This is a genomic window from Ruegeria sp. THAF33 (assembly GCF_009363615.1).
Classification (GTDB): domain Bacteria; phylum Pseudomonadota; class Alphaproteobacteria; order Rhodobacterales; family Rhodobacteraceae; genus Ruegeria.
The window spans coordinates 2,176,159-2,403,332 of sequence record NZ_CP045384.1; the positions used below are offsets into that span (position 1 = coordinate 2,176,159).

Sequence of the window (227,174 nt, forward strand, 5' to 3'; positions counted from 1 at the left end):
GCTCGTAGACTACGCGCTTTTGCGCCTCGTCATAGCGCACTTCGGTATAGCCGGTGGTCGGGAAATCCTTGCGCAGTGGGTAACCACGGAACCCATAGTCGGTCAGGATGCGCCGCAGGTCCGGATGGCCCGAGAACAGGATGCCGAACATGTCGAACACCTCACGCTCGAACCAATTGGCCGAGGGGTGCACGTCAACGATCGACGGCACCATGTCGTCTTCACGGATCGAGACCCGCAGCCGGATACGCTGGTTCTGGTACATCGACAGGAAATGGTACACCACGTCGAACCGTTTGGCGCGCTCGGGGTAATCCACGCCAGTGATGTCCACAAGGGTCGAAAACTGGCAGCTGCGATCAGATTTCAGGAACTCAATGAATTCCACGAGATTCGACGGTGCCACGTCCACGTTCAGTTCGCCATGGGTCACATCCCACGACAGAACACAATCAGACCGTTTCAGCTCCAGCTGTGCGCCGAGTTCTTTGAGTGCTTCACTCATTGCGGCCCTCCTGCAAAACTTCGTCATAGAACGTAGCTTCTGCGTCGTAAGATTTGAAAAACTTCGCCATAAAGTCGGGCATAACCGTCTTTGCGACGTTCTCGCCCGCATAATTCGCAACAGCGGCCATGTCACGCCATTTGGTCAGTACCATGACTTGGCAGGGATCCTGATCGCGCCGGACGAGGAAGGACACGCTTTCAAACCCATCCACGGCGCGCATGCCGGGGAGCGCACGTGTCCGAAAAGTACCGACCCACTCGGCAACATCGTCTCGGGCAACCACAGCCTCCCAGCGCCTGACAACCAGATCACTCATCGCACAATCGTTCCCGTGCGGCGGATTTTGCGTTGCAACTGCATCAGACCGTAAAGCAGTGCCTCAGCAGTCGGAGGGCAGCCGGGCACGTAGATGTCCACCGGAACAACCCGGTCACAGCCACGTACGACGGAATAGGAATAGTGGTAATACCCACCGCCATTCGCGCAGGACCCCATCGAGATCACATAGCGCGGCTCGGGCATCTGGTCGTAAACTTTACGCAGCGCGGGGGCCATCTTGTTGGTCAGCGTTCCCGCCACGATCATCACGTCCGACTGGCGCGGAGACGCCCGGGGCGCGATGCCGAACCGTTCCGCATCATAACGTGGCATCGAGGTATGCATCATCTCAACCGCGCAGCAGGCCAGGCCAAAGGTCATCCAGTGCAACGATCCGGTGCGGGCCCAGTTGATGATGTCTTCGGTCGAGGTCAGCAGGAAACCCTTGTCCTGCAACTCGGCGTTCAGGGCCTGAGTGGCGACTTCCTTGTCGACACCGGCAGTGTTGGCACCTGTCATCACTCCCATTCCAGCGCCCCTTTCTTCCATTCATAGGCAAAGCCGATGGTCAGAACGCCCAGAAACACCATCATGGACCAGAAGCCGACATCGCTGATGTCTCTGAAGCCCACGGCCCAGGGAAACAGGAAAGCGATCTCTAGATCGAAGATGATGAACAGAATCGAAACCAGATAGAATCGGACGTCGAATTTCATCCGAGCATCGTCGAAGGCATTGAAACCACATTCATATGCGCTGACCTTTTCGGGGTCGGGATTGCGGACGGCCAGTACGACGGCGGCCAGAATCAAGACGATCCCAAGGCCCACGGCAACGGCCAGAAACACCAGAATCGGGAGGTACTCCCGCAGCAGGTCTTCCACGAATAGCTCCTTTCCTGCGCACATGTCTTGTCGGGTGCGCCGTCAATTGGCGTGTTGACTGGACATTCTCTATCCCTGCGGGGTCAGAGGGTCAACCGAACACAGCCCCCTCCGCGATCAAACCTGCGTTTGACAGCGCGGCATAGAATCGCAGCACCGGCGTTTGACTTTGGCTTGGCGGAACCTGGTAAAACCTACTTATTCCATGCAGGTTTTCGTTTTTCAAAAAACGCCGCGATCCCTTCGCGTGCCTCTTGTGTTTCCCAGCGCTCGACCAACTCGCCTATGGTCTGATCGATCACGGCATCGTCGATGCGCGGACCCAGAGCGCGTACCAGCGCTTTGGCAGAGGCAACCGCCCCGGGCGCGCAAGACAAATAGGGGCGAATTTCGTCCTCAACCGCGTCCGAAAGCCGATCTGCCGAAACGGTTTTCGCCAGCAGGCCCAGATCAACGGCCTCGGACGCATCGAACAGACGAGCTGACATGAACACCCGGCGCGCGCGGGCTTCGCCCATACGGGCGATGACATAGGGGCCAATTGTTGCGGGGATCAGCCCCAGGCGCGTTTCGGTCAACCCCATCTTCAGACTGCCGACCCCGATCGCGACATCGCACACGGCCGCCATGCCCACCCCGCCCCCAAAGGCATTGCCCTGCAACGCCCCGATCAGAGGCTTTGGCATCGTGTTCAGAGCCTGCAACATCTCGGCCAGCTTGCGCGCCTCGACAAAACGCGTCTTTTTGTCAGCCGCCATCTGGTCCTGCATCCACCCCAGATCACCGCCGGCACAAAACGTCTTGCCCGCCGCGGCCAGAACGACCGCTCGGACCGCGTCATCCTGACCAAGTTGCGATGCGGCCTCGGTCAATTCCATGATCATCTGCCCCGACATGGCATTGTGTTTTTCCGGCCGGTTCAGGGTGAGCGTCGCGACACCGCGCATATCCGTCGAGATCGTGATCGTTTCAAACATGTCAGCCCCTCAAAGCCCTGGCCATCTGCGCGGCCTCTTCAATGACGTCGATATCCAGGCCAGTTTCGTATCCCAACCGCTGCAAATGCGCCGCAACGTCCTCGGTGGCCACGTTACCGGCCGCACCCGGGGCGTAGGGGCAACCGCCCAACCCGCCCACGGCTGCATCGAACACCCGCACGCCCAGCGCCAATGCCGCATCAATGTTGTCGATCGCGCGCCCGTTGGTGTCATGGAAATGCCCCGCCAGCCGCGTCACCGGAACCCTCTCGCGAACAGCCAAAAGCATATGAGCAACCTTGTCCGGAGTTCCCTGCCCAATCGTGTCGCCCAGCGAAACCTCGTAACAGCCCAGCGCGAAAAGCCGATCAGCAACCTCAGCCACTTTTTCGGGCGGCGTCGGACCGTCATACGGGCAATCCGTCACGCATGAGACATAGCCACGAACCGGCAGGTCGATATGGCGCGCCGCCTCCAGAATCGGCGTGAACCGCTCGATCGACTCGGCGATGGAGGCATTGATATTGGCCTTCGAGAATCCTTCGGAGGCCGAGGCGAACACGGCAATCTCGTCCGCCTTGGCCGCCAGCGCGTCGCCATAGCCATGCATGTTCGGCGTCAGCGCGGCATAGCGCACCCCATTCGCACGCGTGATCCCCCCCAGCACCTGAGCGGAACCCGCCATCTGCGGCACCCATTTCGGGGACACGAAGCTTGCAACTTCGATCCGGCGAAACCCCGCACGGCTGAGACAGTCGATCAGGGCGATCTTGTCCGCGACCGGTATTTCGCGCTTTTCGTTTTGCAGCCCGTCGCGCGGCCCGACCTCATAGATTTCGACCAGTTCACCCATGTCCGCCCCCCTTCTGGATTGTCGTCGTTTCAAGCAATTATCGTCTGACCTTGGCACGCCGCGTTGCGCGGGTACAGATCAAGCTTCGTCCTCCAACCTCACCAGAGCAGCCCCGGCTTCGACCTGCGAACCATCCTCGACCAGCACTTCGGCAACGATCCCGTCCCGCGCCGCAAGCAGCGAATGCTCCATCTTCATCGCTTCCAAAATGGCCAGACGATCGCCTTCCTGTACGGTTTGTCCCGCTGTGGCAAAGACGGCTTTGACCAGACCGGGCATAGGCGCCTCGATCACATTGGTGTCGCCGGTCGCGCTGGTATCCCGGTCCAGCGGATCGATGACGTCTAAGCTCTGACCGTAATCGGTGAAAACCGTCAGGGTCCCGTTATGTGCGGCAACGCGAGGCATCGGCGTGCCGTTCAACATCCAGCGCCCGGCGGTGCGTTCCGCAACGACGCGGTTTTCGCCAACCTGCCAAATCTGGCGATCCGGCCCATCGACCTGCACATCCAGATCCAGCACGTCGTCGCGACGGGACAATTGCACGGCACGATGCAGCGGCGCCCACAGCGAAAACCCGGTTTCCGGATCGACATCCACCAGATCCAATGCCGTCATCGCAGCCGCGACCGCGGTAACATCCGACGGCTCGGGTTCCTGCACCAACGTTTCAAGGTCTCGCCCGATCAGCCCCGTATCGACATCGCCCGAGGCAAATCCTTCGTGACGCGTCAACGCGCCCAGAAAGGCCAGATTGGTAACAGTACCTGCAACTTCGGTCTGTTGCAGCACCCGGTTCAACGTCTCAAGTGCAATGGCACGCGTCGATCCATGCACCACCACCTTGGCAATCATCGGGTCATACCACGGGCTGATCGTGTCCCCGGCGCGAACGCCGCTATCGGCGCGACAGTTGCCGGGGAAAACCAGATGCGTCAGCGTTCCCGTCGCGGGCAGGAACCCTTTCGGCACATCCTCGGCATACAAACGAGCCTCGAAGGCATGGCCAGAGATCGCAAGATCATCCTGTTTCTTGGGAAGGCTCTCGCCTGCGGCCACGCGAAGCTGCCACTCGACCAAATCGATCCCCGTGATGGCCTCTGTCACCGGGTGCTCCACCTGAAGGCGCGTGTTCATTTCCATGAACCAGAATCTGTCGGGGCGCAGCCCGTCCGAGGCATCGACGATGAATTCGACCGTGCCCGCGCCTTTATAGCCGATCGCTTCGGCGGCCCGCACGCCGGCCTGACCCATAGCCTCGCGCATCTCAGGCGTCATGCCCGGGGCGGGGGCTTCTTCGATCACCTTCTGATGCCGGCGCTGCAACGAGCAGTCCCTTTCAAACAGATGAACGGCATGGGTACCATCGCCGAACACCTGCACTTCGATATGGCGGGGTTTGGCCACGAATTTTTCGACCAGCACGGCATCATTGCCGAAGGCGGTCCGGGCCTCGCCCCGCGCGCTGTCGAGCGCGGTCGCGAAATCCTCGGGGCGTTCGACAAGGCGCATCCCCTTGCCGCCGCCGCCCGCAACGGCCTTGATCAGAACCGGATAGCCGATCGCATCCGCCGCACCTGCCAGATGCTCGGGGTCCTGATTGTCGCCGTGATAGCCGGGCACGACCGGAACGCCGGCCTTCTCCATCAGAACCTTGGCCGCGTCCTTGAGGCCCATCTTGCGGATCGCATCAGCCGAGGGGCCGATGAACGTCAGCCCCGCCGCCTGCACGGCATCCACGAAATCGGGGTTCTCGGACAGAAAGCCATACCCCGGATGGATCGCCTGCGCGCCGGTGTCCAGCGCGGCCTGAATGATCACATCACCCTTCAAATAGCTGTCCGCCGGGGCGGGGCCGCCAATATGAACCGCCTCATCCGCCATCTGAACATGTTTTGCGGCCTCATCCGCATCGGAATATACAGCAACGCAGGACACGCCCATGGACTGGGCCGTTTCCATGACGCGGCAGGCGATCTCACCCCGGTTGGCAATCAGAATTTTGTTGAACATGGCCTTCACCCTTCCAATGCCAGATCTTCGACGAGACGGAACCGTTCGCACACGAGTTTCATCTCGGGATCAAAGCCGCCGTTTCGCTGGAAATATCGACGATGATCTTCCCGCCATCCTTCAAGCGTTTCATTTTCACCTTCCGCCAAGGCGAATTCCTCGGTCACATCGCAGTAACGCTGGATCGAAACATCAACGGTTTCAATGACCAACGCCGGAGTGTCATCCCAGTTCAGCGCAATATCGCGGCGACCGGACTTGGGCATCTCAAGGCTGTCATCAGGATAGTTTCTGAGCGCGTCGCAGGTCGCTGTTTTACGGCCAGAACGGACCAAGGCCAGAAGCTCTGAACTCAGCACGGGGTTGTCGCCGAATTTGAAGATTTGTGCACCGGGATAGCGGGCTATTATGTCTTTCAAACTCTCGCTCATCTCACATCCTGAACACGCCGAAACGTGTCTCCTCGATCGGGGCATTCAGAGCGGCGCTGAGCGACAGGGCCAGCACATCGCGGCTTTTGCGCGGGTCAATGATGCCGTCATCCCACAGCCGCGCCGAGGCGTAGAGCGGATGCGACTGTTCCTCGAACATATCCAGCGTCGGGCGTTTGAACTCGGCCTCTTCTTCGGCGGACCATGTTCCACCCTGCCGTTCTATCCCGTCGCGTTTGACGGTGGCCAGAACGCCAGCGGCCTGTTCCCCGCCCATCACTGAAATGCGCGAATTCGGCCAAGTCCACAGAAAGCGCGGCTGATAGGCACGACCGGCCATGCCATAGTTCCCGGCCCCGAACGAGCCGCCGACCAGCATCGTGATCTTGGGCACCGACGTCGTGGCCACCGCCGTCACCATCTTGGCCCCATGCCGCGCGATGCCTTCGTTTTCGTATTTGCGACCGACCATGAAACCGGTGATGTTTTGCAGGAACACAAGCGGGATTTTGCGTTGCGAACACAGCTCGACGAAATGGGCACCCTTCTGCGCCGCCTCGGAAAACAGCACGCCGTTATTGGCGATGATCCCAACCGGGCAGCCTTTGACATGGGCAAACCCCGTGACCAGCGTTTCGCCGAAGCGCGGTTTGAATTCGTCGAACCGAGACCCATCGACCAGACGCGCAATCACTTCACGGATGTCATAGGGCGTGCGCAGATCAGCAGGGACAACGCCCAGGATTTCCTCGGGGTCATAGGCCGGATCTTCGGGGCTGGCCCAGTCCACCGTCTGCGGCTTGTGGCGGTTCAGCGACCCAACCGCCCGGCGGGCCAAAGCCAGTGCGTGGGCATCATCCTCGGCCAGATAATCGGCCACGCCGGACAGGCGCGTGTGTACATCGCCGCCGCCCAGATCTTCGGCGCTGACGACCTCGCCCGTTGCTGCCTTGACCAGCGGCGGGCCGGCCAGAAAGATCGTGCCCTGTTCCTTGACGATGATCGTCACATCCGACATCGCCGGCACATAGGCGCCACCGGCCGTGCATGACCCCATGACCACGGCGATCTGAGCGATCCCCTTCGCGCTCATCCGCGCCTGGTTGTAGAAGATGCGGCCAAAGTGATCGCGGTCGGGAAAGACCTCATCCTGATTGGGCAGGTTCGCGCCACCGCTGTCGACCAGATAGATGCAGGGCAGATGGTTTTCCTCGGCAATCTCCTGCGCCCGCAGGTGTTTTTTGACCGTCATCGGATAATAGGTGCCGCCTTTCACGGTGGCGTCGTTGCAGACCACCATGACCTGCTGCCCCTGCACAAGTCCAATGCCCGCGATGACGCCGGCACAGGGCGCGGCATCGCCATACATCCCGTGCGCCGCCGTCGCGCCGATTTCGAGAAACGGAGAGCCGGGGTCCAGCAGGTTCGCCACCCGGCGTCTGGGGAGCATCTTGCCGCGGGACTCATGTCTTGCGCGGGATTTTTCGCCACCGCCCATACGGGCCGCTTCGGCAGCGGCAGAGATTTGCGCCAGTGCATCGAGATGCGCTGCGCGGTTTGCCTTGAAGCCCTCAGAGGCAGGCATGGCTTTGGATGTGAGTTTCATAGGACCTCCACCGAGAACACTTTACGGAAGAAACGGGCGCGCAAAAGAACGAGCAAAAACGTGCCGAAAACCAATAAGCTCAAGGTCCCTGCGATTATCCGCAAGTCACCGCCAGACCCGATAGTGAGCACCAACAAAAGTGCCAGGGAAAAAAACATAGAAAGACCAAGGACTAGGGGAAGAACTATCCCCATCAGAATTGCTGAAATGCTGTATCGCCACCGCAAACGAATGTTTGATCGACAATTTGAACACTGACAACTTTCGTTGATCACGTATCCGGTCACTCCTCCGCGAACTGTCGTCAACAACGCAAACGCGGGCTGCATTTCATTGCACTTTGGGCAGCGAAACCCGGAGATTCTCGAAAAAAGGGTCAAGACACTTCCCCCGCAGCCCGCGCTCTCAAATTCTTCCGGATCACCTTCCCCGTCACCGTCATCGGCAGCTCCTCGAGAAATGCCACCTCGCGCGGATAGGAATACTGCGCCAGACGGACTTTAACCCAATCCTGCAACTCGGCACCCGAGGCCTCAGCCCCCGGTTTCAGCACCACATAGGCCTTCACGATCTCGGTCCGCAGTGGGTCGGGCTTGCCGACCACGCCCACGGTGGCCACCGCCGGATGGGTCAGCAGGCAATCCTCGATCTCGGCCGGGCCAATGCGGTAACCGGCCGAGGTGATCACGTCATCATCCCGACCGACAAAGCGCAGATAGTCGCCTTCCCACACGCCGCGGTCTTCGGTGATCAGCCAATCACCCCGGAATTTCTCGGCCGTCGCTTGCGGATTGTTCCAGTATTCCAGCAGCATCGAGGCCGAACCCCGCCGGATGGCGACATCGCCTTCCTCGCTGGTCGGGATGCCGTCATCGTCGATCACCGCGACTTCATGCCCGGGCACCGGCTTGCCGATACAGCCGGGTTGAACGGGGAAATCCTCGGCGCAGGAGGATACGACCATGTTGCACTCGGTCTGGCCGTAGAATTCGTTGATCGTCAGACCAAACGCACCTTGGCCCCAGGCCAGCATCTCGGCCCCCAGCGGCTCACCCCCGGACGCGACCGAGCGCAAACCGGGGATCGCCTTATCCGCCGCCTTGAGCATCCGCAGCGCGGTCGGCGGAAAGAACACATTCCGCACCCCGCCCCGCGCAATGATCTTGGCGCAGGCTTCGGGAGAGAACTTCTCAAGCCGTGCCGCGACCACCGGAATGCCCAGCGCAAGGCCCGGCATCAGCACATCGAACAACCCGCCGATCCACGCCCAATCCGCCGGGGTCCACAGACAGTCTCCTTCGCGCAGGTGATTGTGGCTGATCGAGACACCCGGCAAATGCCCGGTCAGAACCCGATGCCCGTGCAGTGCGCCTTTAGGGCTGCCGGTTGTACCAGAGGTGTAGATCAATACGGCAGGATCCTCGGGCCCGGTCGCGGCATAGGGCAGCGCAGGACCGGTCACGCCAATTTCGGATGCGATCAGAGGTTCAGCCAGATCGCCCAGCAAATCCGCCCCTTCAGCATCGGTCAGCACGATCTGAACGCCTGCATCGCCCGCCCGCGACCGCAGCGCATCCTGCTTGAACAACTTGAACAAGGGCACCGAAATCGCGCCGATCTTCCAGATCGCCAGATGAGCTGCCGCACACCAGGGTGACTGGCTCAGCAGCACTCCGACCCGATCACCGGGCCGGACGCGGGCCAGCAGGGCGCGGGCGATCCCATCAGCCATTTGCGCCAGTTGCCCATAGGTTATCTGCCTCTGCCCTGATCCGGTCAGATCGATAAGCGCCACCTGATCACCCGGATGGTTCAGACATTGCTGCGCCATGTTCAGCCGGTCCGGTATGTCCCAGCCCCCACCTGAGCGCAAACCCGGTATGCGCTCAGCGTGCAGCAACGCGATTTCCCCTTGTTTTCCTGATGCTTCGCGACCTGACCTTGGGCGGACACATCACGCAAACTTGATGCAGATCAGAGTGGCCGGACACCGCCTTTGCGAAACCAAGAGCATCAACATAACCAAAGGCAAGAATATGACAAAGAAACTCGCCGCTTTGACACTGTCTACCGCACTGGTCGCCCTGGCGGCTCCGGCTTTGGCCCAGTCGCAAGGGGACTGGACACTGGGTATCGGTGTTGGCTATCTGGACCCGAAATCCGACAACGGCACGCTGGCCGGTGCGCCAGCGACGATCGACGCGGACACCCGCCCAATTTTCACTGCAGAGTACTTTATTCGCGACAACCTGGGCATCGAGCTTCTGGCGGCGACCCCGTTCAAACACACCGTGGCCCTTGGCGGTACGGACGCGGCCACGGTCAAGCACCTGCCGCCAACCTTGTCGCTGAACTATCACTTCCCGACCAACAGCGCCTGGAAACCCTATGTCGGCGCCGGTCTCAACTATACGATCTTCTTCGACGAGCAATCGCCCCTGGGCAACATCAAGGTCGATGACTCCTTCGGCGTCTCGTTGCAGGCGGGTCTGGATTACATGGTCACCGACAACGGGGCGATCCGCCTGAACGTGCGCTGGTTCGACATTGACTCGGACGTTTCGCTCAACGGCGCCCCCATCGGCACCGCGGAAATCGATCCCTGGCTGGTCGGTGTTTCCTACGTCCATCGGTTCTGATCCCGTTTCCAAAGCGCCCTGCGGTTACCTCGTCCGCAGGGCGTTCTTTCTTTCAGAGCATTTCATTCATCATTTCGCGGCCGATCAGCATCCGGCGAATCTCGCTGGTGCCTGCGCCGATTTCCATCAGCTTGGCATCCCGGAAAATCCGGCTGACCGGCGCATCCGTCAGGAAGCCCGCCCCGCCCAGCGCCTGAACCGCCTGATGGGCCTGAACCATCGCCTGTTCCGACGCGTAAAGGCAGCACGCTGCCGCATCCTGCCGGGTCACGTCACCGCGGTCACACGCCTTGGCGACTTCATAGACATAGGCTCGTGCCGAGTTCATCGCGGTGTACATGTCGGCAATCTTGCCCTGCATCAACTGAAAGCTGCCGATAGGTTTGCCGAACTGCTTGCGTTCCGCCAGATAAGGCATCACTTCGTCCAGACAGGCGGCCATGATGCCGGTCCCGATGCCTGCCAGCACGACCCGCTCATAATCCAGCCCCGACATGAGAACGGCAACACCCTTGCCCTCCTCGCCCAACACGTTCTCGAACGGCACCTCGACGTCTTCAAAGATCAGCTCAGCCGTGTTCGACCCGCGCATACCCAGCTTGTCGAAATGGGGCGAGGTTGAAAAACCCTTCATCTCTTTTTCGATCAGAAATGCGGTAATACCCTTCGATCCGGCATCGGGGTCGGTCTTGGCATAAACCACCAGAGTATCCGCATCCGGCCCGTTGGTGATCCAGTACTTGTTGCCGTTCAGACGGTAATGGTCGTTCCGCTTTTCCGCGCGCAGCTTCATCGACACCACATCCGACCCGGCCGAAGGTTCCGACATGGCCAGCGCCCCCACATGCTCGCCCGAGGTCAGCCGCGGCAGATACTTTTGCTTCTGTTCTTCATTGCCGTTCAACTTGATCTGGTTCACGCACAGGTTCGAATGCGCCCCGTATGACAAAGAAACCGAAGCTGAAGCGCGCGCGACCTCTTCGACTGCGATCGTATGCGCCAGATAAGACATGCCTGCACCGCCGTACTCTTCCGGCACGGTAACACCCAGCAGACCAAGCTCTCCCATCTCTTTCCACAGCTCGTTCGGAAAGGCATTGGTGGCGTCGATCTCGGCCGCCATCGGCTTGACACGCTCCTGCGCCCAGCGATGCACCATCTCGCGCAGGGCATTCACATCCTCACCCAGATCGAACTTCATCGTGGCCATGAACATCTGCGTCTTCCCTCCGCTTTAATGAACAAGTGTTCAATAAATCTCTAGCAGCGAATCTGCTGCCGGTCAATCTTTGTGACAGCGCGTCCGAAACGGAAAACGCCGCTCCGAAAAGGGCGGCGTTTCAAAAGATCGAGCGTGCGCCGCAGGCGCACTCCGCTTGGTCAAGACTGATAAACCGCGCTCACTTCGGCCCGGATGATCCGGGCGATCAATCGACAATCCTCCAAGGAAAACGTCAAAGGCACGCGCATATCCATCACGCCGGCCAGAACGCGGTCACTTTCGGGCATCCGTTCGCTGTCGAAATATCGCCAACTGTCATAGCGCGACGTGAATCCTGTCGGCTCGGCACCGCCGAACCACTTCAGCTCAACCCCGCGCGCCGCGCAACGGCTGATGACTTCGGCTATCCGTTCAGGCGCCCAATCCAGCAGCAGGAACTGAATCGAAGACCCGACATAAGTTTCTTCTTCGGGCCGTTCGACGATCGTCAGACCCGGCGTACCCCGCAACCCGGTTTCGATCTCGCGATAACGTTCGTTCCACCGGGCCACCTGCCGGTCCAGATCCCGCAATTGCGGGCGCAGGATCGCCGCGCGCAAATTGTCCATCCGGCCCGAGACGTTGGGCGTGGTGTATTTGATCCGCTCGAACACGTCCGGCCCCGGCGCCGCCAGATGGCGTTCGTACAACATGTAGGACCCCGACAACAGCGTGGCCTTTGCCGCCAGTTCCTCGTCATCGGTGACCAGCAAGCCCCCTTCGCCCGAATTGACATGCTTGTAGGTCTGACAGGAATAACACCCGATCGCGCCCTGCCGCCCCGACAACTGACCGCGCCAGGCTGCCCCCATCGTGTGTGCGCAATCCTCGATCACGATCACCCCGGCCGCGTCACACATCTGCATCAGCCGGTCCATGTCACACAGATGTCCGCGCATATGGCTGAGCATCAGCACACGCGCCTGATCCAGCTTGGCCTCAAGATCATCCAGATCAATGGTCAGGTCTTCCGTCACTCCGACAAAAATTGCCCGCCCTCCGACCGAGGCAATCGACCCCGGGACCGGCGCCAGCGTAAACGCATTGGTTAATACCGGGTCGCCCGGCTGCACGCCAACCGCACGCAGGGCGGTGGCCAGAGCGTAGCCGCCAGACGAAACCGCAAGACAGTATTTTGCCCCCATCTGCGCCGCAAATTCCTGCTCCAGCAGGGCTGTTTCCCCCAACTCTCCGGGGACGACATTGTATCGATGCAGACGCCCATGGCGCAGAACGGCCAGTGCCGCCTCGATTGCTTCTTCCGGAAGGGGTTCCTGCTGCGTAAAGCTGCCAGAGAATACGTCGGTCATGGTCTTGTTCTGAGGCTCCGAAAGGGTCCGGTCAAGGTTTCAGGCTGCCGCACCGATCAGATCAGGCACGAGGCCGGGCAAGTCATCAAAATGATGCAGAAGGGCTTCGGGTTCCAGCGCCGCCATGTCATCCCCCGATGGCCCGAAGGTAACCAGCACCGAAGGAACGCCCGCCGCTCTGGCGGTGTTGCGGTCGGTATCTGAGTCTCCGACCAGCACGCACAAGTCCGGATCGCCCCCGGCACGGCGCGCGGCTTCACGCAAAGGCGCCGGGTCCGGTTTGCGGACCGGCAGCGTATCGGCCCCGACCAAAGATGCAAAACGGTCCCGCACCCCCATGCGCGTCAGCAACAATTCGGCCAGATGTTCCGGTTTGTTCGTGCAAATGCCCACACCGTAACCCGCGTCACTCAGTATCTCGACCGCCTGTAGTGCGCCGGGATAGAAACTGGTGTGGGTGTCGATGTCCTGCGCGTAGGCCTCAAGAAGAACCGGATAATAGGCCTGTACCGTATCCTCGTCATAGGCCCCGACACGTTTCAGCCCGTGGGTCAGCATCATGCGCCCACCTCGCAGCGCCACACCGGAATCCGGCCCGTGGACCAGTACATCCCCGTGCCCCATCTTGCGGAAACAATGGTTCGCGGCCGCCAGCAAATCGCCGGATGTGTCCGCCAAAGTGCCGTCCAGATCGAAGATGACGGTGCGCATTTCGCCCCCTTGCTCGGCAGGTTTTCGCCGTATCCTGTTTCAATCGGCAATCTTGTTTGATGGCCGAACGGCTTGCGCCTTTGACCTCAGCGGATAAAACGGACGGCAACAAAACACAAAGAGAAAACGAATTCATGACCACTGCCCTCGTCATCCTTGCCGCCGGAAAAGGCACCAGGATGAATTCGGACCTTCCCAAAGTTCTGCATCCCATCGCTCAGGTTCCGATGCTGATCCATGCGATGCGCGCCGGATCTGTCTTGTCGCCCGAACATACCGTGATCGTCACCGGCCACGGGTCCGAAGCCGTGGCAAAGGTTGCACGGGCCGAGGATGAAGGGGCGCAGATCACCGTGCAGGAAGACCAGTTGGGTACGGCCCATGCGGTCGCCCAGGCCCGAAGCGCATTGAGCGGGTTCGAAGGTGATGTGGTTGTTCTTTACGGCGACACCCCGTTCCTGCAGCCCGACACGCTGGAAAGGATGATCGAGGCACGGTCCGGGAATGACCTTGTCATTCTTGGCTTTGAAGCAGCCGATCCTGCCCGTTATGGCCGGCTGGTTATGAATGGCGACGTGCTGGAACGCATTGTCGAATTCAAGGATGCGTCGAATGAAGAACGATCCATAACATTCTGCAATTCAGGACTTTTGGCCTGCAATGCGCAGCTGCTGTTTTCGCTGATCGACGAGGTCGGAAACGACAACGCTTCGGGCGAATACTATCTGACCGACGTGGTTGAAATTGCGCGCCGCCGTGGGCTGAACGTGACCGCAGTCGCGTGCGACGAGGCGCAGACGCTGGGCGTGAACTCTCGCGCCGATCTGGCGGCCGCCGATGCCGTATTTCAGGCACGCGCCCGTGGCGAGCTGCTTGAACTGGGCGTCACGTTGATGGCGCCTGACACGGTGTATCTGGCCGCGGATACGGTGGTCGGGCGCGATACGGTGATCGAACCGAATGTGGTGTTCGGCCCGGGCGTCACGGTCGAAAGCGGCGCAACGATCCGCGCCTTTTCGCATCTTGAGGGCTGCCATGTCAGCCGGGGCGCTGTCGTCGGCCCCTACGCGCGCCTGCGCCCCGGTGCCGAACTGGCCGAAAACACGCGGGTGGGCAATTTTGTCGAGATCAAGAATGCCGAAATCGCCGAAGGCGCGAAGGTCAATCACCTTAGCTATATCGGGGACGCTTCGGTTGGCGCAGCGACCAACATCGGTGCGGGCACGATCACCTGCAACTATGACGGCGTGATGAAGCACAAGACCACGATTGGTGAGAATGTCTTTGTCGGCTCGAACACCATGCTGGTGGCGCCGGTCACAGTGGGCGACGGCGCGATGACCGCGACGGGCACTGTCGTGACCAGGGATGTGGACCCTGGTGCGCTGGCTGTTGCGCGGGCCAAGCAGGAAAACAAGCCCGGATATGCGCGCAAATTGTTTGATATGTTGAAGGCGAAAAAGGCTCGCCGCGATAAAAAGGCCTGAGATATGTGTGGAATAGTAGGTGTTTTGGGGCAGCACGAGGCCGCCCCTATTCTGGTAGAAGCCCTGAAACGGCTGGAATATCGCGGCTATGACAGCGCCGGGATTGCAACCGTCAACGACGGCGCATTGGGCCGGCGGCGCGCGGTTGGCAAGCTGGTCAACCTCAGCGATCTTCTGGTGCATGATCCTCTTCCCGGTAAATCCGGCATCGGCCATACCCGCTGGGCCACGCATGGCGCCCCGTCGGTCAACAACGCACATCCGCACAAGGCGGGCCCGGTGGCCGTCGTTCATAACGGCATCGTCGAAAACTATCGCGACCTGAGGGCTGAACTGGCCGAATATGGTGTTGATTTCCAAACCGAAACCGACACGGAAACGGTTGCCCTCATGACGGAACACCACCTGAGCTCGGGCCTGTCCCCGGTCGAGGCGGCGTTCAAGACGATCGACCAGTTGGAGGGCGCCTTTGCGCTGGCCTTTCTTTTCGACGGAGAGGACGACCTGATCGTGGCGGCCCGCAAGGGATCACCACTGGCCATCGGACATGGGGATGGCGAGATGTATGTGGGCTCTGACGCCATCGCCCTGGCGCCTCTGACCAACCAGATCACATATCTGGAAGAAGGCGACCGCGCGGTTCTGACCCGAACGTCGCTTGAAATCCGCAACGAAGCCGGTGAGCTGGCCAACCGGGAAAAGCGCAAGATCAAGCTGGATCATGCGCGCGCGGACAAGGGCGAGCACAAGCATTTCATGGCCAAGGAAATCGCTGAACAGCCCATCGTTGTGGCCGAAGCGATCCGGTCCTACCTGCCCACGGGTGGTGACCGCGTGGCCCTGCCCGATGCCGATCTGGATTTCAGCAAGCTGGACCGTCTGACCATGGTGGCCTGCGGCACCGCGTTTTACGCCTGCCTGACCGCGAAATACTGGTTCGAGCAACTGGCCAAGATGCCGGTCGAGGTCGATATCGCCAGCGAGTTCCGCTATCGCGAACCTCCGATCACGGATCGAACACTGGCGCTTTTCGTCAGCCAGTCGGGCGAAACCGCCGACACGCTGGCCGCGTTGCGGTATTGTGAGGGCAAGGCAGACAAGATCGTTTCGGTCGTCAACGTGCCCGAAAGCTCGATTGCACGCGAAAGCGATATCGCCTTGCCGATCCATGCCGGTGTCGAAATCGGAGTGGCGTCGACAAAAGCCTTCACCTGCCAGTTGAGCGTGCTGCTGATGCTGGCGCTCAAGGCCGCAGCAGACCGGGGCACGATGACGGATGAGGACATCGCCGATCATGCCGCCGCGCTGCGCGGGTTGCCGACCGTGCTGAACGCCGCACTCGATCAGAACCGGGCGATCCGCAAAGCGGCCCAACGCCTGTCCGAGGCGCGCGACGTCCTGTTTCTGGGCCGTGGCCTGATGTATCCGCTGGCAATGGAAGGCGCGCTGAAGCTGAAGGAAATCAGCTATATCCACGCCGAAGGTTATGCGTCAGGAGAGTTGAAACACGGCCCCATCGCCCTGATCGACAAGCATATGCCCGTGGTTGTCATGGCACCCCGTGACACCGTGTTCGACAAGACCGTGTCGAACATGCAGGAAGTGATGGCGCGCAAGGGCAAGGTGATCCTGGTCTCTGATGATGACGGCATTGACGAGGCCGGCGACGGCGTCTGGAGCACCATCCGCATGCCGCATGTTCACACCAGCCTTGCACCGATCCTGTATTCGGTTCCCGCGCAGTTGCTGGCCTATCACACGGCGGTTGCCAAGGGCACGGATGTGGATCAGCCGCGCAATCTGGCCAAGTCGGTCACGGTGGAGTGAATTATGGCCAAGCAGTTCCCGCAGCTTGAGGAAGCGCATCAAAAGTTCATCGAAGATCAGCATATGTTCTTCGTCGGCACCGCCGGGGCCGAAGGTCGGGTCAATATTTCCCCCAAGGGAATGGATTCGCTGCGGGTATTGGGGCCGAACCGCATCGTCTGGATGAACCTGACCGGCAGTGGCAATGAAACGGCGGGGCATCTTTTGCAGATCAACAGGATGACGCTGATGTGGTGTTCCTTCACCACACGTCCGATGATCCTGCGCACCTATGGCACGGCACGTTGCCTGCATGTCGGGGATGATGGATGGGACGACCTTGCCGGCCTATTCCCAAATCACCGAAGCGCACGGCAGATCTATGACCAGTCGATCGACATGGTACAGACCTCTTGCGGCTATGCCGTGCCTTTCATGGAATTCCAATCCGACCGCGATACGATGCAGAATTGGGTGGATGGAAAATCAGACGAGGACATCCGCTCGTATTGGGTGGAAAGGAACAGCCAAACGATTGATGGAAAGCCAACCGGCGTACCAAAGTGAGCCCGATGCTGAGTGGATATCTCGATCAGATCAAAGCGCATGGTGACCCCGAGCGGGCGACCCAGATGGCCAGTTACCACAAGGCGGATCGCATCTATCTGGGCGTCGCGAACCCGGTTCTCAACGACCTGACCAAGGCGTGGCGGAAAGAACTGGACGTGCCGGCGCGGGTCGCATTGGCGGACGGGCTATGGCAAAGCAACATCCACGAGGGGCGACTTGCCGCATCCAAACTTTTGACTCAGGCACGCATCCGACCGGATGCGGCGGTTTGGAATTTGCTTCAAAGCTGGCTGCCGGATTTCGATGCCTGGGCCGTTGCGGACCACGCGTGCATGGCGATGCAAAAACGGCTTTCAGCAGATCCCGAACGGTTGGACGAGGTCGAACTGTGGACCCGGTCCGATCACATGTGGACCCGGCGCGCGGCCTTGGTCGCAACCCTGCCCTGGACCAAACAGAACCACCCCAAGCCTGACGATCTGCACCGCCGTGACCGCATCCTTGGCTGGGCTGCGGGATATGTTTCGGACCGCAACTGGTTCATCCAGAAATCCATCGCCTGGTGGCTGCGCGAACTGTCCAAACATGACCCGGAACGCGTGATCGCCTTTCTGAAACAGCACGGTGATGCCATGAAGCCGTTTGCCCGCCGCGAAGCAGGCAAATACCTGAAAAATCAGTTCACATAGACCTCAAGCTCGACAAGTTCGTCGAAGGGCACCAACAGGGCCCTCATGGCGTCCAGTGACAAGCGGCTGCCGCTGCTGTCCGGACCGGAAACCGGGACCAACGTGATATAGGCCTGCGCCCCGGTCCGTGGCACGACAACACGTGCCGTAACTTCGCTGTCCACCAGCGGCGTCTGCATCCAGCGGCCCGGGGTGGTCGGATCCCCAAGTCCGGCGATGGTGGTCTTCGCCCCAACCCAGTTCGGGCGCGCGGAAACCGGTTCGGGTTGCAACACCTCTTCGGCAACTGCTGTGCCCGTTTCCGTGTCAGACACCGTCTGGGCGGGTGCGTCGCCGCCGCCGAACACTCGATCAGTCGTTGACTGCACGGCGTCGCATCCGGCCGTCATTACGCATGTCAAAACAAGTATTTTCTTCATGCCGGAAACCTACAACCCTGCGCCCACCTGTTCCAGCGCAAAGCGCAGTTCGCACTTGTCGCGGCCATGTTCCAGCTTTACCTATGTGGCATGACAGCTCCGCTAATCGACCCGTTTGCCCGCGCCATCACGTATCTCCGCGTCTCCGTCACGGATCGCTGCGACTTCCGCTGCGTGTATTGCATGTCCGAGAACATGACCTTTCTGCCCAAGAAAGACCTGCTGACATTGGAGGAACTGGACCGGATGTGTTCGACCTTCGTCAGAATGGGGGTCGAAAAGCTGCGCATTACGGGTGGTGAGCCTTTGGTGCGTCGCAACATCATGACGTTCTTCAATTCGATGACACGTCATCTGGACAGCGGTGCATTGAAGGAGTTGACGCTGACAACCAACGGTTCGCAACTGCACCGATTTTCCGAAGACCTGTATGCGGCCGGTGTGCGTCGGGTGAATGTCTCGCTGGACACTCTGGATGATGACAAGTTCGCCAAGGTAACGCGCTGGGGTCGCCTGAAACAGGTTTTGAACGGAATCGACGCCGCGCAAAAAGCTGGCCTGCGGATCAAGATAAACGCCGTTGCCCTGAAAGGGTTCAACGAGCCCGAACTTCCCAAAATCACGGAATGGTGCGCCCAGCGGGATATGGATCTGACCTGGATCGAGGTCATGCCCATGGGCGATATCGGCAACGAAGACCGCCTGGATCAGTACTGGTCGCTCAAGGACGTGCGGAAAGAATACGAAAACCACTATTCGGTCACCGATCTGGCCGAACGCAGCGGTGGCCCGGCCCGTTACGTGCGGCTCGAGGAAACCGGCCAGAAAATCGGCTTTATTACGCCGCTGTCGCACAATTTCTGTGAAAGCTGCAACAGGGTCCGCCTGACCTGCACGGGCGAACTCTACATGTGCCTGGGCCAGGAAGACATGGCCGACCTGCGCGGCGCCCTGCGCGATCATCCCGACACCGAACAGCCACTTGAAGACGCGATCCAATCTGCGATCAATCTCAAGCCCAAAGGGCATGACTTCGACTATTCCCGCCAAGCCGTCGATGGCCGGATGAGCCGTCACATGAGCCATACAGGCGGCTGATATGCCGGATCACGACGGCCACCCCACGGCGTTGTACCATGTGTACTGCGCCCTCACGTCTCTGGCCGCGCCCCTGATATGGCGGGTCGTTCGGAACAAGCTGCGGGCAGCAAACGTACCTGACAAGCGGCAACAAGAACGCCTTGGCCATGCCAGCCTGCCCAGACCAAATGGGCGTTTGGTCTGGTTCCACGCCGCCAGCGTCGGTGAAAGCCTTTCGGTCCTCAGCCTGATCAGACGGCTGGCAGACCGCCTGCCCGAGGCCGAGTTTCTGATCACCTCGGGCACCCCGACCTCAGCGGCTCTGATCGAAAAACGCCTGCCGCCCCGTACACGGCATCAATTCCCGCCGCTTGACACGGCAGGCCCGGTCCGGCGCTTTCTGAACCATTGGCAACCAGAGGGCGGGGTTTTCGTCGAAAGTGAGATTTGGCCGCGTTTGATCGTCGAAAGCGCCAAACGCGGCGTTCCGCTGGCCCTTCTGAATGCACGACTGTCGGACAAGTCCGTTGCCGGTTGGAAAAAACGCCCCGGAACAGCGCGGTTCGTTTTGAACAAGTTCAACCTGTTCCTGACGCAAAACGACAAAACCGCAGCCAACCTGGCAGCCATGGGTGCCCCTGCCGGTCGCGTCCGGCCCGGCACCAATCTCAAGGCCATGTCAGACCCTCTTCCCATAGACCACGGCACGCTGGACGACATTGGTTCTCAGATTTCTGGCAGACCTGTGTGGATCGCCAGTTCAACCCATGCCGGTGAAGAGGAAATCGTTCTGGCCGCGCATAAATCACTTCTGGAACGCTGGCCCGATCTGCTGCTGTTGCTGATCCCCCGCCACCCAGAGCGCCGCGGCGATATCGCAAAACTACTGGACGCCTCCGATCTCAACGCCGCGTTCCGATCAGAAAGTTCCCCGATCAAAACCGAAACCCAGGTATATGTCGCCGATACATTGGGCGAGACCGGCACATGGTACGCTCTGTCTCCCATCGTGTTCCTGGGCGGCTCCCTTAAAAATATCGGCGGCCACAACCCTTTCGAACCCGCCCAGGCCGGAGCCGCCGTGATAACCGGTCCCGGATACTTCAATTTTGCTGAAACATTCGCGCCGTTGATCAAAACCGGTGGCGCCATCGAGGTTCAAACCGAAACAGATCTCTCTGCGGCGGTCGACCATTGGCTTTCAGACGACCAAGCCCTGACCCGGGCCCGCAGCGCGGCCCAATCCTGCGTCAAGACGCAAAGCAACGCACTGGATTCCGTCGTGGAAACGCTGTGCCGTTCGCTCGACCTGACGTAAGTAGGCGGGACCCCTCTTCATCTGGCCAAAAATATCCCGGGGGTGTGGGGGCAGCGCCCCCACCCGCCCCATCAGGCCGCCGGCATTCGCTGCTCGACGATCTCTGCCCACCAGCTGCACCCGGCGGGAATCGCCTCATCGTTGAAATTGTATTCCGGGTGGTGAACCATGGCCGTATCGCCGTTACCCACCAGGATATAGGCGCCAGGGCGCTCCTCCAGCATAAAGGCAAAGTCCTCGCCGCCCATGACCAAAGGCGCATCATCGCAATCGCCAGATACCGACCGGGCAACAGCTGCGGCAAACTCTGTCTGCTCTTCACTGTTCACCATCACCGGATACCCGCGGATATAGGTCACATCGGCGGTGCCTCCGAACGTTGCCGCCACACCGTTGCAAATCTCATTGATCCGCTTTTCGGCCAGATCCCGCATATCCTTGCTCATGGTGCGCACGGTACCCTTGATCTGAACAGTCTGCGGGATCACATTGAACGCCTTCGACGAGGTCTCGAACGACGTCACCGACACCACGACCTGATCGATCGGATCGGCATTGCGCGACGAAATCGTCTGAAGCGCCAACACCGCCTGCGCGGCCAGTACCGTGGTATCTACTGTTTCATGCGGCTTGGCAGCATGACCGCCGCGCCCTTCGAAAGTGATGTCGAACTGATCGGTTGCGGCAAAGAAGGAACCGGGGCGGATGGCGAACTTGCCCACAGGTTGACCCGGCCAATTGTGCATGCCGTAGACTTCCTGAATATTCCAGCGGTCCATCATGCCATCTTCGCACATTTCGCGACCACCACCGCCGCCCTCTTCGGCAGGCTGGAAGATCACAACAACCGTGCCATCGAAATTTCGGGTTTCAGACAGGTACTTCGCCGCACCAAGCAGCATCGCCGTGTGGCCATCGTGGCCGCAGGCATGCATGGCGCCCGGCGTTTTCGACGCATAGTCCAACCCCGTCGCCTCATGGATCGGCAGCGCATCCATATCCGCCCGCAAACCGATCACCTTGCCGCTGCTGTCCGATTTGCCCTTGATTACGCCAACAACCCCTGTGCGCCCGATGCCGGTGACGACCTCGTCGCAACCAAACTCCTGCAACTTCTCGGCCACCATTGCGCTGGTGCGGTGCGTTTCGAACAGGATTTCAGGGTTTTGGTGCAGATCCCGTCGCCAGGCGGTGATCTCATCCTGCAATTCGGCAAAGCGGTTTTTGACTGGCATGTCTATTCTCTCCTAATTCAGTTCAAGCCGCCGGCATTCGGCGCTCGACCATTTCTGCGAACCACGAACATCCAATCGGGATGATCTCGTCGTTGAAATCGTATTCAGGGTGATGCAACCCGGCGCTGTCACCGTTGCCCAGAACGATGAAGGCTCCGGGCCGTTCCTCCAGCATGAACGAGAAATCCTCGCCCCCCATCACCATCGGCGCCTCGATGCAGCTGCCCCCGACCGAGACTGCGGCCTCTGCAGCATATCCGGTCTGAGTTTCGGCATTGATCGTCACCGGAACGCCGCGCGAGTAATTGACGTTCACGGAACCACCGAATGTTGCTGCAATCCCTTCGGCGACCTCTTTGAGGCGCTGTTCGATCAGATCTCGCATCTGGTTGGAATGGGTCCGGACCGTGCCGCGTATCTGCGCCGATTGCGGGATCACGTTGAACGCTTTCGATGACGTCTCGACGGACGTCACCGAAAGCACGGCTTGCAGGATCGGATCGGCATTGCGCGACACGATCGTCTGCAATGCCACGATCAATTGCGACAGCATCACCGTCGTATCGACCGTCTCATGGGGTTTTGCAGCGTGACCGCCGCGCCCTTCAAGATGGATATCAAACTCGTCCGCTGCGGCCAGCAAAGGGCCCGAACGGATCGCGAACTGCCCGGTCGGCAGGCCCGGTACGTTGTGCATCGCATAGACTTCCTGAATGCCGAACCGGTCCATCAGACCGTCCTTGCACATGGCCTCGGCGCCATTCCCGCCCTCTTCGGCAGGCTGAAAGATCACGATTGCAGTGCCATCGAAATTGCGCGTCTCAGAGAGGTACTTTGCCGCTCCCAAAACCATGGCGGTATGCCCGTCATGCCCGCAGGCATGCATCGCGCCTGATATCTTCGAGGCATAGTCCAGCCCGGTCTGTTCCTGCATCGGCAGCGCATCCATGTCGGCGCGCAGGCCAATCACACGGCCCTGCGTGTCGCTCTTTCCCCGAATGACCCCGACCACGCCGGTGCGACCGATGCCTGTAACGACCTCATCACAGCCGAATTCCTTCAGCTTTTCCGCCACCAGCGCGCTGGTGCGGTGCGTGTCGTACAGAATTTCCGGATGTTGGTGAATGTCACGCCGCCAGCCTGTGATTTCTTCGTGCATCTCTGCAAGGCGGTTTTTGATCGGCATGTCACTCTCCCTCAAATTATGCCACGGGCAATCGTCGTTCCACGATCTCGGCAAACCAACTGCAACCGGCGGGAATCGCATTGTCGTCAAAATTGTATTCCGGGTGATGGCACATCGCCGTGTCCCCGTTCCCGATAAAGATGTAAGCTCCGGGCCGTTCTTCAAGCATGTAGGCAAAATCTTCCGACGGCATGATCGGATCAGTGCTGTCATTGACCTTGCCCGCCACGGCCTCGGCCGCCTCGGCAGCGTATGCCGTCTCAGCCTCGGAATTCACAGTCACAGGATAGCCGGGCGTCCAGACGACATCCGCCTTTGCGCCGAAGGCCGAGGCCGTATCCTCGGCGATCCTGCGCACGCGTTCTTCCGCAATGGCGCGGTATTCGGGGTCGAGCGTCCGGACGGTCCCCTGCAAGCGAACGGTATGCGCGATAACGTTCGACGCGACACTGTCCGTTTCAAACGTACCCACGGTCAGAACCACGCGTTTGATCGGATCGACGGTGCGCGCCACGACGGACTGCAACGACACGACGATATGCGAGGCCACCAGCGTGGTGTCTACCGCGTCATGCGGTGCAGCCGCGTGTCCGCCCTTGCCGGTGATCGTGATTTCGAATTCATCAGATGAGGCCAGCAAGGCGCCGGGTCGGATCGCGAATTCGCCCACCGGCAACCCCGGCATATTGTGCATGCCATAGACCTCATCAATGCCCCAGCGATCCATCAGGCCGTCCTGACACATGGCCAGACCGCCTGCACCACCTTCTTCGGCGGGCTGAAAAATCAGAACAACGGTGCCATCGAAGTTTCGGGTTTCAGCTAGGTACTGGGCGGCCCCAAGCAGCATCGAGGTATGCCCGTCATGCCCGCAGGCGTGCATCTTTCCCGATACGGTCGAGGCATAATCCAACCCCGTCGCTTCTTCGATCGGCAATGCGTCCATGTCAGCACGCAACCCGATCACGCGCCCGGTCGTATCCTGCCGCCCCCGGATCACGGCCACGACACCCGTCCTGCCAATTCCCGGCGTGATCTCATCCACACCAAATTCCCTGAGACGCTCGACTACGAAAGCAGCCGTTTCATGCACGTCATACATAAGTTCAGGATGTGCGTGCAGGTGGCGGCGCCACTTGGTAATATCGCCATGCATCTCTGCAAGTCTGTTTTTGACAGGCATCTCAAAACCCTCCCCTGAACCACTGAGGCCACGTTGAATGTTACGCCGCGCTCAGCCTTTCAACCAATCGTTGCATGAACCCATGCCCAGCTTCGAACTGCGCGATCGATATGAACTCGTTCGGCTGATGAGCCTGCGCGATATCACCCGGGCCGCAGATCACGGCTGAATACCCGGCCGCCTGAAACTGCCCCGCCTCGGTCCCATAGCTGACGACGTGGCTGGCGTTGTCCCCGGTCAGGGCGCGCACCAAAGCTTCGGCTTCTCCGTCCTGTTCGGGCACCAGCCCCGGGATCGCGAAATGCTCGGACAGTTCGATGCGCGCATCGGGGTGAACGGCCTGCATCCGAGCTTCGACCCGGCGGACCTGTTCGATATAGGCATCGCGCCATTCAGCCTGCGTTTCGTCCGGCACCGTGCGGAAATCCATCATGAAAGTGCAGTCTTTGGCGGTGATGTTATGGGCGGTTCCGCCTTCAATCATGCCGACATGACAGGTTGTCCAAGGCGGGTCAAATACAGCCGCGATTTCGCTCGGCTCAGCAGCCATGCTTTCAGCATTTCTGTGATTTGCCCAATCGATCAAAGGCGCCGCCGCCATGATGGCGTTCACGCCAGTGTGCATGATCGAGCTGTGCACTTCGAACCCGACGATATGTGTATCGATGCCGAACCCGCCCTTGTGCCCCGTCACCGCCTGCATCATCGACGGCTCACCCACTATCACTGCCGATCCCTTGTGCAGAACCTGTTGCATTGCTTCAATCATGGGCGGCGCACCGGTGCATCCGACCTCTTCATCAAAGCTGAGCGCCAGCTGAAGCGGCCGGCTGATATTGGCATAGTGTGCTTCGACCAGGGCCCAGATGGCCAGGGCGTCAAACCCCTTCATGTCGCAGGTGCCGCGACCGAAGTACTTGCCGTCTTTCTCGGTCACCGTGAAAGGATCAGTGTCCCACGGCTGACCGTCCACCGGCACGACATCCGTGTGACCGGACAGAACCACCGCGCCTTCTTCGGATGGACCAACATGCGCAAAGATCGCGGCCTTGTGCGGTTGGTCCGGATCTGGCCAGCGGTGGCTTTCGATTCCGTGGCCCTGCAAGTAGTCCTGAACCCAATCCACCAGCGGCAGATTGGTATCACGGCTTACGGTCGGAAATGAGATCAGCTGTGTCATGATCTCAAGCGGGGTCAGGCGTTTCGCCATTGGGGTCAATACCCGCTGTCCGTGGTCAGAATGAAGTGCCCTGCCTCAACCTCTTGATATTGCGAAGGTTCCGGCGTGTAGTTGGTGGGGTGAATAGGAGAAGGGATCGGTTTGAAATTCAGATCCTTTTCCGATTTCCGCTTGTTCGGATCCGCGATCGGAACCGCCTTCATCAGCGCCTGTGTATAGGGATGCTGCGGGTTCTCGAACACCCGCGCCCGGGGCCCGAGTTCGACAATGCGCCCCAGATACATGACCCCGACATAGTGGCTGACCCGTTCGACAACGGCCATGTCGTGGCTGATGAACAGGTATGACAGGCCCAGCTCGGACTGCAATTCCATCATCAGGTTCAGAACCTGTGCCTGAACCGACACGTCAAGGGCCGAGACCGCCTCATCCGCAATGATCAGCTTGGGGTTCAGGGCCAAAGCGCGGGCAATTGCAATCCGCTGACGCTGACCGCCCGACATTTCATGCGGGAAGCGACGCATGAAGCTGCGCGGCAATTGCACCTTGTCGAACAATTGTGCCACGCGATCCTGAAGTTCGGATCCCGATGCCACGCCATAGTTGCGCATCGGCTCGGCGACCTGGTCGACCAACTGCATCTGCGGGTTCAGCGAGGCGAACGGGTCCTGGAAAATCATCTGCATGTCCAACCGCGCCTTGCGCAAACCAGACGGATCAAGCTTCATGATATCGACACCGTCCAGATCAATCTCGCCCGCCAACGGCTCAACCAGCCGCAGGATCGAGCGCCCTGCCGAAGACTTGCCGCACCCGGATTCCCCGACAAGACTGAGCGTTTGCCCTTTGTTCAGAGTGAACGAGACATCCTCGACCGCATGAACGTTCGAAATCGTGCGCCGCAAAAGCCCGCCTTTGACCGGGAACCGTGTTGTCAGGTTCTTGACGGTCAGCAGAACCTCTTCCGTACCCGGAATTGGCGCAATATTCTGCCCTTCGACCCCCAGCAGCTTCATTGGCTCGGGCGCAGATTTACCCTGCATCTCGCCCAGTTTCGGCACCGCGGCCAGCAACGCCTTGGTATAGTCGTGCTGCGGGTTTTCAAAGATTTCCTTGACCGTGCCTTCTTCGACCTTGTTGCCGCGGAACATCACCACCACGCGGTCAGCCATCTGGGCAACCACGGCCATGTCGTGGGTGATGAACATCACCGCAGTTCCGGTTTCCCGCTTGAGGCGGTCCATCAAGGCCAGGATCTCGGCCTGAATTGTCACATCCAGCGCCGTGGTGGGTTCGTCGGCGATCAACAGGCGCGGCTCACAGGCCATCGCCATCGCAATGACAACACGTTGGCGCATCCCGCCCGACAACTCGTGAGGATATTGTTTCAGACGGCGCTCGGGCTCTGGGATACGAACCTGACGCAGCAATTCCAGCGCCCGTTGCTCGGCCTGCGCTTTCGTCATGTCCTTGTGGATGCGCAAACCTTCGGTCAACTGGCGGCCCACGGTGAAAACAGGGTTCAGCGCGGTCATCGGCTCTTGAAAGATCATCCCGATTTCGTTGCCGCGAATCTGCTTCATCAGATCCTGATCGGCCTTCGCCAGGTCCATTTCTTCGCCATCGCGACGATCAAACAACAGTTCGCCGCCCGCGATTTCGCCGCCACCGAACTCGACCAGACGCATCAAGGACAAAGATGAAACCGACTTCCCCGAGCCCGATTCGCCAACGATACAAACGGTTTCGCCTGGTTTGACCTCGAACGAGACGTCCTCAACACCAACAACGGGACCGTCCTTTGTCTGAAACTCCACCCGCAGTTTTTTGATTTGAGCAATAGGCTGATCCAGCACGTGCGCGCTCCCTTGACGAGGTTATTCTTGTTGTGAATGCCGAACGCTACGGCGGGCCACCGGGAAAAGTCAAACCCATTACACATTTTCGCGACGGCACCACTTGCATTTTTCTCAAGTTCTGTTTCGATACCCAACGTAACCGCCTTGGGGAGGCAGCGCCGATTTATGTCGTTAGCGCTATTATCTTTATTGATCAAAAACTTACCCCGAAGCGGCAACGCCAAACCCGCAGGCCTTGCGGAGATAATCGAGACACGAACGTGTCCAATTCGGGAGTGACTTATGAAAATCAAAACCCTTTTGCTTGGTGCGATCGCAAGCACGGCAATGGCCCCGATGGCCTTTGCCGAGCGCGGTTCGGACGGCAATGTCAGCATCATCTATTGGCAGGCTCCGTCGATCCTGAACCCGTTCCTGTCCGGCGGTACAAAAGACGTGGAATCAGCCTCGCTGGTGATCGAGCCACTTGCCCGCTACGACCAGGACGGCAACATGGTGCCATATCTGGCGTCAGAAATCCCAACCGTGGAAAATGGCGGTGTCAGCGAAGACCTGACGTCGATCACATGGAAAATCGCACCGGGAATCACATGGTCTGACGGCTCTCCGTTCACCGCTGCTGACGTAAAGTTCACCGCCGATTACTGTATGCACCCGGAAGGTGGCTGCGCGCAGGTGACCAAGTTCGAAGGCGTCACCTCGGTCGAAGCTGTTGATGACCTGACCGTCAAGGTCACTTTCGACGCACCGACCCCCTTCCCCTATGGCCCGTTCGTCGGCGGTGAAAGCCCGATCCTTCAAAAGGCCCAGTTCGAAAACTGCATGGGCGCCAAAGCCCCGGAATGCACCGAACAGAACTTCAACCCGATCGGCACCGGCCCTTTTGTCGTCACCGAGTTCAAACCGAACGACGTGATCACCTTCAAGGCCAACGACAACTATCGTGATCCGGCAAAACCTGCCTTCGCGACCGTGACCTTCAAAGGCGGCGGTGACGCGACGGCTGCAGGTCGTGCCGTCATGGAAACCGGTGAATTTGACTATGCCTGGAACCTGCAACTGGCTCCGGAAGTGATCGCACAGATGCAGGAAGGTGGCAAAGGTACGCCGGTTGCAGGCTTCGGCCCGCTGGTCGAGCGCATCATGCTGAACCAGACCAACCCGTCGCCCGAGCTGCCGGAAGGCGAGCGTTCGACGGCCAAGCATCCGCACCCGTTCCTGAAGGATCCGGCCGTTTACAAAGCCATGTCGATGGCCATCGACCGTCCGCTGCTGGTGGAAATCGGCTATGGTCAGGCTGGTAAAGTGACCTGCAACTGGGTTCCGGCCCCTGCCGCGTTCAACTCGACCTCGATGACCTGCGACACCCAGGATATCGAAGGCGCCAAGAAACTGCTGGATGATGCCGGCATCGTCGACACCGATGGCGACGGCGTCCGCGAGAAGGACGGCGTTCCGCTGAAGATCGTCTATCAGACCTCGACCAACGCCGTCCGTCAGGACTTCCAGGCGCTGATCAAGGAATGGTGGAGCCAGATCGGCATTGAAACCGAACTGCGCAACATCAACGCATCGGTCTTCTTCGGTGGCGACCCGGGCTCGCCCGACACGTTCCAGAAGTTCTATGCCGACGTTGAAATGTACGCCAACACCTTCAACGGCACCGACCCGCAGTCCTATCTGGGCAACGGTCTTTGCGACAAGGCACCGCGTCCCGAGACGCAGTGGCAGGGCGAAAACATCAGCCGCTTCTGCAACGAAGAGTTCGACAAGCTGCACGCTCAATTGGCCGAAACCGCTGGTCTGGAAGCGCGTGCGGAAATCGCCAAGCAGCTGAATGACATCATGGTTCAGAATGGTGGTATGATCCCGCTGGTTCACCGTGGTCGCCTGTCGGCACATGCAAACACACTGGGTGGTGTTGTCCTGAACGTTTGGGACAGCGAGCTGTGGAACATTGCGGACTGGTACCGCAAGACCGGTTCCTAAGCACTGACCTTGCAAAACCGCGCCCCGATCGTTATCGGGGCGCGGTCATTTGCATCCCACCCCAACAAGAAGACGCATATAAAGGCGCCTCTTAATGCTTAATTTCACAATCAGACGACTGGTGCTGGCCGTTCCAACGCTGCTGTTCATCAGCCTCGTCATCTTCCTGCTCCTCGAACTCGCACCCGGCGATCCGATGGCGCAGGTTCCGCTCACCGTTCCCCCCGAAGTCAAGGAAAAGATGCGCGAGGCGCTCGGCCTTGGCCAGCCGATGCATATCCGGTTCTGGAAATGGATCGTGCAATTCTTCTGGATCGAACCGCAGGTTCTGATCGACCACATCTTCGGCACCAATTTTTCCGCAGGCGACCTGCGCGTGATATCCTGGCAGACCCGCTCGCCCGTCATGGACATCGTCGTTCAGCGTATCCCGCAGACCCTGTGGGTTGTCGGCACCGCCTATGTTGTCGCCATCCTGATCGCGCTGCCCATCGGCATCTATTCGGCCTATCGCCAGTATTCCTGGTTCGACCAGATGGGCACCTTCGTGTCGATGGTCGGCTTCTCGGTCCCTCCGTTTTTCTCGGGCGTTCTGGTGATCGTGATCTTTTCAGTCCAGTTGGGCTGGTTCCCGTCGATCTATGACACCACGCATGTGGTCAACAGCTGGGACAGCTTCGTCGTGCAGCTGAAACAGATGATCATGCCGGTCATGGTGCTGGCGTTGCAGATCACGGCACAGCTCAGCCGTTTCATGCGCGCCTCGATGCTGGACAATCTCAACCAGGATTACGTCCGCACCGCCCGCGCCAAGGGGCTCAGCGAATACACGGTCGTCATGGTCCACGTCCTGCGGAACTCGATGATTCCCGTGGTCACGGTCATTGCACTGGGTATCCCGGCCATCTTCGGCGGCGCCATCATCACCGAGCAGGTTTTCAAGGTGAATGGTATCGGCCAGTTGCTGATTGGCGCCATTCAGGCCAACGACCTGCCGATGGTACAAACCCTGACCTTCATCTTTGCCGTGCTGATCGTGCTGTTCAACCTGATCGCCGACGTCCTGTATGGCATTCTGGACCCGAGGATTCGCTATGACTGATCACGACAAGTCAGACACGCTGATCCCCGACGAAGGTCTGGCCCCGGCATCCACCGCGCTGCCAACCGCTGATGTGATGGAGGAACTCACGACCCCGCCGCGCAGCCAATGGCGCGACGTCTGGGATCAGTTCAAGACGCACAAGGGCGCCATGGTGGGTGCGGTGCTGTTCATCCTGATCGTGGCGGGGGTCTATCTGGGCCCCTATCTCTGGAGCATTGATCCAACGCAGATCGATATCCGGGCCCGCAATCAGGGGCCAAGCTGGGCGCATCCTTTCGGCACCGACCAACTGGGCCGGGATATTCTGGCGCGCATGATGTCGGGCGGTCAAACCTCGGTATCGGTGGGCATCACCGCGATGCTGCTGGCACTGTTCCTGGGATCCTTCATCGGCGTTCTGGCCGGGTTCTTCAAACGGCTGGATGGTCCGCTTATGCGTCTGACGGACCTGTTTCTGGCCCTGCCCCTGCTGCCCTTGCTGCTGGTCATGATGCTGCTGTTCCGTGAACCCCTGTCGGCCGCGTTCGGCCTGGAGCGCGGGATCTTCATCCTGATCGTCTGCGCCATCGGTATCACCTCGTGGATGCCTACGGCGCGGATCGTACGGGGTGACGTGCTGGCCATCAAAGAGCGTGAATTCGTTCTGGCGGCCCGGTCCATCGGCACCAGCAACACTCAGATCATCACGCGGCATATCCTGCCGAACGTGTTGTCTCCGATCATGGTATCGGCGACGCTGGGGATTGCGACGGCGATCATTACCGAAAGCGCGCTTTCCTTCCTCGGTCTGGGCTTTCCGCCCGACTTCCCGACTTGGGGCCGCCTGCTGTTCGACGGAGTCGATTATCTACAGCAATACCCCGAGCGTGTGTTCTGGCCTGGTCTGGCAATCTCGCTGACCGTCCTGAGCGTCAACTATCTGGGTGACGGTCTGCGCGATGCGCTGGATCCGCGGATCCGCGGTCGTTGAACATTCTCAGCCGGCGCGTTTCATCGCGCCGGCCAACAACACGATCAGAACGGCCAATGGCAGCAGCACGGCGAAGGCCAGACGCAGGCCGAACACTTCAGCCAAAAAGCCAATCAACGGCGGACCGATCAATAGCCCCCCATACCCCAATGTCGCCACACTTGCGATGGCTTGCCCCGGTGGCACATTCGGATCGCTGGCCGCCCGGCTGAATGCCAGCGGCATGATCACGGCATAACCTATTCCCATCAATGCAAAGCCGGCCAGCACGGGCAAGATCGTTACTGTTGAAACCACCGTGAAAACGCCCAAAGCCGCGCAAATACCGCTGAACCGGGCGGAAACGACCGGTCCGAACCGGGTGATGACAAGCGCGCCTGCAAGTCGAAACGCCACCATGGTCACTGAAAATACCGCATAGCCCAAGGCAGCGACGCTTTCGGACGCCCCTGTGATGTCACGCAGATATATCGCGCTCCAGTCCGCGACGGCCCCTTCGCCCAATGCCCCGCACAAGGCGGCTATGCCAACCAGTATCAACGCACCGGAAGGCAAGGCGAAAACCGTACTCTGAGGCCCTTGGGATTGGCGCGAAGTCCAGCTTACCCAAGATGACGCAAGCGCAAGGCCAACAACCACGCCACCCGCCAACAGGAAGTGCACAAGAACCGTTAGCCCCATCTGAACCGCGGCATAACCGCTGAGCGCGCCAAGACCGGCCCCAAGGCTCCACATTGCGTGGAACGAGGACATAACGGGTTTGTCATATGCCTGCTCTACCTCGGCGGCCCATGCATTCATCGCAACATCCATCGACCCGTGAAAGGCGCCAAAGACAAACAGAAACACTGCCAGCCCCCAAAGCCCATCGGCCATGGCAAGCAAGATTAGCGACCCGGTGTACAGAACCGCAATGATCCGGGTGATTGCAACAGCGCCGAAACGATCCGTAAGTCGCCCGGTTATCGGGAACGAGCAGACAGCCCCCGCAGCCATGAACAACAGGCCATATCCAAGCGCCTCATGGGACAGTTCCAAGCGGTCACGTATGGCGGGAATGCGCGACGCCCAGATTCCGAACAGGGCACCATTCAGAATGAACATGGCGGCGACAGCGCGCCATGCTGCAACTATGCTTATCATTCCAAGCCCTCGCTCTGCTTGCCCAATGCCCCTGTTCTACAGATCAGACGAACATTGGCAATTGCTGCTCAACCGAGCCGTTTGCGAATGCGTCGCACCGAGTACCACACCCCGGCGACAACCGGGATCGTAACCGCCGCCGTCAGCATGCCCTTGCTGATCCCAGAGGCCGTCAGCGGATACAAAAGATAGCTGACCAGCGAAACCGCGTAATAGCTGATGGCAACCACGGAAAGCCCCTCGACCGTGTGTTGCAAGCGCAGCGCCAGATCGGCCCGACGATCCATGCTTTCCAGCAACGCCTGGTTTTGCGCGCTGCGTTCCACATCCACTCTTGTCCGCAGCAACTCACCGGCACGGATCGCCCGGTCCGACAAGGCCTGAAGCCGGCGTTCCGTGGATTTCACGGTGCGAATTGCAGGGTCATATCGGCGCATCATGAAATCGGCGAAATTCTGACCCCCCTCGAAACGTTCTTCTCGCAACACTTCGATCCTCTGGTTGACGATGGCCTCATAGGCCCCGGTGGCCCCGAACCGGAAAGAACACCGGGCCGACAGTGTCTCGAGCTCGATCGACGTTGCCAGCAAATCCTGCAACAGCGCGTCAGGCTGCGCCGAGTTGTCGGTCATCTGCCCCATCAATCGGGTGAGTTGCCCGTCCAGCTCTCCGATACGCGGCATCAGCTGCTTGACGCGCGCAAAACCCAGCATCGACATCGCCTTGTACGTTTCTATTTCGCAAAGACGCTGAATAATCCGCCCCGTCCGGCGCCGTCCGGTGCCCTCGGCCACGAACAAGGCAAAGCGCATGTGACCTGCCGGATCGATCCGAAAATCACTGGCACAAACCGCTGCATCGTCCAACACCCTGGACACGGCCAGGCTTTCCGGCTCGAACCAATCCAGCAGTTTCGACTTCACCAAGTCGTCACTGTCGCGTTCAACGACGCGCATCAATACTGACGTAACCCTTTGGCCAGGACTGGCCATCAACCAATCGGGCGGAAAGACCTCAAAGTCAGCCGGATCAAAGGCGCGATCACTCACATTCTGCGCGATCGCCGTGTAGGTCACGAATTCGGTATGCTGCTCCCACTTCAACCAATGGCGGCCAATCTGACCCGCGTAATGCGTGGCGTCCGGCCGAGGGTGCTGCGCACCGTGGCGATCCAGCAGGTCGATCAAATGAGCCAAATCCTCACGTCGATCGCGCGCCACGGCGGCCTCGGGCTTTTTGATCGCAAGAAAGACCACCGTACAGGGCATTGACGCGACCGGGAACGGTCGCGCATGCAGTTCATTTGCCAGCGCATAGCGAAGGGGATGGTCGTCTATCGGTGTCATGTGTGGCTCCGCCTCGTCACGCGCACTATACGGTACATAATTGATACATCAATTCTCTTTTTATTTCATATACTTACAGGGATACAACAGTATACAACCCTGCTATCTCATTGATTTGGCTGCCACAGCTCAATGGGGTTGCCTTCGGGATCATGGATGCGGGCAAATTTTCCAACTTCGCTGTCCCAGTCAGGATTGGTTTCCACCGTGATTCCAGCCTGCTCAAGCTGCGCCGTCAACGCGGCCAGGTCATCAACACGAAAATTGATCATCCACTGCTGATCGGCCCGTCCAAAATATTCGGTGTCCTCCGCGAATGGCGCAAAGACCGTATAGCCTTCACGCTGCTTCCAGGGCACGGGGTCATAATGATTGACGCCTAGGTGCTTCTCATACCAGGCGCTCAGCGCTTTAGGGTCGCGGGCGCGAAAGAACACTCCGCCAATACCATTCACTTTCTCCATCCTCGACCTCCTGCCATCTGTGCCGCCACCCCAGATTACCACACTCCGCCTGCTTCATCTGGCTGGAAATATCCTGGGGGTTTGGGGGCAACGCCCCCATGCACACTCAAAAAGAAAAGGGCGCCCAAAGGCGCCCTTTGCAATCGGATCAAACGCGACGATCAATCGATCATCGGCAGCAGCTTGTCTAGCGACTCCTTGGCGTCGCCGTAGAACATCCGGGTGTTCTCTTTGAAGAACAGCGGGTTTTCGATGCCGGAATACCCGGTGCCCTGCCCACGTTTCGAGACAAACACCTGCTTGGCTTTCCAGCATTCCAGAACCGGCATTCCGGCGATGGGGCTGTTGGGATCTTCCTGCGCCGCCGGGTTCACGATGTCGTTCGAACCGATGACGATGGCCACATCTGTGTCCGGAAAGTCGTCGTTGATCTCGTCCATTTCCAGAACGATATCATACGGCACCTTCGCTTCGGCCAGCAGAACATTCATGTGGCCCGGCAAGCGGCCCGCCACAGGGTGGATTGCGAAACGAACGTTCTTGCCCTTGGCCCGCAGCTTGCGCACCAGTTCGGAAACCGATTGCTGCGCCTGTGCCACGGCCATCCCATAGCCCGGAATGATGATCACGCTGTCCGCGTCGTTCAAAGCCGCAGCAACGCCATCAGCCTCGATGGCGATCTGTTCGCCTTCAACGGCCATCTGTTCGCCCTGCGGGCCACCAAAACCGCCAAGGATCACGCTGACAAAATGGCGGTTCATCGCCTTGCACATGATGTAGGACAGGATCGCACCCGACGAGCCCACCAGCGCACCGACCACGATCAACAGGTCGTTGCCCAGCGAGAAACCGATCGCCGCAGCCGCCCAACCCGAATAGCTGTTCAGCATCGACACCACCACCGGCATGTCAGCGCCGCCGATGCCCATGATCAGGTGATAGCCGATGAATAACGCCGCCAGCGTCATCAGGATCAGCGGGAACAGACCACCTGTCGATGTGTACCAGATCAGGCAGATCAGCGAGAGACCCGCTGCCGCCGCGTTCAACGCATGGCCACCGGGCAGCTTGGTCGCTGCCGAGGTCACCTTGCCCGCCAACTTGCCATAAGCTACGACCGACCCGGTAAAGGTGATCGCACCGATGAAGATGCCCAGGAACAATTCCACATGCAGGATTGCCAGCTCAGCCGGGGTTTTCTTGGCAATCAGCTTGGCAAAAGACCCCAGATCGGACAGATCCGCCTGGCTGGCACTGTCCGCAATGGCCATGACCTGTGCCACGTTGCCGATCTCGAAATGCGCGTTGAAGCCAACGAACACGGCCGCAAGACCGACCAGCGAGTGCATCGCCGCAACAAGCTGCGGCATCTCGGTCATCTGGACTCGCTGCGCAACATACTGGCCGATGAAACCACCGCCCGCAATCAGCAGCAGCGACAGAAGCCACAGACCCGAGCCCGGGCCAACCAGCGTGGCGAATACCGCCAGCGCCATACCGACGATGCCATACCAGACCGCGCGCTTGGCGCTTTCCTGGTTCGACAGACCGCCGAGCGAAAGGATGAAAAGGACAGCCGCAACAACATAGGCGGCAGTGGTGAAGCCATAATCCATGTGCCCGGCCTCCTTAAGATTTCTGGAACATGGCGAGCATGCGCCGGGTTACGAGGAAGCCGCCGAAGATGTTGATCCCGGCCATGAAGACGGACAGTGCCGCCAGCAGAATGACCAGGAACGACCCCGATCCGATCTGCATCAAAGCCCCGACGATGATGATCGACGAGATCGCGTTGGTGATCGCCATCAGCGGAGTGTGCAGGCTGTGCGCGACGTTCCAGATCACCTGGAAGCCCACAAAGATGGCCAGCACGAAGACGATGAAGTGCTGCATGAAACTGGCCGGAGCGATCAGCCCCACCAGCAGCATCAGCGCGCCACCGACACCCAACAGGGTGAACTGCTGCTTGGTCTGCGCTTTGAAGGCCGCGATTTCCTGCGCCTTCTTTTCTTCCGGGGTCAGTTCCTTGACCTCGGGCTTTTTCTGCGCCGCGATCGCCTGCACCTTGGGTGGCGGCGGCGGGAAGGTGATCTCACCCTCATAGGTCACGGTCGCGCCGCGGATCACGTCATCTTCCATGTCGTGGTTGATCTGGCCGTCCTTTTCAGGCGTCAGATCGGTCATCATGTGACGGATGTTTGTCGCGTACAAAGACGAAGACTGCGCCGCCATCCGGCTGGGGAAGTCGGTATAGCCGATGATGGTCACGCCATTGGGCGTCACGACCTTTTCGTCCGGCACGGTACCTTCGACGTTCCCGCCACGCTCGGCCGCAAGGTCAACGATGACCGAGCCCGGCTTCATTGCCTTGACCATGTCTTCCAGCCACAGCTTTGGCGCCGGACGGTTGGGGATCAGGGCCGTCGTGATGACAATATCCATTTCCGGGGCCAGCTCTCGGAACTTGGCCAGCTGCGCATTGCGGAACTCTTCTGACTGGACGGACGCATACCCACCGGTGGCCGCACCATCCTGCTGTTCTTCTTCGAAGTCCAGATAGACGAACTCTGCCCCCATCGATTCGACCTGCTCGGCCACCTCGGGGCGCACATCGAACGCGTAGGTGATTGCACCCAGCGAGGTCGACGTGCCGATCGCGGCAAGCCCGGCAACACCGGCCCCGACGATCAGAACCTTCGCAGGCGGCACCTTACCGGCGGCTGTCACCTGACCGGTGAAGAAACGGCCAAAGTTGTTGCCGGCTTCGATAACGGCGCGGTAGCCGGCAATGTTGGCCATCGACGACAACGCGTCCATCTTCTGCGCCCGGGAAATACGCGGCACCATTTCCATGGCGATCACATTTGCGCCCTTGGACTTGGCAAGTTCCATTCCTTCTTCGTTTCCGGCAGGATTGAAGAAGGAAATCAGCGTCTTGCCCTTGGTCAGACGCTTCAGTTCCGTCTCGGTCGGGATACGAACCTTGGCGATGATATCTGCGGCCTTCCACAGCGATGCCGCGGTCTTGACAACCTCAACGCCCACAGCCTCATATGCCGCGTCCGAAAAACCGGCGGCAGCACCTGCGCCTTTTTCGATCAGGCACTCATAGCCCAGTTTTTGCAGTTGCACGGCCGAGTCCGGTGTCATCGCGACCCGGTTCTCGCCGTCCAGTATTTCCTTTGGCGTGCCTATCTTCACTGGCAGTCCCCCTAATTCTTACTCGGTCTGAGCGGGTGATCGGTATTCTTTGTTAAGCAAAGATGTATCCTGCGCAACATTATTTCGCAAGCGCAGCATTTTTGACGTGATGTCATTGCGGACTCCACCCTAAATCCAGCGCCGTGTCTTGCGTTCGTAACGCGCGAAGTCGGCGCGAAAGGTACGACGCAGGCGGTCTTCTTCCGGCAGGATGAACCGACGCTCCAACACCCAGACGAAGACTGGCACAAGAACCAGGGACAGGACGGCATCAAACCGAAGGATAAGACCCGCAAGAATCAGAACGTCGCCCACATAGATCGGATTGCGACTGCGCTTGTAGATACCGGATTGCACCATCGATGACGGGGTTTCATGCGGGATGACGGTTGTCTTGTGACGGCGGAATTCGACCACCGCCAGAACAGCCATCAGGATTCCACCTCCGATCAACACCCCGCTCAGAAGATCCGTCAAACCACCCTCAAGCGACAGACCCAGCTTCAGATACTTGGCCTGCAACCAGGCAAGAGCTGCAAAAGCAATCAACCAAACCGGCGGAACGTCCATCCAGCGCATGCAAAGCCCTCATTGAATGACGACAAGATCAAGCACATGTCGCTTCTGCGCGATGTCCTACCGCTTTTGAGCCAAAATGGCAAAAGACCAGTATGTCGCATCGCATGGACTCATTATCGCGGATCGACTACCTCAATAGCAATCACCGACGTTCACACGAGTTAGCGAGCCTTCATGACTGATTTTGCGGCAACCAAAGCCATGTTCGACCTGCCAGAGGGCGTCATCTATCTGGATGGCAACTCTCTGGGCCCCCTGCCGAAATCAGCCGGTGCCCGAGTGCAACGGATGCTGACGGACGAATGGGGCCAGATGCTGATCACCGGATGGAACAAGGCTGGTTGGATGGGCCTGCCCACCGCGCTTGGTGACCGGATTGGCCGCCTGATCGGAGCAGAGCCCGGCAGTGTGGTGACCGGAGACACCTTGTCGATCAAGGTCTATCAGGCCGTGGCCTCGGCCCTTGAACTGAATCCGGATCGCAGAGTGGTTCTGTCCGACAACGGCAACTTTCCTTCGGACCTGTATATGGCGGATGGCTTGCTGCGCTCGCTTGGGGACGCGTATGAGTTGCGCGTCGTTGATCCCGAAGCCGTGGCCGGCGCAATCACTGAAGAGGTCGCTGTTCTTATGTTGACTGAGGTGGATTACCGCTCGGGTCGGATGCACGACATGAAGGCGCTGACCGAACTGGCGCATGCCAACGGCGTGGTAACGGTCTGGGATCTGGCCCATTCCGCGGGGGCCATCCCCGTGGACCTTTCAGGGTGCAACGCCGATTTCGCGGTCGGGTGTACGTACAAATACCTCAACGGCGGCCCCGGCGCGCCAGCCTTCATCTATGTCGCGCCGAGGTTGGCGGAACGCACACGCCCCGCCTTGTCCGGATGGCTGGGGCACGAAGCACCGTTTGCCTTCGATCTCGACTACCGCCCCGGCAGCGGCATTGAACGGATGCGGGTGGGAACGCCGCCCATCATCCAGATGACGGCCTTGTCGGCTGCGATGGACATCTGGGATCTGGCGGACATGACCGACGTCCGGGCCAAATCGATTGAACTGACCGAGCTTTTCATAGAACGCGTCGAGGCAACCTGCCCGGATCTGCAACTGGCCAGCCCTCGTGATCCGCAGCAGCGTGGCAGTCAGATCTCGTTCCGTTTCAAGGAAGGCTATGCCGCCATGCAGGCCCTGATCGCCCGCGGCGTGATCGGAGATTTTCGTGCACCCGACATCATGAGGTTCGGCTTTACACCTTTGTATATCGACGAAGGCGATGTTGAACGCGCCGTCGGGATTATGGCCGATATCATGCAGAACCGCCTGTGGGACACGTCCGAATACAAGATCCGTCAGCGCGTTACCTGACTGCGAGTCCGGCGCCGAAAAGGGCCGCGACCTGTGCGACCTGCTGTTCATAAACCTCGGCCCCGGCGCCAATCAGCTTCAGCCCCTTGAGCGTGGCCGTGATCGTCCGACCGGTCTCTGCCGCGTCAGCCAGAAGGCGAACCCGGCCCGCCTTTTCCTGTTGCGTCAGCCAGTCCGCATAGAGCGCGGCCAGCTCGGCCTCACCCGCCGCGATGATTTCCCCAGATAGGGATTTTGTGTTGTCGAGCATTTCAAGCCCGTGGGGCGAGGCCAGAATTTTTGCCATCCCCTCGGTCTGCGCCTGAATTGCGCGGGTCAGAACCTCGGGCACGGACCCTTGCGTCGCCAGCGCTTCGGCCACCGCAACACTCTTTTCGGCATAGTACAGCTCGGTCAGCTTGCTGACGATCGCCTCTTTGTTCTTGTAATGCAGATACACCGCCGGCCGAGACATCCCCGCGCCGCGCGCGATATCGTCCATCGAGGTCTTTCGGTATCCATAAGTGGAAAACGCCTGAAACGCCGAGTTCAGGATCGCCTGTTGCCGTGAGCCGTCACCATTATCTTTCATATCCGAAGCCCTGACATTTTTTGTCGAATTTGTCAATTGACATCCTGACACTTTCATACAATTATGTCAGAAACCAGCCACAGCAACACGAGGTGCGCCATGGCGACGACCCTGAAGATCAACGGCAAGCAACATCAGGTGGATCTGCCTGATGACGTCCCCCTGCTTTGGGTTCTGCGGGACGAGGTCGGCCTGACCGGCACCAAGTTCGGCTGCGGCGTGGCCGCATGCGGGGCCTGCACCGTGCATATCGATGGCGAGGCCGTGCGCTCTTGCCAGGTGGCGCTGTCGGATGTCTGGGGTGACGTGACCACGATCGAAGGGCTCGGCTCGCCGGACGCGCTGGCCACGATCCAACAGGCCTGGATTGATCATCAGGTCGCGCAGTGCGGATACTGCCAGTCGGGCCAGATCATGCAGGCCGCGGCATTGCTGGCGGAAAACCCGGATCCCACTGACGCAGACATCGACGAGGCGATGCAGGGCAACCTGTGCCGCTGCGGCACCTATCCCCTTATCCGCGCAGCAATCCATGACGCGGCATCCAAGCTGAAGGAGGCGTAAGCAATGGCTTCCGTTGGAAAAATCCTCCGCCGTACGTTCCTGATCGGCTCTGCCGCGATCGTTGGCGGCGTGGCCTTCGGGGCCTATTACGTGACCCGCCCCGCGGCCAACCCCTTGAAACCCCGCGAAGGCGAGGCAGCGCTGAACCCGTTTGTGCTGATTGACCAGAACGGCGTCACCTTGTTCGCGCCCCGCGCGGAAATGGGTCAGGGCGTCCGAACCACATGGGCCGCGCTGATCGCCGAGGAACTGGATGTCGATCTGGATCAGATCACCGTTCTGCACGGCCCCGCAGCGGCGGCCTATTACAACTCGGCCCTTGTGGGCGAAGGGTTGCCGAACAAGGGATACGATATCTCGAATTTCCAGCACAATCTGGGCGAGGCACTGGGTGTTCTGGGCAAGACGCTCAGCCTGCAAGTCACGGGTGGCTCGACCTCGATGAAAGATGGGTTTGACCGGATGCGGCAAGCCGGTGCTTCGGCCCGTGAAACACTCAAACGCGCGGCCGCAAACCGGTTGGGCGTCGACCCTTCGGATCTGAAAACGGCGTCAGGCCATGTCATTGCCCCCAACGGCGACAAGATCGCCTATTCAATGCTTGCCGAAGATGCCGCCGGGCTGGAACCCGTTGAGGTGCCGTTGCGAGACCCCTCTGAATGGCGCTATCTGGGCCGAAGCCAACCGCGTCTCGACATGGTTGGCAAGGCGACGGGCACCGCTGAATTCGGCGTCGATGTCCGCCTGCCCGGCATGAAATTCGCCAGCGTGCGAATGAACCCCAAACTGGGCGGCGCGATGAACGGCTTTGACGACAGCGCCGCAAGATCCATGCCCGGGGTTGAGAAGGTCGTCGATCTGGGCACAGGCGTGGCCGTGATCGCAAACAACACATGGTTGGCCAACCAGGCAGTCGAGGCCATTGACGTCGATTGGGGCGACGCGCCCTATCCGCCGGAAACCGAAGAGATCTTTGCCAGGATCGCCGAGGCGTTTGACGACGCACCGAATTCGACCATGCGCGACGACGGCGATGTCAGCGCAAGCCCGGAAAACGCCACTGAAATCACCGCCGAGTATCGCGTACCCTATCTGGCCCATGCAACGATGGAGCCAATGAATGCCACCGCGCTCTACACGGGAAATGCGTTGGAGCTCTGGTGCGGCAACCAGGCCCCCACACTGATTCAGTTCCGCGTTGCCAACACTGCCGGTCTGGATATCGAAGCCGTCCAAATCCACACCACCTATCTGGGCGGCGGGTTTGGTCGCAGGGGCGAACTGGATTTCGGCGAAATCGCTACCAAGGTTGCCATGGCCATGCCCGGCACACCGGTTCAGACAACCTGGAGCCGCGAAGAGGACATGCGTCACGACTATTTCCGCCCCGGCGCCATCGCCCGGATGCGCGGCGCGGTTCAGGACGGCAAGGCCGTGCTCATTGACGGGAAGGTCGCGGCCCAATCTCCGACCCAACAGGCGGTCGAGCGCTACACCGGGTTCCCCGGCGGCGGCCCTGACAAGGTGCTGGTCGAAGGTTTCTTCAACCAGCCCTACGCGGTACCGAATTACCGCATGAGCGGCCACATTGCTGATTTGGCTGTTCCCGTGGGGTTTTGGCGCTCGGTCGGCAACAGCCATAACGGCTTTTTTCACGAGACATTCATGGATGAGATGGCTCATGCCGCAAGCCGTGACCCGCTGGAGTTCCGGCTGGACCTGATGAAGAACGAACACGCGCCGTCGGCGGGATGTTTGGAAGCCGTGAAGGACATGTCAGGCTGGACGGGTCAAACGACCGAAGGCGTCGGCCGGGGCGTGGCCTTCACATACAGCTTCGGCACCCCGGTGGCCCAGGTCATCGAAGTGGTCGACGAAGACGGCACCATCCGCATCAGCAAGGCCTGGATTGCCTGCGACATGGGGCTGGCGCTGGACCCGGAAAACGTCAAGGCACAGATGTTCGGCGGCATGATGTACGGCCTGTCTGCCGCATGTTTCGGCGAGATCACCTTTGCGGAAGGCGAAGTCGAGCAGTTCAACTTCCCCGACTATGACGCGATGCGGATGCACACAGCCCCGCAGGTCGAGGTGCGCGTGCTAGAAACCAATCGGCATATGGGCGGTGCGGGCGAGCCCGGAACACCGCCTTCGATGCCGGCACTTGGCAATGCGCTATTCGACCTGACGGGTAAGCGCACACGTTCCCTTCCGCTGATCAATCAGTTCAACCTATTGATCTGATCGGTTTGGCGCCGCCTTTTGACTTGAGGCGGCGCTTTCCTTTTTCGCCGCTTGAGGATCAGAAGCTGACAGAAAGAAAAATGGACGCTTCGGTCGTATCCAGATCATCTTCGAACAAACTCAGATATCCCAGTGTCGCTTCGACAAAAACGGTCTCACTCGCGCGCGCGCACCCCCACGCGCGAGGCCCAAGTCAAGTCGGTCTGCGATCCAGCGCCAAATCCAACATTTTCACGGTCGAACCAGTAGGTCGCGCTCAGCGTCGCAAACGGAGACACGATTGATCGCGAAGTGACAAATGGCCTGCTGATTTCCAACTCAGGTGTTAAGGCGCTGTAACTCGCTGAAGCAACTTCGCCAACTATGTTGACCGGAACACCTGCCACAGTGCCGCTCAGATCATAGTCTTCTGCGCTGTAATTGTAATAGTCATAGGCAATCGACGGACGTAACAGGAAATTCCCGGCCTCGTACTGACCGATCGCCTCCAGATTGGCTCGCCACCGGGTCCGGTCGAAATCGCCACTTAACCCCAGCACGTTCACATCCGTCGAAAACTCGCCGAAGGTCGCCAGTCCATTCAGCACCCATCTCTCGGACATGCGCCAGGCAAAATAGGGGCCCGCAACAAGCCCTTTAGTGTCTTATCTGAATTGACCCTGAAACCCTTCGACATCAAGGTTTTCATATTCAACCTGAAATCCAACGACCAAGTCCGGCCTGACAAGCCTGTCGAACCCCGCCGCAAAATAGTTGTCATTTATGTCGACTTCTTTGACCCCGCGCGTGTCTTCGATTTCGGTATAGGTGAAATCTGTCCATACATTCCATGTGGACGGCGGCGCGAGATCTCGGCCTTCGGTCAAAGGAGGGCCCACAATAGGAGCGGTAACAGAGGGATCACATAATGCCGCGTCAAGTTTACCCGTCGCTACGTCAACACACTCAATACCGACAGCTTATGCCCCGTCAGCAGCACTTTGAGGTCGAGCACGAGGTATAGCGGCCGCAGTTCCGCCTCCAGCAAAACCACCACCAGAGCCACCTGAACCGCCTCCGCCGCCACCTCCACCGGGCAAGCTCCAGTTTCTCTGTTGGTTTTGCGTATCGATCAGGCAATCTTTGCCATTTGGTGCTCCACCGATTTCGAACAATCGGTGCACTCCACCATTTCCGTTAGAGACAAAGGGTGAAAAGCTTAGGTGAACGCCTCTGCGAGACTTGTTCCACGTGTCCACCGTTGTGTTGCCTTGCGCGGCTTCCAAACGAAAACCGCCTTGCTCAGTCGCAGACAACCAATCGGAGGATGCTGAATCACGCGTGCGTCCGATGTAGAGCAACTCACCTAAAGAACCACACTGCTGCGCGTCACTTCAGCTGCGAAACCGGAAGTTGCTAAAAATGTCACTGCGAGAAACCTAACTGAACACAGTCGCCTTTGGGTTGATCCTTGCATATCTCAATCTCGCACCGTTTCGTGGCATCGGGGGCAAGCATTCAGACCTGCTGGCGGATAAACAAAGGTATTGGACTCGTCTCATAAACAATTATTCGAATGTTGCGTTTCAGAGACGGGGAATCGAGGGCAGCCCGCTGGCGCCGGTCAAGCAGATTGCCTTAGCCTTGCAGAACGATTTCTAAAATTCCAGTTTCTAACCGCATCGCCGAAGGCTTCGAACAGGGGGCGCGAGACCGGGTCATTGATCGCATCCCATTCCGGGTGCCATTGAACCGACAAGGTAAAGCCGGGCGCATCCTTGATATAAATCGCCTCGGGCGTCCCGTCCGGTGCATGGCCATCAATGACCACGCGCTGCCCAATCGTTTTGATGCCCTGACCGTGCAAGGTGTTGGTCATGACCTCGGTTGCGCCGAACAGTTTGTGGAAAACGCCGCCGTTTTCCAGTGCCACCACATGACGCAGAGCAAACTTTTCCTCCAAGGTTCCATCGGGCGGCATCCGGTGGTTCATCCGCCCCGGCAGATCGCGGATCTCGGGATAGAGCGTTCCGCCCATGGCAACGTTAACTTCCTGAAACCCCCGGCAGATGCCCAAAAACGGTTGTCCCCTTTCAACGCAGGCGCGAACCAACGGCAGAGTTATGGCGTCGCGTGCCCGGTCGAATTCGCCATGTGCATCGGTTGCAGGTTCCCCGTATTCTTCCGGGTGCACGTTCGGGCGACCGCCTGTCAGCAGAAAGCCGTCACAGACCTCCAGCAACTCATCTACCGACACGTAACGCGGATCTGCGGGTATCAACAACGGAAGACATCCTGACACGTTGGCCACGGCATCCGAATTCATCGTTCCCCCAGCATGTGTGGGGTATTGATCGTTCATGAGGTACGAGTTGCCGATGATACCGACGACAGGCCGAGACATTCCGCTTTCCCTGCTGTTGTTGTGCCTGTCAAGGAAGCTAGCGGCAGCGGATTTAACGTGCAAGAATACACGCCCTGCATGAAAGCGCAGGGACGTGTTCGAGGACGCACTGAACGTTCTGGTTTACCCAACTTAATTGGAAAAATTTTCCAACAAACAGCTACGCGGGGGAATAATTTCGCCACTCAGATCGAGAGACGTATAAATACAACGCTCTCGTTAAATCTCACCGATCAGGCCGGCTGCCTCAATTCCCGCCATTGCGGCCAGCGCATCATTGTCTGATGTGTCTCCGGTAACCCCAACGGCGCCGATCACGGCCCCCTTGCGATCACGCAACAGCACGCCACCCGGAACAGGCACGACCTGACCACCATAGACGCCATTTACAGAGGCCATGAAATAGGCTTGTGTTTCGGCGCGCTGCATCTGCGCGGTGCCCGCCATTCCCAGCATGACCGACCCATAGGCCTTGCCCTGCGCAATCCCGAACCGGCCCGGTGCTGCACCATCCTCGCGCTCGAACGCAATGACATGCCCACCGGCGTCCAGAACCACGACGGAGAGCGGCTTCAACTCCATCTCTCGGCCCTTTTCCAGGGTTTTTCGGATGATGGTGCGGGCCTTGCGTAGGGAAACTGACATCTGAAGGTCCTCTCGTCAGATTGAAGTTCGACAAAGCCCACAAACGATCGGTCTGTGGGCTTTTTTCGGTGTTATCTTTGGCTGGCTTTCAATTCCAGACGGCGCGCATGTAGGACCGGCTCGGTATAGCCCGAGGGCTGAACCCGGCCCTTGAACACCAGATCGCATGCGGCCTGAAAGGCGATACCGTCAAATCCCGGCGCCATCGGTATATAATTCGGATCGTCTTCATTCTGGCGATCCACGACAGCGGCCATCTTTTGCAGTGCGGCCATAACCTGAGCTTCATCCACGATGCTGTGATGCAGCCAGTTGGCCAGTGCCTGCGACGAAATCCGGCACGTCGCGCGGTCTTCCATCAGGCCGACATCGTTGATGTCGGGCACCTTGGAACAGCCCACGCCCTGATCGACCCAACGCACGATATAGCCGAGGATACCCTGCGCATTGTTTTCAAGTTCACGCGTGATTTCCTCGTCACTCAGATTGCGCCCAGCCAGCAAGGGGATGGTCAACAGATCCTTCAACGTACCACGTGCGCCGCCTGCGGCCAGCTCGTCCTGACGGGCCAGCACATCGACCTTGTGGTAATGCGTTGCGTGCAGGGTCGCGGCCGTGGGCGACGGCACCCAGGCACATGTCGCTCCAGCCATCGGGTGGCCGATCTTGGCCTCAAGCATATCGCCCATGCGATCCGGCATGGCCCACATGCCCTTGCCGATCTGCGCCTTGCCCTTCAAGCCACAGGCCAAACCAATATCGACATTGCGATCTTCATAGGCCGCAATCCATGGCGTATTCTTGATGTCGCCCTTGGGCAGCATCGGACCGGCCTCCATCAAGGTATGAATTTCATCGCCTGTCCTGTCCAAGAAACCCGTATTGATAAAGGCGACCCGTGATTTTGCGGCGCGAATGCACTCTTTGAGGTTGACCGAGGTGCGGCGTTCCTCATCCATGATGCCCAGTTTCACCGTGTTGCGCGGCAGGCCCAGAATGTCTTCGACCATGTCGAATATCTCGACCGAGAACGCGACTTCCTCGGGTCCGTGCATCTTGGGCTTCACCACATAGACAGAGCCCTCGACAGAATTGCCCCCGTCTTGCTTCAGGTCGTGCATGGCGATCAGGGTGGTGCACAGAGCATCCATAAGGCCTTCGCCGATCTCGCGCCCTTCTGCGTCAAGCACGGCCGGGTTGGTCATCAGGTGACCCACGTTGCGCACCAGCATCAGTGACCGGCCTTTCAGCTTGGCCTGATCACCCGACGGAGTGGTAAAGCTCAGGTCCTCGGCCAGTTTTCGAGTGAACGTGGTGCCGCCCTTGGTGACTTCTTCGGTCAGGTCGCCTTTCATGAGGCCCAACCAGTTGCCATAGGCCACGACCTTGTCGGCAGCATCGACGCAGGCAACCGAGTCTTCGCAATCCATGATGGTGGACAGCGCGGCTTCCAACCGGACATCTGCGATGCCCGCAGGATCGGTCGCACCTATGTTACTTGTGGGGTCGATCATGATCTGGATGTGCAGACCGTTGTTTTTCAACAGCACAAAGTCGGGCCTGTCCGCCGAACCGCCAAACCCGGCAAATTGGGCGGGATCGCCCAGCGCAGGGGTCAGCGCACCGTCGGTGATACCCAATTCGGTGACATCCGCCCATGATCCCGACGCCAGAGGCACGGCATCATCCAGAAACGCCTTGGCCCATGCGATCACCTGCGCGCCGCGCGCCGCATCATAGCCACCGCTTGCCGGCAGATCCCCCATTGCATCCGTTCCGTACAGCGCATCATAAAGGCTGCCCCAGCGCGCGTTGGCCGCGTTCAGGGCAAAGCGTGCATTGGTAATCGGAACAACCAGTTGCGGGCCCGGGGTCAGGGCGATCTCGGGGTCGACATTGGCCGTTTCAATCTGGAACTCGTCGCCTTCTTCGACCAGATACCCGATCTCTTTCAGGAAAGCCTCATATTCAGCGGCATCGGTGTTCTGCCCCTTTCGTGACATGTGCCACCCATCAATGCGGCTTTGGATCTCGGCCCGTTTGGCCAGCAGCTCACGGTTTTTCGGCCCCAGTTCGTTCACCATCCGCGCCATGCCGGCCCAGAACTTCTGCGAAGAGACGCCCGTGCCCGGCAGCGCCTGCGTCTCGATGAACTCAGCCAAAACCGGATCGATCTGCAGTCCGCTCAGGGTCTGTCTGTCCGTCATATTCCTGCTCTCCTGCGATTGTGCGCCATTGTATGCACTGTGACTTAGGCGGAAAGTTTCCGATAGGCAACTTTCATCCCGTCATTTGGGGCTTTCGCTTCGGCTTGAAGCTGTTTCAAAAACCTCAAGGCAATGGCGGGGCCGGTTGCAGCGCCGGAACGAAGCCCCTAACGTCGCGCCAGTCCCGAACAGATACGAGGCCCAAGATGCGCGACGCTGCCCCTACCACGATCTACCTGAAAGACTACACACCGTTTGGCTATCTGGTGGACAGCGTGCACCTGACCTTTGATCTGGACGCGCACGCCACGCGCGTCACCTCGCGCATTGCGTTCCGGCCCAATCCTGACGCTACTGACCGCACATTCTTTCTGCATGGGGAAGAACTGAAACTGATCCGCGCCGCCATTGACGGGGCCGAGATCACGCCGGACGTGACCGATAAAGGACTAACCGCAGATGTCCCGGACGCGCCGTTCCTGTGGGAAGCCGAGGTCGAAATCGACCCCGGAAACAACACCGCGCTGGAAGGTCTGTACATGTCGAACAGCATGTACTGCACCCAGTGCGAGGCCGAGGGGTTCCGCAAGATCACCTTCTACCCCGACCGGCCGGACGTGATGTCCACCTTCACCGTTCGGATCAATGGCGACCTGCCGGTTCTGCTGTCGAACGGCAACCCGTCGGGCAAGGGCGATGGCTGGGCCGAGTGGGTCGATCCATGGCCCAAACCCGCCTATCTGTTCGCTCTGGTCGCCGGAGACCTGATCGCACATCCCGGTCAGTTCACCACCAGATCAGGTCGCACCGTCGAACTGAATCTCTGGGTCCGTCCCGGAGACGAGGGGAAATGCGCTTTCGGCATGGAGGCGTTGAAGAAGTCGATGAAATGGGACGAGGATGTCTATGGCCGTGAATACGATCTGGACGTCTTCAACATCGTCGCCGTCGATGACTTCAACATGGGCGCGATGGAAAACAAGGGGCTGAACATCTTCAACTCGTCGGCCGTTCTCGCCAGTCCCGAAACTTCGACCGACGCCAATTTCGAACGGATCGAGGCGATCATCGCGCATGAGTATTTCCACAACTGGACCGGCAACCGCATCACCTGCCGCGACTGGTTCCAGCTGTGCCTCAAGGAAGGTCTGACAGTTTTCCGGGATGCGCAATTCACCTCCGACATGCGCTCGGCCCCGGTGAAACGCATCCACGACGCGATAGACCTGCGTGCCCGGCAGTTCCCCGAGGACAACGGTCCGTTGTCGCATCCTGTGCGCCCCGAAAGCTTTCAGGAGATCAACAACTTCTACACCGCCACCGTCTATGAGAAGGGTGCCGAGGTGATCGGCATGCTGAAACGGTTGGTCGGGGATGCGGCCTATGCCAAGGCGCTTGATCTGTATTTTGAACGCCATGACGGTCAGGCCTGCACGATCGAGGACTGGCTGAAGGTTTTCGAAGACACCACTGGGCGCGATCTGACACGATTCAAACGTTGGTACAGCCAGTCGGGCACTCCGCGCATCAGGGTTGAGGAAAACTGGGCCGACGGCACCTATACACTTACGCTGAAACAGCGAACCGATCCCACGCCGGGACAGGAGGAGAAACTGCCTCAGGTCATCCCGGTTGCAGTCGGCCTGCTTGGGCCCAACGGCGATGAGGTTCGCGCGACCGAGGTGCTGGAACTGACGCAGGCCGAACAAAGCTTTGCGTTCACTGGTCTCGCGGCGAAACCCACAGCATCGATCCTGCGCGATTTCTCGGCACCTGTCATTCTTGAACATGACCAGTCCAACGCGGAACGCGCGTTTCTTCTGGCGCATGACACGGACCCGTTCAACCGATGGCAGGCAGGGCGAGATCTGGCACAGGACACCCTGATGCGGATGATCCTTCAGGATGCGGCACCGGATACCGATTACCTTGACGGAGTGTTGGCCGTGCTGCGCAATGACGAACTGGACCCGGCCTATCGTGCGTTGATGCTGGGATTGCCGACACAGTCGGAATTGGCAGCGGCCCTGCATGACCGTGGCCACACGCCCGACCCCATGGCGATCTGGGCCGCAGTGGAAACGCTGCGGCAGGCAACTGCCCAGAACGTACAGGATTTGCTGCCCCGCCTACACAGTGAGGCTTTGGTGGACGGCCCCTACAGCCCGGACGCCGAGCAGTCCGGCAAACGGGCACTTGGCAGCGCTGCGCTGGCACTGACCTCTCGTCTGGACGGCGGGGCTATGGCGGCCGAGGCGTACGACAAGGCGGACAACATGACATTGCAACTGACGGCATTGTCTTGCCTTTTACGCGCCCGCAAGGGTGAGGCGCAGCTGGATGCCTTCTACGACCAATGGCAGCACGACCGTCTGGTCATGGACAAGTGGTTTGGCCTGCAAGTCGCGATGGCGGCGCCCGAGGCGACGCCCGCAATTGCCGCGACCCTGACCGAGCATTCCGATTTCAACTGGAAAAACCCGAACAGATTCCGCGCCGTCATGGGGGCCTTGGCGATGAACCACGCAGGGTTCCACCAGCCGGATGGCGCCGGATACGCCCTGCTGGCCGACTGGCTGATCCGTCTGGACCCGGTGAACCCACAGACCACGGCCCGAATGTGCTCGGCGTTCCAGACCTGGAAACGGTATGATCCGGATCGTCAGGCCTTGATGCGTGCGCAGCTTTCCCGCATCGCGGAAACACCGAATCTGTCGCGGGACACGACCGAAATGGTGTCCCGCATCCTCGGCGCATGACGCCTTACAGCTTTGCCCGCAGCAACCGGAGTTTGCGAACGCCGGCCATCCTGGCCGGTGTTTATGCGGCGTTGCTGGCGCTGGTTGTCCTGTTTGACGCGGCCTGGTGGATCGCGGGGCTGCTGTCTTTGGCCACGCTGCCCGCAGTTTGGGACGTGGTTCAGAACACCAGCGCAGGCATGCAACTGGATCAGGATGCACTAAGCTGGTTCACGGGGAACCGGCAGGCAGAGGTCGCGCTGCGCGACATCGACCATTTCCGGTTTGACACCCGTTGGGATTTCTCGGTTCGAGTGTCGATTGTTTTGCATTCCGGCAAACGAATCCGTCTGCCGGATGAGTCGCTTCCGGCGCATCTGGATTTGGAAACCCTTCTGAAACAAGCCGGATTTCGCGTAGAACGGCATCATTTCACTGTTTTCTGAAACACTGGACCTTTGAGGGGCGAATTGGACACAAAAGAAAGAAATTATTAGGCAATTTACTTGATTTGAACCCGATATCCCGCCAGACTTCGGTGTCAGTTATACGTTTTTACAGTTTTGAGTATCGCCATGTTTCGGTCGCTAAGGGCACTGTTCGCCCCATCCACAGCTACTCCTACAAATGCTTCAGCAGACCTGTGCGCGACAAAATCCGCGCTTGCGGCCGCCTTGCCCGAGCAGGGTCAGCTCAATATTCCCGTTGCAAAACCCGACCGCGATGATCTGATCGGACATTCCACGATCGCACATGGCCGCTACCTCGCCCGGCAGGACCGCTGGGCAGAGCTGTCGCAGGAAATGCGCGTGGCTGATCAGGATCGCGCCGCCGTTGCAGATGGTATGCCGGTGGCCGATCTGCTGGCCTTCGGTGCCAGATCTGACGTTGTTCTGGCCGCTGAACATGCGCTCTCGGATGGCGCGGCCATTTCGGATTACGACCTGTTGGGTGGCATCTCGGAACTTGAAGGCGAGATGGCGGACAACCCTGATGACCCGATGATCGCCACCGTCGTTGCTCTTGCCCATATCGATCTGGCTTGGGCATGGCGCGGAACGGCCTCGGACGCGACGCTGCCACCTTTGCACCGGTCACGCTGCGCCGCGCATTTCGACCGGGCCGCAGCAATCCTGCCCAAATGCAGAAAGGATGCTCCCGACAGCCCCCTGATTGCAGCGACCGGATGTGCGCTGCTGGCTGGTCAGCGCAAATCCAACGCGCGGGTGGCCGAAGAATACGAACGGCTGATCACGCTGGATCCATGCAATCAGCGCCACATGCGCGCGATGGGCAGCCACCTTCTGCCCCGGTGGTTCGGCAGCTACGAAGAGCTGGAGCTGCAAGCCTTGCGTACAGCCGCCAGGACACAGGATATCTGGGGCGCGGGCGGATACACATGGGTTCAGTTCGACGCCATTGCATTGGACGAAGAGGCCTGTGCCCGCGTCGATATCGAGTATTTCCTTGAAGGTCTGCGCGATATCCTGCGCCTGCGGCCCGATCAGCAGATGATCAACATGCTGTCATCCTACTGCGCGATCACTGTCCAGAACGGATTTGGCCTGAACGATCAGGCCGACCTTGTCCGTTCGCAGATGCGCGACACGGCAAACCGGCTTATCCGCGATCACCTGACAGAATTGCACCCGTTGATCTGGGCGCATGCGGCCAACGGTTTCAACAATTCCGTCCGCATAAACTCGCCCGAACGATTTGCAGCGCGCGGTCAGCGCGATGCCTTGCGCGCCATCTCGGATCTGTTCCGGGAAGAACTGCGCAGCGGAATGGATGTGACATTCACACCGTCGGGCCTGCGGTTTTCCCAGAACTGAACACGACAGGATTCCCCCTTGCCCCTAGGCCCTCCCGGGCCTAATACGCAGGCTTAGACTTCTGCGGAAATGAGGCGCGCCATGCTCGATCTGACATACGAAATGCCCAAACCCAAAACCATTGCCGGGGCCAAGCACGATTGGGAACTGGTGATCGGGATGGAGGTGCATGCTCAGGTCTCATCCAATGCCAAGCTGTTTTCGGGTGCATCCACCCAATTCGGGGCCGAGCCGAATTCAAACGTGGCCTTCGTGGACGCGGCGATGCCGGGGATGCTGCCGGTGATCAATGAATACTGCGTGGAACAGGCCGTGCGCACCGGGCTGGGCCTGAAGGCGGATATCAATCTGAAATCGGCCTTTGACCGCAAGAATTATTTCTACCCCGACCTGCCGCAAGGGTATCAGATTTCCCAGCTCTACCACCCGATCGTGGGCGAAGGCGAAGTGCTGGTCGAACTGGGCGACGGTACCGCGCGCAAGGTGCGGATTGAGCGTATCCACATGGAGCAGGACGCGGGCAAGTCGATCCACGACATGGATCCGCAAATGTCCTTCGTCGACCTGAACCGCACCGGTGTCTGCCTGATGGAGATCGTCAGCCGCCCCGACATCCGCGGGCCGGAAGAGGCCGCGGCCTATATCGCCAAGCTGCGTCAGATCATGCGTTACCTGGGCACCTGCGACGGCAACATGCAAAACGGCAACCTGCGGGCCGATGTGAACGTCTCGATCTGTTTGCCGGGTGCTTATGAGAAGTATCAGGAAACACAGGATTTTTCGCATCTGGGCACGCGCTGCGAGATCAAGAACATGAACTCGATGCGCTTCATCCAGCAAGCGATCGAGGTTGAAGCCCGTCGTCAGATCGCCATCGTCGAGGCCGGCGGCGAGGTCGAGCAGGAAACGCGTCTGTACGATCCGGACAAGGGTGAAACCCGTTCGATGCGGTCCAAGGAAGAAGCGCATGATTACCGCTATTTCCCCGACCCCGACCTGCTGCCTCTGGAAATCGAGCAGGCCTGGGTCGATGATATCGCCGCCAGGCTGCCCGAGCTGCCCGACGAGAAAAAATCGCGTTTCATCAATGACTTCGGACTGACCGACTATGACGCATCTGTGCTGACCGCCGAGGTCGAATCCGCCGCCTATTTCGAGGAAGTGGCCAAGGGCCGCAACGGAAAACTGGCGGCGAACTGGGTCATCAACGAGCTGTTCGGCCGCCTGAAGAAAGACGACCGCGACATCACCGGCTCGCCGGTTTCGCCCGCGCAGCTGGGCGGGATCATTGACCTGATCGCCTCGGACGCGATTTCGGGCAAGATCGCCAAAGAACTGTTCGAGATCGTCTATACCGAAGGCGGCGACCCGGCGCAGATCGTCGAGGAACGCGGCATGAAGCAGGTGACCGACACCGGCGCGATCGAGGCCGCGCTGGACGAGATCATCGCCGCCAACCCGGCGCAGGTCGAGAAGGCCAAGGTGAACCCGAAACTGGCGGGCTGGTTCGTGGGTCAGGTCATGAAAGCCACCGGCGGCAAGGCGAACCCGAAAGCCGTCAACGAACTGGTCAGCAAGAAGCTGGGCTCGTAAACCTTTCTTTTTTTACAAGCCTGCCGGCAATCTTTGGCGGGTTTGTACAATCCGGTTTCTCACGAAATCTCAAGACTTGGGGTCAAGCCATCGGCTTGACTTCCTGCTTTTCGCGCCCTTTCCTCCGCCACAGAGAGGTGAGGTATTATGCAAAGCAGATTTGATCAGGAACTCGAAGACCGGCTGGTGCGCTATGCCGCCATCGACAGTCAAAGTGACGAGACATCCCCGACGACCCCGAGCACTCAGATCCAGTTCGACATGCTTAACCTGTTGCGTGATGAGCTGATCCAGATCGGCGCGCAGGATGTTGAGATGACGGGCGACAGTGTTGTCGTCGCGACCATTCCCGGAACGGCGCCGGGGCCGACCGTGGGCTTTCTGGCCCATGTCGATACGGCCCCTCAGTTCAACGCAACCGGCGTCAAGCCGCGGGTGATCAAGGGGTATAACGGTGGCGACATCACCTTTCCGGACAACCCGGATCTGGTTCTTTCTCCGGATGACCACCCCTATCTGGCCGAAAAGATCGGCCACGACCTGATCACCGCGTCGGGCACAACCCTGCTGGGCGCGGACGACAAGGCCGGTGTATCGATCCTGATGACGATGGCGCGGCACCTGATCGAAAATCAGGACATTCCACATGGCCCTATTCGTATCGCGTTCACTCCGGATGAAGAGATCGGCCGGGGCGTCACGGAACAACTTCCCAAGGATCTGGGCGTGGATTTTGCCTATACGCTGGATGGGCAGCAAGTGGGTGAGATCGAGTATGAAAGCTTCTCGGCCGACCGCGCCGTAATCCGGATCGAGGGTGTTTCGATCCATCCCGGCCTGGCCAAGGAAAAGATGGTGAACGCCACGCATCTGGCGGCAAAGATCGTGCAGACATTGCCTCAGGCCACCATGACGCCGGAAACCACGGACGGGCGCGAAGGCTTCATCCATGTCACTGACATGAACGGCGGATCATCCGAGATGGAGATCAAGCTGATCCTGCGTGATTTCGAGATGGACGGGCTGGAGGCGCAACGAAACATCGTGCGGCAGGTCTGCGCCGCCGTGCAGGCCACGGAGCCGCGCGCAACCATCACCTGCGACATCAGCCACCAGTACCGCAACATGCGGTATTGGCTAGAAAACGACATGACTCCGGTCGAGCTGGCGCGGGATGCGTGTCGCGAACTGGGGGTTGAGCCGCTGTCGGTACCGATCAGGGGCGGCACGGACGGATCCCGCCTGACCGAATTCGGCACCCCCTGCCCCAACATCTTCACCGGGATGCAATGCGTTCACGGCCCGTTGGAATGGATTTCAGTGCAGGACATGGCGCTGGCGACGGAATTGTGCCTGTCGGTTGTGGCCAAGGCGGCACAGGCCGAAGCGAATGATCAGAGCTGAATTCCGCCGGATGGGCAAGGGCTCTTTCACCCGGGGGGCAGCGTGTTAAGTTGGCGCGGAAACGCATTTAGGAACAGTAGATGAAGCGCTACGAATACAAGGTCATCCCCGCCCCGCAAAAAGGTGTCAAAGCCAAAGGCGTGAAAACGGCCGAGGGCCGCTTTGCCGTCTCGGTCGAGCAACTGCTGAATCAGATGGGTCAGGATGGCTGGGAATACCAGCGGGCCGAGCTGTTGCCCAGCGAGGAACGCTCGGGTCTGACCGGATCGACCACGAATTGGCGCAATGTGCTGGTGTTCCGCCGCGTGGTGGAAGAGGAAATCGATGCCTCGTGGGTCGGCGCAGTACCTGAGATGGATGACACCCCGCTGGCCCAGCCGATTCCGGGTCCCGAAGAGGTACAGGCCCCGAAACCAATTGCCGCAGAGACGGACGAGCCGCCTTTGTCGTTGAAGCGGTCTGATGACGCCGTTGATGAAAGCTGCCCTTCGAAAACATAGGCCTGGGGGCTGGTACGACCGCCAGACCAAATGCAATCGACCTGTGGTCTTGTGCAGAACGTCCGTTTTCTCACTGACGTATCTCGAGGCAATCCGGGTTCGGCCATTGTCTTTATAACCATATTGGAAAGCAAAAAGGGCTACACCCTCGGGTAATCTGTGGCATGTTAGCCGGATATTCTGGAGGGACATCGAAATGGCTATTCGGCAGACACAAGGGCGGACACGCCTGTATGACAGCATTCTAGACACGGTCGGTGACACGCCCTGCATTCGGGTCAATCGGATCGCGCCCGAGCATGTGACCGTCTATGTGAAGTTCGAGGCCTTCAACCCGGCAGGCTCGGTCAAGGACAGACTGGCGCTGAACATCATCGAGGCGGCGGAACGTGACGGGCGGCTGAAGCCCGGACAAACCGTTGTCGAAGCGACATCCGGCAACACCGGGATCGGGCTGGCCATGGTGTGTGCGGCCAAGGGATATCCTCTGGTCGTGACAATGGCCGAGAGCTTCTCGGTCGAACGGCGAAAGCTGATGCGGTTTCTGGGCGCCAAGGTTGTTCTGACCCCCAAGGCGCAAAAAGGGTTCGGCATGTATACCAAGGCCAAGGAATTGGCCGAGGAAAACGGATGGTTCCTTGCCAGCCAGTTTGAAACTTCTGCCAACGCCGATATTCACGAAAACACGACGGCGCGCGAAATTCTTGCCGATTTCGAAGGGCAACGGCTGGATTATTGGGTGACGGGCTACGGGACCGGTGGCACCGTTTCGGGTGTTTCGCGCATACTGCGGAAAGAGCGGCCCGACACCAGGATCATCCTGACCGAACCGGCAAATGCCGCAATCGTATCATCAGGTTACGTCAATACGCGCAACGCTGACCATCAGCCGACCGAAAGCCACCCCGATTTCGAGCCCCACCCGATTCAGGGCTGGACACCGGATTTCATCCCCTGGGTTCTTCAGGAAGCCATCGACAATTCATACTATGACGAGTTGATCCCCATTCCCGGACCCGAAGGGATCGCATGGTCGCGCCGGCTTGCAGCCGAAGAAGGGATATTCACCGGGATTTCGGGCGGATCGACCTTTGCGGTGGCCATGAAGCTGGCCGAATCCGCGCCGGCAGGCTCTGTCATACTGGTCATGTTGCCGGACACCGGCGAGCGATACTTGTCGACCCCCCTGTTCGAGGGAATCGAAGAGGTCATGACACAAGAGGAATACGCCATCTCGGCATCTACGCCGTCCGCGCAGATGGAGGCTAGTTGACACGTAAAGGTCTTCAGACGCCGATATCCAGGGCCAGCGCGTGGATGCGCGGCACGATGTCGCCCAGCGCCTTGTGTACCGCACGGTGGCAGGCGACGCGGGATTTGCCTTCGAATGCGCTGGCGCGGATACGAACGTTGAAGTGGCTTTCACCACCTTCCTGATATCCCGCATGGCCCCTATGGCTTTCGCTGTCGTCGATCACTTCAAGCTCGCGCGGATCAAAGGCGGCTTGCAGGCGGGTTCGGATCTCGTCGGTCACACTCATTTTTTTGCTTAGCGGCAAAAATATTGCCGCACCCCTCTTCTACTTTCGGCTGCTTAGATTAAACTGCTGCCTCCGAGTCGAAAAGACGCGTTCTTGAGGATTAGAGCATGGCGAAATCAGACCCCTTCGGATTCGATATGTCCGTTTCCAGCGCCAAAAAGAAGAATCCGCGGGGACGCCGGGGCATGTCGGGTGCCTCTGAAACCTCGGTCCGGATCTGTGACCACGAGGGATGTGAAGAGCCGGGAAAGTTCCGCGCGCCAAAAGCACCGGATGTCCTGGATGATTATTTCTGGTTCTGCCAGCAACACGTGCGGGAATATAACCAGAAGTGGAATTTCTTTGACGGCACCACCGAAGCCGAGCTGAACGCGCAGCGTTCGAAAGACAAGGTTTGGGAGCGCGAGACCAAGCCGATGGGCGACCCCGAAGCACGTGCCTGGGCCCGTTTGGGGATCGAGGATCCGCATCAGGTTCTTGGTGCCAACAGCACGCAGAACAAAGGCCGCACGACGGGTGGCGGCGGACGACGCCTGCCGCCGACCGAACGCCGTGCGATCGAGATTCTCGAGGCCAATGACAGCTGGACCAAGGCCGAAGTTCGCAAAGCGTACAAGAAGCTGATCAAAGTGCTGCATCCGGACATGAACGGCGGCGACCGCTCGCAGGAAGAGCAGTTGCAGGAAGTTGTCTGGGCCTGGGATCAGATCAAGGACAGCCGGAACTTCAAGTAAGGGCACGGCTTTGCTTGCTTTGCGTTCGCGGCGCGCCCTGCCTGAATGGTTGGGTGCCGCAGACGACACAACCTGAAAAAACTGCGCAAGTTCCGTATGGAACCCTGTTTCATTCCACACGAAAGTGGTGGAGGATTTGGGGCAGGAGTTTCCAGGGATCAAGTTCGTTGCGCACATCCATTTGCCTGTTGCTCGTCTCGCTAAGCGGGCTCATCGCTGCCAGTTTCATTCCGACTGACGCGGATTGGTTGTTCCTTTTGGCGCTGATTTGCGTGATGGCCAGCACAACCCTGTTCATACGGGCCTTGTTCAGGTGGCGCCGGGCCAATACATGGATCATCGTGGACGGCTCGAACGTCATGCACTGGAAAGATGGCACGCCGGATCTGGGTACGTTGAAGAAGGTCCTTGAGACTTTGAAGCGCGCAGGGTTCAAACCGGGCGTCATGTTCGATGCGAATGTCGGGTACAAAGTCGAAGGCCACTATATGGACGACCGAAAGCTGAGCCGCGCCCTGGGCCTACGATCCAAGCAGGTCATGGTGGCCCCCAAAGGGACACCTGCGGACCCGCTGATCTTGCAGGCGGCGCGGGATAGCAAGGCACGCATCGTCACAAATGACCGGTTTCGGGATTGGGTAGACGAGTTTCCGGATGTGTTGAAAGCTGACCGTCTGGTAAAAGGTGGCTTTCGCAAAGACGAGCTTTGGTTTTCGCTATAGTCAAGCGACAGTTGACCCAAGGCACAGATGTGTAAGGCCATCACAACGGTGCTGCACTGAGAAATTGCCTAAGGCAACTGATCCGAGAGAACACATTTTAAGGGGTTTGTTGAGGCCAGGGATCAAACCAGGGGCGGTTCGGATTACAACTATTCGCGCTTTAGTCCGGGTATGAGCTTCGCAATGCAATTGCTTCCCGGCGCTTCAAACAACTTAAGCGAGTTTGCTGCGACACTGCGGTGCCGTCACGCAATTCGGGGAACAGTGCGAGCAGTTCTTCGACGTCTTCACGACAGAAAGACTTCAGCGCTGTGTCGCCCAGAAAAAGACTTTCGCTACGTAGCCCCTGCGAGTGCAATACCGCGTGTCGAGAGCAGGCAATGTGGTAATATGTGATGTCTTCACCCGTGTGCACCTGCTGAATTGTTCCGTCATTCACCAAGTGGATTGCCGCAACAAAGACCCGATCTTGTCCGAACAACAACTCGGCGCGCCAGCCTTCCAGCATGATCCGATGTTGCGGGGACACAAAAACATCCTGGTTGGGTTGACCCTTACAAATCGCGTCGCGCCGAATGCGAACGGGTCTAAATTTCGGTTGCAAAGCCAGTGTTTGTGCACTCAGCACTTTTTTCCCGATCCACAAAATCGGCAGCGTTTTCCCACCTGACACGCACACTCTGTCACCGATCATCAGGTTCTCGACCGGGCGTGGACCGGCCTCGGTCTCGATCAGGGTTCCAGCAACAAAACAGGGCGGATTGTTTGGATCAAGATCTCCGGTTGTGATTTGCCAGTTTCCGGTTGTCATTGGCCCGGTGGGGTTGTTGGTGTCCCAGGCATAGATTTCGGTTCCAACCTGAATAAACTCACCAGATTCGCCGGTACCTCTGTAGTTACCTTGTCCGAGATACGTGTAGGGTACGAACGGACCACCGTTGATCGAAATCGTTTGACCCGAGACAGTGGCTGGATCGGTCTTGTTTTGGACGATCAAGTCGCCTTGCCCGCTTGTGTTGACCGAATGAAGTAAGACATCAAACGACATACGTTGTATCCGCCAAGCAGGTTGGACCACAAGGGAACTCGCAACGAACAAGTTCCCTCCGTGTGTTGACTGAACAGAACACCACGGACCTCACAAACTCACAAAGAACGCCAAAAACCACATCTAAAAGACATGTTAACGCGCCGAAGCAGCATTTCAATGTTAGTATGTTAATGTTTGCATTTGAACGAGGCACAAAGGTTGTTGCCAGCCTTTCACCGAGGACTTCTGGGTTATGCGCAATCGGCCTCAAAGCTTGTTAACGCGAGGTGCCAAATCGTAGCGTGGGTCATCACTCTGGAATGACACCCCACGCGCAACGATAGGGCCAGTTTGCAAGAAAAACATGCGCACCTCTGGGCACCTTTCGCTTTCCCTTGCCCTTGCCCGCAATATGTTGCACCACACACGGGTTCAAACCCGGTGAACGGGCCAAAGGATAAGGACTAGGCGCATGGCTGACGGATCGATCGATATCAACGCAAAACCTACCGAGGATATCTCGGTCCGTGACGTGTTCGGCATTGACAGCGACATGGCGGTCAAGGGTTTCGCCGAGCGCAGCGACCGGGTGCCGGTGATCGATCATACCTACAAGTTCGATCCGGAAACCACGCTGGCGATTCTGGCGGGCTTTTCCCATAACCGTCGCGTGATGATCCAAGGCTATCACGGCACCGGCAAATCGACCCACATTGAACAGGTCGCTGCCCGTCTGAACTGGCCCGCCGTGCGTGTGAACCTCGACAGCCATATCAGCCGGATCGACCTGATCGGCAAGGACGCGATCAAACTGCGCGACGGCAAGCAGGTGACCGAGTTCCACGAAGGCATCCTGCCCTGGGCGTTGCGCAACCCGGTTGCCATCGTGTTCGACGAATACGATGCGGGCCGCGCAGACGTGATGTTCGTGATCCAACGTGTGTTGGAGCATGACGGAAAGCTGACCCTGCTGGATCAGAACGAGATCATCACCCCGAACCCCAACTTCCGCCTGTTTGCCACCGCCAACACGGTCGGTCTGGGCGACACCACGGGTCTGTATCACGGCACGCAGCAGATCAACCAGGCGCAGATGGACCGCTGGTCGCTGGTGTCGACCCTGAACTATCTGAGCCACGACGCCGAGACGATGATCGTTCTGTCGAAGGCACCGCATTACAACACCGCCGAGGGACGCAAGACCGTCAGCCAGATGGTCACCGTCGCCGACCTGACACGGACCGCCTTCATGAATGGCGATCTGTCCACCGTCATGAGTCCGCGGACCGTGATCAACTGGGCTCAGAACGCCGAGATTTTCCGCAACGTGGGCTATGCGTTCCGCCTGTCCTTCCTGAACAAGTGCGATGAGCTGGAACGCCAGACCGTGGCCGAGTTCTATCAGCGCTGCTTCGATGAGGAGTTGCCTGAAAGCGCCGCGAGTGCGAGCTTGGGGTAAGCACCCGAATTGCGCCCGGAGCGGGCGCAATGCCTCCGGCGGGGATATTTTTGGCCAGATGAAGACGGATCCGTTACTGTTTTCGACGCCGGGCAGGCCAGTACTATGAGGGCTTAAGGACATGGCACAGAAGAACGACAACCCCGCCGATCCGTTCAAGAAGGCCTTGGCCGAGGCCACCAAAGTCATGGCCGATGACCCCGAACTGTCGGTGACCTATACGGTGGACCCTTCGGGCATGACGGGCGAGTCGATGCGGCTGCCTCAGGTCTCGCGCCGGATGACGCGCGAAGAAGTGCTGTTGGCGCGTGGCACGGCGGACGCCTTGGCGTTGCATCGCAAGTATCATGACGACGCGACCCATGCGCGCTATGCGCCCCTGGGCGATATGGCGCGGGATCTGTACGAGGCGATGGAGACCGCCCGCTGCGAGGCGATGGGCGCGCGGGACATGCCGGGCACCGCCAGCAATATCGACGTCAAGATCGGGCATGAAGCAATCCGGCGTGGGTATGATCAGTGCAAGCAACCCGCCGATGCACCTCTTTCGGTTGCGGCAGGCTACCTGATCCGGCATCTGGCCACCGGGCGTGATCTTCCGCCTGCTGCCGAAAACATAATGAACCTGTGGCGTGGATTCATCGAAGAGCAAGCGGGTGGGACGTTGGAGAATCTGGACGAGATTCTCTCGGATCAGGCGGAGTTTGCCAAATTCGCCCGTCAGGTGATCAAGGATCTGGGATATGGCGACCAGCTTGGGGATGACCCCGATGAGTTGGACGACGAGCAGGAAGACCAGGCCGAGGAAGACGCCGAAGAACAGCCCGATCCGGACAGCACCGGTCAGGATGATCAGGACGAACAGGACGCCGACGCGACCCCTGAGCAGACGCAGGAAGAGCAGCAGGATCAGTCTCAGGCCCAGGTCTCGATGGACGAAATGGCCGAAGACGAGATGGGTGACGAGGCTGAGATGCCGGATGGCGAGGCGCCTCTGGAACCGCCTGCCCCACCGCCGGCATCTGAAGCGGACCCGGATTACAAGGTCTATCTGGACACTCATGACGAAGAGATCGCCGCCGAGGATCTGGCCGAACCGGCCGAACTGGAACGTCTGCGGGCCTATCTGGATCAGCAGCTGGAGCCCTTGAAAGGCGCGGTGTCGCGTCTGGCCAACAAGCTGCAACGCCGATTGCAGGCGCAGCAGAACCGCAGCTGGGAGTTCGACCGCGAGGAAGGCATTCTGGACGCGGGCCGATTGGCACGAGTTGTGGCGAATCCGACCACTCCGCTGAGCTTCAAGGTCGAAAAAGACACCGAGTTCCGCGACACGGTGGTAACGCTGCTGCTGGACAATTCGGGGTCGATGCGCGGACGTCCGATTTCGATCGCCGCCATCTGTGCCGATGTTCTGGCGCGGACGCTGGAGCGGTGCAATGTAAAGGTCGAAATTCTGGGCTTTACCACGCGGGCGTGGAAAGGCGGTCAGGCACGTGAGGCATGGCTGAACGATGGCCGCCCGCAACAGCCGGGCCGTCTGAACGACCTGCGCCACATCATCTACAAGGGCGCGGACGCCCCTTGGCGTCGTGCGCGGCCCAATCTGGGTCTGATGATGAAAGAGGGCCTGCTGAAGGAAAACATCGATGGGGAAGCTCTGGAATGGGCGCATCGCCGGATGCTGGCGCGGCGCGAGCAGCGCAAGATCCTGATGGTGATCTCGGACGGCGCGCCGGTCGATGATTCGACGCTGAGCGTGAACCCGGCCAACTATCTGGAAAAACACCTGCGCGACGTGATCGCGATGGTCGAAAAACGCAAGATGGTCGAACTTTTGGCCATCGGCATCGGCCATGACGTGACCCGGTATTATGACCGGGCGGTGACGATCACCGATGTAGAGCAACTGGCCGGCGCGATGACCGAACAACTGGCAGCTCTGTTTGACAGTGACCCGCGGGCGCGGGCGCGGGTCATGGGGATGAGAAAGGCCGGCTGAGGCTGATCTTCTGCCCGGCGGGCGCATTTCCCCGAGGGTGACATGTTTTTCGTAGCTGATCATCGGCTTGCTCAGGCGGGGTGTTCCCGTCTGGACATTTTTTGAAATGCGCCTCAGGGTCACGCTCAAATGATGTGAATGAGGCCGCCCATGTTCCAATCCTTCGAAGTGACCGCCCGTCCGGAACAGGGGCCACCGCGGCTGGCCGCCTTGCGCGAACAGATGGTGCAAGAAGGGCTGGACGGGTTTCTGATCCCGCGGGCGGATGCGCATCAGGGAGAGTATGTCGCGGCGCGCGATGAACGTCTGGCCTGGCTGACCGGGTTCACGGGCTCGGCCGGGTTTTGCGCCGCTCTGCGCGACGTGGCCGGAATTTTCATCGATGGGCGGTATCGCACCCAGGTCAAGGCACAAGTTGCCGCAGATTTCACCCCGGTCCCCTGGCCCGAGGTAAGCCTGAGCGCCTGGCTGAAACAGCAATTGCCCAACGGCGGCAAGATCGGTTTTGACCCGTGGCTGCATGCGGCAGGGCAGATTTCCGGCACATTGAGTGATCTGGATGGATCGGGCATCGAACTGGTAAGGTGCGAAAACCTTGTGGACCGGATCTGGGCCGATCAACCGGAACCGCCGATGAACCCGGTCAAGGCGCATCCGATCGAATTTGCAGGGGAAGGTGCGGACAGCAAGATCGCCCGTCTGGCCGAAGACCTTCGGCAGGCCGGGCACAAGGCAGCGGTGATCACCCTGCCGGATTCCATCATGTGGCTGTTGAATATCCGTGGGTCGGATATCGCCTATAACCCGGTGGCCCACGGCTTTGCCATTCTTCATGCAGGTGGTCAGGTCGATCTGTTCATGGCGGCAGAAAAACTAGCCGGGGTACGGGATCATCTGGGCTCTCAGGTGACCTTGCGCGCTGTGGGCTATTTTCTGGAAGCGGTTGCGGCTCTGGTCGGTCCGGTGCAGGTGGATGCCGCTTCGGTACCTCAGATCGTGGCCGATGCGCTGGGTGACGCGATGACGGATGGCGGCGATCCCTGCGCCCTGCCCAAAGCCTGCAAGAATGCGGCTGAAATCGCGGGCAGCGCCGAGGCGCATTTGCGCGATGCGGTGGCGGTCATCGAGACGTTGTGCTGGCTGGACCAACAGGCCCCGGGCAGCGTGACCGAAACACAGGTTGTCACCCGGCTGGAAGAAAACCGGCGCAAGGACAATGCGCTTCAGGACATCTCGTTCGATACCATTGCAGGCACGGGTCCGAACGGTGCGATCATGCATTACCGCGTGACGGAAGAGACCGACAACCGCCTGGAACACGGCCATATTCTGGTGCTGGACAGTGGCGGGCAGTATCTGGACGGCACCACCGACATCACCCGAACCATCGCCATAGGTGACGTCGGAACTGAGGAAAAAACCTGCTTCACCCGGGTGCTGAAGGGCATGATTGCCATGTCGATGCTGCGCTGGCCTGCGGGCCTTTCCGGGCGGGATATCGAATGTGTGGCCCGCGTGCCGCTGTGGTTTGCGGGACAGGATTTCAACCATGGGGTCGGACATGGGGTCGGCGCCTATCTGAGCGTGCATGAAGGGCCGCAGCGGCTGTCCAAAGTCAGCCATGTACCGCTGCAACCCGGCATGATCCTGTCAAACGAACCCGGGTATTACCGGGAAGGCGCCTTTGGCATCCGCATCGAAAACCTTGTGGTGGTGGAAGACGCTCCTCTGCTTCCCGGCGGCGATGCCGAACGCGCGATGCTGAACTGGCGCACGCTGACCTATGTACCGATTGACCGCAGACTGATCATGGTCGATATGTTGACGACCGACGAACGCGACTGGCTAAATGCCTATCACCGCGACGTTGCGGAAAAAATCCGCCCAAGGCTGGGACATGACGCACAACTGTGGTTGGATGCCGCAACTGCCCCAATCTGACACGGGTCTGTTACATAAAACAGGCAGAGGGGTGGCCCTGATACGACGACGGAAGGAAGAGGAATGGCTGAGATCACGATCCGGAAAGCGCCGGGCAAATGGACTGTCCGCTCGGGCGGTGCGATCCTGGGCGAAACGAACAACGCGCTGGAACTGCTTGAAGGCGACAAGGATCCTGTGATCTATTTCCCGCGCAACGATATTGCGATGGCGTTTCTGGATCGGACCGACAAGGTGACCCACTGCCCCGGCAAGGGCGACGCGACGCATTTTTCCATCGTCAACAAGTCATCCGTGACCGACAACGCGGTCTGGAGCTATGAGGATCCGATTCAGGCAGTGGCCGAGATCAAGGACCATCTGGCATTCTACCCGGCTGAATCGGTGAAGGTGGAGCAGATCTAACGCCAGCCCCCGCGCCCACCTCACGCAGCTGTGGCATGCACGTGAACGGCATTTGCGGCACACTTGCTCCGGGGTAACACCGGAGGCTTCCATGTCGATGTCACGTCGCGGTTTTGCTGGGATGATCGGGGCTGGTGCAATGGCACCCGGTGTGCTGTGGGCGCAGCAGGATCCGGTTCTGGACGCGTTGCGCAGCACGCTGAGCGGGCGTCGGACCGCATTTGAGGCGCAGATGGCGTATCTGAAGGACCGCGGCCAGCCGGATGTCGTGGCCGGGTTGCTGACTGCGATGCGTTATGCCGACAGGCGACGGAATGAGATTGTCGAGGTGATGGAGGCCTTGACCGGGCAACGGCACGGCAATGACTGGTTCGAGTGGATGCTGTGGCAAGAACGAAACCCGCAGATTGTCCCTCATCCGTCGTTGATCCCGTTCAAGCGCGAGGTTCTTCTGGGGATCGACCCGAACTTCGATCTGTTCCTGCGGCCCGAATATCTGCAACGCGACAAGATGAAGATCCGCCTGGAAGAGATCGCCTGGGGCGGTGTGTACAAGGATGGCATTCCGTCTCTGGACAATCCCACCCTGATCTCTGCTTCGAATGCGGGGTATCTGAAAGGCAATGATCTGGTATTCGGCGTGGCCATCAACGGGGATGAGCGCGCCTATCCCCTGCGGATCATGGGCTGGCATGAGATGTTCAACGAGGTGATCGGTGGCGTGCCCGTGGCGCTGGCCTATTGCACGCTTTGCGGGTCGGGCATCCTGTTTGAAACCCAGGTGGCGGGGCGGCGAAAACCGTTCATTTTCGGGTCGTCAGGTTTCCTCTATCGTTCGAACAAGCTGATGTTTGACCGAGAGACGCATTCGCTGTGGAACCAGTATACCGGCAGGCCTGTTGTGGGGCCCTTGGCGAACAGCGGCATCACGTTGAAACAGCGCCCGGTGGTGATCACGACATGGGATAGCTGGAGGACCTCGCATCCCAAAACCCGTGTTCTGTCGCTGAACACCGGGCATCGGCGCAATTACGGATCAGGGGTGGTTTATCGAGACTATTTCGCCTCGAGCGAGCTGATGTTCCCGGCGGTTGTGGATCAGTCCCGGCATCGGCAGAAGGATTACGTCTTTGCCGTGCGCCAGTTTGGTGCAGCCCGCGCCTGGCCTCTGGATGCGTTCAAGGGCAAACCGGTGATCAACGATGCAATCGGTCGGACACCTCTGGTTCTGATTGGCGATCCCAAAGAGCGCAGCGTGCGGGCCTATGAGCGAAAAACGCATGCGTTCCGGGCGACGCAAAGCGGGTTGCAGGATAGCGCGGGGAACGGTTGGACCGTCACGGAAGAGGCTTTGATCGGGCCGGATGGAACGCGTTTGCCACGAGTCGCCGGTCATGTTTCCTATTGGTTTGCGTGGGACAATTATTTGGGCGACGCAGCCAGCGTGTATGGTGAGTGAAACTCAGGAATGCTCTTCGGCAGCCGTGGCCGCAAGCGCCCTGTTATATGCCTTGAGCGCATCGACGTGATAGAGCGCCCCAACCGGTGTTTCAGAGCCGTCGTTTTCCAGAATGACAACCGGAATGCAGGGGATGTCGTCACGATCAAAATAGGGCATGGCGGCTTCCAGCGTGGCGCTGGCCTGAATGCACAGGCCCTGGTCGATCAGCCCCTGCGCCTCTTCCTTCGAGATCGACCGCGGATCACCAAGCGGGCGCATCACCGCTCCGGCGCGAAGCATTGCCAGCAGATAAGCCTGCGGCCCCGCGGCCAGGTGGACATCACGCCGCTCCAGCTGCGTCAGGAAGAAAGACCGGTCCACAAGTCTCGAGGCCAAGGCCGTGGACATGGACACGCTGACCATCACGGCAAGGCCGATCTGCCAATCGCCGGTCAGTTCAAAAACGATCAAAGTGGTCGAGATGGGCGCGCCCAGCACCGCCGCAGCCACGGCGCCCATTCCGGCAAAGGCATAAAGCGTATGCGTGCCCGACACATCCGGCAGCAACCCGGTGGCGATCAGACCGAAGGCCAGCCCGGTCAACGCGCCGACCATCAGAGACGGAGAGAACACCCCACCGCCCATGCGCCCGCCCATGGTAATCGCCACCGCGACCGTTTTGATCACCGCAAACAGGATGGCTGTGGTCAGCACAAGATCACCGGTCAGGGCGCGAATTGTCGTCTCGTACCCCACGCCGATGATATGCGGAAACCAGATCGCCATCAGCCCCAGCATCGCCCCGGACACCGCAGGGCGCAGCCAGGCCGGAATCGACAGGCGGTTCTGGATATGGCTGCCAATATCCTCGGCAAAGAAAATCGACCGCATCAGCAGTAGCGCGACAAGTCCGCAGATCAGGCCCAGGATCAGGAAGGCCGGAAGCTCGACATAAAATTGCAGCGATCCCGGCGTCTCCAGCGTGAACTCGGTAACGTCGCCATATTCCAGCCGGTTGATCACCGTTCCCGCGACCGAGGCGATGACGATCGGGGCAAAGGCATGAACGGCGAAATGGCGCAGCACGACCTCGAGCGCGAACAAGGCCCCCGCAATGGGGGCGTTGAAGCTGGCCGACACGGCCGCAGCGACGGCACATCCCAACAGGTCACGTCCCGTGATCCCATCCGCGTGTATGCGGTTGCTGACCCATGTGGAAATCACTCCGGCCATATGCACCACCGGCCCCTCGCGGCCTGTTGACCCGCCCGAACTGAGCGTGATCAGCGAGGCGAAGAACGACGCGATGCCCGCCTTGACCTCGACCCGCCCGTCGGTGATGGCCGAACCTTCGATCACATCGGCAACCGACCGGACGCGCCCGTCATTGGTGAACCGGTTCAGGATGATGCCGACGACCAGGCCACCGAAGATGGGAATGATCAGAACCATGAACCATGGCAGTTTCTCGGCGTGGCTGTGCAGCAGCAGGATGTCATCGGTATCGTAAAGATAGGCTTGCAGCGCGCGGATGGCCTTGCGGAAGCCAAGCGCCATGAAACCGGCCGCGATCCCGATGGCCAGCGCAATGAACCAGAACTGGATCTGGCTCGGCCCCCGGCGCAGCATGACCCGCCACGCATCCTTGATCGCGGCCAGAGCCTGATTGAACTGGTTGCGCAGAACGGTGCGGGTCGATTGGGTCATTGGCCCTCGGGGATCATCACTTAACCCTTAGTAAGCCACGGAGCGCCCATATAAAAGTGAGATAGCGATAGTGTGAGCACCAATTCACGCCATCGCCGCATCAGGCCTGCAACAGAGCCCGGGCGGCGGCACGGGCTTCTTCGGTGATGGTGTCGCCGGCCACCATGCGCGCGATCTCGTCCACCCGATCCGGTTCGGCCAGAGGAATGACGGTGGATAGGGTTTGTCCGTCGGTAACCTGTTTCTGCACCCGCCAGTGATGCGCCGCCCGTGCGGCGACTTGAGGGGAATGGGTGACAACCAGAACCTGCCCGCCCTGCGCCAGCGACGCCAGCCTGCGCCCGACGGCATCGGCTGTTGCCCCACCGACACCACGATCGATTTCGTCAAAGATCATCGTCCGGGCACTGTCGTCGCCAGACAGGCAGACCTTGAGGGCCAGCAGAAAGCGGCTGAGTTCACCCCCCGAGGCGATCTTGTTCAGCGGCCCCGCCGGCGCACCGGGGTTGGTGGCCACGGTGAAGGCCACCGCGTCGGTGCCTTCGGGGCCGGGTTCGGCCGGGGTGATCTCGGTCTGGAATACGGCGCGTTCCATCTTGAGCGGGGCCAGTTCCGCCATGACGGCCGCGTCAAGCCGCCCGGCGGCGGCCTTGCGCGCAGCGCTGAGGTCGGCTGCGGCGGCGTCATAGGCCCGTTGCGCCGCGTCCACGGCTGCTCGCCTGTCTGCCAGGTCGGCATCCCCTGCCTCCAACCGGTTCAGCCGGTCACGCAGAGTTTCGGCAAACGAACCCAGATCATCCGGGGCCACGTCATGTTTGCGGGCCTGCGCACGGATGGCAAACAGGCGTTCCTCGGCCTGTTCCAATTCCACCGGGTTGAAGTCCAGCGCCTGAAGGCAGGCATGCACGCCATCCTGCGCCTCGCCCAACTCGATCATCGCGCGCCCGAGCGCTGCTATCGGTTCTTCCAACTGGCCGCCCGCATTGTCCGAGACGCCTTCCAGCCAGCGGATGGCGTCGGACATGGCCCCTTCCGCCCCGTCCCCGGACAACAGGGCAAAGGCACGCGCAACATCGTCGCGAATCCGCTCGGCCCCTTGCATCATGCGGCGGCGGGCATCCAGTTCGGCATCCTCACCGGGTTGCGGGTCAAGCTGGTCAAGTTCGGCGACCGCGTGACGCAGGAATTCTTCCTCGCTGCGGACGGCAGCCAGAGCGGCCTCGGTCTCGGCCAGCGCCTTGCGGGTACGGGACATCGCGGCCCAGGCGGTTCGCACCTTTGTCAGCAGCTCCGTGACCTGTGCGAATTCGTCCAGCATTGCCCGATGACTACGTGGGTTCAGCAAACCGCGGTCATCATGCTGACCATGCAGTTCGACCAGGGTCTCGGACAGCGCCCGCAGAACTTCGCCCGAGCAGCGGCGATCATTGACCCAGGCGGTCTTGCGCCCCTCGGCCGTGTTGACGCGACGCAGGAACAGTTCCTGGCCCCCCGGCAGGCCGGCTTCGGCCAGAATCGCATGTGCGGGATGATCGGCAGAGAGTTCGAATTCAGCGACGACCTCACCCTGCGCGGCCCCCTGCCGCACCAGTTCCGCGCGCCCTCGCCAGCCCAACACGAAGCCAAGCGAATCCAGCAGAATCGATTTGCCCGCACCGGTTTCGCCGGTCAGGGCGTTCAAGCCCGGCTGAAAGCTCAGTTCCAGCCGGTCGATGATCAGCATATCGCGGATATCAAGGGCGCGCAGCATGTGGTCTTCAGCGTCCCGGACCAAAGGCCATCGCGATTACAACCATTCACCTTTGATGGTCTGACGATAAATCGTGCTGAGCCAGTTGTTACCGCGGCTCTTGAGATCGAGCCCGCGAGAGGTCAACAGTTTGTACGCATCGTCATACCATTCCGAGGACTGGTAGTTGTAGCCAAGAATGGCACCTGCGGTCTGCGCCTCGTCCAGCAGGCCAAGCGACAGATAGGCCTCGACCAGACGATACAGTGCTTCGGCGGTGTGGGATGTGGTCTGAAAGTCTTCGACCACAACTCGGAACCGGTTGATCGCCGCGACATAGTGATCCTGACGCAGGTAGTAGCGCCCGATCTCCATTTCCTTGCCTGCCAGATGGTCGAAGGCCAGATCGAACTTCAGAACCGCCGATGTGGCGTATTCGCTGTCGGGATAGACCTCGATCACGGTCCGCAGAGATTGCAGCGCCTGGAAGGTCAGGCCCTGGTCACGACCGACTTCGTCGATCTGATCATAATAGCTGAGCGCCAGCAGATACTGCGCATAAGCAGCATCTTCATCCGTCGGATAGAAGTCGATATAGCGCTGCGCCGCCGCGCGGCTTTCTTCGTAATTCTGGTCCGAATGGAACGAAAACGCCTGCATGATCAGCGCGCGCTTGGCCCAATCCGAATATGGATACAAACGTTCTACTTCCGAGAAATACCACGCCGCATCGTCCGAGCGATTCTGCGACAGTTCGTATTCACCTCGGGTATAGATCTGTTCCGGCGTGAACCCTTCCAGATTCTGTTCACGGTCCGCGCCCTTGTTGCCAAAAAGGCCGCCGGCGTTGCCGCATGCCGTCAAAACTGCTGCCAGAAGAATCGCACCCGCGAATCTGACTGCCGCTTTGCTGCCAACCATACCGCCCATCCTTGTCGTCTTGCTTAATGGGGTTTGCCCCGATTTGAGCCATGGTCTAGCACAGAAAATTCCGGTGCAAAACGCCTTATGCGACTTCTGGCGCAAATGTCGTCAGAGTTGATCTGATCAGGCCACTTCGGGAATTTCGTTGACAACAAGCCCCTGCCCCGGCAGGCGCGCGGCCTGTTCCGGCGTGCACAGTACCGGACGTACGGCGCCCGGCGTTTCGAACAGGTTGCGCAGCAATGTGTTGGTCAGCGAATGACCCGACTTGTTTCCGGTGAAGTGACCCAAAATCGGCCCACCAGCCAGATAGAGATCACCCAAGGCGTCCAGCATCTTGTGACGCACGGCCTCGTCGACCCGGCGGAAACCGCCCGGTGTCAGAACTTCGACGCCCTGAACGACCACGGCATTTTCAAGCGTGCCGCCCAAAGCCAACCCGTTTTCGCGCATCGCCTCGACATCCGTGCGACGGCAGAACGTGCGACAATCGCTGAGTTCACGCGCGAAGGAACCGTTGCGCATGTCCAGCGTTTTGCTCTGGCTGCCAATGGCACCGTCTTCGAAATCGATATGGAAGTCGATGATCAGCCCGTCAGCGGGCGCAAGGCTGGCGCTCGCGCCTTCGCGGGATGCGGTGACGGTTTTCAGAACCTCATAGGCCAATACCGAGCTGGCCTGACGGCGCACGCCTCTGGCCATAATGCCACGCACAAATTCGATCGAAGAGCCGTCCATGATCGGAACTTCGGGGCCGTCGATCTCGACAAGCGCGTTGTGCACGCCACATCCGGCCAATGCAGCCATGATATGTTCGACGGTGGAAACCGATACACCGGCATCATTCACCAGACGCGTACAAAGCGGGGTCCGTTCAACCGCATAGTAGATCGCCGGGATCATCGCGTCGCCCAGTTGAATATCCGTCCGCTTGAACCAGATGCCATGACCAGCCGCCGCCGGTTTCAGGACCATGGTCGCCGGCTTGCCGCTGTGCAGCCCGACGCCTTTAAACGTGACCGGAGATTTGAGCGTATGTTGCAAAATGGGCCTCAGTGAGTAGTGTCCAGCCTGCTTGGGCCGTGTTGGACACTGAGTTAAGGAAGCCCGCGTCAAGGCTCAACTCACTCTTTGCAACCGATTGAAACATGTATGTAACAGATCGGCAAAACCCTGCTCACATAGTTGCAAGTTACTGTTAATAAACAATTAAGGGCCGCCAAATGGCAGCCCTTTGAGTGGATTTTGTTACCGCGATCAGTTGGCTTGACGGCGCAGGAAGGCCGGAATTTCGATACGGTCCTGATCCGGATCGGCCTCTTCCTGAAGCGGCGCGGTCGCCTCGGACTGTCGCAAAACGGGCTGCTGCCGCGGCGGTTGGGCCGGAGTATCCGAGGCATGGCCGGTCATCCGATCGATCAGACGATTGAAGCCAAAACGCGACCGCTCCTCGGGTTCCGGTTGCGAAACCGCTTCGGGTTGGCGAGGCGCTGCCGGTCGCTGTGGCGCCGACGGAACCTTCTGCACAGCGGCCTGCAAACGCTGCAATGCTTCGGGCGACGGGGTGCCAGCAGCATGTCCGCGCGGTGCCACAAATGCCTCGGGCGCGGGCTCAACATGCTCGGGCTGCGGCTCGAATTCGGCCACACGCGGCTGATAAGCGGGCGGCGGCAGGCCATCCTCGTCACGCTCGTCGCGCGGCTGGAATTGCGGCTGCGCCGGCTCTTCAGCGGCTTCGAACAGCGAAGGTTCGCGGTTTTCTTCCGGCTGCGGGACGGGCTCTGCTGCGTCGGCAACCACCCGGGCTTCTTCCTGAATATGCTCTTCAGCCGAAACCGTGCGGGTCAGCGGTTCGGACATCGAACGGCGCGCCACCGGGACTTCGGTCGTTTTTTCGCTGGCGTCGATGCCGGTCGCAACAACCGACACGCGCATTCCGCCTTCCATAGCGGTATCCAGCGTCGAGCCGACGATGATATTGGCCTCGGGGTCCACTTCCTCGCGGATGCGGTTGGCGGCTTCGTCCAGCTCGAACAGGGTCAGGTCGTGCGAGCCGGTGATGTTGATCAGCACGCCTTTGGCGCCCTTGAGGCTGATTTCGTCCAACAGCGGGTTTGCAATAGCCTTTTCCGCCGCCTGGATGGCGCGGTCTTCGCCTGTTGCCTCGCCGGTGCCCATCATCGCCTTGCCCATCTCGTCCATCACGGCGCGAACGTCGGCAAAGTCGAGGTTGATCAGGCCGGGGCGCACCATCAGGTCGGTCACGCCTTTGACGCCCTGATACAGAACGTCGTCAGCCATCGAGAACGCCTCGGTAAAGGTGGTCTTTTCATTGGCCAGGCGGAACAGGTTCTGGTTGGGGATGATGATCAGCGTGTCGACAACCTGCTGCAGCGCCTCAACCCCATCTTCGGCCTGGCGCATCCGCTTGGCACCTTCGAACTGGAAGGGCTTGGTGACGACACCGACGGTCAGTACACCCAGCTCACGCGCGGCTTGCGCGATGATCGGAGCAGCCCCCGTTCCGGTACCGCCGCCCATACCAGCAGTGATGAAGCACATATGAGCGCCGGCAAGGTGGTCCACGATCTGTTCGATGCTTTCCTCGGCGGCGGCTGCGCCTACGGTCGGGCGGGCCCCTGCCCCCAGACCTTCGGTGACTTTCACGCCCAGTTGCACCCGCGCCGAGGACTGGCTTTGTTGCAGCGCCTGTGCGTCGGTGTTAGCGACCACGAAATCAACGCCGTCCAACTGTTTTTCAATCATGTTGTTGACGGCGTTCCCGCCTGCGCCGCCAACGCCAAATACTGTAATCCGAGGCTTCAGTTCGTCGTGCCCGGGCATCGAAAGATTCAATGTCATGCTCTGTCCGCCTGTATTTATGTCCCGCCAAAGCGGTGTTTTTCTTACCTATCCTTGTACGATTCTAACGGCCTGATGCCAAAAGGTCACGTCAAAAATCGCGTTTTCCCACAAAATATGGAGGAAATAAGGCATAAACCGGCGGCATTTCGCAGGTCATGCCAGATATAGCGGAAACAACGGCGACCATCACTAGACAACCGGCATGAACGCGAGGACACATTCGTTCATCGCGCTCTGATCGACTGCCATATACACTGCGGAAAACTGCTCAGGTCCTGCCGCGAGGCCTCTTTCGGGCCTTGTGGATATCTTGAGGGATAAATCGAAACGCTGCAACCGGTTTCTTCAGCTGAGCGGTGCATTTGGACAGTCCAGGCCGCGGTCCGTCATGGATCGCACTTCCTGTATTTCCCCATCGACGAATGAGGCAAGCCGCACCATCAAACGACCTTCATGCAAAAATGGCCACCAACAGACCGGAATGCCGTCCGGGTCATTGTCGTACAGAAAACACAACTGACCGTTTGGCGTCGTGATCTGCCCGTAGACACAGCCCTGCCCCTCTTCGCGCCAGACCGACATGCGGCGGTTCAGGAATTGTTCGGTTCCCACCAGGCCACCGCTGCGGATTTCGTAGAATGTCAGAGTTTTTCCGACCGCCGCGTCCAGAAACGCTTCGGGCGTGATCATGGTCTGGGCCGAGGCCCAGCAAGGCAGCAGCGCCGCGCACAGAGCACCCCCGCGCAGGACTCTACCAGTTGTCACGGAACCACCGTACGGCGCGCTTGAACGGGCGTGCGGCATAGGTTTCGACCGGGATTTCAAAATCCCACCATTCGTCCTGAGGATGGGCCGCAAACAGGCTGAGGCCGACAGCGGATGAGAACCCGGGCCCGGTGGCTGATTGCGGCAGGCCATGCACGCGCAAGGGGCGGCCCAAGCGAACGCGCTGACCGAGGATGCGCGTGGCCAACCCGTCCAGCCCCATGATCTGGCTGCCGCCGCCGGTCAGCACGATCTGCTGGCTTGGCATATGTTCAAACCCGGCGGCGTCCAGCCGGACGCGGACCTCTTCAAGAATTTCCTCGACACGCGGGCGCATGATGCCGATCAGTTCAGCGCGGCTGACGGTGCGGCGGTCGTGTTCCCAATCGCCGGTGTCACCACCGATATCAATCATATCCCTGTCGTCGGCCCCGGTGGCATGAACGCCGCCATTGAATGTCTTGATCCGTTCCGCCACGGCGGCAGGTACACCCAGGCCCATCGAAATATCTGCGGTCACGTGATCGCCGCCCATGCGCACGCAATCGGCATAGATCATGTGCTTTTTCATGAAGATCGACACGCTTGTGGTGCCGCCGCCCATGTCGATACAGGCCGCGCCCAGTTCCTGCTCGTCTTCGACCAGCGCCGAGATGCCCGAGACATAGGCCGAGTTGGCAATACCCGCGAGTTCAAGATCACAGCGCTTGATACAGCGCACGATGTTCTGGATCGCTGACGAATCCACGGTCAGCATATGCATGTCGACCGCAAGGCTCTGGCCCATCTGCCCGCGCGGGTCGATCAGGCCAGACCGGTTGTCGAGCGCAAAATTCACCGGTTGAGCATGCAGCACTTCGCGCCCGTCACCATAATCCGGCACGTCGCAAGCGTTCAGAACCCGGCCCACTTCGGCCTCGGTCACGATCTGACCGTCCAGATCGACTTGCGCATCCAGCCCGTAAGAGCGCGGGTTCGCGCCCGAGAAACAGGCGATCACATGATCGACGCGGATGTCGGCCATCTTCTGTGCGGCCTGAAGCGCGGTGCGGATGGCACGTTCGGTTTCCTGCATGGCTGTGACTTCGCCGAACTGGACACCCCGCGACCGGGTGGTCGCGGCACCGATGACGCGAAAACCGGTCTGACCTGCCATGGAACCGATGGTATTGTCCTCGCTCAGCCGACCGGTTCCGTCAAAGCGCAGCACAAGACAGGCGATTTTCGAGCTGCCCACATCCAGAATCGCAATCACACCGCGTTGCAAAGCCTGCCGCCGCATCTGACGCATGGCACGTTGGGACTGATAAAGATCGGTCATCATGGTCGTTACTGCCCGTTACTCACTGTCACTTTTGTGTTCCACCAGTCTTCGCTGGCGGCTTTGGTCATTCGAATGGTCGGACGCTGCCCGAGGCGCATGTCGACCACGGCCACGTCACGTTCCAGAAGGTCCTGTACCTCGTTCACGGCAAGCACGCGTTCCAACGCACGCACCGGGCGTTCGGTCGGCAGCATGATGCGCTGACCACGGTCCAGCACCAGATCCCAGCGCCGCTCTCCCACGCGCACCAAGCCGCGCACGCGATTGCCCAGGCTGCGCGAAGTCCGCAGAAGCTCCAGTGCTTCTCCGACGTGATCGTCGGCGCCTGTCCCCGCGATCAACGGCAGATCGGCGTGGTCCTTGCGAGAGGTGGCTTCCTTGACATGCGCGCCTGTCTCATCCAGCAGCTCAAGCCCCTCGCGCGTTCGCCAGACGATCACCGGCTGACGCTCGACGACATCGACCTGCAGGATGCCTCCGGGGCGGATTCTGACGGTTGCGGATTTCACCGGGTCCAGCCCGGTGATCGTGTCGCGGATCTGTTCCACATCCAGATCCCAGGAACTGATCGGGAAATCCAGCGGCACGATTTCGCGGATGTCTTCGGACAGGTCGGTTCCGGCCCCGTCGATGGCCATCAGGTTGACCATGAATTCGGGGCGCTCCTGAATTGAAGTGCGCACATCGGCGATATAAGCGGCAAGTGCGTCGCGACGGTCCTGCGAGGCAAAGAAGATGCCAAGCGCGGCAGCGATGGCGCAGATCGGCAGGCCAACCTTGACACCAAGGCGAATGCCCGGCGTCAGCATCCAACGTTGCAGCCGATAGCTGAGACGGGACGGCGCAGGGTCACTGCGTCTTGCGGAGCGGGAAAACACACGCGCACCGCGCAGGCGCAAAAGCGGTTCGGCCTCGTGCGAGTCCGTGTCGGCCGAGGCGAAATCGGCATCCGGTCCCGCAAGTGGTTTGCTGCGGTGGATTTCCAGTGAACGGCTGGCGGTCAGCGGTCGCATGAGGCGTCCTCCACCATCCAGGCGCAGAGCTGGCCGAATGTCATTCCAAGATGAGCGGCCTGTTCCGGGACCAGAGAGGTTGGCGTCATGCCGGGCTGGGTATTGGTTTCCAGCAGGAACAACCCATCGGCACCCTTGCTGTCATCCCAGCGGTAATCCGTGCGGGACACACCCTTGCACCCCAGCACGTTATGCGCCCGCACGGCGTAGTCCATGCAGCGGTCGAAAATGTCCTGCGGGATGTCGGCGGGCAGGACATGCCACGAGCCGCCAGGCTTGTATTTGGCGTCATAGTCGTACCAGCCGCCATCTGTCATGATTTCGGTCACGGTCAGGGCGCGGTCGCCCATCACGGTCACGGTCAACTCGCGACCTGCCACGTATTTCTCGACCATCACCAGATCGGGCATCGCCTCGTCCAGCTGCGGCGGGCCGTTGGCATTTTCGTGGACGATGTAAATCCCAACGCTGGAGCCTTCATTGTTCGGCTTGGCCACATAGGGCGGCTCCATCACGTGAACTTCGACCACCTCGACCTTGGGCACGATCACGCTCGGTACGACGGGCAGCCCTTCGGTTTGGTAAATCTCTTTGCTGCGCTGCTTGTCCATTGCCAGCGCCGAGGCCAGAACACCGGAATGGGTGTAAGGGATGCGCATCCACTCCAACAGGCCTTGCACACACCCATCTTCGCCCCAGCGGCCATGCAGGGCGTTGAAAACCACATCCGGTTTGATGTCCACAAGGCGCGCGCAGAGGTCGGGACCTGCGTCCAGTTCGACCACTTCAAAGCCTTCTCCCACAAGGGCGGCCGCGCATTCGCGCCCAGAGCTGAGAGACACCTCGCGTTCCGCCGAGGGTCCACCCATCAATACCGCCACTTTGGGGTTTGTCCTGCTCGACATACCCAATGTGCGCCTCAATGTCCCCGGACCTTATGTGGTGGTCCGTACTGCGTTTATGCCTTTGATCCGTCGCCTGAATTTGCCTGTTATGGTCTGACGGTTGGGGCTTTATTCTGTCAGCGGATCACCGACCCGCATGATTTCCCACTCTAGCGTGATGCCGCTTGTTTCGTAAACCTTTTTTCGCACCTCTTCGCCAAGACCTTCGAGGTCGGCAGCGGTTGCCGCGCCGGTATTGATCAGGAAATTCGAGTGCTTCGGGCTCATCTGCGCACCGCCAAGGGTCGCGCCGCGCATTCCGGCGTCGTCGATCACTTTCCACGCCTTGAGATCATGCACGTCATCCGCCTGCCCGGTCGAAGAAAACCCGGCTGGATTGCGAAAGGTCGACCCCGCGCTGCGATCTTTGGTCGGCTGGGTTTCGTCGCGCTTTTTCAACTGCGCCGCCATACGGGCATGGAGATCTTGGGGATTGCCTGAAGGGCCCTCGAACACAGCCGAAATCAGCACTGCGCCTTCCGGCAGGTCCGTCTGGCGATAACAAAAATTCAACTCTTCTGGTGTCAGGTCCACAAGCTCGCCTTGCCGGGTGACAATCGTGGCCTTGCGCAGAACATCCGCCGTGTAGCTGCCGTAACAGCCCGCGTTCATCCGCACCGCGCCGCCGATCGAGCCCGGAATGGTGCGCAGAAAGGTCAGGTCGACACCGGCATCCGCCGCCTTGCGCGCAACATGCGCGTCCAGCGCAGCGGCTCCTGCGGTGACTGTGTTGCCCTCGACCGAGATAGTATTGAACCCGCGCCCCAGCCGGATCACCACGGCCCGCAGCCCCCCATCCCGAACGATCAGGTTCGAACCGACACCCATCGGAAAGACCGGGGTTTGTGCCGGCAGTTCCCGCAGGAACGCTTGCAGGTCTTCGATATCGGCAGGCTGGAACAGGTAATCGGCCGGGCCGCCAACGCGAAGCCATGTGAGCTCAGAGAGAGGCCGCGCCCGAGACAGGCGCCCTTTCGGAACGGGAAACGTTGTCATGCGTCTGCACGCACCGCCAGGCTACGTCCGCCCACACCGCCCATGATTGCAGCGAACAGAAAGGGAAGAACGCCGGCGGTCAGCCAGACCAGCGGGCCGAACGCCTGTTCTTCTTCGCCGGTGCCAATACCGGCCAGCACCACGATCAACGCCAGCCCGACGGCCGAGGCCAGACCGATCAGCCACAACAAGCCGCGCAGGCCCAGCCAACGGCCCGCCGTGAAACCGGCGGCGGCACCTAGCAGGAAAGAAAGAATTGGCAGATAGGCAAATGTGGCGACGGACGCCATGGCGGACCTCCTGAAACTGGCCGGTTATTCGTCAGCCGCCTTCATGCCCTGCATTTTCATCTTTGTCCAACGGGTCAGATAAATCACGGGCCAGCGCAGCACGGACATACCCATGGCCAGCACCAGCAAGCCGATCCACGGGCCGTTCTGATAGGTGACATACCCCAGAATCGGAATGCCCACGGCGATCAGGATATAGGCGCGTGTCCAGTGGTTGTCTTTGCTCGGGATCATTGCCAGCAGATTCGCGGAAACGCCCCACAGACCGGCTAGGACGATGGACCAGTTCATTCCATGACCTCCCCGCGCACCCATTTTCGCCAGTAATACCGGATGGGGTTGCGGAACATCGAAACGAATCCGCCGAAGGCGAAAACCGACCAGAACCAACCGTGATCATAACCCAGCCAGACGATCAGAACCGGGGCGCAGATCAGCAGGGTCACGCCCGGCGGAAACTGCATTCGCATCGGCAAGAACGCCACGATCGTGGCGCAGATCACCCAAAGGGCGGCAAGGATCATCGAATAGTCCATCTGTCCCCTCTTAGGACATGCGGCGGCTGCGGGCATTTGCTGCACCTTCAGGTTGTGCACCAAACAGAAGAGAAGTCAAACAGCTTGTTTTCGTTGCAATCTCTCAGGCAGACCGTTTGCCCAGGCGCTGATCGTACCGGCCCCGAGGCAGACGACGATATCGCCCGGGCGGGCCTGCTCTCGCACAAGCCGCTCAAGATCGTTTTCGTCAAACAGCGCGCGGGCATGGCGGTGGCCGTGACGGATCAGGCCCTGCACCAGATCGTCGCGCGATGCGCCTTCGATCGGGTCCTCTCCGGCGGCGAAGATATCGGCGATGGCCACGACGTCGGCGTCATTGAAGCAGGTGCAGAAATCGTCAAACAGGTTGGACAGGCGCGAGTAGCGGTGCGGCTGGTGCACGGCGATCACGCGGCCTTCGGTCGCCTGTCGCGCGGCCTTCAGGACTGCGGTGATTTCAACGGGGTGGTGGCCATAGTCGTCGATGATGGTGACACCGTCGACTTCTCCGACCTTGGTAAACCTGCGATTGACGCCACCGAAATTGGCCAGCGCCTCACGGATTTCAGCGGCTTTCATGCCCAAATGGCGGGCAACAGCAACGGCGCTGAGCGCATTGGAGACATTGTGGTCGCCCGGCATCGGCAGCGTGCAACCTTCGATCACCGTGTCTTCGTATTGCAGGTGAATGTCGAAATGCGCGACGCCGCCTTTGTAGGTCAGGTTCTCGGCCCGCACGTCAGCCTGCGCGTTGAAGCCATAGGTGCGCACGCGGCGGTCGGTGATACGGCCCACGAGGGCCTGCACTTCGGCATGGTCGGTGCAGCAGACGGCCAGCCCGTAGAAGGGCAGGTTCGAGACGAATTCGTGGAACCCATCCCGCAGGGTGTCGAAATCGCCCCAATGCTCCATATGCTCGGGGTCGATATTGGTGACGATTGCGATGGTCGCGGGCAGGCGGTTGAACGAGCCGTCACTCTCGTCGGCTTCGACCACCATCCATTCGCCCTGCCCCATCCGGGCGTTCGAGCCATAGGCATGGATGATGCCGCCATTGATCACGGTCGGGTCAAAATCCCCCGCCACCATCAGTTCGGCCATCATCGTGGTCGTGGTCGTCTTGCCGTGAGTCCCGGCGATGGCGATGTTGGATTTCAGCCGCATCAGTTCGGCCAGCATGTCAGCCCGGCGCACCACCGGAAGGCCGCGGGCACGGGCGCCGTCAAGCTCGGGGTTGCCCGGTTTGATCGCGGTCGAGACCACCACAACGGCCGCGTTTTCAAGGTTTTCCGCGCGCTGACCGACAAAGATTTCGGCCCCCAGACCTGCCAGCCGGTCGGTGATCTTCGATGCCTTCAGGTCCGAGCCCTGCACCTGATACCCAAGATTGAGCAGCACCTCGGCGATACCTGACATTCCGATCCCGCCGATCCCCACAAAGTGAATCGGCCCTACGTCCTGCGGCAGTTTGGTTGCTGGGTTCATGTGGTCTCCTTCTGCGCCAATTGTTCGACAAGGGCGGTCAGACGCTCGGTGGCGTCAGGTGCCCCGACGGACAAGGCGGCATGGGCCATTTTCTGTGCGGCTTCGGGGTTCGTGAGAACCGTGGTGATTTGCTGTGTCAGCGCGGGAACGTCAAGAGCCTTTTCCGGGATCATGATGGCCCCGCCCGCCTGCACCAAGCCCCGTGCGTTGGCCGTCTGGTGATCTCCGGCGGCGGCGGCAAAGGGGATCAGGATCGACGGGCGCCCGATGACCGAGATATCGGCAACACTGGACGCGCCAGACCGCGAGATCACCAGTTGGGCATCCGACATGCGACGGGGGACATCATCAAAGAAGGGCTGCACATCGGCGCGGATGCCGTGTTCGTTGTAGAAGGCTGTGACGCGCTCGCCGTCCTCGTCCCGGGCCTGATGTGCCACGCGGATGTGAGTGCGGATTTCTTCGGGCAGTGCGGCGATGGCACCGGGCACCACATCGCTGAGGATGCGTGCGCCTTGCGACCCGCCCATGACAAGGACCGACATCGGATAATCACCCGGCGGAATGTAACCGGCCGCAGCGCGGTCCAGAACGGCGGACCGGACCGGGTTGCCGGTGTGGATGCCATGTGCGCCCTCGGGCAGGTCCGTGGGCCACACACCGCAGGCCACCTGCGCGACACGGGTGGCGAACAACTGGTTCACACGCCCCAGCACCCCGTTCTGTTCGTGGATCATGCGGGGGATTTTGAGCATGGTCGCAGCGCTCAGCGCCGGGATCGAGGGATACCCGCCGAAACCGACAACGACGTCGGGCTTGTCCCGCATCATCTGGAACACCATGCCAGCCACGCCACCGGCAATCTTGGGGCCGGCCATGGCCTTGGCCGCCAGACCGCCACGCGCGAAAGTGGCCGATGATGCCTCTACGATCTCGGTCGAATGCGGGAAACCACCGGTATAGCGGGCGCCGCGCGGGTCGGTAGACAGGCGCACACGCCAGCCCTTGTTCAGCATCGCCTCGGCCAGCGCCTGAGCCGGGAACATGTGCCCCCCGGTACCGCCAGCCGCAATCAACAGGTATGGAGTCCCCATTATCCTCGTCCGCGCAGAATTTCGCCAAGCTCGCCCTGTGGGCGGGTTCGGGTGAAGGCCAGCAGCATTCCGATCGCAATACCCCCTGCAATCAGGGATGAGCCGCCATAGCTGACAAAAGGCAGCGTCATGCCCTTCGCGGGCAACAGACGAACGGCAACACCCATGTTGATCATCGCCTGCACGCCGAACATGCAGGCCAGACCGGTGCCCGCCAGACGGATGAACATGTCGCGTTCCCGCATCAGGCGCAGCAACGAGCGTACCACGACCAACGAGTAAAGCGCGATGATGATCAGCACCAGGATCAGGCCGTATTCTTCGGCCGCGACGGCAATGATGAAATCGGTATGCGCGTCCGGCAGCGACCACTTGACCTGCCCCTCACCCACACCGACGCCGAACAGCCCCCCTTCGCGGATGGCGTTGGTGGCATAGCCCAACTGGGTGGTCGGATCGACCTCTTGATTCAGAAAGCCATCGATACGGCGGGCAAAATGTTCAGAATTGGAATAGGCGAACATACCGCCCAGAACAACAAACCCGGCCATTCCAACCAGCAGCAGCATCGGCGCCCCGGCGACAAAATACATCACCCCCCAGCCGAACAGGATCAGGCAGGCCTGACCGAAATCAGGTTGCATCACCAGCATGCCGACAATCGCCATGCACAGGGCAAATGACCAGATCCGCCCCGGCGGGCCGTTGATCTCTTGTGAAGCAGCCAGCAGCCATGCAGCAACGACGATGAAGCCGGGCTTCAGAAACTCGGACGGCTGAAGCGAGGCGAACCCCAGCGAATACCAGCGCACCGCGCCCTTGCCAAAGTCGGTCCCGAACACGGGCAGGAAAACCAGTGCCACGAAGGCCCCCAGGAAACCCAGCACCGCCAAACGACGCACCAGCGTCGGCGACATCATCGAGGTCAGAAGCATCGCAATCAGCGCCAATCCGCCGAAGATGGCCTGACGTTCGACATAGTGGAACGGATCGAACCCGTTTCGCCCGGCCAGCGGCGGCGAAGACGCCAGCCCCAGCAACAGACCGATGGCAAACAGGATCAGAACGCAGGACATCGTCCAGCGATCGATTGTGCGCCACCATTTCGGTAGAATCGGTTCTCCGCGCTGGTCCTGGACCGCGCCATACACCATCTCAGTCATGAGATACCGCCACTCTCTGCCTCGTCAACGCCCCGTTTTCGGGGTCTGGTTGAGACTCTACAGGGATTTTTGTGTTTGGGCTAGTAGGATGAAGCCACAAGGCATAAATCGACCTTCCAGGCCCAAAGCACCCCCGGCTGCACGTGGCGGCCCGTGGATGTTGCAGCTTTGGGCACTCCGCTTAGCGGAGCGGCGCGCGTTGATCCCAAAAGGCGGGTTGCTATGCATTATTCCTTGATCGGATATCGGTCGGGTTCCTCAAACACGTCAATGACGCGAGACCCCGCCTTGATGGTCCCTCCGTGCGCGACTCCGCTTGGGATCGAGTAGCTGTCGCCGGGGCGGTAGATGCGGGTCTGGCCACCGATCGTGAGTTCAATTTCACCCTCAACCACCGTCCCCCATTGGGCACCATGCGAATGCAGGGGAAGCTCCATGTCCTTGAGGAAAGTGAAGAAAGCGACCAGCCCTGCATCTGATCGAATGACGGCCGTCTGCACCACGTCTTCAGGAAAAGGCACATCCAGTTTTGGAAATGACGAAATAAATTCGGGGAATTGCATTCCGAGTTCCTTTTGCCAGTTTGTCTTGTCAAAACCTCTTTGCGGTATGGCCGCAGCATGTCAGTGCGCTAAAATTCTGGCAATCGCCCTGTCAGCCGACCTCGAATTTGCGAGAACACGGCGAGCGCGCGCCGCGCGACTTCGGCATGGGCTCTTGCCATCTTGTTTAATCCACGCCATCCCCCGCGCATGACCTACGACACGATCATCCTTGGGGCCGGGGCTGCCGGCATGATGTGTGCGGCCCATTGCGGGGGGCGCGTGCTGGTGATTGATCACGCCAAGGCACCCGGCGAGAAAATCCGCATCTCGGGCGGGGGGCGCTGCAATTTCACCAACATCCATGCCGGGCCGGGCAACTTCCTGTCGCGGAACCCGCATTTCTGCAAATCCGCCCTTGCACGGTACACGCAATGGGATTTCATCGATCTGGTCGGACGTCACAACATCGCCTGGCATGAAAAAACCCTGGGCCAGTTGTTCTGCGATGGCTCTTCGAAACAGATCATCCGGATGTTGCTGGATGAAATGAGCGGTGCAGGAGCAGAGCTGTGGATACAAACCTCGTTGCGCGATCTGCGCAAGACCGAAAGCGGCTTTGCACTGGAGGTGGAGCGTGACGGGCAAAGGCAGCATCTGACCTGCACCAATCTGGTGCTGGCAACGGGCGGGAAATCGATTCCCAAGATGGGCGCAACCGGGCTGGCCTATGACATCGCGCGCCAGTTCGGATTGCGGATGACCGAGACGCGGGCGGCGCTGGTGCCTTTCACCTTCTCGGACGGGCGGTTCAAGGACCTGTCCGGCGTTTCACTGCCCGCGCGACTTTCGAATGATCGCGCCAGCTTCGACGAGGCGCTGCTGTTCACCCATCGCGGTCTCAGCGGGCCGTCGGTGTTGCAGCTGTCGTCATACTGGCGCGAAGGTGAGGCAATCCGGGTGAACCTGATCCCCGACCTTCCCCTGCTGGATCTGTTGCGCGCACAGCGGCAAAGCGCGGGTCGCAAGGCGCTGACCACTGAACTGGCGCGGCATCTGCCGGCCCGGCTGGTCGATTATCTGTGCCGGGTCATTCCGATGTCCGGGAAGCTGGCGGATCAGTCGGACGCGAAACTGACCGGGCTGACCTCGGCCCTGTCTGCGTGGCAACTGGTGCCGTCGGGGACCGAGGGGTATCGTACCGCCGAAGTCACCTTGGGCGGGATCGACACGGATGACTTGTCCTCGAAAACGTTGGAGGCCAAGGATGTCCCCGGCCTCTATGCAATCGGCGAAGCGGTGGATGTCACCGGCTGGTTGGGCGGCTACAACTTCCAGTGGGCATGGTCGTCAGGCCATGCCGCAGGTGTTGCAATTGCCGCCGGGCGTCAACCTACGACGTTGTAGCCGCGTCCGCGCATGCAGTTGCGCACGATCACCTCTTTGTTCTGGTTTTTGTTGATGACGTCTGCGCCAGCGCCTACCAGGGCACCTGCCACAGCCGCACGACCAAGATTGTCGCTGCTGTCCTGAACGATCCCGGTAACGGCCGCGGCACCCACTGCGCCAATTGCTGCGTTCCCCGCGGTAGAGCCATCAACGCTGCTCTGCGACGCCGCCAGTTGTTGGCATTGCTGCAGGTCCACGTTGTAATTCGGACCGACCGGGCCGTCCACGATGGGCTGATAGTTGGCACCCGTGTTCGTACAGGCCCCCGCAACAAGAATGGCGGGCAGGATCAGAGAAAGTCTACGAAATGGCATAGTCATAACCTCGTGTTGAATCTGGAGGCAGGCAAAACCAATAGTGATGCCGCGTCAAGCTGATAGCATCCAAGCTTGGCCCAGCCGGCGGTCTATTGCAAATGGCTATTCTGTCAGCCTGCACTTGACCTGCGCTGCAAAATCCTCGCCGCGCTGTTCAAAGTTGTCGTATTGGTCGAAACTGGCCGCAGCCGGGGCCAACAGCACAGTATCACCGGCCTCGGCATCCGCCATGGCTTGTGCCACGGCGGCCTCCATCGTGGTGCAGACCTGCGCGTCTGCTTCAAGCTGCATCGCAAAACCGGCCGCTTCGCGTCCGATCACATAGGCCTTGATGACCTTACCCGTCGCCGTGTTCAGGGCTGATATGCCGCCCTCTTTCTCAAGACCGCCGCAAATCCATCGGATCTTTTTGAACGCCATAAGCGCTTTCAGGGCGCTGTCGACATTGGTCGCCTTGGAGTCGTTGACATAGGTAACCCCATCGGCCTCGGCGATGATCTGGCTGCGATGCGGCAGGCCCGGATAGGAATGCAGCGCATCTTCGATCACGCGCGGGGCAAGGCCCAGCGACCGGCAGGCGGCGTAGGCCGCGCAGGCATTCTGGTGGTTGTGTGCACCGGGCAGGCCTTTGATCGCGCGCAGGTCGATAGACCCCGCCTGCCGCCCTTTGCGGTATTCCGACAGGAACCCTTTGCGCGCGAAAACCTGCCAGCCCGGCCCGGTCAGCTTCCGCGCCACCGAGATACGGATCACCCGGTCATCCGATGGCCCTTCGGCCAGTTGCCCGGCCAAAAACGCACCTTCGGTTTCGTCGACGCCAATGATCGCGCGGTCGGGGCCGCCTTCGGAAAAGAGGCGCCGTTTGGCCGCGAAATATCCACCCATGCCGCCGTGGCGGTCCAGATGATCGGGCGACAGGTTGGTGAACACCGCCACATCGGGGGTCAGAGCGCGGGCCAGTTCCGTCTGGTAACTGCTGAGCTCCAACACCACGACCGAGCCATCTCCGCCCGGATCGATATCCAGAACCCCGCGCCCGATATTGCCCGCCAACTGCGCCTCGCGCCCGGCCTCGGTCAGAATGTGGTGGATCAACGCCGCCGTGGTCGATTTGCCGTTCGAGCCCGTCACCGCGATCACGCGCGGAGGCGTGTCGTAGTTGTTCCATTCCGGTCCGGCAAAGGAGCGGAAGAACAGGCCGATGTCATTGTCCACCGGCACGCCTGCATCCAAGGCTGCCGCCACCACGGGGTTCGGTTCAGGATAGAGATGCGGAATGCCCGGTGAGACGATCAGCGAGGCGATGTCGTCAAATGCCCCATGCTTGCGCAGGTCTGCGCAGGTGAAACCCTCGCCTTCGGCGGTTTCACGGGCGGCCGGGTTGTCATCCCAGCACACCGGTTCCGCCCCGCCCGTACGCAGCGCACGTGCAGTAGCCAGACCGGACCGGCCCAGCCCCAGAACGGCCACTTTCTGCCCTGCAAAGCCTTTGACCGGGATCATTAGGGGGTCACCTTTTTTAGATTACCGAAGATCGTGAAATCACCAACAGCTACGACCCCGCCAATAATAAACAGCAACGAAATGAAAAACGATAATATTTGTACGCTTACTGCCTCGCGGTCGTAGCGACCACTCAATTGAGTAAGCCTGTAGCCAACTACTAATGCTGCGGAGTTTGCAACGTGAAGGAACGCGACCAATACTACAAACGCGGTGATCAAATACACACGGAAATCAAAGCCGACAAAGGCCAATAAAACCAGTATGAAAAAAATCGCAATCGCGAGCCACAAAGCTTGATCAGAAGAACGATGAGAAGACTTACTTTTGGGCCACCTTTTTATTACGCTTTGGCTAAGCATTAATATGGGGATTGGCACAATGACTGCCAAAACTGACAAAATCAACGCTACCAGGATCACACCCCAGTACGAACTGCACAGATCAAAAAAACCAAGAATGTTGTTTAAAAACAAACTGGTAACACCTTTCCAAAGAGGAACGCTTTCCAAAAATTTTAAAAAAATTACAGCCAACCCTGCCGACTGCAACCCTGCCGCGATGGCGTAAAGTCGTTCACGCCAACACAATTCCATTTGATCGCAAGTCATTCCGCGTTGCCTTAAACTACCGCACCTTCAGCGTCGCCAGACCGATCATCGCCAGGATCAGCGAGATGATCCAGAAGCGGATCACGATGGTCGGCTCGGCCCAGCCTTTTTTCTCATAGTGGTGATGAATCGGGGCCATCAGGAAGACCCGTTTGCCGGTGCGCTTGAAGTAGAGGACCTGAATGATCACGCTCAGCGCCTCGACCACGAACAGGCCGCCGACCACGGCCAGAACCAGCTCGTGCTTGGTGGCCACGGCGATGGCACCCAGCGCGCCGCCCAGGGCCAGCGATCCGGTGTCACCCATGAACACTGCCGCCGGAGGGGCGTTGTACCAGAGAAACCCGAGGCCGGCTCCGAACAACGCGGAGGTGAATATGAAGATCTCACCGGTGCCCGGGACGTAATGCACATCGAGATATTCGGTAAAGTCGACCCGACCGACCGCATAGGCGATAACGCCCAGGGTCGAGGCTGCGATCATCGCTGGCATAATAGCCAGCCCGTCCAGACCGTCGGTCAGGTTCACCGCATTGGCGGCCCCCACGATCACGACAATCGCAAAGGGGATATAGAAGATGCCCAGATTGACCAGCGTGTCCTTGAAGACTGGTACAGCGAGCTGGTTCTGCAAGGCTTCGGGATGGTGCAACGTCGCCCAAAGCGATGCCAGCACGGCGATGATCACGCCCAACGCCAGGCGCATCCGGCCCGAGACCCCTTGCGTATTCTGTTTTGAAACCTTGGCATAGTCGTCCGCAAATCCGATGGCCGCATAAGACAAGGTCACAAAAAGAACCATCCAGACATACGGGTTGTCCAGCCGCGCCCAGACAAGGGTTGACGTGACCAAAGCTCCGACAATCAGCAATCCACCCATCGTCGGCGTGCCTGCCTTGGAAAAATGCCCTTCGGGGCCGTCGTCACGGATCGGCTGGCCTTTGCCCTGTTTCTTGCGCAGCACGTTGATCAGGGGTTTTCCGAAGATGAACCCAAAAATCAGCGCGGTCATGAAGGCACCGCCTGCGCGGAAGGTGATATACCGGAAGAGGTTCCAGAAATCCCCTCCGTCCGACAGAGCGGTCAACCAGTACAGCATGACAATACCTTTCTCACACGAGGCGCGCGGGCAAGTTCACCCATCAAGCGCGCCCCCTTGCCCCATTTTGCGCAGACCGTCAACAATCGCGGCCAACGCCATGCTGAGTGAGCCCTTGGCGAGCACCGTGTCTCCATCCCGGATCAAAGCAGGCAGATGTTCTGCCATTTCCGCACTGGTTGCGAACCAGAGCCCACGTTTCTTCTCGGGCAGCGCGCGGTGCATCGCCTGCATCAACGGCCCGATGCAATGAACCTGATCCACCCGCGCCATCGCCTCGATATCCGCCATGGCGGCATGCATGGCCTCTTCCTGGGCGCCCAGTTCCTTCATGTCACCCAGAAACGCAATGCGGCGGGTGCCTTTGGAGGCGGCCAAGACATCCAGCGCAGCCTCCATCGAGGTCGGGTTGGCGTTGTAGCTGTCATCCAAAAGCTCGATCTGCCCACCCCCTGACAATGGCAAGCTTTCGCGTACCCCACGCCCCTTGACGGGTGACCACGCTGGCAGGCCCGCGATGGCCTGATCCAGATCGACCCCCAATTCGACGCAGGCCGCCAAAGCGCCAAGCGCGTTCATCGCGAAATGCGTGCCGGCGGAGTTCACCTCTAATTGAATCACCTGATCACCGACCAGTGCCCTGGCCTTCACTGCGTTGGACTCGGGTTGAACATCGGTCAGCCGGTAATCCGCCGCGCTGCGCCCAAAATCAACAATCCCCGCCCCATGCGCCTGCGCTGTCTGGCGCAGGATGTCCGCGTGGTCGATATCTGCATTGACGATCGCAGCCCCGCCAGGTTCAAGCCCTTCAAAGATCGCCGCTTTTTCCCGGGCAATACCAGCCACCGACTCGAAAGCCTCCAGATGCACTGCCGCCACGGTCGTCACCAGCGCCACATGCGGGCGGGCCTGTTCGGCGAGCGGGGCAATTTCGCCGGGGTGATTCATGCCGATCTCGATCACCGCAAATTCCGTATCGCGAGGCATCCGCGCGAGGGTCAGGGGCACGCCCCAATGGTTGTTGTAACTGGCGACGCTGGCGTGGGTTTTCCCTTGGGTTTCCAGAATTGTCGCCAGCATTTCCTTGGTCGATGTTTTACCCACACTGCCTGTCACGCCGACCACGCGCGCATCCGTTCGGGCCCGTGCTGCTTTCCCCAGGGCCTCTAGCCCCGCCTGCACGTCTTTGACGATCAGCAGAGGAGCCCCGTCCGGTACATCGTCCGGAACACGGGAAACCAGTGCGGCGCCTGCTCCTTTTTCCAGCGCCTGTGCGACGAAATCATGCCCGTCCCGCGCTGCTTTCAGCGCCACGAACAGATCGCCGGGTCGAAGGGTGCGGGTGTCGATGGATACGCCATTTGCGGTCCAGTCGGTCGTCGCCTGACCGCCCGTCGCCGCGGCCGCTTCGGATGCAGTCCAGAGCGTCATGCGACCCTCCCGTCCAGCGCTGCAACGGAAATGCTGGCCTGTTCCACATCGTCGAAGGGCAGAACCTGATCCCCCACGATCTGACCGGTTTCATGCCCCTTTCCGGCGATCAGCAGCGCATCACCGGGTTGCAGCGCATCGATGCCGCGCAGGATGGCCTCGGCGCGGTCGCCGACTTCGGTCACGCTGGCGTCGCCTGCTGCCTCTGACGCGCCTGCCATCACGGCCGCGCGGATGACTGCGGGATCTTCGCTGCGCGGGTTGTCATCGGTGACAAAGACCACGTCTGCATGGTGGGCTGCCGCCCTACCCATCAAGGGGCGTTTGCTGGCGTCGCGATCCCCGCCCGCACCGATAACGGCAATCAGACGGCCCATCACATGCGGGCGCAGCGCCTTGAGAGCCGTGGCGACAGCATCAGGCGTGTGGGCATAATCCACAAACACCGCCGCTCCATTGTCACGCGTGGCTGCCAGTTGCATCCGCCCGCGAACCGTCGTCAGATGGGGCAGAGTTTCGAACACGCTTTCAGGGCTGTCCCCGGCAGCAATCACCAGCCCACAGGCCAGCAGGATGTTTTCGGCCTGGAACCCGCCGATCAGGTTCAGGCGGGTCTGGAACGTTCGGCCCTGCCACGCAAAGCGCAGGTCCTGCCCCGTGGCGTCGAACCGCTGGTTGATCAGACACAGGTCGGCATCGCCCAGCCCCACCGTCAGCACCGACTGGCCGCGCATCTCGGCGATCCGCCGGACCTGGGCCCCTTTCGGGTCGCTCAGGTTGACGACGGCCGTTCCATCCTGCGGCAAAACCCGGTCGAACAGACCGGCCTTTGCGTTGAAATAGGCCTCGAAGGTTTCGTGGTAATCCAGGTGGTCCTGCGTGAAGTTCGAGAAACCGGCGGCGGTCAGGTGAACGCCATCAAGGCGGCGCTGCTCAAGGCCGTGGGACGAAGCCTCCATTGCGGCATGGGTCACACCGTTCTCGGCCGCCTCGGCCAGACAGCGGTGCAAGGTGATCGGCTCGGGCGTGGTGTGGGCCAGCGGCGCTGTCCACGCACCTTCAACCCCGGTGGTGCCGAGGTTTACGGCGGCGTGGCCAAGCGCGGACCAGATCTGCCGGACGAAGGTGGAAACAGATGTTTTGCCGTTCGTTCCCGTTACGGCCACGATGGTTTGCGGCTGCGCGCCGAACCACAGCGCCGCGGCACCGGCCAGCGCCTGACGCGGGTCTTCCGCCACGGCCAGCGCTGCGTCCGAGGCTGCCAGTTCGGCCTCGGCGATCTCTGCCCCTTCGGTATCGGTCAGGATCGCAGCGGCCCCCATGCGCAGGGCAAACTGGATGAACTCTGCGCCATGAACGCGGGACCCGGGCAGCGCGGCAAAGAGGAAGCCCTCTTTCACCTCGCGGCTGTCAACGGCCAGACCAGTGATATCCGGGTTTGCGCCCTCTCTTGCGGTCAGGGCCAGCTGGCTGAGTTTCTTCGTCCTTGTGCCCATGACCCACCTCTTGCCGGACAGCCTAGTTTGAGGTCAGCGTTATAGCAGCGCCCGCCTCAGGCTCAAGCCGGGGACGCAACCCCAACAACGGTGCGACGCGTCCGATCAGTTCGGCGGCAACAGGCACGGCGGTCCAACCAGCCGTGCGGCGTTTTTCACCGTAGGCAACGATCGAAGGCTCGTCCAACGTTACGATCAGAACGTATTGCGGATCGTAGGCCGGGAAGATCGTCGCGAAGGTGGCAATGACCTTGTCATCATAGTATCCGCCGCGCGGTTTGGGCTTGTCGGCCGTACCGGTCTTGCCCGCCACGTCATAGCCCTTGACCTCGGCGAAACTGGCGGTGCCGTCCGTTACCACTTTGCGCAGCATCTTTTGCGCCTGCCGTGCAGTGTTCTGCGACATGACACGAGGCCCGTATTGCGGGCCGTTCTGGCGCAGAATGGTCGGGCTGACGTAATGTCCGCCATTGGCAATCGCCGCGTATCCCGCGGCCAGATGCATCGGGCTGGTCGACAGGCCATGGCCATAGGAAATTGTCACGGTACTGAGCTCGCCCCATTTCTTCGGTTTCAGCGGCACACCGCCCTTGGCCTCGACGATCTCGAAAGGGGTCGGATCGAACATGCCAAGCGCGTCCAGAAACTCCTGCTGCCGTTTGGCGCCGATTTGCAAGGCCAGACGCCCCGTGCCTCGGTTCGAGCTGTGGACGATCACATCCGCTACGCTGATCTTGCCGTAATTCTTGCCGTTGAATTCGCCGATGGGAAAGCGGCCGATCTTCATCGGCCCGGACGTATCGATGATGGTGTTCGAATTCACCAATCCAAGTTCAACGGCCTGGGCCGCGGTGAAAATCTTGAAAACAGATCCCAGTTCATACACGCCTTGCACATAACGGTTGAACAGCGGGCTGTCCGAGGGGTCAAAGCCCGAGGTCGGTGGGCGCGGACGGTCATTCGGATCAAAAGAAGGCAGCGAAGCAGCGGAAATAACCTCGCCCGTATGCGCGTTCATCAGAACGGCCGAAGCCCCCTTGGCGTTCATGATCTTCATACCGCCGTACAGAACCTGTTCAACTGCGGCTTGAATCGTCAGGTCCAGCGACAGTTGCAGCGGCTTGTTACCGTTGGCCGGATCGCGCAGATAATCGTCGAACTGCTTTTCCACACCAGCCACGCCGATCACTTCGGCGGCGCTGACGCCTTCACGACCAAAACCGGACCCGCCCAGGATATGAGCGGCCAGCCGCCCGTTGGGGTAAAGCCGCATTTCACGCGGACCGAACAGGATGCCGGGATCACCGATGTCGTGCACGGCCTGCTTCTGCTCGGGCGAAATGCGTTTCTTGATCCACAAAAATTTGCGGTTGCCGGTGAAGTCCTTGATCAGCCGCTCTTTTTCCAGATCAGGAAAAATCGCAACCAACTGCTCTGCAGCGGCAACGGGATCGATCATCAAAGGGGGCTGCGCGTAAACGGAATAGGTGTCCAGATTGGTGGCCAGTATGCGCCCTTCGCGATCGACGATGTTGGCGCGCTGCATGGCAATCGCTGCTCCCGGCGCGCTGGCCAGAGGCTCTTGTGCTTCCGAGGTCGCCAACATGCCCATGCGGAAGCCGACAACGGAAAAAGCGCAGAAGAAGAACAGGCCCAGTACCAGCAGACGCCCTTCGGCACGGGCGCGGGCGCGATCTTTCATGTCTTCGTGACGCTTGCGGATGTTCTCGCGCTCGATTGCCTTGGGGTTTTCGCCCCGCGCGCGGGCATCCAGGATTCGGGCCAGGGGGCGCAGAGGGGTGCGTGTCATGGAATTTGCACCTCGCCCAAAGCCTGAATGTCAGTGATGGCCTGCAATTCAATCGGATCAACGACGGGCAGGTCCGGGTCTTCGGCATAGGCGATCTGATCCGCGCGTCCGAACTGCTCGGCCCGCAACGGCAGCAGGCCAAGGCGTTCAAAGTTCAGGTCGGCCAGTTCGCGCAGCCTGTCCGGGCGGTTCAGATAGGCCCATTCCGCGTTCAGAACGGCCAAGCGCACCTGTGCCATTCCGATCTCGCGCTGCAAAGACTGGGTTTCCTTTACCACTTGCTGGGTCCGGTAGTTTTCCTGATAGGCCCACAACGCCAACCCGAACACGGACAGAGCAGTCAACACATACAAAACACTCTTCATCTTGCCCTTCCCCCCAGTTGCGGCATACCGATGGCCCGCGCTTCAATTTCACCCGCCGGAGCATCGGTTCGGATCGCCACGCGCAGTTTGGCCGAGCGCGCGCGCGGGTTTTCCTGCAATTCCTGTTCGTCAGGCCCCACCGCCTTGCGGGTCTTCAGTGTGAATTGCGGCTGTTCCTGTTCAATCTCGGGCGCATAGCGGTTCGCGCGCCCCGTCTTGCCCGCGCGGGACTGGAAAAACCGTTTCACCATTCGGTCTTCAATGGAGTGGAAAGTGACAACGGCCAGTTGCCCGCCGGGCTTCAAAGCACGTTCAGCGGCCATCAGCCCCTGAAACAGTTCTTCATATTCTGCATTCACGGCGATCCGCAGCCCCTGAAAGCTGCGCGTGGCCGGGTGGGATTGACCCGGTTTAGGACGCGGCAGGCAGGATTCGATGATCTCGGCCAGACGCAGGGTCGTGGTGATCGGCTCTTCCGCGCGCGCTTTGACGATCGCTCTGGCAATCCGGCGGCTGGCGCGCTCTTCACCATAGTGGAACAGAATGTCGGCCAGTTGCGCCTCGGTCGCGGTATTGACCAGATCGGCGGCGCTTTCGCCATCCTGGCTCATGCGCATGTCCAAAGGACCATTCTTCATGAAGGAAAACCCGCGGTCGGCCTGGTCCAGTTGCATCGAGGAAACGCCAAGGTCCAGAACAACGCCGTCCAGGTTCTGCGCATATTCATCCATACGAGAGAACACGCCGGGCTGCATCACCAGCCGATCACCATAGGCGCCCGCCCAGTCTGACGCCATCTCAAAAGCCAGCGGGTCGCGATCCACGCCAATCACCTTGTCGGCCCCGGCCTCCAGCATTCCGCGGGTGTACCCGCCTGCGCCGAAGGTTCCGTCCAGCCAGACGCCCGTGACCGGCGCCACCGCCGCCAGGAGCGGGCGCAGCAAGACAGGGATGTGAGGAGCGTCCGGTTGTGGGTGATCCGCGGCCGCCATGCCGTCACCCGCCCTCGACTTCATCGAGGAATTGCAAAGGATCAACATCGTCGCCAAGGCCGTCCAGCCATTCCTCGGTCGCCGCCAATTCTTCGGATTCGTAGGTTTCCGGCTTCCAGATCTGAAAAGTATCCCCGGCGGCGATAAAAAACGCCTCGCCCTCAAGGCCAATCTTCTTGCGCAGCTTTGCCGGCAGCACCAGCCTCCCGGTTTCATCGACATTGGTCGGGAAGGACTGCCCGTGGAACAGGCGCTGCAACATCTTGCGCTTCATCGAACCGCGAGGCAGCGCGTCGATCTTGGCATCGACCTCGTCGATGGCCTGCATGGTATAGCATTCCAGGTATTTGCGGCGATGATCCCCGTAGACGATCACAAGCTCTGGATTGTCGCCGGGCTGCCAGTTGGGATCGGAGGACTCAAGCACGCGGCGAAACGAGGCCGGGATCGACACCCTGCCTTTCGCATCCACCTTATGGTGGCTTTCACCTCTAAACCTGCGCGCCAAGACGACTGTCCCTTTCGCTTGCGCCCCACTTGAAATTCGCGTTCCCCCCGGATGAAAAACGGCGGGTTGATCTGCTGCCACTGATCAACCCGCCGCATTGACCCGCTGTGCGGGATGTCCAGCTGCACGCGCCACCTGGGGGGATGTCTGCTCGCCCGCGCGCCGGATCTCTTGATTGATGAAAGCGAGATGCCTGTATGAAACCTGATTATTTTTGGTCGGGGTCGTTTGGTGCCCCTGCTGCCTCGTCCTCATCGGATGTATTAGGGATGCCATGGGAATTCATGGAAATCAACAGGAATTTTGCGAACCGTGTTCCATGTATCACGCTTCAGGAACAATACTACCATGAAACTTGAACACAATAACACCAACTATAGGCCACAGCAACACAACACCCCCTAGATATAGATGATTTGAGGCTGAAATTTTTTTCCCACGATTTCCCAAAAAATCTAAAGAATTGCCGTTTTGATTGGAAAAACCCAGCATCCTTGGGCAGCGATCTCGCAGAATCATTCGCTTTTCGCGCGCAATTCCGACGGGACTTCGCCCCCGACAACCACATCGGCCCATGAAATCCCGTGGCGTTCAGGCAGTACGCCCTACGACCTGCGAAACCGGTAAACTGGGCAACAGGGAATAGTTGAACCGCCGCGCTTTGCCTGGCGCTTCGGTCACACGCACGTCTAAAATCGTTTTATTGCGCACAAATTCCAGCCAACACCGCTCAATTAGAGGGCAAGCCGTGGGAAGGCCATGTTTCCGCTGTTACCCGTGACCCAAGGGAAGGCCCAATGTTTCAAGGCGCATTTAGAGTTGAAGGAAAAAACTGAACCAATCTATGCGCTTGCTGCATAGCAGCATTGACGACGCGACCTATTGTGCAATCGCAGCATTTGCCTATTTTCAACCTCAAGCAAGGGCCGAGCGTAATCGGCAAAGCAAATGAATACGGATGATGAGCATGGCAGTCGCAAGCACACATACAGCCTCGAAGAGCGCACCGGCGTTCGGAATCGCAACTTTGATCGAAAACGCAAAGGCGCGTTTTGCCCGCTATCGTATGTATCGCCAGACCGTCAATGAGCTGGCAGGACTGTCGGACCGTGAACTGGCCGATCTGGGCCTGCATCGGTCCATGATCCGTCGGGTGGCCATGCAGGCCGCCAATGATCACATCGCGCAATAAGCGCGCCACGAATACCGAGATCAGGCCCTTCCTCCTCCCTTAGGGTCTGTTATCAGCGGCAACGTCTCTCCTCCTCCCTGACGTTGCCGCACCAAATACCGGCCTCAACCCGCCGGATCCTGATACATCGAGGCTCTCCTCCTCCCTGCCTTGATGTTGAAAGCGCGCGGCGACGCCTTCCTCCTCCCTGACGTCGCCGCGTCTTCTCCATACCGGGCTCAACCCCGGGTTCGAATACATCGGGGCTCTCCTCCTCCCTGCTCTGATGTTGACAAGACGGCGGTTCCCCTTCCTCCTCCCTGGGAACCGCCGTTTTTTTGTTTTTCTGACATAGGTGTAAGAAGGCCCTCTGATTTCTGATCCGGAGGAAACAATGGCCGCCTATTTCATCGCGCAGATCGACATCCACGACCCGGATGGGTATCAGGATTATCTGGCGGGTTTCATGCCGATCTTCGACCGCCACAAAGGCCGCCTGCTCACGGTCTCATCGAAACCGGTCGAACGGATCGAAGGCGATTGGCCCGAAGGTGGCATTGTGCTGATGGAATTTCCGGACCTTGCCACGGCGAAAGCCTGGAAAGACGACCCTGATTACATCGAGCTGGCGAAAATCCGGCAAGCTACCGCCTCGACCAATCTGGTTCTGGTCGAAGGGATATGACGCCTCAGAACGGGACGTCATCCTTGTTGGTCAGAAAACGCGAGACCACTTTCTTTGTGCCTGCCTTGTCGAATTCGACTTCGACCTTGTCGCCCTCGATCCCGACAACCGCGCCATAGCCGAATTTCTGGTGGAACACCCGTTCCCCCAGCGTGAAACTGGCCACGGCGGTCGCGTCGATCACCGTGTTGCGGGATTCGCGCGGCTGCGACATGCCGTATTGCCCCTGGCGCGCCTGCATCCGCCTCCAGCCCGGCGAGTTGTAGACATTCGCTTCGGCCGCACGGGTTTCAATGCCCGCAGCGGGCTGGCCGCCACCATAGAGACCCGGAGGCGTAAGGACCTCAACGTGATCTTCCGGCAATTCGTCGATGAACCGGGACGGCATGGAGTTCTGCCACTGCCCGAACACCCGCCGGTTGGCGGCAAAAGAAATGGTACACACTTCTTCGGCACGGGTGATGCCGACATAGGCCAGGCGCCGTTCTTCCTCGAGCCCCTTGAGCCCGGATTCGTCCATTGACCGCTGCGAGGGGAACAGCCCGTCTTCCCAGCCCGGCAGGAAGACGGCGGGAAACTCCAGCCCCTTGGCCGCGTGCAGGGTCATGATCGAAACCTTGGCGCCGTCGCTGTCCTGTTCGTTGTCCATGACCAGACTGACATGTTCCAGAAACCCTTGCAGGTTCTCGAAATTGTCCAGCTGGTTCACCAGTTCCTTGAGGTTTTCAAGGCGCCCCGGCGCTTCGGGTGTCTTGTCGTTCTGCCAGTGGGCGGTATAGCCGGATTCGTCGAGAATGATCTGCGCAAGTTCGATATGCGTATGCTCGGGTGCGCCGAACCGCATGAGCGAACCGTCATCGATCACCGAATCGTCGTCCACCTCGATCCGTGGCCCACGCGTCATCGCATTCCAACGCGCCAGACCGTCGATCAGTTCGCGCAGCGCCTTGCCTCCCTTGCCGTTGATCAGCCCGTTGTCGACCGCAATCCGAGCCCCTTCGACCAGTGACACCCCATTTTCGCGCGCGGTCATCTGGATGGTTTGCTGCGCCTTGTCGCCAAGGCCGCGTTTCGGCGTGTTTACGATTCTCTCAAACGCAAGATCATCCTCGGGGCTGACCACCAGCCGGAAATAGGCCATGGCATCGCGAATCTCCATCCGCTCATAAAAGCGCGGGCCGCCGATCACCTTGTAGGGTAGACCGATGGTCAGAAACCTGTCTTCGAAGGCGCGCATCTGGTGGCTGGCGCGCACGAGGATCGCGATCTCATCAAGGTTCATCGGGCGAATACCGCGCGTACCGCCCTGCATCGCGTCGATCTCCTCGCCGATCCAGCGGGCCTCTTCCTCGCCATCCCAATGGCCGATCAGATTGATCTTGTGGCCTTCCTCGGCTTCGGTCCACAGCTCTTTGCCCAGGCGGTTTTCATTGCCGCGAATGACGTTCGACGCAGCCGCCAGAATATGCGGGGTCGAGCGGTAGTTCTGTTCCAGCCGCACCACATACGCGCCGGGAAAGTCCTTTTCGAACCGCAGGATGTTGCCCACCTCGGCCCCGCGCCAGCCATAGATCGACTGATCGTCATCGCCGACGCAGCAGATGTTCTTGTGCCCGCCCGCCAGCAGCCGCAGCCACAGATATTGGGCGATGTTGGTGTCCTGATACTCGTCCACCAGGATATAGCGGAACCAGCGCTGGTATTGCTGCAGAACATCCTGATGGGCCTGGAAGATCGTAACCATGTGCAGAAGCAGATCGCCGAAATCCACCGCATTCAATTCGCGCAGGCGGGTCTGATATTGAGCATACAACTCAATGCCCTTGCTGTCATAAGCCCCGGCATCGGCGGCTGGCACCTTGTCGGGCGTCAGCGCACGGTTCTTCCAATCGTCGATGATTCCCAGCAACATCCGCGCAGGCCAGCGTTTGTCGTCGATATTTGCGGCCTGCACCAACTGCTTGAGCAGGCGCAACTGGTCGTCGGTATCCAGAATGGTGAAGTTCGATTTCAAATCGACCAGTTCCGCATGGCGGCGCAGCAGTTTGACGCAGATCGAATGAAAGGTACCCAGCCATGGCATCCCCTCAGCAGGCTGCCCCAACAGGCGGCCCACCCGTTCCTTCATCTCGCGCGCGGCCTTGTTGGTGAAGGTTACCGACAGAATCTCATTCGGACGTGCGCGCGCAGTGTTGAGAAGATGCGCGATCCGGGTGGTCAGAGCCTTGGTCTTGCCCGTCCCGGCACCTGCCAGCATCAGAACCGGTCCGTCCAGACGCTCGACCGCGTCCCGTTGTGCCGGGTTCAGATCATCCAGATAGGGCGAAGGGCGCACGGCCATGGCCCGCGCCGACAGCGATGCGCCCTCGAAGGCGTCCATTTCGTCAAAACTGCTCATGGCCCCAAACTACGCCGGATAAGCGCGAAGGGAAAGGGTTTGTTCACGGCTTGTTCACAGACTTTTCGCACTTCTTTTTACATTCAATTCTCAACAAACACGCCACCGCCCCGCACCCCCGTTAACTCTCTGTCAAATCCTGACTGGGATGTTTGGCACAGTGTAGTGGGAGCGGACAAATGAAACAGGCGGAACTGACGGGTCAGTCCTCGAGGCTTAAGATGATGGGCGTGGCCCTGATGCTGCTCGCGCTGACTGCAGCAGCGGGCTGGGGAATCTACGCCGCCCCGGCGCCAGTGGTTGATCGCATGCTGGAAGCAGACCTGCGAAAAAACGCGATGCGGATGAGCCGCCAGGTCGAAAGCCATCTGAACGATCTTGAACAGGCATTCCGTTTTCACGCATTGACCGATCATGACCGGGAGTTTCTGGAGCTACTGCCCGAAACCACGGACATTTATCGCTTCAAGCTGTTCGATGCTTCGGGGCAGGTGTTCTGGTCGACCCGAGCCAGCGACGTCGGTTTCGTGAATACGAAACCCTATTTCCAGTCGATCGTCGCCGCTGGGGGCCTTTTTTACAAACACGAAGAGAAGCCGGTTACCGAAGTTGATTCCTTTGTTGTCGACAATTCCCGGGATACGGAACTGAGCAGCCGCCATGTGGCCGAGGTCTATACGCCGATCATCAAGGACGCGACGTTCCTGGGCGCGATTGAGTTCTATTCCGACATAACCGACCTGCGGAACCTGTTCATCACGCGCGTTCGCCTGTCTCTGGCGCTGCTGAGCGGGGTCGCCCTGCTGGCGCTGACGACTGTCATCCTGATTGTCCATCGCACCAACCGTCGTCAGGTTCGCGACCTTCGCAAACGGGCCCAGAAAGAGAGGGAGCTGATGGACGAGCAACTGCGCCTGGCCCGAGAGGTCCGCCTGTTGGGTGAATTGAACGAATGGCTGCAATCAAGCCGGTCGCTGGATGAACTGTTCGACATGGTGTCTCGCTTTATGACCCACATCCTGCCAGAGGCCGAAGGCAGCGTGTACGTCTACTCAAACTCACGCGACGTGCTGGATGGCTGCGCCAGCTGGAACGGTGGATCCCATAAATCCCACATTCATCCCGAAGGATGCTGGGGCTTGCGGCGCGGCCGGACCTACGAGTTCGGCGCATCCGAGATTGATTTTGTCTGCGAACACGCCGAACCGCATGACGGGCGGCCTTATTTCTGCTTTCCCATTCTGGCCCATGGCGAAACCGTTGGTCTTTTGCATCTGCGGGCACTTGAGGGGCGCGAAGACTGCTTCAACAAGAGCCGCAAGCTGGCCCAATTGTGCGCCGAACAGATCAGTATGGCGATCGCCAATGTCCGCATGCGGGATCAGCTTCACGACCAATCGGTACGAGACCCCCTGACCGGGCTGTTCAATCGCCGCCATATGACCGAGACGCTGCGCAAGTCCATCAGCCGCAGCCAGCAGACGGGCGCCGCGCTAAGCCTGATCGCCGTGGACGTGGATCACTTCAAGAAGTTCAACGATACTCATGGGCATGATGCGGGCGACATGGTGTTGCGCGCCGTCGGCGCCGCCCTGGAACAAGGGTGCGACCGGGACGAAGTCGCCTGCCGCATCGGGGGTGAAGAGTTCATGCTGATCCTGCCTGACAACAGCCCCGAAGATGCCGTGACCCGAGCCGAACAACTGCGCCAGGCGGTTGAAGCCGTAACCGTACGATATGGCGAGAAGGCCTTGCCGCGCATTACGATATCGGTCGGGGTCGCACATTACCCGGCCCACGGCACCATGCCGCAGGACCTGATGCGCGCGGCAGACGATGCGCTTTATGTCGCCAAGGACAAGGGGCGCAACCAGGTGCATGTTGCAAGCGGCACCAGGAACCAGACCAAAAATGTGCCGCCTGAACACCGGCAACCACCTAAGGATGCAGCTTAAAAAACTTGCCGAATCGCATGGCAGGTCGGATCAATCTGCATGGACTTGCACAGCACTTATCCCGGCATACCGGATCTGAAACACCGTGCGCGCCGTCGTCTGCCGCATTTCGTGTGGGAGTATATCGACAGTGGAACCGGGATTGAAACGACACTGCACCGGAACCGCCAGGCGCTGGATGAGGTGCGCCTCTGCCCCTCGATCCTGCATGGCGAGCTGAACTTTGATACGTCAAAGTCGTTTCTCGACGCTTCGTATCCGCTGCCGTTCGGAGTCGCGCCGATCGGAATGTCCGGGCTGGTCTGGCCCCGCGCCGAGCAACTGCTTGCCAGCGCGGCCGCAGAGGCGGGTATTCCCTATACCCTGTCGACCGTAGCCAGCCAAAGCCCCGAAGACATGGCACCGCATCTTGGGGACAATGCCTGGTTCCAGCTTTACCCGCCCCGGGATCCGGATATTCGAAAAGACCTGCTGAACCGGGTCCGCAAAGCCGGGTTCAAAACCCTGGTCCTCACCGCGGATGTTCCCGTCGCATCGCGCAGGGAAAGGCAGACACGATCGGGCCTGCGGCAACCGCCAAAGCTGACCCCGCGCATTCTGGCGCAGATCGGCCAAAGACCCGCCTGGGCGATGGGCATGCTGCGCAACGGTGTGCCGCATATGCGAACGCTGGACAAATATATCGAAAACCCCGGAAATCTGCCGCCCACGGCTCATATCGGTTACCTGCTTCGAACCTCGCCGGATCTGGACTATGTCAAATGGCTGCGCGACCATTGGGACGGTCCGCTTGTCCTGAAGGGTGTCCTGCGACCTGAGGATACGAGCAGGCTGGAACAGGTCGGTGTCGATGCCTTGTGGGTGTCGAATCATGGCGGCCGTCAATTTGATGCGGCCCCGGCCAGCATCGAGGTTCTGCCCTCTGTCCGGGATGCAACCCGCCTGCCCCTGATCTTCGACAGTGGTGTCGAAGGCGGCCTGGATATTTTGCGGGCCATGTCGCTGGGCGCAGACTTCGTCATGCTCGGGCGGGCTTTTTTGTATGGTCTCGCGGCACTTGGCGCGCGGGGGCCTGCACATGTCATCGAGATTCTCAGGCAGGACCTGCATGCAAATATGGGCCAGATGGGCCTTGCAAGCCTGTGTCAGATTGAGAGTTAACGTTAAACATTTGATGCTGCGGCGCAGCAAAAGTATAAGGGCGCTGCGATCATAGGGCGTTTGCGAGCGATAACATGCCGGTTCTACCCAGAAGAACGGATATACCTGCGCGTATTCTCCGCCCAATAAGACGCCCATACACAAAAGACCGGGACCTATCATGACAGACTTCAACAAGATCCTGATCGCCAACCGCGGCGAGATTGCCATCCGCGTCATGCGCGCAGCAAACGAGATGGGAAAACGAACCGTCGCCGTCTACGCTGAAGAAGACAAACTGGGCCTGCACCGGTTCAAGGCGGACGAGGCGTATCAGATCGGTGAAGGCATGGGGCCGGTTGCCGCGTATCTTTCGATCGACGAGATCATCCGTGTTGCCAAGCAATGTGGCGCCGACGCGATTCATCCGGGATATGGCCTGCTGTCCGAGAACCCGGATTTCGTCGATGCCTGCGTCAAGAACGGCATCACCTTCATCGGCCCCACGGCGGAAACCATGCGCGCGCTTGGCGACAAGGCCAGCGCGCGACGCGTAGCCATCGAAGCAGGCGTTCCGGTCATTCCCGCCACCGAAGTTCTGGGCGATGACATGGACGCGATCCGCAAGGAGGCCGCCGAAATCGGCTATCCGCTGATGCTCAAGGCGTCTTGGGGCGGCGGCGGGCGCGGCATGCGCCCGATCCAGTCGGAAGAAGAGCTGGAAGAGAAAGTGCTGGAAGGCCGTCGCGAGGCCGAAGCCGCATTCGGCAATGGCGAGGGTTATCTGGAAAAGATGATCATTCGTGCGCGCCATGTCGAGGTGCAGATCCTGGGCGACAAGCATGGTGAAATCTATCACCTGTATGAACGCGACTGCTCGGTCCAGCGCCGGAACCAGAAAGTCGTGGAACGCGCCCCTGCCCCGTATCTGAGCGACGAACAGCGCGCCGAGATCTGCGAGCTTGGCCGCAGGATCTGTGCGCATGTCAATTACGAATGTGCCGGCACGGTCGAGTTCCTGATGGATATGGACACCGGCAAGTTCTATTTCATCGAAGTCAATCCGCGCGTACAGGTCGAACACACCGTGACCGAAGAAGTCACCGGTATCGACATCGTGCAGGCGCAGATCCTGATCGCCGAGGGCAAGACGCTGGCCGAGGCGACGGGCATGGCCAGCCAAAAGGATATCCAGCTCAACGGCCACGCGTTGCAGACACGGATCACCACCGAGGACCCACAGAACAACTTCATCCCCGATTATGGCCGGATCACCGCCTATCGCTCGGCCACCGGTATGGGCATCCGTCTGGATGGCGGCACGGCCTATGCGGGCGGGGTGATTACGCGCTATTACGACTCGCTGCTGACCAAGGTTACGGCCTGGGCCCCCACGCCCGAAAAGGCGATATCCCGGATGGATCGCGCCCTGCGCGAGTTCCGCATCCGCGGGGTTTCGACGAATATCGACTTCGTCATCAACCTGCTGAAGCATCCGACCTTCTTGTCGAACGAATACACCACCAAGTTCATCGACACGACGCCCGAACTGTTCACCTTCAAGAAGCGGCGCGACCGCGGCACCAAGGTTCTGACCTATATCGCGGACATCACCGTGAACGGGCATCCCGAAACCAAGGACCGCCCGCGCCCGCGCGCCGACCTGAAAGAGGCCAGGCCTCCGGCGCTGAAGGCCGAACCGCAGATGGGTACGCGCAACCTGCTGGAGCAGAAGGGCCCGCAGGCGGTGGCCGACTGGATGAAGGCACAGCGCCAACTGCTGATCACCGACACCACCATGCGCGACGGGCACCAGTCTCTGCTGGCGACCCGGATGCGCTCGATCGACATGATCAAGGTGGCTCCCTCCTATGCAGCGAACTTGCCGCAGCTGTTCTCGGTCGAATGCTGGGGCGGCGCGACTTTCGACGTGGCGTATCGGTTCTTGCAGGAATGCCCGTGGCAGCGCCTGCGGGACCTGCGCGAGGCGATGCCGAACCTGATGACCCAGATGCTGCTGCGCGGCGCAAACGGCGTGGGCTATACGAACTATCCTGACAACGTGGTGCAGGAGTTCGTGCGTCAGGCGGCGACAGGAATTGACGTGTTCCGCGTCTTCGACTCGCTGAACTGGGTCGAAAACATGCGCGTGGCGATGGATGCGGTCGTCGATAGCGGCAAGATTTGCGAAGGTACCGTCTGTTACACTGGCGATATTCTTGACCCGGATCGCGCCAAGTATGACCTGAAATACTATGTCGGCATGGCGAAAGAACTACGTGACGCCGGCGCGCATATTCTGGGCCTTAAGGACATGGCGGGCCTGCTGAAACCGGCCGCGGCCAAGATCCTGATCCGTGCGCTGAAAGAAGAGGTAGGGCTACCGATACACTTCCACACCCATGACACTGCCGGTATTGCCAGTGCGACCATTCTGGCCGCGTCCGAGGCGGGTGTGGATGCAGTTGACTGCGCGATGGACAGCTTCTCGGGCAACACCAGCCAGGCGACGCTGGGTACGGTTGTCGAGGCGCTGCGCCATACCGACCGCGACACCGGGCTGGACATCAAGGCCATTCGTGAAATCAGCGATTACTTCGAGGCTGTGCGTGGCCAGTATGCGGCCTTCGAATCCAGCCTTCAGGCCCCTGCGTCCGAGGTCTATCTGCACGAGATGCCGGGCGGTCAGTTCACCAACCTCAAGGCACAGGCACGCAGCCTGGGTCTGGAAGAACGCTGGCACGAAGTGGCCCAGATGTATGCTGACGTGAACCAGATGTTCGGTGATATCGTGAAGGTCACGCCGTCTTCCAAGGTCGTTGGTGACATGGCGCTGATGATGGTCAGCCAGAACATGACACGTGAACAGGTCGAGGACCCGAATACCGACGTGGCCTTCCCCGATTCGGTCGTGGACATGATGCGCGGCAATCTGGGTCAGCCTCCGGGCGGTTTCCCCGAGACCATCATCAAGAAGGTGCTGAAAGACGAGGTTCCCAACACGCAGCGACCCGGCAAGGACGTGCCCCCGGTCGATCTTGAAGCCACCCGCGCCGAGCTGTCCAAGCAGCTGGAAGGCAAAGAGGTCGATGACGAGGATCTGAACGGCTATCTGATGTATCCCAAGGTGTTCCTGGACTACATGGGTCGCCACCGGATCTACGGCCCGGTTCGTACCCTGCCAACGCGCACCTTCTTCTACGGCATGGAGCCGGGCGAAGAGATCACCGCGGAAATCGACCCCGGCAAGACGCTGGAAATCCGGTGTCAGGCCATCGGCGAAACGGATGAAAAGGGCGAGGTCAAAGTGTTCTTTGAACTCAACGGCCAACCGCGCGTGATCCGGGTTCCGAACCGGCTGGTCACCTCGACCACGCAGGCGCGGCCCAAGGCCGAGGTCGGCAACCCGGATCATGTCGGTGCGCCGATGCCCGGTGTTGTTGCCACCGTCGCCGTAACAGCGGGCCAGCAGGTCAAGGAAGGCGACATGTTGCTGACCATCGAGGCGATGAAGATGGAAACCGGCATCCACGCCGAGCGCGATGCGACCGTCAAGGCCGTTCATGTGCAGCCCGGTGGCCAGATTGACGCAAAGGACCTTCTGGTCGAGCTGGAATAACCTGCCGAACCGGTTACAGTTCAAAGGGCCGCGCGGGAAACCGCGCGGCCCTTTTTCTATGCTGGAACGGAGACCCACCATGCTTGCTATCACCCCGATCTATGCGGCCCTGATCGCTATTCTTTACGTGGCACTCAGCGTCAAAGTGATCCTTCAGCGCCGCAGCGACAAAATCTCGGTCGGGGATGGGGGCAGCAAATTGATGATCAAGGCGATACGGACACATTCCAATTGCGCCGAATACGCCCCTATCGCCCTTTTGCTGATCGCCATGGTGGAATTACAGGGCGCCGGAGGGTTGCTTGTGCATATACTGGGTTTGATGTTGCTGGCCGGGCGTCTGCTGCACGCTTACGGATTCGGGCGCACGCCCCAGATCGTCATCCTGCGGCAGGCTGGCATGAGCCTGACGTTCCTGGCCATTCTGGTTGCGGCCATCGCCAACCTGATTCTGGCGCTGTAGCTCGGTTGGCGGGTGTTATCCCGTCAGATCCGTAATCATCACATGGGGCGCTTTCGACAAAACGGGCGTGATCTGACCGTGTTCGTGATCGTCCGATTTCGGCATCGCGGTGACCAGCAAGATCATTGCGGCCAGCGCCATTATCTTCATGTCTGCAACAGAAATCATGAAAGCCCCTCTGCCTGTGTCCTTTTTTGATCCGTGTTTGAGATTGAACGGGCCAGATGCCGGGTTCCGTCGAAATATTTTTCCTCTATTTTGTGTTTTTCCGCTTGCAGCCCCGCGTGGGAATTTATAAATCCCTCCTCACTCAACGGCGCGGGCGTAGCTCAGGGGTAGAGCATAACCTTGCCAAGGTTAGGGTCGGGCGTTCGAATCGCCTCGCCCGCTCCATTGAGAGGTCTTCGGACCACATATGTATCTGATGCGGGCGTAGCTCAGGGGTAGAGCATAACCTTGCCAAGGTTAGGGTCGGGCGTTCGAATCGCCTCGCCCGCTCCAGATACCAAACTCTCCATACATGCTGGCTCTTCACAAGACATTGCGTCATTCTGGTTGCATTGCCCAACGCAGGATTCACCCATGTCTGATTACGTCATCCGCCCTCTTACCGTTGACGAGGTCCAAAAGGCCGTTGATTGGGCCGGGCGCGAAGGGTGGAACCCGGGGCATCACGATGCTCGTTGCTTCCACGGCACGGATACTCGCGGGTTTCTCGGGGGATTCCTGGATGGCGAAATGATCGCTTCCATCTCGGTCGTTCAGTATGATGACGCATTTGCGTTCCTTGGCTTCTACATCGTCCTGCCCGAGTTTCGCGGATCGGGCCACGGGCTGAAAATCTGGCGGCATGCCTTGGAAAACTGCAATGCGGGCAACATCGGTCTGGATGGGGTCGTCGACCAGCAACACAACTACCGCAGTTCGGGATTTTCTTTCGCCTATAACAACTATCGTTTCACGGCGACTGTAGAGAAGTTGCAGCAGGCTCTGACCCCATCAACCGGCGTTGAGCCCCTGACGGCGGCGTCCGAGGCTTTGTTCGCCTACGACCGGCACCTTTTTCCGGCCCGCCGCGACGCGTTCTTGCAGGGCTGGATCAGCGCGCCTGGCCATATGTCCCGCGTGTATTCCGAGGATGGTCAGATCAAGGGGTATGCAACGTTGCGCCCCTGCCGGACAGGGTACAAGATCGGGCCGCTTTTTGCAGATCGCGAGAGCATCGCCGAAGCCCTGCTGGCCAGTTTGCTGGAAACCGTGCCAGCCCACCATTCACAGGATGCCGTTTTCATCGACATGCCTTTGCCCAACACGGCCGCGTTTGCGCTGGCCGCAAAGCTCGGGTTGGAAAAGGTGTTTGAAACGGCCCGGATGTATTCCGGCCGCGCGCCGGATATCGATCTGAGCCGTGTCTTTGGCGTCACCTCATTCGAACTGGGCTAAAACGCCTTGAACGTCATTGTGGTCAGCGAGCGTTCGATATTGGGAATCACCAGCAGGTGTTCGTTGATGAAATGGCCCACATCCTCGGTCTCGGGGATATAGAGCTTGAGCAGCAGATCATATTCACCGCTGGTGGAATACAGTTCAGAGTGGATTTCGCGCAGGGCGATTTCCTCGGCGACCTTGTAGGTGGTGCCGGGCTTGCAGCGGATCTGGATGAAAACGCAGGTGGACATGGTTTGACCCTATCGGTTCGTGTTGTTGGCAAGCTGACACGGGGCCAAGCCGGGTGCAATCCCTTGCAACAGTTTGCAGCGATCGCAACGCGCGGTCTGGAAAACCCCGACCTTCCCCGTCTATAAGCGCGCCTGTAGCAAAAGGAATTCGCCCATGCGCAGCGCAAAGATCAGCCGCCAGACTGCCGAAACCGAAATTTCGGTCGAGATCAATCTGGATGGCACCGGCATGTATGACAACCAGACCGGAGTTGGCTTTTTTGATCACATGCTGGATCAGCTGGCGCGCCATTCGCTGATCGACATGACGATCAGCGCCAAGGGCGATTATCACATTGATGATCACCACACGGTTGAAGATACCGGCATCGCGCTGGGGCAGGCTTTGACGCAGGCTCTGGGCGACAAGAAAGGGATCCGGCGGTACGGAGAATGCCACCTACCGATGGACGACGCCCAGGTACGCTGTGCGCTGGACCTGTCGGGCCGCCCCTATCTGATCTGGAATGTGGATCTGCCGACGCAGAAAATCGGTGCGTTCGACACAGAACTTGTGCGCGAGTTCTTTCAGGCGCTCAGCACCCATGGCGGCATCACGCTGCATATCGACCAGCTGCACGGTTTCAACAGCCACCACATCGCCGAGGCCGCCTTCAAGGCCGTCGCGCGCGCGCTGCGCGACGCTGTTGAAACTGATCCGCGCAAGGCAGATGCGATTCCGTCGACCAAAGGCGCGTTGTAAATGCTGACCGCCATTATCGACTACGAAAGCGGCAACCTGCACTCGGCGGAAAAAGCGTTTCAGCGCATGGCGCAAGAGGTCGGCGCCGGAGAGGTTGTCGTCACCTCGGACGCGGATGTTGTGGCACGCGCCGATCGCTTGGTTCTGCCCGGCGACGGGGCGTTTCCGGCATGCGCTGCCGAATTGCGTGGGCACAAGGGCATCTATGACGCGATGGTCGAGGCGGTCGAACAGAAAGGCCGCCCGTTTCTGGGCATCTGTGTGGGGATGCAGTTGATGGCAACCAAGGGCCATGAATACAGCGAAACGGATGGTCTGGGCTGGATTGCCGGCGATGTCGTCAGGATCGAGCCGTCAGACACATCGCTGAAAGTGCCCCATATGGGCTGGAACGATCTTGTTCTGGACAGCGATCACCCGGTGTTCAACGGGGTGAAATCCGGCGATCACACCTATTTCGTCCACTCGTACCACTTCCGGGTGTCCGACCCGGCACAGCGATTGGCTTATGTGGACTACGGGCAGGAGGTCACGGCCGTGATTGGCCGTGACACGATGGTTGGAATGCAGTTTCACCCCGAGAAAAGCCAGGACGTCGGCCTGCGCATGCTGGGAAACTTCCTAACCTGGAAACCCTGAGGCTTACTGAACACGCGTCCAGGTTTGACCGCGACAGATAAGACCGCCCGCCACGCATCCCTTGACGGTCAGTTTGTTCTGGCCGTCCAGTGACATTTTCGAATTGTAGGTTTTGTCCCGGTCCGGTGCCCAGATCTTGCCGCTGTCATAGCTTCCGCCGCCATCGGGCACCATGTCCCAAATGATCTGTTTGCCCAGGTTTTCATATTCCAACTGCTCGTTGCCATCCGCATCAAAGGCGCTGTCGATGGTTCCGCAGATCGCACTGCCGCATCCGGAAATCGTCACGTGCAGATAGCCGCCGGTATCACCGGGTGCAGTCTTCCACAGACCGTCGACGGGATCCGCAGCCATCGCGCTGGTCGCAAGAAACATCAAACCCGCTGCAAACGTAAATTTCTTCATGATGGTCTCCCTGTTTTGATGGCAGTCTGACCCGGCAGCCAGCTGCGGGCAAGAATGACCCAGCGTCGCGTTGCATCCCCTGCCCCGCCTGTGCGATATCCCGCGCGTGCAACACAGATATAGGGCCGCCCGACATGATCCTCTACCCCGCCATCGACCTCAAAGACGGCAATGCCGTGCGCCTGCTGCGTGGTGAAATGGACAAGGCCACCGTGTTCAACGAAGACCCCGCCGCGCAGGCCCGCGCCTTTGTCGAGGCCGGGTGCGAGTGGCTGCATCTGGTCGATCTGAACGGCGCTTTTGCAGGTGAGCCGGTCAACGCCGCCCCGGTCGAGGCGATTCTGAAAGCCTGCGACGTGCCCGCGCAATTGGGTGGCGGCATCCGCGACATGGCCACCATCGAGACCTGGATCGACAAAGGTCTGGCCCGCGTGATTCTGGGCACGGTCGCGGTCGAGAACCCCGATCTGGTGCGCGAAGCGGCCAAAGCCTTTCCTGGCAAGGTCGCCGTGGGCATCGACGCGCGCAACGGTCTGGTTGCCACCAAGGGTTGGGCCGAAGAAACCGACGTTCAGGTAACGGATCTGGCCCGCAGCTTCGAAGACGCGGGCGTAGCCGCGATCATATACACCGACATCAACCGGGACGGCGCGATGCAGGGCCCCAATGTCGAGGCCACCGCAGAGCTTGCCAAATCGGTCGATATTCCGGTCATCGCATCTGGCGGCGTGTCCTCGATCGCCGATCTGATCGCCCTGCGCGATTGTGGCGCAGCTTTGAACGGTGCCATTTCCGGCCGCGCGCTTTATGATGGAGCGATTGATCTGAAAGAGGCTCTGACCACGCTCAGAGGATAGCTTTATGTTTCATTCGCCGGTAAAGCGTTCCGAACTGTCCGCGCACAGCCTGCTGAACGAACGGTTCAAAACCGGCGACTTTCTGGACTGCTTCAGTGTTGAATCCAATCTTCCGCCGCGCCGGGCCGCGGAAATCATCACCGCGTTCCCCGGATGGGCGATGGCACTGGTTCGGCTGCGCGGCCTGCTGGTGACACCCTTTGGCCTCAGCACGACAGGCCCGGATGCCGGCGACAAGCTGGGGATCTTCCCGGTCGAACATGATGGCAGGACCGAGGTGATCGCAGGATTCAATGATCGCCACCTGGATTTCCGGGTTTCCGTCCTGTCGGAAAACGGCCGCATCTCGCTGGCCACGTGGGTCCGACGCCATAACCTTGGCGGGCGCCTGTACCTGGCTGCGATCCTGCCATTTCACATCCTGATCGCGCGAAACGCGCTTGCACGTGTGAAAAGCGCAAGCACATGACCCAAAAGGTCTTAACCCGCGGCCGCAGCGGTCAACTTGGCGAGCGCACCGCGCATCTTCTCGATGACTGGTGACTTTTCGACGTCATCCAGCTCGTCCATCGTTTCCTTGGGGTCTTCATAGGCCAACCAGACCTGACCGTTCCCATCCTCATACGCCTGCACCTTGAGCGGCAGGAACAACCCTGCACGCGGATCGATCTGCATGGCCGGCGTGCCCAGCGCAGGATTGCCGAAAATCAGCACTTGATTGGCCGGGATGGGCGTACCGACCTTTTCCGCCCCGGCCGCGTGGTCGATACGGGCGAAGACAGTGGCCCCTGCGTTGCCAACCGCCGCTTCCAGCGCATCCAGCGCCTCGGCTACGGATTTGTTCGTTTGAACTTTGATGATGTCGTCAGCCATGGCGGCCAAAGCCCCTCCGAGCGAAAAAATTGAAGCAAGTATCAAGCTACGCATGTCGGTATTCCTTCTGTAATATTCACTCCAATTCTCACAGGTTTTGGAAATCTGACAATCACAAGTCTGGCATCAGCAAAGCTTTGCCAGAATTGAAGGCGCCCATTTTACCCTTGCTTTCGAGAACAATCCGACCAGAAGCCAAACATTTTACTGTGTTGAGCCATAATTCGGGCGGAATCCCCGCTTAACTCCTTCGTCAAACACAACAACCCGGGTGGCAAACGTGAGTATTTCCAACCTAGACGTTCCCAAGACGTCCAGATTCGGATCAGCAACCATTGCGATCTTCTGCGCGGCGATTTTCACGAGCGCCAGTCTGCTGTTCTTTGTCCAGCCGCTTTTTGCCAAACTGGTTCTTCCAAAAATCGGCGGCGCCCCGGCGGTCTGGACGACCGCAATGCTGTTTTTTCAAGTGGTGTTGATACTCGGGTATGTGTACGCGCACCTGTTGACCAAGTTTCTGCCTTTGCGCTGGCAGATCATCGCCCATTTTGCCTTTTGGGTGGCGGCGCTGACTTTCCTGCCGCTGTCCACCAGCGAAAGCTGGAGCTATGACGCCTCGACCTCGACCGCGCTGCAAACGCTTGGCCTGTTCGCCGTAGGTGTGGGTGTACCTTTTGCGGTATTGTCGGCAAATGCGCCCCTGTTGCAGGCCTGGTACGCCAGGTCGGGCGGGCCTTCGGCGGATGATCCGTATTTCCTTTACAGCGCCAGCAATATCGGATCCTTGCTGGCGTTGTTGGCCTTCCCCCTGGTTGCGGATCCATTTTTTGGCGCGGCCGAGATCAGCCGTGCCTGGCTGGTCGGCTTCGTGCTGTTCGGCGCGCTTTTGCTTAGCAGTGGCATGATCGCCTTGCGGGGATCACGGCACACGAATCCGTCGGCCCAAACGGCGCTCAAGGCCAGTTTCCCGACCCTGCGGCAGATCGCTGTCTGGGTGTTCGTCGCCTTCATCCCCTCTTCCTTGATGCTGTCCTTCACAACGCGGGTCAGCACGGATCTGGGTGCTCTCCCCTTGATCTGGGTCGTTCCGCTGGCGGTCTATATCCTGTCCTTCATCGTCGCGTTTGCCAAATGGAAACACCTGACGTTGGACGCCTTGAACCTGCCCATGCTGGCGGCGCTGGCGGCGGGTGTCGTACTGGTGTCCAAGGTGGTCAGCGAGCATGACGCGCCGGTGGTTATTCTGCTCTATGTCCCGGTGCTGTTCATCATCGCCCTTTTTGCGCACCGCCTGCTGTACGACATGCGCCCATCCGCCGAGCAATTGACAGTGTTCTACATCGCCCTTTCCATGGGCGGAGCAATTGGTGGGCTGTTCAATTCGATCGTTGCGCCGATTGCCTTCACACGTGAGTTGGAGGCGCCAATCACCATGATCCTGGCCGGAGGATTGTTTCTTGTCCGCGCTCCGGGATTTGCCGTTCGCCATGTCATCATGGGCATCGCGGCAAGTGTTTTCATCCTCGTCATCGCAGGTGCGACACGCGGCGTCGCAGCCCTGAGCGCGGATATCCCGCGTGCAGGTGCCCTGTTCGCGCTGATATTCGCGGTGCTGTACCTGTTTCGGGCACAGGCCATGCGTATCCCTGTGGTTCTTACCGTCGTTCTGCTGCCCGCATTTGCGGTAAAGAACAATCCGGTGTTTGAAGATCGCAGCTTTTTCGGCGTGCATTCGGTGTATTCAAGCGAGGGCTACCGTGTCTACAAGAACGGCACCACGGTGCATGGCTGGCAACGCGAATCCGAATATGGCGCTCGGCCCACTCCGCTGTCCTATTATCACCCCGAAGGACCGATGGCGCAGGTCATCACGTCGGACTTCGGCAAGCAATCCGACAGCATCGGAATTGTAGGTCTTGGAACAGGTGCACTGGCCTGCTATCGGCAGCCTGCGCAAAACTGGGACTTCTTCGAGATCGACGCGACCGTTGACCAGATCGCACGCGACCCTTCGCTGTTCACCTATCTGTCGGAATGCACGCCCGATTCCGAAACCCATCTGGGTGACGCCCGAATCGTTCTGAAGCAAAAGCCTTTTGCCTTCGATATCCTGGTTTTGGATGCGTACAGCTCGGACGCGATTCCGCTTCACTTGATCACACGCGAGGCGGTGGAGATGTATACCAGCCGCCTCGCCGATGATGGGGTTTTGGTGTTCCACATCACAAACCGGTTCTACGATCTGGTCCTGCCTTTGGCCCGAATTGCCGACAGTTTGAACCTGACCGCTGCGCATCAGCGGCTGGCCGTGGGTGAAGAGCAGGTTGAAACCGGAGCCGCCACCAGCAGCGTTGTGATCCTGAGCCCCGACAAATCCCGAATTGAGAGTTTTGCGCAGGATGGCAACTGGCAAATCGTCGAAACCGACGGCGCGCTGCCATGGACCGATGACAAGGCAAACCTGCTTTCGGCACTGAAGCTGCTGAAGAACCGGGATCACTAAGCCCCCCGCTCCGCCCATGGCCCGTGCTACCAGGGCCGTGGGCGGCAAAACGTCTGTGGCATCGGCGGCGCTTTGCCGGTAAAGGTCCGGCAACGAAGGACGATCAGATGCTGAAAACCCGGATTATTCCTTGCCTTGATGTTGCCGATGGCCGCGTGGTCAAAGGCGTGAATTTTGTCGGTCTGCGCGATGCGGGCGATCCCGTGGAATCGGCCAAGGCGTATGACGCCGCAGGCGCGGACGAAATCTGTTTTCTGGATATCCACGCAACCCACGAAAACCGCGGCACCATGTTCGATGTGGTACAGCGCACGGCCGAGCAGTGCTTTGTACCTCTGACAGTCGGCGGCGGGGTTCGCACCAAGGATGATGTCCGCGCCCTGTTGCTGGCGGGGGCAGACAAGGTCAGCTTCAACTCGGCAGCCGTTGCCAATCCCGACGTGATCGCGGAATCAGCAGATCAATTCGGCAGCCAGTGCATCGTCTGCGCCATCGACGCCAAGACGGTCAGCCCCGGAAAGTGGGAGATTTTCACGCATGGCGGCCGCAAGCCAACAGGTATTGATGCGGTCGAATTCGCAAAAACCGTTGTCGCCAAAGGCGCCGGAGAAATCCTGCTGACCTCGATGGACCGCGACGGCACCAAGGCTGGCTTCAACCTGCCCCTGACCCGAGCGATTTCCGATGCAGTGGACGTGCCCGTAATCGCAAGCGGCGGTGTCGGCAATCTGGATCATCTGGTCGAAGGCGTCACCCAAGGTGGCGCAAGTGCGGTGCTTGCAGCCTCGATCTTCCATTTCGGAGAATACACGATCCGCGAAGCCAAGGAACACATGGCCGCCGCAGGCATTCCGATGAGGCTGACATGAGCATTCTGCACGACCTTGCTGCCACGATTGAGGCGCGCAAAGGGGCTGACCCCGATTCAAGCTGGACAGCCAAGCTGCTTGCAAAGGGTCCCGAGAAATGCGCCGAGAAATTTGGTGAAGAAGCCATCGAAGCCATCATCGAAGCCACGAAGGGCGATCAGGCCAAGCTGACCGCCGAAGCAGCAGACGTGCTGTATCACCTGCTGGTCATGCTGGCCGCCCGAGACGTGGCGCTGGAGGATGTTCTGGCCGAACTTGCGCACCGTCAGGGCATCAGCGGCATTGCTGAAAAGGCAGCCCGCCCCAAAGGGTAACGGCCGGGTTCCGCGCCGCCGCAACGGCCGCTATACTCGGGCGTCAGAATGGCAGGCCGAGGGCGCGACATGATCCGAATTTTGATGCTTGTGGCAACGCTTGCCATCGTTGCGGCATGTGCGGCGCCTCCCCCCTCGACCGGGGATGAGGTACAACGCCTGACAGCCGAGATTCAGCGTCTTGGCCCGGATATCGATCCGGAAGAAGCCCGCCGGGCGGCGCAAGTCGCCTATTCCTATACCGCGCAGCTGGTGGAAGAATACCAGATCACCGACCCGCCGCTGATCCACAATGCGAAGGTCAACAAGGGATTGCGCCCGCGTGGTCTGTGCTGGCATTGGGCCGAGGATATCGAGCGTCGTCTGAAACAGGAAAACTTCCAGACGCTGGAATTGCACCGCGCCATCGCCAACGCCGACAATCCGCTGAGGATCGACCACAGCACCGCGATTATCAGTCGCAAGGGAGAAACGCTCTATGAGGGCGTCGTGCTGGACCCGTGGCGCTATGGCGGGGTGTTGTTCTGGTCACCTCTGGTCGAGGATACCCGATATGAGTGGGTCCCTCGGGACGTGGTGCTGGAAAAACGACGACAGGAACAGGTTGCCCGCCTGAAACCCTATCAGCCAGCAACGCCCTAAAGCTTGGACGAGATGATCCCGGTGGAAAACCCACCCATGCGTAGCTCGCCAAACAGGCGCTGATACTCGATCTTCGGACAGCGGTTCATCACGACGTCCACACCGCGGGCCTTGGCCTTGGCTGCCGCTTCAGGGTGTTCAACCCCGATTTGCATCCAGATCGTTCCGAGGGACGGGAACACCTCCAACGCTTCGTCCACAATGGGCGGCACGGATTCGGACCGTCGGAAGATGTCTACCATGTCCACGGGTTCGGATATCTCCGAAAGGCTGCCGCGTACCCTTTGGCCAAACAGGTCTTTCCCGGCATGGCCCGGATTGACCGGGATCACGTTGAACCCTTTCAACGACAGGTAGCGGGCGACGTAATAGCTGGGCCGCACCGGGTTCATGGACACTCCGACAACGGCAACGGTCTTGGTGCGTTGCAGAATGGCTCTCAGCTGCTGATCGGAATAGTCTGGCATGCCCTATCCTTAGCAGGGTTCCAAAAAGAAAAAAGCGCCCAAGAAGCCTTGGGCGCCAGTTGTTGGAACGAGGGACAGTGAAATGACCCGCGGCAGTTCCATTCCGCGGTCATTGTGACATTTAGGCATATATTTGGTAAAAAAAAGAGGGGCAGCGCATTTTTGTGATGACTCTTCACAATTAGCTGATTCTCGCTTACTCTCGATAAAGGATTGCCGGCCAGTTTTCTTCAGCCAACTCAATGTATTCTGCCTGATCCTGCTGCCAGATTTCCTCGATCTCGATCGAGTGCGTCAGGTACAGACGACCATCCACGACCTTCCAGGCCTTGGGGTCCGAGCTCTTCAGAACTCCCATCGCCATCGCAAATGAACAATACCCGCCGAACTGCGGCGCGAAAGCACGGGGATTGCTTTCGAACAGCTCGCGGTTTTCCTGCGAGGTGAAATGCCACCTCGCCCCTTTCCACATCACGGAATTCTCGGGCATGCCCATGATCGGCGTAGAACCGTCGAAAAAGGACACGGCATCATACCCGGCCAACGCCACCCCTTCGGTGGTGTAGTAAACGGGCCTTTCCTGCGCATACGTGGCAGGCGCCAGAAAAAAAGCGCACAGCGCGCCAAGTGTGGAACGTCGGGTCAGCATTGCCATGTCAGAATCTGAAATCACTGGGGTATCAAGATGCAATTTTTTGCTGCATGCGGAACCCCTGTTGACGTGGATGTGAACGATCTTCACCCAAAAACGGTCAATCGAAAATGTCTTCGATCACATCCCAGGCTTCATCGAACACGCGCGAGAACATGCTCTTTTTCTTCTTTTTTCGCTTGGTCTTCCGTGGAGGGGAATGAGAAACCGCAGATCGCACCGTTTTGGCAGGCGCAGCCTTCCGCTTGGGCAGCATCTTCAGATCATGCAAAGGTGCGCCACAACTAGAACAGCTCAGCTCGTGCCGTTCTTTGCCCCTCAGGACCAGCGCAGCCCGGGTCCCGCAGTAGCAGCAGGTCGCAATTTTGGATGGACCGGAAATAACGCTCTCCTTTTTGTCAGGGCCGGGATGCATATAAGGCGATTGCCGCGGCATTTGAGACGTTCAGCGATCCGAATCCCCCGGCTGCGTCAATTTTCACCAATTGATCCACGGTTTCCTTCGTCTTTTGGCGCAATCCCGGGCCTTCCGCCCCCAGAACAAGTGCGACGGGGCGGTCCCGACCGTCGCTCAGCGCGCCTTCGATCGTTACCTCTGCTTCACCGTCCAACCCAAGGACCAGAAATCCCATATTCTGTAGTTCAACAATTGTGTCGGCCAGGTTGCGCATCCGCAGATAGGGTTGACGCTCCAGCGCGCCGCTGGCGGTTTTTGCCAGGGCCCCAGTCTCGGGCGCGGAATGGTGGCGGGTGCCTATGACGGCACTTGCACCCAGAACTTCAGCCGAGCGCAGAATCGCCCCGACATTGTGCGGGTCCGTAACGCGGTCCAGAAGGATGACGCGTGGATTTTCCCGACCGATGCAGTTTTCGGCCAGACCGCCCCAATCCAGCGGCTTTACCTCCAGCGCGGCACCCTGGTGCACCGAGCCTGCATCGATGGGCGCCGTAAACTTGCGCGGATCAGCCATCTCGGGCTCGATCCCAGAGAATTCAATCGCTTCCGCCAGCTTGTCCCGCGCATTGCGCGTTACGATCAGGCGCAGTTTCTGCCGATTGGGGTTCATCAAAGCGTCGCGAACTGCATGCAGACCGAACAGCCAAACGGTTTCAGCAGCCGCGGCCTTGCGTGCCTGTTCCTTTTCAACGACCCATTTGGGTTTCTTCATTTTTCAGGCCTCCGGGCCGGGAATTCGGTTTCCTGCGCCAAAGCGAAATTTTCCTGTTGACGCTCCTTTGGTGCGCTAGTAATCACGCCTCCACGTCAGGTGCAACGCCTGACAGTGGGCGACAGGCCGCAAGGTGTGGCAGGGGACTGTAACTCCCTCGCGGAGACGCACGCCTGGTTCGATTCCAGGGTCGCCCACCATCTTTCCCGTAGAATTCAAAGATGGCCAGAACGCCTTGCCCGTGCGTGCTCACGTGCATGCTTTTGCGCAATAACGGCCGCAAAGACTCGTAAAAGTTGCGAAACCGCGCATCGCCCGCTAGTCTGTTAACGTATTTGCGAGGGACATGTTATGAGACTGCTTTTGGCGGCACTTGCCGTTTGTGTCGCAGGCGCAGCGAATGCGCTGACTATTACATTTGACAATAACTTTCCGAATGATCCTCAAAGCGGGCTGACAACGTTTCAAGGAACCAGCCAAGGTTTCACTTTTGACTATGCACCCGTCTACAACTTTGGAAATCAGATCAACTTGCACGACGACAACGGTGTGCTGTCAACGGTGGTGCAGGCCGTAAACGGGACGAAGTTTACGGCACAATCCGTGGATCTGTCAGGATTGTCGCGCGTGTTCAAGACCGGATCCGGCCCTGCACCCGCACTTGGAACGCAGGCCTACAACCAGTGGCTCAAGGCGGGTACTGCGACAGTTCCAACCCTGACATTTTCGGGGCTTCTGAACGGTGCCACAGTTGCGACGCAGACGTTCGGACCTTCGGCTTTGAACACTTTTGGTTTCTCCAGTGGGTTCACGGCCATTGATCAACTGTTGATCACGCTGAACGTCCCCAACGCGGTCAAATTCCCCTTTGGCCTTGGGTCGAACACCGTTTGGTGCGACCAATGGTGTGGCGAATTCAACGTGGATAATTTGCAAGTCGCACCAGTCCCCCTGCCCGCAAGCGGGCTGCTTTTGATTGGGGCCGTTCTAGGCCTGTTCGGATACCGCAGGCTTAAGACAACCTAGTTGCACCCAACATCAAAAAACGGCGCTGCTTGTTGGTCAGCGCTGTTTTTTGTCTCTTAACCAACTGTTTGGAAGGTTCTATTCCGCCGCCGGACGCAGTTCCGAGACCTTGTTGAACCACGCCTCGATTGCATCCAGATCCGCCGGCAGGGCTTCCGCTGCACCATCCGCGAAGGTCTGGAATTTCTCTTCGTTCAAACCGTTCACGCCGACCAGCACCGGGATATCCATCGCCAGCGCTTCGCCGATCACGGGGCGGAATCCACGCCCATCGGATTCATGCTTGCCGAATTTGTTGATGATCAGCAATTGGGGGGCGCCCTCCAGCGAGGCGGTCACATATCCCACCGCCTGTTCCAGCGCTGCCGGGTCCAGACGGCAACCGCGCGACTGGGTGCCCAGCGACTGCGAAATGCGGATGGTTTCACCGTCGGGCAGCACGCGCAAGTCCATATCGCATTTGCTGCTGTCGGCGCACTCCGTGTTTGTTTGCACGACACCGGCCAGTTTTGATCCGGACGCCAGCAGGCGTTCCGCAACGGCGCTCAGCAGGCGGTCCGTCGCGCCGCGATCGGTGGTGGTGACATAGGCCAGATGCATCTTGGACCTCTTGTAATTCGTTTGTGACGTTTCAAATAGCACGCAAGGCACCGCCCGGCCACTCCCTCGTTCACGGAAGCGGGGACAGGCCAATCACAGGGGCGTGCAGGTGAAGCAGAACCGCATAGGCGGCGAGCGCGGCCAGCCACACCCCGGGACGCGGCCAGGGGCGCGGAGCGCGCAGTGAGAACCGCGCCGTGTTGCGGGACAAGCGGACCCATTCAAAGCCCATTTCCCGCGACTTGCGCCGGTCGACAAGGGCCATACCCATGGCTGCGAAACCGGCAAACAGGCCGAACAGAATCACATGAGACAGGCTGCCATTGGCAATTAGATGTGCCACCGCCCACAGCATCAGCGCGGCAAGGATCGGGTGTCGGGTGGTGCGCAGGATACCGGGCTGTTCTGGGTCAAATGGCCGATTGCCCAGCCCCCCGAATGAGAACGGGTTCTGAATGATCAGCCCCGCGACAGCCAGCCAGCAGACCACCGGCATGATCAGAACCGGCGCCCAGCGCAAAAACGCAAATGGCGGGATGACCTCGACATAAGGAGCGTTGGCAGCGGCGATGATCAACCACGCCAGGACGGCCAGCGACAGAACCGAATAGGCCGTGAAATACCCCCGGCGTCCGAGTGTATCGATCAGCCGTCCGCGTATAGCAGGCCGCACCGGAATCGCGTGGCTGAGAAGGAATGTGACGAGCGCTGCAAGGAATAGGACCCAACCGGTCATGGTGATCTCCGCGTTATTGGGATCGGTCTAGATCAGGACGGCACGGGTATCCTTGTCCAAAATCAAGTTCGGCGCAGGGGCTATGCATCGCCCCTGCCCTGTTTACAACCCAAGCGCCGCGCGGCGTTCTTCGGCAAAGCCCTGCACGATGCGGTCGGCAATCAGCGCCAGAATCGCCATCGCGGCCCCGGCGGAAATGCCAAGCCCCACATCCGCCTGACCCAGCGCCAGATAGATCGACTGTCCCAGACCCGTGGTACCGATCAATGCGGCGATCACCAGCATCGCAAAGGCATAGAGGATGGTCTGGTTCAACCCCAGCAGGATCGTGGGCGCGGCATAGGGCGCGCGCACGTCGCGCATGATCTGCCACTCGGTCGCACCGCTTGAGATCGCGGCCTCCATCATCTCGTCCGGCGTGTTGACCAACCCGTGCCGTGTGTAGCGGATCATGGGCACGATCGCATAAGCACAGATTGCCAGAAAGGCCGAGAACTCTCCGATCTGGAACACCATGAGGACCGGGATCAGGAACACGAACAGAGGGATTGTCTGCAACATGTCGCAGATCGGACGGACCACTTTCCACACCGGCTCCCAGACCGCGCTGGCAAGGCCGATCAGGCCGCCGACCACGGCACAAGAAAACACCGCCGCACCGCTCAGGTAAAGCGACAAGAGCGCCCTCTCCCACAGGCCCGAAACGAGGATGGTGCACAGCAGCCCCACGCACAGCGCCGCCAGGCGCCAGCCCCCCGCGACCCAGCCCAGAGCAGCGGCACCGGTCAGGACAAAGGGCCACGGCAGGTTGGCAATGCCGGTTTCCAGCATTCCAATCAGGATCAGGACGATCAGACCACCCGTCAGCCGCCCACGCCATGCCATCAACAGCGCGATCCCGGCACCTGCGGCAAACAGGCCAAAGCTCATGCCCGCCGTCCACTGGAAGCCCCAGGTGAAGGGCAGCACCGCCTGATCCAGACCGATCCGCAAAGGCAGCAGCACATAGAACAGTGAGTTGTTCTTGAGCGCATCCAACCACGGGCCATTGGCCTGAGTGAACGCGGTCAGACCGCTGTCCACGGCCTCGGCCATCGGATCCAGCAAGGTCAGTTCGGATGGGTTCGGCAACCACGCCCAGAAGGCGGCGGTGAAGACCACGGCGAAACCCAACATCGCCCAGACAACCCGGCTGTCATAACGTTTGCGCTCGGTCGCCAAGGTGCCGCTCATCCGGTCGATCACCACGGCAAAGACCACGATGACCAGACCCGCCATCAGCGATTCACCGAACTGCGCCTTGCGCATGGTCAGCAGGACCTCCCAGCCGATGTCGTTGAACCCGCCGATGACGGCGGCAATGATGACCATGGACAAGGCCGCCATCAGACATTGGTTCACACCGACCATGATCTGCGTCGTGGCGGCGGGAATTTCGACCTGAAACAGTTGCTGAAACCGTGTGCCACCGGACATGATGGCGGCCTCTTTGATCTCGGGCTCGACCCGTTCCAGCCCCAGCATCACGTTGCGCGCCATGGGCGGCGCGGCGTAGATGGCCGAGGCGATCAGACCGACGACGGGGCCAAAGCCAAAAAGCAACAAAAGCGGGGTCAGATACGCAAAAGTCGGCACCGTCTGCATGACATCCAGAACCGCCTGAACGAAGGATTTCACCCGCGGCACCTCGTTGGCGAGGATGCCGATGCCACCACCCAGTATCAGCGCCACCGGGACGGATACTGCGACCAAGGCCAGAGTGTTCATGCTCTCAGCCCAGTAACCCGACGCCAGGACAAAGCTAAGGCCCAGAAAGCCCAGCGCCGCCATGGGCAAACCGCCCAAGTACCAGCCCAGAGCGGTCACGATCCCGATCAGAAGGGGCCATGGCGTGTTGCCAAGCACGAAATTCGCCCAGTTCATCGGATAGGTCATCATATCCGAGAACAACCGCATCGCCGGTTTGATCAGGTTCAGAAACCAATCCAGAAACGCGCCCACCCATTGGGTTGCAGGCAGCTCCCACGCGGCGGGCCATTTGACCAGCCATGGGGCGATGCCCTCAAGTGCAAGGCAAACCGCACCGACGACAACCGTGATCACGGCGGCCTTGGCGCCCGCCGTCAGCCGCGCGCCGTGCTGCGTCGGAACCTCAGTTACGGCGGTCATGTCTCGTCCACCTGAAGCGCGGCAGCCAGATCGGACGGGTGCACCGTGCCAACGACATTGCCATCGGCATCCCGCACCGGCACGGGTTCATAAAGCTCCATGCAATGGGCCAGGGCCGCGTCCAGTGTCATCGACGTGGTCAGGCCGGGATCGTCCGGGCCGCACTCTGCCTCGCTTCGCATGACCGAGGCGACCTTGGCATGCTGCCCCTTGGCGACATCTTTCGAGAACTCGCGCACGTAATCGTCCACGGGTCGCAGGACGATATCCGTTGGCGTGCCGATTTGCACGATCTTGCCGTCCCGCATGATGGCGATGCGGTCAGCCAGCTTCAGCGCTTCCTGAATATCGTGCGTAATGAAGACGATGGATTTCTTCAACGTCGCTTGAATGCGCAGGAATTCATCCTGCAACTGGCGACGGATCAGTGGATCAAGCGCCGAGAACGGTTCGTCCAGAAACCAGATGTCAGGGTTTACGGCAAGACTGCGGGCGATACCCACCCGCTGCCGCTGCCCGCCGGAAAGCTGTCGCGGGAAGCTGTCTTCGCGCCCTTCCAGACCGACCAGCGAGATCACTTCCTGCGCGCGGTCCAGCCGTTCCTTTTTGCCAACGCCCTGAACGCGCAGAGGATATGCGACGTTTTCAGCAACGGTCATGTGAGGGAACAGGCCGAAATGCTGGAACACCATGCCGAGTTTTTTCCGGCGCAGCTCGGTCAGGGCCTTTTTCGAGGCGCCTATGACATTCTCACCATCCACCCGAATTTCACCACCGGTGCCGGGCAGCAGTTGCGAGATACAGCGGATCAGCGTGGATTTGCCCGAGCCCGACAGGCCCATGATGACGAACAATTCGCCTTCCCTGACCTCGAAATTGGCATCTTGAACCGCCGGAATGAACCCGTTTTCCCGCAGGTCTGCGGCGGCCTTGTCAGCGTCATTCCCTGACCGAGACAGCGCGTCGGTCAGGGCTTTGTCAGCGCCCGGGCCAAAGACCTGCCAGAGATTCCGGCAGGCAATGGCTGGCATGGTCGTGTCAGTCACCTAAGTGGCTCACTTGGTCGCCGCGTCGACAACAGGACGCCATTTGTCTTCGTTTTCGGCCATCCATGCGGCGACAACTTCTTCGACCTGGCCGCCGTCAACATCGATCGCACCCATCATCGGCTGCTGGTCTTCGACCGCCAGTTGATAGTTGGACAGGATTTCATAGGCGGCGGGCCACTTTTCTTCCAGGCCGCTCCAGCCGGCTTTAAAGATGCGCGATGGCGAAAAGTCGCAATCATTTACCGCGTTCGGGTTCGGACCCCACGCCGGATCGTTAAAGCACGCCTCTTCACCTGCGGGCAGTTCAACGAACTGCACGTCATAGGCAGACATCGCCCAGTGCGGCTGCCAGAATGTGATTAGCAGCGGCGATTTACGCTCGGTCGATGCGCGAAGTTCAGCGATCAAGGCGCCTTCGGAACCGGCGGGGACAGCCTTGAACGGCAGCTCAAGGCCGGCCATGCGATCCGCACCAGGTGTGCCCCAGTCGGCCGGATAGTCGACCAGACGGCCACCGGGCAGAGTTTCCGCCGTGGCGAACACCTGCGCGCAGTCTTTCAGCGCTTCCCACGCCGGCAAGCCGGGGCACATATCAGCGACATGCGCCGGGTATGCGATACCTTCCTTGGCATCCAGGCCAAGATCGCCGATTTCGACAACCGTGCCTTCCTCGATCTTCTTGGCATATTCATCCGAAACATTGGACGACCAGATTTCAAGCGTCGCGTCGATGTCTCCATCGGCCAGCGCCTGGAACTGGTTCATCATGCCGGCGGTCACATATTCCACGTTATAACCAGCGGCCTTGAGCATTTCACCCGCCACATGCGTGGTCACGTGCTGACCGGTCCATTCGTTGATCGCCAGTTTGATCGGCTCGTCCACAGCCCCCATATCCGCCGCATGCGCCGCACCGGCAACGGTTAGGGCCATAAGGCTTACACTCAGTTTTTTCATGGATTTTCTCCCTGTCTTATTTGTTTTGCCCACCCCGGCAGGGGTTTCCCGCCGGTATCTTTGTCTGATGACAATACCATGCCGCAACATGCACAAATTTGGTCGGAAAAGGAAAGTGATCAGTTTGTAACAGCGCAGCTTTCTTGCCGCTGATGCGTTGATTTTCCCCCGCAGGCGCCGCAAGGGCCCCTGCCCGACCCGCCAATATCCCCCGCCCCGGGGCACGGAATGTTGACTGACGAGTCAATCACAAACCGTTTTGAACCCGTTTGTCGAGGATTTCTTTGACAGTTCAGTGTTTTTTCTTGTTCGGGCTAAATTTCGATTCCGGTCGGGTGGCTTTCAAACACCGAAAATTCCCATTGCAAAAGGAAGGCAAAACAAATCACTCTTGATATGACGGCTTTGAGGTTGGGTTAATGCGTACATTTGACGAAATCTTTGATATTGCCGCCTCTCGCCACGGTGGGATCGATGCCTTTGCAGCACAGCTGACCAAGCCCAAAAGCCACGAAGAACTGGCGGCGATGCCCGACGACCGGTGGCTATCGATCATCACGAAATGCGTCTTTCAGGCCGGTTTCAACTGGAAGGTCATCGAAAACAAATGGGATGGATTCGAGGCCGCCTTTGACGGTTTCGATGTGGGCCGGTGTGCGTTCATGGATGATGAAAAGTTCGATTCCCTGCTGCAAGACACACGCATTGTCCGCAATGGAACCAAGATCGCAGCAGCGCGGGACAACGCGGCGTTCCTTTTGGAACTGCGCAACGAAGGCGGCGCAGGCCAGGTTCTGGGGGGCTGGCCCTCTGATGACTATGTCAGCCTTCTTGCCATGCTGGCCAAACGCGGGTCTCGTCTTGGCGGGGCTTCGGCGCAATATGCGATGCGATTTGCGGGGCGCGACAGTTTCATTCTGTCGCGGGACGTCACCGCCCGTCTGATCGCCGAAGGTGTGATCGACAAACCCGCCACGTCGAAAAAAGCCATGGCGGCGGTGCAACGGGCCTTCAATTCCTGGATGGATCAATCCGGGCGGTCTTTGACGGAAATCAGCCGGGTTCTGGCCATGAGCCTGTGAAAACGGTTTGAGGATCGCAAGCAGAGGACTAGGATTCACCTCATGGTTCTGCGCGTATTCCTGTGTGCTCTTTTATTGCTGTCCTCTTGCGGCCGTCCATTGACAAAGCAAGAGCGCAACTTTGCGGATGCCATTCAGGGCGAAACCCTGAATCTTGACAGCGTGCGATTGGTCCAAGGTGCGCCGGTTGCCAATGTGACGTATTTCCGCGAAGAGCGGCCACGTCTGGCCTGTCGCGAGCGCATCCTTCCTCCGGTAGAACCCGGGCCGGTGACCGGCAGGCCCGCGGCCGTGGCCCTGTTCAACAAAGTCTACTTTGCGCGCGATTGGTATCTTGAAGACTACATGTCCGATTTTCCGGATCAGATGAATCTGGTGGCCGCGATGCTGCTGGCCCATGAACTGACGCATGTCTGGCAGTGGCAGAATCGCCGGACCACCGGTTACCACCCGTTGCGAGCAGCGGCGGAACATGGTGGGCGCAGCGACCCGTATCTTTTTGACCTCGAAACCTCGCCGGACTTCCTGTCCTACGGGTTTGAACAGCAGGGCGCCATCGTCGAGGAATACGTTTGCTGCCGTGCGCTGGACCCTCAGGCCACCCGAACCATACGGCTGCACAGGATGCTGAGCGCGCATTTTGATCTGTCCCCGCTTCCGCAAAAAGGGCGAGAGCGCGCGATCTTGCTTCCCTGGAGCGAGGCCGAGATCGACGGGATTTGCAGCGGAACCTAATTCTGCTGCAAGGTCTCCAGATAGGCCACCAGATCCACGATGGGCTGGCTCGTCAAAATTGGCTGACCCTGCGGCGTTTTCATGGATGTGTCCTGCCCGTCAAAATAAGGACCATAAACCGGCATAGGGCTACCATGGCTGACCAGCGGATCCCGACCATCAATGCGGGAGACAACGCGGGCAGTCGGGAACACGCCCTCTTCGTTGGACAAAGCGGTCAGATCGCTTGGTTGAACCACCAGCACGGCTGCCATCGGACCTTGGCCCATCGCGTCGATTCCGTGGCAGGTCGCGCAATGGTGCATATAGAGTTCCTCTCCGGTCTTCGCGTCCTGAGCCCAGGCGGCCTGCGAGGCAGCAGCCGAAACCCCAAGAACCATTACACTGATTGTTGCCTTGAACATCGTATCCTCCTGCCTGGATTGGCATTTGCAGGGTTGCCCGATGACCGTCTTGGCGCAATGATCCAGATCAACGAAAAAGGTACAGAGGTTTCGGGCAATGACACAATACGCCGCCATCATGCTGGCCGCCGGATTTGGAATTCCGATCCTGGCCGCGCTCAATGCGGCGCTGGGGAAAGTCATCGGGTCGCCAACTGCGGCAGCCGTTGTGCTGTTTGCCATCGCCTTCGCCGCCTCCGCCTTTGTCATGGCGCTGTTTCCCGGATTTGCGGCCTTGTCCAAGATTGCCAATGCGCCGAAACACCTGTTGCTTGCAGGTGTCCTGATTGCTTTCTATGTCCTGTCGATCACCCATGTCGCACCACATTTCGGGGTGGGCAATGCCGTGTTCTTTGTGCTGCTCGGGCAATTGATCAGCGCTGCGGCCATCGACCATTTCGGCCTGTTCGGCGCACAGGTCGAACCGCTTACACTCATGCGGATGGGCGGGATCGCCGTCATGGCCATTGGCGTTGCGATCACTCAACTGGCCTGAGCACCCCGCCCTCAAGCCGGACCATCCGGTCCATGCGCGCCGCAAGGTCAAGATTGTGCGTTGCTATCAACGCCGACAACCCTTCGTCCCGCACCAGCTTCATCAGTGTATCAAAGACCTGATCCGAGGTTTCGGGGTCCAGATTGCCCGTCGGTTCATCCGCCAACAAAACACGGGGCGCATTCGCCAAGGCCCGGCAAAACGCCACCCGCTGTTGTTCCCCACCTGAGAGTGCAGCGGGGCGATGGCTGGCGCGTGCGGCCACACCGACACGGTCCAGCAGATCCAACGCTCGGGCCTGTGCGGCCTTGTCCGGTACACCATTGGCCAGTTGTGGCAGGGTAATGTTTTCCAATGCCGTGAATTCCGGCAGCAAGTGGTGGAATTGATACACGAACCCGACATCCTGCCGACGCAGTGCGGTTCTGGTCCGGTCGCCCTTGCCCGATACGTTCTGCCCGCCGATTTCAACGGTTCCTTCGTCGGGCATGTCCAGCAGACCGGCGATATGCAGAAGCGTTGATTTACCTGCCCCAGAGGGCGCAACCATCGCTACGGCCTCACCCGCGCGCAGATCCAGATCAACTCCGCGCAGGACCTGCACCTCGCCCGGTTTGCCTTTCAGATAGGTCTTGGTCAGACCTTTCAGACGCAATGTGACATCATTCATAGCGCAACGCCTCGACCGGGTTCAGCCGCGCCGCTCGACGGGCAGGGAAATAGGTGACGACAAAGGACAGGCCAAGCGACAGGCCGATCGCCTTGAGCACGTCGCTCAGATGCAGCTCGGCGGGCAAGGCATAGATGCCCCGGATCGAAGGATCCCAGACGCCGCCGCCCATCACGTAATTCACGAAGGAAAAGATCGGATCGATATAGATCGCAAAAAGACACCCCAGGATGACCCCCATTGCCGTTCCGATCAGGCCGGTAAAAGCTCCGCAGATGAAAAAGACACGCAGAACCGATCCTTCGCTCAGGCCAATGGTACGCAGGATGCCGATATCGCGCCCCTTGTTCTTGACCAGCATGATAAGGCCCGAAACGATATTCATCGCGGCGATCAGAACGAGGATCGAAAGGATGATGAACATCACGTTGTCTTCAACTTCCAATGCCCGCAGGAACCCACCGGATGCATCCTGCCAGGTCCAGATCTGGCTGCGCTCGCCCGAGGCCTCGAGAATCGAAATAAGGATCGGGCCCAGGTCTTCGGGGTTGTCCACCATCACTTCGATTTCGTCAGCCACACCTTCGCGATTGAAGAAACCCTGCGCCTGCGAAAACGGCATGTAGACGCGCGTGCGGTCGATGTCATAGCGCCCGGCCGAGAACACATAGACAACGCGATAGGCATTCACGCGGGGCGACGTACCGAAGGCGGTTTTGACGCCGTTGGGCGACGTCAACTTGACGACATCCCCGACCGTTGCCCCGATGCTGCGCGCCACGCCTGAACCAATTGCGATGACATCCTCACCCGCCTGGAATTCAGACAAGTCCCCCACAGCCTGCTCTGCCCGGGCAATTCCGGGCAGATCACGCAGATCGTCGGGTCGGATTCCAAACACTTCAACCCCGCTGCTGCGGTCGTGGTTGGTGATCAGCACCTGCCCCTTCACCAAAGGAGCCGCGCGTTGAACACCGGGCACTTGTGCGATCCGGGCCGCGCGCTCTTCGTAGTCGGCGATTGTGCGATCCACCCGCCCCTGCGCGTCAATCTCGCCTGACGAATAGACCGTTACATGCGCGTTGGCGCCCAGGATGGTGCCGACGAATTCGGAACGGAAGCCGGACCGGACCGCCAGTGTCGCGATCAGGGCAAACACTGCCAATGTGATCCCGATCAGAGAAATCCAGGTCATCACACTGACGCCGCCCTCGGCCCTGCGGGCCCGCAGATAACGCCATGCGATTTTCCATTCAAAAGGGGCAAAGGGCGGGGGTGTGTTGGCCATGCCTTCTCCGGGGTGTTCATGTTCGCGGGGACAGTTTCGGCATTTCACCCGATGGTCAAGCCGGTTGTCGCTCTGAACCCGCTCCTCAGCCTGAACAAGCCGAATCAATCCGGTTGCCCAGCACGGCGGCCGGGCCAAATGGATGACTTGAAAATCTGGTGCTACACCATGAGTTGTGAAGCCCATCACAGACAAACCGGTATTGTTTCATGTATGAAGTTAATCATCGCGCTTTGTGAGCTCCTGAATCGAAAAAGCAACAATGGGCGCGAAATTTTATTACTCTTTTTGATTATTTTCAGAAACTTTGTCACCCTGTATGTGGGGGAACACATTTAAGGAGCGGGGGTCGCTCAATGAATTTTCAAATTTCAACCAACGGTGCGGGGGTTATTCCGTCTCGCCAAGCATCAAAAGAACTGGATTGTGAAACAGCGGCGCTGCTGCGTGCGGCCATTCGGCCGATCTTTGCCAGCGCGGCAAGCTGGGGCAATCTGACGGATATTCTGAAAGACAAAGGGTACCGTCTGGTTTTCCGGCAAGGGCGTCTGTGTATCACGGATCGCACTACGGACGCGCGGGTTTGCGGATTGCGGTTTCTAGGTCTTGAGTTTCGCGACCTGGTCAACCGGCTGGGCCGTCCGATCGTGGTCGCACGCGGCGATGGCGCCAACGGAGATATCCTTGCAACGCGCCCGACGGCAGACCAAGACTGACCTCTCAACCGATCGAATTGGTCAGATCACATTTGGTGGCCAAGCCAATCGCATGGCCACCTTCGCGAAATGGATCTGTGTTGCGTGACAGCAAGACCCGTCACCGGTGACGGTGCTCAGGCAATCTGCTGGTAGATTTCAGCAACTTTGGTAACGGCCGCCTCGGGGCTCAGTTCCTCGCTTTCGCCGGTCCGGCGGCAAGTCAGTTCAACGACACCATTCTTCAGGCCACGCGGCCCGACCGTGATCCGCCAGGGCAGACCAATCAGGTCCATGGTCGCAAACTTGCCCCCGGCCCGTTCATTGCGGTCATCATAAAGCGGCTCCAGCCCCAAGGCTGTCAGAGCATTGTAGATTTTGTCACAGGCCGCATCCGCTTCTTCATCGCCCTGCTTCAGGTTCACGATGCCGCAATGGAACGGGGTCACGCCCTCGGGCCAGATGATGCCTTTGTCGTCATGGCTTGCCTCGATGATCGCGCCGACCAGGCGGCTGACACCAATCCCGTGACTGCCCATATGCACCGGAACCGGTTTTCCATCCGGGCCCTGCACGGTGGCACCCAGCGGCTCGGAATATTTCGTGCCGAAATAGAAGATCTGCCCAACTTCGATACCACGCGCCACGCGGCGGCGTTCTTCGGGGATCTGATTGAACAGCGCCTCGTCATGCGTTTCATCCGTGCGTGCGTATTTCGAGGTGAACTCTTCCAAGATCGCCTGACACTGTTCGCGGCTGTCATAGTCAATCTCACGATCACCAAAGGTAAGATCGGTGACGGCGCTGTCATAGAAGACCTCGGATTCACCAGTGTCAGCCAGCACGAGGAACTCATGGGTGTCATCGCCGCCGATGGGCCCCGAATCCGCGCGCATCGGGATCGCCTGAAGGCCCATACGCTCGTAGGTACGCAGATAGCTGACAAGATGGCGATTATAGGCGTGCAGCGCATCTTCCTTGGTGAGGTCGAAGTTGTAGCCGTCCTTCATATAGAACTCGCGGCCCCGCATCACGCCGAAACGCGGGCGGATTTCGTCGCGGAATTTCCACTGGATCTGATAGAGGGTCAGCGGAAGGTCTTTGTAGCTGTTCACGTGGCCGCGGAAAATATCGGTCACCAGTTCTTCGGCCGTGGGCGTGAACAGCATGTCCCGGTCATGCCGGTCCTTCATGCGCAGCATTTCCTGCCCGTAATCGTCATAGCGGCCGGATTCGCGCCACAAATCCGCCGATTGGATGATGGGCATCTGGATCGCGATGTGACCGGCCCGGGCCTGTTCTTCATGGACAATGTTTTCCAGCTTGCGCAGCACTTTGAAACCCAGCGGCAGCCAGGAATATATCCCGGCAGAAGCCTGCTTGATCATCCCGGCACGCAGCATCAGCCGGTGGCTAACGATCTGGGCCTCGGACGGGTTTTCCTTGAGAACGGGCAGAAAGTAACGGCTGAGGCGCATGAACGATCCTATTTGTCTAGCGAAAGCCCGAATGCTCTACGCGATCCACAAAGGCTAGGCAAGGCGGCGCATCATTCAGGCTTGCGCAGCAAATAAGTGTAATAGTTGCACGAACCAAAGAACGTGCCTTCCCGCGCGGCTGCTTTCTGACCTTCGGCCCATTTCAAGGCGGTCTCGGCGTCGATCGCGCCTGCCTGAATGCAAGGGCCGACATAGGCGTCGATCATGTTTCCGAAGAACGAGGTCTGGCCAGCCTCGGCCAGCAATTCCGGGATGAAACCGGCAAGTTCCAGCCCCGCCTGCCGGGCCAGGAACGGAAGATGCCGCAGAACGAACGGATTGCCGACAACCGTCTGCAAGATTGCGTCCACCGCCATCGCGTTGGCGTCAGGGTCGCCAGCACCGATCGTCAACGACGCATAGTCGCCATCGAAAATGGCGATCGTGCCGCCGGGCCGCGTCAGCCGCGCGGCTTCCTCTAGCATCGCCGTCGGGTCCGCCACATGGCTGATCACCGTATGTGCGATGACGATATCAAAGCTGCCTTGGCCGTCACCGGTGTTTCGGGAATCCGCAACCTCGTACCGAATGCGCCCCGCCAACCCCGCGGCATCCGTCTTTTCCATTGCTACCTTGATCAGTTCCGCTGCCAGATCCGACCCGACAATCTCGCATTCCGGGCCGACCCGGTCAGCCAGCGCCCGTGTCACGACGCCCGTGCCACAGCCCAGATCGACAATGCGGTGGCACGAGGCCCAGTCGAGCCGGTCGAAATAGCGTTCGCGCATTTTCACGAAATCCGGCATTTCGCCGCGAAACTCCAGACGGTCCGCGACGACGCGAACCGTGTCTTCCCCCTGTTGATCCAGGCTCTGATAGATGTCGGGCATTGCTCCGTCCCCCAAGGCAGGGCGTCAGTATAGCACGTTTCGGCCCGGCACGTCGGCTCTCTGCGCTGGCGGGCTGTGAAAGCGACGCCGGACAATGGCGCATTTGCGACCCAAGGTCAGTCGGGTTTTTGATTGACCCGCCAATTGGGAATTTCAATTGTGGCGGGAACACAAACACCAGGAGGCGCTGTTGCAGACAATTCAGGAACCCGCCCGGCAGATACCTGTCATCCACCAGACCGATATTCTGGTCGTGGGCTCTGGCCCGGCCGGGTTGGCAGCAGCGCTGGCAGCGGCCCGCGCAGGCGCAGACGTGTCGCTAGTTGACCGGTTCGGCTGTATGGGCGGCAACATCACTGCCGTCGGCGTCGAAGGATTCGCCTGGTACCGGCACGAGCAAACCGTCGAGGCCGGCGGCATCGGGATGGAGTTCGAAACCCGCGCCAAAGAGATGGGCGCGGCGGTGCCCGAAAGCCAGTCGCTCAGCTATGAACTGGACAGCGAAGGGTTCAAGCTGGTGGCGGACAAGCTGGTCGAAGAGGCGGGTGTTCATCCGATGCTGCACCGGCAATTCGTCGCCCCGATAATGGACGGCGACCGGATCACTGGCATCATCACCGAATCCAAGGCCGGGCGCGAGGCGATACTGGCCAAGGTGGTAATCGATGCCACCGGCGACGCCGATGTGGCCCATCGCGCGGGGGCCCCGACGCATAAAACACCTAGGGAGGACATGATGGCGGCCTCTGTCATGTTCCATCTGGCCGGGGTGGACAAGCGCGCCTTTATGGAAGGCGTCAAAGCCGATCCGCAGACCTACAAGGACTGGGGCGGCGGCGGTGAGTGGAACATCGAAACCAGCGGCAAAGAGGACGACATGTTCTCGCCCTTCGTGCACAAGCCGTTCCAGCAGGCCATCGATCAGGGCCTGATCCCGCCGCATCTGAACACCATCGCGGGCACATGGGGTGCGATGCATGACACGGGTGAGCTGACCTATATGAACCTCATCCATCTGGCTGAGGTCGATGGCACCGATCCCGACAGCCTGACAAAGGGTGAGATCGAAGGCCGACGCCAGTCGATGCTGGCCATCGAAGCCCTGCGCCGCTTCATGCCCGGATGCGAAAACGCACGGCTTCGGAACTTCGGCATGACCATCGGCATCCGCGACACCCGCAAGATCGACGCGGTATATAACATGACCGAAGACGACGCCCGCCATCAGGGCCGGTTTGAGGATACGATCGGCATCTACCCCGAATTCATCGACGGCTATGGCATCCTGATCCTGCCGACCACGGGGCGGTATATGCAGGTCCCCTACCGCTCGATGCTGCCCAGGGGCGTCAAGGGCCTGCTGGTCGCTGGGCGGTCGCATGGTGCGGACCGGGTGGCCCATGCCGCCACGCGCAACATGGCCTGCTGCGCCGTCATGGGCCAGGGTGCGGGCATTGCGGCGGCCATGGCACTGAAAAGCAATCAGAGCCTGGACCAATTGAACCTGGCACTTGTTCACACGGAACTAGAGCGTCAGGGGGTCAGGATTCACTGATGGACAGGATTCCGACAATAGACATCTCGCCGCTGTCCGACCCTGGCAGCGCAGCCTTTGCCGCAACGGTACAAGGTATAATTGAGGCCTGCACAGGAATCGGGTTTCTGTCCATCACCGGGACAGGTGTGTCCCAGCAGACGGTGGATCAGGTCCGTCAGACCACACGAGAGATCTTTGCCATAAATGAATCCCGCAAATGGGATCAGGCCATCACGCGCGAGAATTATCGCGGTTATATCCCGATGGGTTTTTTCACACCGAATGACGGATCCGGCAAAGCCGACAAATACGAGGGTTACAAGCTGCACCACGAGGTTGCCGCCACCGACCCCGTGCGCAGTGAATGTGCCCTGTACGGCCCAAATCTGTGGCCCGCCGAAGTTCCCCGCGCCAAAGAGGTCATCCTGGATTATTGGCGTCAATTGGATCAGGTCACTGATGTGTTGTTGGGCGCATTGGAATCCGGCCTGAACTTGACCTCTGGCATTTTGCGCGACGCGTTCCGCAACCCGATGACCAATATGACATTGCTGCACTATCCCCCGCAGGCCGCGGAAGAAGCGGGCTATGGCATCCATCCGCACAAGGATACGGACGCACTGACCATCATCGCGCCCGATCCGGTGGGCGGGCTCGAGGTGCAGACCCGCAGCGGCAAGTGGATTTCACCGGACTGCCCACTCGGTGGTTTCGTGGTGAATATCGGCGACATGCTGGAACTTTGGTCAGGCGGGCGATTGAAATCCACGCCACATCGGGTGGTCAACCGGTCGGGCAAGGAACGGTATTCTTTCCCTTATTTCGCCGTACCCCGCCATGACGTCATTGTTGAACCGTTGTTGCCCGCCCTGCCCGGTTTCGACCGCCCGGCGGTTCATTGTGGGCACTGGTCGGCAGAAATCTGGCGCACCAACTGGCCCGATGAAGCCGCAGACGAAGACACCCCTGAACTGGGGACGTTGCACGATTGAAACGGGCAAAGCCCCTGCCCATGAAGCGCTTGCATCATGGGCTTTGATGCGCCAAGAACGCCTGCAAGGGCCTGAACAAGGGGATCACGATGGCTTTGCCGGTAAAGGATCAGCTGAGATACTGGGGCGTCGCCGCTGCGGTTTTTGTTTTGATCCTCTGGGCCTTGGGGGATGTCCTGCTGCCCTTCGTCATAGGCGGAGCAATTGCGTATTTCCTTGATCCCGTTGCGGATCGGCTGGAGCGGTTGGGCCTGTCGCGCATCGCAGCCACAGCCATCATCACCGTCATCGGGATTTTGGGGTTTATATTGGCGATCCTGATGGTCGTGCCCGCCCTGATTACCCAATTGCTGGATCTGATCGACGTTCTGCCTGACCTGTTCAAGCAATTGCGCGGGTTCATTGAAAAACAATTCCCGTCGCTGCTGGACCGGGAATCAAACACTCATCAGATGCTGGTGTCCTTCGGCGACATGCTGAAGTCCAAGACCGGGGATGTTCTGCAAACGGTTCTTGCCTCACTCGGGTCCGCGATAAACATTGTTGTCCTTCTGGTAATCGTGCCCGTCGTGGCTGTTTACCTGCTGCTGGACTGGGATCGCATGGTCGCTCGCATCGGAGAGCTCCTGCCGCGTGACCACGCCCCCACCATCAGGCGGCTGGCCGGTGAGATTGACGCCGTGCTGGCCTCTTTCGTGCGCGGGATGGGAACGGTCTGCCTGATCCTAGGTACCTACTATGCCGTCGCGCTGATGCTTGCCGGTCTGCAATTCGGCCTGATCGTGGGGTTCATCGCGGGGCTGGTCACGTTCATCCCCTATCTGGGCGCCCTGATCGGAGGCTCATTGGCCATCGGGCTGGCGCTGTTTCAGTTTTGGGGAGATTGGGCACATGTCGGACTGATCGCGGGGATCTTTGCCATCGGGCAGGTCACCGAGGGGAATTTCCTGACACCCAAACTGGTAGGCAGCTCTGTCGGGCTGCACCCGGTCTGGCTGCTGCTGGCGCTGTCGGTCTTTGGGGCTTTGTTCGGCTTTGTCGGCATGCTGATTGCCGTGCCCGTGGCCGCAGCATTGGGCGTGCTGGCCCGATTTGCCACATCGCTGTACCTGGACAGCCGACTTTATACCGGTCTTGAACGTCAGGATCAGGAAACCGAGTAAATGGCCCGACAACTCAGCTTTGATCTGCCCGCCAAAACTGCGCTCGGGCGAGAGGACTTTTTTGTGTCGCCTGCCAATGCCTTGGCCGTGGCGATGATCTCGGCCACATCCTGGCCGGGAAACAAGCTTGTTCTGACCGGCCCGGCCGGTGCGGGCAAAACCCATCTGGCGCATGTCTGGGCCGCGGAAACCGGCGGGCGCATCATTCAGGCCGCTGATTTGCGGTATGACGACGTGCCGGATCTGGCACGCAGGCCGATTGCCGTCGAAGACGTGCCCATGATCGCCGACGATGCCGACCAGCAGAAAACGCTGTTTCACCTGCATAATCTGGTTCTGGCCGAGGGGAACGCCCTGCTGATGACTGGTCGGCTGGCCCCGAAGTTCTGGGAATTGCCACTGGCCGACCTGCAAAGCCGGGTCGAAGGCGCCCATCACGTGGCGCTGGATCCGCCCGACGATGCGTTGCTGGGTGCGGTTCTGGCCAAACTGTTCGTAGATCGGCAGCTGAACCCCGGCCCCGAGGTAATCGCCTATCTGGTCAAACACATGGATCGTCGATTTGAAACTGCGGCCGACGTAGTGGAGCAACTGGATCAATTGGCCCTTATGGAAAAGCGCGACATCACCCGTTCCCTGGCCGTGCGGGTTCTGAACATGAGCCCGGACGAGATCGAGTCGGGTGATTGACCCGCACCCGCCAATTTCGCATCCTCACACAGCATTATCTGGAAAACACATGGATCAGACCGCTGCAACCGACATCCCTGATTGGGGGCCTTTCGGAAAGCCACTGTTCGACGAGCCTGGAACCCGGGCATTGTCGCGTGTCGGAGTTGTCGATGTCGGATCCAACTCGGTCCGGATGGTCATCTTTGACGGTGCGGCCCGATCGCCGGCCTATTTCTACAATGAAAAGGTCATGTGTGAATTGGGCGCGGGCCTGTCCGAGACCGGGCGACTGAACCCGCGTGGGCGCGAACGGGCACTGGCGGCGCTGCGACGGTTTCAGAATCTGGCGGTTGATCTGGAATTGCCGGGCCTGCATGTCGTGGCCACGGCAGCGGTGCGCGAGGCCAAGGACGGGCCGGATTTCTGCGATCAAGTCAAGGCAGAGACCGGGCTGCACGTGGAAGTCATCGACGGGGAAGAAGAAGCCCGTTTATCAGCTCAGGGAGTGCTGCTGGGATGGCCTGGAGCCTATGGCCTGATCTGCGACATCGGCGGGTCGTCGATGGAACTGGCCGAGATCGGAGACGGTCAGGTCGGCCGCCGCCTGACTTCGGCCCTCGGGCCGCTGAAACTGCGCGATATCAAGGGCGGACGGCGCGCACGCAAGGCCCATATCAAAAGCACGATGGAACAGCTGCGCGATCAAATGGGTCCGCAGCGGGATCGTCTGTTTCTGGTTGGCGGCAGCTGGCGGGCCTTTGCCCGGCTGGACATGCTGCGGCGGGGCTATCCGCTGAACGTGCTGCATGAATACCGGATGACGACAAAACAGGTTCGTGAAACGATCAAGTTCATTGAAAAGAACGATCATGAAAAGCTGCGCAGCCAGGCCGGTGTATCCAGCTCGCGGATGTCGCTCATCCCCTACGCGATGGATGTTCTGGCCCGGCTGATCCGAACGTTCAAACCGAAGGACATCGCCATATCCAGCTATGGGATCCGTGAGGGATTGCTGTATGAACAAATGTCGCAGGAGTTGCGCGACCGGGACCCGCTGATCGAAGCCAGCCTTTTTTCCGAATCCAAGGATGCCCGCCTGCCCGGATTTGGCCGAAACCTCTATGATTTCGTGATGCCGCTGTTCAAATCAGCGCCCCCCAGCAGCGTTCGACTGATCAAGGCTGCGTGCCTGCTGCACGATGTCAGCTGGCGTGCTCATCCCGATTACCGGGCCGAAGTCTGTTTCGACAACGTCACCCGCGCCAATCTGGGCGGTTTGAAGCATTCCGAACGTGTCTTTATCGGGCTGGCCTTGCAGCACCGGTATCGCAACAAACGCGAAGGCAACCGGTTTGCGCCCCTGTATGATCTGCTGGACGAAAAAGGCCAGAAAGACGCCGAGATTCTGGGCAAGGCCATGCGCTTTGGCGCGATGCTGTGGATGCACAATGACGCCAATATGGGGCGCCTGAAATTCTATCCCAAAAAGCGGGAGTTGGAGCTGTACCTGCCCGAAGCAGCAGCTCCTCTGTTCAGCGAAGTAGCCGAAGCGCGCCTGAATTCACTGGCGAACGCCCTGAAATCCGATACGCGCGTGATCATCAAGGGCTGACCCTCGATCCGATCAGATATCAGTTGCCCCTTCGGGCAATTCTTCACCTTCATTTTCAGGCTCTGGCGGATCCTCGGCCTGTTTCCTGCGGATGATGATATCGCCATTGGGCAAGATCTCGGGCGCTTCATAAGCGCTCCAATCCTTGATCTCGGCCCCCAGCTCGGCCAGTGCGGGGCCCATTTCCCGCAAGAACGACTGCATTGCCGGGCCAAACTCATCCGCAAGGCCCAGCAGCTCATCCAGCGCCGGTTCCATCTCCTTGCGCAGACCTTCGAAAAACAGCTCGGCCCCCTGCTCCATCAGGGACTTGCTGTTGTCTTCCTGCGAAAGGGCGGGCGCGGCGATGCCGGCAGTGATCATGCTTATCAGCAAAACGTGTTTCATACCTAGAATATAGCGCCCCAGCCGCAGGCGTGAAAGGTCACAGGTCGATGTCCAGTGTGACCGGGAAATGATCCGACGCCGTCAGCAGCGCCTGTCGCAGGTCCGGTGCGGACCAACAGGCCGCGTCGCGAAACGGATGCCAAATGCGCCAGGCCGGGCGGTATGCACGCAGATCCTGGGTTATCATTATGTAATCCAGAAGAGCCTCGAGAAACCTGCCTTCTTCCGGGCGGGCAAAGCGCGCCGTGGAAGGTATCGATCCCGGCCGAAAACCATGAGCCGTCACCGCGTGCGGGTCGAACAACCCTGCCTCCAGCAAAATCTCGACCGAAGAGCGGCCGAACAGATGCTCGAACTCATCCAGCCCGGGGCCGTCGTTCAGGTCTCCCAGCAGAATGACAGGTTCCTGGCTGGCAACGTGCATCTCGACCCGCCTGGCCAGCCAGACCGCCTGCGCCAGTTGCTTGCGGCGGTTGGCAATCGAGATCCGGATCGCCTCATCCCGCGACCCGGCCCCATGCGGAGCCTTGGATTTCAAATGAGCTCCGATCAGCCGGACGTCGTGGCCCGATTGCGTCGTCACCGCCAATTCCATCGGTGGTTTGGAAAACCGCACGACATCCTCGGTCGCATCAATATCCAGATCGATTCTGAACGCACCTTCGAACCGGGGGGCCAATGGGTCGTCGATGTCACCCTTGGGATCATGGCGCACGGTGAGAATGGTCCTGTCGTAGAGTAGCGCCAGCTCTTGATGGGTGTCGTTGGCAAACCCCATCACCGCGTCAGAGATGCGCAGATCGAACGCCTCGGCAAAGGTTTGCAGGGCCCGCACCGTGTTCTGGCGTTTGCCGGTGTTCGGAGCCTCGACAATCAATACCGCATCCGCGTCAATCGCGGTCAGCACTTTTGCAATCGCCTCGACCTGCTGCGCCTTGGTGACATCATGCCGACCGGACCAGGTGTCATCGACGATCAGATTGTCGTTTTGATCAAAAAGATTGGCAAACCATTCGATATTGTAGGTCGCCAGCCGCATCCTGTCAGGCCCGCGCGCCGTTGATCTCATCCCAGGCGCGGTTGATGTCGATCATCTTTTTCTCGGCCAGTCGGATTGCCTCTTCCGGGACACCGCGCGCCATCATGGCGTCCGGATGCGTTTCGCGGACCAGTTTTCGCCAGACTTTGCGGATATCGGGCAAGGGCATGTCCTGCGGCACACCCAGTACCGTGTAAGGATCTTTTGGCGCATCCGGCACGAATCGTGCCCGCAATGCTTTGAATTGAGCGTCGGTTTGCCCGAAGATCTTGCTCACTTCTTCCAGGAACGCGTTCTCATTGGGGTGGTAGAACCCATCGGCCATGGCGATGTGAAACAGCCCCTCCATCAGGTCGCAAAGCGTGGTGCTGTCTTCGGCGAACATCCGGGCGATCTTGCGGGCATAATCCTGATACCCTGCCACATCCGTGCGCGCCATGTTGAAGACCCGCGCGGCATCTTCTTCGTCTTCGCGCGCGATCTGGAACACATCGCGGAAGGCAGTGACTTCATCTCGTGTCACCTGACCGTCTGCCTTGGCCATTTTGGCGCCCAGGGCAATCACCGCAATCGTGAACGCCACCGATCGTTCCGGCGGTGTTCGCAGCTTTTCAAAAACTGCGGCCAGGCTTTCGCCTTGGGCCAGCGCGCTGAGCGCATCGGATATGCGGGTCCAGATCGACATGGGCGTACACTAGCGTCACAATTCGAGACTGTCAGGTGCGACAGATCATTCAGGTAAAAGAATTTTCTGCATCAGCACAAGATCCAGCCATTGACCCCATTTGAACCCTACTTCGGGCATGCGACCAACCTGTGAAAAGCCCAGCGCTGTGTGAAACGCCACGGCGCCCGGATTGGCCGAGGAAATGCCTGCGACCAGCACATGCACCCCGTCGGTTCGTGCGGCCGCCTCAAGCGCTTGCATCAAAGCACGCCCAACGCCTTTTCCGCGCGCATCCGGTGACAGCTGGATCGAGTGTTCGCGCGTCTGCGCGTATCCGGGGCCCGCACGAAACGGGGCATAGGTGGCAAAACCAACAACTTGCCCATCATGTTCGGCGACCAGGAAGCCGGTGCCCCGCGCCGTAATATCCTCGGTGATTTGCGTCGTGCTGCGCTCATCGGTCGTGAAGGTGATCAAGGACTCGCGGATGATCGCATTGGTGATCCTGGCGATTGCGGGCGCATCCGCCGCCATGGCCGGGCGAATGATCATTCCAGCACCCGGACCCCATGAGGTGTCTCGAACTCCGCCCTGAGCGCGGCCGGGCCGGTGTCGAACACCACCAGATCCAATGCACCAAGATGTCTGGCCAGCGTCAACGCATCCGGGTGGTACACAACCAAACGCTGCAGCCGACAGCCGCTGTTTTGCAGCATGTCGGCCGGGTGAAGGTCGCCCTGCCATTCGATAAGTGCGGGAAACAGATTGTCGAACGGCAAGCGCCCGGTTGGTGGAACCGCCATGCGCCACCGCAGCGCGCCCCGGGTCAGATCGATCGGTTGCCCGACACCATCGGGAAACAACGCAAGCGAGGCTTCGATATCCTCGACCCGGCAAATCCAGTTGGTCAGACGCGGGCTGCCCTCGAAGCGATCCAGATCGAACCACCGCGTTCTGCCAGGTGTTTGCGCCTGCGGGTCGATCGCAATCGCCTCCAGATAAAGCCCGTCCCTGAGGCCCAGCAACTTGTTGTATGTCCCGAACGTCTCGTGCTTGCCGCCGGGTTGCAGCGCAACGCCAAGCGCTTGTTCGATATGGGCAGATGCGTCTTCCAGCGTTTCACCCGCGACGGCCAGATGATCCAGTAACATGTGCCACCTCCTGCAAGTTTACGGCCAGACCCTTGCGGATCTGGCCGTATGTTTCCGCCAAAGAGGCGCGATCACAAGATGTTTCGACGAAAAACCCGACCTTCCTCAGCCGCGCGCTTCGCTGATCAGGCGCAGGATGTCCTGAGCGGCCTCGGGAATGTTGGTGCCCGGGCCAAAGATGGCCTTGACCCCATGATCATAAAGGAACTGGTAATCCTGCTGCGGGATCACCCCGCCGCAGATCACGATGATGTCCTCGGCCCCGGCTTTTTTCAGCTCTTCCACCAGTTGCGGAGCCAATGTCTTGTGCCCTGCCGCCTGCGAGGAAATACCGACCACATGCACGTCATTGTCCACCGCGTCCTGCGCGGCCTCGGCCGGGGTCTGGAACAAGGGGCCAACGTCTACGTCAAACCCGATATCGGCGAACGCGGTGGCAATCACCTTGGCCCCACGGTCATGACCGTCCTGCCCCATCTTGACCACCAGCAGACGGGGGCGACGGCCTTCGGCCTCGGCGAATTCCTCGATGGATTTCTGGATCGCGGCAAAGCCTTCATCACCCTCATAGGCCGCGCCATAAACGCCGGCCAGGGTTTTCACTTCGGCGCGGTGGCGGCCGAATTCCTTTTCCATTGCCATGCTGATCTCTCCTACGGATGCGCGGGCGCGGGCGGCCTCGACCGCAGCAGCCAGCAGGTTTCCGCCCTCTTGGGCAGCCTTGGTCAAAGCGTCCAGCGCCTGTTGGCAAGCAGCCTCGTCACGGGTTGCACGGATACGTTCCAATCGCGCGACCTGAGCTTCTCGCACGGCCACATTGTCGACGTCCAGAATATCGATCGGATCTTCCTGTTCCTTGCGATATTTGTTGACCCCGACGATCACCTCTTCGCCGCGGTCGATCATGGCCTGGCGGCGCGCGGCGCTTTCCTCGATGCGCAGCTTGGGCATGCCGCTGGCCACGGCCTTGGTCATGCCGCCCATTTCCTCGACCTCTTCCATCAGGGCCCAGGCTTTTTCGATCAGCTCATTGGTCAGGCTTTCGATGTAATAAGACCCCGCCAGCGGGTCGACCACATCGGTCACGCCGGTCTCTTCCTGCAACACTAGCTGCGTGTTCCGGGCGATACGCGCCGAAAAGTCGGTGGGCAGCGCGATCGCTTCGTCCAGCGCATTTGTGTGCAACGATTGGGTCCCGCCCAGAACCGCGCTCATCGCCTCATAGGCGGTGCGGATCACGTTGTTGTAAGGGTCCTGTTCCTGCAACGAAACACCTGACGTCTGGCAGTGGGTGCGCAGCATTTTTGACCGTTCGGATTTCGCGCCGAACTCGGTCATCACCCGGTGCCACAGCGTGCGCGCGGCGCGCAGTTTGGCGATCTCCATGAAAAAGTTCATGCCGATGGCAAAGAAGAACGACAGCCGGCCTGCGAACTTGTCCACGTCCATCCCGCCCTGTGTCGCTGCACGGACATATTCGCGCCCGTCGGCCAGGGTATAGGCCAGCTCCTGCACCAGGTTCGCGCCGGCCTCTTGCATGTGATAGCCCGAGATCGAGATCGAGTTGAACTTGGGCATCTCGTTCGAAGTATACTCGATGATGTCCGAGATGATCCGCATCGAGGGCTCGGGCGGGTAGATATAGGTGTTTCGCACCATGAATTCCTTCAGAATGTCGTTCTGAATGGTGCCGGACAGAACCGATTTGTCGTGCCCCTGTTCCTCTCCTGCCACGATGAAGTTCGCCAGGATCGGGATCACCGCGCCGTTCATGGTCATCGAGACCGAGACCTGATCCAACGGAATGCCGTCGAACAGGATTTTCATGTCCTCGACACTGTCGATGGCCACACCGGCCTTGCCCACGTCACCGACGACACGCGGGTGGTCGCTGTCATAGCCGCGGTGGGTGGCCAGGTCGAAGGCAACCGAAACACCCTGCTGGCCCGCCGCCAGGTTGCGGCGATAGAAGGCGTTGGATTCTTCGGCAGTCGAAAAGCCCGCATATTGACGGATCGTCCACGGACGGCCCGCATACATCGTGGCCTTCACACCGCGTGTAAACGGACCAAAGCCCGGCAGCGAACCCATATGCGGCAAACCGGCGGTGTCTTCCTGCGTATAGAGCGGTTTGACCGCAATGCCTTCCAGCGTCTCTTTGGTCAGGTCGTCCAGCGGACGTCCGCGCAGCTCTTTCTCGGCCAGCGCTTTCCAATCCTTGGTGTCGGTCATTTCGGTTTCCTCTTGTCAATTCGGATGGCGGCAGTCGAAAGCTTCCGCATTGAGGTCTTGCGCTTGGCCGTTTCATTCAGCCGCAAGCGCGACATTTTGAGTGTTTGGTACAAATCGTCGGTCGCAATCGGTGTCACAGAGGCTATATTCGAAGGAACAGGAGGCCACATGACACGCACGCTTGCCTTTGTTTTCTTGGCACTAATCCCGATGTCTGTCTGGGCGGCGGATGGCACGGCGACGACGGATGACAGTTTTGTCCGCCCGGTGGGTGACAGCGAACTCAGCGAGTTTCTTTGGGTCAACCGACCCATCGTAGTCTTTGCCGACACGCCGGCGGACCCGCGGTTCCAGCAACAGATCGACATGCTGCTCGAAGGCGAAGCCGCAATGCGTGAGCGTGACGTGGTGGTTCTGACCGATACCGACCCATCGGCGCGGTCTCCGATCCGGTCACAGCTGCGCCCGCGCGGGTTCCAGATGGTATTCGTCGACAAGGACGGCGTGGTCAAACTGCGCAAACCTTCTCCGTGGAGCGTGCGCGAGATTGGTCGGTCCATCGACAAGACCCCCCTGCGCGAACGCGAAATCCGCGATCGGCGCGAAGGCGGCTGACCGCTTTCGCCACCCCGAAAGGCCCCGGCACAGAATGCCGGAGGCTTTGAAAGGTATGGCAAATGCGCGGTCATGATCACTCGAACTCGATGATCACTTCGTCCACGGCGAGGCTGTCGCCGGGGCCTGCATTGATCTTGGCAACGATGCCCTTCTTCTCGGCGCGCAGGATGTTTTCCATCTTCATCGCCTCGATGGTGCACAGCGCTTGACCTTCCTGCACCTCTTGCCCCACTTCCACGTCGATCTTCACGACCAGGCCGGGCATCGGGCACAGCAGCATTTTCGAGGTGTCGGGCGGCAGTTTTTCAGGCATCAGCCGCGCCAGTTCCGCCTGACGCGGGGTACGTATCTGCACCTTGAGATCCGCGCCGCGGTTACGGATGCGGAACCCGCCCGAGATCTTGCCCACCTTCATAACCAGCGGCGCGTCATCGACCGTCATGACGGCAAGCTGATCGCCCGGGGTCCAATCACCCGTCACCCGCATTTCCTGACCGTCGTCAAACCTGATCGTGGCCCCGTCCTGATCCGCGTTGACCTTGACGGGCCACTGGATTTCGCGCCCGAAGGAGACAACCCAATCGGTGCCGACCTTGCGTTCATGATTGTCCATCCGACCCGACACGCGGGTCCGGCGAATTTCTGCGACGCGATGCATGGCCGCGCAGGACGCCGCAATCCGGCGCAGGTCTGCCTCGGCCAGTTCGACGCCCTCGAACCCGTCGGGGTATTCCTCGGCGATGAAGGCCGTGGTCATATCGCCGCTGATGAATTTCGGATGATCCATCACGGCGGACAGGAACGGCAGGTTGTGGCCAATGCCTTCAACCTCGAAACTGTCCAGCGCCACGCGCATCGCCTCGATCGCCTGATCACGGGTCGGAGCCCAGGTACACAATTTGGCAATCATCGGGTCGTAATACATGCTGATTTCACCGCCCTCGTAGACGCCGGTGTCATTTCGAACAGCAACATCGCCTTCGGGCGCATCCCCCTGCCATTTGCCGTTGGCCAGCATCGGCCCGGCTGCCGTCTCCTGAGGCGGGCGATACCGGGTCAGACGGCCAATCGAGGGCAGGAAGCCGCGATACGGATCCTCGGCGTACAGGCGGTTTTCGATCGCCCACCCGGTCAGTGTCACGTCGTCCTGCGTGATCGACAACTTTTCACCCGCAGCCACGCGGATCATCTGTTCGACCAGATCAACGCCGGTGATCAGTTCGGTAACAGGGTGTTCCACCTGCAAACGCGTGTTCATTTCCAGGAAATAGAAGTTCTTTTCACCGTCAACGATGAACTCTACCGTTCCCGCGCTGGAATAGCCCACGGCCTTGGCCAGGGCCACGGCCTGTTCCCCCATGGCTTTGCGTGTTGCTTCGTCCAGAAACGGCGACGGCGCCTCTTCCACGACTTTCTGGTTCCGGCGCTGGATCGAGCATTCGCGCTCGCCCAGGTAGATGCCGTTTCCATGGCTGTCACACAGAACCTGAATTTCGATGTGACGCGGTTGGGTCACGAATTTCTCGATGAAGATCCGATCATCCCCGAACGAGCTTGCGGCTTCGTTCTTTGACGACTGAAAGCCCTCGCGCGCCTCGTCGTCATTCCACGCGATCCGCATGCCCTTGCCGCCGCCGCCGGCGCTGGCCTTGATCATGACAGGATAGCCGATCTCGTTCGAGATTTTGACCGCCTCATCGGCGTCTTCGATCAGCCCCATATATCCGGGAACCGTCGACACATTCGCCTCCTGCGCGATTTTCTTCGAGGTGATCTTGTCGCCCATCGCCTCGATCGCGCCTTTCGGGGGGCCGACGAAAACCACGCCTTCGGCTTCCAGCGCCTCGGCAAACTTGGCGTTTTCGGACAGGAAACCATAACCGGGATGGACCGCCTGCGCGCCGCTCTGGCGAATGGCGTCCATAACCTTGTCGATCACGATATAGGACTGGTTTGCAGGTGGCGGGCCGATATGGATGGCTTCGTCCGCCATCGACACATGCAGCGCGTTCTTGTCCGCGTCCGAGAAAATGGCGACGGTGCCTATACCCATCTTGCGGGCGGTCTTGATAACCCGGCAGGCGATCTCGCCCCGGTTGGCGATCAGGATCTTATTGAACATGGAACGTCCTTTGGCTTGGTGTTCTGGAAACGCAAAACGCCGGCGCAGGGAACAATCCCCACGACGGCGTTATGAGCGATGACGGGCGGAACGACATGCGCCCCGCAAAATATGCGTTAGTTACAGGTGTTCTGTGTCTTGCAGTACAGCACGTTGCCCGCCGCACCGACGGCTGCGCCAAACAACGGGTCCGCGTTGAGGACGGCCGCCCCCACTGCCCCGGCACCTCCGCCGAGGATTGCCTGTTCGCCCGTGGTGTCTCCGCAGGCGGCCAGACCCGCGCAGGTCGTCGCAACAAGGATGAAGCGTGAGAATCGCATAGTATCTGCCCTTTTTGGTTTCTTGGTCCTTTTCGGGTCAGATGCGCGAAACACGCCCTGTTATTCAATATCAACGGGTGCGACGGTGATTTTTGTGCGGGATTTTGCCTCTTTTTGTCCGCTACAGGCAAAAAGAAAAACGCGGACAGGACTATGTGGGGAACACAAGCCTGCCCGCGCAAGGAAGGGGTACGGAATAGTAGGTGCATGTGCGGCGCAGGCAAAGTAGAGCCGCACGGCTCATCCAGTTTGCACAGCACAATATTGCCGGCAAACACAGTATTGTTTCCAATCGGGATTTCGGCTGGAATCTGCCCACACCCGGAAATGCCGCGCAACTTCGCGCCGATACCGGTTCGATACTGCTCGGGTGTTTGAGGCCTCTTTGCCGTCACAGTTTCGTGACAGATCAAGCCGCTTTCCACGCGTTTCGCGGTTGCAGCATCACGACTCTCGGTCAGCGTTGGACATACAGAACCGCCTTGCGCCAATGCGTTATCCAGGCGGCTCAAGACGTCGTGTTTCAGCGCAGTGAAAAACACACATTTGCTTGAAAAATCAACGCCTTCACTTCCCATTCTCGTGATTTCCCAAGGTTTGGACCTCGTGAAACGGTCCGTGTGCACACTCGCACTCAAAGGAATACCCACATGACGAAGACTAGAAAAAAGGCACTCCTGCTTGCTGCCTCTGCGCTCAGTGTGACCAGCACGCTTGCTTTTGCCCAGGATGCCCAAACTCAAGCCGAACTTGACGCCTTGCGCGCCCGGGTCGAGGCGCTGGAATCCGCCAGTGCCGGCCCTGCCAACGGTGACTTCCGCATCGGCAACACCGTTCTGGACGTTTACGGATATGTAAAGGCCGACTTCTTCTACGATTTCGAGTTCGATCAGGGCGACACGGCGTTCGTGAATGTCATCGGGGAACCGTCGGCCGCGACCGATGGCACATTTGGTGCCACCGTCCGCCAATCGCGGATCGGTCTGCGCACCACCACCCCAAGCGGTATCGGCGATATCGGCGGACAACTGGAACTGGATCTGTTCGGTTCCGGCGGAACGGCCGAATTGCGTGTACGCCACGCCAATATCACCATCGGTGACAACTGGTTGATCGGACAGACCTGGACCAACTTCATGCCGCTGGACACCTACCCGACCTCGGTGGAATTCAACGGCCCCGTTGGTATCCCTTTCGCACGGGTTCCGCAGGTTCGCTATACCAACTCTTTCGGAACGAACACGTCCTTCGCCGTTTCGATCGAAGAGAATGTCGGCGGTTCGAATTCGGACGATCCGGTTTTGACCGCATCCGCCGAGTACAATGACGGAACATATATTGCGCGTGTGTCCGGCCTTTATGGCAAGGTGGAATCCGGCAATATCGAAGTTGATCAGACCGGGTTCACGATATCCGGCTCGGTTCGCCCATGGCAGGGCGGCCTGTTCCAGGTCAACTACGTGAACGGCGAGGCACTCGGCCCGTACCTGATCGGCCTTGGTGATCCCATCGTGAACGGCCAGGCCAATGACGTGGACGGATACACCCTCGAATTCCGGCAGGATCTGAGCCCGAAATGGAATATTGGCATTGCATACGGCAAAGAAGACTATGACCTGCCGACCTCGACCGGAACCCTGTCGTTCACCGAACTGGAAACGATCCACGTCAACGCATTTTACAAGGCAACCGAGGATCTGACACTTAGCGCCGAGTACATCTATGGCGAACGGAACGACGCGCCGACCGGCAGAACCTTTGACGGAAACCGCGTTCAGCTGGCCGCTCAGTTGAACTTCTGATGCCGCACACGGATCCTGCCCGGTTTCGGGCAGGGTCATCCCGGAACCGGTCTTGATGGGCTGATATGCGGCGGCTTGGATCACGATCAGCCTGTCCCGTCGATTACGTCGGGAAAGGACGCACGGGCGGCGTCCACATCGATTACCAGCATTGCGTCATAGCTGGCCGGATCAAAAGGATCTTCCGCCGGAATGACTTCGCGCCCGAAAAGCCAGCTGAGACGTCCGGCATCCAGATTGCCCCGCTCGAACGGCTGATCGCCGAAATGCGCCCAAAGGGCCTCCATGAAGGCGGCATCGGCACGTTTGTCCGCCGGTTTGCGATCCCGGAACCGTTCCCGCCGTGTCAGCGGCGTCACACCCTTGGGATTGGCGCGGCGAATAGTGAACTGAAAATCGGTGCCTGAAAGACGCCCCGGAAACCCGCGATGTTTCAGCATGGCGACACTCCACAGCTTTGTTTTGCAGACAAAAATAGTTCGAACCCGAACTTGGATGGGATCATGTTGCGCACCTCCAAAGCCGCACCGTTGGTCTGAGAAGTTTTGACGTCATGACAGCGTAAGTTCATGGTCAAAGCCCTTCCCAGATACACCGGGACTGCTCCAGCCGGTAGGCTTCAAAATACTGTGTCGCGTCCGGAGCGGTGTCGCCAAATTCCACCGGGCGATCAGACAGGGAAATGACAACTCTGGATGGCTGCAATTCGTGTAGAGCCACATAAGGAACGGCTAGAACCTGGCACAGATGCTCCATATCCTTGGACGCCACGTCATAGCCGATCCGTCCCACTGACGCTCCGATCTTCGGGGCGACAAATCGAAAGCGCACCCAAAGCTCACCGGGGTTGTTGTCCAGCAGGACATCGCTCAGATGCACCGGCTGACCGGACGGCACCGGCAATGAACTGTCTGTCTGGGCAAAAACAGGAACGCCGAGCGCACACAACACCAGACATATGGCACGATCCCGGACCCACCGAAGGCAGGCTCCTCCTTCCGGGATCGCGCGCGCAGTCCTTTTGGCCTGCGCGGTTCTATGTCTGACGGGTCGGATCATTCAACTATTTGTCACTTTTTGTCAATTCCGCCGCAATTTTGAGCATTTTCGCTAAAAATCGGACTGCCAGTGCCAACAACCGGGGCGGACAACGCCGCCCCGAATGGGTCAAAGCGGAATATTGTCGTGCTTTTTCCAAGGGTTCTTCAGCTGTTTGCCGCGCAAACTGGCAAAGGCTCTGGACACGCGCCGGCGGGTCGAATGCGGCATGATCACCTCGTCGACGAAACCGCGTTCGGCCGCGACAAAGGGGTTTGCAAACCGATCTTCGTAATCGGCGACATGCTGTGCGGTCTTTTCCGCATCATGCAGATCTGCCCGATGAATAATCTCGGTTGCACCCTTGGCACCCATCACCGCGATTTCGGCTGTCGGCCAGGCATAGTTGAAATCGCCGCGCAGATGTTTGGACGCCATAACAACATAGGCACCGCCATACGCCTTGCGCGTGATCACCGTGACCTTGGGCACGGTCGCCTCGCCATATGCATAAAGCAGCTTTGCGCCGTGCTTGATCACGCCGCTATATTCCTGCTGTGTGCCCGGCAGAAAGCCCGGAACATCGACAAGCGTCAGGATCGGAATTTCGAAACAGTCGCAGAACCGCACGAACCGCGCCGCCTTGCGTGAACTGTCAATATCCAAACATCCCGCCAAAACCATCGGTTGGTTCGCCACGACACCAACGGTCTGACCTTCCAGCCGAATAAAGCCGGTGATGATGTTCTTGGCGAAATCTTCCTGAATTTCGTAGAAATCGCCTTCATCGGCTATTTTTGTGATGAGTTCCTTCATGTCATAGGGCGTGTTTGGATTGTCCGGAACCAGAGTGTCCAGCGAATCCTCGATCCGGTGAGGGTCATCAAAGAACGGACGCACCGGAGGTTTCTCGCGGTTGTTGAGCGGCAGGAAGTCCACCAGACGGCGCACTTCTGCCAATGCTTCCACATCGTTTTCGAACGCGGCGTCGGCGACCGAGGATTTCTTGGTGTGGGTCGAGGCGCCACCCAGTTCTTCGGCCGTTACAACCTCGTTGGTAACCGTTTTGACCACGTCGGGGCCCGTCACGAACATGTAAGACGTGTCTTTGACCATAAAAATGAAGTCAGTCATCGCGGGGCTGTAAACCGCTCCGCCAGCGCATGGGCCCATGATTACGCTGATCTGCGGAACCACACCCGAGGCCGTGATGTTGCGCTGAAACACTTCGGCATAGCCGGCCAGCGAAGCCACGCCTTCCTGGATTCGTGCACCGCCCGAGTCGTTGATTCCGACAATCGGTGCTCCGTTTTGCACTGCCATATCCATGATCTTGCAGATTTTCTGGGCATGCGTCTCGGACAGCGACCCACCAAAGACCGTAAAGTCCTGGCTGAACACATAGACCATGCGGCCGTTGATGGTGCCCCAGCCGGTGACAACACCATCACCCGCAGGTTTTTGATTTTCCATTCCGAATTCGGTGCATCGATGACTGACGAACATGTCGAATTCTTCAAAGCTGCCCTCATCCAGCAGCAACTCGATCCGCTCTCGCGCCGTCAGCTTTCCGCGCGCATGCTGGGCATCAATCCGCCTCTGCCCGCCGCCCAGTCGTGCGTCGTTGCGGCGGTTTTCCAACTCGGAAAGGATGTCTTTCATGACGATTATCCCCTGTAAAATTTGCGGGGACCCTACCCTTTTGCGCCTCTCATCCAAAGCTCTTTTCGGCAAATTTGCAAATATCCAGCAACAACAATCTGGATAACTGTAAACTTGCAAAGTCTCTTGTTGAGATCGCTGGATGGCTGGCAATCCAAAATTCCATGACTATACATGTGAACTATGCAGTTCAGCTCTCGCGCGGTTCGCCGCACACCACCCACATTGGCGACACTTGTATTGCTCGCGGGCTTGTCTGCGCTGAGCATGAACCTGTTTCTGCCGAGCCTGCCGAACATGGCCGCGTATTTTGGCGCCGATTACAAGGTCATGCAGCTGTCGATCGCGCTGTATCTTCTAGTCAATGCCGTTCTGCAAATCCTGATTGGTCCGCTCGCAGACAAAGCAGGTCGCAGGCCTGTTCTGCTGTGGGGGATCGGCTTGTTCCTGCTGGCCACCCTTGGATGCATCTATGCGCCCAACGTTGAAATCTTTCTTGCGTTCAGAATGTGCCAGGCGGTCGTGGTTGTCGGCATGGTTCTCAGCCGGGCCGCGGTAAGGGATATGTACGATCAGGATCAGGCGGCATCGATGATCGGTTACGTGACAATGGGTATGGCCGTGGTCCCGATGATCGGCCCGGCGATCGGCGGCTTGCTGGAGGAAAGCTTTGGCTGGAAAGCGAATTTCTGGCTGCCTTTCGCCCTGGGCGCCTTGACGCTTGCCTTGACCTTCGCGGATTTTGGCGAAACGTCAGCCAAAAGCGGCAAGACCCTTGTTCAGCAGTTCAAGGAATACCCTGAACTTCTGACCTCGCCACGGTTCTGGGGCTATTCACTGTCCTGCGCGTTGTCTTCGGGCACATTCTTTGCCTATCTCGGTGGCGCGCCCTTTATTGGAACCGAGCTGTTCGGACTAAGCGCGGCACAGGTCGGCATATATTTCGGCGCCCCCGCAGTGGGCTATTTTGTTGGCAACTTTCTGAGCGGTCGCTTTTCCGTACAGATTGGCATCAACCGGATGGTGCTGTGGGGCAGCCTGCTGAACGCCTTGGGCGTTGCGCTTTCGGCATCCTTGTTCCTCACAGGTCTGGGCACCGCACTCAGCTTTTTCAGCTTGATGACCTTTGTGGGCGTCGGAAACGGCATGGCCATTCCCAATGCCACCTCCGGCGCATTGTCCGTTCGTCCGCATCTTGCCGCAACTGCCTCAGGGCTGAGCGGCGCAATCATGCTGGGCGGCGGCGCGGGCCTGAGCGCGTTGGCAGGCACCCTGCTGACCCGGGAAACCGGCGCCATGCCCTTGCTCTGGCTGATGCTGACCTCCGCAGTTCTGGCGATTTTCGCAATTGGATCCGTCATTCGGCGAGAGCGTCAATTGGGGCTGTAACGACTTGCCCCGAAAACTTTGCAAAGTTAATCTTCCAAAACAGAAAACTTGCAAAGGCACCTCATGGCCACCCAAAAGCTCTATGCCGGCGCGAAACTGCGTGAAATGCGCACGCGACTGGCCCTGACACAACGCGAATTCGCTGCGAAACTGGGTGTTTCACTCCCATACCTGAACCAGATGGAGAACAACAACCGGCCGATCTCGACTACGGTTGTGTTGGCTCTGGCACAAGAATTCGGCATGGATGTCACCGAGCTCAGCACCGGCGACAGCGAGCGACTGGTGTCGGACATGCGCGAAGCTTTGGCCGACCCGGTTTTTGCGGATATTCTGCCGCCACTTGCCGATTTACGCCTGACGGCATCAAACGCGCCGGCATTGGCCCGCGCATTTATCGAGTTGCACAAAACCTACCGGCAAACGCATGAACGCCTCGCCTCACTGGACGAAGCCCTGGGGCGAGAAGACGCCCGAATGCAGGCCAGCCCCTGGGAAGAGGTGCGGGACTTCTTCCATTATTGCGACAACTACATCGACGCCGTGGACCGGGCGGCAGAGCTGTTCGCCAATCGCGCGGAAAACCCGGGCAGTATCCGGCAGGCGGCTTTGAACAGCCTGACTGAGCGTGGCATTCAAGTGATGTTCTCTGACATCGCCCCTTTGCGCACCTATGACGCCGAAAGCAAAATCCTGCGCCTTTCCTCCCGCTCGACCCCGCAAACGCAAGTGTTTCAACTGCTGTTGCAGGTCGCATTGATCAGTCAGGACAAACTGCTGGAAGCGACACTGGATTTTGCCAAGTTCCAAAGCGAAGAGGCGCGGTCCATCGCCAAGATCGGCCTTGCCAATTATTTCGCCGGCGCTTCCTTGATGCCTTATTCCGCATTCCTGACCGCCGCTCAGGAAGAGCGCCACGATCTGGAGCTGCTCAGCAACCGGTTTGGCGCATCGATTGAGCAGGTTGCGCATAGACTGTCGACGCTGCAACGCCCGGGTGCAAAAGGTATCCCGTTCTTTTTTGTCCGCGTGGATCAGGCCGGAACGATCACGAAACGGCACTCGGCCACGCGTCTGCAATTTGCACGGTTCGGTGGCGCCTGCCCCCTTTGGAACGTGCATCGGGCCTTTGAAACGCCGGGCCATTTCCTTCGGCAACTGGCAGAAACGCCGGATGGTGTGCGTTACATCTCGCTGGCTCGGGATGTGTCGAAATCAGGTGGTTCATTCGGCGCACCGGTCAGGCGGTACGCAATTGCGCTGGGGTGCGAGGTGCGCCACGCCCCGGCGCTCGTGTATGCCGACAACCTCGACATAAACAACGCCAGCGCTTACGAGCCCATCGGCATTTCCTGCCGCATCTGCGAGCGGCAAAACTGCCATCAGCGTTCAGTCCCGCCGCTGGAACGCCGTCTCAGCATCGACACCCATACGCGCGGCACCCTGCCCTACGAAGTCACCTGATTTCGCAGGGCCAGAAATTAACCGGGGGAGCCCGACCCGGGCCGGGACAGCGAGTGCCCCGGCACTGGTGTTCAGGCCTTGGACAAAATCGCCCAGATTTCGTCTTTCAGCGCTGCCCGTTTCTTGCGCAAATCAACTTCGGCCAGGTCTTCCATGGGTTCGACGTTGGTTTCGGCCCGATGCACAACGCGATTGACCTCGTGATACTCATCAGCCAGACGGGCAAAATGCGCGTCCGTTTGCTTGAGCTGGCTCATCAGTTCAACCTTGTCCGGAAACTCTTCGGCCAGTTCATGCGGGGTGTGGGACATGTCTGTTCGCTCCTTCATGTGTCGTTGCATATCAGTGGTAGAAGCGTGACGCGCCGCCCACTTTGACGCGGATCAATTTCATACAGGAAAAATTCAGAATTCAGCGTCGCGCAGCACGCCAACCCGCATCACGTGCTTCGGCAGCAGAGCAGAACCATCGCTCGCCCTTGGCTGCACTGATCCGGGTTTTGGCGTAGTACCTCTGGCCCGGTTCGTGAAAGATCTTTTCGCCCTTTGACGAAACATTTCCTTTGATTAGGCATGTTTCAGAGGATTTCGGTTTCTTGCGTGCCCTGTGGACCCAAGGCACCTGTATCTGTGTCTTGTGCAATCCCCTGTTTTCAATCCTCGCGACCTGTTCGGCACCTGCATACGTGTCCGAATATTTGCGGTACGCAAAGGCCAAGCCCTGCTCTACAATCCGGGCGGCGACGTCTTCGCGCTCCACGCTGCACCGAGCAACGATGCGACCGTAGCGATCCCGATCCACCGGGACACAAATGGTCATCCGTCCCTGAAACTGCTCCCGAACCACATGAGTGACCCACGCCCCGCACGGCCAGCTTGATCCGTCGGAATCCTGACAGGTCTGATCCAGTTCGGGCGCATCGATACCGTGCAGCCGCACCCGGACACCGCCGACATTCCAGGTATCCGCATCAATTACGTCAACCCGACCTGCAAATTGTTCTGCGGCATGGGTCAGACCTGGCAACAGAAGAACAAAGGCTAAACAAATCCTTAACATGCCCCCGATATGCGCGGTATTTCACGCGCATTCAACCGGGGGCCGTTTGGTAAGGTTAACGTTGAGCGGTTGCCCAGTTGGGGTGAATCCACGGACGATCATTGGCCTTCGGCAACGGATCTTTGCCCAAAAGCGAATCCGACACTTTTTCACCCACCATGATAGACGGCGCATTCAGGTTGCCGTTGGTGATCTGCGGAAAGACTGAACTGTCCGCAACGCGCAACCCGTCCACGCCGATGACACGGCCTTGGGGGTCGACTACCGCATTCTTGTCATCCGCGCGCCCCATCCGGCACGTACCGCAGGGGTGATAGGCGCTTTCCGCATGCTCCGCGATAAAGGCGTTCAGTTCTTCTTCCGTTTGGACAGCGGAACCGGGCTGAATTTCCTTGCCCGCAAAGGGCTTGAAGGCGGCTTGCCCAAAGATTTCGCGGGTCAGCCGGATACAGGTGCGGAAATCCTCCCAATCCTTTTCATGGCTCATGTAGTTGAACTTGATCACCGGCGCGTCTGCGGCTTGGGCTGAGCGCAATGTGACCGTCCCGCGTGACGGCGACCGCATCGGGCCGACATGCGCCTGGAACCCGTGCCCCTCGGCGGCGGCCTGCCCATCATAGCGCACGGCAATTGGCAGGAAGTGGTATTGAATGTCGGGATATTCCACGCCCGGTTTCGACCGGATGAACGCCGCGCTTTCGAACTGGTTCGATGCGCCCAATCCCGTTTTGGTAAACAGCCATTGCGCCCCGATCAGGCCCTTGCTGAACAGGTTCCAGTGCTTGTAGAGCGTGATCGGTTGCAGCGACGCCTGTTGGATATAAAGCTCCAGATGGTCCTGCAGGTTGGCACCAACCCCCGGGCGATCCGCCACGACGTCGATCCCATGCTCGGCCAGATGCGCCGCTGGGCCGATACCGGACAACATCAGCAGTTTGGGTGAATTGATCGACGATGCAGCAAGAACGACTTCGCGCCGGGCCTTGATGACCTCTTTCCTACCGCCGCGGATCAGTTCGACCCCTGTGGCGCGGCCGTTTTCCATGACAACCCGAGACGCAAGACCGCGCACGATATCGCAATTGTCGCGCTTGAGCGCGGGTTTCAGATAGGCATTCGCCGCAGACCAGCGCCGCCCTTTCCAGACGGTCTGTTCCATCGGGCCAAAGCCTTCCTGCTTTTCACCGTTGTAGTCGCCCGTGACTTCGTAACCGGCCTGCTGACCGGCGTCCACAAAGGCCTGAAACAACGGGTTCTCGCGCGGGCCGCGCGACACGTGCAACGGACCGTCAGTGCCGCGCCATGCCGGATCGCCCCCATGGCCGCCGTCGTGCCAGGTTTCCATCCGTTTGTAATAAGGCAAAACATCCGCGTAAGACCAACCGTCAGCCCCCATCTCGGCCCAGGTATCGAAATCGCGCGCGTGGCCGCGAACATAGACCATGCCATTGATCGAGGACGACCCGCCGATCACCTTGCCGCGCGGACAGGCCAGGCGACGGTTGTTCAGGTGCGGCTCGGGCTCGGACTGATAGCCCCAGTCATAGCGCGACATGTTCATCGGATAGCTCAGCGCCGCCGGCATCTGAATGAACGGCCCCATGTCGGTGCCGCCGTGTTCGATCACCAGAACCGAGGCCCCGGCCTCGCTCAGACGATATGCCATTGCGCAGCCTGCGGACCCTGCGCCGACGATGACAAAATCTGCTTCCATTTCCACAACTCCTGACCCGCCGAGAAGGTTGGATGCCTCCGGCGGGAGTATTTTCGAAAAGATGAAGAGGTTATTCGCCGCGCGGGAACCGGGCGCTTTCCTCGACGATGTTCAGATCCATGTGATTGCGCATGTAGCGTTCCGACGCTTTTTGCAGCGGCTGATAATCCCACGGGTAGTATCCGCCCTGCCGCAGCGCTTCGTACACAACCCAACGCCGAGCCTGGCTGGCACGGACTTCGGCATCGAAGCGATCCAGATCCCAACGGGCCTCGGATTTGGCACGCAGTGTTTGCAACGTGCCTGCGTGTTCGGGGCTGTCTGCCAGATTGTTCAGTTCGTGCGGGTCGGCCTCAAGATCAAACAACTGATCAGGGTCCAGCGCACAGCGGTTGTATTTCCACTTGCCATATCGCAGCGAGACCAGCGGCGCGTAGGATGCCTCGGCCGCGTATTCCATGGCCACCGGTGTGGTTCGTTCTTCGCCCAGTGCCAACGGCACGAGGTTTTCGCCATCGGTCCACGGGGCGATCTCGGCCATGTCTACGCCGGCCAGCGCCCCCAGGGTCGGCGTTACGTCTATTGTCGATACCGGAGCATCTATCCGGCCGGCGGGCAGATCAGGCGAGGCGATCATCAGCGGCACACGCGCCGAGCCTTCGTAGAAGTTCATCTTGAACCACAGCCCGCGTTCGCCCAGCATGTCGCCGTGATCCGAAACGAACAGGATGATCGCCTCTTGCCGGGTGGTTTCCAGCACTTCGAGGATTTCGCCGATCTTGTCGTCCAGATAGGAAATATTGGCGAAATAGGCGCGACGCGACTTTCGGATATCTTCTTGGGTGATGTCGAAACTGCGCCAGTCATTGGCATCGAAGATGCGCTTGGCGTGGGGGTCCTGATTGTCATAACCCAGATCGGCGACTTCGGGCAGCAGATGTGCGCAATCTTCGTAAAGGTCCCAGTATTTGCGGCGGGCAACATATGGGTCATGGGGGTGCGTGAAGCTGACGGTCACGCACCACGGGCGGTCATCCTTGCCGCGTGCCAGATCATAAAGCTTGGCCTTGGCGTTATAGGCGACCTCGTCGTCATATTCCATCTGGTTGGAAATCTCGGCGACGCCCGCGCCGGTGACGGACCCCATGTTGTGATACCACCAGTCGATGCGTTCACCCGGCTTGCGGTAATCCGGGGTCCAGCCGAAATCGGCCGGGTAGATGTCGGTGGTCAGGCGGTCTTCGAACCCGTGCAGCTGATCGGGGCCGACGAAATGCATCTTGCCCGACAAACAGGTGTAATAGCCCGCGCGGCGCAGGTGATGCGCGTATGTGGGGATATCGCTGCGAAATTCGGCCGCGTTGTCATAGACGCCGGTGCGCGACGGCAATTGACCGGACATGAAGCTGGCCCGCCCGGGCGCGCACAAGGGCGACGCCGTGTAAGCGTTGGCAAATCGGGTCGACCGTTTCGCCAGTTTCTTCAGGTTCGGAGCGTGAAGCCAATCAGCGGGACCGTCTGGAAAGAGAGTCCCGTTGAGCTGATCCACCATCAGGATCAGAATGTTCGGTTTTGTCATTTTTCAGCCTCGAGCAGAGTGTTGAGCACACGCATCGCGTGGTTCACGGCCAGTTGCGGTTCTTCAGGGGCGCTGAGTGCGGCGCGGATGTACAGACCGTCAATCAGGGCAACCATGTTCTCGGCCGCCTCTTGCGGGTCAACCAACTTGTGCCGCAGGGCGTGGGTCAGATTGGATTTGATGCGGGCTTGATAGATCTGCCACAGGCGTAGGGCGTCATCATTGGTCTGAGCCAACACATAGAAGGTCATCCAGGCCGCGATCACATCGGGTGTGAAACAAGAAGGCGCAAAACACGCCCTGACGATCGCCTGCGCCCTTTCGTCCGGCGCAGCCGCTTTCAGCTCGCCCCTTGCTTCTTCGCCGAAGTCCGACAGGATCCGGCGCATGGCGGCCAGAAAGATCTGATCCTTGCCGCCGAAATAGTGGTGCGCCAGCGCGCTGGACATTCCCGCACGTTTGGCAATCTGACTGACGGTCACATCAAGGGATTTCTTCAAGCCCAGCTCAGCGATTGTTGCGCGAACAATCGCATCCCGGCGGATTGGCTCCATTCCGACTTTTGGCATCGTTCTCCCCTTGAGCAGGCGTCACGGGACCACGCTAGGGGGTTTTTATTGACTCGTCAATTAATGAAAAATCAGGGAGCGGTGTCGTTATAGCTTCGGCGCAATACTCGGCGGCGTCAAGTCCTTGCGGTTCAACACGAATTCGCGCCATGAGATAAAGCTCACGGCGGCAAGGATCAGCGTGCCGCCCGCGACAACCCAAACGTCAACGCTTTCATGGAAAACCGCGGCGCCCAGGATCGTGGCCCATATCAACTGAAGAAACGTCACCGGCTGCGTGACGGCCACCGGCGCCGCCTGAAGCGCCAGGGTCATGAAATAGTGCCCGGCGGTCGCAAAGCTGGCCACCAGAAAAAGAACTCCGATATCCCGCAGGCTTGGCTGCGTCCAAACGGCGATCGCAAAGGGTATCAAGGCAATGGTCACCCAGATCGACAGATGTGCCACAACGACGGCGGGCGGTACGTCACGCACCAAAATCTTGGCCAATAAATACGACCCCCCAAGGGTCAGGGCCGTTCCCAGCATGGCCAGATGGCCTGATGACACTTCGCGAAACCCGGGCCGCAGGATGATCAGGACGCCAATCAGAGCGACCAGAATCGCAGCAATCCGGCGAAAGGCCAGCTTTTCGCCCAAAAACAGGGCCGCCCCCAATGTGACGTAAACCGGCGTCATGTAATTCATGGCTGTAACTTCGGCCAGTGGGATCTGTGTCATCGCAAAGAACCAGAGCATGACCGCAACCGCATGCACGACGCCTCGCAGACCGAATAGCGTCAGCAGGCGGGGGGTCAGATGCGTCGCCATGATCGACCGCATGGCCGGCAACAGAAACACCAACCCCAGCACATATCGCAGAAAGGCGGCCTGGATGGAATTCATCGATGTGCCCAGCGACTTCACCAGCGCGGTCATCACAACAAAGGACAAGCCGGCGGCGAACATCCAGAACATGCCGGCAAGCGGGCGGGATGATACGGTGGATGAAGTCATGTTCAAGGTTGAACACCGAAACCCGGCCGGGAACAACCCTTCACATGGTAACAAGTTTCAGCGCGATACCCAACATGACCACGCCAATCCCTGCATCCAACACCTGCCACGCCCTGGGGCGCGCAAAAACAGGCGACAGGATGCTTGCCCCATAGCCAAGCGAAAAGAAGAAAACAAAGCTGGATGTCATCGCGCCGAGGGCGAAACCAAGCCGGTCGTCATATGGGGCCGAGATCGAACCGATCAGCACAACCGTATCCAGATATACATGCGGGTTCAGCCAGGTGAACGCGAAAACCGTCAGCAGCGCAGCCTTGAGGCTGGTTCGCTTGCCATTGCCGATTTCCATCACCGAACCACCCAGCCAGGACGACCGAAGACTGCGCAGGCCATACCAGATCAGGAATGCCGCCCCACCGTATCGCATCACGGTTTCGAACCAGGGTGCGGCCTGTGCCAGGGTGCCAAAACCTGCCACGCCTGCTCCGATCAGGATGGCATCAGACACCGCGCAGGTCAGGCACAGAACAAACACATGCTCGCGCCGCAAGCCCTGCCTCAGAATAAAGGCGTTCTGCGCCCCGATGGCGAGGATCAGGCTGAAACCCAGCGCGAAACCGGCGATCACGGATGTAGGCATGGTACCTCCTGCGTTGCCATTGCGTTGACTAATGGTCGCGATACGATCTATCAAATTAAAGATGTTGCCCTCAGTTAAGTTTTGCTAATGCTACTGGACCCTCACCAATTGGCCGCTTTGTCAGCAATCCTGCGCCATGGCAGCTTTGATGCGGCGGCGGCGGAACTGGCTGTAACCCCTTCGGCGATATCCCAGCGGATAAAAGCGCTGGAGGATCGCGTGGGCGCCTCGCTCATCCATCGGGGAACCCCTTGCACCGGAACGCCAGCCGGGCAGCGCATCGCACGTTACGCCGAAGATGTCGGTTTGCTGGAAGCGCAGCTGGCTCGGGAATTGACTCTGGCACAAGAACCCGGGTCCGCGCGGGTTCGCGTTGCGGTACCCGCCGACATTCTGGCCACCTGGTTCATTGACGCGATGGCGCGGGTGCCCGACATGCTGTTCGACCTTGTGATCGACGATCAGGACCATTCGGCGGACTGGCTGAGGCGCGGCGAGGTCAGCGCCGCCGTCACCGTCGGCGGACAAACAGTGAGCGGTTGCGACGCGATTGAGCTGGGCGTGTTGAGATATCTGCCCACCGCCAGCCCGAAATTTGTCAACACCTGGTTCAAGAACGGCGTGACCGAGGAAACCCTCAGCAAGGCGCCTTGCCTTGTCTTCAACAGGAAGGACGGTCTGCAAAAAGCGTGGATCGCACATCACACCGGCAAACATCTGTCACCGCCTTTCCACTTCCTGCCATCTTCGCAAGGGTTCGTTGATGCCGCAGTCGCCGGAATTGGCTGGGGCATGAACCCCGCAGCCCTTGCGCAAGACGCCATGGCGCGTGGGCTGCTGAGCCCGATCGTTCCCGATGCGCCACTGGACATCGCGCTCAGCTGGCAGGTCGGGCGGGTTCTTGCCCCGGCGCTCAAACCCCTTACACAAGCGGTCCAGCATGCTGCGCAACGGGTTTTGCTACCATCACAAGGCAAATAGTTAGACTCATTCGATTGGAGGAACCAATGTTCTCGCGCGACGCCCTCAGTTATGACCCCATTCCCCTGCCCGACCGATGCGAGATCAGTGATGCTGACATGCAGGACGCGGCTGTGGCTTTCTTTGAAAAGATGCGGCGGCGTCATACCGTTCGGGATTTCTCTACGCGCCCGGTGGCTCGTGATGTGATCGAAACCTGCCTGCGCACCGCGGGAACGGCCCCGTCAGGTGCAAACCACCAGCCCTGGCATTTTGCTTCCGTCTCGGACCCCAAGCTGAAACTGCGCATCCGCGAGGAAGCCGAAGAAGAAGAGCGTCGCTTTTACGCGGGAGGGGCGGGCGATGAATGGATCAAGGCTCTGGAACCCATCGGGACAAACGCGGTCAAGGAACATCTGACCGTCGCCCCGTGGCTGATCGTGGTCTTTGCCCAACGCTGGGGGCAATTCGAAGACGGGACGCGGTACAAGAATTACTACGTGCCGGAAAGTGTGAACATTGCCACCGGCTTTCTGCTGGCGGCATTGCATCACGCCGGTCTCAGCACGTTGACACATACCCCGAACCCGATGCGGTTTCTGACCGATGCGCTGGGTCGGCCCGCTTCAGAGAAACCGACAATGATCATAGCAGTTGGACATCCCTCGGAAACCGCGACCGTGCCGTCCGTTGCAAAGCTGAAAAAGCCCCTGGACGAGATTTCTTCCTTTTTCTGAGCGGAGCCGCATCAGCCCTGTGTGCCAGAGGCGTCCTTTCGGTCCGGCAACATTGTCAGGTAGCATGTCACGCAGGCCACCAGGCTGACTGCGACTATGAACGCGACGGCCAATACAACCTCGTGCATATGGGCGACTGCGGCCAAGGCCGCCGAAAGCAGCACCGCCAACAAACGGGTAAAAGACTTGATCGCCGCTGATCCCTGAACGCGCTGTTCCTTGGGTGCGACGTCCAGGAAATAGAGCTTGCGCGCGCTGCTGATCCCGGTCACCGCAACGGTGACGACAAACAGCGCGATCGCGTGCAGATGCACGTCGTGATCGATACCCAAGTAGTGAAATGCCAGAAGAACACCGCCGGTTGCGGCCACCATCAGTGTCCCGACCACCATTACGGCACGATGAGACTTCATGTTCACGACCTGCCACAAAGGCCCGGACACAAGATAGCCCGAAGCAGATGAAACAATCATCGCGGTCAGTCCCTTGGCCGAGCTGTGATGCGCCTCGGCCGCGATCAGCGCGAAGAACGGGACAGAAAGCGAAACAGCCACCAAAAACATTCGCATGACCATGTAACGCCGAAACCACGAGTATTCGAACATGCCAAGAATACCCCGGGCATTGGCCTTGAACGACAGCTTTGCTTTGGGTCCGGTCTTGTTTGCCGGCTCCGCCGAGCGGGCATTCTCAGTCATGGCCAGCATCAAAAGCCCTGACAGCATGAAAAACGCAACCGATACACCGATCATGGTTGAGTGGCGCGAAAAAGGTGGGTTTTCCTTGGTGATCTGATGCACCAACATGGCAAGACCGATGGCGCACAGGCCTCCGCCCCCAAGTTGCAGGTAATGCAGGACCATGCGCGAACGCGAGTGGACATGATCGCCCAGCAGATCGGTGAACATCAGGTTCTGCACCTCGTCCACAAGGCCGATCACGAAAAAGACCGCCACGAAAACCACTGCGATCAACGGAACGACCCCGGTCGCGGCGGCCGCCATTGCCAGGACCAGACAGGATCCGATGATCGCTTCGGTCAGAGCGATTGCGCGTTTCTTTTGCGATTTCGCCGCGACGGATTGCGCCAGAAAGAAATCGGAAATCATGCTGCCAATCATTCGCACCGAAACCAGCGCGCCCGCCACGAACATCGGCAGTTCGAATGACACGGCCAGAAACGGCAAAACCACCGATGGGCTGCCCAGAGTCCACGCAACCTGAGACACGATACTCTGCCCAGCAAGAACCGGCACGTTTCGCTTGGCCTTTTCAGCAGTCGCATCCATCGTGGATCTTTCGGTGGCGTTGTCTCGAAAATTCCGGGTTTTTCCAGCCTATGCGTTTCGAAGGGTTCAGCCAACAACTCTTCGAAACTGTCCGAAAACGAAAAAACCCGGCGGTTGAGCCGGGTTTCGCCGTCAAGATCCGCAACGGCTCAGAGCTGTGCCATCACCTCATCCGAGGCTTCGAAATTGGTCGTGACACGCTGTACGTCGTCATCGTCTTCCAGCGCATCCACCAGCTTCATCAGCTTTTGCATGTCTTCCAGACCCAGCTCGGTCGTGGTGGTCGGCTTCCAGACCAATTTGGTGGATTCCGATTCACCCAGCGCAGCTTCCAACGCGTTCGAAACGTCGTTCAGATCCGTATCCGCACACCAGATGATGTGGCCATCCTCTGAACTTTCGACATCTTCCGCGCCGGCCTCAATGGCGGCTTCGAATATGGTGTCTGCGTCACCCGCCGTTGCCGGGTAAATCACTTCGCCCTTGCGTTCAAACATGAACCCGACCGAGCCCGTCTCGCCCAGATTGCCGCCGTTCTTGGAAAAGGTCGAACGCACGGTCGACGCGGTGCGGTTGCGGTTGTCCGTCATGGTTTCAACAATCACGGCCACGCCGTTGGGGCCATAGCCCTCGTAGCGGATTTCTTCGTAATCGTCGCCTTCACCGGCGGTGGACTTTTTGATCGCGCGGTCAATCACATCCTTGGGAACCGAGTTAGACTTGGCCTCTTTCACGGCCAGACGCAAGCGCGGGTTCTTGTCGGGATCGGGGTCGCCCATCTTGGCGGCAACGGTGATCTCTTTCGACAGTTTGGAAAACAGTTTGGACCGCGCGGCGTCCTGACGCCCCTTGCGGTGCTGGATATTGGCCCATTTTGAGTGGCCTGCCATAATGCGTCCTCGTCATCGTGATTGCGTGTTCGGCGCTCATATAGACGTTTGCAGGGGGCAGGATCAAGAGAGCGGCTTGCGACGGCTTCACCGGCTAGTATGGTGACGACATGACGACAGACCAGATCATTCTTTTTGCGCTTTTCATCACCGTCTTCGGAATGCTGCTGTGGGGCCGGTTTCGATACGACCTTGTGGCCTTTGCCGCGCTGATGATCGGCGTCGTGCTGGGCGTCGTGCCCGTGGATGGCGCCTTTGCCGGGTTCGGCCATCCCGCAACCATCATCGTGGCGCTGGTTTTGGTGGTTTCTGCCGGTTTGGTCCGATCAGGCGCAGTGTTCCTGATCACCCGCACGCTGGTTGATGCCTCGCGGGGCTTGGGTGCGCATATCGCCCTTATGGGTGGGATCGGCGCGGTTCTGTCGGCCTTCATGAACAACGTGGCGGCGCTGGCGCTGCTGATGCCCGTGGACATCCAGACCGCACGCAAGGCCGGACGATCGGTGGGCCTGTCGCTGATGCCGCTGAGCTTTGCCACCATTCTCGGCGGGATGGCGACGCTGATCGGGACCCCCCCGAACATCATCATAGCGTCGATCCGGGCCGAAACACTGGGCGAGCCGTTTCACATGTTCGATTTTGCCCCGGTCGGTGGGCTGGCCGCGATCGCCGGTCTTGCCTTTGTCGCACTGGTAGGCTGGCGTCTGATCCCCGATCGCGGACCGCAGGCCGAGACATCGGAAACCTTGGCCGAATACATCGCCGAGCTGACCGTTCCCCCAGAATCCGCCCATATCGGCAAACGGGTCAGTGAACTTTTTGAGTTGGCCGAGAAATCGGATGTGGCCATCATCGGTTTAATCCGGGATGGCAAGCGTCGCTATGGCCGGTCGGCGCACGCCGTTTTGCAGGAAGGTGACGCGCTGGTTCTGGAAGCCCGACCCGAGGCGCTGGACGAGTTTCGCGCAGCGCTCAATCTCGACTTCTCGGACACGCGCCGGCAGGAATTGCTGACGGCCGAGGGTGACGGGTTGGAAGTGATTGAAGTCGTCGTGCCGGAAAGCGCGCGCATCACAGGCCGCACCGCACAAGGGCTTGGGCTGGCCTGGCGGCAAAGCACCGTTCTGATGGGCATCTCACGCCAGGGGCGCAGGATCACTGAACAGGTCCGCAAGACCGAGGTGGAACCGGGCGATATCCTGCTGCTGCTCTGCCCCCGCGACCGCGCTGCGGATGTCACGGAATGGCTGGGTTGCCTGCCCCTTGCCGGACGCGGGCTGAACGTTACTGCAAATGACAAGGCATGGCTGGCCATCGGTCTGTTTGCCGCCGCTGTTTTGGCCGCAAGTGTTGGGTTGATCTACCTTCCCATTGCTTTGGGGCTGGTCGTGATTGCTTATGTGCTGACCAAGATCATGCCGATCACCGACATTTACAATCACATCGAATGGCCGGTGGTCGTACTGCTGGGGTCTATGATCCCCCTGGGCAGTGCCTTGGAGACCTCGGGCGGCACCGAACTGATCGCAAACGCCCTGATTCAACTGACCGATGGTCTGCCCGCCTGGGCCATTCTGACCGTATTGATGGTTGTCACGATGACTTTGTCGGACGTGTTGAACAACACTGCCACTGCTATTGTCGCCGCGCCTGTCGGGATACAAATGGCACGCACGCTCGAGGTGTCACCCGACCCGTTCCTGATGACCGTGGCCGTTGCGGCTTCGGCTGCGTTCCTTACCCCCATCGGGCACAAGAACAACACGCTGGTTCTAGGGCCCGGCGGCTATCGGTTCGGAGATTACTGGCGCATGGGATTGCCGCTGGAAGTGCTGATCATAGCCGTTTCTGTTCCCGCCATTCTTGTATTCTGGCCGCTGTGACGGGTAAAGGCTGCGTATGAAACCGTTTTTGATCCTGCAACTGCGCCCCGAAACAGATGCGTCCGATGCCGAATATGCCTCGATCCTGAACCGGAGCGGGTTGTCTCCTGAACAGACGCATCGCATCCGTTTGGATTGCGACGACCTGCCAGAAGGGTTGGATGTCACGGACTATGCCGGTGTCATCGTAGGCGGCGGACCGGGATGCGTCAGTGACGACCCGGCGACCAAATCCCCGCTGGATGCCCGGATCGAGGCTGCGATCATGGGGTTGATGCCGCAGATCATCGCGCAAGATCACCCGTTCATGGGCTGCTGCTATGGCCTTGGCATTCTGGCGGCGTATCTGGGCGGCGACGTCAGCAAGGCCCGGTATGGCGAACCCGTTGGGTCATCCACGTGCCATTTGACCCCGGAAGGGCAGCGGGATCCGTTGACCGCCGGGTTGGAACCCACCTTCGACGCTTTCGTTGGCCACAAGGAAGCGGTTCAGGCTCTGCCGAAAGGATGCGTTCACCTTGTCGCGTCAGACCCCTGCCCGTTCCAGATGATCCGTTGGGCGCAGAACGTATACGCCACGCAGTTCCACCCCGAAGCAGACGCCAGGGATTTTGAACAGCGCATCAATATCTACAAGAACCACGGCTATTTCCCGCCTGAAGACGCGCAAAAACTAATCGACCACTGCCATTCGGCCGATGTCACGCAGCCGGGCGAGATCCTGCGCCGGTTCGTCCGACGATACGAATGACCCAACGGCGCGGTTGCCTGCGCCTTGCCCCCTCGCATAGGCTGATCTGACGCAACTTTGGGAGGAGTTGTCCTTGGATTTGCTTTTGAATGTCGGCTTGCCGGTGTCGCTTGCCATTATCATGTTGTCTCTTGGCATCGGGCTGGAGGTGGCAGACTTCCGTCGTGTCCTGAGCCGGCGACGCGCCTTTGCCATCGGGGCGGCAAGCCAGATTGTTCTCTTGCCAGTCGCGGCCTTCGTGACGGTCACAATCTTTGCATTGCCCCCCGAGATCGCGGTTGGTTTCATGCTGCTCAGTTTTTGCCCGGGCGGCGTAACCAGCAACATCCTCTCCAAGCTCGCCAAAGCCGATGTCGCACTTTCGGTCAGCCTGACCGCCGTGATCAGCCTTTTGTCGATGGTGACCGTGCCAATACTGGCCGCGTGGTCGATCGCGCATTTCATGGGCGACGAAGCCCCCGAGGTTTCGATCACCGGGCTGGCTGTTGCATTGTTTCTGATAACAACGCTTCCCGTGGGCATCGGGGTCGGAGTTCGCAACTTTGCAACAGGGTTTGCAAACCGCGTAGAGCCGGGATTGTCGACGCTCGCGACCGTTTTGTTCGTGCTGATCGTTGCCGCGGCACTGGCCGGGAACTGGCAATTGTTCGTCGACAATCTTGGCATCATGGGCGCAGGCTTGATTTCTTTGAATATCGCCCTGCTGTTCATCGGGTTGGGACTGGCGCGGATATCAAACCTGTCCTGGAATGAGTGCAAGACGATCTCGATCGAAACCGGAATTCAAAACTCCACGCTGGGCATTACACTGGCGGCGCTGATCACGAATACCGAAAGCGGGTTCAGCCCGCTGGCCCTGCCCTCGGCGGTTTATGGCATTACGATGTACGCCGTGGTTCTGCCGTTTCTTGTCTGGTTCCGCAGGCGCTGAAAGGACCGTTATGACAAACAACACTGCTGATGCGATCGTAATCGGTGCTGGTCTGGCCGGATTGGCCGCCGCAGCCGAACTGGGCGACCGAGGCAAAAAGGTAATAATACTCGATCAGGAACCAGAAGGTTTTCTGGGCGGTCAGGCCTTCTGGAGCCTGGGTGGCCTGTTCATGGTCGACACGCCTGAACAACGCCGCATGGGTATCCGCGACAGCCACGATCTGGCGTTGCGCGACTGGATGGGAAGCGCACAGTTTGACCGCGAAGAAGACACCTGGCCCCGCAAATGGGCCGAGGCCTATATCGAGTTCGCCGCCGGTGAAATGCGACCCTGGCTGCATGACATGGGCCTGCGCTGGTTTCCGGTCGTGGGCTGGGCTGAACGTGGCGGGTCTTATGCAAACGGGCATGGCAATTCCGTCCCGCGCTTTCACATCACCTGGGGCACCGGACCCGGCGTGCTGGAGCACTTCATCCGCCGGGTCCGCGCCCATGTCAGCGCCGGTCTGATCCAGCTGAAGTTCCGCCATCAGGTCAGCCATATCATCATGCAGAACGGCGAGGCCAAGGGCGTCTCGGGCGAGGTTCTGGCCGATGACGCGGCCCCGCGCGGCGCCAAGACCAACCGTGACGAGGTGGGCGAGTTCGAGGTCTATGCACCGTCGGTCGTCGTCACCTCGGGCGGGATTGGTGGCAATTTCGAAATGGTGCGCCAGAATTGGCCCCGCGACCGCCTGGGCGAACCGCCCAAGGACATGGTGGCGGGTGTGCCCTTCCATGTGGATGGTCGGATGATCGCCATCAGCGAAAAGGCCGGTGGCCATGTCATCAACGGCGACCGCATGTGGCATTACACCGAAGGCGTGCGCAACTGGGATCCGATCTGGCCCGACCATGGCATTCGCATCCTGCCCGGCCCCAGCTCGATGTGGTTCGACGCGCGCGGAAACCGGTTGCAGCCCCCCTGCCTGCCCGGGTTCGACACGCTGGGCACCCTGCGCGAAATCCTGAACACCGGCTATGAATACAGTTGGTTCGTCCTGACACAGAAGGTCATCAAGAAGGAATTCGCCCTGTCCGGGTCTGAACAGAACCCCGATTTCACGTCAGGCAGCTGGAAGGAAGTGATCCGGCAGCGCATCCTGTCGGGGTCGAAAGCCACCGGACCGGTCGAGGCGTTCAAGGAAAAGGGCGAGGATTTCGTCGTCGCCAACACGTTGACCGAACTGGTGAGCGGCATGAACCATCTGGGCGGGGGTCTGATCGACGAGGCGCATCTGCGCGCCCAGATCGAAGCACGGGATTCACAGGTGGACAATCCGTTCTCAAAAGATGCGCAGATGATGGCGATCCTGGCGGCGCGCAACTATCGCGGCGACAAGCTGATCCGCACCGCCAAACCGCACAAGTTCCTGGACCCCAGGAATGGCCCGCTGATCGCGGTCAAGCTGCACGTGCTGACCCGCAAGACACTGGGCGGTTTGCAGACCAATCTGGACAGTCAGATGATTGGCACCGATGGTCAGGTTGTGCCGGGCCTGTTCGCGGCCGGCGAAGTCGCCGGGTTCGGTGGCGGTGGTTATCACGGTTACAACGCGCTTGAGGGAACTTTCCTGGGCGGCTGCATCTTTTCGGGTCGCAACGCCGGACGATCGAGGGCCATCGCGTGACAGCCCTGCCCTATTACTTGCGCATCATTTTGATCACCGGCTCACCCTGAGCATCCAGCAAGGCCAGCGCGTTGCCTTGCATCGCGAAGGTCGTGACACTTTGCATCGCCTTGAGAAACTGCCGCTCGACCTCATTCAGCGGGGGTGGGCAAGCCATGAGCGTTGCAGCCATATTGTCCGGGAACGCAATCCGATTGTCAGAAATCTCGGCCTGGCCACTGAACCGGTTGCAACCGCCGCTGCCTGAAAATGCCCCGCCCTGCCCAAAAGCAAGTTCAGGACGTTTCTCTGTCTCGACAGCCGCACCATTGAGGCCCGAAGCGACCCATTCGGTGTTTTCCAGCATCGCGGCACCTTGGTGTTGCACCTGTATCATCAGCAGGTCAGCAGAATTCTCGGCCCCATGTGTCAGTACCGGATAAACGGTATCGGTGGTGAACAACAGCTTTTGCCCCTGCATGACCGAAGCACGCACGGCGTATCTGCGCCCGTCCTGAATCAATGCGTCATCATAGGTCAGTTCGAACTGCGCCGGCACACCGGTCAAGGCGTATCTCTTCGCGGCAAGCGTTTCGGCCGGCGCATCCGCCAATGAGATATCCTGAAGCTCGACGAACAAGGTCGTGTCAGGCGGAAGCGCAATACGCTCTCGGTAGGTTGCAGTTCCTTCGACGGTTCCGGCAAGCGATGCGCCGCTCAAAACGGTGGCGAAAGCAACCGCAGGAAACATGGTGCGGCCGAATGTCAGCATGGCAGTACCCCTTAAAGTAATATTTCTACAAAAGATTGCTGTTCATCCGACATTTACAAGTACGCCGCGGATAAAGCGGCAATTCTGTGCCAATGTCATAACGGCCAGATCAACGGGATCAGCAGAGACGCCAACAATCCGACCGTCAGGTTCAGCGGCACACCGACCTTCATGAAGTCGGTGAACCTGTAGCCCCCGGGGCCATAGACCATCATGTTCGTCTGGTATCCGATCGGAGTAGCAAAAGATGCCGAAGCCGCCACCATGACCGCGACGACCAGTGGGCGCGGATCTATTCCGACCGCCTGAGCCAGACCGATGGCGATCGGGGTGACCACAACCGCCACGGCGTTGTTGGAAACCAGTTCGGTCAGCACCGAGGTCAGCAGGTAAATCGCCCAGATAATGAGGAATGGCGGCAAGACACTGAGCCCCGGCGCAACGGCCTCGACGATCAGAGAAACCGCGCCCGAGCTGTCCAGCGCGGCCCCTATGCCCAGCATCGCGAAGATCAATGCCAACAGGCGACCTTCCACAAAAGAAAATGCCTCATCCGCATCGATACAGCGGGTCAGCAGAACCACGGCGCAGGCCACAATCGACAACAACAGGATGGGCGCAATGCCCAGCGCGGCAAGGGCAACAATCCCTACAAGAGCCCCAATCGCAATCGGTGCATGGCTTCGACGGAAGGCACGAGCCGACGGCTGGGTGACGTCCACCATGTCCATTTCCGCCGCCAGCCGCTGGATATCCGCCGGGGCACCTTCCAAAAGCAGCGTATCCCCAACCCTAACCACCAAGTCATCCAGTTGACGGCCGATATTCTGGTTGCGACGGTGCACCGCCAGCACGTAAACGCCATAACGACGCCGAAGCCGCATCATTCCAAGGGTCCGCCCCACCATCCGGCAACCGGGCGTGATCAGCACCTCAACCGTCTTGGTTTCAACGGCAGACACCTGGTCCACGCGCTTGAGTTCCTTGTTGCTTTGCAAGCTCAACAACTCGGTCATCTCGGTTCGCAACACGACACGGTCGCCGACCCGCAGTTCGACGCCCTTGAGGTTTCGCCGCAGGGATTCATCCCCTCGGAGAACATCGATCAAGCGTACACCCGGCCGCTTGAACAGTTGAACTCCTGTCACTTCGCGCCCGATCAGGTTGCTGTCCGGCGGAATGACGGCCTCGGTAAAGAACTTCATCTTGGACCGATCACTGAGCAGCGACGCCATGCTGTCCCGCTCGGGCAACAGTTTGGGCGCGATGAACCGCAAATAGATCATGCCGTAGATCACCAGCGCGATCCCCAGCGGCGTGACTTCGAAAATCGTAAAGGGTTTCATCCCCTGCGCGCGGGCCACACCATCGACCAGCAGGTTGGTAGACGTGCCGATCAATGTCAGCGTGCCGCCCAGAATAGCCGCATAACTCAGCGGAATCAGCAATTTGGACGCGGGAACATTCAGGGTGCGGGCGATTTGCACAAAGACCGGTATCATCACCACGACCACTGGCGTATTCGAAACCACCGCCGAGGCCAGCACGACAAACCCCATGAGCAATGCGATGGCGATACGCGGATTCACCTGAGCCTGCTTTTGCGCGGTCGAGGTGAACGAATCCAGGGCTCCGGTCCGCACCAAAGCACCCATGATGATGAACATCGCGGCAATCGTCCAGGGTGCCGGGTTGGACAGAACTGCAAGCGCGTTTTGATAGGGCAGAATGCCGGTTACAAGCATCAGTGAGACACCGCCAATGGCCACGACCTCGGTCGGATAAACCTCGCGCAGGAACATGATGAACATGCCCGCAACGATGACCAGCGCCAGAACCGCGCTTCCTGTGTCTGTCAGTGAAAGGAAATTCATTCGTGGTATTCTGTCCGAACCCGGGCCCAAGCGCCTGATGACATGCAGTTTCACGCATTGCGCCCGACAGAGCAAGCCTGACGATGATTACTCGGGCCCGGCTTGTTCCAGACGCCCTGCGACGCGCACCATACGCACGGTTTTGGCCTGTCCGTCACGATCGTCGGTTTCCACGAACACGCCGCTCAGTGTGGCTTCGCCGTTTGCTGGGGTAAAGCGCGCCTTGGGCATGCCGGTGATGAACCGTCGCATGGGCTCCTGCTTGTCCATGCCGATGACCGAATCGTAATCTCCGCACATGCCGGCATCGGTCAAATAAGCGGTGCCACCCGGCAGAATCTGGGAATCAGCCGTCGGGACATGGGTATGCGTTCCCACCACAAGGCTTGCACGTTTGTCGCAGTAGTGCCCCATCGCCATCTTCTCGGACGTCGCCTCGCAATGCATGTCCACGATGATCGCCTGCGCCTGTCCGCCTCTGGGATGGGATTTCAGGATCGGTTCGATAGCCGAGAACGGATCGTCGAACGGGCGTTTCATAAAGACCTGACCCAGCACCTGAACCACCAGAACCTTGCGCCCCCCCGGGGCCGTGAACAGCCGATGACCCCGCCCCGGCGCGCCCTTGGCGAAGTTCACGGGTCGTACGATGCGCTGTTCCTTCTCGATGAATTGCAGCATGTCTTTCTGGTCGAACGCATGATCGCCCAGCGTCAGGCAATCCGCTCCGGCGTCGAGCAACAGCCTGGCGTGATCTCCGCTCAGCCCCATGCCGTTCGACGCGTTTTCGCCATTGACCACGACAAAATCCAGCCGCCATTCGTCGCGCAGGCGCGGCAAATGCTGCTGAACGGCCGCGCGGCCCGCGCGCCCCATGACATCACCAAGAAACAGAATCCTCATGATCCGGGTCGTAGGGGCTGTACTGGGCAATAACAAGGCGGAAGCGTGAAATTAACGGCAGACTTGGGGGTTGAAATCAAATTCTGCCGTGGCAATGTTTCGATACGTCTCTTGAATACAGAAGGAATTCTGCGTGAAGTCGTCAATTGTTCTGACCGGCTGCCTTTTGGCTGCAACTGCTGCCGCTGCCGAAGGCACCAAGACATCCATGCCCAACCCCGCCGCGACCTTTTGCATTGAAAACGACGGGACCTACCAGCTTCGTAAAAACGAAGACGGCAGTGTCTATGGCGTCTGCATCCTGAAGGACGGCACCGAGGTGGATGCCTGGGACTATTTGCGCAGCCATTTCGAACAGTAGCAGCTAGAAGGTCAGCACGCGGCTTTCCGTGACAACCATGTCCAGCGGTTGGTCGGTTGGCTCGAGCGGCAGGTCCGCAGCCTCTTGCGCATCAAAAGCAAACCCGATGGCAAGCGTCGGGCGTTTGGCGCGCAAGCCTTCCAGCGTTCGGTCATAAAACCCGCCGCCATACCCCAGGCGGCCACCATTTGCGTCGAAGGCGACCAGTGGAACGATCAGAATTTCGGGGTCGAAATAGTCATCCACCTGGGGCACTTTTGCACCGAACGGGCCATCCTTGAGCACACCGTCCGGCGTCCAGCGAGAGAACTTCAGCGGCTGACCGGCTGCCTGGATGACAGGCACACCCACCGGGCCATAAGCCGATGCTTCGGCCATCGCGGGCACCGGGTCGATCTCGGTCCGGATCGGCATGTATCCTGACAGGGGCACGCCGCGATGTCCTGCCAGAACCTCGGACAAGCGCCCGGCTGCACCCGGCAGGCGGGCATCAAACGCGGCCTTGCGGCGGGCAAAGGCCGCTTTGCGCGCTGCGGCTTTGATTTCAGTCAGATCGGTCACAGTAGCACCACGCTGGCAAGCCCAAGAAATATGAAGAAACCCATGACATCCGTCGTGGTTGTCACAAAGGTTCCCGATGCCAGCGCAGGGTCGATGCCCAAGCGGTCCAGCAAGACAGGTACTACCGTACCTGCGAACCCGGCGATGATCATATTCACGACCAAGGCCGCCCCGATCACGACACCCAGCAGCGGGGAATCGAACCACAGCATCCCCACGGTCCCCAACACGATGGCAAAACAGAGCCCGTTCAACATCCCCACCAGCAGTTCCCGCCTGATAACACGCATCACGTTTGAATTTGTCAGGTCGCGCGTCGCCAGCGCACGCACCGCCACGGTGAGCGATTGTGTTCCCGCATTGCCCCCCATTGACGCAACGATCGGCATCAGGATGGCCAGCGCGACCAGTTGATCAATCGCCGCCTCGAATTGCGAAATCACCAAAGAAGCACAGATCGCCGTGCACAGGTTCACAGCCAACCAGGGCAACCTTCGCCGGCTGGTTGCCGCCACACTGTCGGACAACGAGCTTTCGTCGCCTACGCCGGCAAGACGCAGGATGTCCTCTTCGTGTTCTTCATCCAGAACGACCATCGCGTCGTCAATGGTGATGACACCGACCAAACGGCCATCCGCATCCACCACCGGGGCCGAGATCAGGTGATACTGGTTGAAGGCATAAGCCACGTCTTCCTCATCCTGATCGACGGGGATGATGTGAAACTCTTCTTCTGCCAGATCAATCAGCGGCACTTCACGCCGCGCCGCCATAAGCTTGCCCAACGTCACCTGAGCAACCGGTTTCAGGCGCGGATCGACCAGAACGACGTGATAGAACTGTTCGGGCAAATCATCATTGGCGCGCATGAAGTCGATGGCTTGCCCAACGCTCCAATGTTCGGGCGCCATGACGACTTCCCGCTGCATGAGACGACCGGCCGAGTTCTCGGGGTAGGACAGTGCCTGCTCGGCTGCGATCCTTTCGGAATCCTCCAATGCGTCCAGAATGGTTTCCTGCTGCGGTTCCTCAAGGTCTTCCAGCAGGTCAACGACATCGTCGCTTTCCATCTCGCGCACGGCTTCGGCCAGAACATCCGGGTTCAGAACCGAGATCACCTCTTCACGAACCGATTCATCCAGTTCAGACAGGATGTCGCCGTCGAACTCTTTGTCGTACAGGCGGATCAGGCGCGCCCGGTCAAACGGATTGATCTGTTCAAGAAGGTCTGCAATGTCGGCCGAGTGCAGCGGCTCCATCAACTCAACCAGCTTGTCGCGGTCGTCTATATCCACCGCGTACAGGATCGCCGCAACTGCCTTGGGGTCCAACGCATAGGCGTCTTCATCCCGGGGCTGATCGTGTCCGGCTTCGTCTTTGCCCGTCGTCATGCTCTGCCCCTTTTTTACGATTTGCTCCTAAATAGAAGAAGCAGCTACCGGAAAACAATGACAATGCGCCGATTTACCCACTTCTTTCGTCCGCCTATGCTGGTGTGCGGTTCCAAACAGGTGGAGAACAGGGAAAATGGCGCAAAAGACGCTTTTGAAAGGGCGTGTTCTGAGTTTCACAGGATCACCCTTCGACGGAGAGCCGACCGAGGCGACCCGGCTGGACGAAGCGGTCGTGATCGAACACGGGCGAATTGCAGAGGTCGGCACCGCCGATGCGCTGAAAAAAGCCCATCCTGACGCAGTCACGAAGGATCACGGAACGCGCCTGATCACGGCTGGGTTCGTCGATCCGCATGTGCATTATCCACAGACAGCGATGATTGCCAGTTGGGGCAAACGGCTGATCGACTGGCTGAACACCTACACCTTCCCGGAAGAGATGAAGTTCGGCGATTTCGACTATGCGACCGAGATCGCCAACCGGTATCTGGACCTGACGACCGCCCACGGCACCACGACCATGTGCAGTTTTTGCACGATTCACCCTGAAAGCGTGGATGCCTTTTTCACCGCGGCGCAACAGCGTGGGCAGCGTGTCGTCGCCGGCAAGACCTGCATGGACCGGAACGCGCCCGAAGGGCTGCGCGACACTGCGCAGACGGCTTACGACCAATCCGCCGCCCTGCTGGAAAAATGGCATCGCGTCGACCGCTTGTCCTATGCGATCACGCCGCGCTTTTCACCGACTTCAACCCCGGAACAGCTCGAGGCCATGGGCGCGCTTTGGGCCGAGCATCCCCATTGTCTCATGCAAACCCACCTGAGCGAGCAAACGGATGAAATCGAATGGGTTCGATCCCTGTTCCCTGAAGCAAGGGATTATCTGGATACCTACGAGAAATTCGGCCTGTTGGGCCAGAACGGCCTGTATGGCCATGTCATCCATCTGGAAGACCGGGAACGGGATCGGCTGCGCGAGGTCGATGCCTCTTTGATCCATTGCCCCACGTCGAACACCTTCATCGGATCGGGATTGTTTGACATGAACGGGCTGATCCATGATGGCCACCGGATCGGTCTGGCCACGGATACCGGCGGCGGGTCCAGCTTTTCGATGCTGCGCACCATGGCCGCCGCCTATGAGATCGGCCAATTGCGCGGCCGCCCCCTGCATCCGGCGCAATTGCTGTGGTTGGGCACGGTCGGATCCGCCCGGAGCCTGCGCATGGACGACTGCATCGGCAACATCGCTCAGGGGATGGAGGCGGATCTGGTCGTGATCGACCTCGCCTCGACCCCCGCCATCGCCCAGCGCGAGGCCCATGCAGAAGACGTTTGGGAAGCGATCTTCCCAACCATCATGATGGGTGATGATCGCGCCGTGGCAGAGGTCTGGATCGGCGGACAGCAGGCGGCTTAGGCCTGCAACGCCCGGGCAAGCGTGTTCTGGCGTTCGATCACGCGGGGCAGATCGATGGTCGTTATGTGCCCGTCACGCACGATCTGGCGGCCTTCGACGAACAGGTGTTTCACAGACATCGGCCCCGCCAGAAGCAGCGCCGCCGGATCCCAACTGCCCGCGCTTTCGATGCCGCGGGTATCCCACACCGCAATATCGGCACGTTTTCCGGGCATCAGCCGTCCACAATCGGGACGTCCCAACACATCCGCGCCGCCGCGCGTCGCGATCTCAAGCGCTTCGCGGGCCGACATGGCATCTGCACCATTGGCGACCCGTTGCAGCAACATCGCCTGGCGCGCCTCAAGCATGAGGTTGCCATTGTCATTGCTGGCCGATCCATCGGCACCGAGGCCGACCTTGACGCCCGCATCGCGCATCGCCCGCACCGGTGCGATACCCGATCCGAGGCGGCAATTTGAACAGGGGCAATGGGCCACGCCTGTTTCCGAGCGCGAGAACAGATCAATCTCGGCCCCGTCCAGCTTGACGCAATGGGCGTGCCAGACATCCGGGCCGGTCCAGCCCAATTCCTCGGCATATTGCCCCGGGCGGCAGCCGAATTGCGCCTGCGAATAGGCGATATCCTCGTCATTCTCGGCCAGATGGGTATGCAGCATCACGCCCTTGTCCCGCGCCAGCAACGCCGCATCGCGCATCAGATCCCGGCTGACGGAAAACGGTGAACACGGGGCAAGGCCGACGCGGCACATGGCCCCCTCTGATGGGTCGTGAAACGCATCCACGACACGTACCATGTCGTCCAGAATAGCGGCCTCGTTTTCCACCAGATGATCCGGTGGCAGGCCCCCGTCGCTCTCGCCGATGCTCATCGCGCCGCGTGTCGGATGAAACCGCATCCCCAGCTCGGACGCGGCCGCGATCGTATCTTCAAGCCGCGCGCCGTTGGGATAGAGGTAAAGGTGATCGGAACTGAGCGTGCACCCCGACAGCGCCAGTTCGGCCAAACCGATCTGGGCCGAGGTGAACATTTCCTCCGGCCCGAAACGCGACCAGATGGGATAGAGCGTTTGCAGCCACCCAAACAGCAACGCATCCTGCCCGCCCGGCACCGCCCGTGTCAGGGTTTGATAAAGATGGTGGTGGGTATTCACCAGACCAGGCGTCACCAGACAGCCCGAAACATCATGCACCTCGCCCTGTGTTACCAGTCGCTGCCCGATCCGGGCGATCTGCCCGTCGCGAACCAAAATATCGGCCTTGGACAATTCCTGTCGGGACTCGTCCATCGTCAGGATCAGATCAGCATTCTTGAGTAGGATTTCCGTCATATCGCGCTCCTGCATCTGCCCGTCTCATGCAAGAAGTGCGTCGGCCGGTGGAAAACGGGCGCAAGAACCGGCCATCACCGGTTTAGTTGCCTTTGATGCGCCGGGCAACAGAATTCAGAAGTGGCGGAGTATCTCAAGCGCTGCGGCGTGAAGGTCAGCGTTTGCCGCAGCCAGCGCCCGGCCGCCTTGATGTGCCGGGCCGCCCTGCCAATCGGTCACGATACCGCCGGCCGCCTGAATAACTGCAATCGGCGCTTGGATATCATAGGAGTTCAAGCCCGCCTCGATCACCAAATCCGCCTGCCCGGCAGCCAGAAGCGCATAGGCATAGCAATCCATTCCATAGCGCGTCAGCTGCACCTGCTCGGACACCGCCTGAAACCCTGCGCGGTCCTTCGGGGTTCCAACTTCGGGGAACGTGGTAAACAAGGTCGCCTGATCCAGCGCCCTGGTATCGCGCGTTTGCATTCTTCTGGTGCCCTGCGGACCGGTCATGTGAGCACCGGAAGACGATCCGACAAAGCGCTCTCCGATATACGGCTGATCGATTACCCCCATAAAAGGCCCGTCCTGATCACTCAGCGCAATCAGAACACCCCAGGTTGGCGTGCCGCTGATAAACCCACGGGTCCCATCGATGGGATCCAGTACCCAGGTGCGGCCACTGGTGCCCGTATGCGCGCCGAACTCTTCGCCCAGCACACCGTCATCCGGGCGCCGCCGCGCCAGAACGTCCCGCATCGCCTGTTCAGCGGCACGATCAGCCACTGTCACCGGGTCGAACCCATCGGCCAGCTTGTTCGTGGTTTCAAGATTTGTTTGACGAAAAAAGGGGAGTATGGCCTCACGCGCAGCTTCGGCCATTTCTTCGGCAATTTCGATATCGCTCTGTGTCGTCAGTTGCATGACCCTGAGGTGCGAGCAATCCGCGACAAAGTCAAGTCAGTCAGGCAACGTCGCTGAGAACCCGCGCCAGCTCGAAAAGGCGGCGACGCTGGTTTTCCGGAATCGCATAGTAAGAGCGCACCAGATCCAAAGCCTCTTTGTCACCCATCAAGTCGGCAGGGACGGATTTCTTGTCCGCATCGCCTTTCTGGGCTTCTTCCAGACCTTCGAAGAAAAAGCTGACCGGAACATCCAGCGCCTCGGCGATGTCCCACAAGCGGGATGCGCTGATTCGGTTGGCACCGGTCTCATATTTCTGGATTTGCTGAAACTTGATACCAACTTGCTGCGCCAACTGCTGCTGGGTCATCCCAATCAGCCAGCGGCGATGCCGAACGCGCTTGCCCACATGGACATCGACGTGATGAGTCATTGGTATTCTCCTATACTACACAAACATCTGCACGGGATTTTGCGACGTCCGATATCGCAGTTTTAGAGAGCTCCCCTTAACCGCTCCCTAATACGGACTGTACCGCCCCCCGTTTACAGCACTGATTGTTTATAATGCCGGTTTTGAGATTTTTTTCAAGCTGGTTGAGTCGAATGCCCCTGACAGGGATTTGTGGTTGTATTACCCACAGCCTTTACAGAACCGTATTCCTGCAACTGAATCCTCCTTCAAAATCGGGGGCCTTTTGCACCCGCGCAGCAAACGGATTGACTTTTCTGACGGCACACGCGCCTATGTCGGAAACTCTTGAGGAACAATATGCGGGCCTATTGCATTCCATCCGACGGGGCGTCTGCCCAGCTTTGTGACGTGAAAATACCCGAGCCGGGCGAAGGCCAGGTGCGGGTCGCGATAAAAGCTTGCGGCCTGAATTTCGCCGATCTGCTGATGCAGACGGGGGCGTATCAGGACACGCCACCTGCCCCATTCACTCTGGGCATGGAGATCGCCGGTATCGTGGAGACAGTCGGGCCCGGCGTTTCAACACTCAGCCCAGGCGACCGGATCGCAGTCTATTCCGGTCAGGGTGGGTTGGCCGAGTACGGTGTATTCGACGCGGATCGTGCGATCGTGCTGCCGGACGACACCGGATTCGAAGACGCCGCCGCCATCCAGATCGCTTATGCCACCAGTCACATGGCCCTTGATCACAGGGCACGCCTGCAACCCGGTGAAACCCTTCTGGTTACCGGCGCAGCGGGAGGCGTCGGCCTGACTGCCGTCGAAATCGGCAAGCTTATGGGCGCCACGGTCATCGCGCAGGCGCGCGGCGAGAACAAGCTTGCCGTTGCCCGTGCCGCTGGTGCCGATCATCTGATCGATGCTTCCGAAGACCTGCGCGAGCGGGTCAAATCGCTGGGTGGCGCGGATGTCGTCTATGACGTCATCGGCGGGGATGTGTTCAAGGCCGCGTTCAGGGCCACCAATCCCGAAGGGCGTTTGCTGCCCATCGGCTTCGCCGGGGGCGACATCCCGCAGATTCCGGCCAATCATCTGCTGGTCAAAAACCTGACCGTGATCGGGGTGTATATCGGCGGCTATCTGAAATTCCGACCCGAAGCTGTGCGCAACAGTTTCGACACCCTGTTCAAGTGGCATTCAGAGGGCAGGATAAAACCGCACATCAGTCACGTCCTGCCACTTGAAGATGTCGCGCATGCAATGCAGTTGCTGAAAGAGCGAAAATCCACGGGCAAGATCGTGATCACGCCCTGATCGTGATCATCCAACCACGGCCCGCAACTGGGTACCGCCCAGCAATCTGAAGTTCTGTCGCACCAAATGTGCCAGAGCTTCGACAACCGCATCCCGGCCCTGCTCGCCACCGTAGACGTTGATCATATGCGCAGGTAAATCCGGCAGAGCCCCAGCCGAGTCGATCTGTTCAAGATGTGCGGCCTCGGTTCCGTCCAGCATTGCGTGAACCGCAAGATCGGCACTGACCGTGGCTTCTATGGTACGGTCGTTTTCGGTTTCCACGGACAGCTCCCACGGTATTCCGGCCGCATCCAGCGCCGATATGACCTGCGGTCTGAACAAGCAGCGCCGCCCCAGCGCCAGAGGCAACGGACGCTTGCGCCATGCGGACCCGCCCGGCGCGCCGATCCAGCGCAACGGCAGCTCTGCGATGGTCTCTGCACCAGCGGCCGAAGACGGTTCGGTCGTTAGGATCACATCACATTCGCCCCGTTTGTACATGTCTTTCAATTGCAGTGAGTAGGACGACACCAACTGCACCCTGACGCGGGGAAAATCGGCGTTGAACCGTTGCAGGACCCGGGGGATCGCGGGGTAGACGATGTCATGGGGAACGCCCAGAACCACTTCGCCCTCAAAGGCCTGATCGGTGAGTTTTGAGATTACCTCGTCATTCAGGGCAATCATGCGGCGCGCGTAGGCCAGCAGCTGCTCACCGGATGCGGTCAGGGCAATTGTTCTGCCGCTTCGATCCAGCAACTCCAGGCCCAGCAGCTCCTCCAGCCGCTTCAGCTGCATGGACACCGCAGACTGCGTCAGGTGCAGAAATCCGGCGGCGCGGGTTACACCGCCCTGATCCGCCACCGCCACAAAGGATCGCAGGGTTGTAATGTCCAGATTTCGCATCTTCACGATTCCTTATGCGTTCCATCAAAAATATTCGTTTTTAAAATGTGTCACACTCACCCATATCAATCAAGGAAATTGATAACAGCCAGCAAAACCATCGAGAATACAGAAAGGACAAGTTATGACGCAACTCGCAATCCATAATCCCTGCAAACCGGCCAAACGTTCCTTGGTGTCCCTGATCTCTCAAGCGTTCGAACTGTCCAGACAGCGGCGAAATCTGGCAAAGCTGGATGCTGCCGTGCTGGACGACATCGGAGTCACCCGCGAGGAAGCATCCGCAGAAGCAAAACGCTTTTTCTGGGATGCACCTCAATTCTGGAAAAGGTGACTGTGACTCTCATATTTTTATGGCGATGGGCGACCTTGAGTCGCCTGTTGGCATTTTTGTTGCGTGTTTTAGTCGGTTTTCGCCCGGAATCTCTTGAAACACAGCCCCTTGTTGCCGATATTTAGATGGAAAACCGCCCCGCTCTGCCGGGGCGCTCTAACTTGACGACTAGGGAGACCCTTTGATGGCACAATTCGACACGATCCGGACGGCATCCGGCGCGCGCGCCGCCGAGATTGATCAGGGCCTGCGCGCCCACATGAACAAAGTCTACGGCACCATGTCCGTCGGCATGCTGATCACGGCACTGGCGGCATGGGCTATTGCCGGTCTGGCAGTAACCAGCGATCCAAGCAACGCGGTCGCACAAATCGGCGCAGACCGCTATCTGACGAGCCTGGGCGGCGCGCTGTTCCTGTCGCCGCTGAAATGGGTGGTCATGTTCGCTCCGCTGGCCTTCATCTTCTTTGGATGGGGTGCCCTGATGCGCCGTGGCTCAGCCGCGACCGTTCAGCTTGGCTTTTTCGTCTTTGCCGCCGTGATGGGCATCTCGATGAGCTCGATCTTTCTGGTCTTCACGCCCTACTCGATTACCCAGACCTTCCTGGTGACGTCGATCGCCTTTGCTGGCCTCAGCCTTTATGGCTACACCACAAAGCGGAACCTCAGCGGAATGGGCACTTTCCTGATGATGGGTGTGATCGGTTTGCTGGTTGCGATGATCATCAACCTGTTCCTGCAATCCGGCGTAATGATGCTGGCCATCTCGGCCATCGGCATCCTGATCTTTGCCGGTCTGACTGCGTTCTATACCCAGGACATCAAGAACACTTACGTCGCCCACGCTGCACATGGCGACCAGGAATGGCTGGACAAAGCTGCCTTCGACGGCGCGCTGAGCCTGTATATCTCGTTCCTGAACATGTTCCAGTTCCTGCTGATGTTCATGGGTCAGCAAGAATAAGCCTTGCCGACAACCGAATTGGTTCAGGGCCGGTCCACGACCGGCCCTTTTCTTTTGCGCGACGGGTTTCTTTTGCCCGGAAATGAAAAACCCCGCCGTCGAGGCGAGGCTTTGAGATGCTGGGACGTAATCGGGTTCAGCTACAGTTCAGCGGTATGGCGAAACCGGAACTTTTCTCGGAGGTTCCTTTGCGGAATACACCGCCAGCTGGCAGACAGCCGGTAAAACGCTCTGTTTCTTCCGCAAAGCCTACACCGATCGAATTGTCCACCTTCACACTGTTCGAACTCGTGCGCAGCACACCAAACAAGGTGCCGTTGACACTGACAGTGCTGAGAAACAGGTTTGTGTCGCTTCCTTGCAGTTGAACAGCAGTGTTTGGCGTCTGCCCGCCATTGTCTATTGCAACCGAAGCCACCTTGGACGGCTCAACCTCATCACTCAAAAGCGTGACTGTCCGCAGTTCCGCCAGCTCTGCCGGAACGTTGGTCGCGTCTGGCAGAAAGGCGACGGCACCGGGTACGTCCGAAATCGTGCGCGGTTCGCCATCGATTCCAGTAAACCCGACACCTTCGCGGTTAAACGGGTCTTCACAGGCCGCTAGGGTCAGAACGGCAATTGTGGATAACAAGATTTTTTTCATGGCGGTCAACATTTTGTGGCGGTTTGCTGAAGCGTACTTGCAGGTTCCCACAAAAAGCAAGCCGCAGGGGATGCGATTGTCCCAAACGCTGATGCGCCACTGCAACGGACTGCCGCAGCTTGCCATCCGCTGAAATCAGGAAACCGGAACTGAAAAAGGGCTCTGTGCAACAGAGCCCTTTTTCGGAATTCCAAATGGAATGGCAGATTACTTGATCTTGCCTTCCTTGTACTCGACATGCTTGCGAACGACCGGGTCGTATTTACGAATGGTCATTTTCTCAGTCATGGTGCGCGCGTTCTTCTTGGTCACATAGAAGTGGCCCGTGCCCGCGGTCGAGTTCAGACGGATCTTGATTGTCGTCGGCTTCGCCATGGTTATCTCCTGCGTCCGAAAAGGCAGGGGCCTTTCGGTTGAATTCCTATGAGCGTGCGCTTTTACGCGCTGCACCGCCTATGTCAAGGCCAATCGGGTGATACAGGCACAGGAATCTGGTGCAGGTTCAACTAGGCAGGGTTGGCGCGCCCATATACGTGTGAATCTGGTCCCTTTCCGCGTCGGAAAGACCCAGAGCGGTGGACAATTGCCGCAGGTAAGACGCCTCGCGCGCGTTGTCCAGACGGATCGCAGCCAGGGAAGTTGCATAGATCTGCGTCTTGAGCGGCGCACCAGAATCAGCCGCCAACCCCATGACGTCAATCGGTGCGTTTAGCTGCTCTTGCACGAATGCGCGCTCTTCCTCGCTGACATCATCGCCCAATTCACCCAGGATGATTTCCTTTTCCTGTTCGTCCAGTTCGCCATCTGCCTTGGCAGCCTGAATCATTGCGCGCAGCATGAGTTTTGCCTGCTCTTCCATCGCTGCACCCGCAGGCGTGCCGCCGAACACGGTTTCCATCATGTCACCTGTGTGTTGATTGGCAGTTTTGGCGGCCCCTTGCATGGCGTTCAACAACCCACCCAAACCAGCGGCTCCGGCTGTGCTGCCGCCAACCCCCATCTTGCTCATCATGTCCTGCAAGCCTGACGCGCCACCGGGCAGGCCAAATTGTTCTGCCATTTTGCCCAGCTGATCCACGCCAAAACCACCGCCCGCACCCTGCATCATGTCTTGCAGCCCAGCCATGCCGCCCATCTTCTGATATTTTTCCATGCCCTTGGCCGCAGCAAAACCAATGGCCACGGACGCCAGCGTTTTCATAAAGCTCATAATCAACCTCCCATATCTTCAAATTGGTTCCGAAAGTCTAACAGCCGAATGCAATCCCGAATACCGTGCTCAACCTGAACGCGACCGGCCCATAGCCCGGCACATGATAAAGCCCAAAGAAGGCATTTAATTTGCGGTCTTGTTTGTACATATCACGGATTCGTGATAGGTTCGCCCATCCAAGAAGCCGAATTCAGGCTCGAAGGCCGAGGCAGCGTGAATGGGGTCAACCTGCAACGAGCAGAGCTGTTTTATGCGACTTTTCTTGGGGGGCTATCATGACAGAATGGGCTATTCAGGCCGAAGAACTGGCCAATTGCAATTGCAACTTCGGTTGCCCGTGTCAGTTCAGCGTACTGCCGTCACACGGCAATTGCGAGGCGGTTGTCGTCTTTGACATTCAAAGCGGTCACTACGGTGACACTGATCTGGGCGGTCTTCGGGCGGCAGGTGTCTATTATTGGCCGGGACCAATTCATGAAGGTAACGGTCAGATGCAGCTGATCATTGATGAAAGCGCAACAGCTGAACAGCGTGCCGCGTTGCAAGCGATCATGACCGGTCAGGATACGGATGAAATGGCCACGTTCTGGTATGTCTTCAGCGCCATGGCGCCTTTGAAACATGAAACGCTGTTTGTTCCGATTGAACTGGACTGGAACCGTGAAGAGCGCAGCGGATACGCCAAGGTTGCCGGAGTTTTCGATGTTGAGGTCAATCCGATCCCTCATATCGTATCGGGCGCACCTCACCGCGCGTCGATACAGTTGCCGAACGGCTTTGAATACCACCACGCCGAGGCGGCATCGGGCAGTGCGACTACAACGGGTGGTCAGATCCGGCTGACCTTTGACGCAACCCATGCTCATCTGGCGCATCTGAACATCTCGGGCCATGGCGTCTTGGGCGCATAAGCAGAGAACACCCATGACCAAGCAGAACGCATCGCCCCGGGGCGGGACGGTTGAGTGGTTGCTGAGACAGGACAGCGCGATTGTTCTGGGAAGCGTTCTTCTGATCATCCTCGGTGCAACCTGGTACACGATAGCTGGCGTCGGGATGAACATGTCCGCGGTCGAGATGACCCGGATGGCCGGCCCTGTCGGAGATCCCATGAAAATGGGCCCGGCAGCAGCGTGGAGCGCAAGCTATGCCTTGCTGATTCTTCTGATGTGGTGGGTCATGATGATTGCCATGATGACCCCAAGCGCTGCGCCTGCCGTTCTTCTGTTCATCGCGGTCAAGCGGACAGGGCCTGAAAAGCATCGGACGGTTGCGTTCAGCCTGTGGTTTTTATCCGGCTATCTGGTGGCCTGGGGGGTGTTCAGCCTGATTGCAACGGCATTGCAATGGGGGTTGGAACAAATCGGGTTGTCCGACGGGCCGATGATGACGATCAGCTCGGGCGTCTTCGCAGGATGCGTTCTTCTGGCGGCCGGCGCCTATCAGTTTTCAGCTTTGAAAAACGCATGCCTGCGCCACTGTCAGAGCCCCGCACGTTTCCTGGCCGATCACAACCGACCCGGAACATTCGGTGCTTTCCGCACCGGTATCCTGCACGGCACGTATTGTCTGGGATGCTGCTGGGCACTGATGCTGCTGCTTTTCGTCGGGGGGATCATGAACCTCTACTGGATTGTCGGAATTGCCGCCTATGTCGCGCTGGAAAAACTTTTGCCCGGGGCCCGGTGGCTTGTGCCGGTAACAGGTTTTGCGCTGATCGGCGCTGGCCTCTGGTTCATCACGGCACCGTTGTTTTCCGGCACCTGATTTTGAACGGCCCCGGGGTCGGCTGACTTGAAGACCCAAAAACGATTTGACGCAACAGGAGGTATCAATGCCCATTTTCATTACTTACGCATCTTACTCGCAAGCCGGTGTCAAAGGCATGTTGCAAAAGCCCGAGAACCGCACCGGTCCGGTGAAAGCTCTGCTGGAAAAAGTAGGCGGCAGGCTGCTGTCCTTCTACATGACGACCGGCAGCAACGACGTGGTTGTGATCAGCGAAGCCCCAGATGGGACAGACGCCGTGGCCGTTGGCATGGCTGTCGCCGCGTCGGGTGCAGTGACGAACATCGAAACCGTCCGCGCCTGGACCGCAGACGAGTTCACGTCGATAACCGAGAAAGCGGCGGCGCTGACCGGTTCCTACACGCCTCCCGGAGGATAGGCGGATACGCGCGGAGGGCCTGTAAGCCGGATCTTGTTCCGGGGTTGCCCCCTTCGATGACCATTCCTCTAGGCCGTGCATTGCTGCGCGGCTCAAGCTGCCAACCCGGTCCCTCTCGGCCAAGACGTGCCTAGCGGCGGTATCGGCTTGCGCCGACCGGCCCGCGCGGGGACCCTATTTGGCATTGCTCCCGGTGGGGCTTGCCGTGCCGCCCCTGTTGCCAGGGGCGCGGTGGGCTCTTACCCCACCGTTTCACCCTTACCCTGAACCAAAGTTCCGGGCGGTCTGATTTCTGTGGCGCTTTCCGTCGGGTTGCCCCGCCCGGGCGTTACCCGGCACCGTTGTCTTGTGGAGTCCGGACTTTCCTCTCGGGCCTTGCGACCCCAGCGGCCATCCGGCCCTCCGCGCGTGGGTTGGGTAGGCTCTGCGGTCGGCGGCGTCAAGGGTGGATGGTTCAGACAAGGGGCCAGCCCCTTCTTGGCCTTCGGCCAATTCAACCCCGGGATATTTTCAGCCAGATGAAGGGCGGATCAGGAGTGCGGGATCAGCGGTGCAAGGTCGGCTTGCTGCAAAGGCCCCCTGCCCCATGGGCGGTATCGAAGGCGGACGGAATGCAACAGTGTATCATCGTCCGCATTAGCGCTGAAACCGGCGGCCCGAGCCAGGCTTCGGAACCGGCCCTTTGATGCAGTTTGCGGACCAGCGGCATATCCACGGGGCGCGGCCAGCAAGTTGCGCTCGAGCCGCAACCAGTCAAATCGCGGACCGGGGTCAAATTTGCGCCCGGGCGCCATGTCCGAATGGCCGATGACACCGTTTGGCAAGATGGCCCAACGGTGCATTATCTGGCGCAACAGCTGTTCCAGCCGGTGCATCTGGGGTTCAGGGAACGGATGCTTGCCAGCGTTGTCCAGCTCGATGCCTATGGACCGCGAGTTGATGTCGGTCTGACCGTGCCATTCTCCGGCACCCGCGTGCCAAGCCCGGTCTTCTTCGCGCACCATCTGCCACAGCGTGCCATCATTGCCGATCAGGTAATGGGCCGAGACCTCGGCCTTTGGGTCGCACAGACGATCCAAAGCCGCCTGAGCGCTGTCCATCGCCGTGTAATGGATCACGATCAAGGATGGTGTCAGACCATCTCGGCGCTCACCAAAATTGGGTGACGGATGCCAGATCGGGTTCAGGGGGTCAGTTGCTGACGGCACTGCGGAACGGGCTCGGGTCCCAGCCACACGCATAGCCATCCCCATCCGGGTCCAGACCTTTGCGGTCGCGCTGGGGGCCGCCATTGGACAGAAACTCGATCTGAGCCTGATCAGGGGATGGGAATTGCGCGCAGTTCCTCTGAGCCTTGGCCTGAAGGTTGAAACCGGACCGGCTGTAAAGTTGCACACCTACCGGATTGGACGTGCTCAGCGCGTATTGCACAATGTTTGTCTGGCCGCTCGCCGTGCGCTCGGGCACTGCCGTCGGGGCCACGAGTTCATACGTCTGGCGGTTCTGCTCGATCCGGGCGGCGTCGGATTCGATGCTGCGGCGTTCGGACACTGCAGAAAAATCCTGTTCATCCGAAATCGCGCCAGTGTTCGCCACGGGAACCGCCGTAACCGCGGCTGGGTTTTGGCCAGATGTGCTGGCCAATGCCGCCGCGGCCTGGTTGGCGATATCCGCGTTTTCACCCGTGGCAACAGGCGCCGTACCCGGGGCGCCCAGCGGTTGTTGTGAAACTTCGACCGGGGCCAGCAGAGGGTTGCCGGCCACGCCCTGACCTGCCAATTGAGCCTCGCGCTGCGCCTGGTATTCAGGCGTGTTGAAACCCGTGCTGGTCAGCGGCGCGACATCCGTGCACGCAGCTGCCAGTGCAAGAGCGGGGACCAAAAGCAAAACGCGCATTGTTTGGCTCCGTGTCTAGTGCTTCAGTTGCCCGAGGCTTACCACCATTTCCCGGGCTTGGCCACAAAACCGGCCGCGTTTTCCAGCGCATAGGCGGTATTGAGCAGGTCGCCTTCTTCCCAGGGACGCCCGATCAGCTGCAATCCCAGCGGAAGACCTTGTGTGTCCAGCCCTGCGGGGACCGAGATACCGGGCAATCCGGCCAGGTTCACGGTCACGGTGAAAACATCGTTCAAATACATTTGAACAGGATCTGCTTCGGTCATTTCGCCCAGACCGAAGGCCGCCGATGGGGTTGCCGGGGTCAGGATGGCGTCGACACCGGCCGCGAACACGTCTTCGAAGTCTTTCTTGATCAGCGTGCGCACCTTGCGGGCACGATTGTAATAGGCGTCGTAGAATCCAGCCGACAAAACATAGGTGCCGACCATGACCCGGCGCTGCACTTCGTGGCCAAAGCCCTCGGCGCGGGTCTTTTCGTACATCTCGGTGATGCCATCCCCCTGCGCCAACTGTGCACGATGCCCATAGCGGACACCGTCATAGCGGGCGAGGTTCGAAGACGCCTCGGCCGGGGCGATCACATAGTAGGCAGGCAGCGCATACTTGGTGTGCGGCAGCGAGATATCGACGATCTCGGCCCCCGCATCCTTCAGCATCGCGGCACCATCGGCCCAGAGCTTTTCGATCTCGGCGGGCATGCCGTCCATGCGGTATTCCTTGGGGATACCGATCTTCTTGCCCTTGATGTCGCCAGTCAGCATCGCTTCGAAATTCGGAACGGCCAGATCCGCACTGGTCGAATCCTTGGCGTCATGGCCGCACATGGTTTCCAGCATGATCGCGGCGTCGCGGACATTCTTGGTCATCGGACCGGCCTGATCCAGCGAGGACGCAAACGCCACAATGCCCCAGCGCGAGCAACGACCATAGGTCGGCTTGATGCCGGTGATCCCGACAAAAGCCGCGGGCTGCCGGATGGAACCGCCGGTATCGGTACCCGTTGCTGCAAGGCACAGATCGGCAGCAACGGCGGCCGCAGATCCGCCCGACGAACCGCCCGGCGTCAGCTGCGCATCATCGTTGCCACGACGCCACGGGCTGACCGCGTTGCCATAGACCGATGTTTCGTTGGACGAGCCCATGGCGAATTCGTCCATGTTCAGCTTGCCCAGCATCACCGCGCCTGCGTCGGCCAGTTGCTGTGACACGGTGGATTCGTATTCCGGCTTGAAGCCTTCAAGAATGCCCGACGCGGCTTGTGACGGCACGCCCTTGGTGCAGAACAGGTCCTTGATGCCGATCGGCAGGCCACACATTGACGGAGCGTCCCCGCCCTTGATCCGTTCATCCGCAGCCTTGGCGCGCTCCATCGCGATCTCGGGCGTCTTGTGGACGAATGCGTTCAGCGCATCTGCTTCATCAATGGCTTTCAAGCAGGCTTCTGTCAGCTCAACCGACGTGACGTCGCCGGCTCGCAACGCGTCGCGGGCCTCGGCCAGGCCCATTTTGTTCAGATCGCTCATGTCTTACTCCACCACTTTGGGGACTGCGAAGAACCCTTCGCGGGCGTCGGGGGCGTTGGCCAGAATCTTGTCCTGCTGATTGCCATCGGTGACTTCGTCCTGACGACGCTTGAGGCGCATGGGTGTGACCGAAACCATCGGCTCGACACCTTCCACATCCACTTCGTTCAGCTGTTCGATGAACCCAAGGATGGTGTTGAACTCGGATGCCAGCGCCGGCAGCGCGTCATCCTCGACCTTGATCCGGGCCAGTTTGGCCACTTTGGCGGCGGTGCTTTGGTCAATCGACATCGGCTTCCCTCATCTACGTTAGGGGGCGTTTACCCGTCTGTAGCGGCAGTCGCAAGACCGGGCTGCCCTGGGCAGGTCCGAGTTTGGAACTCCCCCCTCGTCTGAGGCTATTCAAAACTGAATGACCGGTATGCAAAAAAAGTAAACCGAATAGTTCATTGTCGATCTTGAAAACTGAACTGTACTGTTCATTTTATTTATGCGACATAACGCAAACCGGAGAAAAAACATGAAACTCCTGATAACAGCCGCAGTCTTGTCCGCCACGATTTTGGCCGCACCGGCCATGGCTTTGAGTATCGACACAAGCAACCTGACACGCACGTTGACCTTCCCGTCCCCTGTCTCGGAACCGGTCACGCAGGATCAGGTAAAACCTGCCAAGTAACGCGCAGGTCCTGGCCGGGTCAGATATCCCCTCTCTGACCCGGCTGTTTTGCATTTTCGAGGATGCACATCCCAGAGCAAGCCGCTAGCATGACGTCGAATACAGAACAGAACTGCGCCGAGGTTTCGTAGTTCAGGCAAGCCAGTGGAGCAGATGATGAGCACGCAAAAACAAGCGGTTCTGGACGCAATCGACGCAGCCAATGCAAATGACCCCAACCAAGACGAGGGCCGCCCCGCGGCGCTGTTGTATGGCGAACGCATGAGTGCCGAGCTGGGCCGCCTGTTTCCGGACGCGTCTGACGCCCTTCAAATCGCCGCGCGCGGGCAGCATGTGGAACGTTGGAAACTTGCCCGCAGTGAATATCCCGAAGGCCGGGTTGGATATCTGTCATGGCGCAAGGCGCAGGGCGAACACCATGCCAATGTGGTCATGGGGTTGATGGCCCGCGAAGGTTACGATTCAGAACAGGTCGAGGCCGCAGGGCGCATGTTGCGCAAACAGGGCATCAAGCGGGACGCTGAAGTGCAGGCGTTGGAAGACGTGATCTGCTTTGTGTTTCTGAAATGGTATTTCCAGCCCTTTGCCGCAAAACACTCGGCCGAGAAAATCCAGAGCATCGTTGAAAAAACAGCCCGCAAGATGTCGCCCGAAGGCCGCGCTCGGGTGTTGAACGAATTTGATCTGCCCGACCATCTGGCCGCAGCCTTTCAGAACTAGGAGCGGACCAGGGCGGTTTCGTTGACCTACTTGTCACGAGGCTCGGAGGACACAAGCGATCCTCCCGCGCGTCAAGGCGCCGGGCCTTTACCGAAACGGCCCCTGACAAGAGCTGCGCGATAAACCTCGATCATCCATCCCAGCATGATGGCATTCAGGATATGCCACATGAAATGCGTCCCCATTGGCCATTGCCTGCAAATTGGCAAATCCAGCGCCCGGAACGTGATCGACAGAATCAGGATCAAGGCCCCGATTGTCATCCCTTTGGCCAGGATCATGTCTTGGCCCCGCAGCAGGAACGCATAGATCAGGATCAACAAAGGGACCGGCGCGTAAACCGCCGACCCGCCAAGCCCCGGCACAAGCTGGAACAGGGGCGCAACGAGCGCCGCATAGGGAAGAAACAGAATCGTACCGCAGATCGCCATTCCGGACGACATGCGACAGATGTCGCGGTTCACCGCATATATATAGACCAATATGAACAGCAGGATCGGCGCCACATCCGCCAAAGCCGCCCAAACCCGGGCATGGGTGTGAAACAGATAGCTTCCGATCCCGATCATGGCCAAAATCACGACCAGACCCTTGGCCAGCGGCATGTCCTGATCGCGCACGCGCCGCCACATGACCCATGCGGAAATCAGAAAAGCAGCGTTCGTGATCGCGTTGATCGGCTCGGCCCAATAGTCCGCCGACACGCGTTCGCAATAGCCATCAATTTCTCGAATCCAGTCCATGGAATTTTACATAGCCGATGCTAGGCTGCTGCCAAGAGACCTTATGGGAGGAAAACCGGAATGAACATTATCTGGCTGGGCCATGGCAGTTTTCGCATTGAAACTCAGGGGCAGGTTCTGTTGATCGACCCGTGGCTGACCGGCAACCCGGTCTTGCCCGAAGATCGGCATGATGCCGTGCTGGAAGGGGCGACCCACATTCTTTTGACCCACACGCATTTTGACCACGTGGCCGATGTACTTCCTCTGGCAAAGCACCTGAAAATCCCCGTTGTCGGACAATATGACCTGATGGGATACTGGAGCGAAGCGGAAGGCATTGAGACCATCGGTTTCAACAAAGGCGGCACCGTCGACCTGAACGGCGTCATGGTGACAATGGTACCGGCCTCTCACAGCTCGACTTTTTCAACACCGGACGGTCTGCGCACCGGCGGCAGTGAAGTCGGCTTCATGATCGCGGCCGAGGGGCGTATGCTCTACGTCTCGGGCGATACCGACATCATGGCCGACATGGAATGGATGGGGGATTACTACAAGCCCGATATCGGCATCCTTTCGGCCGGCGGGCATTTCACCATGGATATGAAAGCCGCCGCCTATGCCGCGAAACGGTACTTCGACTTCAAGACGGTCATCCCATGTCACTACAAGACGTTCCCCATTCTGGAACAATCCGCACAGGCATTGATCGACGGGTTGCCCGGGGTCGACGTGATCGAACCTGAGGTTATGAAAGCCATCACCGTCTGACGACAGCGCAGCGCGTCAGCACGGCTTGTCCTGGCGGCGCGCTTCGAAGAAGGCCTTCAAAAGCGCGGCAGCCTCTTCGCCTGCAATCCCGTCATAGACTTCGGGCACGTGATGCGCCTGTGCATGCGAAAACACGCGCGCGCCATGCGCCACGCCCCCGGATTTGGGGTCTGCCGCACCGTAATAGATCCGCCGGATGCGCGCGGCCGCCAAGGCCGCGGCGCACATCGCGCAAGGCTCCAACGTGACGTAGAGATCGTGATCCGGCAGCCGTTCAGAGCCCGCCTGCGCACAGGCTGCACGCAAGGCCATGATTTCCGCATGGGCCGTGGGGTCATTCAACTCGCGCGTCCGGTTCCCGGCCGCGGCCACGACCGTTCCGTCCGGTCCGACGACAACGGCCCCCACGGGCACCTCGCCGCGGTCAGCGGCTGCGCGCGCCTCGGCCAGGGCCTGTTGCATATACGATTTGAACACCATGCCCCCTGACTGCCGCAGAAACCCGCCTTTCGCAAGCGCCCGGGATGCGGTATGGCCCTGACATGAACAAGACCCCACCCCCCGGCGATCGGATCGCCAAAGTCCTGGCCCGCGCCGGCGTAGCATCCCGGCGCGAGGCTGAACGCATGATAGAAGCGGGCCGCGTGGCAGTGAATGGCAAGACCATCGACAGCCCCGCCCTGAACGTGACCGCGAAAGACAAGATCGCAGTCGACGGCAGGCCGGTCTCGGAACCGGAACCATCGCGTCTGTGGCTGTATCACAAGCCCGCCGGGTTGGTGACGACAACCCGCGACGAAAAAGGACGAGAGACCATATTCGACAAGCTGCCCGACGACATGCCACGGGTAATGAGCGTCGGTCGGTTGGATCTGAATTCCGAAGGATTGCTGCTGTTGACCAACGACGGCGGCATCAAGCGCAAGCTGGAACTGCCCTCGACCGGCTGGTTGCGGAAGTACCGCGTACGGGTGAACGGTCGCCCGAAGGACGAAGATTTCGAACCGCTGCGCAAAGGGCTGGTTATCGAGGGAGAACGGTTCCAGCCAATGACCGTCACATTGGATCGACAGCAGGGCGCAAATGCCTGGCTGACGATCGGCTTGCGCGAAGGCAAGAACCGCGAAATCCGCCGCGCGATGGAAGATATCGGTTTTACCGTGAATCGTCTGTTGCGCGTGTCCTACGGCCCCTTTCAGCTTGGGACGTTGAAACAGGGCGAGGTCGAAGAAGTCCGTCGCAGGGTGATGCGGGACCAGCTGGGTCTGGACGCCGAAGACAAGCCCGGCAACCCGCCCAAACGCCCGTCACGGCCCAAAAGAAAACGACCTCAGATCGGCAAGAATCCCCGTAAGTGATGTGGGTTCGGCAACCTTCCCCCTAGCGCTAAGCCCGCGCATACCCTAAATTTTCAGTGAAAGCTGCTATTTGGGGGGCGTGATGTCCGGAAGCGGAGTGCAAAAACTGGCCTACGCTGTGCTGTTGGTGCTGTTGTTTGGCGTCTGCACTGGTTTGCTCGGAGGTCTTTAAGCCATGGCAAAGCGGTTCGGCGGCAAATACAGCCCACAGGGAGATGAATCGGAAAACGCCCCACTGCCGAGGGGTCAGTTTGACGGCGCACGGGTCGAGCCCGCTGGCGCACGTGCGAATATTCTGTTTCTACCCGCCATTCCTTTGGTGTTTCTGTCCCTGAACGACGGCGCGATTGGTATGACACTGGGGCTGGTCGCCGCTGGTTTTCTGACGGCGGCCGCATTCTTGCTGCGAGAAGGTCTGAGAGCTGAGGCCGCGTACAATGCCCGCAAAACCGCCCGACGCCCTGCTTTTCCGCGGAAGATATTTGCCAGTGTTCTCACCGGCCTTGGTGCTGGCCTTGCGTCTTACAGGTCCGAGTTTCTGGACGCTGAAGCGGCAGCGCAGGTCAGCCTGTTGGCCCCCGTGCTGTTTGGTGTTGCAGCGACCGTTCTGCATTCTGTCTCATTCGGGCTTGATCCGATGAAGAACAAGGGCATGGAGGGAGTCGACACCTTTCAGCAAGACCGCGTGGCGCGCGTGGTCGATGATGCCGAGAAACACTTGTCGGAAATGACGGATGCCATAAAACGCGCTGGCGATCGACGTGTCGAAGCCCGGGTCGAGCGATTTCAGGACACCGCACGTGACCTGTTCCGCACGGTCGAGGAAGACCCCCGCGATCTGGCCGGTGCCAGAAAATATCTGACTGTGTATCTACAGGGCGCGCGTGATGCGACTGTCAAATTTGCTGATGTCTATGCGCGCACCCGCGACGCGCAGGCACTGGCCGACTATTCCGCCCTTCTGGACGATCTGGAACAGAATTTTGCCGCGCGTACGCGGAAAATGCTATTGGATGACCGCAGTGATCTGACGGTCGAAATCGACGTGTTGCGTGAAAGATTGCAGCGCGAAGGCGTCCGGCTGGACTGACCGGCCATATTTGAGCGAGGAACATACCCATGTCCGATGAGATCAAGAACAAGGCAGTTCAGGCCGAGACTCTGGTACAGGAAGTCACCGCAGTTGCCCTACCCGAACCGCAAGCCGAAGTCGTGTCGTTGGAGGAAGCCGACGAACCCGTCAGCGCCGAAATTCGCAAGCGGATGAATGAAATCGACATGGACAACACCAATTCGATTGTCGCGTTTGGCTCGTCCGCTCAGGCCGAGCTGCAGGAAATCAGCCAGGCCATGCTTGCGGATGTGCGCAACAAGGATGTCGGCCCGGCCGGAGACAGCCTGCGCAATATCGTGACCACAATCCGCGGTTTCTCGGTCAGTGAACTTGACGTGCGGCGCGAGCGCAGCTGGTGGGAGAAACTGTTGGGCAGGGCTGCACCGTTTGCAAAATTCACAGCGCAATACGAAGAGGTTCAAGGCCAGATCGATCGCATTACCGACGATCTTCTGGGGCATGAGCATACGCTGCTCAAGGATATCAAATCTCTGGATCTGCTTTATGAGAAGACCTTGGGCTTTTATGACGAACTGGCGCTGTACATCGCTGCGGGCGAAGAGAAGCTGACCGAGCTGGACAGCCACGACATCCCTGAAAAGGAAGCCGAAGTTCAGGCCGCTCCGGAAGACCAGCAAGTGATGAAGGCACAGGAACTGCGTGACATCCGTGCGGCGCGTGACGACCTAGAACGCCGGGTTCATGACCTGAAACTGACACGACAGGTCACGATGCAGTCGCTGCCGTCGATCCGTTTGGTTCAAGAAAACGACAAATCGCTGGTCACTAAGATCAACTCGACGCTGGTGAACACGGTCCCGCTGTGGGAAACACAGCTGGCCCAGGCGGTTACGATACAACGCAGCGCCGAAGCCGCCGCCGCGGTGCGGGATGCCAACGACCTGACGAACGAGCTTTTGACTTCGAATGCGGCCAACCTACGAGAATCGAACAAGATGATCCGCCAAGAGATGGAGCGCGGCGTGTTCGACATCGAAGCGGTCAAGCAGGCCAATGCCGACCTGATTGGCACCATCAACGAAAGCCTTGCCATTGCCGACGAGGGCAAGGCGAAACGCGCCGCAGCCGAAGCCGAGTTGCAGAAGATGGAAAAGGAACTGCGCGACACTTTGGCGGCCGCCAAGGCGCGCCGCGACGGAACCGGCGACACTGCCGGTACGGCGGTTCCCGGCTAAGGGCGGGATCGGCGTGCGGGCCTTCGGTTACTTGAAAGGGACCTTGGGGATGGTATCGCTTTTGGCTCTGGCCAATTGCGATGAGACCCTGACGTCATCCGTTGTTCCGCAACCTCGCCCGACACCCGCCCCCGTAGCAGCCAATGCCTATGTGCCGCCGTCGGCCGCAAGTCAGGATCTGGCGCGTTTTTATCAGCGGGTTGAACGGGATTTGCTGGTGCGGGGGCTTTTGCGCACCGATGGGGGCGGTCCGGACACTCCTTATGATGCCGACGATCTGGCGCGGAATTTCGAAGCGATTGCGTTTTACAGCGAATATCCGACGCAAAGCGTCGCGGCTGGCTCGCGTCAGACGGACGGGCAACTCAGCCGATGGTCCGGCTCTGTCCGCATACAGACCGAGTTCGGGCCTTCCGTGCTTCCCTCTGCACGGAAGCAAGATGCAGATCAGGTGCGGTCCTTTGCAACCCGACTGGCCAGATTGACCGATCATCCGGTTTCCGTCGTCTCTCGCAACGCCAATTTCCATGTCTTTTTTGCAGGCAAGGATGACAGCGCCTATGTCGTGTCCCGCCTCAAACAGCTGATCCCGAATATCAGTCAGGACTCGTTGAATCTGGTGGCCAATCCACGTGCTAATTTCGACTGTCTGGTGTTTGCATCGGCAACGACTTCATCACCACACAGATACGTACGTGCCGTGTCCCTCATTCGGGCCGAACTGACGGATCTGGGTCGCCAAAGCTGCATTCACGAAGAAATTGCTCAGGGTCTTGGTTTGTCCAATGACAGCCCGGCAGCGCGACCTTCGATTTTCAACGATGATGACGAATTTGCCCTGCTGACCAGTCACGACGAAAAGCTGCTGACGATGTTGTACGACCCACGGTTGCAGCCCGGCGTAGACGTTGATGAAGCGCGACCCATTGTACGAATTATCGCACATGAATTGATGGGGCAGTCGCTCTGACCCCAAGGACAGGAGAACCCAAATGGGAATATTCGATTTTCTGACCGGAGAATTCATTGATGTCATTCATTGGGTGGACGACACCCGTGACACGATGGTCTGGCGGTTCGAACGTGAGGGCCACGAGATCAAGTATGGCGCCAAGCTGACCGTGCGCGAGGGCCAGGCGGCCGTATTCGTGCACGAAGGCCAGCTGGCCGACGTGTTCACGCCGGGCCTCTACATGCTTGAAACCAACAACATGCCGATCATGACGACGCTGCAACATTGGGATCACGGGTTCCAGTCGCCGTTCAAGTCCGAGATCTATTTCGTCAACACGACCCGGTTCAACGATCTGAAATGGGGCACCAAGAACCCGATCATGCTGCGCGATCCCGAATTCGGCCCGACCCGGATCCGCGCCTATGGCACCTACACGATCCGGGTGAAGGACCCGGCCAAATTTCTGGTCGAGATCGTGGGCACCGACGGTGAATTCACGATGGACGAGATCAGCTTTCAAATCCGCAACATCATCGTGCAGGAATTCAGCCGGGTGATCGCGGGCTCGGGCATCCCGGTTCTGGACATGGCTGCAAACACCGCCGATCTGGGCAAGCTGATCGCGGCCGAGGTCTCGCCCGTGCTCGACGGTTATGGGCTGGAAATGCCGGAATTCTACATCGAAAACATCTCACTGCCGCCGGCGGTCGAGGCGGCGCTGGACAAACGCACCTCGATGGGGCTGGCGGGGGATTTGGGCAAGTTCACCCAGTATTCCGCGGCCGAGGCGATGACGGCGGCCGCCAGTTCCCCGAGCGGAGGCGGCGGCATGGGCGCTGGCCTTGGTATGGGAATGGGCATGGCGATGGCGAACCAGATGTCGAACATGGCAGCGGGTCAGTCGTCAGGCCCGTGGGGCGCGCCCGCGCCCGCTGCCCCGCAACCATCCACGCATGTGGCCCCGCCGCCTCCCCCGCCGGTGGAGCATGTGTGGCATATCGCGGTGGACGGACAGACCAGCGGCCCGTTCTCGAAGGCCAAGATGGGTCGCATGGCCAGTGAGGGCGAGATCACGCGCGACACCTACGTGTGGACGCCCGGTCAGGACGGCTGGAAGAAGGCGGGTGAGGTGCAGGAACTGGCGCAGCTGTTCACGATCCTGCCGCCGCCCCCGCCCGGGGCGTGAGGCATCGGCATGACCGCATCGCGGAAACGCTCGAAGACAGGCGGGCGCAAAGCGCCGCAGCCGCAATTCATCTGCCCTTGCTGCGGTTATGTCACCCTAGCCGAGCGCGGGGCCTATCTTCACTTTCCCCTCGACAAGTGACCACCTATGACCCAGCCTCCTGCCCCGCCATCCGGTTCTGCGGAACATCGTTTTCCATGTGACAATTGCGGCGCCGATTATCGATTCGACCCGCAATCCGGCACTCTGACCTGTGACCATTGCGGCCATTCCGAACCGATCGGTGCCGGCCCCTGGGGCGGCGCCAGCCTGCGCGAGCTGGATTTCGACGCTGCCATCGCCGACCGCCTGCCCGACAGCGAAATCGAAGAGACGCGGGTTCTGTCCTGCCCGAACTGTGCAGCGCAGGTTGAATTTGATCCCGACACCCATGCTGCGGAATGCCCGTTCTGCGCCACCCCGGTCGTGACGGACACCGGGGTGAACCGGCATATCAAACCGAAAGGCGTTCTGCCCTTTGCGCTGGACGAACGCGCCGCCCACAAGGCCATGAGCGACTGGCTGGGAAGGTTGTGGTTCGCGCCGAACGGGTTGAAAGATTATGCCCGCAAGGGTCGCAGGATGCAGGGCATCTATGTGCCCTACTGGACCTTCGACGCCGATACGAAGTCGGCCTATCGCGGAGAGCGCGGCATAGTCTACTATGAAACCCGCACCGTCATGCGGGATGGCAAACGGGTGCATCAACAGGTTCCCAAGGTCCGCTGGACGCCCAAGTCAGGCCGGGTGGCGCGATTTTTTGACGACGTATTGGTATTGGCCTCAAGGTCCCTGCCCAAGGCTTACACGGATGCTCTGGAGCCTTGGGATCTCCCGGCTCTGGAACCTTACCAGCCAGAGTACCTCGCCGGTTTTCGGGCCGAGGCCTATACGGTCGAGCTGAAAGATGGATATGCCGAAGCACGCGCATATATGGCCCGCGTGATTGAGCGGGACGTGCGTTTTGATATTGGGGGCGACAGGCAACGCATCCATGCAGTGGACACCGATGTGCGCGATGTCACGTTCAAGCATATCCTGCTGCCGGTCTGGTTGGCGGCGTACAAGTATCGCGGTCAGACGTATCGTTTCGTGGTGAACGGCCGGACAGGCCGGGTTCAGGGAGAGCGCCCTTGGTCGGCAATCAAGATCACGATCGCCGTTGTGCTTGGCCTGCTGGTTGCCGCGGGCATCGGATACCTGATGGCGACCGGACAGCAATGACCTTCGGGGGTTCCTCCGCCGAAAACTCCGCGGCGGAACCCCTTGAACATCCCCGGCTTCTCACCCATCCTGCCGCCGGCTGCCCCGGAGGAGAAGACGACGTGACCCTGGCCGACCTGAACACGCTTCTGACCGCGCGCCATTCCTGCCGCGCCTTTCGGCCCGACCCGGTGCCACGTGGTGACATCGAACAGATCGTGGCCAGCGCGTCGCGGGTGCCAAGCTGGTGCAATGCGCAACCTTGGCAATTGGTCGTCACCAGCAAAGACGAAACCGACAGGTTCCGCGACGCGATGTCAAACGAAGCCAGGAACGGCACGCCGGCCCCCGATCTTCCTTTTCCCGTTTCCTACTCCGGCGTGTATCAAGACCGGCGCCGGACGTGTGGCTGGGCGCTTTACAGCGCGGTTGGCATAGAACGGGGGGACCGCGAAGGATCGGCTCAGCAAATGATGCAGAACTTCGCCCTCTTTGGCGCACCACATTGTGCCATCATCTCAAGCCCGGTAGAGCTGGGACCTTATGGTGCAATGGATTGCGGCGGCTTTGTCACGGCTTTTGCGCTCGCCGCTCAGGCTTTGGGCGTGGCAACCATCCCGCAAGCGGCATTGGCGGCGTACAGCCCTTTTTTGCATCAGTATTTTCAGATCCCCGATGACCGGTTGATCCTGTGCGCAATTTCCTTTGGCTATTCGGATATGGATCATCCTGCAAACAGCTTTCGTACGGAACGCGCGGCATTGGGTGACTTTGTGGACTGGCGCGGCTAAACCATCGCTCAGGCAGGCTCAACGTTTCGGGGGGAGGAACCAAGTGCGCGCATTGCTGCAAAGGGTGACACAGGCCAAAGTGTCGGTGCAAGGCACCGTCATCGGCAAAACTGGTCCCGGGCTCATGATTCTAGTCTGCGCCATGCAGGGCGACAGCAAGGCACAGGCAGAAAAACTGGCCGAGAAAACCGCAAAACTGCGGATTTTCAAGGATGACGCCGGCAAGATGAACCGCTCGCTTCTGGATGTTGAAGGCTCTGCTTTGGTGGTCAGCCAGTTCACACTGGCGGCGGACACCTCCAGCGGCAATCGCCCCGGATTTTCAAACGCAGCCCCGCCCGAGTTGGGAGAGCAATTGTACAAGGTCTTCGCAGAGCACCTTGCCGCGCAGGGTATCGCGGTGGAAACCGGGCAGTTCGGCGCGGACATGGCGGTTGAGCTTGTAAATGACGGGCCGGTCACGATCTGGGTGGAGAATTGATGGATATTGAAAAGCAAGCTGTCAGGTTGTGGCAGGCCGGTGTTGATGCCGTCGGCGGGTATAAGGCCACCCTGGCCGCCTTGCCTGATGTCCCGAAACCAGACCGTATTCTGGCCGTGGGCAAACCCGCCGCAGCCATGGCGCGGGCTGCGCTGGAGCATTTCGGCGCCATCCCCACGCTTGTGGTCACCAAAGACGGGCATGGCCACGACCTGCCGGCCGGGGTCGAGGTGATCGAAGCGTCACACCCCGTTCCGGACGACCGCAGCCTGGCGGGCGGACGGGCACTGCGCCTGGCCATGGAACAGATGGGGCCCGGATCACATGTTCTGCTGCTGGTCTCGGGCGGCGCGTCATCCCTGGCCGAGGACCTGCTTCCCGGAACATCGCTGGCGGATCTCGAGGCGTTGAACCGCGAACTGTTGTCCAAAGGGCTGGATATCCGCGCAATGAATGCCGAGCGGCGCAAGCTGTCGCGCATCAAGGGCGGCGGTCTGCTGTCCCATTTCGCCGGAGACCGCGCCACTGTTCTGGCGATTTCGGATGTGCCCGGAGACGATCTGAACGTCATCGGTTCCGGGATCGGAGCATTGCCCGACAAGCATTCCTTTGCTGCCAGCACCCGGATCGTCGCTTCAAACGCGCATGCCCGCAATGCCGCTGCCAAAGCAGCGGAAACAATGGGGCTGAGGGTTTTGACCAATGATGAGGCCTTGCACGACGACTATTTGCAGGTCGCGGCTCGTCTTGGGCCCATGCTGCGTGGAATGGAAAAAGGCGTGATGATCTTTGGCGGAGAACCGACCGTGGTCTTGCCTGATTACCCGGGACGTGGTGGTAGAAATCAGGCCCTTGCGCTTGCTTTGGCAAAAGAGATCGCGGGACAAACGGATCTTGCGGTGATTGTGGGCGGCACCGACGGCACGGATGGCCCGACCAATGCGGCGGGTGGAATCATAACAGGGACAACCTGGGGTGAGGGCGCCGAACGCGCCCTTCAAAACGCCGATAGCGGGTCTTTCCTGGAAAAAGTCCAAGGCCTGCTGACAACCGGGCCAACCGGCACCAATGTCATGGATCTGGTTGTCGCGATACGTGGATGAATTGACGCTTATCATGCCGCTTTGGCCCGCAATCGACCAGAAACTACCCGAAAATGCAGAATGTACCTGAACACCCACTCAGCAATTGCCGCGAACCGGACAACAAAGCGAAGGCTTCGGCCTTCGGCATTTAGGAGAAATAACCTTGCCCGGTTCACGGAAATAAGCCAACGTTGACTCATGCGTCAACAAAAAGCCCCCCAAGGGGCCGGAACCACTCAATAGGGAGAACACTCAATGAATGAACAAATAACGCATATGGCCGGTCAGGTCACAGCCGGGAAGATGACTCGCCGCGAATTCATGGGGAAAGCCGCGGCCCTGGGTGTTTCGGCGGCGGTGGCCAGCACGATGTTCGCAGACGCAGCACGCGCGGCTGGCCCGAAAAAAGGCGGTGACCTGAAATTTGGCCTTCAGGGTGGCGAATCCACCAACTCGCTTGATCCAGCGACCTATGCCAGCTCGGTTCCGTTCCAGAACGGCAAACAGTTTGGCGACCAGCTTGTGGAAGTTGCACCCGATGGGTCCATCGAACCGCGTCTGGCGGAAAGTGTCGAAGGCAGCGCGGATGCCAAGGTTTGGACGTTCAAACTGCGTCAAGGTGTCGAATTCCACAACGGCAAAACCATGACCAGCGAGGACGTGCTGAAGACAATGCAGCGCCACTCGAACGAAGACTCCAAGTCTGGTGCCCTTGGTATCATGAAGGGCATCGAGTCGATGAAAGCCGATGGCGACAATTTCCAGGTCACTCTGTCCGAGCCAAACGCTGACCTTCCGTATCTGATGGCCGACTACCACCTGATCATTCAGCCCGATGGCGGCATGGACAATCCCGGAGCAGGTATCGGAACCGGACCATACAAGGTGGAAGTAGACGAACCCGGTGTGCGCCACTTGTTCACAAAATACGAGAACCACTGGAACTCTGATTTTGGTAACTTCGACAGTGTTGAAGTCGTGGTTATCAATGACGCAACAGCGCGTACCGCTGCATTGCAATCGGGTCAGGTCCACGCCATCAACCGTGTTGAACCAAAGGTCGCTGACCTGCTGGGGCGCGCACCCAATCTGACCGTGCACTCGACCGCTGGCCGCGGCCACTATGTCTTTATCATGCACTGCGATACCGCACCGTTCGACAACAACGAACTGCGCACGGCCCTGAAGTATGCCATCAACCGTGCGGATCTGGTGGACAAAGTACTCCGCGGCTATGGCTCGATCGGTAACGACATGCCGATTAACGCAGCCTATCCACTGTTTGACGAGACAATCGAACAGCGCGAGTTCAGCGTGGAAAAAGCCGCCGAGCACTACAAGAAGTCCGGTCATGACGGTTCGCCGATTATTCTTCGTGTTGCAGACGGTGCCTTCCCGGGTGCCGTGGATGCCGCAGCCCTGTTCCAACAGACAGCGGCCCAAGCTGGAATTCCCCTGGAAATCAAGCGCGAGCCAAATGACGGCTACTGGTCCGAGGTTTGGAACGTACAGCCCTTCTGTGCCTCTTACTGGGGCGGTCGTCCGGTGCAGGACCAGATGTATTCGACCGCGTATCTGTCGACGGCTGACTGGAACGATACACGTTTCAAAGTTCAGGCATTTGACGACCTGCTGTTCGCGGCTCGTGCAGAACTGGATGTCGAGAAACGCAAGGGCATCTATAGCCAGATGGGCCGCATGGTCCGTGATGAAGGCGGTCTGATTTGCCCGATGTTCAACGATTTTGTCGAAGGTGTCAGCAACCAACTGGATGGTTGGGAAAGCGACCCGACACAGGAAATGATGAACGGCAACATGTCCCGCAAAATGTGGTTCGTCTGATACGGGCATCGGATAATGCATCCTATCATAAAACTGGTTTCCCAGCGCCTCGCGCTGGGAATTCTATTGCTGTTCGGCGCTTCGGCCTTGATTTTTGGCCTGACCGAAGCTCTTCCCGGAGACGCCGCGCAAGCCGTCCTGGGGCAGTCCGCAACCCCCGAGGCCTTGGCCAACCTTCGCGAAGAAATGGGCCTGAACCGCCCGGCCCTGACCCGTTATTTTGAATGGCTGGGCGGCATCGTTCAGGGCGACCTTGGCCAATCGCTGACCAACAAGCTTGATATTGCCGAGAGCATCGGAAAACGCCTCGGGAACACGTTGTTCCTGGCTTGTGTCGCGGCAATCGTGTCCGTCCCGCTTGCGATCTTTCTGGGTCTGCTGGCTGTCCGGTTCCGCAATCGCTGGCCCGACAAACTGATTTCCGCCGTCACGCTGACAACGGTTTCCATCCCCGAGTTCCTGATCGGCTACGTCGTGATCTACTACATCTCGGTCAAACTGGGATGGTTTTCCTCGCTTGCGATGATCAACGACTCGATGTCGTTCTGGCAAAAGCTGAACGCGATTGCGCTGCCTGCCTTCGTTCTGACACTGGTGGTCCTGGCGCAGATGATGCGGATGACCCGCGCTGCAATTCTGAACCTCATGCAATCAGCCTATATCGAAACGGCCGAACTCAAGGGCCTGAGCACGTTTCAGGTCATCGCGCGGCATGCCTTTCCCAACGCAATTTCGCCCATCGTGAACGTTGTCATGCTGAACCTCGCCTACCTCGTTGTCGGCGTCGTCGTGGTCGAAGTCGTGTTCGTCTATCCCGGCATGGGGCAGTACCTTGTGGACGCCGTGACCAAGCGTGACGTGCCGGTTGTTCTGGCCTGCGGCGTGGTGTTCGCGGCTGTTTACATCGGCCTGAACATGGTCGCGGATATCGTCTCGATCCTCGCCAACCCAAGACTGAGGCATCCGAAATGAAAAACATCCCTATTTCGGCTCTGATTGGCCTCATATTCACCGGCGCCTATTTCTTCGTGGCCATTGCTGCCCCGTTGATCGCGCCTTACGGGATGGCAGAAGTGGTCGGCGATGTATGGGAGCCGGCCAGCGCCGAACACCTGCTGGGCACCGACAATATCGGCCGTGACCTGCTGACCCGCATGATCTATGGCGGTCGCACCACGATCTTCATTGCCGCCGCAGCGACATTGCTCAGCTTCTTGACCGGTACATCGCTTGGTCTTCTGGCCGCCGTTCTGGGCGGTTGGGCGGATCAGGCGCTTAGCCGGACGGTCGATCTGATCATGTCGATCCCTACGCTGATCCTTGCGCTGGTCATTCTGGCCATCGTTCCGGTCACTGTTCCGATCCTGATCCTTGTCATGGGGCTTTTGGATGCGACACGCCCTTATCGCCTTTCGCGCTCCGTCGCCGTGGATATCAACGTGATGGACTATGTCGAAGCCGCCAAATTGCGTGGTGAGGGGCGGACATGGATCATCTTCCGGGAAATCCTGCCGAATGCATTGTCACCGCTGGTGGCCGAGTTCGGCCTGCGGTTCATTTTCATGGTGCTGTTCATCTCTACCCTGTCCTTCCTGGGTCTCGGCGTTCAACCGCCGCTGGCCGACTGGGGTGGCATCGTGAAGGAAAACAAGGACGGCATCGTGTATGGCATTGGCGCGGCCCTGTACCCCGCGGTGGCCATCGCGACGCTCGCGATCTCGGTCAATCTTGTGGCCGACTGGATCCTCAACCGTACTACATCGCTGAAAGGAGGTCGGGGATGAGTGATACCCTTCTCAAGGTCCGTGACCTCAAGATCGGTGCGACCGTTTACCCACCGGGTGAGAAACCCCATGACATCGAAATCGTGCACGGGGTCAGCTTTGACCTTGAGCGCGGCAAGGTATTGGGGCTGATCGGTGAATCCGGCGCTGGGAAATCCACCATCGGTCTTGCCTCGATGGCCTATGGCCGGGGTGGCGTTGAAATCACCGGCGGCGAAGTCTGGGTCAACGGGCGCGACATCCTGAAATCATCGCATGGCGATATTCGGAATCTGCGCGGGGGCGAGGTTGCCTATGTCTCGCAATCTGCCGCCGCGTCGTTCAACCCGGCCAAGAAGATCATGGATCAGGTTGTCGAAGCGGCTGTCGAGCACAAGAAGTTTTCGCGCAAAGAGGCCGAGGCCCGCGCGCGTGAGCTGTTCGCAAAGCTGGGCTTGCCTGACCCTGACAACATCGGCAACCGTTATCCGCACCAGGTTTCGGGCGGTCAGTTGCAGCGTTGCATGACCGCATTGGCACTGTGTCCTGAACCCGATCTGGTGGTGTTCGACGAACCGACCACGGCGCTGGATGTTACCACCCAGATCGATGTTCTTATGGCGATCAAGGATGCCATACGCGATACCGGCGTTGCCGCTTTGTACATCACGCATGACCTGGCGGTTGTTGCGCAGGTCAGCGACGATATCATGGTTTTGCGGATGGGTGACACAGTCGAATACGGCAGCACCGATCAGATCATCAACAACCCACAGGAAGAATATACTCAGGCTTTGGTCTCGGTGCGTTCGATCGAGCACGAAGAAAAGCAGCCCACACCGGAACCACTGCTTACCGTTGACGGGATCACCGCGCGCTACAAGGGGCTGAACTTCGACGTGCTGCATAACGTCAATGTCGAGCTTCATCCGGGGCAGACGCTGGCGGTCGTGGGCGAATCCGGTTCGGGCAAATCCACGCTGGCCCGGGTGATCACCGGCCTGTTGCCGCCGCGCGATGGCGAGATCCGTTTTGCCGGTCGCACGCTGTCGCCGGACCTTGCGGGGCGTTCTCGCGAGGATCTGCGCGAGTTGCAGATGATCTATCAGATGGCGGACGTGGCAATGAACCCACGCCAGACCGTCGGCACCATCATCGGCCGCCCGTTGGAGTTCTATTTCAACATGCGTGGCGCTGAAAAGCGCAAGCGGATCATCGAGCTGTTGGATGAGATCGAGTTGGGCGAAAAGTTCATCGACCGCTATCCTGCGGAACTGTCCGGAGGTCAGAAGCAGCGTGTCTGTATCGCCCGGTCACTGGCAGCCAAGCCCAAGATGATCATCTGTGACGAGGTCACTTCGGCGCTGGATCCGCTGGTGGCAGACGGCATTCTCAAACTGCTGCTGGATCTGCAGAAGATCGAGGACGTGGCTTATCTGTTCATCACCCACGATCTGGCGACGGTCCGCGCGATCAGCGACAGTATCGCGGTGATGTATCAGGGGCGCGTGGCACGTTATGGCTCGAAGAGTCAGGTGCTGAGCCCGCCCTTCGACGATTATACCGACCTGCTGCTCAGTTCGGTGCCTGAAATGCATCTGGGCTGGCTGGAAGAGGTTGTCGCCCATCGCAAGATGGAAAGCGCCGGCAACTGATCCGGTTCGTGACATTTCGATGAAGGTTTGAAATCCCGGCACCTTGTTTGAAGACAGGTGTCGGGATTTTGCTATTGGGGGCGCAAAGTGGCAGCCCGAGGACGTCAAATCTCTTAGGGTCGCCGGAACGCAATGTCTCTCAAAGGGCCTCGACATGGACCGCAAGCTACTTCTCATCATTCTGGACGGTGTCCCCTATTGCAACTTTCGTCGCCTGTTCGGCAATCTCGAAGGCTGGGTCGACAGCGGAGAAGCACGGCTTTGGAAACTGCGCGCGGTGCTGCCTTCGACATCGGCCAGTTGCTATGCGTCGATCCACACGGGCGTGACGCCGCAAGAGCATGGCTGCACCGGAAATGGAAACGTCTTCCGGCTGAGCCACAAGGACGTATTCAGCCAGGTGCGTGAAGCCGGTGGGGTGACCGGGGCGGTGACACACAGCTATTGGTCGCAGTTCTTCAACCGTCATCCCTTCGATTACGTCCGCGACATCGAATATGACGAACCCGAAAGCGCGACGATCAACCATGGCCGTTTTCACAGCATGACGGGCTATGGCAAAGCCAATCAGATGACGCCATCCGATGTCGACCTGTATGCCACTCTGACCAATCTGTGCCTTCGTTTCGGGCTGGACTATGGCATTCTGCACACCTGCACGCTGGACAGTATGGGCCACCGTTTCTTCCACGATTGTGAAGAAATGGATCACGCTTGCTTTGTCGCCGACGAGATGCTGGCCCCTTTCATCCCCCGCTGGCGCCAGTTGGGATATGAAGTGATCGTCACCGCGGATCACGGCCAGGACGAGCGTGGGCACCACGGCGGGCGCGGCCCGCTGCAACAGGAAACGGCGCTGTATTATTTCGGCGACGCCGAAGGACCGGACTCCGAGACCGTCATAAGCCAATTGCAATTGGCCCCGACCATTCTGAGCCGAATGGGCGCCCCCATTGCAGAGACAATGAAGGCCGAACCGTTTCTGCGGTAACACGCAAGCAGCTTCGGGGCCGCTTATGCGGCCTTCGCAGCTACCACTGTCGCAAACACCTGATATCCATAAAGAGACCCGTTTCGAGCACGTCTTTCGTGCTCGGCCACAAGCCCTTCTGCCAGTTCTTTTCCGATATCACCCCGCTCGTACATTTGCTTGGTGGTCAGGGCGACCCAAGGCAACATCTGCTCGGCTGTCGAGACAACTCTGCTCTGCACGTCAAAATGTTGCATGGAAAGTCCGGCATCGGAAATCATTGACCTGAGTTTTGCGACGATAAAAGGATCGGTCACAAACTCGCGCACAAACTCCTTTGCGCATATATCCAGTGGATCATTCGGAAAAGCATTGAAGGTCGCTTTTGAGAAATCAGCGTCACAGACGATCAAGATCCCATCGGGTTTCAGCACTCTGAAGGCCTCGGCAACCAACGATTTGGGGTCTTCTACATGCGTGAGCACCGTGTGCATGATAACCGCATCGACGGCATCATCCTCCAGCGGAAGCGCGGCACCGTCTGCAACCTTGAAAGTCAGGTTCGAATACTCCTTGGCCCGCGTGTTGGCTTCCGAGACAAATCCTTTCGAAGGTTCGAAACCTATGACCTTCGCCGGGTGGCAGTGTGATGCGATGCGACGTGTGACGGCGCCTGCACCGGCGCCGACCTCGACAACCGTCGATGCATCCGTGACGTTCAGATGACCCAGATACGCGGCCACGATCCGCTCCATCGTCGGGTCTGCTTGCCGCTGGTCCATCGAATCCGCAAACAGCTTGATGAATTCAGGCCCTGCGGCATCGACGTTCTGAAAGGGGTCGGCCATAAGGTAAGATTTCCTCGGATAATTTGAGGGAGCTTACCACAGCCAGCCGATTTTCGGCATACAGGCCCCAAAAGGACCCGAGCCTTCAAATCACTGCATCAGTCGTAGGACCAGATCCCCTGCCCCAGCGCTTCTATCGCAACCGAGATACGCTCAAAACTGTCGGCCGCACGTTTCACCGCGGTTCGTGCGCGCAGATAGCCGTGCACAAGACCGAATTCATTGATCCAGTGGGCCTGCCCGCCCGCCGCATTGATCCGACTGCAATAAATTTGCCCGTCGTCACGCAGCGGATCGCAATCAGCCGTTACAACCACGGTCGGTGGCAGGTTTGAATAGTCACTGTCCTGCAATGGCGCATAGGTCGGATCGCCCTGGGGCGGATCGCCCGCGCATCGGACGGTTTCATAGAACCTGATTTCATCCAACGTCAGCAAGGGGGCCTGGGCATGTTCCTGGTAGGACCCCTGACTGCGGTCCCCTCCGAGGCCCGGATAGATCAGCACCTGCCCCAAGATCCCGTCCAAACGCCCGCGCGCGTAGTGGGATACGGCAGCAGCCAGATTTCCACCGGCGCTGTCACCGGCCAAAATCAAAGGGTCTCCGAATTCATTTGCCGCCCAGTTCGCAGCGCTCCAACAGTCATCAAACTGTGCCGGGTGCACATGTTCAGGGCACAGCCGGTAATCGACGGCGACGACCCGGTACCCGGTTTGGTTGCATAATTCAGCGCAAACATCGTCGTGACTTTCCAGACCACCAACAACGAAACCGCCACCATGAAAATAGATGACGGTTCGGGTTGGTTGCCCGGCAGAGTAAATTCGAACCGGAACACCATCGGCCGCCCGGTCCTGAGTTTCAACGCCAGCCGGGCGTGGTTGGCGAAAGTCCTGACACATGGTGTCATAGACACGGCGCTGATCCTCGATCGACAGCTCGACCGCGTCATCGGGATAGCTTTCGGCCGTGCGACGTATGAACGCCCAGGTTTCTTCGTCGATCAGGCGTTCATAGTCCATTGTCCCTCCGGCTTATTCAGACCACTCCCATGGCCGGGTGTATACGCCCAGCACTTTTGCAACATCGTCTTCCGAAGATCCGTTCGCGTCAAGCTGCGCGACAAGGCCGCGTTTCTTATCATCAATGACGGAAACCACCCGCGCCGCCAAACCGGCATCCTCGAGGGCGCCGTTGTAGATACGAGTGATGGCCTGTTTCCGAAGTTCAGGCTTGAACACCTTGCCAACGGCCGTTTTGGGCAGCTCATCCAGAATGGTCATGTGCTTGGGTTGCGCCGCACGTTCATGCACGTGAACCTTGCAGTAATCCATCAGCTCTTTTTCGGTGACAGACGCGCCCTCGACCAGTTCGACAAAGGCGCAGGGAACTTCACCGGAATGCGCATCCGGCTGGCCGATGGCACCGGCAAAAGCGACGGCCTCGTGACCCAGCAAAGCCTCTTCGATCTCGGCAGGGTCGATGTTGTGACCGCCACGAATGATCAGGTCCTTGGCGCGACCGGTGATCCATAGATACCCATCTTCGTCGAAGCGCCCCAGATCGCCCGTGCGCAGGTACTTGTCGAAGTGATACAGGTTAACGTTTTTGTCGGCCTCAGTGTAGGTATTGCCCGCATAGACACCAGGGTTCGAGATGCAGATCTCACCGATTTGATCAGTGTCGCACTCGGTCGGTCCGTCTGGCCCATCCTGCAAGATCTTGACGTCTGTATAGGGGAACGGAATACCGATCGATCCGATCTTTTTCTCACCATCCACCGGGTTGCACGAAACCAGACATGTGGCCTCTGTCAGACCGTACCCTTCGACAATGGTGACGCCGGTCGCTTCTTCAAAGCGGCGGAACAGTTCCACCGGCAGCGGGGCCGAGCCCGAGAAGGCCGTTTTTACGCTTGAGATATCGGCATCGACAGGGCGCTGCATCTTGGCTGAAATCGCGGTTGGCACGGTGATGATGAAGCTCACCTTCCAACGCTCGATCAGCTTCCAGAAATTGTCGAACACCCCGTCGCCGCGATATCCCTGTGGCGTCGGGAAAACCACATGGGCACCGGATGATACGGCCGCCATCACAATGACATGCACCGCAAAAACGTGGAACATGGGCAGCGGGCACATGATGACGTCGTTTTCGTCAAACAGAAGCGTGTTCCCCAACCAGCCGTTGTAGATCAGGCCGGAATACTTGTGCTGCGCCACCTTCGGCATACCCGTGGTACCGCCGGTATGGAAATAACAGGCGACACGATCTTCCTTGCTGTCTTCAAACGTCAGCGTCGTCGGTTGCTTGGCCAGTTCCGTGTGGAAGTTCTTGTAATCCGCATGGGCAAGCTTTTCCTTGTCGCCCATCTTGGGGCGCAGAAACGGCACCAGCCATGATTTGGGCGGGGTCAGATACCGGTTCAGGTCGATTTCCAGAATGGTATTGACCTTGGGTGCGTGGCGCACCGCCTCTTCGACCTTCTGCGCGACATCTGTTTTCGGGAAAGATTTCAGCGTCACCACGACCTTCGCGCCGGTCTCGCGCAGGATCGCGGCGATCTGTTCCGGTTCAAGCAAGGGGTTGATCGGATTCACGATCCCCGCAACCGCGCCGCCCATCATCGTGACCAGTGTTTCGTTGCAGTTGGGCAGCACATAGGCGACCACGTCCTTTTCACCCACACCCAGCGAGCGGAACAGGTTTGCCGCCTGGTTGACCTGAGCCAGAAGTTGCGACCAGGTCAGGGTCTCGGCCTTGTCCTTCGGGCCCGAGAACAGTTGGAAGCTCATGGCATTGTGGTTGGGGAACTTCCCTGCGGTGCGCGACAAAAGCTGATGGAAGGTGACGGGCAAATCCCGATCCTCCCACGGCATTTCCTGTTCCATGCGCTTCTTGTCTTCCAAACCCACAAAGGCCATGTGGTTCCTCCCGTATTATTCTCCCGCGTTTTGCGCGGGCTTGTTGTTCGCAACCAAGATGGAAGCAAAACGAACCTCGCGCAAGCGAGGCCTTAGCCTTCAGGGGGAGTAAAATGTAGAATGACGCTACGGCGAATTCGCAAGTGCCGGAGCGTCACTCTTATTCTGCGGCGACACCATCGGTGAACTGCAACCGGGCAAGGCGTGCATACAGCCCGTCCTGAGACACCAGATCCTCGTGGCGGCCTTGTGCCACGATGCGGCCTTCCTCCAGCACGATGATGCGGTCGGCTTTCTTAACGGTTGCCAATCTGTGCGCGACGATCAGGGTCGTGCGGCCGGCGCGCATCTTGTCCACCGCGCCCTGCACTGCGCGTTCGCTTTCCGCATCCAGCGCCGAGGTCGCCTCGTCGAGCAGCAGAACCGGCGCGTCGCGCAGGATTGCGCGGGCAATGGCAATACGCTGCTTCTGCCCGCCAGACAGCATGACACCGCGTTCGCCGACAAAGCTGTCATATCCTTGGGGCAAGGCCGCAATAAAATCATGCGCGGCAGCGGCCCGGGCGGCGGCCTCGACTTCTGCATCCGAGGCGTCCAGACGGCCAAAGCGGATGTTTTCCCGCGCGGATGCAGCAAAGATCACAGGATCCTGAGGCACCAGAGCCATGTGGCGGCGGAAATCTGACCGGTTGATGTCGCGCAGATCAAGACCGTCCAGCGTCACGCGGCCCGAGTTCGGATCATAGAACCGCTGGATCAGTTGGATCACGGTTGTTTTTCCTGCCCCGGATGGCCCGACGAATGCGACCGTCTCGCCTGGCTTCACCAGAAGTGACAGATGATCCAGTGCAACCGTATCGGGCCGCGCGGGATAGCGGAAGCTGACATCTTCAAACCGGATTTCGCCCTGAATGTTCTTGGGAAGCGCTTTGGGATTGGCAGGGTCGGTCACGGTATCTTCTGCATGCAGCAGCTCGACCAGACGTTCGGTGGCCCCTGCGGCACGCTGAAGTTCGCTCCAGATTTCGGACAGGGCGGCGACCGAGCCCGCCATGATGATCGAATAGATGACGAACTGGATCAGAACGCCTTCGGTCATCACGCCATTTCGCACGTCATTGGCACCCATCCACAGAACGCCCACGATACCCGAGAAAACCAGGAAGATCACGATCACCGTCAGCACCGCGCGGGTCTGTATGCGGCGCAGCGAGACGGCATAGGATGTCTCGGTCATCTCACTGAACTGCTGGCGGCTGGCCTGTTCATGAGAAAATGCCTGAACGGTCTGTACCGCGCCCAATGCCTCACCCGCGTTGCCGGACGAGGCCGCGATCCAGTCCTGATTCTCGCGGCTGATCACGCGCAGACGGCGACCAAGTACAAGGATCGGCACGATGACCACCGGGATCAGCAACAATACCAGCCCGGTCAGCTTGGCGGATGTCAGCAACATCAGAACCAGCCCACCGACGAACATCAGTATGTTTCGCAGGGCAATGGACACGGACGAGCCGAGAACAGATTGGATCAGCGTCGTGTCAGTGGTGATCCGGCTCAGCACCTCACCGGTCATGATTCGCTCATAGAATTCCGGGCTCATACCGATGACCCGATCAAACACCGCCTTGCGGATATCGGCCACTACCCGTTCGCCCAGACGGGTCACAAGCGCATACCGAATACCGGTGCCCACGGCCAGAACGGCAGCGATGACCAGCGCGGCCAGAAAATACCAATCCAGAAGCTCTCCATCCTGAATTCGGAAATTGTCGACCACGCGCCGCACCGCCAATGGCAGCGTCAGGGTCATGCTGGCCGTCAGAATCAACGCCAGCGTCGCGCCGATCATCAGGAATTTGTAGGGTTTCATGAACGGCCAAAGCGAGGCCAGAACCCCAATCTTCTTTGAACGGGCGCGTTCCTCGGAGGCTCCGGGCGCTGCGGTATGCGTTGGCTTGCTGGCGGCTTGTCTTGCCATGTCTGGCCCTTGTATCCTGAACCGTACTGAGTGACCGCTTTCTTGGAGGTAGCGGCAGGTATGGTCAAGCATCACAACCGCAATCGGCAGGTCGAAAGGGCCATTTGACGCAGAATTTCAAGGAAGGCGTGGAGCGGGTAGACGGAATCGAACCGACATAGCCTGCTTGGAAGGCAGGGGCTTTACCATTAAGCTATACCCGCAAATGGTTTGCGCTGGTTAAGTCATGCTTTCGGGATCGTCAAGCCGGAAGTGGCAAATTTAGTGGCGCAATTTTTCCGACACTGCTCGGCCCGTCAGTCCTGATTGCGAAATATCCGGGTCGAGGAAAAGAACCGCTCCAGTTCTTCGATCCGCTCCTTGCTTTCTTCCCAACGCGCCTCCTGCACTTCGGCAATCAGCGTTTCCGAGATCAACTGCAAGGCAATGGTCGAATCCCAACTGGAGGGCGCCTCGACCAGTGCGTGGAAGGAATAATTGGCAGTCTTTCCGATCGGCGAACCCCATTGGTCCGTAAACAGAACAACGGTGACGCCGCGGCCCGAGGCAACCTGTGCCAGCTTCTCCAGATGCGCCTCGTAACGGCGGATGTCGAAGATCACCAGAACGGATGATTCATCCATATCCAGAAGGTATTGCGGCCAGACATTCGCCGAATTGCCCAGCATCGTGACGTTGGGCCGAATGATCTGCATGTGATTGAACAGGTAATCCGCATTTGACCGCGTGATGCGGCCACCTACGACGTAAAGATGGCGCTCTGTCTCGGCCAGAAGACGCGCGACGGCATCGAACATCTCTTTGTCCAGACGTTCCAGCGTGTGGCGCATGTTGGTCCACACGGCCTGGGCAAAGCGCGTCGTCGGATGTTCTGCCTCATCATCCACAACCCAGGCGTCCCGTTTCGAGATCGGCTTTTTGATCTGCGCCGCAACCTCTTCGCGCAGCGCATCCTGCAAGTCGGGGAACCCGTCAAACCCAAGCTTGCGCGCCATGCGAATAACGGTCGGGGTCGAAACCTGCGCCGCAGCGGCCAGCTTGGTGATCGATTGCAAACCGGCCATCGGATAATCCTGCAACAGGACCGAGACCAATTGACGTTCAGACCGTGTCAGATCGTCCAGCTCATCCTGAATCCTCTGTTTGACAAGTTTGGCAACGGTGGCCATCGGCGCCCTCGTTTCTTGAATTTGTTACAGAATATGTTCGTTTGAAATTTTGTCTACAGAAATTTTCTTGACAGGTGAGAAGTTGCTGTAACAAATGCTACCTATGTGTCACGAGACCGAGTCATCATTGCTTTTGCCGACCGAAGCCCCGGCAGCCCGCGTGCTCAATGCGCACGGTCGCGCGCCTGCTGTGCTGATATGCGAACATGCAAGCCGGTTTATTCCGGCCGCGCTGGATGGACTGGGGCTGGATGAGGCGGCGGCCAGCTCTCACGCGGCCTGGGACATCGGCGCGCTGGACCTGTCGGTGGAGCTGATGGGCGCTTTGGATGCGCCGCTGGTCCACTCGCGCGTCAGTCGCCTTGTTTATGACTGCAACCGCCCGCCCGAACGCGAAGATGCCATGCCGCAGGTCAGCGAAGTGTTTTCCATTCCCGGCAACATGAACCTGACAGATGCTCAGCGCGCCCAGCGGGTTCGCGACGTGTATGAACCTTTCAAAACGCTGGTTTCATCCACTTTGGACGAACGGCCTGAACCTCCGGTTGTCATCACGATCCACAGCTTCACGCCCGTCTACAAGGGAACCCCCCGAACGGTAGAGCTGGGGATTCTTCATGACGAAGACGACCGCGCCGCGCAGCTGATGCTGAGCCACGCGGAAAGTTCGGGGTTGCGCGTGGCTTTGAACGAACCTTACTCGGCCACGGATGGCGTCACGCACACGTTGCGCGAACACGCGGTCCGGCGCGGGCTTCCAAATGTCATGATCGAGGTTCGAAACGATCTGATCGACACGGCAGAAGGCGTAAACCGCATTGCGGGATTGCTGACGCCAATTCTGCAACCGGTCATCCAAGACTTATCGCACGCAGAGGCGAAACCATGAGAGCAGAGGTATCGGGATGAATTTCATGCGGGGATACGTGGCGGTCATTGACCGCACGAACCGCTGGATCGGGCGCTTTGTCATGTACGGCATCTTCGTCATGATGGGCATCCTGCTCTGGTCCTCGATCTCGAAAACCTTTTTCCTGCCATCGCTCTGGACCCTGGAAATGGCCCAGTTCGCAATGGTCGCCTATTACATTCTGGGCGGCCCCTATTCGATCCAGATGGGGTCCAACGTCCGCATGGACCTTCTGTACGGCGAATGGTCCGACCGTCGTCGCGCGTGGACGGATGCGATCACCGTCCTTTTCCTGATCATCTACCTGGGCGTGATGATCTACGGCGGATACGACTCGCTGAGCTATTCGCTGCAATATGGCGAACGCAGCCCGACCGCGTGGCGACCATATCTGTGGCCAATCAAGGTCATCATGGTCGTGGGCCTGTTTCTGATGTTGCTTCAGGCGATCTCGGAACTGTTCAAAGATATTCTGCGCCTCAGGGGCGATGACATCCCGCGCGAGGTGATCTGATGTCGTACGAATTGATCGCCATCCTGATGTTTTCGACCATGATGCTGATGCTGCTGACCGGGCAGCGCGTTTTTGGCGCGATTGGTTTTGTTGCCGTGATGGCCGCCCTGTTTCTGTGGGGGGATCGCGGCGGCTACGACATTGGTTTTTCGGCCGCCATGAAACTGATGAAATGGTATCCGCTGCTGACCCTGCCGATGTTCATCTTCATGGGCTATGTTCTGGCCGAATCCAAAATTGCAGACGATCTGTACAAGATGTTCCACGTTTGGATGGGCGGCCTGAACGGTGGGCTCGCGATTGGCACGATCGGTCTTATGGTGCTAATTTCGGCCATGAACGGGCTGAGTGTCGCAGGCATGGCCATCGGCGCGACCATTGCGCTGCCGGAACTTCTGAAACGCGGCTATGACAAGAAAATGGTGACCGGGGTGATACAAGCCGGATCGTCATTAGGTATTCTTGTGCCACCCTCCGTCGTGCTGGTTCTTTACGCGATGATCGCGCGCCAGCCAGTCGGGCAGCTCTGGCTTGCCGGGCTGCTTCCCGGGCTAATGATGGCCGCAATGTTCATCCTTTACATCGTGATCCGCTGCCGCATCAACCCGGCCTTGGGGCCTGCCTTGTCCGCCGAGGAGCGCGACGTGCCCATGGCAGAGAAACTGCGCCTGTTGCGTGCGGGCCTGCTGCCCTTGGGCATTTTTGCCGCGATGATGGTGCCCTTCGTCAACGGCTGGACCTCGCTGGTCGAAAGCTCGGCCATCGGTGCGTTGACGGCGTTCGCCGCGGCCATCCTCAAGGGCCGTATGACACGTGAGGTTTTCGAGACATCTGTCCGGTCGACGCTGGGCATCACCTGTATGTTCATGTGGATCATCCTGGCTGCGCTTGCCTTTGGCGCTGTTTTCGACGGCTTGGGGGCCGTTCGGGCAATCGAGAACCTGTTTACCGAACGGCTGGGCCTCAACCCGTGGGTGATCCTGATCTTGATGCAGCTCAGCTTTATTCTGATGGGCACGTTTCTGGACGATACGGCCATGCTGGTGATCGTCGCGCCCTTGTACGTGCCGCTCGTGGGCGCATTGGGGTTCGACCTGATCTGGTATGGGGTTCTGTACACGATCACCACCCAGATCGCCTATATGACACCGCCCTTCGGCTACAACCTGTTCCTGATGCGCGCGATGGCGCCGCCAGAGATATCGCTGCGCGACATTTACGGTTCGATCCTGCCCTTCGTGATGGTGATGACGCTGGCGCTGGCGATCATCATGACGTTCCCGCAGATCGCGCTGTGGCTGCCTGAATTCATCTACAACAAATGATCCCGGTTCGAACCGGGGCGTCGCGGGCAATCCCCGCACAATCGAAACTGACCAACGGAGAGAGAGAATGACGAACAGACGTACATTTCTGAAAGGTGCCGCGGCCGCTCCCGTCGCTGCTCTGGCGACGCCTGCACTGGCGCAATCGACCATCAGATGGCGGATGCAGACCTATGCCGGCCCGGCGCTGGCCGAACACGTGATCGACCCGGCCATCAAGATGTTCAACACGATCGCCGGTGACCGGATGCAGATCGAGCTGTTCTATGCCGACCAGCTGGTTCCGACGGGCGAGCTGTTCCGTGCCATGCAGCGCGGCACGATTGATGCCGTGCAGTCGGATGATGACTCGATGGCGTCGCCCACCGAGGTCACCGTGTTCGGCGGCTATTTCCCCTTTGCCTCGCGCTATTCGCTGGACGTACCGGTTCTGTTCAACCAGTACGGGCTGAACGAGATCTGGGACGAGGAATACTCGAAAGTCGGCGTCAAGCACATCTCGGCCGGTGCCTGGGACCCGTGCCACTTTGCAACGAAGGACCCGATCAACAGCCTGGCGGATCTACAGGGCAAACGTGTGTTTACCTTCCCGACCGCGGGCCGCTTCCTGTCTCAGTTCGGCGTTGTGCCGGTCACCCTGCCCTGGGAAGACATCGAAGTCGCGGTTCAAACCGGCGAGCTGGACGGTATCGCGTGGTCCGGCATCACCGAAGACTACACAGTCGGCTGGGCGGATGTGACCAACTACTTCCTGACCAACAACATCTCGGGTGCCTGGGCCGGTTCGTTCTTTGCCAACATGGACCGCTGGAACGAGCTGCCCGAAGATTTGCAGACCCTGTTCCGCGTCTGCACCGATCAGTCCCACTATTATCGTCAATGGTGGTACTGGGGCGGTGAAGCCAGCCTGCGCGTCAACGGAGACAAGATGCAGCTGACGTCGATTCCGGACGAAGAATGGGCGACCGTCGAAGCTGCGGCCGTTGCCTTCTGGGACGAGATCGCAGCCGAATCCGAAACCAAGGCGAAGGTTGTTGAAATCTTCAAACAGTACAACGCCGACATGCTCAAGGCTGGACGGCCCTACCGCTACGGCTAAGACTTGGCCAAGCGACCCGCCCCTTGCATGGGGGCGGGTCTGACTGAACGAATGGCCGATGAAGGATTTCGGCAAAGACAAAGGTGGCACATGCTCACGTTCGAACATCTGAAAACGCAGGTATCCGAAGGTTCGGTTGATACGGTTCTGGTCTGCATGGTGGACATGCAGGGCCGGTTGATGGGCAAGCGTTTTCACGCGGGCCATTTCGTGGCAGGCGCATGGGAAGAGACCCATTGCTGCAACTACCTGTTGGCCACCGATCTGGAGATGGCGACACCTGATGGCTATGCCTCGACCAGTTGGGAACGGGGCTATGGCGATTATGTCATGAAACCGGACCTCAGCACCCTGCGCCCGGTGCCGTGGCTTGAAGGCACGGTGATGGTGATGTGTGACGTGCTGGATCATCACACGCACGAGGAAGTGCCGCACGCGCCGCGCTCAATCCTGAAAAAACAGGTCAGCCGTTTGAAAGCCATGGGCTATGACGCCATGACGGCGACCGAGCTTGAGTTTTTCCTGTTTGAGAAAAGCCTTGACCAGATCCGCAAGGAAGGTTTCCGGGATCTGGAGCCGATCTCGGGCTATAACGAAGACTATCATATCCTTCAGACCACCAAGGAAGAGCATGTGATGCGTCCGATCCGCAACCATCTGTGGGATGCGGGCATTCCGGTTGAGAACTCCAAAGGTGAGGCCGAGACCGGGCAGGAAGAGCTGAACATCAAATACGCACCCGCGATGGAAACAGCCGAGTATCATTCGATCGCCAAGAACGCTGTGAAAGAGATCGCGTGGCAACATGGTCACGCAGCGACGTTCCTGCCGAAATGGCACCACGAGAAAGTTGGTAGCTCGTCCCATGTGCACCAGTCACTATGGGCGGATGGACAGCCTGCCTTCTATGACGCCGGGGACGATCTGGGCATGTCGGCGCTGATGAAAAGCTATATGGCTGGGCTGCTGAAATATGCCCCTGATTACACCTATTTCATGGCACCTTACATCAACAGTTATAAACGCTTCATGAAAGGCACCTTCGCGCCAACGCGGATCATCTGGTCCGTGGACAACCGCACCGCCGGGTTCCGCCTGTGCGGTGACGGCACCAAGGCCGTACGTGTCGAGTGCCGTATTCCGGGCTCAGATATGAACCCCTATCTGGCGATGGCTGGCATGCTGGCGGCAGGGATCGCGGGCATCGAGGAAGGGCTGGATCTGCAACCGCCGACCAAGGGCGACGTTTACCAGGGTGAGACTGCGATGATCCCGGGCAACCTTCGCGCCGCGCGGGATGCGCTGCACGGATCGGTCATGTTGCGCGCGGCCATGGGAGATGACGTCGTCGACCACTATACCCGTGCCGCGGAGGTCGAGATCGAGGAGTTCGAACGCGTGGTCACGGATTGGGAAATCGCCCGCGGATTCGAGCGGGCGTAAGGTCGGGACGCGCTGGGGGCTCTGCCCCCAGACCCCCGGGATATTTTGGGCCAGATGAAGCAGGGATCCTGTTTCTTTCGGAAATGGAGTGAAAATGGGGCAGATGTTGAAATGTGTCTCGCCGATCGATGGATCGGTTTATGCCGAACGTGAAGTGTTGCCGCGAGAGGCCGCGTTCGGGGCCGCGGCGCGTGCTCGGGCTGCTCAGGCGGAATGGGCAGCTCGTCCGTTGCAGGAGCGGATCGATCTTGTGATGGCGGGTGTGGCCGCCGTTGGCGCCATGAACGATGAAATCGTGCCGGAACTGGCCCATATGATGGGTCGCCCAGTGCGTTATGGCGGCGAGTTCGGTGGATTCAACGAACGTGCCAGCCATATGGCGGAGATTGCCGAGACGTCCCTGGCAGATATCGCCGTCGGCGAAGACGAAACGTTCAAACGCTACATCAAGCGCATTCCTCATGGGGTGGTCTTTGTGGTGGCGCCCTGGAACTATCCCTATATGACGGCGATCAACACGGTCGCACCGGCGCTGATCGCGGGCAACACGGTCGTCCTGAAACACGCGACACAGACGCTGCTGGTGGGCGAGCGCATGGCAAAGGCGTTCCAGTCGGCAGGTGTGCCCGAGGACGTATTCCAGAATGTGTTCCTGAGCCATGACGTGACCAACGACCTGATCGCGGGCAACGCATTTGATTTCGTGAACTTCACCGGATCAGTCGGCGGCGGTCGGGCGATGGAACGTGCCGCGGCGGGCACGTTTACCGGCGTCGGCACCGAGCTGGGCGGCAAGGATCCCGGCTATGTCATGGATGACGCCGACCTGGATGCCGCGGTCGACACGCTGATTGACGGTGCGATGTTCAATTCGGGCCAATGTTGTTGCGGAATCGAGCGGATCTATGTTCACGAGAGCCTTTATGATGACTTTGTCGCCAAGGCGGTGGACATCGTGAAGGGTTACAAGCTGGGCAACCCGTTGGATGCCGAGACAACGATTGGCCCGATGGCCAATGTGCGGTTTGCCGATGAGGTGCGAGCCCAGATCGCCGAGGCGGTTGCAGCCGGTGCGGTCGCGCATATCGACACCTTTGCTGAAGACGACGGTGGCGCGTACCTGACACCGCAAATCCTGACCAATGTCAATCATGACATGCGCGTGATGCGGGACGAAAGCTTTGGGCCCGTGGTGGGCATCATGAAAGTGTCCTCGGACGAGGAGGCCATCGCATTGATGAATGACAGTGAGTTTGGCCTGACTGCCAGCCTGTGGACCCGCGATGTGGATCGTGCGGCGCGGGTGGGTGACCGGATCGAAACGGGGACCGTGTTCATGAACCGCGCTGATTATCTGGACCCCGGCCTGTGCTGGACGGGCTGCAAGAATACCGGGCGCGGCGGCGGTCTGTCCGTCATCGGATATCACAATCTGACACGTCCCAAATCCTACCACCTCAAAAAGGTAACGGGCTAAGGACGACGGCCTGCTTCGGACCCACCCCCTCGCCGAAGCAGGCCTTATTTTGCAAAGGAAACCTGAAATGACACTTGTTGGAAACTGGTCCTATCCGACCGCCATCAAATTCGGAGCCGGGCGCATCAGGGAATTGCCCGAAGCCTGCGCCGCCGCCGGAATGAAGAAACCATTGCTGGTCACGGACAAGGGGCTGGCCGATCTGCCCATCACCGGCTCGACACTGGACATCATGGAAGCCGCCGGACTGGGACGCGGCCTGTTCAGCGATGTGGACCCCAACCCCAATGAGAAGAACCTTGAAGCCGGAGTTGCGGCCTATAACGCGGGTGGCCATGACGGGGTGATCGCCTTTGGCGGCGGCTCTGGGCTGGATCTGGGCAAGATGGTCGCTTTCATGGCCGGTCAGACGCGCCCCGTTTGGGATTTCGAGGATATCGGCGACTGGTGGACACGAGCCGATGCCGACGCGATCGCGCCAATCATTGCCGTTCCGACCACCGCAGGGACAGGATCGGAAGTGGGCCGCGCGAGCGTCATCACCAATTCCGAGACCCATGCCAAGAAGATCATCTTTCATCCCAAGGTTCTGCCGACCGTGGTGATTTGCGACCCGGAGCTGACCGTCGGGATGCCCAAGTTCATCACGGCAGGAACAGGCCTGGACGCCTTCGCGCATTGCGTCGAAGCCTTCTCGAGCCCGCATTATCACCCGATGAGCCAGGGCATCGCGCTGGAGGGTATGCGACTGGTGAAGGAGTATTTGCCCCGTGCCTATGCAGACGGCACCGATATCGAGGCCCGCGCCCAGATGATGAGCGCCGCTGCCATGGGTGCAACGGCTTTCCAGAAGGGCCTTGGCGCGATCCACGCGATGAGCCACCCAATTGGCGCGGTATTCAACACCCATCATGGCACCACGAACGCGGTCTGCATGCCCGCTGTGCTGGACTTCAACGCCCCGGCCATTGCAGACCGGTTTCAGCAAGCTGCGGCATATCTGGGCATCGACGGCGGCTTCGATGGTTTCCGCGCCTTCGTGCAGAATTTCAACGACAGCCTTGGCATCCCCCGCACATTGTCCAAATTGGGTGTGACCGAAGCTTCTATCCCAGAGCTTGTCGAAGGGGCGATCATCGATCCGTCATGCGGCGGCAACCCGATTGAGTTGACGAAAGACAACCTGACGCAGCTGTTCAAAGCAGCGCTGTAAGAAACCAAAGGGCCCGGCGAAACTTGCCGGGCCCTTCGCGTTCAGATCGCCAAGGTCAGATCAATGCCCGGTCAAAACCAGAGTGTTCACCGGCATCAGGATCAAACGCAGGCGCAGGCCCGCTGCATGCACCACGCCGATCGTGTCGACCACGTGCAGGAAGGCCGCCTCCCAAAAGCCCAGATCCTCGTGCTCCAACCGCTCGTGGTTGTCTGTGTAGACATTGGCCAGACAATTGCTGCCCGGCGGAATGTCATCGGCCATACCTTTGTACAGCGGCTCCATATAGACCAGAATCGAGCCCGGATTGTTGTTGGCCTGCACGTCCCGCAATTCGTCCGATGGGCGGATCTGGCCCGACGGGATGACATCCTGCACCTCGACCACCACGGTGGGGATCACGGTGAATGGCTTTGTCATGCAGCCCAATTCACCAATCATGCCCGGCTTGATCACCTGGGCAGAAAGCTGGCTGAAAGCAGCCTGAAAACGATCATGCCCTGTGTGCGATGGCACAAGAATGCCCGCGGGGCGCAACAACGGGCTTACGTAGTCACCGACCTGAAGACCGAACTGTTCGACCCGCCCTGTGACGCCTGCGGTGATCACCGTCTTGTCCAACTCGGTCTGCGCAGCATCCAGTTGCGCAATGGCACTGGCTAGCTGCGCGGGGATCAGTTCTTCGATCTGCTGCTCAACCGCGGCACGTTTGGATTCCGCTGCAAGAACCTGGGCCTCTCTCTCGGCGACAAGGTTTTCCAGCCTCTCAATCTCGGCAAGCCTTACGGCGCTTGAACCTTCGTCGCGCAAGGTCGTGTTGCGCTCAAGATCCTCCAGAGACTGCGCAAGGGCTGCATTGGCACCTGCAATTCCAGCTTCCGCCTCGGCCAAATCGGTTTCCGCAACCTTAAGCGAGGCCTGTACCTGTGCAATCTGCGCATTTGCCGCCTGAACTTGGGCAGTCTGGCTGAAATCCTCGATCCGGAAAATCGGTTGACCCGCAGTTACCAGTTCGTTGTTCTTGACGAAAACCTCGGAAACACGGCCGCCCAATTGCGGCAGAATGGTCACCGTCCGAAAATAGGATGCCGCAGTTTTGCTGGCCGGATGAAAGTAAAACAGCGTGGTGATCACGGTCAGCGCCAGAATGGCACAGGTGGTCAAACCCCAGCGCAGTTCGTACCACATGGTGAACAAGGTAAT

Annotated in this window: 221 protein-coding genes, 4 tRNA genes and 1 other RNA gene (2 of these 226 only partly in view); 100 read left to right on the top strand and 126 right to left on the bottom strand. The window is 59.4% G+C overall.

Annotation, left to right across the window (positions count from 1 at the left end):
* The 10 genes from FIU92_RS10900 to FIU92_RS10945 form a co-directional block, all read right to left on the bottom strand.
* Window positions 1–505, bottom strand: the 5' portion of a protein-coding gene (locus FIU92_RS10900) for an NADH-quinone oxidoreductase subunit C (RefSeq protein WP_152458591.1). It extends 101 nt beyond the left edge of the window; only the first 505 of its 606 coding nucleotides appear in the window; it begins with the start codon at window positions 503–505; its stop codon lies beyond the left edge, outside the window.
* Window positions 498–824, bottom strand: a complete 327-nt coding sequence (locus FIU92_RS10905) for an antibiotic biosynthesis monooxygenase (RefSeq protein WP_152458592.1) — start codon at window positions 822–824, stop codon at window positions 498–500. Before FIU92_RS10905 ends, FIU92_RS10900 begins: the two co-directional genes overlap by 8 nt.
* Entirely contained in the window at window positions 821–1,354 is a 534-nt protein-coding gene (locus FIU92_RS10910) for an NADH-quinone oxidoreductase subunit B family protein (protein ID WP_010442777.1), read from the bottom strand. Before FIU92_RS10910 ends, FIU92_RS10905 begins: the two co-directional genes overlap by 4 nt.
* The gene (locus tag FIU92_RS10915; protein ID WP_068335558.1) at window positions 1,345–1,710 is read right to left on the bottom strand and encodes an NADH-quinone oxidoreductase subunit A; all 366 of its coding nucleotides are present in this window, start codon (window positions 1,708–1,710) and stop codon (window positions 1,345–1,347) included. Before FIU92_RS10915 ends, FIU92_RS10910 begins: the two co-directional genes overlap by 10 nt.
* Before the next feature lie 194 nt (window positions 1,711–1,904).
* Window positions 1,905–2,687, bottom strand: a complete 783-nt coding sequence (locus FIU92_RS10920) for a crotonase/enoyl-CoA hydratase family protein (RefSeq protein WP_152458593.1) — start codon at window positions 2,685–2,687, stop codon at window positions 1,905–1,907.
* Window position 2,688: 1 nt separating this feature from the next.
* Window positions 2,689–3,540, bottom strand: coding sequence for a hydroxymethylglutaryl-CoA lyase (locus FIU92_RS10925; protein ID WP_152458594.1), 852 nt, complete (start codon window positions 3,538–3,540; stop codon window positions 2,689–2,691).
* Window positions 3,541–3,618: 78 nt separating this feature from the next.
* Complete coding sequence (locus FIU92_RS10930; RefSeq protein WP_152458595.1) at window positions 3,619–5,553, bottom strand: acetyl/propionyl/methylcrotonyl-CoA carboxylase subunit alpha; 1,935 nt, start codon at window positions 5,551–5,553, stop codon at window positions 3,619–3,621.
* A gap of 5 nt (window positions 5,554–5,558) precedes the next feature.
* Window positions 5,559–5,984, bottom strand: coding sequence for an ASCH domain-containing protein (locus FIU92_RS10935; protein ID WP_152458596.1), 426 nt, complete (start codon window positions 5,982–5,984; stop codon window positions 5,559–5,561).
* 1 nt (window position 5,985) lies between these two features.
* Complete coding sequence (locus FIU92_RS10940) at window positions 5,986–7,590, bottom strand: carboxyl transferase domain-containing protein (protein ID WP_152458597.1); 1,605 nt, start codon at window positions 7,588–7,590, stop codon at window positions 5,986–5,988.
* A 376-nt stretch (window positions 7,591–7,966) separates the two neighbouring features.
* The gene (locus tag FIU92_RS10945; protein ID WP_152458598.1) at window positions 7,967–9,490 is read right to left on the bottom strand and encodes an AMP-binding protein; all 1,524 of its coding nucleotides are present in this window, start codon (window positions 9,488–9,490) and stop codon (window positions 7,967–7,969) included.
* Between the two features lie 136 nt (window positions 9,491–9,626).
* Here FIU92_RS10945 and FIU92_RS10950 point away from each other — a divergent pair, with 136 nt between their 5' ends.
* Complete coding sequence (locus tag FIU92_RS10950; RefSeq protein ID WP_152458599.1) at window positions 9,627–10,229, top strand: OmpW family protein; 603 nt, start codon at window positions 9,627–9,629, stop codon at window positions 10,227–10,229.
* A 52-nt stretch (window positions 10,230–10,281) separates the two neighbouring features.
* Here FIU92_RS10950 and FIU92_RS10955 read toward each other — a convergent pair whose 3' ends face one another.
* From FIU92_RS10955 to FIU92_RS10965, 3 genes are all read right to left on the bottom strand, one after another.
* Entirely contained in the window at window positions 10,282–11,445 is a 1,164-nt protein-coding gene (locus FIU92_RS10955) for an isovaleryl-CoA dehydrogenase (RefSeq protein ID WP_152458600.1), read from the bottom strand.
* A 164-nt stretch (window positions 11,446–11,609) separates the two neighbouring features.
* Window positions 11,610–12,800: a DegT/DnrJ/EryC1/StrS aminotransferase family protein gene (locus FIU92_RS10960; RefSeq protein ID WP_152458601.1), complete on the bottom strand. Its 1,191-nt coding sequence runs from the start codon at window positions 12,798–12,800 to the stop codon at window positions 11,610–11,612.
* A gap of 39 nt (window positions 12,801–12,839) precedes the next feature.
* Window positions 12,840–13,511, bottom strand: a complete 672-nt coding sequence (locus FIU92_RS10965) for an HAD-IA family hydrolase (RefSeq protein ID WP_152458602.1) — start codon at window positions 13,509–13,511, stop codon at window positions 12,840–12,842.
* A gap of 134 nt (window positions 13,512–13,645) precedes the next feature.
* On the opposite strand from FIU92_RS10965, the gene glmU reads away from it, so the two are divergent.
* The 4 genes from glmU to FIU92_RS10985 are packed head-to-tail and all read left to right on the top strand — an operon-like array spanning window position 13,646 to window position 18,063.
* Window positions 13,646–14,998 (top strand): bifunctional UDP-N-acetylglucosamine diphosphorylase/glucosamine-1-phosphate N-acetyltransferase GlmU, encoded by a 1,353-nt coding sequence (gene glmU / locus FIU92_RS10970; protein WP_152458603.1) that lies wholly within the window; start codon window positions 13,646–13,648, stop codon window positions 14,996–14,998.
* A 3-nt stretch (window positions 14,999–15,001) separates the two neighbouring features.
* Window positions 15,002–16,825: a glutamine--fructose-6-phosphate transaminase (isomerizing) gene (gene glmS, locus FIU92_RS10975; RefSeq protein WP_152458604.1), complete on the top strand. Its 1,824-nt coding sequence runs from the start codon at window positions 15,002–15,004 to the stop codon at window positions 16,823–16,825.
* Window positions 16,826–16,828: 3 nt separating this feature from the next.
* Window positions 16,829–17,371, top strand: a complete 543-nt coding sequence (locus FIU92_RS10980; RefSeq protein WP_152458605.1) for a pyridoxamine 5'-phosphate oxidase family protein — start codon at window positions 16,829–16,831, stop codon at window positions 17,369–17,371.
* A 5-nt stretch (window positions 17,372–17,376) separates the two neighbouring features.
* Complete coding sequence (locus FIU92_RS10985) at window positions 17,377–18,063, top strand: DNA alkylation repair protein (protein WP_152458606.1); 687 nt, start codon at window positions 17,377–17,379, stop codon at window positions 18,061–18,063.
* Here FIU92_RS10985 and FIU92_RS10990 read toward each other — a convergent pair.
* Window positions 18,051–18,431 carry a hypothetical protein gene (locus tag FIU92_RS10990; RefSeq protein ID WP_254705298.1) on the bottom strand — a complete coding sequence of 127 codons (381 nt, stop codon included), beginning with the start codon at window positions 18,429–18,431 and terminating at the stop codon, window positions 18,051–18,053. The two genes, FIU92_RS10985 and FIU92_RS10990, sit on opposite strands and share 13 nt — an antisense overlap.
* Window positions 18,432–18,572: 141 nt before the next feature.
* Here FIU92_RS10990 and moaA point away from each other — a divergent pair, with 141 nt between their 5' ends.
* Both moaA and FIU92_RS11000 read left to right on the top strand, forming a co-directional pair.
* Window positions 18,573–19,580, top strand: coding sequence for a GTP 3',8-cyclase MoaA (moaA, locus tag FIU92_RS10995; protein ID WP_152458608.1), 1,008 nt, complete (start codon window positions 18,573–18,575; stop codon window positions 19,578–19,580).
* Between the two features lies 1 nt (window position 19,581).
* Window positions 19,582–20,880, top strand: a complete 1,299-nt coding sequence (locus FIU92_RS11000) for a 3-deoxy-D-manno-octulosonic acid transferase (protein WP_152458609.1) — start codon at window positions 19,582–19,584, stop codon at window positions 20,878–20,880.
* Between the two features lie 71 nt (window positions 20,881–20,951).
* On the opposite strand, the gene FIU92_RS11005 is transcribed toward FIU92_RS11000, so the two are convergent.
* From FIU92_RS11005 to FIU92_RS11025, 5 genes are read right to left on the bottom strand one after another with little or no spacing between them, the layout of a single operon-like run.
* Window positions 20,952–22,115 (bottom strand): M20 aminoacylase family protein, encoded by a 1,164-nt coding sequence (locus tag FIU92_RS11005; RefSeq protein ID WP_152458610.1) that lies wholly within the window; start codon window positions 22,113–22,115, stop codon window positions 20,952–20,954.
* A gap of 22 nt (window positions 22,116–22,137) precedes the next feature.
* Complete coding sequence (locus FIU92_RS11010) at window positions 22,138–23,301, bottom strand: M20 aminoacylase family protein (RefSeq protein WP_152458611.1); 1,164 nt, start codon at window positions 23,299–23,301, stop codon at window positions 22,138–22,140.
* Window positions 23,302–23,317: 16 nt separating this feature from the next.
* Entirely contained in the window at window positions 23,318–24,484 is a 1,167-nt protein-coding gene (locus tag FIU92_RS11015; protein ID WP_152458612.1) for a M20 aminoacylase family protein, read from the bottom strand.
* A gap of 40 nt (window positions 24,485–24,524) precedes the next feature.
* Window positions 24,525–25,694 (bottom strand): acetylornithine deacetylase, encoded by a 1,170-nt coding sequence (argE, locus tag FIU92_RS11020; protein WP_152458613.1) that lies wholly within the window; start codon window positions 25,692–25,694, stop codon window positions 24,525–24,527.
* Window positions 25,695–25,699: 5 nt separating this feature from the next.
* Window positions 25,700–27,520, bottom strand: coding sequence for an ABC transporter ATP-binding protein (locus tag FIU92_RS11025; RefSeq protein ID WP_152458614.1), 1,821 nt, complete (start codon window positions 27,518–27,520; stop codon window positions 25,700–25,702).
* Window positions 27,521–27,805: 285 nt separating this feature from the next.
* Here FIU92_RS11025 and FIU92_RS11030 point away from each other — a divergent pair, with 285 nt between their 5' ends.
* From FIU92_RS11030 to FIU92_RS11040, 3 genes are all read left to right on the top strand, one after another.
* Complete coding sequence (locus FIU92_RS11030; RefSeq protein WP_152458615.1) at window positions 27,806–29,512, top strand: peptide ABC transporter substrate-binding protein; 1,707 nt, start codon at window positions 27,806–27,808, stop codon at window positions 29,510–29,512.
* 94 nt (window positions 29,513–29,606) lie between these two features.
* On the top strand, window positions 29,607–30,614 hold the full coding sequence (locus FIU92_RS11035; protein WP_152458616.1) for an ABC transporter permease: 1,008 nt from the start codon (window positions 29,607–29,609) through the stop codon (window positions 30,612–30,614).
* Window positions 30,607–31,587: an ABC transporter permease gene (locus tag FIU92_RS11040; protein ID WP_152458617.1), complete on the top strand. Its 981-nt coding sequence runs from the start codon at window positions 30,607–30,609 to the stop codon at window positions 31,585–31,587. The genes FIU92_RS11035 and FIU92_RS11040 overlap by 8 nt, the downstream gene beginning before the upstream one ends.
* A gap of 6 nt (window positions 31,588–31,593) precedes the next feature.
* On the opposite strand, the gene FIU92_RS11045 is transcribed toward FIU92_RS11040, so the two are convergent.
* The 6 genes from FIU92_RS11045 to FIU92_RS11070 all read right to left on the bottom strand — a co-directional run bounded on the left by FIU92_RS11045 (window position 31,594) and on the right by FIU92_RS11070 (window position 38,320).
* Complete coding sequence (locus FIU92_RS11045; RefSeq protein ID WP_152458618.1) at window positions 31,594–32,730, bottom strand: MFS transporter; 1,137 nt, start codon at window positions 32,728–32,730, stop codon at window positions 31,594–31,596.
* A 68-nt stretch (window positions 32,731–32,798) separates the two neighbouring features.
* On the bottom strand, window positions 32,799–34,076 hold the full coding sequence (locus tag FIU92_RS11050) for a DUF3422 family protein (protein ID WP_152458619.1): 1,278 nt from the start codon (window positions 34,074–34,076) through the stop codon (window positions 32,799–32,801).
* A gap of 107 nt (window positions 34,077–34,183) precedes the next feature.
* The gene (locus FIU92_RS11055; protein WP_152458620.1) at window positions 34,184–34,540 is read right to left on the bottom strand and encodes a VOC family protein; all 357 of its coding nucleotides are present in this window, start codon (window positions 34,538–34,540) and stop codon (window positions 34,184–34,186) included.
* Between the two features lie 161 nt (window positions 34,541–34,701).
* Entirely contained in the window at window positions 34,702–36,156 is a 1,455-nt protein-coding gene (locus FIU92_RS11060; protein ID WP_152458621.1) for an NAD(P)(+) transhydrogenase (Re/Si-specific) subunit beta, read from the bottom strand.
* Between the two features lie 13 nt (window positions 36,157–36,169).
* Window positions 36,170–37,741, bottom strand: coding sequence for a Re/Si-specific NAD(P)(+) transhydrogenase subunit alpha (locus FIU92_RS11065; RefSeq protein ID WP_152458622.1), 1,572 nt, complete (start codon window positions 37,739–37,741; stop codon window positions 36,170–36,172).
* 129 nt (window positions 37,742–37,870) lie between these two features.
* Window positions 37,871–38,320 carry an isoprenylcysteine carboxylmethyltransferase family protein gene (locus tag FIU92_RS11070; RefSeq protein ID WP_152458623.1) on the bottom strand — a complete coding sequence of 150 codons (450 nt, stop codon included), beginning with the start codon at window positions 38,318–38,320 and terminating at the stop codon, window positions 37,871–37,873.
* A gap of 174 nt (window positions 38,321–38,494) precedes the next feature.
* On the opposite strand from FIU92_RS11070, the gene kynU reads away from it, so the two are divergent.
* Window positions 38,495–39,688, top strand: a complete 1,194-nt coding sequence (gene kynU / locus FIU92_RS11075) for a kynureninase (RefSeq protein ID WP_152458624.1) — start codon at window positions 38,495–38,497, stop codon at window positions 39,686–39,688.
* Here kynU and FIU92_RS11080 read toward each other — a convergent pair.
* Window positions 39,681–40,259, bottom strand: coding sequence for a TetR/AcrR family transcriptional regulator (locus tag FIU92_RS11080; RefSeq protein WP_152458625.1), 579 nt, complete (start codon window positions 40,257–40,259; stop codon window positions 39,681–39,683). The two genes, kynU and FIU92_RS11080, sit on opposite strands and share 8 nt — an antisense overlap.
* Window positions 40,260–40,358: 99 nt before the next feature.
* On the opposite strand from FIU92_RS11080, the gene FIU92_RS11085 reads away from it, so the two are divergent.
* On the top strand, window positions 40,359–40,823 hold the full coding sequence (locus FIU92_RS11085; protein ID WP_152458626.1) for a (2Fe-2S)-binding protein: 465 nt from the start codon (window positions 40,359–40,361) through the stop codon (window positions 40,821–40,823).
* Window positions 40,824–40,826: 3 nt separating this feature from the next.
* Window positions 40,827–43,067 carry a xanthine dehydrogenase family protein molybdopterin-binding subunit gene (locus FIU92_RS11090; RefSeq protein WP_152458627.1) on the top strand — a complete coding sequence of 747 codons (2,241 nt, stop codon included), beginning with the start codon at window positions 40,827–40,829 and terminating at the stop codon, window positions 43,065–43,067.
* 155 nt (window positions 43,068–43,222) lie between these two features.
* Here FIU92_RS11090 and FIU92_RS11095 read toward each other — a convergent pair whose 3' ends face one another.
* The 6 genes from FIU92_RS11095 to FIU92_RS11120 form a co-directional block, all read right to left on the bottom strand.
* A complete protein-coding gene (locus FIU92_RS11095) occupies window positions 43,223–43,669 on the bottom strand; it encodes an autotransporter domain-containing protein (protein ID WP_152458628.1) in 447 nt (148 codons plus the stop codon).
* A gap of 42 nt (window positions 43,670–43,711) precedes the next feature.
* Window positions 43,712–43,933 (bottom strand): hypothetical protein, encoded by a 222-nt coding sequence (locus tag FIU92_RS11100; RefSeq protein WP_152458629.1) that lies wholly within the window; start codon window positions 43,931–43,933, stop codon window positions 43,712–43,714.
* Window positions 43,934–43,998: 65 nt separating this feature from the next.
* Window positions 43,999–44,139 (bottom strand): hypothetical protein, encoded by a 141-nt coding sequence (locus tag FIU92_RS22775; protein ID WP_172978486.1) that lies wholly within the window; start codon window positions 44,137–44,139, stop codon window positions 43,999–44,001.
* A gap of 531 nt (window positions 44,140–44,670) precedes the next feature.
* Window positions 44,671–45,450 carry a gamma-glutamyl-gamma-aminobutyrate hydrolase family protein gene (locus FIU92_RS11110; protein ID WP_152458630.1) on the bottom strand — a complete coding sequence of 260 codons (780 nt, stop codon included), beginning with the start codon at window positions 45,448–45,450 and terminating at the stop codon, window positions 44,671–44,673.
* Between the two features lie 219 nt (window positions 45,451–45,669).
* Window positions 45,670–46,095: a heme-binding protein gene (locus FIU92_RS11115; protein ID WP_152458631.1), complete on the bottom strand. Its 426-nt coding sequence runs from the start codon at window positions 46,093–46,095 to the stop codon at window positions 45,670–45,672.
* Window positions 46,096–46,166: 71 nt separating this feature from the next.
* The gene (locus tag FIU92_RS11120) at window positions 46,167–48,302 is read right to left on the bottom strand and encodes a malate synthase G (RefSeq protein ID WP_152458632.1); all 2,136 of its coding nucleotides are present in this window, start codon (window positions 48,300–48,302) and stop codon (window positions 46,167–46,169) included.
* Between the two features lie 206 nt (window positions 48,303–48,508).
* Between FIU92_RS11120 and pepN the strand changes: the two genes are divergently transcribed.
* The 7 genes from pepN (at window position 48,509) to FIU92_RS11155 (ending at window position 57,645) form a co-directional block, all read left to right on the top strand.
* The gene (gene pepN, locus FIU92_RS11125) at window positions 48,509–51,061 is read left to right on the top strand and encodes an aminopeptidase N (RefSeq protein ID WP_152458633.1); all 2,553 of its coding nucleotides are present in this window, start codon (window positions 48,509–48,511) and stop codon (window positions 51,059–51,061) included.
* A complete protein-coding gene (locus FIU92_RS11130) occupies window positions 51,058–51,486 on the top strand; it encodes a hypothetical protein (RefSeq protein WP_152458634.1) in 429 nt (142 codons plus the stop codon). The genes pepN and FIU92_RS11130 overlap by 4 nt, the downstream gene beginning before the upstream one ends.
* A gap of 129 nt (window positions 51,487–51,615) precedes the next feature.
* Window positions 51,616–52,875: a hypothetical protein gene (locus FIU92_RS11135; RefSeq protein WP_253282402.1), complete on the top strand. Its 1,260-nt coding sequence runs from the start codon at window positions 51,616–51,618 to the stop codon at window positions 52,873–52,875.
* Window positions 52,876–52,956: 81 nt separating this feature from the next.
* Window positions 52,957–54,468, top strand: a complete 1,512-nt coding sequence (gatB, locus tag FIU92_RS11140; protein WP_152458635.1) for an Asp-tRNA(Asn)/Glu-tRNA(Gln) amidotransferase subunit GatB — start codon at window positions 52,957–52,959, stop codon at window positions 54,466–54,468.
* 147 nt (window positions 54,469–54,615) lie between these two features.
* Window positions 54,616–55,872, top strand: coding sequence for a peptidase T (gene pepT, locus FIU92_RS11145; RefSeq protein WP_152458636.1), 1,257 nt, complete (start codon window positions 54,616–54,618; stop codon window positions 55,870–55,872).
* An 80-nt stretch (window positions 55,873–55,952) separates the two neighbouring features.
* Complete coding sequence (locus FIU92_RS11150; RefSeq protein WP_152458637.1) at window positions 55,953–56,372, top strand: DUF4177 domain-containing protein; 420 nt, start codon at window positions 55,953–55,955, stop codon at window positions 56,370–56,372.
* A gap of 196 nt (window positions 56,373–56,568) precedes the next feature.
* Window positions 56,569–57,645 (top strand): PLP-dependent cysteine synthase family protein, encoded by a 1,077-nt coding sequence (locus tag FIU92_RS11155; RefSeq protein WP_152458638.1) that lies wholly within the window; start codon window positions 56,569–56,571, stop codon window positions 57,643–57,645.
* Between the two features lie 13 nt (window positions 57,646–57,658).
* Here the strand turns inward: FIU92_RS11155 and FIU92_RS11160 are convergent, their stop codons facing one another.
* Window positions 57,659–57,913: a BolA family transcriptional regulator gene (locus FIU92_RS11160; RefSeq protein ID WP_152458639.1), complete on the bottom strand. Its 255-nt coding sequence runs from the start codon at window positions 57,911–57,913 to the stop codon at window positions 57,659–57,661.
* 107 nt (window positions 57,914–58,020) lie between these two features.
* Here FIU92_RS11160 and FIU92_RS11165 point away from each other — a divergent pair, with 107 nt between their 5' ends.
* Window positions 58,021–58,647, top strand: a complete 627-nt coding sequence (locus tag FIU92_RS11165; protein ID WP_152458640.1) for a J domain-containing protein — start codon at window positions 58,021–58,023, stop codon at window positions 58,645–58,647.
* Window positions 58,648–58,814: 167 nt separating this feature from the next.
* On the top strand, window positions 58,815–59,369 hold the full coding sequence (locus FIU92_RS11170) for a hypothetical protein (protein WP_254705299.1): 555 nt from the start codon (window positions 58,815–58,817) through the stop codon (window positions 59,367–59,369).
* A gap of 160 nt (window positions 59,370–59,529) precedes the next feature.
* Here the strand turns inward: FIU92_RS11170 and FIU92_RS11175 are convergent, their stop codons facing one another.
* Window positions 59,530–60,417: a Hint domain-containing protein gene (locus FIU92_RS11175; RefSeq protein WP_152458641.1), complete on the bottom strand. Its 888-nt coding sequence runs from the start codon at window positions 60,415–60,417 to the stop codon at window positions 59,530–59,532.
* Window positions 60,418–60,871: 454 nt separating this feature from the next.
* Between FIU92_RS11175 and cobS the strand changes: the two genes are divergently transcribed.
* From cobS to FIU92_RS11200, 5 genes are all read left to right on the top strand, one after another.
* Entirely contained in the window at window positions 60,872–61,858 is a 987-nt protein-coding gene (gene cobS, locus FIU92_RS11180) for a cobaltochelatase subunit CobS (protein ID WP_152458642.1), read from the top strand.
* Window positions 61,859–61,979: 121 nt separating this feature from the next.
* Complete coding sequence (cobT, locus tag FIU92_RS11185; RefSeq protein WP_152458643.1) at window positions 61,980–63,857, top strand: cobaltochelatase subunit CobT; 1,878 nt, start codon at window positions 61,980–61,982, stop codon at window positions 63,855–63,857.
* 150 nt (window positions 63,858–64,007) lie between these two features.
* Window positions 64,008–65,798, top strand: a complete 1,791-nt coding sequence (locus tag FIU92_RS11190) for an aminopeptidase P family protein (RefSeq protein ID WP_152458644.1) — start codon at window positions 64,008–64,010, stop codon at window positions 65,796–65,798.
* Window positions 65,799–65,861: 63 nt separating this feature from the next.
* A complete protein-coding gene (locus tag FIU92_RS11195; protein ID WP_152458645.1) occupies window positions 65,862–66,203 on the top strand; it encodes a DUF427 domain-containing protein in 342 nt (113 codons plus the stop codon).
* Between the two features lie 91 nt (window positions 66,204–66,294).
* Window positions 66,295–67,662 (top strand): DUF3179 domain-containing protein, encoded by a 1,368-nt coding sequence (locus FIU92_RS11200; RefSeq protein WP_152458646.1) that lies wholly within the window; start codon window positions 66,295–66,297, stop codon window positions 67,660–67,662.
* A gap of 3 nt (window positions 67,663–67,665) precedes the next feature.
* Here the strand turns inward: FIU92_RS11200 and FIU92_RS11205 are convergent, their stop codons facing one another.
* From FIU92_RS11205 to FIU92_RS11285, 17 genes are all read right to left on the bottom strand, one after another.
* Window positions 67,666–69,351 carry a chloride channel protein gene (locus FIU92_RS11205; protein ID WP_152458647.1) on the bottom strand — a complete coding sequence of 562 codons (1,686 nt, stop codon included), beginning with the start codon at window positions 69,349–69,351 and terminating at the stop codon, window positions 67,666–67,668.
* Window positions 69,352–69,451: 100 nt separating this feature from the next.
* Entirely contained in the window at window positions 69,452–71,101 is a 1,650-nt protein-coding gene (gene recN, locus FIU92_RS11210; protein WP_152458648.1) for a DNA repair protein RecN, read from the bottom strand.
* Between the two features lie 36 nt (window positions 71,102–71,137).
* Entirely contained in the window at window positions 71,138–72,001 is an 864-nt protein-coding gene (locus FIU92_RS11215; RefSeq protein WP_152458649.1) for an outer membrane protein assembly factor BamD, read from the bottom strand.
* A 126-nt stretch (window positions 72,002–72,127) separates the two neighbouring features.
* Window positions 72,128–73,048, bottom strand: coding sequence for a UDP-3-O-acyl-N-acetylglucosamine deacetylase (gene lpxC / locus FIU92_RS11220; RefSeq protein ID WP_152458650.1), 921 nt, complete (start codon window positions 73,046–73,048; stop codon window positions 72,128–72,130).
* Between the two features lie 213 nt (window positions 73,049–73,261).
* Window positions 73,262–74,866 (bottom strand): cell division protein FtsZ, encoded by a 1,605-nt coding sequence (gene ftsZ, locus FIU92_RS11225; RefSeq protein WP_152458651.1) that lies wholly within the window; start codon window positions 74,864–74,866, stop codon window positions 73,262–73,264.
* 348 nt (window positions 74,867–75,214) lie between these two features.
* The gene (locus tag FIU92_RS11230; protein ID WP_152458652.1) at window positions 75,215–75,634 is read right to left on the bottom strand and encodes a hypothetical protein; all 420 of its coding nucleotides are present in this window, start codon (window positions 75,632–75,634) and stop codon (window positions 75,215–75,217) included.
* Window positions 75,621–76,955 carry a cell division protein FtsA gene (gene ftsA, locus FIU92_RS11235; RefSeq protein WP_152459898.1) on the bottom strand — a complete coding sequence of 445 codons (1,335 nt, stop codon included), beginning with the start codon at window positions 76,953–76,955 and terminating at the stop codon, window positions 75,621–75,623. The genes FIU92_RS11230 and ftsA overlap by 14 nt, the downstream gene beginning before the upstream one ends.
* A gap of 8 nt (window positions 76,956–76,963) precedes the next feature.
* Entirely contained in the window at window positions 76,964–77,971 is a 1,008-nt protein-coding gene (locus tag FIU92_RS11240; protein WP_152458653.1) for a cell division protein FtsQ/DivIB, read from the bottom strand.
* Window positions 77,959–78,876, bottom strand: a complete 918-nt coding sequence (locus tag FIU92_RS11245) for a D-alanine--D-alanine ligase (RefSeq protein WP_171167228.1) — start codon at window positions 78,874–78,876, stop codon at window positions 77,959–77,961. The genes FIU92_RS11240 and FIU92_RS11245 overlap by 13 nt, the downstream gene beginning before the upstream one ends.
* A gap of 108 nt (window positions 78,877–78,984) precedes the next feature.
* Entirely contained in the window at window positions 78,985–79,911 is a 927-nt protein-coding gene (gene murB, locus FIU92_RS11250; protein ID WP_152458655.1) for a UDP-N-acetylmuramate dehydrogenase, read from the bottom strand.
* The gene (locus FIU92_RS11255) at window positions 79,908–80,201 is read right to left on the bottom strand and encodes a hypothetical protein (protein WP_152458656.1); all 294 of its coding nucleotides are present in this window, start codon (window positions 80,199–80,201) and stop codon (window positions 79,908–79,910) included. The genes murB and FIU92_RS11255 overlap by 4 nt, the downstream gene beginning before the upstream one ends.
* Window positions 80,202–80,225: 24 nt before the next feature.
* Window positions 80,226–80,492, bottom strand: coding sequence for a DUF2484 family protein (locus tag FIU92_RS11260; protein WP_152458657.1), 267 nt, complete (start codon window positions 80,490–80,492; stop codon window positions 80,226–80,228).
* On the bottom strand, window positions 80,489–80,737 hold the full coding sequence (locus tag FIU92_RS11265; RefSeq protein WP_152458658.1) for a DUF2484 family protein: 249 nt from the start codon (window positions 80,735–80,737) through the stop codon (window positions 80,489–80,491). Before FIU92_RS11265 ends, FIU92_RS11260 begins: the two co-directional genes overlap by 4 nt.
* 75 nt (window positions 80,738–80,812) lie before the next feature.
* On the bottom strand, window positions 80,813–82,222 hold the full coding sequence (murC, locus tag FIU92_RS11270; RefSeq protein ID WP_152458659.1) for a UDP-N-acetylmuramate--L-alanine ligase: 1,410 nt from the start codon (window positions 82,220–82,222) through the stop codon (window positions 80,813–80,815).
* On the bottom strand, window positions 82,219–83,316 hold the full coding sequence (locus FIU92_RS11275) for a UDP-N-acetylglucosamine--N-acetylmuramyl-(pentapeptide) pyrophosphoryl-undecaprenol N-acetylglucosamine transferase (RefSeq protein WP_152458660.1): 1,098 nt from the start codon (window positions 83,314–83,316) through the stop codon (window positions 82,219–82,221). Before FIU92_RS11275 ends, murC begins: the two co-directional genes overlap by 4 nt.
* On the bottom strand, window positions 83,316–84,479 hold the full coding sequence (gene ftsW, locus FIU92_RS11280) for a putative lipid II flippase FtsW (RefSeq protein ID WP_152458661.1): 1,164 nt from the start codon (window positions 84,477–84,479) through the stop codon (window positions 83,316–83,318). The genes FIU92_RS11275 and ftsW overlap by 1 nt, the downstream gene beginning before the upstream one ends.
* A gap of 227 nt (window positions 84,480–84,706) precedes the next feature.
* Window positions 84,707–85,042: a cupin domain-containing protein gene (locus tag FIU92_RS11285; RefSeq protein WP_152458662.1), complete on the bottom strand. Its 336-nt coding sequence runs from the start codon at window positions 85,040–85,042 to the stop codon at window positions 84,707–84,709.
* Between the two features lie 189 nt (window positions 85,043–85,231).
* Here FIU92_RS11285 and FIU92_RS11290 point away from each other — a divergent pair, with 189 nt between their 5' ends.
* Window positions 85,232–86,428: an NAD(P)/FAD-dependent oxidoreductase gene (locus FIU92_RS11290; protein ID WP_152458663.1), complete on the top strand. Its 1,197-nt coding sequence runs from the start codon at window positions 85,232–85,234 to the stop codon at window positions 86,426–86,428.
* On the opposite strand, the gene FIU92_RS11295 is transcribed toward FIU92_RS11290, so the two are convergent.
* From FIU92_RS11295 to mraZ, 10 genes are all read right to left on the bottom strand, one after another.
* Window positions 86,410–86,784, bottom strand: a complete 375-nt coding sequence (locus FIU92_RS11295; RefSeq protein WP_224853408.1) for a glycine zipper family protein — start codon at window positions 86,782–86,784, stop codon at window positions 86,410–86,412. The genes FIU92_RS11290 and FIU92_RS11295 overlap by 19 nt on opposite strands.
* A gap of 105 nt (window positions 86,785–86,889) precedes the next feature.
* Window positions 86,890–88,290: a UDP-N-acetylmuramoyl-L-alanine--D-glutamate ligase gene (gene murD / locus FIU92_RS11300; protein WP_152458665.1), complete on the bottom strand. Its 1,401-nt coding sequence runs from the start codon at window positions 88,288–88,290 to the stop codon at window positions 86,890–86,892.
* A complete protein-coding gene (locus FIU92_RS11305) occupies window positions 88,290–88,901 on the bottom strand; it encodes a hypothetical protein (RefSeq protein WP_152458666.1) in 612 nt (203 codons plus the stop codon). The genes murD and FIU92_RS11305 overlap by 1 nt, the downstream gene beginning before the upstream one ends.
* A gap of 16 nt (window positions 88,902–88,917) precedes the next feature.
* Window positions 88,918–90,000, bottom strand: a complete 1,083-nt coding sequence (gene mraY, locus FIU92_RS11310) for a phospho-N-acetylmuramoyl-pentapeptide-transferase (RefSeq protein WP_152458667.1) — start codon at window positions 89,998–90,000, stop codon at window positions 88,918–88,920.
* 36 nt (window positions 90,001–90,036) lie between these two features.
* Window positions 90,037–91,431 (bottom strand): UDP-N-acetylmuramoyl-tripeptide--D-alanyl-D-alanine ligase, encoded by a 1,395-nt coding sequence (gene murF / locus FIU92_RS11315; RefSeq protein WP_152458668.1) that lies wholly within the window; start codon window positions 91,429–91,431, stop codon window positions 90,037–90,039.
* Window positions 91,428–92,927, bottom strand: a complete 1,500-nt coding sequence (locus FIU92_RS11320) for a UDP-N-acetylmuramoyl-L-alanyl-D-glutamate--2,6-diaminopimelate ligase (protein ID WP_152458669.1) — start codon at window positions 92,925–92,927, stop codon at window positions 91,428–91,430. Before FIU92_RS11320 ends, murF begins: the two co-directional genes overlap by 4 nt.
* Before the next feature lie 22 nt (window positions 92,928–92,949).
* The gene (locus FIU92_RS11325; protein WP_152458670.1) at window positions 92,950–94,737 is read right to left on the bottom strand and encodes a penicillin-binding protein 2; all 1,788 of its coding nucleotides are present in this window, start codon (window positions 94,735–94,737) and stop codon (window positions 92,950–92,952) included.
* Window positions 94,734–95,102 (bottom strand): cell division protein FtsL, encoded by a 369-nt coding sequence (locus FIU92_RS11330; protein ID WP_152458671.1) that lies wholly within the window; start codon window positions 95,100–95,102, stop codon window positions 94,734–94,736. Before FIU92_RS11330 ends, FIU92_RS11325 begins: the two co-directional genes overlap by 4 nt.
* Window positions 95,099–96,094 carry a 16S rRNA (cytosine(1402)-N(4))-methyltransferase RsmH gene (gene rsmH, locus FIU92_RS11335; RefSeq protein ID WP_152459899.1) on the bottom strand — a complete coding sequence of 332 codons (996 nt, stop codon included), beginning with the start codon at window positions 96,092–96,094 and terminating at the stop codon, window positions 95,099–95,101. The genes FIU92_RS11330 and rsmH overlap by 4 nt, the downstream gene beginning before the upstream one ends.
* Before the next feature lie 4 nt (window positions 96,095–96,098).
* Window positions 96,099–96,602 carry a division/cell wall cluster transcriptional repressor MraZ gene (mraZ, locus tag FIU92_RS11340; protein WP_152458672.1) on the bottom strand — a complete coding sequence of 168 codons (504 nt, stop codon included), beginning with the start codon at window positions 96,600–96,602 and terminating at the stop codon, window positions 96,099–96,101.
* Between the two features lie 967 nt (window positions 96,603–97,569).
* On the opposite strand from mraZ, the gene FIU92_RS11345 reads away from it, so the two are divergent.
* Window positions 97,570–97,794, top strand: coding sequence for a DUF1127 domain-containing protein (locus FIU92_RS11345; RefSeq protein ID WP_152458673.1), 225 nt, complete (start codon window positions 97,570–97,572; stop codon window positions 97,792–97,794).
* Window positions 97,795–98,167: 373 nt separating this feature from the next.
* Entirely contained in the window at window positions 98,168–98,458 is a 291-nt protein-coding gene (locus FIU92_RS11350; protein WP_152458674.1) for a DUF1330 domain-containing protein, read from the top strand.
* Window positions 98,459–98,462: 4 nt separating this feature from the next.
* On the opposite strand, the gene FIU92_RS11355 is transcribed toward FIU92_RS11350, so the two are convergent.
* Window positions 98,463–100,856: an ATP-dependent helicase gene (locus FIU92_RS11355; protein ID WP_152458675.1), complete on the bottom strand. Its 2,394-nt coding sequence runs from the start codon at window positions 100,854–100,856 to the stop codon at window positions 98,463–98,465.
* 179 nt (window positions 100,857–101,035) lie between these two features.
* Here FIU92_RS11355 and FIU92_RS11360 point away from each other — a divergent pair, with 179 nt between their 5' ends.
* The 4 genes from FIU92_RS11360 to FIU92_RS11375 all read left to right on the top strand — a co-directional run bounded on the left by FIU92_RS11360 (window position 101,036) and on the right by FIU92_RS11375 (window position 108,033).
* Entirely contained in the window at window positions 101,036–102,811 is a 1,776-nt protein-coding gene (locus FIU92_RS11360) for a diguanylate cyclase (RefSeq protein WP_152458676.1), read from the top strand.
* 39 nt (window positions 102,812–102,850) lie between these two features.
* The gene (locus FIU92_RS11365; RefSeq protein ID WP_152458677.1) at window positions 102,851–103,972 is read left to right on the top strand and encodes an alpha-hydroxy acid oxidase; all 1,122 of its coding nucleotides are present in this window, start codon (window positions 102,851–102,853) and stop codon (window positions 103,970–103,972) included.
* A 160-nt stretch (window positions 103,973–104,132) separates the two neighbouring features.
* Window positions 104,133–107,570 (top strand): pyruvate carboxylase, encoded by a 3,438-nt coding sequence (locus FIU92_RS11370; RefSeq protein ID WP_152458678.1) that lies wholly within the window; start codon window positions 104,133–104,135, stop codon window positions 107,568–107,570.
* 79 nt (window positions 107,571–107,649) lie between these two features.
* Window positions 107,650–108,033, top strand: a complete 384-nt coding sequence (locus FIU92_RS11375) for an MAPEG family protein (protein ID WP_152458679.1) — start codon at window positions 107,650–107,652, stop codon at window positions 108,031–108,033.
* A gap of 15 nt (window positions 108,034–108,048) precedes the next feature.
* Here FIU92_RS11375 and FIU92_RS22780 read toward each other — a convergent pair whose 3' ends face one another.
* Window positions 108,049–108,201: a hypothetical protein gene (locus FIU92_RS22780; RefSeq protein WP_171114892.1), complete on the bottom strand. Its 153-nt coding sequence runs from the start codon at window positions 108,199–108,201 to the stop codon at window positions 108,049–108,051.
* 150 nt (window positions 108,202–108,351) lie between these two features.
* On the opposite strand from FIU92_RS22780, the gene FIU92_RS11380 reads away from it, so the two are divergent.
* The 3 genes from FIU92_RS11380 (at window position 108,352) to FIU92_RS11390 (ending at window position 109,476) form a co-directional block, all read left to right on the top strand.
* Window positions 108,352–108,426: transfer RNA gene (locus FIU92_RS11380), tRNA-Gly, on the top strand.
* A gap of 33 nt (window positions 108,427–108,459) precedes the next feature.
* A tRNA-Gly gene (locus FIU92_RS11385) sits at window positions 108,460–108,534 on the top strand.
* An 81-nt stretch (window positions 108,535–108,615) separates the two neighbouring features.
* Window positions 108,616–109,476: a GNAT family N-acetyltransferase gene (locus FIU92_RS11390; RefSeq protein ID WP_152458680.1), complete on the top strand. Its 861-nt coding sequence runs from the start codon at window positions 108,616–108,618 to the stop codon at window positions 109,474–109,476.
* Here FIU92_RS11390 and FIU92_RS11395 read toward each other — a convergent pair.
* Window positions 109,473–109,712, bottom strand: coding sequence for an Lrp/AsnC family transcriptional regulator (locus FIU92_RS11395; RefSeq protein ID WP_050602861.1), 240 nt, complete (start codon window positions 109,710–109,712; stop codon window positions 109,473–109,475). The genes FIU92_RS11390 and FIU92_RS11395 overlap by 4 nt on opposite strands.
* A gap of 154 nt (window positions 109,713–109,866) precedes the next feature.
* Between FIU92_RS11395 and hisB the strand changes: the two genes are divergently transcribed.
* Window positions 109,867–110,454, top strand: a complete 588-nt coding sequence (gene hisB / locus FIU92_RS11400) for an imidazoleglycerol-phosphate dehydratase HisB (protein WP_152458681.1) — start codon at window positions 109,867–109,869, stop codon at window positions 110,452–110,454.
* Window positions 110,455–111,093: an imidazole glycerol phosphate synthase subunit HisH gene (gene hisH, locus FIU92_RS11405; RefSeq protein WP_152458682.1), complete on the top strand. Its 639-nt coding sequence runs from the start codon at window positions 110,455–110,457 to the stop codon at window positions 111,091–111,093. It abuts the gene before it with no gap.
* A 3-nt stretch (window positions 111,094–111,096) separates the two neighbouring features.
* On the opposite strand, the gene FIU92_RS11410 is transcribed toward hisH, so the two are convergent.
* On the bottom strand, window positions 111,097–111,498 hold the full coding sequence (locus FIU92_RS11410) for a DUF2147 domain-containing protein (protein WP_152458683.1): 402 nt from the start codon (window positions 111,496–111,498) through the stop codon (window positions 111,097–111,099).
* 134 nt (window positions 111,499–111,632) lie between these two features.
* Between FIU92_RS11410 and hisA the strand changes: the two genes are divergently transcribed.
* Together hisA and FIU92_RS11420 are read left to right on the top strand one after the other, a co-directional pair.
* Window positions 111,633–112,355: a 1-(5-phosphoribosyl)-5-[(5-phosphoribosylamino)methylideneamino]imidazole-4-carboxamide isomerase gene (gene hisA / locus FIU92_RS11415; protein ID WP_152458684.1), complete on the top strand. Its 723-nt coding sequence runs from the start codon at window positions 111,633–111,635 to the stop codon at window positions 112,353–112,355.
* Window positions 112,356–112,359: 4 nt separating this feature from the next.
* The gene (locus FIU92_RS11420; protein WP_152458685.1) at window positions 112,360–112,824 is read left to right on the top strand and encodes a DUF2867 domain-containing protein; all 465 of its coding nucleotides are present in this window, start codon (window positions 112,360–112,362) and stop codon (window positions 112,822–112,824) included.
* Between the two features lie 11 nt (window positions 112,825–112,835).
* Here the strand turns inward: FIU92_RS11420 and FIU92_RS11425 are convergent, their stop codons facing one another.
* A complete protein-coding gene (locus tag FIU92_RS11425) occupies window positions 112,836–113,282 on the bottom strand; it encodes a DUF302 domain-containing protein (RefSeq protein ID WP_152458686.1) in 447 nt (148 codons plus the stop codon).
* Window positions 113,283–113,508: 226 nt separating this feature from the next.
* Here FIU92_RS11425 and FIU92_RS11430 point away from each other — a divergent pair, with 226 nt between their 5' ends.
* From FIU92_RS11430 to FIU92_RS11445, 4 genes are all read left to right on the top strand, one after another.
* Complete coding sequence (locus FIU92_RS11430; RefSeq protein WP_254705300.1) at window positions 113,509–115,731, top strand: fused MFS/spermidine synthase; 2,223 nt, start codon at window positions 113,509–113,511, stop codon at window positions 115,729–115,731.
* Between the two features lie 107 nt (window positions 115,732–115,838).
* Complete coding sequence (gene hisF / locus FIU92_RS11435; protein WP_152458687.1) at window positions 115,839–116,600, top strand: imidazole glycerol phosphate synthase subunit HisF; 762 nt, start codon at window positions 115,839–115,841, stop codon at window positions 116,598–116,600.
* Window positions 116,597–116,914 (top strand): phosphoribosyl-ATP diphosphatase, encoded by a 318-nt coding sequence (locus FIU92_RS11440; protein WP_152458688.1) that lies wholly within the window; start codon window positions 116,597–116,599, stop codon window positions 116,912–116,914. The genes hisF and FIU92_RS11440 overlap by 4 nt, the downstream gene beginning before the upstream one ends.
* Window positions 116,915–116,983: 69 nt before the next feature.
* A complete protein-coding gene (locus tag FIU92_RS11445; protein WP_152458689.1) occupies window positions 116,984–117,556 on the top strand; it encodes a hypothetical protein in 573 nt (190 codons plus the stop codon).
* Here the strand turns inward: FIU92_RS11445 and FIU92_RS11450 are convergent.
* The 4 genes from FIU92_RS11450 to rlmB all read right to left on the bottom strand — a co-directional run bounded on the left by FIU92_RS11450 (window position 117,553) and on the right by rlmB (window position 119,844).
* Window positions 117,553–118,023, bottom strand: a complete 471-nt coding sequence (locus tag FIU92_RS11450) for a CoA-binding protein (RefSeq protein WP_152458690.1) — start codon at window positions 118,021–118,023, stop codon at window positions 117,553–117,555. The genes FIU92_RS11445 and FIU92_RS11450 overlap by 4 nt on opposite strands.
* A 196-nt stretch (window positions 118,024–118,219) precedes the next feature.
* On the bottom strand, window positions 118,220–118,678 hold the full coding sequence (locus FIU92_RS11455) for a YHS domain-containing (seleno)protein (protein ID WP_152458691.1): 459 nt from the start codon (window positions 118,676–118,678) through the stop codon (window positions 118,220–118,222).
* Window positions 118,679–118,775: 97 nt separating this feature from the next.
* Entirely contained in the window at window positions 118,776–119,090 is a 315-nt protein-coding gene (locus FIU92_RS23020) for a hypothetical protein (RefSeq protein ID WP_152459901.1), read from the bottom strand.
* Window positions 119,074–119,844, bottom strand: coding sequence for a 23S rRNA (guanosine(2251)-2'-O)-methyltransferase RlmB (rlmB, locus tag FIU92_RS11465; protein WP_152458692.1), 771 nt, complete (start codon window positions 119,842–119,844; stop codon window positions 119,074–119,076). Before rlmB ends, FIU92_RS23020 begins: the two co-directional genes overlap by 17 nt.
* Window positions 119,845–119,960: 116 nt before the next feature.
* Between rlmB and FIU92_RS11470 the strand changes: the two genes are divergently transcribed.
* Both FIU92_RS11470 and FIU92_RS11475 read left to right on the top strand, forming a co-directional pair.
* A tRNA-Tyr gene (locus FIU92_RS11470) sits at window positions 119,961–120,044 on the top strand.
* Between the two features lie 151 nt (window positions 120,045–120,195).
* Window positions 120,196–120,870: a VPLPA-CTERM sorting domain-containing protein gene (locus FIU92_RS11475; protein WP_152458693.1), complete on the top strand. Its 675-nt coding sequence runs from the start codon at window positions 120,196–120,198 to the stop codon at window positions 120,868–120,870.
* 78 nt (window positions 120,871–120,948) lie between these two features.
* Here FIU92_RS11475 and FIU92_RS11480 read toward each other — a convergent pair whose 3' ends face one another.
* From FIU92_RS11480 to FIU92_RS11500, 5 genes are all read right to left on the bottom strand, one after another.
* Window positions 120,949–121,470 (bottom strand): DUF2478 domain-containing protein, encoded by a 522-nt coding sequence (locus FIU92_RS11480; RefSeq protein WP_152458694.1) that lies wholly within the window; start codon window positions 121,468–121,470, stop codon window positions 120,949–120,951.
* A gap of 70 nt (window positions 121,471–121,540) precedes the next feature.
* On the bottom strand, window positions 121,541–122,206 hold the full coding sequence (locus FIU92_RS11485; protein WP_152458695.1) for an NnrU family protein: 666 nt from the start codon (window positions 122,204–122,206) through the stop codon (window positions 121,541–121,543).
* A 102-nt stretch (window positions 122,207–122,308) separates the two neighbouring features.
* Window positions 122,309–124,375 carry a proline/glycine betaine ABC transporter permease gene (locus FIU92_RS11490; RefSeq protein WP_152458696.1) on the bottom strand — a complete coding sequence of 689 codons (2,067 nt, stop codon included), beginning with the start codon at window positions 124,373–124,375 and terminating at the stop codon, window positions 122,309–122,311.
* Entirely contained in the window at window positions 124,372–125,421 is a 1,050-nt protein-coding gene (locus tag FIU92_RS11495; RefSeq protein WP_152458697.1) for a glycine betaine/L-proline ABC transporter ATP-binding protein, read from the bottom strand. Before FIU92_RS11495 ends, FIU92_RS11490 begins: the two co-directional genes overlap by 4 nt.
* Window positions 125,422–125,430: 9 nt before the next feature.
* The gene (locus tag FIU92_RS11500) at window positions 125,431–126,381 is read right to left on the bottom strand and encodes an ABC transporter substrate-binding protein (RefSeq protein WP_152458698.1); all 951 of its coding nucleotides are present in this window, start codon (window positions 126,379–126,381) and stop codon (window positions 125,431–125,433) included.
* A gap of 419 nt (window positions 126,382–126,800) precedes the next feature.
* On the opposite strand from FIU92_RS11500, the gene FIU92_RS11505 reads away from it, so the two are divergent.
* Window positions 126,801–127,463, top strand: coding sequence for a DNA-3-methyladenine glycosylase I (locus tag FIU92_RS11505; protein ID WP_152458699.1), 663 nt, complete (start codon window positions 126,801–126,803; stop codon window positions 127,461–127,463).
* Between the two features lie 42 nt (window positions 127,464–127,505).
* Entirely contained in the window at window positions 127,506–128,198 is a 693-nt protein-coding gene (locus tag FIU92_RS11510; RefSeq protein WP_152458700.1) for a hypothetical protein, read from the top strand.
* On the opposite strand, the gene FIU92_RS11515 is transcribed toward FIU92_RS11510, so the two are convergent.
* Window positions 128,195–128,602, bottom strand: coding sequence for a cytochrome c (locus FIU92_RS11515; protein WP_171167173.1), 408 nt, complete (start codon window positions 128,600–128,602; stop codon window positions 128,195–128,197). The two genes, FIU92_RS11510 and FIU92_RS11515, sit on opposite strands and share 4 nt — an antisense overlap.
* Before the next feature lie 97 nt (window positions 128,603–128,699).
* On the opposite strand from FIU92_RS11515, the gene FIU92_RS11520 reads away from it, so the two are divergent.
* The gene (locus tag FIU92_RS11520) at window positions 128,700–129,137 is read left to right on the top strand and encodes a DMT family transporter (protein ID WP_152458701.1); all 438 of its coding nucleotides are present in this window, start codon (window positions 128,700–128,702) and stop codon (window positions 129,135–129,137) included.
* Here FIU92_RS11520 and FIU92_RS11525 read toward each other — a convergent pair.
* Window positions 129,121–129,807 (bottom strand): ABC transporter ATP-binding protein, encoded by a 687-nt coding sequence (locus tag FIU92_RS11525; RefSeq protein ID WP_152458702.1) that lies wholly within the window; start codon window positions 129,805–129,807, stop codon window positions 129,121–129,123. The genes FIU92_RS11520 and FIU92_RS11525 overlap by 17 nt on opposite strands.
* Window positions 129,800–131,095: a lipoprotein-releasing ABC transporter permease subunit gene (locus tag FIU92_RS11530; protein WP_152458703.1), complete on the bottom strand. Its 1,296-nt coding sequence runs from the start codon at window positions 131,093–131,095 to the stop codon at window positions 129,800–129,802. The genes FIU92_RS11525 and FIU92_RS11530 overlap by 8 nt, the downstream gene beginning before the upstream one ends.
* An 18-nt stretch (window positions 131,096–131,113) precedes the next feature.
* On the opposite strand from FIU92_RS11530, the gene FIU92_RS11535 reads away from it, so the two are divergent.
* A complete protein-coding gene (locus FIU92_RS11535; RefSeq protein ID WP_152458704.1) occupies window positions 131,114–131,434 on the top strand; it encodes a hypothetical protein in 321 nt (106 codons plus the stop codon).
* 17 nt (window positions 131,435–131,451) lie between these two features.
* Complete coding sequence (locus FIU92_RS11540; RefSeq protein WP_152458705.1) at window positions 131,452–131,811, top strand: hypothetical protein; 360 nt, start codon at window positions 131,452–131,454, stop codon at window positions 131,809–131,811.
* Window positions 131,812–131,927: 116 nt separating this feature from the next.
* Here FIU92_RS11540 and proS read toward each other — a convergent pair whose 3' ends face one another.
* Together proS and FIU92_RS11550 are read right to left on the bottom strand one after the other, a co-directional pair.
* Window positions 131,928–133,268, bottom strand: coding sequence for a proline--tRNA ligase (gene proS / locus FIU92_RS11545; RefSeq protein ID WP_152458706.1), 1,341 nt, complete (start codon window positions 133,266–133,268; stop codon window positions 131,928–131,930).
* A gap of 71 nt (window positions 133,269–133,339) precedes the next feature.
* Complete coding sequence (locus FIU92_RS11550; RefSeq protein ID WP_152458707.1) at window positions 133,340–134,158, bottom strand: methyltransferase domain-containing protein; 819 nt, start codon at window positions 134,156–134,158, stop codon at window positions 133,340–133,342.
* A 190-nt stretch (window positions 134,159–134,348) separates the two neighbouring features.
* Between FIU92_RS11550 and FIU92_RS11555 the strand changes: the two genes are divergently transcribed.
* From FIU92_RS11555 to FIU92_RS11575, 5 genes are all read left to right on the top strand, one after another.
* Window positions 134,349–135,713, top strand: a complete 1,365-nt coding sequence (locus tag FIU92_RS11555) for an FAD-dependent oxidoreductase (protein ID WP_371419715.1) — start codon at window positions 134,349–134,351, stop codon at window positions 135,711–135,713.
* A complete protein-coding gene (locus FIU92_RS11560; protein ID WP_152458708.1) occupies window positions 135,713–136,687 on the top strand; it encodes an isopenicillin N synthase family oxygenase in 975 nt (324 codons plus the stop codon). The genes FIU92_RS11555 and FIU92_RS11560 overlap by 1 nt, the downstream gene beginning before the upstream one ends.
* 89 nt (window positions 136,688–136,776) lie before the next feature.
* A complete protein-coding gene (locus FIU92_RS11565) occupies window positions 136,777–137,850 on the top strand; it encodes an AI-2E family transporter (RefSeq protein ID WP_152458709.1) in 1,074 nt (357 codons plus the stop codon).
* Window positions 137,851–138,540: a DnaA ATPase domain-containing protein gene (locus tag FIU92_RS11570; protein WP_152458710.1), complete on the top strand. Its 690-nt coding sequence runs from the start codon at window positions 137,851–137,853 to the stop codon at window positions 138,538–138,540.
* 49 nt (window positions 138,541–138,589) lie between these two features.
* The gene (locus tag FIU92_RS11575; RefSeq protein ID WP_152458711.1) at window positions 138,590–140,134 is read left to right on the top strand and encodes a Ppx/GppA family phosphatase; all 1,545 of its coding nucleotides are present in this window, start codon (window positions 138,590–138,592) and stop codon (window positions 140,132–140,134) included.
* Window positions 140,135–140,146: 12 nt separating this feature from the next.
* Here FIU92_RS11575 and FIU92_RS11580 read toward each other — a convergent pair whose 3' ends face one another.
* From FIU92_RS11580 to scpA, 6 genes are all read right to left on the bottom strand, one after another.
* On the bottom strand, window positions 140,147–140,497 hold the full coding sequence (locus FIU92_RS11580) for a hypothetical protein (RefSeq protein ID WP_254705301.1): 351 nt from the start codon (window positions 140,495–140,497) through the stop codon (window positions 140,147–140,149).
* Between the two features lie 61 nt (window positions 140,498–140,558).
* A complete protein-coding gene (locus FIU92_RS11585) occupies window positions 140,559–141,560 on the bottom strand; it encodes an endonuclease/exonuclease/phosphatase family protein (protein ID WP_152458713.1) in 1,002 nt (333 codons plus the stop codon).
* 4 nt (window positions 141,561–141,564) lie between these two features.
* Window positions 141,565–142,245: a molecular chaperone DjiA gene (locus FIU92_RS11590; protein ID WP_152458714.1), complete on the bottom strand. Its 681-nt coding sequence runs from the start codon at window positions 142,243–142,245 to the stop codon at window positions 141,565–141,567.
* 45 nt (window positions 142,246–142,290) lie between these two features.
* Window positions 142,291–142,779 (bottom strand): GNAT family N-acetyltransferase, encoded by a 489-nt coding sequence (locus tag FIU92_RS11595; protein ID WP_152458715.1) that lies wholly within the window; start codon window positions 142,777–142,779, stop codon window positions 142,291–142,293.
* Complete coding sequence (locus tag FIU92_RS11600) at window positions 142,776–143,378, bottom strand: VOC family protein (RefSeq protein WP_152458716.1); 603 nt, start codon at window positions 143,376–143,378, stop codon at window positions 142,776–142,778. The genes FIU92_RS11595 and FIU92_RS11600 overlap by 4 nt, the downstream gene beginning before the upstream one ends.
* 105 nt (window positions 143,379–143,483) lie before the next feature.
* Entirely contained in the window at window positions 143,484–145,610 is a 2,127-nt protein-coding gene (scpA, locus tag FIU92_RS11605) for a methylmalonyl-CoA mutase (RefSeq protein WP_152458717.1), read from the bottom strand.
* Window positions 145,611–145,778: 168 nt separating this feature from the next.
* Here scpA and FIU92_RS11610 point away from each other — a divergent pair, with 168 nt between their 5' ends.
* Window positions 145,779–146,225, top strand: coding sequence for a DUF4174 domain-containing protein (locus tag FIU92_RS11610; RefSeq protein ID WP_152458718.1), 447 nt, complete (start codon window positions 145,779–145,781; stop codon window positions 146,223–146,225).
* Window positions 146,226–146,301: 76 nt separating this feature from the next.
* On the opposite strand, the gene FIU92_RS11615 is transcribed toward FIU92_RS11610, so the two are convergent.
* Together FIU92_RS11615 and FIU92_RS11620 are read right to left on the bottom strand one after the other, a co-directional pair.
* Complete coding sequence (locus FIU92_RS11615; RefSeq protein ID WP_152458719.1) at window positions 146,302–148,350, bottom strand: acetyl/propionyl/methylcrotonyl-CoA carboxylase subunit alpha; 2,049 nt, start codon at window positions 148,348–148,350, stop codon at window positions 146,302–146,304.
* Between the two features lie 116 nt (window positions 148,351–148,466).
* Window positions 148,467–148,670: a hypothetical protein gene (locus FIU92_RS11620; protein ID WP_152458720.1), complete on the bottom strand. Its 204-nt coding sequence runs from the start codon at window positions 148,668–148,670 to the stop codon at window positions 148,467–148,469.
* A gap of 650 nt (window positions 148,671–149,320) precedes the next feature.
* On the opposite strand from FIU92_RS11620, the gene FIU92_RS11625 reads away from it, so the two are divergent.
* Entirely contained in the window at window positions 149,321–150,472 is a 1,152-nt protein-coding gene (locus tag FIU92_RS11625; protein WP_152458721.1) for a DcaP family trimeric outer membrane transporter, read from the top strand.
* Window positions 150,473–150,558: 86 nt separating this feature from the next.
* Here the strand turns inward: FIU92_RS11625 and FIU92_RS11630 are convergent, their stop codons facing one another.
* From FIU92_RS11630 to FIU92_RS11640, 3 genes are all read right to left on the bottom strand, one after another.
* A complete protein-coding gene (locus tag FIU92_RS11630; RefSeq protein WP_152458722.1) occupies window positions 150,559–150,912 on the bottom strand; it encodes a hypothetical protein in 354 nt (117 codons plus the stop codon).
* 133 nt (window positions 150,913–151,045) lie between these two features.
* A complete protein-coding gene (locus FIU92_RS11635; protein WP_152458723.1) occupies window positions 151,046–151,531 on the bottom strand; it encodes a DUF6497 family protein in 486 nt (161 codons plus the stop codon).
* A gap of 108 nt (window positions 151,532–151,639) precedes the next feature.
* The gene (locus tag FIU92_RS11640) at window positions 151,640–153,172 is read right to left on the bottom strand and encodes an acyl-CoA carboxylase subunit beta (protein ID WP_152458724.1); all 1,533 of its coding nucleotides are present in this window, start codon (window positions 153,170–153,172) and stop codon (window positions 151,640–151,642) included.
* A 183-nt stretch (window positions 153,173–153,355) separates the two neighbouring features.
* Between FIU92_RS11640 and FIU92_RS11645 the strand changes: the two genes are divergently transcribed.
* Both FIU92_RS11645 and FIU92_RS11650 read left to right on the top strand, forming a co-directional pair.
* Window positions 153,356–154,561 carry a multidrug effflux MFS transporter gene (locus FIU92_RS11645; protein WP_152458725.1) on the top strand — a complete coding sequence of 402 codons (1,206 nt, stop codon included), beginning with the start codon at window positions 153,356–153,358 and terminating at the stop codon, window positions 154,559–154,561.
* A gap of 63 nt (window positions 154,562–154,624) precedes the next feature.
* Window positions 154,625–156,025 (top strand): short-chain fatty acyl-CoA regulator family protein, encoded by a 1,401-nt coding sequence (locus FIU92_RS11650; protein ID WP_152458726.1) that lies wholly within the window; start codon window positions 154,625–154,627, stop codon window positions 156,023–156,025.
* Between the two features lie 71 nt (window positions 156,026–156,096).
* Here the strand turns inward: FIU92_RS11650 and FIU92_RS11655 are convergent, their stop codons facing one another.
* The 7 genes from FIU92_RS11655 to FIU92_RS11685 form a co-directional block, all read right to left on the bottom strand.
* The gene (locus FIU92_RS11655; protein ID WP_152458727.1) at window positions 156,097–156,336 is read right to left on the bottom strand and encodes a YdcH family protein; all 240 of its coding nucleotides are present in this window, start codon (window positions 156,334–156,336) and stop codon (window positions 156,097–156,099) included.
* A 100-nt stretch (window positions 156,337–156,436) separates the two neighbouring features.
* Window positions 156,437–157,084, bottom strand: coding sequence for a thermonuclease family protein (locus FIU92_RS11660; protein WP_152458728.1), 648 nt, complete (start codon window positions 157,082–157,084; stop codon window positions 156,437–156,439).
* 55 nt (window positions 157,085–157,139) lie between these two features.
* The gene (betA, locus tag FIU92_RS11665; RefSeq protein ID WP_152458729.1) at window positions 157,140–158,798 is read right to left on the bottom strand and encodes a choline dehydrogenase; all 1,659 of its coding nucleotides are present in this window, start codon (window positions 158,796–158,798) and stop codon (window positions 157,140–157,142) included.
* Window positions 158,799–158,868: 70 nt separating this feature from the next.
* Complete coding sequence (betC, locus tag FIU92_RS11670; RefSeq protein ID WP_152458730.1) at window positions 158,869–160,377, bottom strand: choline-sulfatase; 1,509 nt, start codon at window positions 160,375–160,377, stop codon at window positions 158,869–158,871.
* The gene (betI, locus tag FIU92_RS11675) at window positions 160,374–160,946 is read right to left on the bottom strand and encodes a transcriptional regulator BetI (protein ID WP_152458731.1); all 573 of its coding nucleotides are present in this window, start codon (window positions 160,944–160,946) and stop codon (window positions 160,374–160,376) included. The genes betC and betI overlap by 4 nt, the downstream gene beginning before the upstream one ends.
* 87 nt (window positions 160,947–161,033) lie before the next feature.
* Window positions 161,034–161,942, bottom strand: a complete 909-nt coding sequence (locus FIU92_RS11680) for a DMT family transporter (RefSeq protein ID WP_152458732.1) — start codon at window positions 161,940–161,942, stop codon at window positions 161,034–161,036.
* A gap of 40 nt (window positions 161,943–161,982) precedes the next feature.
* A complete protein-coding gene (locus FIU92_RS11685; protein ID WP_152458733.1) occupies window positions 161,983–162,582 on the bottom strand; it encodes a LysE/ArgO family amino acid transporter in 600 nt (199 codons plus the stop codon).
* Window positions 162,583–162,669: 87 nt separating this feature from the next.
* Here FIU92_RS11685 and FIU92_RS11690 point away from each other — a divergent pair, with 87 nt between their 5' ends.
* Both FIU92_RS11690 and FIU92_RS11695 read left to right on the top strand, forming a co-directional pair.
* Window positions 162,670–163,563 carry a LysR family transcriptional regulator ArgP gene (locus FIU92_RS11690; protein WP_152458734.1) on the top strand — a complete coding sequence of 298 codons (894 nt, stop codon included), beginning with the start codon at window positions 162,670–162,672 and terminating at the stop codon, window positions 163,561–163,563.
* 26 nt (window positions 163,564–163,589) lie between these two features.
* On the top strand, window positions 163,590–164,279 hold the full coding sequence (locus tag FIU92_RS11695) for a nitroreductase family protein (RefSeq protein WP_152458735.1): 690 nt from the start codon (window positions 163,590–163,592) through the stop codon (window positions 164,277–164,279).
* Between the two features lie 11 nt (window positions 164,280–164,290).
* Here FIU92_RS11695 and FIU92_RS11700 read toward each other — a convergent pair whose 3' ends face one another.
* Window positions 164,291–165,568, bottom strand: coding sequence for an MFS transporter (locus tag FIU92_RS11700; protein ID WP_152458736.1), 1,278 nt, complete (start codon window positions 165,566–165,568; stop codon window positions 164,291–164,293).
* A gap of 149 nt (window positions 165,569–165,717) precedes the next feature.
* Window positions 165,718–166,458: a YebC/PmpR family DNA-binding transcriptional regulator gene (locus tag FIU92_RS11705; protein WP_152458737.1), complete on the bottom strand. Its 741-nt coding sequence runs from the start codon at window positions 166,456–166,458 to the stop codon at window positions 165,718–165,720.
* Between the two features lie 110 nt (window positions 166,459–166,568).
* Here FIU92_RS11705 and FIU92_RS11710 point away from each other — a divergent pair, with 110 nt between their 5' ends.
* The 4 genes from FIU92_RS11710 (at window position 166,569) to FIU92_RS11725 (ending at window position 171,695) form a co-directional block, all read left to right on the top strand.
* A complete protein-coding gene (locus tag FIU92_RS11710; protein ID WP_152458738.1) occupies window positions 166,569–168,341 on the top strand; it encodes an SLC13 family permease in 1,773 nt (590 codons plus the stop codon).
* 16 nt (window positions 168,342–168,357) lie between these two features.
* Window positions 168,358–169,092 (top strand): glutamine amidotransferase, encoded by a 735-nt coding sequence (locus FIU92_RS11715; RefSeq protein WP_152458739.1) that lies wholly within the window; start codon window positions 168,358–168,360, stop codon window positions 169,090–169,092.
* 73 nt (window positions 169,093–169,165) lie between these two features.
* A complete protein-coding gene (locus tag FIU92_RS11720; RefSeq protein ID WP_152458740.1) occupies window positions 169,166–170,023 on the top strand; it encodes a bile acid:sodium symporter family protein in 858 nt (285 codons plus the stop codon).
* Between the two features lie 10 nt (window positions 170,024–170,033).
* Window positions 170,034–171,695, top strand: a complete 1,662-nt coding sequence (locus FIU92_RS11725; protein ID WP_152458741.1) for an FAD-binding dehydrogenase — start codon at window positions 170,034–170,036, stop codon at window positions 171,693–171,695.
* Window positions 171,696–171,708: 13 nt separating this feature from the next.
* Here the strand turns inward: FIU92_RS11725 and FIU92_RS11730 are convergent, their stop codons facing one another.
* The 3 genes from FIU92_RS11730 to FIU92_RS11740 all read right to left on the bottom strand — a co-directional run bounded on the left by FIU92_RS11730 (window position 171,709) and on the right by FIU92_RS11740 (window position 175,223).
* Window positions 171,709–172,446, bottom strand: a complete 738-nt coding sequence (locus FIU92_RS11730; protein WP_254705302.1) for a YbaY family lipoprotein — start codon at window positions 172,444–172,446, stop codon at window positions 171,709–171,711.
* A 95-nt stretch (window positions 172,447–172,541) separates the two neighbouring features.
* The gene (locus FIU92_RS11735; RefSeq protein ID WP_152458742.1) at window positions 172,542–174,320 is read right to left on the bottom strand and encodes an SLC13 family permease; all 1,779 of its coding nucleotides are present in this window, start codon (window positions 174,318–174,320) and stop codon (window positions 172,542–172,544) included.
* An 87-nt stretch (window positions 174,321–174,407) separates the two neighbouring features.
* Window positions 174,408–175,223 (bottom strand): TIGR00282 family metallophosphoesterase, encoded by an 816-nt coding sequence (locus FIU92_RS11740; protein ID WP_152458743.1) that lies wholly within the window; start codon window positions 175,221–175,223, stop codon window positions 174,408–174,410.
* A 133-nt stretch (window positions 175,224–175,356) separates the two neighbouring features.
* Here FIU92_RS11740 and FIU92_RS11745 point away from each other — a divergent pair, with 133 nt between their 5' ends.
* A complete protein-coding gene (locus tag FIU92_RS11745; protein ID WP_224853568.1) occupies window positions 175,357–175,584 on the top strand; it encodes a DUF333 domain-containing protein in 228 nt (75 codons plus the stop codon).
* Window positions 175,585–175,587: 3 nt separating this feature from the next.
* Here the strand turns inward: FIU92_RS11745 and FIU92_RS11750 are convergent, their stop codons facing one another.
* Both FIU92_RS11750 and mgtE read right to left on the bottom strand, forming a co-directional pair.
* Window positions 175,588–176,145 carry a 5-formyltetrahydrofolate cyclo-ligase gene (locus FIU92_RS11750; protein ID WP_152458744.1) on the bottom strand — a complete coding sequence of 186 codons (558 nt, stop codon included), beginning with the start codon at window positions 176,143–176,145 and terminating at the stop codon, window positions 175,588–175,590.
* Entirely contained in the window at window positions 176,142–177,536 is a 1,395-nt protein-coding gene (gene mgtE, locus FIU92_RS11755; protein WP_152458745.1) for a magnesium transporter, read from the bottom strand. The genes FIU92_RS11750 and mgtE overlap by 4 nt, the downstream gene beginning before the upstream one ends.
* 136 nt (window positions 177,537–177,672) lie before the next feature.
* Here mgtE and guaD point away from each other — a divergent pair, with 136 nt between their 5' ends.
* Window positions 177,673–178,959 carry a guanine deaminase gene (guaD, locus tag FIU92_RS11760; protein WP_152458746.1) on the top strand — a complete coding sequence of 429 codons (1,287 nt, stop codon included), beginning with the start codon at window positions 177,673–177,675 and terminating at the stop codon, window positions 178,957–178,959.
* Here guaD and FIU92_RS11765 read toward each other — a convergent pair.
* The 3 genes from FIU92_RS11765 to FIU92_RS11775 all read right to left on the bottom strand — a co-directional run bounded on the left by FIU92_RS11765 (window position 178,956) and on the right by FIU92_RS11775 (window position 181,608).
* Complete coding sequence (locus FIU92_RS11765) at window positions 178,956–180,290, bottom strand: 8-oxoguanine deaminase (protein ID WP_152458747.1); 1,335 nt, start codon at window positions 180,288–180,290, stop codon at window positions 178,956–178,958. The genes guaD and FIU92_RS11765 overlap by 4 nt on opposite strands.
* A 114-nt stretch (window positions 180,291–180,404) precedes the next feature.
* Window positions 180,405–181,196, bottom strand: coding sequence for a histidinol-phosphatase (hisN, locus tag FIU92_RS11770; protein WP_152458748.1), 792 nt, complete (start codon window positions 181,194–181,196; stop codon window positions 180,405–180,407).
* Window positions 181,197–181,236: 40 nt separating this feature from the next.
* A complete protein-coding gene (locus FIU92_RS11775; RefSeq protein ID WP_152458749.1) occupies window positions 181,237–181,608 on the bottom strand; it encodes a helix-turn-helix domain-containing protein in 372 nt (123 codons plus the stop codon).
* Between the two features lie 339 nt (window positions 181,609–181,947).
* Between FIU92_RS11775 and FIU92_RS11780 the strand changes: the two genes are divergently transcribed.
* Window positions 181,948–182,904: an NADPH:quinone oxidoreductase family protein gene (locus FIU92_RS11780; RefSeq protein WP_152458750.1), complete on the top strand. Its 957-nt coding sequence runs from the start codon at window positions 181,948–181,950 to the stop codon at window positions 182,902–182,904.
* A gap of 6 nt (window positions 182,905–182,910) precedes the next feature.
* On the opposite strand, the gene FIU92_RS11785 is transcribed toward FIU92_RS11780, so the two are convergent.
* Window positions 182,911–183,792, bottom strand: coding sequence for a LysR family transcriptional regulator (locus FIU92_RS11785; protein ID WP_152458751.1), 882 nt, complete (start codon window positions 183,790–183,792; stop codon window positions 182,911–182,913).
* A 124-nt stretch (window positions 183,793–183,916) separates the two neighbouring features.
* Here FIU92_RS11785 and FIU92_RS11790 point away from each other — a divergent pair, with 124 nt between their 5' ends.
* Window positions 183,917–184,126 (top strand): DUF1127 domain-containing protein, encoded by a 210-nt coding sequence (locus FIU92_RS11790; protein WP_152458752.1) that lies wholly within the window; start codon window positions 183,917–183,919, stop codon window positions 184,124–184,126.
* A 184-nt stretch (window positions 184,127–184,310) separates the two neighbouring features.
* The gene (locus FIU92_RS11795) at window positions 184,311–185,090 is read left to right on the top strand and encodes a Bax inhibitor-1/YccA family protein (protein ID WP_152458753.1); all 780 of its coding nucleotides are present in this window, start codon (window positions 184,311–184,313) and stop codon (window positions 185,088–185,090) included.
* 136 nt (window positions 185,091–185,226) lie between these two features.
* On the opposite strand, the gene FIU92_RS11800 is transcribed toward FIU92_RS11795, so the two are convergent.
* On the bottom strand, window positions 185,227–185,733 hold the full coding sequence (locus FIU92_RS11800) for a hypothetical protein (RefSeq protein ID WP_171167102.1): 507 nt from the start codon (window positions 185,731–185,733) through the stop codon (window positions 185,227–185,229).
* Here FIU92_RS11800 and FIU92_RS23135 point away from each other — a divergent pair.
* Window positions 185,732–185,866, top strand: a complete 135-nt coding sequence (locus FIU92_RS23135) for a hypothetical protein (RefSeq protein ID WP_256367471.1) — start codon at window positions 185,732–185,734, stop codon at window positions 185,864–185,866. The genes FIU92_RS11800 and FIU92_RS23135 overlap by 2 nt on opposite strands.
* A 74-nt stretch (window positions 185,867–185,940) precedes the next feature.
* Here FIU92_RS23135 and rpmG read toward each other — a convergent pair whose 3' ends face one another.
* Together rpmG and FIU92_RS11810 are read right to left on the bottom strand one after the other, a co-directional pair.
* Window positions 185,941–186,108 carry a 50S ribosomal protein L33 gene (gene rpmG / locus FIU92_RS11805; RefSeq protein WP_037309480.1) on the bottom strand — a complete coding sequence of 56 codons (168 nt, stop codon included), beginning with the start codon at window positions 186,106–186,108 and terminating at the stop codon, window positions 185,941–185,943.
* A 127-nt stretch (window positions 186,109–186,235) separates the two neighbouring features.
* On the bottom strand, window positions 186,236–186,943 hold the full coding sequence (locus tag FIU92_RS11810; protein WP_152458755.1) for a DUF533 domain-containing protein: 708 nt from the start codon (window positions 186,941–186,943) through the stop codon (window positions 186,236–186,238).
* Window positions 186,944–187,221: 278 nt separating this feature from the next.
* On the opposite strand from FIU92_RS11810, the gene FIU92_RS11815 reads away from it, so the two are divergent.
* From FIU92_RS11815 to FIU92_RS11825, 3 genes are all read left to right on the top strand, one after another.
* On the top strand, window positions 187,222–187,857 hold the full coding sequence (locus FIU92_RS11815; protein WP_152458756.1) for a DUF1326 domain-containing protein: 636 nt from the start codon (window positions 187,222–187,224) through the stop codon (window positions 187,855–187,857).
* A 13-nt stretch (window positions 187,858–187,870) separates the two neighbouring features.
* Complete coding sequence (locus FIU92_RS11820; RefSeq protein WP_152458758.1) at window positions 187,871–188,713, top strand: DUF2182 domain-containing protein; 843 nt, start codon at window positions 187,871–187,873, stop codon at window positions 188,711–188,713.
* Between the two features lie 67 nt (window positions 188,714–188,780).
* The gene (locus FIU92_RS11825) at window positions 188,781–189,113 is read left to right on the top strand and encodes a GYD domain-containing protein (RefSeq protein WP_152458759.1); all 333 of its coding nucleotides are present in this window, start codon (window positions 188,781–188,783) and stop codon (window positions 189,111–189,113) included.
* A gap of 6 nt (window positions 189,114–189,119) precedes the next feature.
* Here FIU92_RS11825 and rnpB read toward each other — a convergent pair.
* The 5 genes from rnpB to gatC all read right to left on the bottom strand — a co-directional run bounded on the left by rnpB (window position 189,120) and on the right by gatC (window position 192,826).
* An RNA gene (gene rnpB, locus FIU92_RS11830) (RNase P RNA component class A) lies at window positions 189,120–189,519 on the bottom strand.
* Between the two features lie 124 nt (window positions 189,520–189,643).
* Window positions 189,644–190,354 carry an N-acetylmuramoyl-L-alanine amidase gene (locus tag FIU92_RS11835; RefSeq protein WP_254705303.1) on the bottom strand — a complete coding sequence of 237 codons (711 nt, stop codon included), beginning with the start codon at window positions 190,352–190,354 and terminating at the stop codon, window positions 189,644–189,646.
* Window positions 190,305–191,009 (bottom strand): hypothetical protein, encoded by a 705-nt coding sequence (locus FIU92_RS11840; protein ID WP_152458763.1) that lies wholly within the window; start codon window positions 191,007–191,009, stop codon window positions 190,305–190,307. The genes FIU92_RS11835 and FIU92_RS11840 overlap by 50 nt, the downstream gene beginning before the upstream one ends.
* 38 nt (window positions 191,010–191,047) lie before the next feature.
* The gene (gene gatA, locus FIU92_RS11845; protein WP_152458765.1) at window positions 191,048–192,535 is read right to left on the bottom strand and encodes an Asp-tRNA(Asn)/Glu-tRNA(Gln) amidotransferase subunit GatA; all 1,488 of its coding nucleotides are present in this window, start codon (window positions 192,533–192,535) and stop codon (window positions 191,048–191,050) included.
* Between the two features lie 3 nt (window positions 192,536–192,538).
* A complete protein-coding gene (gene gatC / locus FIU92_RS11850) occupies window positions 192,539–192,826 on the bottom strand; it encodes an Asp-tRNA(Asn)/Glu-tRNA(Gln) amidotransferase subunit GatC (protein WP_117868236.1) in 288 nt (95 codons plus the stop codon).
* Window positions 192,827–193,055: 229 nt separating this feature from the next.
* Here gatC and FIU92_RS22785 point away from each other — a divergent pair, with 229 nt between their 5' ends.
* Window positions 193,056–193,214, top strand: coding sequence for a hypothetical protein (locus tag FIU92_RS22785; protein WP_172978487.1), 159 nt, complete (start codon window positions 193,056–193,058; stop codon window positions 193,212–193,214).
* Between the two features lie 156 nt (window positions 193,215–193,370).
* On the top strand, window positions 193,371–193,934 hold the full coding sequence (locus FIU92_RS11855) for a DUF4202 domain-containing protein (RefSeq protein ID WP_152458767.1): 564 nt from the start codon (window positions 193,371–193,373) through the stop codon (window positions 193,932–193,934).
* 71 nt (window positions 193,935–194,005) lie between these two features.
* On the opposite strand, the gene FIU92_RS11860 is transcribed toward FIU92_RS11855, so the two are convergent.
* Window positions 194,006–194,677 (bottom strand): ceramidase domain-containing protein, encoded by a 672-nt coding sequence (locus FIU92_RS11860; protein WP_152458769.1) that lies wholly within the window; start codon window positions 194,675–194,677, stop codon window positions 194,006–194,008.
* Between the two features lie 60 nt (window positions 194,678–194,737).
* Between FIU92_RS11860 and FIU92_RS11865 the strand changes: the two genes are divergently transcribed.
* Window positions 194,738–195,430, top strand: a complete 693-nt coding sequence (locus tag FIU92_RS11865; RefSeq protein WP_152458771.1) for a metal-dependent hydrolase — start codon at window positions 194,738–194,740, stop codon at window positions 195,428–195,430.
* A 15-nt stretch (window positions 195,431–195,445) separates the two neighbouring features.
* Here FIU92_RS11865 and FIU92_RS11870 read toward each other — a convergent pair whose 3' ends face one another.
* Window positions 195,446–195,910, bottom strand: a complete 465-nt coding sequence (locus FIU92_RS11870) for a nucleoside deaminase (protein ID WP_152458772.1) — start codon at window positions 195,908–195,910, stop codon at window positions 195,446–195,448.
* Between the two features lie 62 nt (window positions 195,911–195,972).
* Between FIU92_RS11870 and FIU92_RS11875 the strand changes: the two genes are divergently transcribed.
* From FIU92_RS11875 to FIU92_RS11940, 14 genes are all read left to right on the top strand, one after another.
* Window positions 195,973–196,788: a pseudouridine synthase gene (locus tag FIU92_RS11875; protein WP_152458774.1), complete on the top strand. Its 816-nt coding sequence runs from the start codon at window positions 195,973–195,975 to the stop codon at window positions 196,786–196,788.
* Window positions 196,789–196,963: 175 nt separating this feature from the next.
* Entirely contained in the window at window positions 196,964–197,878 is a 915-nt protein-coding gene (locus FIU92_RS11880; RefSeq protein ID WP_152458775.1) for a 5-bromo-4-chloroindolyl phosphate hydrolysis family protein, read from the top strand.
* Window positions 197,879–197,907: 29 nt separating this feature from the next.
* Window positions 197,908–199,098 (top strand): toxic anion resistance protein, encoded by a 1,191-nt coding sequence (locus FIU92_RS11885; RefSeq protein ID WP_152458777.1) that lies wholly within the window; start codon window positions 197,908–197,910, stop codon window positions 199,096–199,098.
* A 49-nt stretch (window positions 199,099–199,147) separates the two neighbouring features.
* Complete coding sequence (locus FIU92_RS11890) at window positions 199,148–200,068, top strand: DUF2927 domain-containing protein (protein ID WP_152458779.1); 921 nt, start codon at window positions 199,148–199,150, stop codon at window positions 200,066–200,068.
* Window positions 200,069–200,090: 22 nt separating this feature from the next.
* The gene (locus FIU92_RS11895) at window positions 200,091–201,239 is read left to right on the top strand and encodes an SPFH domain-containing protein (protein WP_152458781.1); all 1,149 of its coding nucleotides are present in this window, start codon (window positions 200,091–200,093) and stop codon (window positions 201,237–201,239) included.
* Window positions 201,240–201,386: 147 nt separating this feature from the next.
* Entirely contained in the window at window positions 201,387–202,502 is a 1,116-nt protein-coding gene (locus FIU92_RS11900; protein ID WP_152458783.1) for a TFIIB-type zinc finger domain-containing protein, read from the top strand.
* 101 nt (window positions 202,503–202,603) lie between these two features.
* Window positions 202,604–203,272: a nitroreductase gene (locus FIU92_RS11905; protein WP_254705304.1), complete on the top strand. Its 669-nt coding sequence runs from the start codon at window positions 202,604–202,606 to the stop codon at window positions 203,270–203,272.
* A gap of 43 nt (window positions 203,273–203,315) precedes the next feature.
* On the top strand, window positions 203,316–203,753 hold the full coding sequence (gene dtd / locus FIU92_RS11910; protein WP_152458786.1) for a D-aminoacyl-tRNA deacylase: 438 nt from the start codon (window positions 203,316–203,318) through the stop codon (window positions 203,751–203,753).
* The gene (locus tag FIU92_RS11915; protein WP_152458787.1) at window positions 203,753–204,856 is read left to right on the top strand and encodes a glycerate kinase; all 1,104 of its coding nucleotides are present in this window, start codon (window positions 203,753–203,755) and stop codon (window positions 204,854–204,856) included. Before dtd ends, FIU92_RS11915 begins: the two co-directional genes overlap by 1 nt.
* A 237-nt stretch (window positions 204,857–205,093) precedes the next feature.
* Complete coding sequence (locus tag FIU92_RS11920; protein ID WP_152458789.1) at window positions 205,094–206,680, top strand: ABC transporter substrate-binding protein; 1,587 nt, start codon at window positions 205,094–205,096, stop codon at window positions 206,678–206,680.
* A gap of 15 nt (window positions 206,681–206,695) precedes the next feature.
* Window positions 206,696–207,652 (top strand): ABC transporter permease, encoded by a 957-nt coding sequence (locus FIU92_RS11925; protein WP_152458791.1) that lies wholly within the window; start codon window positions 206,696–206,698, stop codon window positions 207,650–207,652.
* Window positions 207,649–208,464, top strand: a complete 816-nt coding sequence (locus FIU92_RS11930) for an ABC transporter permease (protein WP_152458793.1) — start codon at window positions 207,649–207,651, stop codon at window positions 208,462–208,464. Before FIU92_RS11925 ends, FIU92_RS11930 begins: the two co-directional genes overlap by 4 nt.
* Window positions 208,461–210,098: an ABC transporter ATP-binding protein gene (locus FIU92_RS11935; protein ID WP_152458795.1), complete on the top strand. Its 1,638-nt coding sequence runs from the start codon at window positions 208,461–208,463 to the stop codon at window positions 210,096–210,098. The genes FIU92_RS11930 and FIU92_RS11935 overlap by 4 nt, the downstream gene beginning before the upstream one ends.
* A 154-nt stretch (window positions 210,099–210,252) precedes the next feature.
* Window positions 210,253–211,089 (top strand): alkaline phosphatase family protein, encoded by an 837-nt coding sequence (locus tag FIU92_RS11940; RefSeq protein WP_152458796.1) that lies wholly within the window; start codon window positions 210,253–210,255, stop codon window positions 211,087–211,089.
* Window positions 211,090–211,112: 23 nt separating this feature from the next.
* Here FIU92_RS11940 and FIU92_RS11945 read toward each other — a convergent pair whose 3' ends face one another.
* The 6 genes from FIU92_RS11945 to FIU92_RS11970 form a co-directional block, all read right to left on the bottom strand.
* On the bottom strand, window positions 211,113–211,916 hold the full coding sequence (locus FIU92_RS11945; RefSeq protein ID WP_152458798.1) for a class I SAM-dependent methyltransferase: 804 nt from the start codon (window positions 211,914–211,916) through the stop codon (window positions 211,113–211,115).
* Between the two features lie 98 nt (window positions 211,917–212,014).
* Window positions 212,015–212,938, bottom strand: coding sequence for an alpha/beta hydrolase (locus FIU92_RS11950; RefSeq protein WP_152458800.1), 924 nt, complete (start codon window positions 212,936–212,938; stop codon window positions 212,015–212,017).
* Window positions 212,939–212,950: 12 nt separating this feature from the next.
* Window positions 212,951–214,840, bottom strand: coding sequence for an acyl-CoA synthetase (locus FIU92_RS11955; RefSeq protein ID WP_152458802.1), 1,890 nt, complete (start codon window positions 214,838–214,840; stop codon window positions 212,951–212,953).
* A gap of 160 nt (window positions 214,841–215,000) precedes the next feature.
* The gene (locus FIU92_RS11960; RefSeq protein WP_152458804.1) at window positions 215,001–216,821 is read right to left on the bottom strand and encodes an ABC transporter transmembrane domain-containing protein; all 1,821 of its coding nucleotides are present in this window, start codon (window positions 216,819–216,821) and stop codon (window positions 215,001–215,003) included.
* 129 nt (window positions 216,822–216,950) lie between these two features.
* Window positions 216,951–217,024, bottom strand: a tRNA-Gly gene (locus tag FIU92_RS11965).
* A gap of 93 nt (window positions 217,025–217,117) precedes the next feature.
* A complete protein-coding gene (locus tag FIU92_RS11970) occupies window positions 217,118–217,990 on the bottom strand; it encodes a MurR/RpiR family transcriptional regulator (RefSeq protein ID WP_152458805.1) in 873 nt (290 codons plus the stop codon).
* Window positions 217,991–218,093: 103 nt separating this feature from the next.
* Between FIU92_RS11970 and FIU92_RS11975 the strand changes: the two genes are divergently transcribed.
* The 7 genes from FIU92_RS11975 to FIU92_RS12005 all read left to right on the top strand — a co-directional run bounded on the left by FIU92_RS11975 (window position 218,094) and on the right by FIU92_RS12005 (window position 225,971).
* Complete coding sequence (locus FIU92_RS11975) at window positions 218,094–218,879, top strand: N-formylglutamate amidohydrolase (RefSeq protein WP_254705305.1); 786 nt, start codon at window positions 218,094–218,096, stop codon at window positions 218,877–218,879.
* 16 nt (window positions 218,880–218,895) lie between these two features.
* The gene (locus tag FIU92_RS11980) at window positions 218,896–219,414 is read left to right on the top strand and encodes a TRAP transporter small permease subunit (protein WP_152458809.1); all 519 of its coding nucleotides are present in this window, start codon (window positions 218,896–218,898) and stop codon (window positions 219,412–219,414) included.
* Complete coding sequence (locus tag FIU92_RS11985) at window positions 219,414–220,739, top strand: TRAP transporter large permease subunit (RefSeq protein WP_152458810.1); 1,326 nt, start codon at window positions 219,414–219,416, stop codon at window positions 220,737–220,739. Before FIU92_RS11980 ends, FIU92_RS11985 begins: the two co-directional genes overlap by 1 nt.
* Window positions 220,740–220,806: 67 nt before the next feature.
* Window positions 220,807–221,838, top strand: coding sequence for a TRAP transporter substrate-binding protein (locus tag FIU92_RS11990; protein ID WP_152458812.1), 1,032 nt, complete (start codon window positions 220,807–220,809; stop codon window positions 221,836–221,838).
* A gap of 90 nt (window positions 221,839–221,928) precedes the next feature.
* Window positions 221,929–223,281: a glutamine synthetase family protein gene (locus tag FIU92_RS11995; RefSeq protein ID WP_152458814.1), complete on the top strand. Its 1,353-nt coding sequence runs from the start codon at window positions 221,929–221,931 to the stop codon at window positions 223,279–223,281.
* Window positions 223,282–223,375: 94 nt separating this feature from the next.
* Entirely contained in the window at window positions 223,376–224,758 is a 1,383-nt protein-coding gene (locus FIU92_RS12000; protein ID WP_152458816.1) for an aldehyde dehydrogenase family protein, read from the top strand.
* Between the two features lie 67 nt (window positions 224,759–224,825).
* Complete coding sequence (locus FIU92_RS12005) at window positions 224,826–225,971, top strand: iron-containing alcohol dehydrogenase (protein WP_152458818.1); 1,146 nt, start codon at window positions 224,826–224,828, stop codon at window positions 225,969–225,971.
* 60 nt (window positions 225,972–226,031) lie between these two features.
* Here the strand turns inward: FIU92_RS12005 and FIU92_RS12010 are convergent, their stop codons facing one another.
* Window positions 226,032–227,174 carry the 3' portion of an HlyD family secretion protein gene (locus FIU92_RS12010; RefSeq protein ID WP_152458819.1) on the bottom strand. Its footprint extends 90 nt past the window's final position, so 1,143 of the gene's 1,233 nt are visible here — the last part of the coding sequence; the start codon falls outside the window, past its right edge; it ends in the stop codon at window positions 226,032–226,034.

What these genes read in the sequence shown, in the direction of transcription:
- FIU92_RS11785 (WP_152458751.1), bottom strand. Translation starts at nt 183,792, where the DNA reads ATGCGAAATCTGGACATTACAACCCTGCGATCCTTTGTGGCGGTGGCG.
- FIU92_RS11165 (WP_152458640.1), top strand. Translation starts at nt 58,021, where the DNA reads ATGGCGAAATCAGACCCCTTCGGATTCGATATGTCCGTTTCCAGCGCC.
- rsmH (WP_152459899.1), bottom strand. Translation starts at nt 96,094, where the DNA reads ATGGCGGCCGCGGATCACCCACAACCGGACGCTCCTCACATCCCTGTC.
- FIU92_RS11540 (WP_152458705.1), top strand. Translation starts at nt 131,452, where the DNA reads ATGAATTTTCAAATTTCAACCAACGGTGCGGGGGTTATTCCGTCTCGC.
- FIU92_RS11860 (WP_152458769.1), bottom strand. Translation starts at nt 194,677, where the DNA reads ATGGACTGGATTCGAGAAATTGATGGCTATTGCGAACGCGTGTCGGCG.
- FIU92_RS11205 (WP_152458647.1), bottom strand. Translation starts at nt 69,351, where the DNA reads ATGACCCAATCGACCCGCACCGTTCTGCGCAACCAGTTCAATCAGGCT.
- FIU92_RS11800 (WP_171167102.1), bottom strand. Translation starts at nt 185,733, where the DNA reads ATGAAAAAAATCTTGTTATCCACAATTGCCGTTCTGACCCTAGCGGCC.
- FIU92_RS11120 (WP_152458632.1), bottom strand. Translation starts at nt 48,302, where the DNA reads ATGACGGACAGACAGACCCTGAGCGGACTGCAGATCGATCCGGTTTTG.
- FIU92_RS11610 (WP_152458718.1), top strand. Translation starts at nt 145,779, where the DNA reads ATGACACGCACGCTTGCCTTTGTTTTCTTGGCACTAATCCCGATGTCT.
- FIU92_RS11980 (WP_152458809.1), top strand. Translation starts at nt 218,896, where the DNA reads ATGAATTTCATGCGGGGATACGTGGCGGTCATTGACCGCACGAACCGC.
- FIU92_RS11945 (WP_152458798.1), bottom strand. Translation starts at nt 211,916, where the DNA reads ATGGCCGACCCCTTTCAGAACGTCGATGCCGCAGGGCCTGAATTCATC.
- FIU92_RS11375 (WP_152458679.1), top strand. Translation starts at nt 107,650, where the DNA reads ATGCTTGCTATCACCCCGATCTATGCGGCCCTGATCGCTATTCTTTAC.
- rpmG (WP_037309480.1), bottom strand. Translation starts at nt 186,108, where the DNA reads ATGGCGAAGCCGACGACAATCAAGATCCGTCTGAACTCGACCGCGGGC.
- FIU92_RS11655 (WP_152458727.1), bottom strand. Translation starts at nt 156,336, where the DNA reads ATGTCCCACACCCCGCATGAACTGGCCGAAGAGTTTCCGGACAAGGTT.
- FIU92_RS11045 (WP_152458618.1), bottom strand. Translation starts at nt 32,730, where the DNA reads ATGATAAGCATAGTTGCAGCATGGCGCGCTGTCGCCGCCATGTTCATT.
- FIU92_RS10950 (WP_152458599.1), top strand. Translation starts at nt 9,627, where the DNA reads ATGACAAAGAAACTCGCCGCTTTGACACTGTCTACCGCACTGGTCGCC.
- FIU92_RS11290 (WP_152458663.1), top strand. Translation starts at nt 85,232, where the DNA reads ATGACCTACGACACGATCATCCTTGGGGCCGGGGCTGCCGGCATGATG.
- FIU92_RS11580 (WP_254705301.1), bottom strand. Translation starts at nt 140,497, where the DNA reads ATGATCACTGCCGGCATCGCCGCGCCCGCCCTTTCGCAGGAAGACAAC.
- murC (WP_152458659.1), bottom strand. Translation starts at nt 82,222, where the DNA reads ATGAACCCAGCAACCAAACTGCCGCAGGACGTAGGGCCGATTCACTTT.
- FIU92_RS23020 (WP_152459901.1), bottom strand. Translation starts at nt 119,090, where the DNA reads ATGCATCCCGGCCCTGACAAAAAGGAGAGCGTTATTTCCGGTCCATCC.
- FIU92_RS11950 (WP_152458800.1), bottom strand. Translation starts at nt 212,938, where the DNA reads ATGGACTATGAACGCCTGATCGACGAAGAAACCTGGGCGTTCATACGT.
- FIU92_RS11775 (WP_152458749.1), bottom strand. Translation starts at nt 181,608, where the DNA reads ATGACTCATCACGTCGATGTCCATGTGGGCAAGCGCGTTCGGCATCGC.
- FIU92_RS11835 (WP_254705303.1), bottom strand. Translation starts at nt 190,354, where the DNA reads ATGCGTGTGGCTGGGACCCGAGCCCGTTCCGCAGTGCCGTCAGCAACT.
- betA (WP_152458729.1), bottom strand. Translation starts at nt 158,798, where the DNA reads ATGGAAGCAGATTTTGTCATCGTCGGCGCAGGGTCCGCAGGCTGCGCA.
- scpA (WP_152458717.1), bottom strand. Translation starts at nt 145,610, where the DNA reads ATGACCGACACCAAGGATTGGAAAGCGCTGGCCGAGAAAGAGCTGCGC.
- FIU92_RS11370 (WP_152458678.1), top strand. Translation starts at nt 104,133, where the DNA reads ATGACAGACTTCAACAAGATCCTGATCGCCAACCGCGGCGAGATTGCC.
- FIU92_RS11445 (WP_152458689.1), top strand. Translation starts at nt 116,984, where the DNA reads ATGATCCGAATTTTGATGCTTGTGGCAACGCTTGCCATCGTTGCGGCA.
- argE (WP_152458613.1), bottom strand. Translation starts at nt 25,694, where the DNA reads ATGGCGAAACGCCTGACCCCGCTTGAGATCATGACACAGCTGATCTCA.
- FIU92_RS11915 (WP_152458787.1), top strand. Translation starts at nt 203,753, where the DNA reads ATGGATATTGAAAAGCAAGCTGTCAGGTTGTGGCAGGCCGGTGTTGAT.
- FIU92_RS11355 (WP_152458675.1), bottom strand. Translation starts at nt 100,856, where the DNA reads ATGAGCAGTTTTGACGAAATGGACGCCTTCGAGGGCGCATCGCTGTCG.
- cobT (WP_152458643.1), top strand. Translation starts at nt 61,980, where the DNA reads ATGGCACAGAAGAACGACAACCCCGCCGATCCGTTCAAGAAGGCCTTG.
- FIU92_RS11520 (WP_152458701.1), top strand. Translation starts at nt 128,700, where the DNA reads ATGACACAATACGCCGCCATCATGCTGGCCGCCGGATTTGGAATTCCG.
- FIU92_RS11350 (WP_152458674.1), top strand. Translation starts at nt 98,168, where the DNA reads ATGGCCGCCTATTTCATCGCGCAGATCGACATCCACGACCCGGATGGG.
- hisN (WP_152458748.1), bottom strand. Translation starts at nt 181,196, where the DNA reads ATGCAACTGACGACACAGAGCGATATCGAAATTGCCGAAGAAATGGCC.
- pepN (WP_152458633.1), top strand. Translation starts at nt 48,509, where the DNA reads ATGCGCGACGCTGCCCCTACCACGATCTACCTGAAAGACTACACACCG.
- FIU92_RS11330 (WP_152458671.1), bottom strand. Translation starts at nt 95,102, where the DNA reads ATGAAGAGTGTTTTGTATGTGTTGACTGCTCTGTCCGTGTTCGGGTTG.
- FIU92_RS11480 (WP_152458694.1), bottom strand. Translation starts at nt 121,470, where the DNA reads ATGCATCTGGCCTATGTCACCACCACCGATCGCGGCGCGACGGACCGC.
- FIU92_RS11060 (WP_152458621.1), bottom strand. Translation starts at nt 36,156, where the DNA reads ATGGATTATGGCTTCACCACTGCCGCCTATGTTGTTGCGGCTGTCCTT.
- glmS (WP_152458604.1), top strand. Translation starts at nt 15,002, where the DNA reads ATGTGTGGAATAGTAGGTGTTTTGGGGCAGCACGAGGCCGCCCCTATT.
- FIU92_RS11115 (WP_152458631.1), bottom strand. Translation starts at nt 46,095, where the DNA reads ATGTCAGTTTCCCTACGCAAGGCCCGCACCATCATCCGAAAAACCCTG.
- FIU92_RS11040 (WP_152458617.1), top strand. Translation starts at nt 30,607, where the DNA reads ATGACTGATCACGACAAGTCAGACACGCTGATCCCCGACGAAGGTCTG.
- ftsW (WP_152458661.1), bottom strand. Translation starts at nt 84,479, where the DNA reads ATGACTGAGATGGTGTATGGCGCGGTCCAGGACCAGCGCGGAGAACCG.
- FIU92_RS11565 (WP_152458709.1), top strand. Translation starts at nt 136,777, where the DNA reads ATGGCTTTGCCGGTAAAGGATCAGCTGAGATACTGGGGCGTCGCCGCT.
- FIU92_RS11510 (WP_152458700.1), top strand. Translation starts at nt 127,506, where the DNA reads ATGGTTCTGCGCGTATTCCTGTGTGCTCTTTTATTGCTGTCCTCTTGC.
- FIU92_RS11575 (WP_152458711.1), top strand. Translation starts at nt 138,590, where the DNA reads ATGGATCAGACCGCTGCAACCGACATCCCTGATTGGGGGCCTTTCGGA.
- FIU92_RS11160 (WP_152458639.1), bottom strand. Translation starts at nt 57,913, where the DNA reads ATGAGTGTGACCGACGAGATCCGAACCCGCCTGCAAGCCGCCTTTGAT.
- FIU92_RS11425 (WP_152458686.1), bottom strand. Translation starts at nt 113,282, where the DNA reads ATGCGTAGCTTGATACTTGCTTCAATTTTTTCGCTCGGAGGGGCTTTG.
- FIU92_RS23135 (WP_256367471.1), top strand. Translation starts at nt 185,732, where the DNA reads ATGGCGGTCAACATTTTGTGGCGGTTTGCTGAAGCGTACTTGCAGGTT.
- FIU92_RS11885 (WP_152458777.1), top strand. Translation starts at nt 197,908, where the DNA reads ATGTCCGATGAGATCAAGAACAAGGCAGTTCAGGCCGAGACTCTGGTA.
- FIU92_RS11865 (WP_152458771.1), top strand. Translation starts at nt 194,738, where the DNA reads ATGAACATTATCTGGCTGGGCCATGGCAGTTTTCGCATTGAAACTCAG.
- FIU92_RS11840 (WP_152458763.1), bottom strand. Translation starts at nt 191,009, where the DNA reads ATGCGCGTTTTGCTTTTGGTCCCCGCTCTTGCACTGGCAGCTGCGTGC.
- FIU92_RS11095 (WP_152458628.1), bottom strand. Translation starts at nt 43,669, where the DNA reads ATGTCCGAGAGATGGGTGCTGAATGGACTGGCGACCTTCGGCGAGTTT.
- gatA (WP_152458765.1), bottom strand. Translation starts at nt 192,535, where the DNA reads ATGAGCGATCTGAACAAAATGGGCCTGGCCGAGGCCCGCGACGCGTTG.
- FIU92_RS11130 (WP_152458634.1), top strand. Translation starts at nt 51,058, where the DNA reads ATGACGCCTTACAGCTTTGCCCGCAGCAACCGGAGTTTGCGAACGCCG.
- FIU92_RS11440 (WP_152458688.1), top strand. Translation starts at nt 116,597, where the DNA reads ATGAGCATTCTGCACGACCTTGCTGCCACGATTGAGGCGCGCAAAGGG.
- FIU92_RS11085 (WP_152458626.1), top strand. Translation starts at nt 40,359, where the DNA reads ATGGCGACGACCCTGAAGATCAACGGCAAGCAACATCAGGTGGATCTG.
- FIU92_RS11955 (WP_152458802.1), bottom strand. Translation starts at nt 214,840, where the DNA reads ATGGCCTTTGTGGGTTTGGAAGACAAGAAGCGCATGGAACAGGAAATG.
- FIU92_RS11615 (WP_152458719.1), bottom strand. Translation starts at nt 148,350, where the DNA reads ATGTTCAATAAGATCCTGATCGCCAACCGGGGCGAGATCGCCTGCCGG.
- FIU92_RS11490 (WP_152458696.1), bottom strand. Translation starts at nt 124,375, where the DNA reads ATGACCGCCGTAACTGAGGTTCCGACGCAGCACGGCGCGCGGCTGACG.
- FIU92_RS11360 (WP_152458676.1), top strand. Translation starts at nt 101,036, where the DNA reads ATGAAACAGGCGGAACTGACGGGTCAGTCCTCGAGGCTTAAGATGATG.
- FIU92_RS11070 (WP_152458623.1), bottom strand. Translation starts at nt 38,320, where the DNA reads ATGCGCTGGATGGACGTTCCGCCGGTTTGGTTGATTGCTTTTGCAGCT.
- FIU92_RS11765 (WP_152458747.1), bottom strand. Translation starts at nt 180,290, where the DNA reads ATGACGGAAATCCTACTCAAGAATGCTGATCTGATCCTGACGATGGAC.
- FIU92_RS11035 (WP_152458616.1), top strand. Translation starts at nt 29,607, where the DNA reads ATGCTTAATTTCACAATCAGACGACTGGTGCTGGCCGTTCCAACGCTG.
- FIU92_RS11875 (WP_152458774.1), top strand. Translation starts at nt 195,973, where the DNA reads ATGAACAAGACCCCACCCCCCGGCGATCGGATCGCCAAAGTCCTGGCC.
- FIU92_RS11155 (WP_152458638.1), top strand. Translation starts at nt 56,569, where the DNA reads ATGGCTATTCGGCAGACACAAGGGCGGACACGCCTGTATGACAGCATT.
- FIU92_RS11705 (WP_152458737.1), bottom strand. Translation starts at nt 166,458, where the DNA reads ATGGCAGGCCACTCAAAATGGGCCAATATCCAGCACCGCAAGGGGCGT.
- FIU92_RS11695 (WP_152458735.1), top strand. Translation starts at nt 163,590, where the DNA reads ATGTTCTCGCGCGACGCCCTCAGTTATGACCCCATTCCCCTGCCCGAC.
- betI (WP_152458731.1), bottom strand. Translation starts at nt 160,946, where the DNA reads ATGCCAAAAGTCGGAATGGAGCCAATCCGCCGGGATGCGATTGTTCGC.
- FIU92_RS11175 (WP_152458641.1), bottom strand. Translation starts at nt 60,417, where the DNA reads ATGTCGTTTGATGTCTTACTTCATTCGGTCAACACAAGCGGGCAAGGC.
- moaA (WP_152458608.1), top strand. Translation starts at nt 18,573, where the DNA reads ATGACAGCTCCGCTAATCGACCCGTTTGCCCGCGCCATCACGTATCTC.
- FIU92_RS11505 (WP_152458699.1), top strand. Translation starts at nt 126,801, where the DNA reads ATGCGTACATTTGACGAAATCTTTGATATTGCCGCCTCTCGCCACGGT.
- FIU92_RS11275 (WP_152458660.1), bottom strand. Translation starts at nt 83,316, where the DNA reads ATGGGGACTCCATACCTGTTGATTGCGGCTGGCGGTACCGGGGGGCAC.
- FIU92_RS11620 (WP_152458720.1), bottom strand. Translation starts at nt 148,670, where the DNA reads ATGCGATTCTCACGCTTCATCCTTGTTGCGACGACCTGCGCGGGTCTG.
- FIU92_RS11990 (WP_152458812.1), top strand. Translation starts at nt 220,807, where the DNA reads ATGACGAACAGACGTACATTTCTGAAAGGTGCCGCGGCCGCTCCCGTC.
- FIU92_RS11590 (WP_152458714.1), bottom strand. Translation starts at nt 142,245, where the DNA reads ATGTCGATCTGGACCCGCATATCCGATGCGCTCAGCGCGCTGGCCCAA.
- FIU92_RS11450 (WP_152458690.1), bottom strand. Translation starts at nt 118,023, where the DNA reads ATGCCAGACTATTCCGATCAGCAGCTGAGAGCCATTCTGCAACGCACC.
- FIU92_RS11600 (WP_152458716.1), bottom strand. Translation starts at nt 143,378, where the DNA reads ATGTTACTGGATCATCTGGCCGTCGCGGGTGAAACGCTGGAAGACGCA.
- FIU92_RS11190 (WP_152458644.1), top strand. Translation starts at nt 64,008, where the DNA reads ATGTTCCAATCCTTCGAAGTGACCGCCCGTCCGGAACAGGGGCCACCG.
- FIU92_RS10925 (WP_152458594.1), bottom strand. Translation starts at nt 3,540, where the DNA reads ATGGGTGAACTGGTCGAAATCTATGAGGTCGGGCCGCGCGACGGGCTG.
- FIU92_RS11260 (WP_152458657.1), bottom strand. Translation starts at nt 80,492, where the DNA reads ATGAACTGGTCCATCGTCCTAGCCGGTCTGTGGGGCGTTTCCGCGAAT.
- FIU92_RS22785 (WP_172978487.1), top strand. Translation starts at nt 193,056, where the DNA reads ATGAAACTCCTGATAACAGCCGCAGTCTTGTCCGCCACGATTTTGGCC.
- FIU92_RS11935 (WP_152458795.1), top strand. Translation starts at nt 208,461, where the DNA reads ATGAGTGATACCCTTCTCAAGGTCCGTGACCTCAAGATCGGTGCGACC.
- FIU92_RS10910 (WP_010442777.1), bottom strand. Translation starts at nt 1,354, where the DNA reads ATGGGAGTGATGACAGGTGCCAACACTGCCGGTGTCGACAAGGAAGTC.
- FIU92_RS11245 (WP_171167228.1), bottom strand. Translation starts at nt 78,876, where the DNA reads ATGTCGAGCAGGACAAACCCCAAAGTGGCGGTATTGATGGGTGGACCC.
- FIU92_RS11960 (WP_152458804.1), bottom strand. Translation starts at nt 216,821, where the DNA reads ATGGCAAGACAAGCCGCCAGCAAGCCAACGCATACCGCAGCGCCCGGA.
- FIU92_RS11030 (WP_152458615.1), top strand. Translation starts at nt 27,806, where the DNA reads ATGAAAATCAAAACCCTTTTGCTTGGTGCGATCGCAAGCACGGCAATG.
- FIU92_RS11000 (WP_152458609.1), top strand. Translation starts at nt 19,582, where the DNA reads ATGCCGGATCACGACGGCCACCCCACGGCGTTGTACCATGTGTACTGC.
- gatC (WP_117868236.1), bottom strand. Translation starts at nt 192,826, where the DNA reads ATGTCGATTGACCAAAGCACCGCCGCCAAAGTGGCCAAACTGGCCCGG.
- cobS (WP_152458642.1), top strand. Translation starts at nt 60,872, where the DNA reads ATGGCTGACGGATCGATCGATATCAACGCAAAACCTACCGAGGATATC.
- glmU (WP_152458603.1), top strand. Translation starts at nt 13,646, where the DNA reads ATGACCACTGCCCTCGTCATCCTTGCCGCCGGAAAAGGCACCAGGATG.
- FIU92_RS11825 (WP_152458759.1), top strand. Translation starts at nt 188,781, where the DNA reads ATGCCCATTTTCATTACTTACGCATCTTACTCGCAAGCCGGTGTCAAA.
- FIU92_RS11195 (WP_152458645.1), top strand. Translation starts at nt 65,862, where the DNA reads ATGGCTGAGATCACGATCCGGAAAGCGCCGGGCAAATGGACTGTCCGC.
- FIU92_RS11970 (WP_152458805.1), bottom strand. Translation starts at nt 217,990, where the DNA reads ATGGCCACCGTTGCCAAACTTGTCAAACAGAGGATTCAGGATGAGCTG.
- hisA (WP_152458684.1), top strand. Translation starts at nt 111,633, where the DNA reads ATGATCCTCTACCCCGCCATCGACCTCAAAGACGGCAATGCCGTGCGC.
- FIU92_RS11215 (WP_152458649.1), bottom strand. Translation starts at nt 72,001, where the DNA reads ATGGTTGGCAGCAAAGCGGCAGTCAGATTCGCGGGTGCGATTCTTCTG.
- FIU92_RS11420 (WP_152458685.1), top strand. Translation starts at nt 112,360, where the DNA reads ATGTTTCATTCGCCGGTAAAGCGTTCCGAACTGTCCGCGCACAGCCTG.
- FIU92_RS11135 (WP_253282402.1), top strand. Translation starts at nt 51,616, where the DNA reads ATGTTTCGGTCGCTAAGGGCACTGTTCGCCCCATCCACAGCTACTCCT.
- FIU92_RS11585 (WP_152458713.1), bottom strand. Translation starts at nt 141,560, where the DNA reads ATGCGGCTGGCGACCTACAATATCGAATGGTTTGCCAATCTTTTTGAT.
- FIU92_RS11080 (WP_152458625.1), bottom strand. Translation starts at nt 40,259, where the DNA reads ATGAAAGATAATGGTGACGGCTCACGGCAACAGGCGATCCTGAACTCG.
- FIU92_RS10940 (WP_152458597.1), bottom strand. Translation starts at nt 7,590, where the DNA reads ATGAAACTCACATCCAAAGCCATGCCTGCCTCTGAGGGCTTCAAGGCA.
- FIU92_RS11055 (WP_152458620.1), bottom strand. Translation starts at nt 34,540, where the DNA reads ATGGAGAAAGTGAATGGTATTGGCGGAGTGTTCTTTCGCGCCCGCGAC.
- FIU92_RS22780 (WP_171114892.1), bottom strand. Translation starts at nt 108,201, where the DNA reads ATGATTTCTGTTGCAGACATGAAGATAATGGCGCTGGCCGCAATGATC.
- murF (WP_152458668.1), bottom strand. Translation starts at nt 91,431, where the DNA reads ATGACGCTCTGGACTGCATCCGAAGCGGCCGCGGCGACGGGCGGTCAG.
- FIU92_RS11920 (WP_152458789.1), top strand. Translation starts at nt 205,094, where the DNA reads ATGAATGAACAAATAACGCATATGGCCGGTCAGGTCACAGCCGGGAAG.
- FIU92_RS11660 (WP_152458728.1), bottom strand. Translation starts at nt 157,084, where the DNA reads ATGTTAAGGATTTGTTTAGCCTTTGTTCTTCTGTTGCCAGGTCTGACC.
- FIU92_RS11395 (WP_050602861.1), bottom strand. Translation starts at nt 109,712, where the DNA reads ATGTCCACCTGCGTTTTCATCCAGATCCGCTGCAAGCCCGGCACCACC.
- rlmB (WP_152458692.1), bottom strand. Translation starts at nt 119,844, where the DNA reads ATGAAGAAACCCAAATGGGTCGTTGAAAAGGAACAGGCACGCAAGGCC.
- FIU92_RS11645 (WP_152458725.1), top strand. Translation starts at nt 153,356, where the DNA reads ATGCAGTTCAGCTCTCGCGCGGTTCGCCGCACACCACCCACATTGGCG.
- FIU92_RS11640 (WP_152458724.1), bottom strand. Translation starts at nt 153,172, where the DNA reads ATGAAAGACATCCTTTCCGAGTTGGAAAACCGCCGCAACGACGCACGA.
- FIU92_RS11700 (WP_152458736.1), bottom strand. Translation starts at nt 165,568, where the DNA reads ATGGATGCGACTGCTGAAAAGGCCAAGCGAAACGTGCCGGTTCTTGCT.
- FIU92_RS11535 (WP_152458704.1), top strand. Translation starts at nt 131,114, where the DNA reads ATGTTCGCGGGGACAGTTTCGGCATTTCACCCGATGGTCAAGCCGGTT.
- FIU92_RS11305 (WP_152458666.1), bottom strand. Translation starts at nt 88,901, where the DNA reads ATGACTTGCGATCAAATGGAATTGTGTTGGCGTGAACGACTTTACGCC.
- FIU92_RS11455 (WP_152458691.1), bottom strand. Translation starts at nt 118,678, where the DNA reads ATGGCAATGCTGACCCGACGTTCCACACTTGGCGCGCTGTGCGCTTTT.
- FIU92_RS11730 (WP_254705302.1), bottom strand. Translation starts at nt 172,446, where the DNA reads ATGCTGACATTCGGCCGCACCATGTTTCCTGCGGTTGCTTTCGCCACC.
- FIU92_RS10930 (WP_152458595.1), bottom strand. Translation starts at nt 5,553, where the DNA reads ATGTTCAACAAAATTCTGATTGCCAACCGGGGTGAGATCGCCTGCCGC.
- FIU92_RS11725 (WP_152458741.1), top strand. Translation starts at nt 170,034, where the DNA reads ATGACAAACAACACTGCTGATGCGATCGTAATCGGTGCTGGTCTGGCC.
- FIU92_RS11530 (WP_152458703.1), bottom strand. Translation starts at nt 131,095, where the DNA reads ATGGCCAACACACCCCCGCCCTTTGCCCCTTTTGAATGGAAAATCGCA.
- FIU92_RS11325 (WP_152458670.1), bottom strand. Translation starts at nt 94,737, where the DNA reads ATGACACGCACCCCTCTGCGCCCCCTGGCCCGAATCCTGGATGCCCGC.
- FIU92_RS11390 (WP_152458680.1), top strand. Translation starts at nt 108,616, where the DNA reads ATGTCTGATTACGTCATCCGCCCTCTTACCGTTGACGAGGTCCAAAAG.
- FIU92_RS11735 (WP_152458742.1), bottom strand. Translation starts at nt 174,320, where the DNA reads ATGAATTTCCTTTCACTGACAGACACAGGAAGCGCGGTTCTGGCGCTG.
- FIU92_RS11870 (WP_152458772.1), bottom strand. Translation starts at nt 195,910, where the DNA reads ATGGTGTTCAAATCGTATATGCAACAGGCCCTGGCCGAGGCGCGCGCA.
- FIU92_RS11200 (WP_152458646.1), top strand. Translation starts at nt 66,295, where the DNA reads ATGTCGATGTCACGTCGCGGTTTTGCTGGGATGATCGGGGCTGGTGCA.
- FIU92_RS11680 (WP_152458732.1), bottom strand. Translation starts at nt 161,942, where the DNA reads ATGACTTCATCCACCGTATCATCCCGCCCGCTTGCCGGCATGTTCTGG.
- FIU92_RS11895 (WP_152458781.1), top strand. Translation starts at nt 200,091, where the DNA reads ATGGGAATATTCGATTTTCTGACCGGAGAATTCATTGATGTCATTCAT.
- FIU92_RS11010 (WP_152458611.1), bottom strand. Translation starts at nt 23,301, where the DNA reads ATGCCGATCAAAAACCGCCTTGCAGAGATGCACGAAGAAATCACAGGC.
- mraY (WP_152458667.1), bottom strand. Translation starts at nt 90,000, where the DNA reads ATGCTGTACTGGTTGACCGCTCTGTCGGACGGAGGGGATTTCTGGAAC.
- FIU92_RS11295 (WP_224853408.1), bottom strand. Translation starts at nt 86,784, where the DNA reads ATGCCATTTCGTAGACTTTCTCTGATCCTGCCCGCCATTCTTGTTGCG.
- FIU92_RS10985 (WP_152458606.1), top strand. Translation starts at nt 17,377, where the DNA reads ATGCTGAGTGGATATCTCGATCAGATCAAAGCGCATGGTGACCCCGAG.
- FIU92_RS11740 (WP_152458743.1), bottom strand. Translation starts at nt 175,223, where the DNA reads ATGAGGATTCTGTTTCTTGGTGATGTCATGGGGCGCGCGGGCCGCGCG.
- FIU92_RS11985 (WP_152458810.1), top strand. Translation starts at nt 219,414, where the DNA reads ATGTCGTACGAATTGATCGCCATCCTGATGTTTTCGACCATGATGCTG.
- FIU92_RS11795 (WP_152458753.1), top strand. Translation starts at nt 184,311, where the DNA reads ATGGCACAATTCGACACGATCCGGACGGCATCCGGCGCGCGCGCCGCC.
- FIU92_RS12005 (WP_152458818.1), top strand. Translation starts at nt 224,826, where the DNA reads ATGACACTTGTTGGAAACTGGTCCTATCCGACCGCCATCAAATTCGGA.
- recN (WP_152458648.1), bottom strand. Translation starts at nt 71,101, where the DNA reads ATGCTGCGCGCCCTTGATATCCGCGATATGCTGATCATCGACCGGCTG.
- FIU92_RS11880 (WP_152458775.1), top strand. Translation starts at nt 196,964, where the DNA reads ATGGCAAAGCGGTTCGGCGGCAAATACAGCCCACAGGGAGATGAATCG.
- FIU92_RS11810 (WP_152458755.1), bottom strand. Translation starts at nt 186,943, where the DNA reads ATGAGCTTTATGAAAACGCTGGCGTCCGTGGCCATTGGTTTTGCTGCG.
- FIU92_RS11925 (WP_152458791.1), top strand. Translation starts at nt 206,696, where the DNA reads ATGCATCCTATCATAAAACTGGTTTCCCAGCGCCTCGCGCTGGGAATT.
- FIU92_RS11255 (WP_152458656.1), bottom strand. Translation starts at nt 80,201, where the DNA reads ATGGCGTCCGTCGCCACATTTGCCTATCTGCCAATTCTTTCTTTCCTG.
- hisB (WP_152458681.1), top strand. Translation starts at nt 109,867, where the DNA reads ATGCGCAGCGCAAAGATCAGCCGCCAGACTGCCGAAACCGAAATTTCG.
- FIU92_RS10935 (WP_152458596.1), bottom strand. Translation starts at nt 5,984, where the DNA reads ATGAGCGAGAGTTTGAAAGACATAATAGCCCGCTATCCCGGTGCACAA.
- gatB (WP_152458635.1), top strand. Translation starts at nt 52,957, where the DNA reads ATGCTCGATCTGACATACGAAATGCCCAAACCCAAAACCATTGCCGGG.
- FIU92_RS11570 (WP_152458710.1), top strand. Translation starts at nt 137,851, where the DNA reads ATGGCCCGACAACTCAGCTTTGATCTGCCCGCCAAAACTGCGCTCGGG.
- pepT (WP_152458636.1), top strand. Translation starts at nt 54,616, where the DNA reads ATGCAAAGCAGATTTGATCAGGAACTCGAAGACCGGCTGGTGCGCTAT.
- FIU92_RS11710 (WP_152458738.1), top strand. Translation starts at nt 166,569, where the DNA reads ATGACGACAGACCAGATCATTCTTTTTGCGCTTTTCATCACCGTCTTC.
- FIU92_RS10965 (WP_152458602.1), bottom strand. Translation starts at nt 13,511, where the DNA reads ATGCGCACCGTCATCTTCGATCTGGACGGCACTTTGGCGGACACATCC.
- FIU92_RS11050 (WP_152458619.1), bottom strand. Translation starts at nt 34,076, where the DNA reads ATGACACCGATAGACGACCATCCCCTTCGCTATGCGCTGGCAAATGAA.
- FIU92_RS11265 (WP_152458658.1), bottom strand. Translation starts at nt 80,737, where the DNA reads ATGGACTATTCGATGATCCTTGCCGCCCTTTGGGTGATCTGCGCCACG.
- mgtE (WP_152458745.1), bottom strand. Translation starts at nt 177,536, where the DNA reads ATGACGACGGGCAAAGACGAAGCCGGACACGATCAGCCCCGGGATGAA.
- FIU92_RS11630 (WP_152458722.1), bottom strand. Translation starts at nt 150,912, where the DNA reads ATGCTGAAACATCGCGGGTTTCCGGGGCGTCTTTCAGGCACCGATTTT.
- kynU (WP_152458624.1), top strand. Translation starts at nt 38,495, where the DNA reads ATGACTGATTTTGCGGCAACCAAAGCCATGTTCGACCTGCCAGAGGGC.
- FIU92_RS10980 (WP_152458605.1), top strand. Translation starts at nt 16,829, where the DNA reads ATGGCCAAGCAGTTCCCGCAGCTTGAGGAAGCGCATCAAAAGTTCATC.
- FIU92_RS11635 (WP_152458723.1), bottom strand. Translation starts at nt 151,531, where the DNA reads ATGATCCGACCCGTCAGACATAGAACCGCGCAGGCCAAAAGGACTGCG.
- FIU92_RS11715 (WP_152458739.1), top strand. Translation starts at nt 168,358, where the DNA reads ATGAAACCGTTTTTGATCCTGCAACTGCGCCCCGAAACAGATGCGTCC.
- hisH (WP_152458682.1), top strand. Translation starts at nt 110,455, where the DNA reads ATGCTGACCGCCATTATCGACTACGAAAGCGGCAACCTGCACTCGGCG.
- murB (WP_152458655.1), bottom strand. Translation starts at nt 79,911, where the DNA reads ATGACAACGTTTCCCGTTCCGAAAGGGCGCCTGTCTCGGGCGCGGCCT.
- hisF (WP_152458687.1), top strand. Translation starts at nt 115,839, where the DNA reads ATGCTGAAAACCCGGATTATTCCTTGCCTTGATGTTGCCGATGGCCGC.
- FIU92_RS11005 (WP_152458610.1), bottom strand. Translation starts at nt 22,115, where the DNA reads ATGCCAGTCAAAAACCGCTTTGCCGAATTGCAGGATGAGATCACCGCC.
- FIU92_RS11500 (WP_152458698.1), bottom strand. Translation starts at nt 126,381, where the DNA reads ATGAAAAAACTGAGTGTAAGCCTTATGGCCCTAACCGTTGCCGGTGCG.
- FIU92_RS11940 (WP_152458796.1), top strand. Translation starts at nt 210,253, where the DNA reads ATGGACCGCAAGCTACTTCTCATCATTCTGGACGGTGTCCCCTATTGC.
- FIU92_RS11685 (WP_152458733.1), bottom strand. Translation starts at nt 162,582, where the DNA reads ATGCCTACATCCGTGATCGCCGGTTTCGCGCTGGGTTTCAGCCTGATC.
- FIU92_RS11900 (WP_152458783.1), top strand. Translation starts at nt 201,387, where the DNA reads ATGACCCAGCCTCCTGCCCCGCCATCCGGTTCTGCGGAACATCGTTTT.
- guaD (WP_152458746.1), top strand. Translation starts at nt 177,673, where the DNA reads ATGGCGCAAAAGACGCTTTTGAAAGGGCGTGTTCTGAGTTTCACAGGA.
- proS (WP_152458706.1), bottom strand. Translation starts at nt 133,268, where the DNA reads ATGCGCCTCAGCCGTTACTTTCTGCCCGTTCTCAAGGAAAACCCGTCC.
- FIU92_RS11890 (WP_152458779.1), top strand. Translation starts at nt 199,148, where the DNA reads ATGGTATCGCTTTTGGCTCTGGCCAATTGCGATGAGACCCTGACGTCA.
- FIU92_RS12000 (WP_152458816.1), top strand. Translation starts at nt 223,376, where the DNA reads ATGGGGCAGATGTTGAAATGTGTCTCGCCGATCGATGGATCGGTTTAT.
- FIU92_RS10960 (WP_152458601.1), bottom strand. Translation starts at nt 12,800, where the DNA reads ATGACCGACGTATTCTCTGGCAGCTTTACGCAGCAGGAACCCCTTCCG.
- FIU92_RS11110 (WP_152458630.1), bottom strand. Translation starts at nt 45,450, where the DNA reads ATGTCTCGGCCTGTCGTCGGTATCATCGGCAACTCGTACCTCATGAAC.
- FIU92_RS11285 (WP_152458662.1), bottom strand. Translation starts at nt 85,042, where the DNA reads ATGCAATTCCCCGAATTTATTTCGTCATTTCCAAAACTGGATGTGCCT.
- FIU92_RS11625 (WP_152458721.1), top strand. Translation starts at nt 149,321, where the DNA reads ATGACGAAGACTAGAAAAAAGGCACTCCTGCTTGCTGCCTCTGCGCTC.
- FIU92_RS11515 (WP_171167173.1), bottom strand. Translation starts at nt 128,602, where the DNA reads ATGTTCAAGGCAACAATCAGTGTAATGGTTCTTGGGGTTTCGGCTGCT.
- FIU92_RS11015 (WP_152458612.1), bottom strand. Translation starts at nt 24,484, where the DNA reads ATGCCTGTCAAAAACAGACTTGCAGAGATGCATGGCGATATTACCAAG.
- FIU92_RS11975 (WP_254705305.1), top strand. Translation starts at nt 218,094, where the DNA reads ATGTGTCACGAGACCGAGTCATCATTGCTTTTGCCGACCGAAGCCCCG.
- FIU92_RS11650 (WP_152458726.1), top strand. Translation starts at nt 154,625, where the DNA reads ATGGCCACCCAAAAGCTCTATGCCGGCGCGAAACTGCGTGAAATGCGC.
- FIU92_RS10905 (WP_152458592.1), bottom strand. Translation starts at nt 824, where the DNA reads ATGAGTGATCTGGTTGTCAGGCGCTGGGAGGCTGTGGTTGCCCGAGAC.
- ftsA (WP_152459898.1), bottom strand. Translation starts at nt 76,955, where the DNA reads ATGACCGATCTTTATCAGTCCCAACGTGCCATGCGTCAGATGCGGCGG.
- FIU92_RS11780 (WP_152458750.1), top strand. Translation starts at nt 181,948, where the DNA reads ATGCGGGCCTATTGCATTCCATCCGACGGGGCGTCTGCCCAGCTTTGT.
- FIU92_RS11525 (WP_152458702.1), bottom strand. Translation starts at nt 129,807, where the DNA reads ATGAATGATGTCACATTGCGTCTGAAAGGTCTGACCAAGACCTATCTG.
- FIU92_RS11090 (WP_152458627.1), top strand. Translation starts at nt 40,827, where the DNA reads ATGGCTTCCGTTGGAAAAATCCTCCGCCGTACGTTCCTGATCGGCTCT.
- murD (WP_152458665.1), bottom strand. Translation starts at nt 88,290, where the DNA reads ATGATCCCGGTCAAAGGCTTTGCAGGGCAGAAAGTGGCCGTTCTGGGG.
- FIU92_RS11595 (WP_152458715.1), bottom strand. Translation starts at nt 142,779, where the DNA reads ATGATCATTCGCCCGGCCATGGCGGCGGATGCGCCCGCAATCGCCAGG.
- FIU92_RS11240 (WP_152458653.1), bottom strand. Translation starts at nt 77,971, where the DNA reads ATGCGACCGCTGACCGCCAGCCGTTCACTGGAAATCCACCGCAGCAAA.
- FIU92_RS11410 (WP_152458683.1), bottom strand. Translation starts at nt 111,498, where the DNA reads ATGAAGAAATTTACGTTTGCAGCGGGTTTGATGTTTCTTGCGACCAGC.
- FIU92_RS11820 (WP_152458758.1), top strand. Translation starts at nt 187,871, where the DNA reads ATGACCAAGCAGAACGCATCGCCCCGGGGCGGGACGGTTGAGTGGTTG.
- FIU92_RS11365 (WP_152458677.1), top strand. Translation starts at nt 102,851, where the DNA reads ATGGACTTGCACAGCACTTATCCCGGCATACCGGATCTGAAACACCGT.
- FIU92_RS11475 (WP_152458693.1), top strand. Translation starts at nt 120,196, where the DNA reads ATGAGACTGCTTTTGGCGGCACTTGCCGTTTGTGTCGCAGGCGCAGCG.
- FIU92_RS11790 (WP_152458752.1), top strand. Translation starts at nt 183,917, where the DNA reads ATGACGCAACTCGCAATCCATAATCCCTGCAAACCGGCCAAACGTTCC.
- FIU92_RS11550 (WP_152458707.1), bottom strand. Translation starts at nt 134,158, where the DNA reads ATGCCCGACATCTATCAGAGCCTGGATCAACAGGGGGAAGACACGGTT.
- ftsZ (WP_152458651.1), bottom strand. Translation starts at nt 74,866, where the DNA reads ATGACATTGAATCTTTCGATGCCCGGGCACGACGAACTGAAGCCTCGG.
- FIU92_RS11690 (WP_152458734.1), top strand. Translation starts at nt 162,670, where the DNA reads ATGCTACTGGACCCTCACCAATTGGCCGCTTTGTCAGCAATCCTGCGC.
- FIU92_RS11560 (WP_152458708.1), top strand. Translation starts at nt 135,713, where the DNA reads ATGGACAGGATTCCGACAATAGACATCTCGCCGCTGTCCGACCCTGGC.
- FIU92_RS11150 (WP_152458637.1), top strand. Translation starts at nt 55,953, where the DNA reads ATGAAGCGCTACGAATACAAGGTCATCCCCGCCCCGCAAAAAGGTGTC.
- FIU92_RS11995 (WP_152458814.1), top strand. Translation starts at nt 221,929, where the DNA reads ATGCTCACGTTCGAACATCTGAAAACGCAGGTATCCGAAGGTTCGGTT.
- FIU92_RS10920 (WP_152458593.1), bottom strand. Translation starts at nt 2,687, where the DNA reads ATGTTTGAAACGATCACGATCTCGACGGATATGCGCGGTGTCGCGACG.
- FIU92_RS11485 (WP_152458695.1), bottom strand. Translation starts at nt 122,206, where the DNA reads ATGACCGGTTGGGTCCTATTCCTTGCAGCGCTCGTCACATTCCTTCTC.
- FIU92_RS11930 (WP_152458793.1), top strand. Translation starts at nt 207,649, where the DNA reads ATGAAAAACATCCCTATTTCGGCTCTGATTGGCCTCATATTCACCGGC.
- FIU92_RS11815 (WP_152458756.1), top strand. Translation starts at nt 187,222, where the DNA reads ATGACAGAATGGGCTATTCAGGCCGAAGAACTGGCCAATTGCAATTGC.
- FIU92_RS11320 (WP_152458669.1), bottom strand. Translation starts at nt 92,927, where the DNA reads ATGGGCACAAGGACGAAGAAACTCAGCCAGCTGGCCCTGACCGCAAGA.
- FIU92_RS11855 (WP_152458767.1), top strand. Translation starts at nt 193,371, where the DNA reads ATGAGCACGCAAAAACAAGCGGTTCTGGACGCAATCGACGCAGCCAAT.
- FIU92_RS10955 (WP_152458600.1), bottom strand. Translation starts at nt 11,445, where the DNA reads ATGTTCATGGCCACGATGAAGTTCGATCTGGGTGAGGATGTGAATGCC.
- betC (WP_152458730.1), bottom strand. Translation starts at nt 160,377, where the DNA reads ATGACAAAACCGAACATTCTGATCCTGATGGTGGATCAGCTCAACGGG.
- FIU92_RS11345 (WP_152458673.1), top strand. Translation starts at nt 97,570, where the DNA reads ATGGCAGTCGCAAGCACACATACAGCCTCGAAGAGCGCACCGGCGTTC.